Here is a 223946-nt window from a genome sequence, read left to right as displayed (position 1 = left end):
TGGGACTGGATCCGCCCCGAAGTGCTGGTGATGGAGCGCATGTACGGCGTGCCGGTGGGGCAGGTCGAGCGCCTGCGTGAGGCCGGGGTCGATCTGAAGCAGCTGGCGCGCGATGGCGTCACCATCTTTTTCACGCAGGTGTTTCGCGACGGGTTTTTTCACGCCGACATGCACCCCGGCAACATCATGGTCAGCGTGCAGCCGGCAACCTTCGGGCGCTACGTGTCGCTGGATTTCGGCATCGTAGGCACGCTGACGCAGGTCGACAAGGAATACCTGGCGCAAAACTTCAGCGCATTCTTCCGGCGCGACTACAAGCGCGTGGCCGAACTGCACGTGGAAAGCGGGTGGGTGCCACCCAACACCCGCATCGACGAGCTGGAATCGGCCATCCGCAGCGTCTGCGAGCCTTACTTTGACCGCCCGCTCAGCCAGATATCGCTGGGGATGGTGCTCATGCGGCTGTTCCAGACCTCGCGCCGCTTCAACGTGGAAATCCAGCCGCAGCTGGTGCTGCTGCAAAAGACGCTGCTCAACGTGGAAGGCCTGGGCCGCCAGCTGGACCCTGAGCTGGATCTATGGGCCACGGCCAAGCCTTTTCTTGAGAAATGGATGCTGGAGCAGGTCGGTCCCAAGCGGTTCTGGAACGAATTGAAGGACCAGGCGCCGTATTACGCCAAAATGCTGCCCGATTTGCCCCGCCTGCTGCACGGCTACCTCAGCCAGCGGCCGTATGCGCAGACGCAGGCTGAGCTGATCGACATGCTGCGCGAGCAGCGCCGCGCCAATTCCCGCCTGAGCGCCTTGCTGTACCTGGCCGTGGGTGTGTTGCTGGGCCTGGTGGCCATGCAGGCGTGGGTCTGGGTACGCATTCATTTCTTCTAGCAACGGATCTCTGGCGGGTGGGCATGAACTGGACGCTTTTCATCTTTGTCATGGCCTACCTGGTGGGCACGCTCATGATCGGTGTGCTGGCCGGCCGCCGCATCAAGACCACGTCCGACTTCGCCCTGGCCGGGCGCAACCTGCCGCTGGTGATGATCGTCACCACCACCTTCGCCACCTGGTTCGGTGCCGAAACGGTGATGGGCATCCCGGCCAAGTTCGTGCAGGGCGGCCTGCACGCCATCGTGGAAGACCCCTTCGGCGCCGGCATGTGCCTGATTCTGGTGGGCGCCTTCTTTGCGGCCAAGCTGTACCGCATGAACCTGCTGACCATTGGCGACTACTACCGCCAGCGCTACGGCAGGGGGGTGGAGGTGTTCTGCTCGGTGGCCATCATCCTCAGCTACCTGGGCTGGGTGGGGGCGCAGATCACGGCGCTGGGGCTGGTGTTCAACGTGCTGTCGGGTGGCGAGATTTCGACCACGCTGGGCATGATCATCGGCACCATCGCCGTGCTGGTGTACGTGGTGGTAGGCGGCTTTCTGGCCGTCGCGTGGACCGACTTCATCCAGATGATCGTGCTGGTGGTGGGCCTGACGGTGATCGCCGTCTTCTCGGCCGATCTGGCTGGCGGCGCCGACAAGGTGATTGACCTGGCCCGCAGCCGCGACATGTTCCGCTTCTGGCCCGAGCCCACCTTCAAGGAGATTGCCTTCTTCATCGGCGCGGCCATCACCATGATGCTGGGCAGCATTCCGCAGCAGGACGTGTTTCAGCGCGTCATGTCGGCCAAGGACGCGCGCACCTCGCAAACCGGCGCCATGGTGGGCGGCGCAGCGTACATCCTGTTTGCCTTCGTGCCGATGTTCATCGTCACCGCGGCGGTGGTGGTCATGGGCAACACGGCGCTGGACATGGTGGGCAACGACTACCAGAAGGTGCTGCCCACCTTCATCATGGGCCACATGAACCTGGGGCTGCAGATTCTGTTCTTTGGCGCGCTGCTGTCGGCCATCAAGAGCACCTCTTCGGCCACGCTGCTGGCGCCGTCCACCAGCTTTGTCGAAAACATCCTCAAGAACATTTATCCGCGCATGAGCGACCGCCAGTCGCTGGTCGCCATGCGGGTGACCATCCTGGTGTTTTCTGTGGGCGTGCTGGTGTACGCCATCGCCATGGAAGGCACGTCGATTTATGAGCTGGTGGCCGGCGCCTACCAGGTGCCGCTGGTGGGCGCCTTCGTGCCGCTGGTGATGGGCCTGTACTGGCGGCGCGCCACCACGCAAGGCGCGGCGCTGGCGATGCTGCTGGGCCTGGGCACGTGGGTGCTGTTCTTCCCCCAGGTCACCGGCTGGGGCAATGCCTTTCCGGGGCAGCTGGCGGGGCTGCTGACGGCCTTCGTGGGCATGGTCGCGGGCTCGCTGGCGCCGCAGTGGCTGCCGAACCAGCACGCTGCCACCGCACATCTGCCGCCCAAGGCGGCCTGACTTCACTATCTAATTGATAGCTGTTGGCGCTGGTGCAGCCTGCGCCAGGTGCTGATTTCGTGCTGATTTTGGATGATTGGCCACGCCCGCCTGCGGTGTGCGCTGCGCCGCCCGCGCAGCGCGGGGCCGGTTTTATAATGATGGGTTTTTCGCGCCTGTGCGCGCCTGAGTCCCAGTCATGCCGATCTACGCCTACAAATGCACCTCCTGCGGGGCCACCAAGGATGCGCTGCAGAAGATGTCGGACCCACCTCTGACGGTGTGCCCGGCCTGTGGCAAGCCCACCTTGCAAAAGCAGGTGACGGCGGCGGGCTTTCAGCTCAAAGGCTCGGGCTGGTACGTGACTGACTTCCGTGACGGCGGCAAGAGCGGCGCCAGCACGGGTGACGGCGTGGCGGCTTCCCCGGCAGCCGCGCCTGCGGGCGATGCGCCTGCCCCGGCCCCTTCGCCCGCTCCGGCCTCATCCAGCCCCGCACCGGCTGCGGCGCCATCGCCTTCGCCCGCCCCGGCGCCCAGTTCGGGCGGCGGCACGGCCAAGGGCTGACTGCCACCGAGTTTTTGCCCACCATGATGTCCCGCCTGCGGCAGTACTTCATCACTGGCCTGCTGGTGTGGTTGCCTATGGGCGTCACCGTCTGGGTGCTGCTGTGGATGCTGGGCATTCTGGACGGCATCTTCCTGGGCGTGCTGGCCGCCGCCGAGGCGATGATCCCCGGCTTCGAGCCCCTGGCCGACCGCCTGCGCCACATACCTGGGCTGGGGGTGCTGCTGGTGGCGGTGGTCATCTTCGCCACGGGCCTTTTCGTGGCGAACATGTTCGGCCAGTGGTGGCTGCGCCAGTGGGACCGGCTGATGACGCGCATCCCGGTGGTGCGCAGCATTTATTCCAGCGTCAAGCAGGTGTCGGACACGCTGTTTTCGGGCTCTGGCCAGGCCTTTTCCAAGGCGCTGCTGGTGCAGTACCCGCGCCAAGGCGCCTGGACGATCGCCTTTTTGACCGGCAAGCCCGGCGGCGAAGTGGCCCGCCTGCTGGACGGCGATTTCGTCAGCGTGTACGTGCCCACCACGCCCAACCCCACGTCGGGTTTTTTCCTGATGGTGCCGCGCAAGGATGTGGTCGAGCTGAAGATGAGCGTGGACGAAGCGCTCAAATACGTCATCTCGATGGGCGTGGTCGTGCCGCCGCTGCGCGAATCGCGCCCTGGCGAGCCGGCGCCTGTGCCGCAGGTGCCCGGCGTCACCGGCCCCGCGCAGCCCCGCGAAGGCCCCGCGCCCGACGCGCCCTTGCAGAATCCCCTGGCCGACCCCGCAGCGGCCCGCCCTGAACTCTGAATTCCTGAAAGCCAAGCAGCTATGTCGATGCGAACCCACTATTGCGGTCTTGTGACCGAAGAACTGACCGGCCAAACCGTGACCCTGTGCGGCTGGGTGAACCGCCGCCGTGACCATGGCGGTGTGATCTTTGTCGACCTGCGCGACCGCGAGGGCTACGTGCAGGTGGTGTGCGACCCCGACCGCGCCGAGATGTTCGCCGTGGCCGAAGACCTGCGCAACGAATTCTGCGTGCAGGTCACAGGCTTGGTCCGCGCACGCCCCGAAGGCACGGTCAACGACAGCCTCAAGAGCGGCAAGATCGAGGTGCTGTGCCAGGAGCTGAAGGTGCTGAACCCCTCGGTCACGCCGCCGTTCCAGCTGGAGGATGAGAACCTGTCTGAAACCACGCGGCTGATGCACCGCGTGCTGGACCTGCGTCGTCCCTACATGCAGCGCAACATGATGCTGCGCTACAAAACGGCGATCCAGGTGCGCAACTTCCTCGACAAAGAGGGATTCATCGACATCGAAACGCCCATGCTGGGCAAAAGCACGCCCGAAGGCGCGCGCGACTACCTCGTGCCCAGCCGCGTGCACGACGGCGAGTTCTACGCGCTGCCGCAGTCGCCCCAGCTGTACAAGCAGATGCTGATGGTGGCTGGCTACGACCGCTATTACCAGATCACCAAGTGCTTCCGCGACGAAGACCTGCGTGCCGATCGGCAACCCGAGTTCACGCAGATCGACTGCGAAACCTCGTTCCTGAACGAGCAGGAAATCCGCGCCATCTTCGAGCGCATGATCCGTGAGGTGTTCCAGACTCAGCTGGGCGTTGACCTGGGCAGCTTCCCGCTGATGACCTACCAAGAGGCTGCTTACCGCTTCGGCTCCGACAAGCCCGACCTGCGCGTGAAGCTGGAGTTCACCGAGCTGACGGAAGTCATGAAGGACGTCGACTTCAAGGTGTTCTCGGGCGCGGCCAACATGAAAGGCGGCCGCGTCGTGGCGCTGCGCGTGCCCGGCGGCAGCCATATCTCGCGCGGCGAGATCGATCAATACACCGAGTTCGTCAAGATCTACGGCGCCAAAGGTCTGGCCTGGATCAAGGTCAACGAAGTGGCCAAGGGCCGTGATGGCCTGCAGTCGCCCATCGTCAAGAACATTCACGACGCAGCCATTGCCGAAATCCTCCAGCGCACTGGCGCGCAGGATGGCGATCTGATCTTCTTTGGCGCCGACAAAGAAAAAATCGTCAACGATTCGATTGGTGCACTGCGCCTGAAGGTGGGCCACAGCGAGTTTGGCAAGAGCACCGGCCTGTTTGAAAGCAAATGGGCGCCGCTTTGGGTGGTGGATTTCCCCATGTTCGAGCACGACGAGGAGAGCGACCGCTGGGTGGCGGTGCACCACCCGTTCACTTCGCCCAAGGACGGTCACGAAGACCTGATGGACACCGACCCAGGCCAATGTCTGGCCAAGGCCTACGACATGGTGCTCAACGGCTGGGAGCTGGGCGGTGGCTCGGTGCGTATCCACCGCGCCGACGTGCAGTCCAAGGTGTTCTCGGCGCTCAAGATCAGCCCGGACGACGCCCAGCTCAAGTTCGGCTACCTGTTGGACGCGCTGCAGTACGGCGCACCACCCCACGGCGGCCTGGCGTTCGGCCTGGACCGCCTGATCACGCTGATGACGGGCGCCGAGTCGATCCGCGACGTGATTGCCTTCCCCAAGACGCAACGCGCGCAGGATCTGCTGACGCACGCGCCCAGCCCCGTGGACGAAAAGCAGCTGCGCGAGCTGCACATTCGTCTGCGCAATCCGGCTGGCGCCTGACGGCAAGCGGCGGTGCTGCAACAGGCTTCGGCGCCGTCCTACGTGGGCAGCCCGTGCGCTCTGTTACGATGAATTTTTCGTTCCGAAGGAGTGAATTCCATGTCTTACACGTCTGATCTGGCGGACTCCGCCATCGAAACCAAAGAACAACTCGTGTCCAACCTGCGCCGCGTGATTTCCGATGCAGAAGACCTGCTGGCGGCCACCGCTGGCCAGACCGACAGCCGCGTGAACGAGCTGCGTGCCCGCGCCCGAGAGAACCTGAACGTCGCCCGCGAAAAGCTCGCCGATGCCGACGCCGCTGTGCGCGCCCGCGCACGCCAAGCCGCCACCGCGACGGACGAATACGTGCACGACAACCCCTGGTCGTCGATCGGTGCCGCCGCCGCGCTGGGCATCTTGATTGGCGTGCTCCTGGGCCGTCGCTGATCCGAGTTGATCGGACTGCTCCGCAAGCACTCATGCCTTCGCAGGGAAGGCTGAAGCTCCCAATCCATTGATTCATCCCATGGCCGACGATTCAACCCACTCCGGCCGCAGCGAAAGACGCGTGCGGGGCTGGTTGGCGAACGTTCTCGAACTGGCAGAAGTTCGGCTCGAACTGCTGACCATCGAGGCCCGCATCGGCCTGCAGCGCCTGATTCTGGTGTGCGTGGTCGGTGTGCTGGGCGCCGTCATGGCGGCGTTCGGCGTCATTTTTCTCGCCCTGCTGATCACCGTCTGGCTGTGGGACAGCCATCCGCTGTTGGCGTTGGGCGTTTTCACAGCGCTGTTTCTGGGCGGCGGCATCGTCGCGCTGCTGACGGCGCAGGGCAAGCTCCGCGGCCTGGTCGAGATGTTTGGCGCCACGCGCGACGAGCTTCGCCGCGATCAGCAACGCCTTCGCGGAGACGCGCCGTGAGGGATGCGCCTGCTCCTGATGATGCAGCGCAGCCGGACGAGGTTGCGCGCGCGCAGGCCGCTCGCCATGTCAGGCGCAAAAAGATCGATGTCGACGACGATCTCCTGTCGCGGCGCGATCAGCTCAAACTGCGATCCGACTATTTGCGCAACCAGCTTTCGTTCAAGGCTGGGCGGGTTCAGCCTGTCTTTCGCGCCGCCGACCGGGTGGCCGACGGCGCGCAGTGGGTGAAGGCGCACCCGGGCCTGGTCGCCGTCGCCGTGGCCGGGCTGTTGGGCGCGGTGATCGCCAGGCCACGCGCCTTCATGCGGCTGGGCTCCCGCGCCTTCGCGGCGTGGCAGATGGTGCAGCGCACGCAGCCCTTGGTGCGTGCCTTCATGCGACGCGGCTGAGCGGATCGGCAGCGCATTCTGCGGGCGGGCTGCGCGGAGGTGGCCATGCGCTACAAAATTCCCCAATCCGTGCTGGTGCTCATCCACACGCCGGCGCTGCAAGTGCTGATGATGCGCCGTGCCGACAGCGCCTCAGACTTTTGGCAGTGCGTGACCGGCAGCAAGGACGAGGAGGGCGAGCCATTCGCCCAGACCGCGACGCGCGAAGTGCTTGAGGAAACGGGTATCGACGCCACCGGCCCGGATTGCCTGCTGCGCGACTGGGAACTGCAGAACGTGTACGACATTTACCCCCAGTGGCTGCATCGCTACGCGCCGGGCGTGACACGCAACGTCGAACGCGTATTCAGCCTACGAGTGCCGACCGGCATCAGCGTCACACTCAACCCCAGAGAGCACACGCATTACCGCTGGCTGCCCTGGCGCGAAGCGGCCGACTGCTGCTATTCGCCATCTAACGCCGAGGCCTGTTTGCTGCTGCCGCGCTTTGCTGGCGCAGGATTGAACGCATGAACCCCACGCATCTTCTCCCTGATGACGCCGCACCGCCGGACGCCGATCCGTATCTGTTGCGGGTGGCCACCTACAACATTCACAAGGGCGTGCAGGGTGTGGGCCCGGCGCGTCGGCTGGAGATCCACAACCTGGCGCTGGCCGTCGAAACACTGGATGCCGACATCGTTTGCCTGCAAGAAGTGCGCGCCATGAACCGCCGAGAAGCCAGCCGCTTCTCAGGCTGGCCCGACAAACCGCAGGCGGAATTCCTGGCACCCGAGGGCTACGAGGCCGTGTACCACACCAACGCGGTGACGCGCGACGGCGAGCACGGCAACGCGCTGCTGTCGCGCTGGCCCATCGTGCGGTACAGCCACGAAGACATGTCCGACCACCGTTTCGAGCAGCGCGGGCTGCTGCATGTCGAGCTGAAAGTGGCGGGTGTCAACGTGCATGTCATCGTCGTGCACTTTGGCCTGCTGCCCGCCAGCCGCGTGCGCCAGGCAATTCATTTGCGCCGCTACGTGGCGCGCGAGATCCCGCTGGATGCGCCTGTGCTGGTCGCCGGCGACTTCAACGACTGGGGCACGCGCGTGCGCCAATTGCTGGGGGTGGATTCGCTCAACGCGCTGGAAGGGCCGCGCACCTTGACGTACCCGTCGCGCTTTCCGGTAGCCCAGCTGGACCACATCTATGCGCGCGGGCTGCACCCGCTCAGCTTGGCGGCGCCGCGCGGGCGCATCTGGAGCCGCATGTCGGACCATTTGCCACTGATCGCCGAGTTCCGCATGCACGGCGCGCTGCCTGAGTCGCGCTTCTGATGCTATATAAAAAGTAGCTGCTTGCGCAGGCGGTGATTGCGCAAGCGGCGTTTTTGTTCATAAGGCAATGCTGCTACCATCGCCCCACACCATGAAGCCCGAACCCGATCTGCCTGCCGCGCCCGATCCGTCCGATCAAGGCGTTCCCATGTCCGTGAAGATCCGCGAGCGCCTGCAGGCAGCCAAGCGGCGCTTCAACGCCAACGACAACATCGCCGAGTTCATCGAGCCGGGCGAGCTGGACAAACTGCTGGACGAAGTGACGCACCAGATGCAGGGCGTGCTGGACAGCATGGTGATCGACACTGCCGACGACCACAACACGCGCAGCACCGCGCGCCGCGTGGCCAAGATGTACTTGACGGAGGTCTTCAGGGGCCGTTACGTCGCGCCGCCCACGATCACCGAATTCCCGAACGCCGAGCGCCTGAACGAGCTGATGATCGTCGGCCCCATCACCGTGCGATCGGCCTGCAGCCACCATTTTTGCCCCGTGATCGGGCGGCTGTGGATCGGCGTGATGCCCAACGAACATACCAACGTCATCGGCCTGTCGAAGTACGCGCGCCTGGCCGAATGGATCATGGGTCGCCCGCAGATCCAGGAAGAAGCCGTGGTGCAACTGGCCGACCTGATTCAGACCAAGACCAAGCCCGATGGGCTGGCGCTGGTCATGGAGGCCACGCATTTCTGCATGGCGTGGCGCGGCGTGAAGGACATGGACAGCAAGATGATCAACTCGGTCATGCGCGGCGTGTTCTTGAAAGACATGAACCTGCGCCGCGAGTTTCTTTCCCTGATTCCGCAGAGGAGTTGAGCATGCTGGTCCGTCTGCTTTACGCCAGCCGCGCCGTGGACACCTCGCCCGCGGTGGTCAGCGGCATCCTCGCCTCTGCCCGGCAACACAACCAGGCTAACGGCATCACTGGCGTGCTGGCATACGGCGGCGGCGTGTTCATGCAGGCCATCGAGGGCGGCCGCCAAACCGTGAGCGAGCTGTACGGCACCATCCAGCGCGACCCGCGCCACAAAGACGTGCTGCTGCTGCACTTCGAGGAAATCCTGGAGCGCCGCTTCGGCGGCTGGAGCATGGGCCTGGTCGACGTGGGCCGCGTGAACGCGAGCGTGCTGCTGAAGTACTCTGAACGGGCTGTGCTCGATCCCTACGCCGTCTCGGGCAAGGTGTCGATGGCGCTGCTGGAAGACCTGATGGCCACGGCGAACATCGTCGGGCACACTTGATTGCTACTGAAGCTGTAGCGTTTGGCGCTCATTGTGCAAGCGCTGAGCGGCCATTGGCTTGTGATTCATCTATGGGTTGAAGCTGCAGCCAAAGCCTGAGCTGGCGGCTCAAAACGCCGTAGCGAATGCTTCACAAACCGGCGATCCGCACCACCCGCGCCGCAATCCAAGCGTGCGTACACCCGTACCCTGACCCGCCCCGTTTCTTCGAGCACTGTGCGCCGCGTCGCCCGCTTGACCATCCTGTAACAGCGCTGCGGTGTCGCTGTCTCAGGCATGTCTGGCGTCTGATCTGCGCAAGGGTTGATGGCGCGTACCGTGATGTTTTGCGCGTTGCGGAGCGACCCAATGGCCTTGCCACAGGCCGATAAGACGCGATTCCTTACGATTGGACATGCCTAACATGCACAAATCTGATTGCACGCCGAGTGCCTCGCGTCTGGCAAGGGCCTTGCTGGCCACAGCCATCGTGTGCACGGCGATGCCGGCATTGGCCGGTAACCACGCGCCGTCGGGCACTTCGGGCGCCGTGTCCACCAGTCAGGACAGTACCTATACCTTCCAGGTTGCAGATTTCGGGTTCAGCGATCCCAATGATGCACCGGGCGACACGCTCCAGGCGGTCAAGATCACGACGCTGCCCGCCCAGGGTGCGCTCACACTGAACGGCGTGCCAGTGATGGCGGGGGCGCTGGTCGCGGCGACCGATATCGCCAGCGGTTTGCTCCGCTACACGCCGGTTGCAGGCGCGTCTGGCGCGCCCTACAGCAGCTTCACCTTTCAGGTGCAGGACAGTGGCACGGGCAATACCAACACGGTCACACTCCTGACCAACCAGAGCGCTGTGGCCACCGCGCTCAACAACAGCAGAACGGCAACGGCAGCGCTGCCCACTGCGGGCCACCCGAACTTGGCGGTGGTGGGTACCGTGGACTCGGGCGCGAACGTCTGGTCCACCTGGCAGCCGTCGGTTGCGACCGTCACATCGACACTGTTCAACGCCAGCGTGACCTATCCCACCAGGTACCTTGACGAGATCAGCATGCCTTCGGCGCGCGATTCGACCTGGGAATTCCGCAACAACGGCGCGCCAGCCACGGCCACCGCATTGGCTACGGCCACCACCACCTACACCTATGTGTTCGGAGTCGCCGGCCTGGGCGGTTCAACGCTGGACAACCAGACCACCACTTCAAGCGTGCCTCTATCGGTGATCGGCAATGGCGACGCCTTTGGCACCAATTTCTACGCTTATCTGGATGGGCAGGACACCAACATCGGCACCAACCCCGCTGCGTTGGGGCTGACGGGCACTGTTATCTCCACCAATCCGGTGTCGCCGGCAACTTCACAGGGGTACACCTTCTTTTCATTGCCGGCTGGCGTGTCCAGCATCAGCCTGCGCGAATCGGGCGATGATGCGCATGGCATTGTGTTCGGCGTAGTGGAGACGGCATTGGCTGCCACGCTCGATCCGACGGCCAAGACGCTGACCATCAATGTGGCCGGCGTCGCGCCGGTGCCGCTGCTGGGTGGTTGGGGGCTGCTGGCGTTGGCACTGGCCTTGCCGGCCTTGGGCTGGCACAGGCGGTGGCGACGAGGCTGAAACGCCCAGAGCCATGGCGCTGGGGCGCTGTGACCTGATGGGCACGGTGCTGGCTTTCGGCGCTTTCTTGCTTCAATAAAGATAGCTGCCGGCGCTTGTTGTACGGGCGGGAAAGAGCGATTCCTTCATAAGTTCTCTAAATAGCCGCGCCTGGCAAATCCGACGGGTCTGGCGCTGCCGGCGGGAGGTTCAATCGGCGCAGCGCCTCAATGGCTTCGCCGTCCGTGCGGTACAGGTGCAACCAAGGCTGCGGCGCCAAGGCGCCGGCTGAAAGCAGCATTTTTTCGACTGGCAGCTTCATTCCACTGAAGTGCAAGGTGATGCGTTGGTGGTGCAACTGGCTCATCAGGCGCAGCAGCACTTCAGTGCCCGTGGCGTCGATGCGGTTGATGGGCTGAGCGAACAAACATATATCCTGCGTGCCAGGGTGCGCGCTCAGCCACTCACTCACGTAGCGCTCGAACTGGCCGGCGGTGGCAAAGTCCAGCGCCGCATCCATGCGCAATGCCAGTGTGTGCGGCGCCAGGGGTGGCAGATGCCACAAGTGCCGGTCACGCAGACTGCCGTCGGGGTGCAGTCCGATCTCGATGATGCGTGGGTGCAGGCGCTGGTACAGGAACAGCGACAGCGACATCAGGACCCCAGTCAGAACCCCCCAGTACAGCGCAGGCGCGGCTGCCAGCGTGACGGCGAAGGTCAGCAGGGCAATGACCGCTTCCACCCTGGAAATGCGCCAAAGCCGCGAGAACTCCCGCGGCTTGAGCAAGCCCACCACCGCTGCCACCACAATGGCTGCCAACACCGAATGCGGCACCGGCCGCAGCACCGGCGTGAAAAACAGCAAGGCCATCAGCACGACCACCGTCGAGAAGATCGTCGCCCAGCCCGTCTGCGCGCCCGCGTAGAGGTTGAGCGCCGAGCGCGAAAACGATGAGCTGGTGGCGAAGGCGCCCGAGAAGCCGGACGCCAGCTTGGCCAGGCCCTGGCCGATGAGGTCTTGGTCCTGATTCCAGCGCTCGCCTTTGCGCTCGCTGTCCACCTTGGCGGAGGACGCGGTCTCCAGAAAGCTGACCAAGGTGATCACCAGCACCGGCATCACCAACTTGCCCAGCGTGTCCCAGCCCGGCCAGCCCGGCACATGCAACCCGGGAAGGCCGCTGGGCAAAGGCCCAACCACCTTGCCGCCGTGGCCTTCAAATCCGATCCAGCGACTGATGGCGGCGCTCGCAAGCACGATCACCAGCACCGTCGGAAAGCCCGGCTTCCAGCGCCGCACGCCCATCAGCAGCGCCAGCGTGGCCACGCCGAAGCCGGCGGCCGTCCAGTCGACCGCCGGGGCCTGCCACATCGCCCGCCAATCGCCAGAAAAGCCGAGCATGGGCGGAAGCTGCGACGCGATGATCAGCACCGCCGCGGCCTGCGTGAAGGCCATCAGCACCGGCGCGTTCACCACATTCAGCAGCCAACCGAAGTGCGCCCAGCCCAGCACAACCTGCATCAGCCCCGACAGCAGCGCCAGCCAAACGGCCAGCTGAATCCATTCGGCGCTGCCTGGCTGAGCCATGCCGGTCAGCGAGGCGCCAATCAACAGGGCAGACAACGCGGTGGGCCCGACGGACAGGCGCTGCGACGAAGAGAACAGCACCGCCACCAGCGCCGGCAGGATCGATGCGTAGATGCCCGTCACCGGCGGCATGCCCGCCAGCTGCGCATACGCCACGCTTTGCGGAATCATCATCAGCCCGACCGTCAGCCCCGCCAGCGCTTCATTGCGCAGCAACGGGCCCTTGGGCATCGGGTGGCCCAAGAATGGCATCAGGCGAATCAACAGGGCGGGCATGGCGAATCCGGCTGCGTAGGCGTGCAAGGGCCTTCGCGCGTTATACATATTGCGGTGCCGAGCATACTTGGCCCACGCTACGCGGCGGTAAGTGCGCATGCAAGCCCTTAGCCGCCGGCCCCGACGACCGCCTGAACGGAGACATTGCCATGAAACCGACCGTTTCGACCGCGCTGCTGCTGGCGCTGCCCTTGGCGGCCGGCGCCCAAGCCATTCGCTGCACCGACCCGGCGACCGGTAAAGTCCTCTACACCGACCAGCCGTGCAAGAACGGCGCGCTAGTGGTGCCCAAGCGCACCGAAGAAGAGTTGCGCCAAGACGCGCAAGCAGCGCAGGAAGCCCGCGAACGCCGCGCCGAGCAGCGCGAGCAGGCGGCGCAGGCGCGCGAAGCCCAGCGGCGGGAGGCGGCGCTGATCGAGGCGGCCAGGCCACCGGCACCCGCTTCGCCGGCTGAGACGGCCGAATGCCGCGCCGCGCGCGCCGACGCCGACTTTCGCGCGCGAAGCAACACCGCCACGGCCGAGCAGATCCGCACCGCGCGCTACAACGCCGCCCTCGCCTGCGGCCAGCAGCCCCCGGCCGACGTGATCGTGGTTCAGCCTGAGCCCTGGGGCGCCGTGCCCCCGCACCGCCGCCCGCCGCCGGGCTACGGGTGGGGGCAGGGCGGTTACACGCCGCCAGTGGATCCGCAGCGCCCGCCGCGCCCCACTTACAGCGGTGGTACGCAAGACAATCGCGCGATTCCCATAGCGCCGGTGCGGCCCGCGGTGGCGCCGTCTCCGTCGCAGTCAGGCGGTGCCGGGGTGTCAGCGCCGCGAGGCAACGGCGCATCGCGGACGGACGATAGCCTGCCCGTTGCGCCGGTTCGCTAGCTGTTGCTGAGGTCTGAGGCGAGCGCGAGCTTACCGCGATGTATTGGTGAACGCCCGAGTGGGTCGTTGCGCGGGGGCAGATCCCCTTTGCCTGCCAGAACGGTGTGGCGGCCATGACCGCACTCCGGGCGCGCGGTCAGCAGCGTGCCGGTGCCACTCATAGGGGGAGCCGCACAAGGATAGGAGCGGGTGGGCTGGCGGCGCTCGTCAGCGCAATCACCAAAACAAATAGGCCGGTAACCGGCCTATTTGTTCAAATGCTGATCTACTATCGTAATGATAGCTGCCAGCGCTGATTACACCAGCGCTGGAGGATGATTCTCTTTAAAGAATCAGCGGCGGCGGCCCAGCAGCAGCGCCACCAGGGCGCCGGCTGCAGCGGCGATGGCCATGGATTTCAAAGGTTGATCTTGCACGTAGGCGCTGGTGCGGTCAGCGTACTCGTTGACTTTTTCGCGGGTCTGCTCGCGTGTTTGGGCGGCGGCAGCCTTGCCGCGTGCGGCCATGTCCTGCACGCGCGACGACACTGCGTCAATGGCCGGGCGGATGTCGTCACGCAGCGTGCGCACCTTGGCATCGGCCTTGTCCAGTGCATCGTTCGCCAGGGTGCGAGCGGTTTCCACGCCGCGCTCGGCCTTGTCCGCGAGGCGCTCGGTGGCCGTGGCAGCGTCGTCCGCCAGTTGGTTGACAGTGTCTTCAGCTTTGCTGGATGGCATGGTGTGCTCTTTCGTGAAAGTTTGGAATCGATTGCTGAGCGCTGTGCCTTTGTGGAGGCTTGCGCAGGCTAAGTGATAGGTTAGCCGATTCACCGGGCGTTGGCATCGTCCTCAGCCCGCGACCGTTGTGCGGGATTGCGCGTCGTTCGTGTAGGAATCGGATGACATGTGCATGTCGTCCATGGCGCTGGCCAGCTCGCCCTGCGGCTTGCGCTGCTGCCGTGGGATGGTCGCTGTGATGCGCGTGCCCTGGCCCGGTGCCGAGGTTACGTCCAGGCGGCCACCGCACGCCTCGATGCGGTGGCGCATGCCCACCAGCCCATGCGAGGCGTGGGGCGTCAGCCCAGGGTTGAAGCCGATGCCGTCGTCGGTGACGGACAACTCAACGTGGTACACGTAATTTTTCAGCGTGACGGTCACGCGCTTGGCTTGCGCGTATTTGCCGATGTTGGTCAACGATTCCTGAACGACGCGGTAGATGGTCAGGTCGCTGGTGTCGTTCAAGGTGACGGGCTCGAGCGCGCTTTCCATCTCGATGTGCGAGCGTTCGCCAAATTCGCGCAGCAGGATTTCCAGCGAAGCCATCAACCCCAGGTTCGACAGCGAGGACGGGCGCAGGTCTTCGATGATGCGCCGCTTGAGGGCGATGCCCTGGTTGAGTGTTTCGGTCAGGTGCTTGACGCGGTCGGCCAGCTCGGGCGAATCGCCGGGCAGGCGCGACTTGAGGCGCGCCACATCCAGCTTGGCGGCGGTCAGCAGGGCCCCCAGCTCGTCGTGCAGCTCGCGCGCCAGGTGCGCGCGCTCGTCCTCGACCGCATGCTGCAGGTGGGTGGCCAACTCGGTCAGGCGGCTGGTGCGCTCTTGCACCTGCGACTCGAGCGCATCGCGCTCGGCCTCGAGTGAGCGGTTGTATTCCTCGTCGTTGCGCTGCATCTGGCGCGTTTGCTGGGTATAGAGCACGAACGCGAAAAGCGCCGCCAGAATGCCCGCCGCCAGCCCAAAGCGGGTAACGTTCAGCAGGCGAAAGATCTCTACGCGGTTGTCCACCACTTGCTCGGAAGCGGACTCGATCAGCTGGGCGCCCAGCGCGCGCGTGCGCTGCATTTCGTCCAGGCCGACGTTGGTGCTCACCACGAAATTGGCGGCATCGGTCTTGTTCTGCCCGCGCAGGCGAATCACCAGATCCATCTCGCCAAACTTCTGCGCCACGGCCTTGGTGAGATCGCTGGCTTCCTCGCGCATATCGGCATCCAGTGCCACCGCACCATCGAGCTGGCGCACGTACTTCTGCACCTCGTCCTTGGATCTGCGGTACGGCGCGAGATAAGCGGTGTCGGCGGTCAGCACATAGCCGCGCTGCGCCGATTCGGCCATGGCCAGCTCGCGCAGAAGCGAATTCACGGTGCGCAGCAGCTCGCTGGACACGCGCACGGACTGCAGCATCGACGCGGTCTGGGTGTGGGCGCTTTCGTTGATCAGCAGCATGGCACCTGCGGCGACAAAACCGACGACCAGCGCCGCCCGCATGCGGCGGCTCATCTGACCAGGCTTGGATGGGCTGGGGCGGTTGAAAAAGGTTTTCAGTGACATGGTGGGGTGCGACTAAGATACCCCAGTATGAAACCCGCCGCGCTGGTCGCGGCCCTTAGCATTCCCGGAGGCGTGATGATCAGAGTAGGTATTGTGGATGACCATGCGATTGTCCGATCGGGGTTGAAGCAGTTTTTTTCCGAGCACGTAGATCTGCGTGTGGCAGGTGAGGCCGCCAGCGGCCGCGAGGCGATTGACTTGGTGCGTACCACCGAGTTGGATGTGCTGGTGATGGATTTGTCCATGCCGGGCCAAAGCGGCATTGACGCACTGGCCATGATTCGCGCCAAGGCGCCGGACGTCGGCATCCTTATTCTTTCCGGTTACCCGGAAGAGCATTACGCGATGAACCTGATTCGCCAGGGCGCCAGCGGTTACTTGAACAAGGAATGTGATCCGGGCGAAATCGTCGAGGCGATCCGCACCATTGCGCTGGGCAAGCGCTACATCACGCCGACGGTGGCTGAATTGCTGGCCCAGCAGCTCAATCGCAAGAGCGATGCGCTTCCGCACGAGCATTTGTCAGAGCGTGAGTTTCAGGTGTTCCTGAAGCTGGCCAAAGGGCAGACAGCCGGAGACATCGCGGATGCGCTGTCGCTGTCAGTGAAAACCGTCAGCACGTACCGCACCCGGTTGATGGAGAAAATGGGTTTGAGCTCGAACAGCGACCTGACCTATTACGCGCTGAAGAACAACTTGATCGATTGAAGTTGGGTGGCCGGTGGATGTGCCCATTCGTGTGGGAATGGGCCATGGCCAAGCCGGTCTTGCCTCGGCACGGTGCTCTAAGCGGTGCGCCACCCACGCGTCAGCGAGAGCCGTTCTGCAGATCCAGGCAGAACTCGATCAAGGCATCGATGTCCGTTGACTTGTCGAAAACCGCGTCCACGCCCAATTGGGTGCAGCGAGTGCGAATATCGGGCGTGGCGTAGTTTGTCAGCACCACCACCTTCTGGTGGGCGTTGCGATCCTTGCATGCCTGAATCACGCCCAGCCCGCTGCCTTGCTTGAGGAAAAGGTCAACGATGGCCAGATCCCACTGGCCGTCCGGGCTGGTCAGCCAGCCGCTGCCTTGCTCTTCGGTTTCGGCAAACCCAATGGACGCGACGCCGCCGAGTTCTTCCAATGTTGCGACAAGGTTCTCCCGTATGGTCGGGTTGTCTTCAACGATGTAGGTACGCACAGTTCGGTTGCCAGGCATTGGGATTCGTCAGGAAGAGTGTCGCGCGCGTGCGGCCTTCACGACATGTTTTTGAGCTGACTCAGTTTAGGTTCGCATGCAGCGGACCCGTGACAGCAAGTGCATGGCCTGCCTGTAGGAGTGCGCCTACGCCGCTGGGTGGGAAGACCCGCACACCTCGCACCCAGGTTGGCGGTCAATCCGAATCTGCGTGAACTCGGTTCGCCGCACGTCCACCATCAACAGACGGCCCACCATCGCGCTGCCCATGCCGCTCAGCAGCTTCAACGCCTCGGCAGCCTGAAGCGTGCCCACGATGCCCACGAGGGGCGCGAACACGCCCATCGTTGCGCAGCGCACTTCTTGGACGGCCTGCGACGGCGGGAACAGGCACGCGTAGCAGGGCGAAGCCGGGTCGGACGGATTGAAAACAGCCATCTGCCCGTCAAAGCCGATGGCCGAGCCAGACACCAGCGTGGTGCCCGTGCGCACGCAGGCCAGGTTCAGCGCCTGGCGCGCGGCGAAGTTGTCGGTGCAGTCGACGGCGACATCGACGCCCTGCAGCAGGGATTCCAGCAGCGCTGCATCTGCCCGTTGCTGCACGGCGGAGATGGTGATGTCGGCGTTGATGGCCGCCATCGCGGCGCGCGCCGATTCGACCTTGGGGCTGCCCACGCGGGATTCGGTGTGGACGATCTGGCGTTGCAGGTTGGTCAGATCGACCGTGTCGTCATCCACCAGCGTGATGTGCCCCACGCCCGCACTGGCAAGGTAGAGCGCCACGGGCGAGCCCAGGCCGCCCGCACCGAGGATCAACGCATGAGAGTCCAGCAGTCGCTGCTGGCCTTCAACCCCCAGCTCATCCAGCAGGACATGCCGGGAATAGCGAAGCAGCTGCCGATCGTCCATGGCCAATGAGCGCCGGGCCCGCGCTGGCGGCGGCCCGGCAGACGCTCAGTCCTCGTCTTTCGGCGGTTCCTTGCGCTCAACCAGCGTGGTGCTGACTTTGACCGGCTGGCCTTTCAGCTTGGCCAGGGCCTGCTGTAGCTGGAAGTCCTTGTCGCTGCCATATTCCGGCAGGCGGCGCTCGCTGGCGGGTTTGCGCGACTCGGCTTCAAGGCGCTTGAGGGCCTCTTCGCGCTCTTTCTCCAGCACAGGGTCCTTCTTGTCAGGCTCGCTGCCGACCAGGTGCTTCTCAAGATCGGCTTCGCGCATGCGCAGCACGGCGTACGGGCTGCCTTCGGCCGTGTCGTCGACCATGATGTCCGGCACGATGCCCTTGGCCTGAATGGTCTTGCCGCTCGGCGTGTAGTAGCGCGCCGTGGTGATCTTCAGCGCCGTGTCTGGGCCGAGCGGGCGCACGGTTTGCACCGAACCCTTGCCGAACGTCTGGCTGCCCATGATGGTGGCGCGCTTGTGGTCCTGCAGCGCACCGGCAACGATTTCGCTGGCAGAGGCAGAGCCTTCGTTGACCAGCACCACCATCGGCACGGTCTTGAGCGCCGCAGGCAGTCGCTTGAGCGGATCGGCCCCGCGCCGGCGCATGTAATCTTCGGGACGGGCCTTGTAGATCGCCTTGCTTTCTTCGATTTGGCCGTTGGTGGACACCACCGTCGCGCCTTCGGGCAGGAAAGCCGCCGACACGGCCACGGCCGCATCCAGCAAGCCGCCCGGATCGTTGCGCAAATCCAGCACGACGCCCTTGATGTTCGGGTTTTTCTTGTACGCGTCTTCGACCTTGCTGACGAAGTCGTCCACCGTGCGTTCTTGGAACTGGCTCAGGCGTACCCATAGGTAGCCCGGCTCCACCATCTTGACCTTGACCGACTGCGTGCGGATTTCTTCGCGGGTGATGGTCACGGTGAACGTGCGGTTCTCATCGCGGCGCAAGATGGTCAGGCGCACGGCCGTGCCAGGCTCGCCACGCATGCGCTTGACGGCTTCGTTCAGCGTCAGGCCCTTGACCGGCGTGTCGTCCACGCGCGTGATCAAGTCGCCAGGCTTCAGGCCGGCGCGGTCGGCTGGCGAGCCTTCGATGGGCGACACCACGCGCACCAGGCCGTCTTCCTGGGTGATCTCGATGCCGACACCGACGAAGCGCCCGGTCGTGCCTTCACGGAATTCCTTGAAGCTCTTCTTGTCGAAGTACTGCGAATGCGGATCCAGGCTGGAAACCATGCCTGAAATCGCATCGGTGATGAGTTTCTTCTCATCCACCGGCTCAACGTAGTCCGACTTGATCATGCCGAACACCGCGGCCAGCTGCTGCAGCTCTTCCAGTGGCATGGGCGCGAGCGAGCCTCGCGCGACGGTTTGCAGCGACACGGTGGTCAGTGCGCCGGCCAGGGCGCCCACGGCAATCCAACCGGCGATCTTGGTTTTTTGACTCATGGTGTAGCTACTTTGGGGTGCGAACGCCCAATATACAGGGGGAGAGAGCTTTGGGTTGAGTGCGGGGCTGCAAGTTCCGTGGCGCAGGGCGCCCATTGCGCTGCGGCCCCGCGCATGTCAGGTCTTGCCCTGGCTGGCCACCGCGGCGGCCGCTGCCTGGGCGGCCTGCGCGTCGCCCAGATAGTAGTGCCGGATGGGCCTCAGGTTGTCGTCCAGCTCATAGACCAGCGGAATGCCGTTGGGGATGTTGAGCTCGACGATGTCCTGGTCAGAGATGCCGTCCAGGTACTTGACCAGCGCGCGGATCGAATTGCCGTGCGCGGCGATCACCACGCGCTTGCCCGAACGGATGGCCGGCGCAATGGATTCGCTCCACAGCGGCAGCACGCGCGCCACGGTGTCTTTCAGGCACTCGGTCAGCGGCACTTCTTCCGGGGCCAGCTTGGCGTAGCGCGGGTCGCCCCGCTCGCTGCGCGGGTCGGTGGGCGCCAGCGGCGGCGGCGGCGTGTCGTAGCTGCGGCGCCAGACCAGCACCTGCGCGTCGCCGTATTCCTTGGCGGTTTCCGCCTTGTTCAGCCCCTGCAGCGCGCCGTAATGGCGCTCATTCAAACGCCAGTGCTTGACGGTGGGCAGCCAGCGGCGGCCCATGGCGTCCAGCGCCAAGTCGAGCGTGCGGATGGCGCGGGTCAGCACGCTGGTGTAGGCGATGTCGAAGTCGTAGCCGCCGTCCTTGAGCAACTGGCCGGCCTGGGTGGCCTGCGCCACGCCGGTGGGCGTGAGGTCCACGTCGGTCCAGCCGGTAAAGCGGTTTGCAAGGTTCCAGGTGGATTCACCGTGGCGGATCAGGACGAGCTTGTACATGCGGGACAGAGGGTGCGCGTGGCGCGGGGCCACAAAACGAGAGGGCCATTTGCGCCGCCAGGGCGGGCGCAAACCGAGCATTCTAGAATCCTTCCGAAATTGGCGGGGGCGTTTGGGCCTGCCGGCCTGACCCCAAAACCTTCTGAGGACGTTTGAACGTGAACTTCATATTGGCAAATTGGATGCTGATCCTGGTGGCGCTGGCCTCCGGCGGCATGCTGTTGTGGCCCTCGCTGACGGGCGGCGGCGGTGCCGGCATTTCGCCTGCCGCTGCGGTGCAGCTGATCAACCGTGAGCGCGCCGTGGTGATCGACGTGTGCGACCCGGCCGAGTACACCGCCGAGCATGTGGGCGGCGCCAAGAACATTCCGCTGGCCGAGCTGGAAGCCAAGCTGCCCACCACCGTGAAGAACAAGGCCACGCCGCTGGTGCTGGTGTGCGCCTCGGGCATGCGCGCCGGCCGAGCCGTGGCCGTGGCCCGCAAGCTGGGGTACGACAAGGCCGATGCCCTGTCCGGCGGCCTGAAGGCCTGGCGCGAAGCCAATCTGCCGATCGAGAAGGCGTGAGCGCCGCGCGCGCCCGCTCACATCACCCCCAAGGAATCTGCATGCAAGCCGTCAAGATGTACGCCACCGGCACCTGCCCCTACTGCATTCGCGCCAAGCAGGTGCTGCGCAGCAAGGGCGTCAATGAGATCGAGGAAATCCGTGTCGACCTGGACCCCCAAGCGCGCGTGAAGATGATGGAAATCACCGGCCGCCGTACCGTGCCGCAGATCTTCATTGGCGACACCCACGTGGGCGGCCACGACGACCTGGTCGAGCTGGACCAGCGCGGCGGCCTCGATCCGCTGCTGGCCGGCCAGGCCTGAGCGCCGGGCCACCCTGAGATAATGCCGTGCCATCGCCTTGCGGCGGCCCTGCGCGCCACGCGCAGCCGGGCAGGCCGGCGCGGCGAACTGCATTCTTTTTCCATCTTTCCCTGAATCGAGAAATCACATGGCTGACCAGGATCCCGTGTTCAACATCCAGCGCGTTTACCTCAAAGGCGCTTCGCTGGAGCAACCCAACTCGCCCGCCATCCTGCTCGAGCAAGAGCAGCCGTCGGTGGACATCAACCTGGGCGTGAACGTCGAGAACGTGGCCGACGGCGTGTTTGAAGTCACCGTCACCGCCACCGTGCAGACCAAGATCCAGGACAAGACCGTGTTTCTGGTCGAATGCCAGCAAGCCGGTATCTTCGAAATCCGCAACGTGCCCGAAGACCAGATGGGCGGCCTGATCGGCGTGGCTTGCCCGCAGATCGTCTACCCGTACCTGCGCGGCAACGTGGCCGACCTGATCCAGCGCGGCGGCTTCCCGCCCGTGCACCTGGCCGAGATCAACTTCCAGGCCATGTACCAGCAGCAGCAGGAAGCCGTGGCCGCATCGCAGGGCGGCAACGCCCAGCTGACGCAGTAATTTCAAGCCAAATCGGCCTCGGGCGCAGGTCCAGTCAGCGCAAGCAGCTATGAAAATCATAGTCATCGGTGCGGGCGCCTGGGGCACCGCCGTGGCCGTCAGCGCCGCGCGCAACCCCGGCGGGCACCAGGTGGTGCTGTGGGCGCGCGATCCGGCGCAGGCCGAGGCCATGGCTGCGGCGCGTGAAAACGCCCGCTACTTGCCGGGCATTCCGCTACCGCGCGAATTGCACCTGCGCGGCGGCGCGCCCGACGACGGCCTGCTCGCCGCCGTGCCGCAGGCCGACCTGATCATCATCGCCACGCCCGTTGCCGGGCTGCGCCCCACGCTCGAGTTGCTGCAGGGCACCGACGTGCCCATCGCGTGGCTGTGCAAGGGCTTCGAGGCGGTGCGCGACACCGGCGCCGCGCGCCCCTTCGGGCTGATGCCGCACGAAGTGCAGCGGCAAGTGGCGCCCGCCTTGCGTGCCGGTGCCCTGAGCGGCCCCAGCTTTGCGCAGGAAGTGGCCCGCGGCCAGCCCACCGCCTTGGTGGCCGCCAGCCGCGACGCCGACGTGCGCCGCGCCATGGTTGAAGCGCTGCACGGCCCCACGGTGCGCGTGTACGGCAACGACGACCTGGTGGGCGTGGAAGTGGGCGGCGCCGTCAAAAACGTGCTGGCCATCGCCACCGGCTTGGCCGATGGCCTGAACCTGGGCCTGAACGCGCGCGCGGCCCTCATCACCCGCGGCCTGGCCGAAATCGCCCGCCTGGGCGTGGCACTCGGCGCGCGGCCAGAGACCTTCACCGGCCTGTCGGGCCTGGGCGATCTGGTGCTGACCGCCACGGGCGACTTGAGCCGCAACCGCAAGGTCGGCCTGCTGCTGGCCGAAGGCCGCACGCTGGATGAGGCCGTGCAATCGCTTGGCCACGTGGCCGAAGGCGTGTACAGCGCCCGCACCGTGTGGCAGCGCGCGCAGCACCTGGGCGTGGAAATGCCCGTCACCGAATGCGTGGTGGCGCTGCTCGACGGGGCGCTAAAGCCCGTGGAGGCCGTGGCCGCGCTCATGGGGCGCGACCCCAAGGGCGAGCTGCTGTAGCTTCGGCGGCCTCTTGCCTGCGACGACGTTGGCGGGCTTTCGCGCCGCGCATTCAGTGGCCGCACCGAACCGACCCAAGCCATTGAAAGTCGCTGTGGCCGGTGCACGCCCACGCATCATGGTGATGTGAACCCAGGCTCCTGCAGACCCGAGTGGCGCCGCGTCGTTGCGGCGCTCGGCAGGCGCGCTCGCGCACCGTGACCGCCGCGCCGGATCGCCGTATGATCTCGCCCCGGCGCCTGGCCCACACCGTGCGGGTCAGCGCCGCGCCAGCACCACCCAGCACGCCCGGACACCCGTTCGATTCACGCCTTCCTGCAGGTTTCGCCATGTCCATCCAGCCCGCTTTCGTGGTGCAGCGCCGGCACGCCGGCAGCCCCATCGCGCCGCGGGTAGGGCTTGGGCGATGGGCCTTGCGCCAAGGCGTCTTGCACGGCGTGCCCCTCACAGGCTGCGCGTGCCGCCTTGTCCGCGCGAGGCCCTGATGCGCCCGGCCCGCCACGCCGCCCCGCCCGCACAGCCCTTGCCCAGCACGGTGTTCAGCACCCGGCACCTGCCAGGCGAAGCGCGCTTTGACGCCTGGCGGCAAGGCATCGCCGTGGTGTTCGACGTGGCGCCGCTGGCCACAGGGGCGCCGCTGAACCACTTTCAGGCCCAGGTGGAAGCCACGCACCTGGGGCAGCTGCTGCTGGGCGATCTGCGCTTTGACGCCCAGCGTTTTGCCCGCAGCCGCCCACGCGCGGCGCACGACGGCCTGGACCACTACCTGGTGCAGTGGTACCGCAGCGGCGGCTTTGCCGGCCAGTATGGCGATGAGGGCGATGAGCTGCGCGTGGGCAGCGGCGACGTGGTGGTGTTCGACATGGCGCGCACCCAGAACACGGTGGCGCAAGGCTCGCACGTGCTGTCGCTGATCGTGCCGCGCGCCCTGGGCGATGCCGCACTGGGCGGGCCGGCGGCCGCCAGCCTGCACGGCGCCGTGCTGCGCGCCGACAGCGTTTTCGGTGGCCTGCTGGCGGATCACCTGGCCGCGTTGCAGCGCCGCCTGCCTGCCATCGCCCAGCACCAGGCCGAGGACGTGGTGCGCGCCACCACGCAGATGCTTGCGGCCTGCCTGCGCCCCAGCCAGCGCACGCTCGCGCAGGCGCAGGCCGAGGTGCAGGCCGTCACGCTGGGGCGCATCCAGCGTCACATCGGCCGCAGCCTGGGCGCGCCGCTCACGCCGGAAGTGCTGTGCCGCGCCTTCGGCATTTCGCGCCACCGGCTGTACCAGCTGTTTGAGCCGCTGGGCGGGGTGGCCCGCTACGTGCAGCAGCGCCGGCTACAGCGCGCCTTTGAGCTGCTGTCGTCCTGCGCGCACCGCCACCTGCGTGTGGCGCAAGTGGCCGCGCGACTGGGTTTTGCCAGCGAGGCGCATTTCAGCCGTGCGTTTCGCAGCGCCTTTGGCCGCGCCCCCAGCGAAGTGCGTGCCATGGCCGAGGCAGCCCGCGCCCAAGGCTTGCCCCCGCAGCCCCTGGCGGCAGACGCGGCGGTGGAATACGCCGACTGGCTCGTCGCGCTCTAGCCATGCGCGCACCGATCAAAACATGCCGCCGAGCCTGGGCGCGGGCCGGGTGAACGCTGCGCCGCGACGCCGCCGGCCTGGCCAGCACAGCTGCGCGCGAGACGTGCTGGGCGGCGGTGTGGGCCATCCGGTCTGTCCGCCTGGATGCACAGCTTCAAGCCAATTGCGCTTGCGGCGCAGGCTCGAACGGCGCAAGCAGCTATCAAAAACAAAGCAAATCCATGGTGGAGGTCGTGCGGTCGCAAAACCCGTGCCGGGCCGCCACCCGGCCGCTGAGCGCTGAACGGGCCAAGCTCGGCAGCTGCTCAACGGTGTGACGCCGGGCGGCTCTCGCCGGCAGCCAAACGCCCAGTCAAGCGTCTGGCAGACGCGCAGTCAAGCGGCGGCACGCGAACGCCGCACCATGGCGGCAAGCACGTCGAATGTGCACTTTCGTTTCCAGCGCCTTCGTCAAGTTACCGCATCGACGCCGCCCCTCAAAAGCATGCCCCGCACCTTCGCCCACCGCCGAGAACGCTATCAACCGAGTAGCTGCGGGACCATGTGTATCCAGCGCTGGAGGCTGTTTTGATACTTGCCCACCGCTGGCCCCTCGCCTTGCTGACGCTGCCATTGCTGGCGGTCGCACCGCCCGCCTTGGCGGACTGGGTGCTGCCACCCGGCGCGGCGGCCCGCCTGAACGGCGGCACCGCCGCGCTGGGCTGCAGCGATGTGATCAACGGCGGCACGATCACCCTGGCGCCGGGCGGCGCCGTGGTCGCCGTGCGCAACGCCACCACGCTGACCACCGGCACGCTGGCGCTGGACGACGGCCGGCTGGAGCTGGCCGCCGATTGGACATCCGCCGGCCAAGTCAGCGCCAGCGGCGGTGGGCAGGTGCTTCGCGCGCCCAGCCCGGGCTGCCCGCTGGTGGGGCTGGCTGGCCCGGTTGCCTGGGTCGAACCCGTGCCCGCCGTGGCGCCCTGGGCACTGGTCGCGCTGATGGCGAGCTTGCTGGCCGCTGGGGCCGCCCGCCTGCGCCGCGCGGCGGCTCGTGCAGCCGGCGCAACCCACAACCCCAGCCAACCCCGATCGGACTAAGCCCCAAAACACCATGCCATCCCGATTGCCCCTGCGCCTTGGCGCGCTTTTACTCTGCGCGACCCCCGCGGCGTACGCCGCTGACATGACCTTGACCCCCGCCGCGGGCGGGGCGGTGGTGATCGAGTCGGCACCCAACAGCCCTGCCTTGCAGGTAGGGCCTTCGGGCGACGTGCGCCTGCCTGGGCTGCCGGCCACGCCCGCTGCGGGCACCGGCGTGGTGTGCCACGACGCCGCCGGCACCCTTGGCCGCTGCAGCCCGTTGACGGCCGTCGGGCCCAAGGGCGACCAAGGCGTCAAGGGCGACACCGGCGCGACGGGCGCGGCCGGGCCCCAGGGCGCTGCGGGGCCGGCGGGTCCCATCGGCCCCGCTGGCCCCAAGGGCGATGCGGGCGTACCCGGGGCCGCGGGCGCCACCGGGCCTCAGGGGGCGCAAGGCCCACAGGGTCCTCAAGGTCCGCAGGGCCCTACCGGCGCGGCGGGGGCCAGCGGCTTGCAAGGCGCCCCAGGCCCGCAGGGGCCGCAGGGGCCGCAGGGGCCCAAGGGCGACACCGGCCCGACGGGCCCGCAGGGCGCCCTGGCCGGCGTCTCGGCCGTGCGCCACGGCTGCTTTACCGTGAACGATGCGGGCTTCAACCCCTTTGCGCCGGCCAGCCTGGTCAGCGGCAGCGGCTACAACGTGAACCCCGCCATCAGCCCCAATGGCGCGACGAAGCGCGCGTACTTCATCTTCTTCAACACGCCGCCAGGTGGGCTGAATTCCACCGTGCTGCTGGACGTTCGCGCCATCACCGGCCGCAGCCTGCCTGCCACCGTTCAGCGCGGCACGCCTATCGATTTGCTGCTGGAGGTGGATTTGGGCAATGGCTTCATGCCCAACGAGGGAATCAGCGTCTGCTTCATGTTGATGCGCTGAGGCAGTGCCCCGCATTTCACTTCGATTTTGATAGCTTGTGGCGCCCGCTGCACCGGCGCCAGAGCGTGTGTTCTTGCCTATTCATACCGCACCGCTACCGCATCACCATGACCCGAATCACCAACGTCCGCCATGCCCTGGCCGCCTGCTTCACGGCCCTGCCTGCGGCCGCATTCACAGGCAGTGCGTGGGCACAGGCCCTGCCGCCCGTGGGCAGCATCCAATACGTCTTGGCCGGCTCTGCCCAGTCGGTGCCGGCGCTGGCACCCTGGGGACTGGGCTTGCTGTCGCTGCTGATGGTGCCGCTGGCCTGGCGCCTGGGGCGCTCGCACAGGGCGCTGCTCGGGCTGGGCGCGTCGGGCCTGCTGGGCGCAGCGCTGCTGGCGGCCGCCGGCTGGAGCGCGCCGGCCGTCGCCCAGGGCGCACCGGGCAACAACGTGCTGCTGGACAGCCCCACCGGCGGCACCGCCGACATCCCCTACGTGGCGTCGCTCGACAGTGCTTTTTTCGACTTCATGGCCGACTACGAGGTGCGCAACACCGCCGAGCAGGCGCTGCTCATCACCGGCGTCACCCTCAAGCCGGGCCACACCGACCGCGACCCGATGCAGACGCCGCACTGCGTCGCCGGGCTGACCTTGGCGCCGGGCGCCGTCTGCCACCTGCTGGTTAGCAAGCCGCACTGAAAGCGGCCCTGCGCGCAGTCGTGCCGGCCAGGCGCGGCTGAGCGGGGCGGCCTTTCAGATCTCCAGGTTATCGATCAGGCGCGTGCTGCCCAGGCGGGCGGCGCCCAGCACCACCAGGCTGCCGGCGCCGTCGCCGTCGCCGGGCTGGGGCGCCAGCAGGTCGCTGCGGCGGCGCACCGTCAGGTAGTCGGGCTGCCAGCCCTGGGCGCTCAATTGCGCCAAGGCGGCGGATTCGAGCTCGGCCAGCGCGCTGGCGGGCGTGCCCGCTGGCGAATGGCCCGCCGCCAAAGCCTGCGTGCCCAGCGCCCGCAGCGCCTGCGCCAGCTGCAGCGCCTGGGCGCGCTCGTCGGCCGACAAATAGCGGTTGCGTGACGACAAGGCCAGCCCGTCCTCGGCGCGCGACGTGTCGGCGGCGACGATGTCGATGGGCAGCACAAACTGCTGCACCATGCGGCGAATCACCATCAGCTGCTGGTAATCCTTCTTGCCGAACACCGCCACGCCTTCGGGCTTGCCAGCGAACACGGCGCTGAAGAGCTTCATCACCACCGTGCACACGCCGGTGAAAAAGCCGGGGCGGAATTCTCCCTCGAGCAGGTCGGCCAGGGCTGCGTCGGGCACCACTTTGAAGGTTTGCGGCTCGGGGTACAAATCTGTCTCGCGCGGGGCGAACAGAACGTCGCAGCCTGCGGCGCGCAGCTTGGCCTCGTCGTCTGCCTGGGTGCGCGGGTAGCTGTCGAAATCCTCGTGCGGCAAGAACTGCAGCCGGTTGACGAAGATGCTGGCCACGCTGACGTCGCCCAGCTCGCGCGCTTTGGCCAGCAGGGCCAGGTGCCCGTCGTGCAGGTTGCCCATGGTCGGCACGAAAGCCGGGCGCTGGGCGTGGCGCAGCAGGTGGCGCAGCTCGGGGATGGAATGGGCGATCAGCATGGGCCTATTGTGTGGCCAGTCGTGCGGCGTGGGCGCCTGTCGGCCCGATCCGGACGGACGGTAGCTGACGCGCGTTGGCTGCCCCGACCCATGCCTCCCAGGCTTCTGTGCGCTGATAGCTGGCCGTTCGTGCGCCTCGAGATGTGTCCAGGGGTAAACCCTATACTCGTCGGTTAACCAGAATCGCGCCAGTACGCGGCGATTCGCCTGCACTTGAAGGAAATTACCGACCGATGAGTACGTTGGCCATTGTCTTGTCTCTTGCCCTGTTGATGTACCTGGCGTACCGCGGCGTCACCGTGCTGCTGCTGGCACCGGTGCTGGCCGCGCTGGCGGTGGTGTTGTCGGGCGAGATGGGGCACCTGTTGCCGGCGTACACCGAAACCTTCATGAGTGCGCTGGGCGGCTACGTGGTCTCGTACTTCCCCGTGTTTTTGCTGGGGGCGCTGTTCGGGCAGCTGATGGCCGATTCGGGTGCCGCCACCGCCATCGCGCAGTGGATCGAGCGCCGCCTGGGCCCGCGCCACGCCATCGTCACCCTGGTGCTGGCCTGCGCCGTGCTGACGTACGGCGGCGTGTCGCTGTTCGTGGTGGCGTTCGCCATCTACCCCATCGGGCGCTCGCTGTTCCGTTCGGCCGACATCCCCAAGCGCCTGCTGGCGCCGGCCATCGCGCTGGGCTCGTTCACCTTCACCATGACGGCGATGCCCGGCACGCCGTCCATCCAGAACGCCATTCCCATCCCGTACTACGGCACCACCACTTTTTCCGCGCCGGGCCTGGGGCTGATCGCGTCGGCGCTGATTGCCACCATCGGCATCGCGTGGCTGCGCTCGCGGCAGGCCCGCGCTCGCGCGCTGGGCGAGGGCTACGGCCAGCATGAGGACGACGCCGAGGCCGCCGAACTGGCCGCCGCCAGCAGCGATACACCCAACGCCCCGCCACCCATGCCGCTGCTGCTGGCGTGGTTGCCGCTGGTGCTGGTGATCGGCGTCAACGCGCTGTTCACCTACTTCGTGTTTCCGGCGATGGACTTGTCGGCGCTGGACCAGCGCTTTGACGGCCTGGTGGCCCGCCAGCGCACCGGCCTGTGGGCGCTGATCATCGCGCTGGTCACCGCCTGCGCGGCGCTGCTCGTGCTGCGCCTGGGCCGCTGGGCGCACCTGCAGCAGACGGTGAACAAGGGCGTGCTGGGTTCGATGCTGCCCATCTTCAACACCGCGTCCGAGGTGGGCTACGGCGCCGTCATCGCCAGCCTGGCCGGGTTCGTGGTCATCCGCGACGCGGTGCTCAACATCTCGTCCAACCCGCTGGTGTCGGAGGCGGTGGCCATGAACGTGTTGGCGGGCATCACCGGCTCATCGTCGGGCGGCCTGTCGATCGCCCTGCAGACGCTGGGCGACGACTACCTGCGCATGGCCGACGCCGCGGGCATCAGCCCCGACCTGCTGCACCGCGTGGCCGTCATGTCGGCCGGCGTGTTCGACACGCTGCCGCACTGCGGCGCCATCATCACACTGCTGTCGATCTGCAAGCTGACGCACCGCCAGGCCTACCTGAACATCGCCGCCGTCACCATCGTCGGGCCGCTGCTGGCGCTGTCGGTGGTGATCGCGCTGGGCACGTGGCTGGGCTCTTTCTAAGGCGGAAAAAATACGTGAAAAACGGCTGCGGCGCTTGCCTGTGTTGCGGATATAGCTATTTTCATAATAGCAAACGGCTTGCGCTCGATGCGTTGCACCGCGCTGCGCGCGCAGGTGCCGCGGCTCACCACGCATGCAGGGCGTCGTCCGGAAAGCTGCCGTCCTTGACGGCGCGCACATAGGCTTCGATCGCCCCGCGCACGCTGCCCGCGTCCTGCATGAAGTTGCGCACGAACCTGGGGTTCTTGCCCAGGTTCACGCCCAGCATGTCGTACATCACCAGCACCTGCCCGGCCGTGCCCCGGCCCGCGCCGATGCCGATGGTGGCGCACTGCGCCAGCGCCTGCGTCAGCGTGGCCGACAAGGCGGCGGGCACCATCTCCAGCACCATCATGGCGGCCCCGGCGTCCTGCAACTCCAGCGCGTGGCGGCGCAGGGTGTCGGCGGCGGCCTCACCGCGGCCCTGCACGCGGTAGCCGCCCAGCGCGTGCACGGTCTGCGGCGTCAGGCCCAGGTGGGCGCACACGGGAATGCCGCGCTCGACCAGAAAGCGCACCGTGGGTGCCGTCCAGCCCCCGCCTTCGAGCTTGACCATGTGCGCGCCGGCCTGCATCAGCACGGTGGCCGATCGCAGGGCCTGTTCGGGCGATTCGTGGTAGCTGCCAAACGGCAGGTCGGCGATCAGCCAGGCCGTGCCCTGCACGCGGTGCAGGCCGCGCGCCACGCTTTCGGTGTGGTGGCGCATGGTCTCCAGCGTCACGCCCACGGTGCTGGGCAGGCCCTGGCAGACCATGCCCAGCGAATCGCCGACCAGCAGGCATTCGACGCCCGCGGCGTCCGCCACGGCCGCCAGCGTGGCGTCGTACGCGGTCAGCATGGTGATCTTCTCGCCGGATGCGCGCATCTGCGCCAGGCGCGGCAGGCTGACCGGGCGGCGCTGCGGCAGCGGCGACGCGGGCGGCAGCGTGCCGTAGGGCGATCCAGGGGCCGCAGAGTGGGCGGCGGTGGTCGGGGTGGGGCTGGGGCTCATCGGTCTCCTTGGGGCCGCGGCGAGGGCGGCGGTGCCGGCAAGTCTAGTAGGCCTCTGCGCTGGCGGATGTCCCGCAGGCTGGCGCGCAGCGTGCAAGCCTGCCGTTGGCCCCATGGGCCAGCCTGCGGGGGGGGCTTCCCGGGCGTCCGCCGACGCTGGGGGTATGAAAATGATAGCTGCTGGCGCTGGCTGCACCTGGGCCCCAGGGCGATGGGACATGCAAAGCCGCCAGCGGGTTCAGCCAAGGCGACGCAGGACAAGGGGCCACCAAAGGCCGCGCGGCCCCGGCCGCTGCCCATGACGCTGACGCTGCCCATGCGCGCCCGGGCGGTGCCGGATCGCGGGCGCCCGCATGCCGCAGCGCCTCAGTTCGGCGTGAACGCCAGGCGCACGTAGATCGGCGCAAACGCCTCGGCCTGGGTGATTTCCACCAGGTTTTCCTTGGCCAGCTCCAGCAGCGCGATCAGCGTGACCACCAGCACGGGCGCGCCCTTGCTGGGGTCGAACAGCTCTTCAAACGGGGCAAAGCGCCGGCCCTGCAGGCGCTTGAGCACCATCGACATGTGTTCGCGCACGCTCAGCTCTTCGCGGCGGATCTTGTGGTGCTGCACCAGCCTGGCGCGCTTTAGGATGTCGGCCCAGGCCTGCTGGATGTCGGCCAGCGCCACGTCCGGAAAGCGCGGCTGCAGCGACTGTTCGACGTAAATCTGCGCTTTCAGGAAGTCGCGCCCGAACTGCGGCACCTCGGCCAGGCGCGCGGCGGCCAGCTTCATCTGCTCGTATTCCAACAGGCGGCGCACCAGCTCGGCGCGCGGGTCCTCGGCCTCTTCGCCGTCGGCCGTCTTCTTGGGCGGCAGGAGCATGCGCGACTTGATTTCGATCAGCATCGCCGCCATCAGCAGGTATTCGGCGGCCAATTCCAGGTTTCTGCTGCGAATTTCGTCGACGTAGCTCAAATACTGCCGCGTGACGGCGGCCATCGGAATGTCGAGGATGTTGAAGTTCTGCTTGCGGATCAGGTAAAGCAGCAGATCCAGCGGGCCTTCAAACGCCTCCAGGAAAATCTCGAGCGCGTCGGGCGGGATGTACAGATCGGTCGGCAGCGCAAACAGCGGCTCGCCATACAGCCGCGCCACGGCGACGTGATCGACCACCTCGGGCAGCGGCGCCTGCGCGTCGCCAGCCAGCAGCGAATCGGTATCGGCGGAAGACACGTTTGGCTATGAATTAAATAGCTGCCGGCGCAGGTAGGACGTGCGCTGGCGGCAGATTGGGCTTGTGAAGCGCCTGGCTCAGAGGCTGGGCGCCGTCTGGTACACGTAGGGCTTTTGCGGCACGCTGGCTTCGCTGAATTCTTCCTGCAGGTCGCGGTCGATCTGCTTGTCCCACAGCAGCGCGCGGCCCTGGCGCTGGCGCTGGTCCAGGTCGGGCTTGGTCTGCTTCAGGTCGTTGATGAACTGCGTGGTGTCCGACAGGTAGTGCGGGCGGCGGAAGATGTTGGCGATGGACATAAACTCGCAGACAGGAATCGATGAAGTCTTGGTCGGCGCCGAAAGGCCTTGGCGCGTAACAGGACGGTCTGGGCATTTTACCGGGAGGTAGCCACCATGAACTGCTTCACCCGCCGCTTGCGCGCGCTGGGCCTGTACGGCCTGCTGGGCGCCGCGCTGGGCCTGGGCGCCTGCGACCCGCAGGCCATCAAAGAGCTGGAGGAGGGCGTTTCCACCGAGGCGGACGTGGTGCAGCGCTTCGGCCAGCCCGAGCGCGTGTGGCCCGAAGCGGGCGGCGCCAAGACGTTCGAATACAACCGCCAGCCCGCGGGCGTGCAGAACTACATGATCACCATCGGCCCGGACGGCAAGATGAGCGCGCTGCGCCAGGTGCTCAACCCCGACAACTTCCGCCGCGTGCAGCCGGGCATGGGCGTGGAAGACGTGCGCCGCATGCTGGGCAAACCCGCCAAGCAGGTGCCCTACAAGCTGCAGAACGAAATCGTCTGGACGTGGAAGTTTCTGGAGCCGCCCAGCGAGAAAAAGGGCTTTAACGTCGTCTTCTCGCCCGATTACCGCGTCATCCGCACCGAAATCGGCCCCGATCCGGATGGCCCGGACATGCGCGGCGGGGGCTGATCGGCCTTGCGCGACGTTCTCCACATCCAGGATCTGCGCTTTGCGTATGCCCGCCAGCCGCTGTACGACGGCCTGAACGTGCGCGTGGCCGGGCCGGGCATATACAGCCTGTTCGGGCGAAACGGCAGCGGCAAATCACGTAACAGTCAACGCTGGCGAAGTGGGCGCGCTGGATATAGAGATGACCGGCGGCAGCCTGTCCTTGAGCCACGTCGCCCACTTGCCCCGCATCGGCCTGCGCGCGCCCGACGACACCGACCTGAAGATCGACCGGGTGGCCGACTTGCCCAAGATTCAGCGCGTGCCGCCCACGCCCGAGAGTGAGCGTGCGCTGCATGAGCGCGCTGCGAATCAGACGCACGCCGAATCGGCGGACGATGCGCCCTCAGGATGCCGCCAGCGCCGTGGTCGAGTGAAATAAAAGGCGCCAGCGCAGGCAGGTAGAGCGCCGGTAGCTATTAAAGTGGTAGCAATTGAGCGCCGACCGGGGCGCCTGGCCTAGGCCGGCGGCGCGTTCGTCACCGCCAGCGCAATGGCGGCGTGGACGTTGGGCTGCACGTCATCGGGCGACTGCGCCGTGAACGCCGCCAGCAGCCCCATGCGGGCGGCAATGTCGTGCGGCTGGCCGACCAGGCCCGCCACGATCAGCCGCACGCGCTGCTTGCGGCACGCGGCCACCAGGCTTTCCAGCGCCTCGGCGCCGGTGGAATCGACGTAGATCACGTTCCTCAGGTCGATCACCAAGGCCTGCGCGGGCAGGTGGTCTTCCAGCGCTTCCACCAGCTTGGTCGCGCCGAAGAAGAGCGCGCCGTACAGGCGCCACGCCTGCACGCGGTCGCCCAGGTCGCCCAGCGTGGGGTAGTCGGCCTCAGACAGCCGCTCGGCCCGCGACAGGCTGGAGATGCGGTAGATGAAGGTGAGGCAGGCGGCGAAGATGCCGAACTCCACCGCCACCGTCAGATCGAAGATGACCGTCAGCAAGAACACCGCGACCAGCGTCACCCGGTAGGGCATGCGGTAGCTTTTCAGGCGGGCAAATTCGCGCCATTCGCCCATGTTCCACGCCACGAACATCAGGATGGCCGCCAGCGTGGCCAGCGGGATGGACGCGGCCAGCGGCGCCGCCACCAGGATCACCAGCAGCAGCGCGGCCGAATGCACGATGCCCGCGATGGGGCTGGTGGCGCCGCTTTTCACGTTGGTGACGGTGCGCGCGATCGTGCCGGTGGCGGGCATGCCGCCGAAAAACGGCGTCACGAAGTTGGCGATGCCCTGGGCCATCAGCTCTTGGTTGGGGTCGTGCCGGTCGCCGATCATGCCGTCGGCCACGCGCGCGCACAGCAGCGATTCAATGGCGCCCAGCAGCGCCAGCGTGATGACGGGCATTAGCAGAAAGCGCGCCGATTCCCAGCTGAAATTGGGCAGCGTGAAGGCGGGCAGCGCCGCCGGAATGCCGCCAAAGCGGCTGCCAATGGTTTCCACCGGCAGCTGAAACACGCCGACCACGGTGGTGGCCAGCACCAGCGCCACGATGGAACCGGGCACCACGCTCAGCTTGCCGGTGAAGGACAGGCGCGGGCCCAATGCGGGCATCCAGCGCTGCCAGGCCACCACGATTGCAAGCGAAGCCGCGGCCACGCCCAGCGCCCAGGGGTTGAGCGTGTGCAGATGCGCCCACAGCGTCCCCAGAATGCCGAAGAAATCGCCCGGCATCTTGGCGATGTTCAGGCCCAGGAAATCCTTCACCTGAGACAGCCCGATCAGCACCGCGATGCCGTTGGTGAAGCCGATGATGACCGCCACGGGGATGAAGCGCACCAGCGTGCCCAGCTTGAACAGCCCCATCAGAAAAAGCAGCACGCCCGAGAGCGCTGTGGCAATGATCAGGTTGCCCACGCCGTAGCGCTCGACGATGCCGTAGACGATGACGATGAACGCACCCGCCGGCCCGCCAATCTGCACCCGGCTGCCACCCAGCAGCGAGATCAGAAAGCCCGCAATGATGGCCGTGAACAGCCCCGCCTGAGGCTTGAGCCCCGACGCAATGGCAAACGCCATCGCCAGCGGCAGGGCGACCACGCCCACCGTGAGGCCGGCGGCGGTGTCTTGGCCCAGGCGCGACCGGTCATAGCCTTTCAGCGTGTTGAGCAGGCGAGGGTGGAAGCGGGCGATGGCAAGCAAGCTAACAGCTCCATCGGGCCGAGCGTGCGTCGGCCCTGTAGCGAAAGACAAGCGAAACAAGTGCCATTCTATGTTAATTGAATGTGCGCACAAAGGGGCTCTGCGCGGCACGGTGTAGGTGGTGCAGCGCGAGCAAAGTAAAACGATTGCGCGCAACCGCTTACGGGCGACGCGCATCAAGTGCTTCTTTGCGCGTGCGTTTGTTACCGCGATGTGCGCTGAAGCCCAACAGATCTCGCTTGATGTGATGGGCAGCCTTCAAACTGCGATCCTGTGTCAAAACGTGTTGTTACACCAGTGTGTGACGAAATCATCGTTTTGGGTCGCTAACATCCCTGCAGCCGACCGGGCGCCCAGGCGTTTCGGTGGGTGCATAGGGCGCATACCGCGCCGTAGTTGTAAGAAATTTGTTTCAAAGGGAGGGCCTCTTCATGGCTTTTAAACGTGCGCGTGTCGCAGTAGCGCTGGCCGCAGCCTTGTTGGCTGCACAAGCGAATGCCGAGTTGATGAACATCAGCTCCGGCGCCATTCAGTCTCAAAACTTCGCCACCATTTCCTGCACGGTGATCGGTTCGGGCGGCGCTTCCTGGCGCGGCGGCAAGGTGATGATGGTGCTGTCTGAGGCGAACAGCGCGGGCTCCAACCCGGTGTTGGTGTCGCAGAACCTGGACACGGGTGACACGCTGGCCAACGACACATGGAACGGCCCCTACATCTACAACGGCCAGACGTTGCAGGGCCTGAGCACAGCGACAGTGCAAGCCTTGCTTCGCTTGCCCGGCAGCCCCAACGACGCGGCTTTGTTGCTCGCGGCATTGCCGGGCCAACGTGTGTGCGTGCGTTCTTCCGAAGTGTCTGGCGGCGACACGCTGCGCGCAGTGGCACTGTCGATCACCGACGTGACGGCCAACTTCACGCAGGTGTTTGGCAAGTCAGAAGCCAAGGCCAAGGCGGCCGCGCCACTGAACCTGTACTCCGCGGTCGAAGCGACCAACGCCCGCTGATCGCGGGGCAGCCCGGGGCTGCGCGGTGGCTCAGCGGACTCGCATCCCCGGCTGCGCACCCTCGGTCGGCTCTAGCACGTAGATGCCGGGGTTGGCCTTCTCATCGCCATGGCTTGCGGCCATGACCATGCCTTCGCTGACGCCGAATTTCATCTTGCGCGGCGCCAGGTTGGCGACCAGCACTGTCAGCTTGCCCTGCAGTTGCTCGGGCTGGTAGGCGCTGGCGATGCCGCTGAACACGTTGCGCAGCTTCGGTGTGCCATCGGCGTTTTTCTCGCCCGCGTCCAGCGTCAGGCGCAGCAGTTTCTTGGAGCCTTCCACCGCCTCGCACGCCACGATCTTGGCGATGCGCAGGTCGATCTTGACGAAGTCGTCGATGGTGATGGTGTCGGCCAGGGCCTCGCCGCCGGGGGCAAAGGCTTCGGCGTTTGCTTCATTTTCGATAGCTGCCTGCGCTGGTTGCGCCTGCGCTGGCGGCTCAAACAAGGCTTCTAGCTGTTTGGCGTCCACGCGCGTCATCAGGTGTTTGTATTCACCGATGTGTGAACCGGCGCCCAGGGGGTTGTCGACGTCGGCAAAGGTTTCGGGCGGCACCATAAGGAACACCGCCACGTCGGCTGCCAGCTTGGGCAGGATGGGCTTGAGGTACACCGCCAGGATGCGGAAGGTTTCGATGCAGGTGGTGCATACGTCGTGCAAGCGCTCGTTCTGGCCTTCCAGCTTGGCCAGCTCCCACGGCTTGTTGGCGTCCACGTAGGCGTTGACCAGGTCGGCCAGCGCCATCACTTCGCGCACCACCTTGCCGTATTCGCGCTGCTCGTACAGCGCCTCGATGCCGGGGCGCGCGGCGCGCAGCTTTTGCACCAGCGTCAGGCCGTCGTCGGCGATGACCGACAGGCGCCCGTCAAAGCGCTTGCTGATGAAGCCCGCCGCGCGGCTGGCGATGTTGACGAACTTGCCGATCAAATCGGCGTTCACGCGCGCCATGAAGTCGTCGGCGTTGAAATCCAGATCCTCGTTGCGGCCCGACAGCTTGGCCGCCAGGTAGTAGCGCAGCCATTCGGGGTTCATGCCCAGGCTGAGGTACTTCAGCGGGTCCAGCCCGGTGCCGCGGCTCTTGCTCATCTTTTCGCCGTTGTTCACGGTGAGAAAGCCGTGCACGAACACCTTGTTGGGCGTCTTGCTGCCGCTGAAGTGCAGCATCGCGGGCCAGAACAGGGTGTGGAAGGTGATGATGTCCTTGCCGATGAAGTGGTACTGCTCGGTGGCCGGGTCGGCCATGAATTCGTCAAAGCTGAGCGCCTTGCCGCCCGCCGACTGCCCCCGGCCCTGGTCGAACAGGTTCTTCAGGCTGGCCAGGTAGCCCACGGGCGCGTCCAGCCACACGTAGAAGTACTTGCCCGGCTGGTCGGGAATCTCGATGCCGAAGTACGGCGCGTCGCGGCTGATGTCCCAGTCGCCCATCTTGGGCTTGCCGTCTTCGCCGGGCGCGATCCATTCGGTGATCTTGTTCAGCACCTCGGGCTGCACCGCGCCGTGGCTGGTCGTCCAGGTCTTGAGGAAGTCGATCGCGCGCGGGTCGGACAGCTTGAAGAAGAAGTGCTCGCTGGTGCGCAGCTCGGGCTTGGCGCCCGAGAGGGCCGAATAGGGGTTGATCAGCTCGGTGGGCGCGTACACGGCGCCGCACACCTCGCAGTTGTCGCCGTACTGGTCTTTGGCGTGGCAGTTGGGGCATTCGCCCTTGATGAAGCGGTCGGGCAGGAACATGCCCTTTTGCGGGTCAAAGAACTGCTCGATGGTGCGCGTCTCGATCAGCCCACCCGCCTTCAGATCGGTGTAGATCGCCTGCGCCAGCGCCGTGTTTTCGGGGCTGTGCGTGCTGTACCAGTTGTCGTGGCTGATCAGAAAGCCGTCCAGGTACGGCTTGCGCCCGGCGGCAATTTCGGCCACGAACTGCTCGGGCGTTTTGCCTGCTTTTTCGGCCGCGATCATGATCGGCGCGCCGTGGGCGTCGTCGGCCCCCACAAAGTTCACCGCGTGGCCCTGCATGCGCTGAAACCGCACCCAGATATCGGCCTGGATGTATTCCATGATGTGGCCGATGTGGAAGGTGCCGTTGGCGTACGGCAGGGCGGTGGTGATGAAGAGCTGGCGTTGGGACATGGCAAGTCGCGCGCCGCGGCGCGGGCAGGCAAAAGCAGGGATTTTACGGATGTGGCCGATCCGCGCGGGCGGCTTCGCTAAAGGGCGTGCGCGGGCATCAGCGCATGGGCGCAGGGCGTCTGGCCCTGTCGGGGCGGGGCGGGTCGGCCCAGCCAAAGAAGCGGCATACCTCGGCGCGCTGGCGCAGGGTGTCGTCCCAGCCCAGTTGCATCAGCGCCCGGATGTAGCCCGGCTCGAACAGCAGGTAGCTGGCCAGCGCGCCGGTGCGCGCGTCGCCCGGCTGCACGCCCAGAATGCCCAGCAGGGCGCGCACCGCTGGCGGCAGTTCGGCCACGTGCTGTGCAGCCAGGTCGTCCAGCCGCTGCGAGGGCCAGATCACCAGCAGATCCACCGGCCGCAGGCGGCTGCGGGCCAGCGCCTCGGGCGGAACCAGCGACAGCGTGTGGTTGATGCGTTGCGTGCGTTCGACGTCGGCCGACAAGGTGTCCAGAAAGATGCTGGACAGCGCGTGCCCCGCCACCTGCGCCAGCGACGGGTACGCCGCGCCGCTGGGGCGCACCGCACCGGGCGGCTCGTTGGCGCGCCCGGCGCCGATCACCAGCACCCGATCGGCGCCCAGGTGAATGGCCGGTGAGATCGGCGCCACCTGGCGCATCGATCCATCGCCGTACCAACTGGTTTGGCCGTCGACCTGCACTTCACCGGCGGGAAAGATGAAGGGAATGGCCGACGAGGCCAGCAGGTGCTCGGTGCGGAACTGCACCGGCACCGCACGGCGCTGAGCGCGCGTCCACGGCGCGATGGGCGCATTCGCCTGGTAGAAGGTGACGTGCTCGCCACTGGCGTAGCTGGACGCGCTGATCGACAAGCCCTGCAAATGCCCGTCGGCCAGTTGCTGCGCGACGCGCTCCAGCGGCACCTGCGCGCGCAGCAGTTCGCCCAACGGCGCGTTGTCCAGCAGCGAGCGCGGGCGCACCTGGCGCCAGTGCCGCAGTGCCCAGCCCAGCGACAGCAGGGACATCCAGCGCGTGCTCGCCTGCACGGCGGACCAGCCATCTGCGTGGTACACGTGATCGGCGTGCAACTGGTACCACACGCGGGTCAAGCGGCGCACGGCGCTGTCAAAGTGGTCGCTGCCGGCGGCCAGCGCGGCGGCGTTGATGGCCCCGGCCGAGGTACCGCAGACGATGGGAAAAGGGTTGCCCGAAGCTGCTGCGCCGGCTGCGCGGCGCAGGGTGCGGATGGCACGCAGCACCCCCACCTGGTAAGCCGCCCGGGCACCGCCGCCGGTCAGCACCAGGCCGGTGGCTGGGGTGCGGCCCGGGGTGGGCGGCTGTGCTGTGGGGGGCATGGGGGAATCTTAGAACCTATTCTGTCGGTTCTGATGAAATGGGCCGTTGGCGCTGGTCTGACCTGCGCGGGCAGCTATCTTTTTTGATGTTTTCGTGGGGTTGATGAGGGCAAAGGCGGGGCCGAGACCGGGCCTCTGCCCTTATCAACCCAATCGAATATCAAAAAAGATAGCTGCCGGCGCAAGCCCCACCAGCGCCAGTGCCAAATTTCCATCCCCCAATCCCGTGCGCGGCGCAGGCCTACCTCCGCCCGCGCCGTGCTTCGCTAGACTCACCCCTTCCCCCTTTTGAACCAAGAAACAACTCCCATGGCCGTGGATCAAGGCGCCCTGCTGGCGGCGCTGCAAACCGTCATCGACCCGAACACCGGCAAGGATTTCGTGTCGACCAAGCAACTCAAGAACCTGCAGGTGACCGGGGGCGACGTGGCCTTCGACGTCGTGCTGGGCTATCCCGCGCAAAGCCAGGTGCCGGCGCTGCTCCAGGCGCTGATCGCTGCGGCGCGCACCGTGGCGGGCGTGACCAATGTGTCGGCCAACCTGCAGTCGCAGGTGGTGGCGCATGCCGCGCAGCGCGGCGTGCCGCTGCTGCCGCAGGTCAAGAACATCATCGCCGTGGCGTCGGGCAAGGGTGGCGTGGGCAAGAGCACCACCGCCGCCAACCTGGCGCTGGCGCTGGCCGCCGAGGGCGCCAAGGTGGGCCTGCTGGATGCCGACATCTACGGCCCCAGCGTGCCGCTGATGATGGGCGCCAGTGGCCGCCCCACCAGCCCGGACGACAAGAGCATGGATCCGCTGCAAAGCCACGGCGTGCAGCTGATGTCTATCGGCTTTCTGATCAACCCGGACGACGCGGCCATCTGGCGCGGCCCCATGGCCACGCAGGCGCTGGACCAGCTGCTGCGCCAGACCAACTGGAAAGACCTGGACTACCTGATCGTCGACATGCCGCCCGGCACGGGCGACATCCAGCTGTCTTTGAGCCAGCGCGTGCCGCTGACGGGTGCGGTGATCGTCACCACGCCGCAAGACATTGCCCTGGCCGACGCGCGCAAGGGCGTGGCCATGTTCGAGAAGGTGGGCGTGCCCATCCTGGGGCTGGTGGAGAACATGGCCGTGCACGTGTGCACGAACTGCGGCCATGTGGACCACATCTTCGGCGCCGACGGCGGCAAGCGCTACGCGGCAGAAAAGGGCATTGACTACCTGGGCGCGCTGCCGTTGTCGCGCAGCATCCGCGAACAGGCCGATGCCGGCACGCCCACGGTGGTGGCCGAGCCTGACGGCGAAGCCGCCGCCATCTACAAGCAGGTGGCGCGCAAGGTGGCGATATCTGTCGCGCAAAAGGCCAAGGACTTTTCCAGCAAGTTCCCCAGCATCACGATCTCCAAAGACACGTGATCGCCGGCGCCAGGCCGCGCGCCCAGGTGCGGGCGGGCCTAGTGTGAAGGGGGCTTAGGCGCGCTGCAGATGCGGCGCCCGGCGGCTTCTGGCCGGGCAACCCCGTTGGCGCGGGTGGCGTTGGCGGATCGCATCGCCGCCCCCGCCGTGCGCAGGCTTACACCTTGCGCCGCAAGGCCAGTACGGCACCCACTGCCAGCAGGGCAGACAGCAGCATCTGCGCCCATTCGCGCAAGCCCGGCACCGGCACGGCCGCCGAATAGCCGTTGCCCCGCACCAGAATCTGCGCAATCACCGTGCCTTGGGCGTTTTTCAGCTCCACATAGCCTTGCTGCGGGCCGGCCACGGTGGGTGAAAACTTCACGGTGACCGAGCAGGGGCCGGCGGCAGCGGCGTTGCGACAGCTGTTGGGGCCAGCGGTATCCACCACGAAGGCCGGATCGGATGTCCCGATACTCACCACGGCCGCAGGCGATGCGCTGTCCACCGTGAACATGACTGTGTGCGAGGCGCTGCTTTGCAGCACGTCCACCGTGCCGTAGTCCCACACCATCGGCTTGAGCTTGGCCACCACGTTGGCGCCCGCTTGGGGTGATTGGCCCTGGATAGGCCGGTTGGGGTTGGTCAGGTACAGCGCGCCGGCGGTGTCCAGCGCAATGCCGGTGGGAAATCCCGCGCTCATCTGCGTGCCGGTAAGGTTGGTGTCCGGGAAGTTGGCCGTGGTCATCAGCGTGGTGATGCCCGGAATGGTGTTGGGCGTTGCTGAGGCCGGTGGCGCCATCAGCCCCAGCAGCTGCTTCGACGGCAGTGTGTAGTACAGGTTCTGGCCCGCGCTGTCCACGGCAACACCTGTCAGCGGATCGACGGCAGCCCACGTCGACGCAGGCAGCGGCGGCGTGGCGATCACCGTGGGGTTGTAGGTGCTGACTGCGGGCGTGGCCTTGTAGAGCTGGCTTGGGTACTGCACGAACGGAAAGGTGTTGAAGTTCGTCCACCCCGCGTCCGGAAAGTAAACATTGCCGCTGCCGTCCAGCGCCACGCCAGCGTTCAGTGCTATCGATCTGGGAAAGCCCTGTGCGCAACCGGTACTGCTCCAGCTGGCGCCGGTCTTGCACAGGTGAAGCAGGTGGCCGACGTGGGCCCCGAGCCCGGGCCCCACTTGTACACCGACACGAAGATGTTCTGCCCCTGCCGCATCCACCGCCAGCCCGGCCGGCGCAATCACCAGCGGCCATTGACCAGAGTTGGTGTTGTAGCCAGCGCGCGGGTCGGTCGTGATGTCGCTTTGCGTGTACGTGCTGCCGCTCGGCGTAAACATCACCACCTTGCTGGGCCACGGCGCGGTCTGCTGGTTGCAGCTGGTGGCGCCCGAGAAGCACGACCCCTGCGCTACGTACACATTGCCCACCGCGTCCACCGCAATGCCCGACGGTGTGGTCAACGGGGTGGCCGGGTCGTTGATCTGGCTCTTGACGTAGCTGCCGTCGGGCTGCGGCGTCAGCTTGTACACGCCCCCGGTGGGCGGGTCGCTGTTTTGCCTGCCCGTGCGGAAGCTGGTCACATACACGTTGCCCGCTGCATCCACCGCCACGCCGGAGGGGCGCACGATGGTCGAGTCAATGGCCTGCAGATCGCCGTTAGGGTGCGCCGTCTGCGCCCACGCCGCTGGAACCGCAGCCGCCGCCAGCACCGCGAGCCCGAGATGCCGAGCGCGTTTGGATAGAAAAGTGGCCAGTTGAGTCGTGTACATGCGTCGATCGGTTGTGAATTGGCAGCTAACTTGATGGATTGCCATTTTATTAAGCACGCTGGGACGTCCAAGCGGCAGCGCGCCCTTGGTGGCGGCTGCACTGCCAACTTGTTCGGCTTTTGGAGGGTGTTGGCGGCACAGGGCGCCGCGAAAGGGGGGCGCACCCGGCTTTCGGCTGCCGCGTGTTCGCGCGATCACGGGGCAACCAACCCGTGCTGCCCCATCCGCGCAAACCCACTCCAGGTAAGTCGCTGCACATTTGCGCCGTGGTGGCATTGCCGGGCACACCGGTGCGATTCACAGCGGGTATTGGGGTTTGAACTCAACCGCCACGGCCTTGGTCGCATCCATCGCATCGGTATGGCCCGACAGCTCTGCGATTGACAGCGCCGCGAGTATGGCAAACACGTTCGCCAACCGCTCGATTTCCGCAGTTTCTTTTGGAGCGTAACTGGGTATCAAATCATTACCGGAAAACCTTCTGGATACCGCCCTCATTCCGCTGTGGGTGTAGCTGTTCAAAGCGGTCCAAGCGGTGGTTTTGAGGTGTACCAATCCGCCATAAGCGACCGAGTCAACGGCTTCCAGCTCTTTCAGCCTGTCCTCAAATGGCCCCTCTTTCCACTTGTCTTTCTGAAAATCAGAAATGTCCTTGCTGCTGGCGCATTGCAATACCCAAGCCCCACGAACGTAGGACTCGAAAATACTTCTCAGCAACGCAGCGGCAGAGCCATACAGCTGGCCCTCAAGCAAAACCACGATGGCTTGGTGGTGCTCATGGACGATGGTGAATAGAGCGCATGCCATGCTTGAGCGGTCATCCGAAGGTGTCTCAATGCTGTGGAGGGCATCCACAATATCGTTTGCCAGCGTTCTGGAATATCCGTGCGCTTCCATCTTTCGGTCTTCTTGGTGGTTTCGTGTTGAAAATAAAAAATACCATGGTATTTTGGGTGATCGCGGCTCATGGTTTTTTACGCAACTTGAGTGCGTGAAGATTATTGGGGGCCGGTATAAGGCGATCAGCCTGAATCAGGTCGTGGGTCGCGCTCGCCGTCAACGTGGCTTTGCACCGCCGGCACAGGCCGCCACCGCCACGGTGTGCTCTTATGATCCAGCCCCAATGACCTGGCGCGCCGAACTCTCCCTCGATTACTCCGCCGCCGGCGGCCGCACCGTCGCGCGGCACCGCCACCAGGGCCCGTTGCGGGTGCTGCAAAGCCTGTACCCGGAAGGCGATGGCATTTGCCAGAACGTGCTGGTGCATCCGCCCAGCGGCGTGGTGGGCGGCGACGTGCTGGACATTCGGGTGCACGCGCAGGCGGGCGCGCATGGGCTGGTCACCACGCCGGGCGCCACGCGCTTTTACCGCAGCGAAGGGCTGGCGGGCGTGCAGCGCGCCGCGCTGCGGGTGGATGCCGGGGCGCGGCTGGAATGGCTGCCGCTGGAGGCGATTTACTACAGCGGCTGCCTGGCCGAAAACCACCTGAGCATGGACGTGGCGCCGGGCGGCGAGCTGATCGGGTGGGACGTCACCGCCCTGGGCCTGCCGCTGGCCGACCAGCCTTTTGTGGCGGGCAGCGTGCTGCAGCACATCGAGGTGCCGGGCGTCTGGCTGGAGCGCGGGCGCATCGCCGCCGACGACCAGCGCCTGCTGGAAGGCCCGCTGGGCCTGGGCGGGCGACGCTGCCTGGCCAGCGTGTTCTGGATTGGCGGCACGCCGCTGGAGCGGGCGCGGCGCGAGCAGGCGCTGGATGCAGCGCGCGAGGCGCTGGGCCAGGGCGACCAAGGTGACGTACACGAGGCCAACGGCAATTGGGTGGGTGGGGTGACCAGCCCGCACCCGCGCGTGCTGGTGGCGCGCGTGGTGGCGCCGGTGGTCGAGCCCGCGACGGCAGCGCTGCGGCGCGTGCGCGGCGCGTGGCGGCAGGCGCTGTGGGGCTTGCCCGACGTGCTGCCGCGCATTTGGTCCACCTGAATCGCCACGCGGCTCGCCACCTGAGTCGCTATGAAATCACGAGCTGCTGGCGCCCGTCGGACGCGCGCCAGGGCCTGTTTTCTTCTTCAATTGAGCGCTGCAATCCACTGGCGGGAAAAGAGAGTTGGCTGGTGCGGCCCTGCGGGTGGCGGGCGTTGGCTGGCTGACTCTGTCAATGGCGCTGGCTTGGGCCAAGCGCCTCCCACAATGAATCGAGAAGGCGTGAATCGGTGAAGCTTGATGCAGTGAACCGGGCCGGCGGAGCGCCCTTTACGGCCAATCCGCATGAACCGGCGGGCGGGCGATTTGCTTTTAAATTGATAGCTGCCGACGCACTGTGCACCAGCGCTGGCGGCCAATTGGGCACCCCAACTGAGCGCCACGAAATAAAAGAGAGTTGGCTGGGCGGACCTGGCTGGCTCTGTCAACGGCGCCTACACGGCGCCTCCCACGATGATCGGTTCAGGCGGCAGAGTGCTTCGGTATTCATAGCTGCTGGCGCCGTGTGGACGGGCGCTGGCAGGCGTTTTGACCATTCAAAGCACGCTGCGGGACGAAAGCGGTGTGGAAAAGAGAGCTGGCTGGGCAAAACCTGGCTGACTCTGTCAACGGCGCCGCGTTGGCGCCTCCCACGATGAAAGCTTGCAACCTGAAGGTGCTACTGATCTGGTAGCTGCCAGCGCAGTCTGCACCAGCGCTGTCGGCCCATCAGGCCCATAAAAACTCAGAAAAAACGGTGCGTGAGAAAAAGAGAGTTGGCTGGGAAGACCTGGCTGGCTCTGTCAACGGCGCCTTACGCGGCGCCTCCCACGATGAAACGGTTGGCGGGTGTGCCGCTGGGGTGGGCCCGGCGGCGCACGGCTTATTTGGTCAGGATCAGCTTGCCCAGCTTGGTGGCCTGCAGGCGGTAGACCGAGCCGTTGTGGCTGATCTCTACGGCCTTGCGGCCCTGCAGCAGCTGATCGCTGGGCATGGGCGCCGCGGCCACGGGGCTGACGGCGATGGGGCGCGGGGCGGGGCGCGCGACTGCCGCAGCAGCGCGCAGGCCGGCGACGGAGGCGGGAAGAGACAGGGTGCTCATGAAGGTTCTCCCAGAATCAAAGGGCCGTTTTCAGAGGGCTGATTTCAAGGGGCCGGTTTCGGCTCGGTCACAAATCCGATCTTCTTCAGACCGGCCTGCTGAGCGGCGGCCATGGCTTGCGCCACGCGTTCGTAGCGCACGTCGCGGTCGCCGCGGATGTGCAGATCCGGCTGCGGCTGCTTGGCGCCTTCGGCCTGCAGGCGCGGGGCCAGCTGGTCGTCAGGGATTTTTTCGTCGTTGATGGCGTAGCTGCCATCGGCCATGACGGTGAGGTTGAGCGTCTCAGGCTTGATCTGCTCTTTCTCGTTGGACGCGCGCGGCAACTCGACGTTGACGGCGTGTTTCATCACCGGCACGGTGATGATGAAGATGATCAGCAAGACCAGCATCACGTCGATGAACGGGACCATGTTGATCTCGCTCATCACCTCTTCCTGGTCGTCTGCGGTGAATCCGGCCATGGTGGTTCTTTCGCTTCGCTATCAGGCTTTTTTCATCGACACCACGCGCGGGTCGGCGCTGGTGCTGCCGGTGACGCGCGCGCCGGTGACGTAGTAGGCGTGCAGGTCGTGCGCAAAGCGGCCCAGCTTGGTCAGGATGAACTTGTTGCCGCGCACCAGGGCGTTGTAGCCCAGCACGGCCGGAATGGCCACGGCCAGGCCCAGGGCGGTCATGATCAGCGCCTCGCCGATGGGGCCGGCCACCTGGTCGATGCTGGCCTGGCCCGCCGAGCCGATGCTCATCAGCGCGTGGTAGATGCCCCAGACGGTGCCGAACAAGCCCACGAACGGCGCGGTGGAGCCGACCGAAGCCAGGATGGCCAGGCCAGCCTGCAGGCGGGCCGTGGTCTGGTCCATGCTGTTGCGCAGGGCGCGCGAAATCCATTCGCTGGCGTCCAGCGTGTCGTGCAGCTGCGCCTTGGTGGCGCGGTGGTGGGCGGCGGCTTCGCGCCCTTCCACGGCCAGCTCGCGGAAGGCGTTGCGGTCGGCATCGCCCAGCTTGGTCAGCCCTTCGGCCATGTCGGAGGAATGCCAGAAGCCTTCGACCTGCGCGGCCTGGCGCTTGGAGCGCACCACGTCCAGCGCCTTGATCAGGATGACGATCCAGGAAGCCAGCGACATCAGCACCAGCGCGCTGAACACGCAGCGCGTCACCCAGTCACCCTGGGTCCAAACGTGCATCAAGCCAAATTGCGAATTCATTTCTCACTCACTCCGATAAGTCAAATCTGGGGGCTGGCGCAGGGCGGGCGGCTCACTGGTCCAGCGTGAAATTGATGGGTACGCGATACCACATGGCCTCGGGCACGCCATTGCGCGTGCCGGGGCGGTAGCGCCAGCGGTCGCGGGCGGTTTCCAGCGCGACCTGATCGAGGCGGTCGAACCCGCTGGAGCGCTCGATGCGCGCATCTTGCACGCGTCCGTCTGCGCCGATCAGCACGCGCAGCACCACGCGGCCGGTTTCGCCCAGGCGTTTGCTCATGGCCGGGTAGGGCGGCTTGGGGTTGTTCAGGTAAGCGGCGTTCGATGACGGCAGCACCACTTCCGGCTCAGGCGCGGGCGGCGCCGGGGGGGCAGGCGGCGGTGGCGAAGGGGCCGGTGTGGGCGCGGGCGCCGGGGGCGCAGCCGCCATGACGGGCGCGGTGGGCGACGCTTCCTGTACGGCCAGCGGCTGCGGGGCGGGCGCGGGGCGCGGCGCGGGTTTCGGACGCGGCGCGGGTGAAGGGGCAACGCGCGGCTTGACGGGCTCGGGCGGCGGTGGCGACGCCACCGGCGGTGCGGGTGGCGCGGCGGGCGGGGGCGGCGGGGCGATGAATTCGGCCAGGATTTCAGCCGGCACCACCACTTCGACCGCGCGCTGCAGCAGCCCGTTGTTCAAGGCCCAAAGCGCCAGGCCGTGGAAGACCACCACGCCACCAATGATGGCGGCATTGCGGCCGATAAGCGGCGCTGCGTGGCTGGGAGGGGGCGCGGTAGCAGACATCGTGATTGGAAACAGGTCACCCACCGACCGACCGTCGGCATGCGTCGAATTGTCTATGACTGGTTAGGGCAGATCGGGCGGCAAAGGCGGCAGCCCGCCGAAGCTCAGCGGCGCAGCACCCACCAGGTGGCGGCAGACACCAGCGCCAGCGCCACACAGGCGGCCCAGACGGCGGTGGCGTCCATGGCGGTCACACTCCTGCGGCCACCCCGGGCGCGGCCGGGGCATTGAGGTGCAGCGCCGCCATCGGATGGCTGGCACTGCACTGCTCGACCAGCTCACGCGCGCAGCCTTCACAACGGCCGCAGCAGGTGGCAACGCCCAGCTCGAGCTGGATGTCGTCAAAGCTCATGCCGGCGTGCGCTTGGCGGGTGATCTCGCGGTCGGACACTCGGTTGCAGACACAAACAATCATGGTTGGCAGCTTTCCCTGAAGCAGGGTGAATCGCAATGCCTACATCTTAAATGCGAGTGATTCGCATTGTCAACATCAATCATCGCGATAGGGCGATTCTTGCGGCGCGGTCTGAGGCGGGCCTTAGCGGCGGGATGGCGGCTGTGGGCGCCAGATGCTCAAGCGGGCCGGGCGCTGGCCAGCGCGCTTGTGGCGACAGCGGCGCGCCGGCGCATGCATCCACCGTGATGGGAGGCCGCGATCGCGGCGCCTTGGGCGTCATTCAGCCGCTGCGGCCTTGATCGGGCGCGGCGCCGCGCAAAAATAGCCAAAGAAATCGCCCTTCAGCGCAGGTGCAGCCAGCGCTGGCAGCTATCAAAATTGCAGTTTTTGGCGCGTGGCGGCTTCTTCGGCCACCAGGGTGCGCAGCAGCTCCAGCAGGGCCAGCTGGGTGCGGGTGGCGGGGCGGCGGGCGCTGACGGCGGTGAAAAGCGCAATTTGCAGGCCCGCGCCGCCCTCGGCCTGGATGCGGCGCAGGCGAAAAGCCTCGGGCCGCTGCGCACTTAGCACGGTCTGGCGCGACAGCACGGCGCAGCCGGCGCCACCGGCCACCAGCTCCAGGATGGACGGAATGCCGTCCACCTCCATCGCCACCGTGGGGCTGAGGCCCGCCTGGGCCAGCGCGCCTTCGACGTGCATGCGGATCGCGTTCGGCCGGCTGGGGATCACCAGGGGCAGCTGGCTGAGCTCGGCCAGCGTGGCGTGGGCGGTGGGCGCTGTGCCGTCCGCGCTGTCAGCATGGCCGCCTGGCGGCGCGGCGGCGGGCTGCACCAGCAGCAGCTCTTCACGCCCCAGCGGAGTGATTTCCACATCTGGCGTGGCGGCGGCGTTGTACAGCACGGCTACGTCCAGCCGGCCGGCCACCAGCGATTCGAGCAGGCCGGTGGACAGGCCCTCGCTGACGGCCAGGCGCGCGTCGGGCAGCTGCGCCTGGAAGGCGCGCGAGAGCTGCACCGTCAGCGCCCGCGCCACGCTGGGCGGCAGGCCGATGGCCACCCGCCCGGCCAGGCCGCCGCGCATTTGCGCCAGCTCGTCGCGCGCGCGATCCACCTGGTGCAGGATGCCGCGCCCGTGCTCCAGCAACAGCGCGCCCGCCGCCGTGGTCACCGCGCCGCGGCCCGTGCGCCGCAGCAGGGTGTGGCGCAGCTCGACTTCCAGCAGGCGCACCTGGCGGCTGAGCGCCGGCTGGGCCACGCCCAGCGCCGCCGCCGCGCGGGTGAAGCTGCCCAGCTCGGCCACGCGCACGAAATAAAGCAGCTGCACCAGATCCAAGGCTTGATCCCCCTCAAGAACGAGAATAACCGAAGCGGAGATATTAAATCTTGCTATATCAGCTAGTCGCCCCTAAGGCTGGCAGTGGCAAGGGCGCGTCGCCAGAATGGGCCCGTGGTGCCGTCATCGCGCAAGCGGCCGCCATGCCATCCAAAACAAGGAGACAGCGTGAACCCATCCAGCCGTGCAGGCGCAGCGGACGTCGTCGACGTCCAGCAGTTTCTGAATTCGCACCCGTTTTCGCCCTACCAGTGGGGCATCTTCGCGCTCAGCTTTCTGATCGTGCTGATGGACGGCTTTGACACCGCCGCCATCGGCTTCATCGCGCCTTCGCTGATCAGCGAATGGGGCATCGACAAGCCTTCGCTGGCGCCGGTGCTCAGCGCCGCGCTGTTTGGCCTGGCGTTTGGCGCGCTGGGCGCCGGGCCGCTGGCCGACCGCTTTGGCCGCAAATGGCTGCTGATCGGCTCGGTCACGCTGATGGGCGCGGCCTCGCTGGCCTCGGCCACGTCCAGCAATCTGACCGAGCTGGAAATCTGGCGCTTCATCACCGGCCTGGGCCTGGGCGCGGCCATGCCCAACGCGGTCACGCTGATGAACGAATACTGCCCCGACAACAAGCGCTCGTTCATCACCAACAGCATGTTCTGCGGCTTTCCCATTGGCTCGGCCTTTGGCGGCTTCTTCGCCGCGTGGCTGATCCCGCACTTCGGCTGGCGCAGCCTGCTGGTGGTGGGCGGCGTGGTGCCGCTGCTGCTGGTGGTGGTGATGCTGTTCGTGATGCCGGAATCGCCCCGCTTCATGGTGGTGCGCGGCGCGCCGGTCGAGCGCATCCGCAAGGTGCTGTCCCGCATCTCCAGCGAAGCCCGTCGCGCCACCGCCTTCGTGATGGGCGAAACCAGGGCCGCCGTGGCCCAGGCCAGCGGCAAGACCGGCCTGGCGTTGGTGCTGTCGCGCCCCTACATCGTCGGCACGGTGATGCTGTGGCTGGCCTACTTCTCGGGCCTGGTGATCGTCTACGGCCTGGTGAACTGGATGCCGGTGCTGTTCAAAGAAGCGGGCATCGAGCCGGCCCGCGCCGCCGTGATTGCCGCGCTGTTCCAGCTGGGCGGCATTGGCGCCATCTTCTTCGGCTACCTGATGGACCGCTTCAACCCCAACCGCATCATCGCCACAGGCTACTTCCTCACCTGCCTGGCCGTGGGCTTTATTGGCCAAGTGGTGGGCTCCACGCCGATGGTGCTGGCGGCGGCGGTGTTCTTTGCCGGGCTGCTGATGAACACTGCGCAATCGTCCATGCAAGCGCTGGCCGCGGCGTACTACCCGACTGCCGGCCGCGCCACGGGCGTGGCCTGGACGCTGGGCATCGGCCGCTTTGGCGGCATTGCCGGTTCGTTCTTTGTGGCCGAGCTGGCGCGCCGCCACCTGCCGCTGCCTGAGGTCTTTATCCTCGTTGGCATACCGGGGCTGGTGGCGGCCGCCGCGCTGCTGATCAAGAACCGCTTTTCGCCCCAGCCGGACGCGCCTGTGTCGCTGAAGCCCACGGGCGCCCACTGAACCCCTTCGATCACCCGAGACCATACCCATGATCATCGATTGCCACGGCCACTACACCACCGCGCCCAAGGCGCTGGAAAACTGGCGCAACCAGCAGATCGCCGGCATCAAAGACCCGGCCGCCAAACCCAAAGTGGCCGACCTGAAGATCAGCGACGACGAGTTGCGCGAGTCGATCGAGACCAACCAGCTCCGGCTGATGAAAGAGCGCGGCAGCGATGTGACCATCTTCAGCCCGCGCGCCAGCTTCATGGCCCACCACATCGGCGACTTTGAAGTCAGCAGCACCTGGGCGGCCATCTGTAATGAGCTGTGCTATCGCGTCAGCCAGCTGTTCCCCGATCACTTCGTGCCCGCCGCCATGCTGCCGCAAAGCCCCGGCGTGGACCCGGCCACTTGCATCCCCGAGCTGGTCAAGTGCGTTGAGCAGTACGGCAACGTGGGCATCAACCTGAACCCCGACCCGAGCGGCGGCCACTGGACCAGCCCGCCGCTGACCGATCGGCACTGGTATCCCATCTACGAAAAGATGGTGGAGTACGACATCCCCGCCATGATCCACGTCAGCACCAGCTGCAACGCGTGCTTTCACACCACCGGCGCGCACTACCTGAACGCCGACACCACGGCCTTCATGCAGTGCCTGCAGGGCGATCTGTTCAAGGATTTCCCCACGCTGAAGTTCGTCATCCCGCACGGCGGTGGCGCGGTGCCCTACCACTGGGGGCGCTTCCGTGGCCTGGCGCAGGAGATGAAAAAGCCCCTGCTGCAAGACCACCTGCTGAACAACATCTTCTTTGACACCTGCGTATACCACCAGCCCGGCATCGACCTGCTGACGAAGGTGATCCCGGTGGACAACATCCTGTTTGCCAGCGAAATGATTGGCGCGGTGCGCGGCATCGACCCCGAAACGGGCCACTACTACGACGACACCAAGCGCTACGTGCAGGCCACCGCCAACCTGAGCGACGAAGCGCGCTACAAGGTCTACGAAGGCAACGCGCGCCGCGTGTACCCGCGCCTGGACGCGGCGCTGAAAGCCAAGGGCCAGTGAGGGCGGGCGCAGCGGCGTTGGCGGTGGCCGAGGGCGGTTTTCAAGCCAAATCGGCCCCTGACGCACGCTGCATCAGCGATGGCAGCTATTGTTTTTGAAGCATATCGGAGATTCAAGCCATGTACGAACTGGGTGTCGTCTATCGCAATATTCAGCGTGCCGACAGCGAAGTGGCCGCCGCGCTGGCCGAATTTGGCAGCGCCACGGTGCACGAAGCCATGGGCCGCGTCGGCCTGATGAAGCCCTACATGCGCCCCATCCAGCAGGGCGCCAAGGTGTCGGGCACGGCCGTCACCGTGCTGCTGCAGCCGGGTGACAACTGGATGATGCACGTGGCGGCCGAGCAGATCCGCCCCGGCGACATCGTGGTGGCCACGCCCACCGCCGACTGCAGCGACGGCTACTTTGGCGACCTGCTGGCCACCAGCTTCATGGCGCAGGGCGCGCTGGCGCTGATCATCGAAGCGGGAGTGCGCGACACGCAGACGCTGCGCGAGATGGGCTTTCCGGTGTGGAGCAAATACGTCTCGTCCAAAGGCACCATCAAGGCCACGCTGGGGTCGGTCAACGTGCCGCTGTCCTGCGCCGGTGCGCTGGTGGCGCCGGGCGACGTGATCGTGGCCGACGACGATGGTGTGGTATGCGTGCCGCGCGCCATGGCGGCCAAGACGCTCGAAACCGCCCGCCAGCGCGAGGCCAATGAGGGCAGCAAGCGCGACATCTTCGCGCGCGGCGTGCTGGGGCTGGATTACTACAAGATGCGCGAAGGGCTGGAGAAAGCAGGCTTGCGCTACATCGACTGAATCCCCGCGACACTACGGCGATCACATCAACGAGGCGATACGCCATGCCCCATCCCAACCGCCGCCGAATGATCGCGCTGGCTGGCGCCACCCTGGCGTCCGGCCTACCGCTGGCCACTCAGGCGCAGGCCCCGGCGTCACCGTTTGCGAGCGGCAAGCCGGTGCGCATCATCAACCCGTTTCCGGTGGGGGGCGGGCCGGACGGCGTGTCGCGCCTGGTGGCTGAAAAGCTCTCGCGCGCGTGGGGGGTGCCCGTCACGGTGGAAAACCGCCCTGGCGGCAACGGCTTCATCGCCATCGACGCGTTCAAGCGCGGCGCCAAGGACGGCAGCGACATCCTCATCCTGGACAACGTGCACCTGGCCGCGTACCCGGCGCTGTTCAAGAAGCTGTCGTACGACCCGGTCAAAGATTTCGACGTGCTGCTGCCGCTGTTCAAGACGTGGTTCTTCTTCACGGTGGGCGCCAACAGCAAGTACAAGACCGTGGGCGACATCATTGCCGCGGCCAAGGCGAACCCCGGCAAATTGAACTACGGCTCGTGGTCCATTGGCAACCCGGTGCACCTGGGCAGCGAGATGTTCGCCGCCGCCACCGGCACGCGGATGCAGCACGTGGTTTTCAAGGAAACCACGCAGCTGTACACCTCGGTCTCCACGGGTGAAATCGACTTCGCCCTGGGCAGCGCCGCCACCGCCGGGCCGCTGTACCGTGGGGGCAAACTGCGCTTTCTGGCCATCACCGCGCCGCAGCGCTGGCCCGCCTACCCCGACGTGCCCACCGTGGGCGAATCGGGTGGCCCCAAGGGCTTCGAGGTGACGGGCTGGAACGTGCTGGCTGTGCCGCCCGGGCTGCCCCCAGCCACGGCAGACAAGATCCGCCGCGACGTGGCGCAGGCCCTGGCCGCGCCCGACGTGCAGGAAAAGTTCAAGAGCTTTGGCTACGCGCCCTTCCCGGTCACGCCAGAGCAGTTCCAGCAATTCCAGAAGGGCGAAACGCAGCGCTTTGCGGAGGTGATCCGCCAGGCCAACGTCTCACTTGACTGAACCCATTCCACCGAGCTTTTCATGAGCAAACCCACCACAGGCCCTTTTGAGAAAACCGCCGGCTGGCTGGACTGGTACGAAGGCCCCAGCACGCCGCGCTTCAAGCTGCCCGCCGGCAGCGTGGATGCGCACTGCCACGTGTTCGGCCCCTGCGCCGAGTTCCCGTACGCGCCCGAGCGCAAATACACGCCGTGCGACGCCAGCAAGGCGCAGCTGTTCGCACTGCGCGACCACCTGGGTTTTGCCCGCAACGTGATCGTGCAAGCCACCTGCCACGGCGCCGACAACCGGGCGCTGGTGGATGCGCTGCAGTCTTCGCAGGGCAAGGCGCGCGGCGTGGCCACCGTCAAGCGCAGCGTGACCGACGAAGAGCTGCAGGCCCTGCACGCTGCCGGCGTGCGCGGCGTGCGCTTCAACTTCGTCAAGCGGCTGGTGGATTTCACGCCCAAGGATGAGCTGCTGGAGATCGCCGGCCGCATCGCCAAGCTGGGCTGGCACGTCGTCATCTACTTTGAAGCGGTGGATTTGCCCGAGCTGTGGGACTTCTTCACCGCGCTGCCCACCACCGTGGTGGTGGACCACATGGGCCGCCCGGACGTCAGCAAGGGCGTGGACAGCGACGAATTCGCGCTGTTCCTGAAGTTCATGCGCGAGCATAAGAACGTGTGGAGCAAGGTCAGCTGCCCTGAGCGCCTGAGCGCCACCGGCCCCAAGGCGCTGGATGGCGAACAGAACGCCTACCGCGACGTGGTGCCTTTCGCGCGCCGCGTGGTCGAGGAATTCCCCGACCGCGTGCTGTGGGGCACCGACTGGCCGCACCCCAACCTGAAGGACCACATGCCCGACGACGGCCTGCTGGTGGACTTCATCCCGCACATCGCGCCCACGCCGCAGATGCAGCAGCAGCTGCTGGTGGACAACCCCATGCGCCTGTACTGGCCCGAAGAGGCCCGCGCCTGACGCCAACGCCTACACCCGGTTGAGGAGACACCCATGGGAACGATCGCGCAAGTGTTGATTGGCCTGGTCGCGCTGGAGCACGCCTACATCCTCTACCTGGAGATGTTCGCGTGGACCACCAAGGGCCCCAAGGTGTTCAAGGGCTCGCTGCCGCCCGAGATGTTTCCGCCCACGCGCACGCTGGCGGCCAACCAGGGGCTTTACAACGGCTTTTTGGCGGCGGGGCTGGTCTGGGCGCTGCTGATTGGCGACGCCGTGTGGGCGCGGCACGTGGCGACGTTTTTCCTGGGCTGCGTGGCCGTGGCCGGTGCGTACGGCGCGGCCACCGCTTCGCGCCGCATCTTCTTCGTGCAGGCGCTGCCCGCGCTGGTCGCCCTGGCGGCCGTTCTGCTGGGGTGGTGACCCCGCTCACTTTCAGGAGACTTTTCCATGGCTTTGGACAAACCCTATCTCGACGTGCCCGGCACGACGATTTTTGACGCCGACCAATCGCGCAAGGGCTATTGGCTCAACCAGTTCTGCATGAGCCTGATGAAGGCCGAGAACCGCGAGCGCTTCAAGGCCGACGAAGACGCCTATCTGGCCGAATGGCCCATGACCGACGAGCAGCGCGCCGCCGTGCGCGCGCGCGACCTGAACTGGGCCATGCGCACCGGCGGCAACATCTACTTCCTGGCCAAGCTGGGCGCCACCGACGGCCTGAGCTTTCAGCAGATGGCCGGCAGCATGACCGGCATGACCGAGCACCAGTACCGCGACATGATGGTGGGCGGCGGGCGCAGCGCCGAAGGCAACCGCACGGTGGGCGAGGGTGGCAACGCCCAGGGCCCGGCCGCGCAATCCGAGGCGTGGAAAGCCTGGGAGCACGCGCAGCAGCAGGCGCTGGCCGCGCAGATCATGGACGAGCATGCGCAGAATCAAACCGGCGCTGCGCCCGGTGCGGGTCATGCGCGCGTCACCGCGTCGGTGTATTCGTCGCACGTGCCGGCCATCGGCGCGGCCATCGACCTGGGCAAGACCGAAGAGCCTTACTGGCAGCCGCTGTTTGCGGGGTTCGAGCCGTCCAAGCAGTGGATGAAGGACAACCTGCCCGACGTGGTCTTCCTGGTCTACAACGACCACGCCACCAGCTTCGACCTGGGCGTGATTCCGACCTTCGCCATCGGCACGGCGGCGTCGTACGAGCCGGCAGACGAAGGCTATGGCCCGCGCCCGGTGCCCGTGGTGGAAGGCCACCCCGAGCTGGCCAGCCACATCGCGCAGTCGGTCATTCAGCAGGACTTTGACCTGACCATCGTCAACGACCTGAAGGTGGACCACGGCCTGACGGTGCCGATGAACCTGATGTTCGGCAGCCCCAGCGCCTGGCCGGTGAAGGTGATTCCCTTTGCCGTGAACGTGGTGCAGTACCCCGTGCCATCGGGGGCGCGCTGCTTCGCGCTGGGCCAGGCGATCCGCCGCGCGATCGAAAGCTACGACCAGCCGCTGAAGGTGCAGATCTGGGGCACCGGCGGCATGAGCCACCAGCTGCAAGGCCCGCGCGCGGGGCTCATCAACAAGGAATGGGACAACCGGTTTTTGGACCGGCTGATCGCGGACCCGGCGGATTTGTCCAAGATGCCGCACATCGAATACGTGCGCGAGGCGGGCAGCGAAGGCATCGAGCTGGTGATGTGGCTGATCGCCCGCGGCGCCATGGCCGACGTGGCGGGCGGGCCCGCGCCCAAGGTGGCGCACCGGTTCTTTCACGTGCCTGCTTCCAACACGGCGGTGGGGCACCTCATTCTTGAAGACCAGGCCTGATCGGCCTCCAGCGCCCGCCACACCAGCGCGGGCAGCTATCAACCTAGGAGTAACATGAGCAAGACCATCAACGTGGCGCTGGCCGGGGCCGGCGCCTTCGGCATCAAGCACCTGGACGGCATTCAGAACATCGACGGCGTGAAAGTCGTCTCGCTGATCAGCCGCGACCTGGACAAGACCAAGGAAGTGGCCGCCAAGTACGGCATCGGCCACGTCACCACCGATCTGGACGAGAGCCTGGCGCTGAAAGAGGTGGACGCCGTCATCCTGTGCACGCCCACGCAGATGCACGCCGCGCAGAGCATCGCCTGCCTGAAAGCCGGCAAGCACGTGCAGGTAGAAATTCCGCTGTGTGACGTGCTGACGCAGGGCGAAGAAGTGCTGGCGCTGCAGAAAAAAACCGGTCTGGTGGCCATGGTGGGCCACACCCGCCGCTTCAACCCCAGCCACCAGTACGTGCACAAGAAGATCCAGGCGGGCGAATTCAACATCCAGCAGATGGATGTGCAGACCTACTTCTTTCGCCGCACCAACATGAACGCGCTGGGCGAGCCGCGCAGCTGGACGGATCACCTGCTGTGGCACCACGCCGCGCACACGGTCGATCTGTTTGCCTACCAGGCGGGCAGCCCCATCGTGCAGGCCAACGCCGTGCAAGGCCCGATCCACAAGGACCTGGGCATTGCGATGGACATGAGCATCCAGCTCAAGGCTGCCAACGGCGCCATCTGCACGCTGTCGCTCAGCTTCAACAACGACGGCCCGCTGGGCACGTTCTTCCGCTACATCGGCGACACAGCCACCTACATCGCCCGCTACGATGATCTGGTGCAAACGCACAGCAAGGGCGCCGAGACGCCGGTCGATGTGAGCCAAGTAGACGTGTCGATGAACGGCATTGAGCTGCAAGACCGCGAGTTCTTCGCCGCCATCCGCGAAGGGCGCGAGCCCAACAGCAGCGTGGCGCAGGTGCTGCCGTGCTACCAGGTGCTGAACAAGCTGGAACAGCAGCTGAACGCCGCAGGCTGAATCCAAGCAAAATCCCACGCCAGCGCATGCCCCACCAGCGCTGGAAGCTATCAAAAATAGAGTGTTTTGCGGTGCTCGCGCAGGCTCTGGTCTGAGCGGCGCCGCCTTTGTTTTTGCCCGCGGCCGGCGACGATGGCCCCACACCGCGCCCGTCACCCAGCCCGCGCTAAGCTGAGCCCATGCAAGCAAGACACATCGGCCCCTTCACCGCTTCGCCCATTGGCCTGGGCTGCATGAACCTGTGCCACGCGTACGGCACGCCGCCCACCGAGCAGGATGCCGAGCGCCTGCTGCTGGCGGCGCTGGACATGGGCGTCACCCACTTCGACACGGCCGCGCTGTACGGCTTTGGCGCCAGCGAATCGCTGGTGGGCCGCGTGCTGGGCCCGCACCGGCAGCGCTTCACGTTGGCCAGCAAGTGCGGCATGACGCACGAGGCGGGCGATGGCACCGTGGCGCCGGGGCGGGTCATCGACGGCTCGCCCGAGAGCATCCGCGCGACGTGCGAAGGCTCGCTGCGGCGGCTCAAGACCGACGTGATCGACCTGTACTACCTGCACCGCTGGGACAAGCGCGTGCCCATCGAAGACAGCGTGGGCGCGCTGGCCGACCTGGTGCGTGCGGGCAAGGTGCGCACGATAGGCTTGTCGGAAGTGTCGTCCGCCACGCTGCGGCGCGCCCACGCCGTGCACCCCATCACCGCGTTGCAGACCGAGTATTCGCTGTGGACGCGCAACCCCGAGCTGGCCGTGCTGCAGGCCTGCCGCGACCTGGGCGTGGCCTTTGTGGCCTTCAGTCCGCTGGGGCGCGGCTACCTGGCCGATGCGTTGCCCAGCTGGGACGACGTGCAGGCGCTGCCCGACAGGGACATCCGCCGCGCCATGCCGCGCTTCGGCGCCGAGCACTTCGCCAGCAACCTGCCGCTGCTGGCCCAGTACCGCGCCTTGGCCGCCGAAGCGGGCTGCACACCCGCGCAGCTGGCGCTGGCCTGGGTGCTGGCGCAGGGCGACGACATCGTGCCCATACCCGGCACGCGCAGCGTCGCGCATCTGAGGGACGACCTGGCCGCGTGGGACTTGCGCCTGCCCGCCGATGTGCTGCAACGCGCGGGCGAGCTGATCAACACCGCCACCGTCAGCGGGCACCGCTACGCCGAGCAGGGCCGGCGCGAGGTGGATACGGAAGACGTGGCGGCGTGAGCGACTGAGCGACCGGGGGCGCCGTTGCCTCGGCGTGTGGCCGGTTGTTGGGCTGAGCCGAGACGGGTCGATAACTATCCCGCGCTCGCCACGCGGGCAGTGCGATCAGCGGGCCGCACCACGCACGGAATCTTTACGCTGGTGCGGGCTGCGCGCCGCCTGTGCCCGCAGCGGGCTCGTCGGGTGCTGGTGCCTCGCTGGCAGCGCTGGTTGAGGTGTCAGCCGTGTTCGTTGCGGCCTGCGCCCGCTCGTCGCGCTCCATCTGCGCCGTGGTCACCACGTCGGCGGCCAGGTTCGCCAGCAGCATCACGTCGCGCTGGTTGAGCTGGCGCGGCTCGGTGTCCATCACGCACAGCGCCCCCATGGCGCGGCCCGCGTCGTCCAGCAGCGGCGCCGCCGCAAAGAAGCGGATGCCGCGGTCGGCCAGGCCGGGGTGCGCGCCATAGCGCGCATCGCGCAGCACATCGCCCACCACCAGCGGCTGCCCGCTGGCCACTACGTGCGCCGCCATGGAGAGGGCGCGGTCGGCCACGGGCTGGGGGGGCTCGTCGCCGTCGCCGCCCACGGCGGTGGCGCTGCCGTGCAGCAGCTCGGCATCGCGCGTGACCAGCAGCACCTCGGCCATCGGGCAGTCGAAGGCGTCGGCCACGCGGCGGGCCACTTTGTCGAAGGTGCTGCGCAGGGGCGGCGCGGTGAGGCCGCTGGCGTCGAGCGCCGCCAGCCGCTCGTCCTCGTTGGCGGGCATCTCGGCGGCGGCAAAGGGCAGGGCGTCGGCGGCAGACAGGCGGCTGCGCGTCTGCGCGACCAGCTCTTGCAGCGAGGTGACCAGCACATCGGCGCCGATCTGGTCCAGCGGGTAGGCGGTGGCGGCGTCGGTCGGGGTGTTCCACGCCGCCAGGATGACGGTGACATCGGGCCAGCGGCGTTTGAGGCGGCGCACGAAGAACTTGGCCAGTGTGGTCGGGTCGGGTGAGAAGTAGCTCAGGCAAACCACTTCCACGCCTTGCAGATCCAGCTCGGAGAAATACTCGGTGGACATGGCGCCCACGCGCACCACCTTGGCGCCCACGCCGGACAGCGCCAGCGCATGGGCGGCCATGTCGGCGGCCAGCAGATCCACCGCCCAGCGCCCGCCAAAGCACGCCACCTTCACGGGTGGGCCGGGTGGCGGCGGGTACTGCTCGCGCAGCTCTTCGATCACGTTTTCCATGCCGGTCAGCACGCGCAGGCGGTGCTCGGCGGTGGCGACGGTGCCGTGCGCGCTGGACGCCAGGCGCAGCGCGCCCAGGCCTACGGTGTCGTAGAACACCAGCGGCGATTTGTCGTCGGCCAACTCGATGGCCAGGTCGGACGCCTCTTCCACATCGCCGGCCAGCAGGCGCTGGTGCAGCCGCGTGGGCTCGTCCAGCGCGCGTTCGCTGCCCAGCAGCACCGCCAGAAACTGAAGCTGCGGCAGGTGATGGCCCAGCACCAGCAGCACGACGGTGATGGGAGTGGACAACACCAGCCCGATGGGGCCCCAGATGGTCGTCCAGAACATGGCGGCCATGATCAGCGACAGGGTGGACATGCCGGTGCTGGTGCCGTAAAGCCAGGGCTCGACGATGTTGTTGCTGAGCAGCTCCAGTGTGACGATCAGCGCCAAAGTCCACAGCACCACGCTCCAGCCGGGGTCCACCGCGAAGGCCAGCGCCAACGGAAAGACGGACGCAATCATCGGCCCCACGTAAGGCACAAAGCGCAGCACCGCCGCCAGCAGGCCCCACACCAGCGCGCCCGGTATGCCGATGAACAGCAGGCCCACGGCCAGCGGTATGCCGTAGGTGGCGTTCACCAGCAGCTGCATCGACAAATACTTGCTGACGCGCTTGCCCGCGTCGCTCAGCGCATCGGTGGTGCGGTGCAGGTCGGTGCCCAGAAGCCGCACGGCGCGGTCGCGCAAATCGCCCTTGTCCAGCAGGATCAACACCACGAAGACGAAGACGATGCCCGCCATCGTCAGCGGCGTGGCCACCGTGTCCATCCACCCCAGCGCGCGCTGCACGGTGGACGGCGACTGGCCGACCAGCTGAACCTGCTGCGGGGCGCTGGCGCGCGCGGCCGGCGTGGCCGGGCGCTGGGATGGGTCGATCTCGCGCTCGAACCGGTCCACCACGCGCGAGTAACGGTCGAACATGCCGGGCTGGCGCAAGGTTTTGCCCAGGGAGCGCACCTTCTGGTTGATATTGGTTTCGTAGGCGGGCAGGTCGCTGGCCAACTGCCGCAATTGGCCGTACATGAACCAGCCGGCGCCGGCCAGCAGCGCCACGGCCGTCGTCACCACCACCACGACCGCCACCGCCCTGGGCAGGCCTCGCCGCTTGAGCCAAGACACCATCGGGTCCAGCACGAAGCCCAGCAGCGCCGCCAGCGCCAGCGGCATCAGCATGTCGCGCCCAAAATAAAGCGCCGCCACGATGACGGCGCCGCTCACCAGGCCGTACATCAGCGGCTGCCGGGCAGGCGCGGCTGAGCCTGCGGGCGCGGCCGGGTCGATGGGGTCGGAGGCCGTCAGCACCGGCGGCGCGTGGGGGCTGAGTGGGTCTGGCACGTGTCGAGGGGTTCAGGGGCGGGAAAAAGACGGCGTGGAACCCAGCGCCGTCGGGCGGCGGTGGCGCGCGCCACCTCGCCCAGATTGTCAGAATCGCCGGCCGGTCGCCCTGTAGGACGAGTGCGCGATGCAAGCGCAAGCTCAGGGCGATCCAGGGGCCAGCTTGCCAACCGGCCGGCGGCCATCTTCCTGTCATCGAATGGCCGACAATGGGCCGTTGCACTGCGCCCAGAACTGGAGACTGAACCCCATGCCGCTTCACCCCGATCGCTCGCTTGCACTGGCGGGCGCCAGCAACTTCCGCGACCTGGGCGGCTACCAGGGCAGCGGCGGGCGCACCGTGCGTTGGCGCAAGCTGTTTCGTTCGGACCACCTGGCCGCGCTGACGCCCGAAGACGCGCGCACGCTGGGCGCGCTGGGCGTGGGCCGTGCGTTCGACTTCCGCGGCACGACAGAGCGCGCTGCCGTGCCCTACGACGTGGCGGGCGTGGCGCAGTATTCGCTGCCGATCGAGCCCACCGTGGTGCAGCGCATGAAGGAACTGGCCGAGGCTGGCGAGCAGATCACGCCGGCGCACGCGGTGGCCTTGATGCAGCAGACTTACCGTGCCTTCGTGCACGACAACGCAGGCCGTTTCGCCACGCTGTTCGAGCATCTTCTGGAAAGCGACGCGCCCCTGGTTTTTCACTGCACCGCGGGCAAGGACCGCACGGGCTTTGCGGCCGCGCTGATTCTGATGGCGCTGGGCGTGCCGCGCGACGTGGTGATGCGCGACTACCTGCTCACCAACGACTTCTATCGCATGCCGGTGCTGGCCGACCCGCGTGCGCCGAAGGAAGTGCTGAACGTGCTGTGGCGCGTGCAGGAAGATTTCCTGAACGCCGCGCTGGACGCGGTGGACGCCGACTACGGCGGCATGCCGATCTACCTGGAGCGCGAGTTGCGGGTAGGCGAAGCCGAGCGCCGGCGGCTTGAGGCGCTCTACCTGGTCAGCTAAGCTGGCGCAGGGTTTGCTTCAAAAAGCATAGCTGCCGGCGCTGGTGGGGCGGGCGCTGGAGGCTGTTTTTGTTTAAGTGGCCGATGGGCGCGGCCGTCTGCGCGGCCCCGCGTAAGCGCGCGGCGTCAGTCGTCCAGCCCGTGCACCTTCAAGCCCCAGGGCGTGCGTTGCCAGGCCACCACCTCTTCGCGCAACAGATGCGCCGATTGCGGCCAGGCCTTGGCCCAGCCGGGCGGCACGGTGACGGTAAAACCGTGTTGCGGCTCGGCGTCGGTGGTGACTTTCACCGCTTCGTAGGCGGGTGCCTGGCGGGCGTGGCACAGCAGCACCGCCAGTCGCAGCGCGGCCAGTTGCGCCATGAACAGGCGGTCGTCAAAGCGCGCTTCCAGCTTGCGCAGTTTGCCTCGGTGGCCCAGCACCAGCTGGCTGAGTTTGTGCAGCTCGTGCATGGCAAAGCCGGGCACGTCGGCGTTGTCGAGGATGTAGGCGCCGTGCTTGTGGTAGTCGGCGTGGGCGATGCGCGCGCCAATCTCATGCAGGCGCGCCGTCCAGGCCAGCTCGCGCTTGAGGACAGCAAGCTTGGCCGGCTTGAGGGACGGCAGCAGTTGCTTGAGCAAGTGCTGCGCCGTCAGCGCCACGCGTTCGGCCTGCTGCGCGTCCGCGTTGAACTTGGCCGCCAGCCGCTCGACCGAGCTGGACCGCACGTCGGTCTCTTGCTGCTCGCGGTCTAGCATGTCGAACAGCGCGCCGTGCCGCAGCGCGCCGTGCGCGTGTTGCATGCTGTCGATGCCCAGCAGGTCGAAGATGCCGCGCAGCACGGCCAGCCCGCCCGCGATGACGGGGCGCCGCTCTTCCTTGATGCCGTCCAGGCGAATGGCGTCGGCGCGGCGGGTTTTGATGAGGCGATCACGCAGCCAATCCAGCCCCTCGCGCGTGATCACGCCCTCGGCCGGCGCCTGGCCCGCCAGAAACAGCGTGCCCGCCACCGCACCCACGGTGCCGGAAGAACCGTAAGCCGTATCCCACAGGCTGCGGTGGTGGGTGTGCAGGGCCTCGTCCAGCACCGCCTTGGCGGCGATCTCGGCGTGGTCGAAATGCTTGGCGGACAGCACGCCATCCGGAAAGTGGCGCATCGACCAGGCCACGCTGCCCACGCGGTACGACTCCATCGCCTTGGCGGTGTAGCCCTGGCCGATGATCATCTCGGTGGAGCGCCCGCCGATGTCGATGACCAGGCGTCGCTCGTCCGACTGCGGCAGCAGGTGTGCCACGCCCTGGTAGATCAGGCGGGCTTCTTCGCGGCCCGAGATCACGTCGATCGGGAAACCCAGCACCTGCTGGGCCACGCTCAGGAATTCCTCGCGGTTGCGCGCCTCGCGCAGCGTCTGGGTGGCTACAGCGCGAACCTGGTCCGCCTTGAAGCCCGCCAGCCGCTCGGCAAAGCGGGCCAGGCAGTTCCAGCCGCGCTGCATCGCCTCTTGGGACAGGCGGCGGTCGGCGTCCAGGCCGTTGCCCTGGCGCACGGTTTCCTTGTGGTACTCCATCCGCTGGATCTGCCCCAACTCCAGGCGGGCGATTTCAAGGCGGAAGCTGTTGGATCCGAGATCAACGGTGGCAAGTCGGCTGCCTGTATGCATGAATCAGTCAAAAAAAAGCGGCCACTAGCGTGCCTTGGGGGCTGATTGTGGCGCACTCCGCGCTGGCTGCCCATGGCCTGGGGCAGAGGCGCCACGAAACTGGGGCGAACGTCTATGACGGTCACACGGCTGTCACATTGAGTTCATACAGTCGGGCCTGTCGAATCCCCAACCTCTGAGGTTTTCATTTCATGAAACGTACATTCCTGAAAGCGCTGGCCGTGACGGCGTTTGGCGCCGTTGTCAGCACCACCGCCTTCGCCGCCGACATCACTGGCGCTGGCGCCAGCTTCCCTTACCCCATCTACGCCAAGTGGGCTGAAGCCTACAAGGCCGCCACCGGCGTGGGCCTGAACTACCAATCCATCGGTTCTTCCGGTGGCGTGCGCCAGATCCGCGCCAAGACGGTGGCCTTCGGTGCCAGCGACGCGCCCGTCAAAGGTGAAGAGCTGGACAAGGACGGCATGGTGCAGTTCCCTGCCATCATCGGCGGCACCGTCCCCGTGCTGAACCTGGAAGGCTTCAAGCAGGGCGAGCTGCGCGTGACCGGCCCCGTGCTGGCCGAGATGTTCATGGGCACCATCTCCAAATGGAACGACCCCAAGTTCGCTGCGCTCAATCCGGGCAAGACCCTGCCGGACCAGGCCATCACTGTCGTGCACCGTGCTGACGGTTCGGGCACCACCTTCAACTGGACCGACTACCTGGCCACCGTCAGCAAGGAATGGGCCGACAAAGTGGGTAAAGGCAACGCCGTGAAGTGGCCTGCCGCGACTTCCGTTGGTGGCAAAGGTAACGAAGGCGTGGCCGCCAACGTGGGCCGCATCAAGGGCGCCATCGGCTATGTCGAGTACGCCTACGCCAAGAAAAACAAGCTGACCTACATGCAGGTGCAAAACCCCGCCGGCAAGTACGTGAGCCCCGATGACGCGACGTTTGCCGCAGCCGCCAGCGGCGTGGACTGGTTCAGCGCCCCCGGTATGGGCGTGTCGATGGTGAACGCCAAGGGCGACCACTCCTGGCCCATCTCCACCGCGTCGTTCATCCTGATGTACAAGGATCCGACCGACAAGGCGCAATCCGCCGAAGTGCTGAAGTTCTTCGACTGGGCGTTCAAGAACGGCAAGACCATGGCCAGCGATCTGGACTACGTCGGCCTGCCTGACAACCTGACGAACGAAATCCGCAGCAAGGTCTGGTCACAGATCAAGAACAAGTAAGCATCGCCTTGGAGCAAACGCGCCCGACGCCCCTGCGGCGTGCGGGCGCGGCTTTCAAGTGACGACGCCAACATAATTCGATCTGATCGAGGAAACCATGAGTGCGGGAATGTCCACGCTGAACAACGCGCATCAACCACCTCTTGAGGCAGACGCCTCGCTTATCGCCAGCCGGGCGGGTGTCGCACGCCGGCAACGCATTCAGGACGTGGTGTTCCATCGCGGCACGCAGCTCTTTTCGCTGCTGGTGTTGGCCGCGCTGGTGGGCATCATCGTCTCGCTGTTCATCAATGCCTGGCCGATCTTCCAGAAGTTCGGCCTGCAGTTCATCTGGCGCGTCGAGTGGGACGTGGTCAATGAAGAATTTGGCGCCGCGATCGCCATCGTGGGCACGGTGCTGAGCGCCGGCATCGCCCTGCTGATCGCCGTGCCCCTGGCCTTCGGTATTGCGCTGTTCCTGACCGAAAACTGCCCCGCATGGCTGCGCCGCCCGCTGGGTACCGCCATCGAATTGCTGGCGGCCGTGCCGTCCATCATCTACGGCATGTTCGGCCTGTTCGTCTTCGCGCCGATCTTCGCCGACTACCTGCAAACGCCTCTGCAATCCCTTTTGGGCGGCATGCCCGTGATCGGCTCGCTGTTTGGCGGCGCCATCAACGGCATGGGCATCCTGGCCGCCGGCATCGTGTTGGCGTTCATGATCCTGCCCTACATCGCAGCCGTGATGCGCGATGTGTTCGAGATCGTCCCATCGATCCTGCGCGAGTCGGCCTATGGCCTGGGCTGCACCACCTGGGAAGTCGTGCGCAAGGTGGTGTTGCCGTACACCCAGAAGGGCGTGATCGGCGGCGTGATGCTGGGCCTAGGCCGCGCGCTGGGTGAAACCATGGCCGTCACCTTCGTGATCGGCAACGCCAACCGGATGCCCAGTTCGCTGTTCTCGCCCGGTACATCCATCGCGTCGACGCTGGCCAACGAGTTTGGCGAAGCTGCCGATCTGCACCTGAACGCCTTGTTCGCCCTGGGCTTCCTGCTGTTCGTCATCACCTTTGTGGTGCTGGCGCTGGCCAAGCTGATGATCATCCGCGCCGAGCGCGCCAAGGGCACCTGAGCATTCGCCAGGTCGTTGCCAAGATTTCAAACAGACTTCCATGCAAGCCGATAACGCGCTCTACAAAAAACGCCGGATGGCCAATGCCATCGGCCTGACCTTGTCCATGACCGCCATGGTCTTGGGCTTGGTGGTACTCCTCTGGATCCTGTTCGTGCTGCTCAGCAAAGGGCTGGGCGCCGTGGACATGAACATGTTCGTGAAAGACACGCCCGCGCCGGGCTCGGACGGGGGTGGCCTGCGCAACGCCATCGTCGGCAGCCTGATGATGCTGGGCCTCACGGTGCTGGTGTCCACGCCGATCGGCATCCTGGCAGGCATCTACCTGGCCGAATATGGCGACGGCAGCAAGGTCGCGGAGTTCACTCGTTTCGTGACCGACATCATGCTGTCAGCCCCGTCGATCGTTCTGGGCCTGTTCGTCTACGCCATCCTGGTGGCGCCCATGGGCCACTTCTCGGGCTTTGCGGGCAGCCTGGCGCTGTCGCTGATCGCGATCCCGGTGGTTGTGCGCACGACGGAGAATATGCTGCGCCTGGTGCCCGGCAGCCTCCGCGAAGCCGCCGCTGCGCTGGGCGCGCCGCGCTGGAAGGTCTCGCTGATGATCACGCTCCGTGCGGCCAAGAGCGGCGTCATGACCGGCCTGCTGCTGGCGGTGGCACGCGTCAGCGGTGAAACCGCGCCGCTGCTGTTCACGGCGCTGAACAACCAGTTCTTCAGCACCAACATGGACCAGCCAATGGCCAACCTGCCGGTGGTGATTTTCCAGTTCGCCATGAGCCCCTATGACAACTGGATCCGCCTGGCCTGGGGCGGCGCCCTGTTGATCACGCTCACGGTGCTGATCATCAACGTCGTTGCCCGCGTGTTCTTCCGCGAACGAACGGCCGGCCACTGAGTTGACCGAGCCATCGCCGACACCCAACAAGAGTTCATCCATGAATATTGCTACCCCCATCCCCCAGGTGCAGCCGCGCGGCAACGTCACCGGTATCGACAACGAACGCGTGGCGCTGGCCGTCCGCAACCTTGACTTCTTCTACGCCAACGGCTTTCAGGGCCTCAAGAAGATCAACCTGACGATTCCAGAGCGCAAGGCCACTGCCTTCATCGGCCCGTCGGGCTGCGGCAAGTCGACCTTGCTGCGCACCTTGAACCGCATGTACAGCCTGTACCCCGGCCAGCGCGCCGAGGGCGAGATCGTGTTCGAAGGCCGCAACATCCTGCAGCCGCACGAAGACGTGAACCTGCTTCGCGCCAGCATCGGCATGGTTTTTCAGAAGCCGACGCCGTTTCCGATGACGATTTACGACAACATTGCTTTTGGCGTGCGTCTGTATGAGAACCTAGGCCGCGCCGAAATGGACGAGCGTGTGGAGTGGGCCCTGAGCAAGGCCGCCCTGTGGACCGAGGTGAAGGACAAGCTGGGCCAAAGCGGCCTGTCGCTCTCAGGCGGCCAGCAGCAACGCCTTTGCATCGCGCGCAGCGTGGCGGTCAAGCCTTCCATCCTGTTGCTGGACGAGCCGACATCGGCACTCGATCCGATTTCCACCGGCAAGGTCGAAGAGCTGGTGCACGAGCTCAAGCGCGAGTACACCATCGCCATCGTGACGCACAACATGCAGCAGGCTGCGCGTGTGTCCGACTACACCGCCTACATGTACCTGGGCGAGTTGATCGAATTCGGCGCCACCGAGGAACTGTTCTTCAAGCCCAAACGCAAAGAGACCGAAGACTACATCACGGGTCGTTTCGGTTAAGGAGACATGACAATGCAGGACAAACACCTTTCAACGCAGTTCGACAACGAACTCAACCAGGTGTCCGCCCATGTGCTTGAGCTGGGCGGCATGGTGGAAATGCAGATTCGGCAGGCGATGTACGCGCTGTCCGAGTTCAGCGAAGAAGTGGCCGATCAGGTTCAGCAGACCGAGCAGCGCGTGAACGCGCTGGAGCTGGAGATCGACCGTGAGCTGTCCAGCATCATCGCGCGCCGGCAGCCAACGGCGATCGACCTGCGGCTGCTGCTGGCCATCTCCAAGACCAACGCCAACCTCGAGCGCGTGGGCGACGAGGCGGCCAAGATCGCCCGCATGGTCAAGCGCATCGTGGAATCCGGCAAGGCGCGGCTGCTGCCCTCGGGCGAGCTGCGCATTGCCGCCGACTTGGCTGCCAACCAGCTGCGCCGGGCTCTGGACGCCTTCGCGCGCCTGAGCGCCGAAGACGCCGTGGCCATCATCAAGGGCGATGCGGCACTGGACCGCGAGTTTGACGGCTTCGTGCGTAAACTCATCACCTACATGATGGAAGATCCGCGCACCATCTCCGCCAGCCTGGACCTGCTCACGCTGGCCAAGGCGATCGAACGCATTGGCGACCACGCGACCAACATCGCCGAGTTCATCATCTACATCGTCAAGGGCGCCGACGTGCGGCACGGCACGATGGAAGAGCTGGAGATGCTGTCGAGATGAGAACGATGCCGAGGGTGCTGATCGTCGAGGATGAGCCGCCCATCGCAGAGCTGATCGCCGTCAACCTGCGCCACAACGGCTTTCAGCCCACGTGGGCCATGGACAGCGAAACCGCCCAGCGCGAGTTGGACGATCAGTTGCCGGACGTCATCTTGCTGGACTGGATGCTGCCCGGCGAAAGCGGGCTGGCGCTGGCCAAGAAATGGCGCAAAGATCCGCGCACGAAGGCCGTGCCCATCCTGATGCTGACCGCGCGCGGCGACGAATCCGACCGCGTCGCGGGGCTGGACGCCGGGGCCGACGACTACATCACCAAGCCGTTTTCCACCAAGGAAATGCTGGCCCGCATCCGTGCGGTGTTGCGCCGCCGCTCGCCTGAAATGGCCGGCGGGGTGGTGGCCATCGGCGCGCTGGTGCTGGACGCGTCGACGCACCGCGTGACCTATGACGGCCAGCCGCTGAAGATGGGGCCGACCGAATTCAAGCTGCTGCACTACTTCATGCAGAACTCTGAGCGGGTGCACAGCCGCGGCCAGTTGCTCGACAAAGTTTGGGGCGACCACGTCTTCATCGAAGAGCGCACGGTGGACGTGCACGTCAAACGCCTGCGTGAGGCGCTGGGCGCGGCCGGCGTGCTGATCGAAACCGTGCGTGGTGCGGGCTACCGCCTGACGGCGCAACCGTTGGCCCACGCGACGCCCGCGACCGCGTCTTCCTGACCACGAAAGCTGCTTCGCTGGCGGGCGACCTGAATGGCACACACTGCGTTGGTACTGTTGCTGCAGTTGGTGGCGGGGGCGTTGGGCTGGTGGTGGCAATCCTGGCCAGGGGCCTTCGCGGGGGCGGTATTGGCCGCTGGTGGCGTGGCGCTTTGGCAGGCCGTGCAGGGCAATCGCTTTCTGCGCTGGATCAAAGAGCCGCAAGGCGGCGCGCCGCGCGGGCTGCGCGGGCAGTGGGGCGACGCCGGCTACCGCACGGCCCGCGCGCTGCGTGGCGAGCAAGACGCCACCCGCGTTGCCGACGTGCGGCTGCAATCCTTCCTCTCGGCCATTCAGGCCTCGCCGAATGGGGTGGTGGTGCTGGGGCCGGACGGGCGCATCCAGTGGTTCAACGAAATGGCGTCGGCGCATTTCGGCTTTGTGCCGCAGCGCGATCTGCTGCAGCACATCGGCAACCTGGTGCGTGACCCGGCGTTCACCGCGTACTTCGCAACAGGCGCCTTTCAGCGCGACGTGCGCATTCGCGGGCGCGAGGATTCGCCGGCCCGCCCGGTCAAGCTGTCGGTGCAGATTCATCCCTACGCCGACAACTACAAGCTGCTGCTGTCGCAGGACATCACCGCGCTGTCGCAGGCCGAAGCCATGCGCCGCGACTTCGTGGCCAACGTGTCGCACGAGATCCGCACGCCGCTGACGGTGCTGGCAGGCTTCGTTGAGACCATGCAGTCGCTGCCCCTGTCAGACGCTGAGCGCACGCACTACCTCGCGCTGATGGCTGCGCAATCCGAACGCATGCAGACGCTGGTCAACGACTTGCTGATGCTCTCGCGCCTGGAAGGCAGCCCGCTGCCAGATGGACATGAATTGGTCGACCTGGCCGCGCTGATGGCCGAATGTGAGGCCGAGGCGCGCGGCCTTTCCGAACTGCTTCACCCTGAAGGCGAAGCGCAGCGCCTGCAGTTCGACCCGCCCCCAGCCTTTGCCTTGGCTGGCTCGCGCGGCGAGTTGCGCAGCGCGGCGTCCAACCTGATCAACAACGCCGTTCGCTACACGCCCGCTGGTGGATCGATCCGCGTGTTTTGGGAAGAGTTGCTGCCCGGCCAAGTGCGCCTGGCGGTGACCGACACAGGCCCAGGTATCGCGCCCGAACACATTTCAAGGATCGGCGAGCGTTTTTACCGCGTGGACCGCAGCCGCTCGCGCGAATCGGGCGGCACGGGATTGGGGCTGGCGATTGCCAAGCACGTCGCCCAGCGCCACGGCGGCGAGCTGAGCGTGGTCAGCGAAGTTGGCAAGGGTTCCACTTTTGCGCTGGTCTTTCCCGCCTCGCGGGTGCGTGCGGCAAGCGACGGCAGCGGGTTGGCGGCGCCGGTAAAACTCACCTCGATGGCGCCCTAGCGGCGCTGGTGAAGGTGCACTGATCGCGGCAATCCTGCGCGATGCCTGTGCGGACGTATTGACTGAAGATCTACGTCAAATCGGTCCCTGGCGCCGGTGTATGCAGCGCTGGTAGCTATCAAAAATATAGTAATCTATTTCTGCGATGTGCCGATGCGGCGCAGCAACAGCAGCGTCTCGTTGTCGTCTGTGGGGCGGCGCACCCGGTCAACCAGCTCCCACTGGGTCATGTCCGCTACCTGGGGCAGCGAGGCTTGCGCATCCACATCCACCAGCAGCCAGGGGCAGGCGGTGGTGCCGATCAGGGGCTCTGTTGCCCAGCCACCGTGGTAGCGCACACCCACCACCTGCGGCGCCGACAGGCCGAACACCTGCACGCAAGGCGCATCGCCGACCACGCTGCGCACTTCGCGCATTTGGGGCGCCAGGCTGCGGGCGTAGTCGAGCGCGGGCAGCCACAAGGTCATCAGCAGCAGCCAGCACAAGGTAGCGCCGGCGGCGGGCAGCACCAGACTCTTCCAAAGTGCGGTGCGATGGCGCCCGGTGCGCCAGCGTGCCAGGGCGGCCCAGGCCAGGGTGCCCCCCAGCGCCGCCAGCAAAGCGGGCCACTGGAATACGGGCTCAAAGCCCGGTGCCAGCTTGGCGACGTTGGCTGCGGGTTTGGCCGGCACGCCGGTCTGCATCGCGACCCAGACCACCCAGATCACGATGGCCCAGCCGGTGAAGAAGAGCAGGGTGAACCAGTCGATCAGCGCCGACATGCTGCGCCGGAACGTGGGCAGCGCGAAGGCGGCCAGCGCGGCCAGCGATGGCAAGGCCAGCAACAGGGCGCGGTCGCCGGACGTGGTGATCAGAGTGGAGGTGACGGGCACGCTGGCCAGCAGCAGGGGCAGGCCAAGGTGGCGATAAACCCGCAAATCCAGCAACTGCCGGCGCCAGCGCCAGAGCGTCCACAGCACCAGCGGCCAGACGGGCCAGGTGAACCAGAGGAACAGGTTGGCGGTGGAGCGCCACTCGGCCCAGCCAGACCGCATCGGGGCTATCCGCCAGCGCAGCAGATCCAGCTGCCAGCACATGGCCACGGTGATGGACAGCGTGAGCAGCAGTACCCAGATCAGGCGCTGGCGCACCCTGGGCTCAGTCAGCGTGAGGCCCGGCGTGAGCAAGGCCAGCAAGACGATGCTGCCGTAGAAAATGGCGGTGGCCGGTGCGCCAGACAAGGCCAGCCCCGGCAATCCGATCATCAGCGCCACGGTAGCGCGGTTGGGCCGGTAGTACGCCGCCGCCAACCCAAGGAACACCATCACCACACAGAACAGCTGAACCAGTGCCTGTGTGGTTTCGTGCGAGAACTGCGCCAGCCCCAGCGTGGCCACCAGCGCCAACAGGCCGCCATCTGCCAGCGCGCGGGCATAGTCGATGGGGTTGGCCTCCCCCCCGAAAGCGAAGGCCACCGGCTGCGCATTGGGTTGCCGCGCCAGGTAGTACACGGCGTACCAGGTGCCCGCCAGGGTGGCGGCCAGCATGGCGATGAACGGCAAGCGCACGGCGAAGTCCGGCGTCATCCAGCTGGGTGCCAGCTGGATCGCCCACGCGCCCAGCCAGTAGGGCAGCAGCGCGCCCGAATCGGCCACCTGGCCCATCAGCGTTGGCTGCAGCCACTGCGCCAGGTCGGTGGCACCGGCCAGCTCCAGCATGTAGCCGAAGGAGGAAATGTCCGCGTTCTTCCATGGCGCGCGGCCGACATAGCCCGGCACCACGTAGGCCACGCAGAGCAGCAGCAGTGCCCAACGCGGAAGGCGTCGGACGGCGTCCTGGGTAACGATGGCGGGGTTCGGCTGATTCAAACGTACGGGAACTTGAAAGCCCACTCAAGGCGGCCAGCGTCGGGGGCGCTATTAAAGCCGCCCGATCAAGAAAAAGGGCAGCGCGGTTGCCCGTGCTGCCCTGATCAGGCGGGAAAAGTCTGGCGCCGCTGGATTTTAGCGGGCGACCTTGCCGTAGCGGTTGCGGAATTTCTCGACGCGGCCGCCCATGTTGTCCACCGACTTTTGCGTACCGGTGTAGAAGGGGTGCGACTCGCTGGACGTGTCCAGCTTGTACAGGGGGTATTCCTTGCCTTCGAAGGTTTCGTTTTCCTTCGTGTTGACGCAAGAACGGGTCACGAACTTGAAGCCGTTGGACAGGTCAACGAACAGCACTTCGCGGTAATTGGGGTGAATGCCTTCACGCATGATGAAATCCTTGGGGTGACTTGGCTGCGGCAGCCGCGCCAGCCCATCTGACGTACTTTCCGCGAAACCACGCATTATAAAAGGCTTGCCGTGGGGCAGGCAAGCGCCCGGCATGCTCTGGGGGGCAGTGGCGTCAAATGGCGCAGCTGCCCAGGTGATGTCAGCCGCCGCGGCGCATCATGTCGAAGAACTCGGAGTTGTTCTTCGTCGCCTTCATGCTCTTGAGCACCATCTCCATCGATTCGATCTCGTCCATGTTGTACATGAACTGACGCAGGATGCGGGTTTTCTGCAGCACCTCCGGCGCCAGCAGCAGCTCTTCGCGGCGTGTGCCACTGCGGTTGAGCTGGATCGAAGGGAACACGCGCTTTTCATAAAGGCGGCGATCCAGGTGGACTTCGCTGTTGCCGGTGCCTTTGAATTCTTCAAAGATCACCTCGTCCATGCGGCTGCCGGTGTCGATCAGCGCCGTGGCGATGATGGTCAGGCTGCCGCCTTCTTCAACGTTGCGGGCCGCGCCCAGAAAGCGTTTGGGGCGTTGCAGGGCGTTGGCGTCCACGCCGCCGGTCAGCACCTTGCCGGACGAGGGCACCACGTTGTTGTAGGCGCGCGCCAGGCGGGTGATGGAATCCAGCAGGATCACCACGTCCTTCTTCAGCTCGACCAGGCGCTTGGCGCGCTCGATCACCATCTCGGCCACGTGCACGTGGCGTGCGGCGGGCTCATCGAAGGTGGAGGCGATCACCTCGGCCTTGACCGAGCGCTGCATGTCCGTCACTTCTTCGGGGCGCTCGTCCACCAACAGCACCATCATGTGGCTGTCGGGGTAGTTGGCGGCGATGGCGTGGGCGATGGTTTGCATCATCACCGTCTTACCGCTCTTGGGCGGCGCCACGATCAGCGCGCGTTGGCCCTTGCCGATCGGCGCAATCACGTCGATCACGCGGCCGGTGATGTTCTCTTCGCCCTTGAACGCGTCGCGCTCGAGCTTCATTTGCTCGCGCGGGAACAGCGGCGTCAGGTTTTCGAACATCACCTTGTGCTTGTTCGCCTCGGGCGCGCCATCATTGACTTTGTCCAGCTTGGTCAGCGCGAAGTAGCGCTCGCCATCCTTGGGGATGCGCACTTCGCCTTCGATCATGTCGCCGGTGTGCAGGTTGAAGCGGCGCACCTGGCTGGGGCTGATGTAGATGTCGTCCGTGCTGGCGGTGAAGCTGGTGTCGGGGCTGCGCAGGAAACCAAAGCCATCGGGCAGGATTTCCAGCACGCCATCGGCGAACACCTGCTCGCCAGCCTTGGCGCGTTTTTTGATGATGGCGAACATCAGCTCCTGCTTGCGCATGCGGCCGGCGTTGTCGATTTCCAGCGTTTCCGCCTGCTTGAGCAATTCGGAAACGTGCAGCGCTTTCAGTTCGTTCAGATGCATGGAGGGTGTCCTGCGGGTGGGTGCGTGTGCGGCGGATCGGCGCAATGGGCCAATCAACGAGGCATCGAAATCAAGATCTGGGGGAGTTGCACAGGCCCGGAGGCGGGCCTGGAAGTCTCGCGCCATGTTTGCCAGGGCGCGGGGCGGGTGCTCAACTGCGCACTCGCCTTGGCGGAATTATGACAGGAAAAAAGGCGGGCCCCTGAGGGCCCTGGAGACAACGCGGCACGACGTGCGCGGCGCGGGCGCGCCCACGCCGGGCGGGATCAGGCCAGTTGCTGGTCGATGAACTGCGCCAGTTGCGCTTTGGTCATGGCGCCCACCTTCGTGGCGGCCAGTTGTCCGTCCTTGAACACCATCAGCGTGGGAATGCCTTTGATGCCGAATTTCGCAGGGATTGTGCGGTTTTCGTCCACGTTGACCTTGGCGATCTGCAGCTTGCCGTCGTAGGTTTTCGCCAGCTCGTCCAGCGTAGGGGCGATGGCCTTGCAGGGGCCACACCATTCGGCCCAGAAGTCCACCAGCACGGGCTTGGAAGACTGCAGGACATCGGTTTCGAACGAGCCGTCGCTCACATGTTTGATCAAATCGCTGGCCATGGGGCTAATCCTTGAGAACCGGCCGAACTGACCGGATAAAGTGCATTCCATTGTGACAGAAACACCTTGCCGCGGCCCCGTGCGGGGCATGCGGCGCTCGCTATGACCGTGATAGCCGAATCCGATGATTCCACCAGCGCCGGTGGCGTGCTGGCTACCTGGCGAACCTTGCTGGCCGACGTGGCCACGCAAATCGACGCGCTGGGCGCGCACCCCGCCCGCACGGTGGTTTTGCTGCCCTACGCGCAGCTGATGCCGCTGGCCGAGCGCCTCTGGGCCCAGCAGTTTCCCAACAGCTTTGCGCCGCGCTTCGAGACCACCCGAAACTGGGCTGCCCGCGTGGGCACGTTCCAGCCCAGCCCCAATGACCTGAGCTTTGACCACGGACGCGATCTGCTCACCGCCGCGTCGCTGCTGGAGGGCGCCGGGCTGGGCGCGCAACGTGCGCTGCTGGTGGGCCCGCTGCTGGAGATGGCCACGCAGCTTGGCCAGATGGCGGCCAGCGTGCCAGCCGAGCTGCGGCCTGAGTGGGCGGCGCAGGCGCGCCAGTCGCTGCCCGCTGTGAACGACGCCGCACTGGCGCTGGACGCCGCCCTCGCGCGCATCGGCGTGGCGTGGGCCGCCAATTCCGACTACGCGAGCGACGTGCTCTTCACCCGGCGCGTGTCGGACGGGCTGGATGCACTGCTCATCGTCGAAGGCATTCAGGCCGACCCGCTGGCCAGCCATCTGGCCGACCACTACCACGACCGCAGCGCCACGCTGCAAGCGCAGGTGACCGCCACCATAGGCCAGATCGCGCTGCACACCTGCGCCGACGGCGAGGACGAAGCCGAACGCGCCGCCGCGTGCGTACTGCAGCACCTGGCGCTGGGCCGCACGCCGGTGGCCCTGTGCGCGGGCGACCGGGTGCTCACGCGCCGCGTCAGCGCCTTGCTGGCGGCGCGCGGCGTGCCCTTGCGCGACGAAACGGGGTGGAAGCTGTCCACCACACACGCCGCGGCGCTGTTGCACGCGCTGCTGCAAGCCTGCTCGCCCACCGCTTCTACCGATGCAATGCTGGACGCCCTCAAGCTGGCCCCGGCGTTTGACGCCGCCGCCGTGCAGTCGCTTGAAAAAGCCCTGCGCCGCCAGCCGGTGCGCAACTGGCTCGAAGTGGCCGCCCGCAGTGCCACCCCATCGCCCAGGCTGGCTGCGCTGCTGACACAGGTGGAAGTGTGGCGCGCACCGATGGAAGGGCGCCAGACGCTGGGCAGCTGGCTGGGCAACACCCGCGCGCTGCTGGAAGGCGCTGGCGTGTGGCCCACCCTGGCGGGCGATGAGGCAGGCGCGGCGGTGATCGATGCGTTGGGCCTGTCCGAAGCCGCGCTGGAAGCGTGGCGCCAATGGCCCGCTGCGCAGCGCCGCATGGCCTTGGGCGAATTCACCCGCTGGGTGTCGCAAACGCTGGAGGCCGCCAGCTTCCGCCCGCCGGCCGCGCCCCAGGCGCCCGTCATCATCCTGCCGATGAGCCAGCTGCTGGGCCGCCCGCTGGCGGCGCTGGTGCTGCCGGGCGCGGACGAACGCCGCCTGCCGTCCACGCCAGAGCCGCCCGGCGCATGGACCGCCGCGCAGCGCCAGGCCTTGCACATGCCTTCGCGCGAAGACCTGCGCCAGGCGCAGGCCAAGGCCTGGGGCCTGGTGCAGCGCGTGCCGCACGTCGACATTCTCTGGCGCACCAGCGACGACAGTGGCGAGCCCCTGTCGCCCTCGCCGCTGGTGCAGGGCTTGCAGATGGCGGCGGCGGCCAGCCCCGCCGGTGCGAACGTGCCTGCGCCCGGCGTTGACCCGCGCGTGCCCCGCACCCTGGCCGCGCAGCCAGAAAGCCGGCCCGCGCCCAGTGGCGCAGCCTTGCTGCCCGCCGGCCTGTCGGCCAGCAGCTACGACATGCTGCGCGCCTGCCCCTACCGCTTCTTCGCGCTGCAGCAATTGGGCCTGCGCACGGAAGGCGAGCTGGACGTGGACATCGACAAGCGCGACTGGGGCAACTGGGTGCACGCCACGCTGGGCCACTTTCACGTGGCGCTGAAGGCCGATCCCGCCGCAGACCGCCTGGCGCTGATGGACGCCGCCGCCGCGCTGGCCACGCGCGAAGGCGGCCTAGACGTGGACGAGGGCGAATTCCTGCCCTTCAGCGTGGCCTGGCCGGGCCTGCGCGATGCCTACCTTGACTGGCTCACGCAGTACGAGGCGACAGGCGCCACCTTTGAATCCGCCGAGACCGCCCTGAAGGCCCAGCCCGGCGGCCTGCAGCTTTTCGGCCGGCTGGACCGCATCGACCGCCTCCCGGGCGGCGCGCCCATGCTCATCGACTACAAGACCGAGCGTGTTGACCGCAGCAAGGCCCGCGTGGCCGCGGGCAATGAAGACACGCAGCTGCCGTTTTACGCGCTGCTTTCGGGTGCCGACGCGCCCCGCGCCGCCTACCTGAACCTGGCCGAACGCGAAGCGCCCAGCCTGCACGAGCTGCCCAAGCTGCTGGCGCTGGCCGAGCAGCTGCTGGCAGGCATGCAAACCGACATGGCCCGCATCGCCGCGGGCCAGCCGCTGCCCGCCCTGGGCGAGGGCGCCACCTGTGAGTGGTGCGACGCCCGCGGCCTGTGCCGCAAGGATTTCTGGTGAAAAGGCGCACCCCTGAGTCGCCTGCGGCGCCTCCCCCTCAAGGGCACGACGCCAGTAGCCGGGCCAAGCCCTTTCCACGGCGTTTGCTGGGCTGGCGCGGCGTAAGCGCCAGCGTGGTGCCCCCATTGGCCGTTGAGGCAACACGATGAGTATCGACAACCAACCCGCCTACGAACACAACGGCCAGCCCTGCGCGCGCGAAGTTTTCTACGCCATCGCGTGCGACCCGCGCCGCAGCGTGGCCGTCGAAGCCTGCGCGGGCGCGGGCAAGACCTGGATGCTGGTGTCGCGCATCCTGCGCGCGCTGCTGAACGGGGCCGAGCCGCAAGAAATCCTGGCCATCACCTTCACCAAGAAAGCCGCTGGCGAAATGCGCCAGCGCCTGCAGCAATGGCTGAGCGACTTCGCCAAGCGCCGTGAAGGCGAGACGGACGAAGCCTGGCAAGCGCGGCTCGACAACGAACTGCGCATCAGGGGAATCGAGCCCCAGCGCTGGCCAGAGCTGCGCCAGACGCTACAAAAACTGTATCCCGCGCTGCTGGCGTACGGCCGCACTGTGCAGATCCGTACCTTCCACAGCTGGTTTGCCGCGCTGCTGCGCAGTGCCCCGCTCAAGGTGCTGCAAGACCAGGGTTTGCCGTCGGCCTACGAGCTGCTGGAAGACGACCAGGACGCGGTGGCCGAAGTGTGGCGCCGCTACCTGGGTGACGTGGCGCGCGATGCGGCTCTGCGTGAAGACTACGCCGCGCTGGTCCGCGCGCTGGGCCGCAGCCGCGCCCACGAGGCGCTGGAAGCCGCGCTGGCCCGCCGCGTGGAATTCACCTTGGCCGACGAGGCCGGCCGCATCGACGACGCCGTGCCCGCCTTTGGCGCCTACTACCCGCGCCTGGCCGGCGTGGCGGCCCCGGCCGACTGGCTGATGGCGCGCGAGCCGGGCCGCGCCCTGCTGCTGGCCGCCGCCGAAGCCCTGCTGCCCGGCGCGCGCACGTTTGCCGAATGCGGCGCCAAGCTGAAGGCCGCCGTGGCGGCGGGCGATTGGGCCAGCGCGCAGGACGCCCTGGTCACCAAAGGGGGCGATCCGCGCAAGTTCAACGACAAGCTGGCCGGCATCGACGACGTGCGCGCCGCGCAAGAAGAAGTCCTGGCCGTGCGCCGGGCCGAGCGGCAGCAGGCCGCGCGCGAGCACCACCTGCGCATGGCGCGCCTCACGCGGCCGCTGATCCGCGCGTTTGCGCAGCTCAAGCTGGACCGTGGCTGGGTGGACATGACCGACATCGAGCGCGCCGCCCACACCCTGCTGTCTGACAGCGACTACAGCGCCGCCGTGCAAGAGCGGCTGGATGCGCGCGTGCGCCACCTGCTGATCGACGAGTTTCAAGACACCAACCCGCTGCAATGGCAGGCGCTGCACGCCTGGCTGGCGGGCTACGTGGGCGCGGGCGGTGGGCAAACGCCGCCCAGCGTTTTCATCGTGGGCGACCCCAAGCAAAGCATCTACCGCTTTCGCCGCGCCGACCCGCGCGTGTTCGCCGCCGCGCAGGATTTCGTGGTGCACGGCCTGGGCGGCGACCGCCTGGCGTGCGACCACACGCACCGCAATACGCCCGCCGTGCTGGGCGCCGTCAACCAGGTCATGGGCCAGGCGCAGGCCGCGGGCGAATTCAGCGGCTACCGCACGCACACCACGCAATCCAATGTGACCGGCGAAGTGCTGGCGCTACCGCTGATCCCACGCCCCGACAAAGCGGCTGCGGACGATGCAGAGGACGAAGACGACGCCCCGGCCTGGCGCGACAGCCTCACCACCCCGCGCGTCACGCTGGAAGAAAAGCTGAACATGCTGGAAGCGCGCCAGGCCGCGCGCTGGATCGCCGCGCGCGTGGCCGCTGGGCGCGCGCCCAGCGACATCATGGTGCTGGCCCGCCGCCGCCTGCCCCTCGGCCTGCTGCAGGCAGAGTTGCGCCAGTACGGCATCCCGTGCGAGCAGCCTGAGCAGCAGGTGCTGGGCGACTTGCCGGTGGTGCAAGACGTGCTGGCGCTGGTCGATGCGCTGGTCTCGCCCGGCAACGATCTGTCGCTGGCGCGGGCGCTCAAATCACCCCTGTTCGGCCTGGCCGACGAGGCGCTGGTGCAGATCGCGCTGGCCGTGAGAGCGGCGCGCACTGACGGCGGCGACGCGCCCGCGGGCGCAGGCCGTGCTGCCTCGGCGTGGCTTGATTTGCTACCAAAAGTGCAGCTGCCAGCGCACGACAGCGCTGCGCTGCACGCCGATTTGATGCTTTACCAGGGCTGGCTGCGCAGCCTGCCGCCGCACGACGCGCTGCAAGCCATCTACACCCACCGCGACGCGCTGGCGCGCTTTGCCGCCGCCGCGCCGCGCGCTGAGCGCGACCACGCCGTCGCCCAGCTGCGCGCGCTGCTGGGCGCCGCCTTGCAGGTGCAGGGCGGGCGCTTTTTGACCGCCTACCAGTGGGTGCGCGCGCTGCGCCGCCAGCGCCTGATGGCCCCGCGGCACGCCGCGCCCGACGCCGTGCAACTGCTTACCGTGCACGGCGCCAAGGGGCTGGAGGCCGAAGACGTGCTGCTGGTCGACACCGCATCCGGCCTGCGCACCCGCAGCGAAGCCACCGCACTGATCGACTGGCCCGGCGACGCGCCCGCGCCCACCCAGTTCGTCTTTCTGGCCAACGGCAACGCGCCGCCGCCCAGCGCAGAAGATTTGGCCCGCCAAGAGGTGGACGCGCAGGCGCGCGAAGAGCTCAACGCGCTGTACGTCGGCATGACCCGCGCGCGCGAGCGGCTGGTGCTCTCGGGCGTCACGCCGCACCGCCAGCCCGCCACCAGTTGGTGGCAGCGCATCCAGCCACTGGCCGCGCCCCTGCCAGCGCCCGAAGCGCCCCCCGCGCCTGCGGGCGACGCGGCCAGCGCAGCGGCATTTTCTATGCTCGATCTGCCACCAGCGCCCGTGCAGCCAGCGCAAGCAGCTATCGAAATCGAAGTAATGCGGATTGAGGCCGACCCGCTGCGCACGCCGCCCACCGACGCATCCCGCCTGGGCGAAGCCATGCACTGGCTGCTGGAAAACGCGCACGACGGCCCCGAAGGCTGGCGCCCCGAGCGGCTCAGCCAGGCGCGCACCCGCTACGCCCTGACGCCCGAGCAGGCCAGCCGCGCCGAAGCGCTGGCGCGCCGCATCTTCACCGGCGAAGCCGCCTGGGCGTGGTCTGCCGACGAAGTGCTGCAGGCCTTCAACGAAGTCGAGCTGACGCACGACGGCCAGCGCCTGCGCATCGACCGCCTGGTGCGCCGCCGCGCCAGCGCCGGGCAGCCCGAAGCCTGGTGGGTGCTGGACTACAAAAGCGCCTTCCACCCCGAGCGCGACCCGCTGCTGCAGGCGCAAATGGCCCGCTACCGCGCCGCCATCGAACGCCTGCACCCCGGCCAGCCTGTGCGGGTGGCGTTCTTGACGGGCGACGGGCGCGTGGTGGGTTAAGCCCTCGCGCGCGACTAACTATTGCCTGCCACCGTGAAACGCCTGGGGCGGGGAGGAATATTCGGTAGCGGCCCGCTAAGCCACACCGTTTGCCTCATCTTGGCAAGCGGCCGCAGGAATCCATTCAGCGCAGGAAACCCAGGCTGTAGACCTGCGGGCGCAATTTTTCGCTCAGCGCCTGATAGGCCTGATCGAAGCGGCCAAAGCCGACGGGCGCGGTGTCGCCGCTGGCGTTGCGCGCTTTCAAGGCATTGCGAATCTGGTACCAGCCTGCATCGGCTCGGTTGAGCTTGAACTCGTCGCGCACGGCACGCACATCGGTGTGGGCGAAGTAGGCCTGCCACAGCGCCCGCCCTGCGTCCAGCACCGTCTGGGCTTCTGGCGACAAGGCTTTGTCGGCCAGGTACTGCACCATGAAGTCGGACTCGAACCGGTCGGGTGCGCCAACCTCTGCCTCGGTGAAGGGGATGAAGTGGTTCACGAGCGACCACGTTCTGCCGTTCCATTCGAGGCCGTTGGCGCCGGCGGTGAGGTTTTTGCCGTGGAACAGCATCCAGACCAGGCAGTCGATCTTGAATTCGTCGGTCAGTGGTTCGGACGACTGCAGAAACTGGTCGTTGTGGTTGATCCAACTATGTTTTATGAGCAGGCGCACCGCAAAAACGACAGCCGCTTGCCACAGGTTCTGGCGGTTGACGTAGGCGCCACCCCCATTGCCGCCCGTAAAAATGGATGAGGTGATGAGAGTTTCCTGCCCGGCATGCTGCAAGTCGTTGTTGCTGGCGTACAGGTAGCCCACCATAGCGTCGCACGATTTTTTCAGCCGCGGGTTGCTGGAAACCTTGATGGCGTTCGAGAGGGGCAAGGCCAGTTCATCATTGGTCTCCGGCTTGTCCATCCATACGTTCAGGTAGGTGCTGCTGGGCAGGTTGTAGAACTTCTTCTCGCCTATCTGCAGCGCCTTCCTGTTAAGCACTTCGACGCTGATCTCGGTGATAGGCATTTTCTTTCTCGCATCCTGGCTGGTTTTCCATATCAGGAAACCAATCGGAAAATCGCCAGTGAGCCCGTCAAACGCTTTGCTGTGGACGACGAAGCCGCCTTGGTAGTCCGCATTCCAGTTGGCTCGAAACTTCTCGAAGTTCGGCGCATTGACGTACTTCAGGGTGCTGAACATCGCCAGGGTGGCCGTAGGCAGTTCCTTGGCAATGCGTGCCAGAAACTGGACGAACAGTTCCTTGCTGGCGTAGCCCACGTCGGTCATGGTGGCGTTGATGCGGGTTTGTTCCACGCCCTTCTTGTTTTGGCCGCCTCTGCCAATGCCCGCGCCGGTCTCGCCATACGGCGGATTGATCAGCACCAGCATCTTCTTACCCGCCGCCATCGCGTCGCGCAGCCCCTGCGGCACCTTGTTGCTCAGGCTGTAGTCGATCCTTCCGTCGTCGGTGATGTCGTCATTGAGGTAGTCGTACTGAAAGCGCTGCGCCGCCACGCAGGTCTTGGTGGCTTTCATCACGTCCACATCGGCCTGATCCAGCGTGCTCATGTAGATGTTGCGCGGGTTGCTGTGCTTGACCTCCAGGTTGCCCACGCCGCAGCACATGTCCCAGACGATGTAGTCTTTCTGCCAGTTCTTGCCCAGCGTTTCGGCCAGTTTGTCGTAGGCCTTGTCCACCACGTGCAGCGGCGTGTAGTACGCGCCCTTGAAGCTGCGTTCGTCCAGCGGGATAAGGCTGTCGCGGCGTTCCAGCAGGTAGTCGCGGTATTCGCTTTTGGGCGGGCGGTGGTAGATGGCCCAAAAACGGCGATAGCCTTCCTTGCTGCCCAGCTCGAAATTCTTGCCGCCCAGGCTGAACACGGGCGCGCCGTTCTTGTGCAGCAGCTCGGCGGGCAGGTTTGCGTGGGTGGATACGGTGCCGTCGTGCATGATGTCTGCGAAAAACAGCAGGGCGTAGTCTTCATCCCGCACGCCCACGATTTCGTGGCCAATCATGTCCACCCACTTGTCGAAGACCTGTTTCAGGTTATCGGGTGTGATCTGGGTGCGGATGATGTCGCCGCTTTTGATTGCGTCCTTGACGGTCCTGATGAATTCTTCCTCATGAGAGGAAATCCGGAATGACACAAAGTGCGTGCCGATGTGGGCGGATATCTCGTCCAGCGCCTCTTGCGTGTACTGGCTCGCAGACTTGCCCCACTTGACGGTTTTCTTGCGCAGGAAAGGCAGCACGTCGGCACTCTTCATCAGTGCTGCTTTTTCGGTGTCGATCACTGCCAGTAAGGGCGGCAATTGCTCGCCCTTGTTCAGCGCTACCTGCACGTAGTGCAACAGTTGCGTGAACATGGCGTAGCTGGAGTGCTTGCTGGTGTCCTTCGCCTCAAACCAGATTTCGTTGGTCTGGATGTCGATCAGGCCCTTCGTGTAGCCCTTGAGTCCCAAGGCCTTGATGTAGGCGTCCTTAACGTCTTCCTCGCTGCGCACTTGTTTGAGTTGGGCGTAAAGGGTCATCTTGTCGGCGTAGCAGGGGATTGGATGCGGCAATTCTTCCATAGCCCTTGACAGACGAGCATTGATCGCCGATCTCCGACCAATGCTGCGAGCAGCGTCCAGCGGGCGCTTGGTCAGGGATCAGCGCAGCGGAACTGGCGACCGGCAGCCATCATCCACAATCGCGGCTCCTTCTGATTGCGGGCGCATGCACTTGTCCTCCACGGCTCCCATCCTTTTTCCCACCGTCGCCATCATCGGCGCCGGGCCCGCGGGCCTGATGGCCGCCGAGGTGCTCAGCCGCGCGGGCGTGGCGGTGGATGTGTTCGACGCCATGCCCTCGGCCGGGCGCAAGTTTCTGCTGGCCGGGCGCGGCGGGCTGAACCTGACCCACTCCGAAGCGCTGGATGCCTTCATCGCGCGCTTTGGCGGCCGCGCGGATGAGGTGGGCGGCTGGCTGCAAGACTTTGGCCCGCAGGCCACGCGCGATTGGGCGGCGGCCCTGGGCATCGACACCTTCGTGGGCACGTCGGGCCGCGTTTTTCCGACCGAGATGAAGGCCGCCCCGCTGCTGCGCGCCTGGCTGCACCGGCTGCGCCAGCCCACGCAGGCGGGCGCGCAGCCCGTGCGCTTTCACATGCGGCACCGCTGGGTGGGCTGGGCGCCTGCTGAAACGGTGGCTGCTATGAATTCAGAAGCTGCCAGCGCAGTTGCAGCGGGCGCCGGAGCCGTTTTTTGTTTGCAAACGCCGCACGGCGCGCAAAGCGTGGCGCCGCGTGCTGCCGTGCTGGCACTGGGTGGCGGCAGTTGGCCGCGCCTGGGTTCTGACGCCGCCTGGGTGCCTTGGCTGGCGCAAAAGGGCGTGGACGTGGCGCCGCTGCAGCCCGCCAACTGCGGCTTTGACTTCGCCGGGCGCGGCGCGCCCGCGCAGGGCGGTAGCGGCAGCGCCCCCGCGCGGGACGATACGGACGGCGCATCCGCCAGCGCCGCGCCGGATCAGACAGACTCGCCCGGCGGCTGGACGCCGTACTTCGCCGAGCGCTTTGCCGGCCAGCCGCTGAAGAACGTCGCCATTCGCTTCACCGGCAGCGAAGGCCCGCCGTTTGAGCGGCGCGGCGAATTCGTCATCACCGCCACCGGCGTGGAGGGCAGCCTGATCTACGCCGCCAGCGCCGCGCTGCGCGACGAAATCGCCCGCAGTGGGCGTGCCACCTTCCTGCTCAACCTGCTGCCCGGGCGCAGCGCCGACGAGGTGCGCGCCGCCGTGGCGCACCCGCGCGGCAGCCGCAGCCTGTCGTCGCACCTCAAAAGCCGCCTGGGCCTGCAAGCGGTGCACACCGCGCTGCTGCACGAAGTGCTGACGCCCGCGCAACTCAAAGACCCGGCCGCGCTGGCCGCCGCCATTCAGGCACTGCCGATCACGCTGCGCGCGCCGCGCCCGATGGCCGAAGCCATCAGCACCGCCGGCGGCGTACGGCTGCAGGCGCTGAGCGACAAGCTGGAGCTGCGGGCGCTGCCCGGCGTGTTCTGCGCGGGCGAGATGCTGGACTGGGAAGCGCCCACCGGCGGCTACCTGCTGACCGCCAGCCTGGCCAGCGGGGCCAGGGCGGCGCATGGGGTGCTGGAAAGGCTTGGGTTGGAACCAAAAATCGGCTGAGGCGCTGATGCAGACTGCGGCGGCAGCTATCAAAAATTAAGCGAAAAGTCCCCTGAAGCGAACGGGCCGAGCCCGTTCCTGCATGTCGAAAAAGACCGCTGCAAGCGCGGTCGCGCGCTGGCTCCGCGCCGCTTTCAACGCCTGCTGAGGCAGTGGTCCGATTGGGCTCGTCTGCCTCGCCGCTCAGCTCTGATCCGAGCGCGCCAGCCGGTTTTCCAGCCGCCGCAGGCCGGTCGCCAGGGCCAGGGTCATCAGCCAGTACATCAGCGCGATGGCGAGGTACGGCTCCCAGTAGCGGCCGTAGGCGCCGGCCACCGTGCGCGCGGCGTAGGCCAGCTCGGCCAGGCCGATGGCCGAGACCAGCGACGTGTCTTTCAGCAGCGCGATCATGTTATTGCCCAGCGCGGGCAGCATGCGGCGGAAAGCCTGCGGCACGACGATGTAGCGCATCATCTGCCCGTGCGTCATGCCCAGCGACAGGGCAGCCTGCCGTTGCCCGCGCGAGATGGACTGGATGCCCGCGCGAAACACCTCAGAGATGTAGGCCGCCGAGTTCAGCGTGAGCGCCACCACGCCAGAAATCAGCGCCCCGTGGTCCTGCTTGAGCGTGCGCGCCAGATCGCCGCTGACGAGCAGGCCGTCCACCGGGTGGATGAACAGCGGCATCACCGCAAAGTGCATCAACAGAATCTGCACGAACAGCGGCGTGCCCCGAAAGAAGCTGACGTACACGGTCGAAGGCCAGCGCAGCAGGTATTGGCACACGCCTTTCAAGGGCTGGTGCGGTGCGTCTGCCAGGCGCGCCAGCGCGATGAACAGCCCCAGCACGCAGGCCATGGCGATGCACGCCACGGTCATGCCCACGGTGACCAGCGCGCCCTGCCAGAACAGTTGCTTGTATTCGACCAGGATGTCCGGGCGGAACCAGCCAAACCAGGCTACCGGGGTGTTTTCTTCCATCGTTCAGATCTTGTGTGAAAGCCGCGCGGGGCCAACAAAAGAGGCCGCGCGGGCGGCCTCGGGATCGGTGCGGTTCAAACTGGCGGGCGTTTGGCCAGCCAGCCGATGCACATCGGCTGGGGGCTTACTGCGCCTTGTAGTCCTGGTTGAACCACTTCTTGTAGATGGTGTTGTAGGTGCCGTTGGCGCGGATGGCGGCCAGCCCGGCGTTCAGCTTGTCCTGCATGGCCTTGTCGCCCTTGCGCACGACGATGCCGAAGTGCTCTTTGGGAAAGCTGGGGTCGTCCACCGTCTTCAGCCCCTGCGCCTGCGCGGCGCGGTAGGCGATCACGCCGTTGTCGCCGATGGCCGCGTCCACGCCGCCGCCCACCAGCTCGGAAATGATCAGCGGGGTGCTTTCAAAGCGGCGGATGTTGGGGTTGGTCTTGCCCACTTCGCGGCTCATCACGTCGTCGGCCGTCGATGCGCTGACCACGGCCACTTTCTTGCCAGCCAGGTCTTTCAGCGATTTCACGGTGCTGGCCTGCGGCACGGCGATCAGCTGGCGCGCGTCGAAGTAGGGCGCGGAAAAGTCAAAGCTCTGCTTGCGTTTGTCGTTGATGGTGACGCCCGAGATGACCAGGTCCACATCGCCATTGTTCAGCGCCGCGAAGATGCTGGAAAAGGGCGTGTTGACGATGCGCAGCTTCAGGCCCTGCTGCTTGGCAATGGCGTGGATGATGTCGATGTCAAAACCGACGATCTGCTTTTCTTTGTTCTCGAAAGCGAAGGGCGCGTAGGTGGCGCTGGACGCCACCACCAACTCGCGCGCCGGCGCTTGCGCCCAGGTGGGGGCAGCGCCCAGACAAGCGGTGGTCAAAATGGCCATCGCGGCGGCGCGGCGGATCGGGTTCATGGTGCGGTGGGGCTTGAAAAAGGAATGGGCCGAAATTATAGAAAGCCCGGCCCCAGCCGCTCGCGCGTGGGCATGCCACTATCAAAATTGCAGCTGCTGGCGCAGGCTGAGCGGGCGCCAGCGGCCGATTAGGCTGCCAACTTACTTTTGCACGTCGCCCAGGCAGATGTATTTCATCTCCAGGTATTCGTCCATGCCGTGGCTGGAGCCCTCGCGCCCCAGGCCCGATTGCTTCACGCCGCCGAAAGGCACCTGCTCGCTGGAGATCAGGCCCGTGTTCACGCCCACCATGCCGTATTCCAGTCCCTCGCTCACGCGGGTGACGCGGCCCACATCGCGCGCGTAGAAGTAGCTGGCCAGGCCGAATTCGGTGGCGTTGGCGGCGTCGATGGCTTCTTGTTCGGTCTTGAAGCGGAACACCGGCGCGATGGGGCCGAAGGTTTCCTCGCGCGCCAGCAGCATGCCCGGCTGCGCGTCGGCGATGACGGTGGGCTCAAAGAACTGGCCCTTGAGCTTGTGGCCGCCGGTGACGACCTTGCCGCCCTTTTTCAGCGCGTCTTTCACGTGCTTTTCCACCTTGGCGACGGCGGCTGGCTCGATCAGCGGGCCTTGCGTCACACCAGCGTCAAAGCCATTGCCCACCTTCAGCGTCTTGACCTTGGCGGCCAGCTTCTTGACGAAGGCGTCGTAGACCTTGTCTTGCACGTAAAAGCGGTTGGTGCACACGCAGGTCTGGCCCGCGTTGCGGTACTTGCTGGCCACGGCGCCTTCCACGGCGCTGTCGAGGTCGGCGTCGTCAAACACCAGGAAGGGCGCGTTGCCGCCCAGCTCCAGCGACAGTTTCTTGATGGTGGGCGCGCACTGCGCCATCAGGATGCGGCCCACTTCGGTGGAGCCGGTGAACGACAGGTGCCGCACCACGTCGCTTTCGCACAGCACCTTGCCGACGGCCGCCGCATCCGTGCTGGGGATCACGTTGATCACGCCCGCTGGTATGCCCGCGCGCACGGCCAACTCGGCCGCGGCCAGGGCCGTGAGCGGCGTCAGCTCGGCGGGCTTGATGACCACCGGGCAGCCGGCCGCCAGCGCGGGCGCGACCTTGCGGGTGATCATGGCCAGCGGAAAGTTCCACGGCGTGATGGCCGCGCACACCCCCACGGGCTGGCGGGTGACGAGGATGCGCTTGTTGTTGTCGAACGTGGCCAGCGTTTCGCCGTTGGCGCGCTTGGCTTCTTCGGCAAACCATTCGACAAAGCTGGCGCCGTAGGCGACTTCGCCCTTCGCCTCGGCCAGCGGCTTGCCTTGCTCGGCCGTCATCAGGCGGGCCAGGTCGTCCTGCGCTTCCATCAGCAGCTGGTACCACTTCAGCATCAGCGCGTGGCGCTGCTTGGCGGTCAGGTTGCGCCAGGCGGGCCAGGCGGCGTTGGCCGCGTCGATGGCGGCCTTGGTTTCACGCGGGCCCAGGTCGGCCACTTCGGCCAGGGTGTGGCCGGTGGCCGGGTCGGTCACGGCAAAGCGCGCCTTGCCCTTGAGCCACTTGCCGTTGACCAGGCCGTCCACCTTCAGCAAGGTGGGGTCGTTCAGTTCGTCCAGCGGGTTGTCGAATCGGGCGGGGGTGGCCATGCGTGTCTCCAATCGGGTGCTGGTGCCATTTTAGGCAGCGCGGCTGGGGGCGTTTCGCGTGGCTGCGCGTGCGCGGCGGCCCGTTCAGCGGGGCCGCCGGGCCACCAGGGAATCAATGAAAAAATGCCCTCTGGCGCTGGCGTGGCCTGCGCTGACAGCTATCGAAAATAGAGCGATTCACCATGGCGTGGGCCAAGCCTTGCGCATCACAGCAGGGGCGAGCCCAGGCGCGCCAGCGACTCGAACACGTACTGCGCCGGCGGCGTGTGCCGGTCGGCGGGCACGAGCTTGCATTGCGACAGGTCGTCATCGAACATCCGGGCCAGCTGCTCGTTGAAGGCGCCGTCGTACACCACGGCCGCCACTTCGAAGTTCAGGCGAAAGCTGCGGTTGTCGAAGTTGGCGCTGCCCACCATGCCGTAGTGGTTGTCCACCAGCAGCGTCTTGGCGTGGAACATGCGGCCGCGGTATTCAAACACCAGCACGCCGGCGGCTTGCAGCTCTTTGTAGTACGAACGCGCGGCGGCGGTGACGATGCGCGAATCGCTGCGCTCGGGCACGATCAGCTTGACCTGCACGCCGCGCAGCGCGGCGTTGGTCAGCGCCAGCAGGGCGGCCTCGGTCGGCACGAAGTAGGGCGTGGCCAGCCAGATGCGCTGGCGCGCCATGTTCAGCGCGTCGATCATCGCGCGGTGGATGGCTTCGCCATCGGTGTCGGGGCCTGAGGCAACGATCTGCACCGGCAGGTCGCCCGGCGCCACGTCGGGCAGAAACTCGGCTTCGCCGCGCGGCGGCCTGCCGTTGGCGTAGTGCCAGTCCTGCAGAAAGACGTACTGCAGCCAGCGCACGGCGCCGCCGCGCAGCAGCAGGTGCGTGTCGCGGTAGGCGTCGTGCGGGCGAAAGTGCTCGTTCTCGTCGTCGGTCACGTTGATGCCGCCCAGCAGGCCCACGCGCCCGTCCACCACCACGATTTTGCGGTGCGTGCGCAAGTTGACCAGCGGGCGCAGGCGGTCCAGCCGCGCGGGGTGGAACACGGCGAATTCACCGCCCGCGGCGCGAAATTCGTCCAGCAACTGCCGGTGCTTGCGCGACAGCAGCGCGGGCGAGCCGATGCCGTCCACCAGCAGGCGCACTTCCACGCCCGTGCGCGCCTTGGCCGTCAGCGCGTTCAGCAGCTGGGTGCCGGTCTGGTCGGGCTCGAAGATGTAGTACTCCAGGTGCACATGGTGCTGAGCCGCGTCGATGGCGGCGAGCAGCGCGGCCAGCGTGGCGCCGCCGCTGGGCAGGATCTCGACCGACTGCACGCTGGACGCGGGCATGCCGCAGCTGGCCTCGATCAGCGCGGCGTGCTGCAGCGCCCAGCCGGGCGCATTGGGGCGGTGCGTGCGCAGCCGCTGCACGTCGCGCTGCGACATCAGGGCGGCCCGGCTGTGCCAGCGGCGCAGGCGCTGGCGCTTGACGCGCTGCGGCCCAAAGTACGCATACACCGCAATGCCGATCACCGGCATGATGTTCAGCACCATGATCCACGCCAGGGTAGACACCGGCGATCGCCGCTGCAGCACCACCCAGGTGGTCAGCACGATGCTGGACAGCGTCCAGACCCAGCCCAGCCAGAAAGTCCAGTTGTGGCCCGCGATGAAGAAGCTGGGCAGATCCATGGAGGTGAGCGGCGGCGGGGGCTCAGCCGATGCGCGCGGCCCAGTCGCCGGGCGCAAAGCCGACGCTGATGGCGCCACCCGGCCATTCGACCACCGGGCGCTTGATGGCGCTGGGCTCGCGCTGCAGCAGCGCAGCGGCGCTGGCCGCGTCGGTCACGGCCGCCTGCGCCTCAGGCGGCAGCTTGCGCCAGGTGGTGCCCTGGCGGTTCAGCACCTTGTCCCAGCCAGCGGCGGCCTGCCAGCGCGCCAGGTGCTCGGGCGGCACGCCCTGCTTCTTGAAGTCGTGAAAGCGGTAGGGCACGCCGCGCTCGGCCAGCCAGGCGCGGGCCTTCTTGACCGTGTCGCAGTTGGGAATGCCGTAAACAACGGCTTCGGCCGGGTTGCCGAGGGCGGAGGTGCTCATCGCGGGCGATGATGCCACGCGAGTGCGCCGGGTCGGTGACAATCCGTGGCACATGACTACGCTGCCCCAAACGCTGGACGAGTGGCTTGCCCACTGCGAGCGCCTGCACCCCCAAACCATCGAGCTGGGCCTGGACCGCGCACGCGCCGTGGCGCAGCGCATGGCCCTGCATTTCGACGTGCCCGTCTTCACCGTGGCGGGCACCAACGGCAAGGGGTCGACCTGCGCCATGCTGGAGGCGATCCTGATCGACGCGGGCTTTCGCGTGGGCACCTTTACGTCGCCCCATCTGGTGCGCTTTGAAGAGCGCTGCCGCCTTCTGGGTGTGCCGGCAAGCGCTTCTGATTTGATAGCTGGCTTCGCCCGTGTGGAGGGCGCCAGGGGCGATATTTCACTGTCTTACTTCGAATTCACCACGCTGGCCATCCTGGACACGATGGCCCGCGCCGGGCTGGACGCGGTGGTGCTGGAAGTGGGCCTGGGCGGGCGCCTGGACGCGGTCAACATCATCGACACCGACTGCGCCATCATCACCAGCATCGACATCGACCACGCCGAATACCTGGGCGACACGCGCGAGAAGATCGGCTTTGAAAAGGCCGGCATCATGCGGCCGGGCAAGCCCGTCATCGTCAGCGACCCGGTGCCGCCGCAAAGCGTGATCGACCACGCCAACGCCATCGGTGCCGATCTGTGGCTGCTGGGGCGCGACTACAACTACGAGGGCGACAAGCAGCAATGGTCCTGGGCGGGGCGCGGTCGGCGCTATGCGGGTCTGGCCTATCCGGCGCTGCGCGGCGCCAATCAGCTTTTGAACGCCTCCGGCGTGCTGGCGGCGCTGACGGCCATGCGCCCGAAGTTGCCGGTCACGGCGCAGGCCGTGCGCACCGGCCTTTCGCTGGTCGAGCTGCCGGGGCGCTTTCAGGTGGTGCCCGGTCAGCCGTCGCTGGTGCTGGACGTGGCGCACAACCCGCATTCGGTGGCCGCGCTGGCCGTCAATCTGGACGCGATGGGCTTCTATCCGACGACGCACGCGGTGTTTGGCGCCATGGCGGACAAGGATTTGAAGCCCATGCTGCAGCGCATGGACCCGATCATCGACCGCTGGTATTTCACCGATCTGCCTACCGCGCGCGCGGCCCGCGCCGCGCAGCTGCAGGCCGACTGGCAGGCCGCCACGCACCGCAAGGATGCGGCGTCGGCCCTGTACGCAAGCCCCGCCGAGGCCCTGCAGGCGGCAGCAGCGGCCGCCACCCCCGCTGATAGAATCGTTGTCTTCGGATCCTTCTACACCGTTGGCGGCGTGCTGGAGCACGGCATCCCACGGCTGCAGGCCGGCCAACCCACCCCGGATGCCGGCAGCTGACCCCCGAATTCATGGCTTTTTTCAAGTTCCGCCAGCGCGGCCAGGCGCCGCAGCCCGAGCCCACCGGCCGCCGTTCACGCAAAGACGAAGCGAGCGCCGTCGCCCAGGAAAGCATCGAAACCGTCCGCCGCCGGGCGCGCCACCGTTTGCTGGGCGCCGTGGTGCTGGTGGGCGTTGCCGTGATCGGTTTCCCGCTGCTGTTCGACACGCAACCGCGCCCCATCGCCGTCAACGCGCCCATCGTCATTCCTGACAAAGACACCGCCGGCCCGCTGCGCGCGCCCGAATCGGGGGCCCACGGCCGATCAGTGCCCGCCGACGCCAGCCTCGACGAGCGCGAGGAAATGGTCCCGCCTGGCGCACGCAACGCCGAAGCGCCCGTCGCTGCGCCCCGCGAGGCGCCTGCGCGCCCGGCGTCCGCATCGTCCCCAACTGCGCCCGCACGTGCTGCCGACAGCGCGGCACTGCGCGCCACCAGCGAAACCGACGCCAAAGCCAAACGCGAGGCCGAGGCCCGCGCCAAGCGAGAGGCGGAAGCCAAGACCAAGCGCGACGCAGAGGCCAAGGCCAAACGCGAGGCTGAAGCGCGCGCCAAGCGCGAGGAAGACCGCGCCCGGCGCGAGCAGCAGGCAGCGGCTTCCGACGCCAGCGCGCCCGAGCCCGATCGCCGCGCCAAGGCCGAGCAGGAAGCCAAGGCGAAGCGCGAAGCCGAAGCCAAACGAGATGCCGAGGCCAAGCGCACCGCCGACGCCCAGGCCAAACGCGAGGCCGACGCCAAACGCCAGGCAGAGGCCAAGGCCAAGCGCGACGAAGACGCCAAAGCGAAGCGCGAAGAAGAGGCCAAAGCCAAGCGTGACGATGCCGCCCGCGCCCGCGCACTGCTGGAAGGGCGCTCCAGCAGCAACGCCGACCGCAAGGCCGACGAACCCTCCGCCAAGAGCCGCTACGTCATCCAGGTGGGCGCCTACGCCGATGACGCGGCAACGCGCCAGGCCCGGCAAAAAGCCGAGGCCGCGGGCGTCAAGACCTACACGCAGGTGGTGGAAACCAGCGCTGGCAAGCGCACGCGCGTGCGCGTGGGTCCCTTCAGTTCACGCGAAGAAGCCGAAAAAGCCTCTGCCGCGTTGAAGAAGGCGGGCCTGGGCGCTGCCATCCTCGGCCTTTGACGTGCTTTCGGCGCTGGACTGGATCTGCGCGGCGGTGTTGCTGGCGTCATTGATTCTGGGGGCGTGGCGCGGCCTGGTGTTTGAGTTGATGTCCATCGCCGGCTGGGCGATTGCGTTCATTGCGGCGCGCTGGGCTGGCGACGTGGTCGGCCAGTGGCTGCCGATGGGTGAATCGCCCGAGCCGCTGCGCTACGCGGCGGGGTTCATTCTGGTGTTCATTGCCGTGGCGTTTTTGTGCGGCATGTTCGCTACGCTGGCGCGCCAGGCGGCCAAGGCCCTGGGCGTGCGCCCGGTGGATCGCGTGTTTGGCGCTGTTTTTGGCGCCCTGCGCGGCTTTCTGATGCTGCTGGTGCTGGCGGCGCTGGTGCAAATGACGCCCCTGCGCGACGAAGACTGGTGGCGCACCTCTCTGACCAGCGGCTGGCTTGAAGTGGCGCTGGTCTGGCTCCATCCTTTATGGCCTGAGTCGCTCGGGAAATTCCTTTCCGCGTGACAATCGGGCGCATAGCTCCCTTCTTTCCCATTCCCACAGGACATTCACCATGTGTGGCATCGTTGGCGTTGTCAGTGACGCGCCGGTCAATCAGCTGATCTACGACGCGCTGTTGCTGCTGCAGCACCGCGGGCAGGACGCCGCGGGCATCGTCACCCAGCAAGACCGCAAGTTCTTCATGCACAAGGCCAAAGGCATGGTGCGCGACGTGTTTCGCACGCGCAACATGCGCGGGCTGCCGGGCAACAGCGGCCTGGGCCAGGTGCGCTACCCCACGGCAGGCAACGCAGAGAGCGAGGAAGAGGCCCAGCCCTTCTACGTCAACGCGCCTTTCGGCGTGGTGCTGGTGCACAACGGCAACCTGACCAACGCGCACGCGCTCAAGGCCGAGCTGTATTCCACCGACCACCGCCACATCAACACCGACAGCGATTCCGAGGTGCTGCTGAACGTGCTGGCGCACGAGCTCGAGCGCGCCTCCCGCGACGTGCCCTTGAGCCCCGACGTCGTGTTTGCCGCCGTCTCGGGCGTGCACAAGCGCGTGCGCGGCTCGTACGCGGTGATTGCCCACATTGCCGGGCGTGGCATGCTGGCCTTCCGCGATCCGTACGGCATTCGGCCCCTGTGCCTGGGCCGCAGCGCCGACGGCACGGTGATGGTGGCCAGCGAGTCGGTCACGCTGGAAGGCACTGGCCATCAGTTTGAACGCGACGTAGCGCCGGGCGAGGCGGTGTTCGTCACCCTGGACGGGCAGGTGCACGCCCGCCAGTGCGCCGAGAAATCCCAGCTGTCGCCCTGCGCGTTTGAATTCGTCTACCTGGCGCGGCCCGATTCCGTGCTGGACGGGATCTCGGTCTACCAGGCGCGCCTGAACATGGGCGAGACGCTGGCCAAGCGCGTGGTGTCCACCGTGCCACCGGCCGAGATCGACGTCGTGATCCCCATCCCCGAATCCAGCCGCCCCAGCGCGATGGAGCTGGCGCGCCTGCTGGGCAAGCCGTACCGCGAAGGCTTCGTCAAGAACCGCTACGTGGGCCGCACCTTCATCATGCCCGGCCAGGCAGTGCGCAAGAAATCGGTGCGCCAGAAGCTCAACGCCATCGGCAGCGAATTTGCCGGTCGCAACGTGCTGCTGGTGGACGATTCCATCGTGCGCGGCACCACCAGCAAGGAAATTGTGCAGATGGCCCGCGAAGCCGGTGCCCGCAAGGTGTACATGGCCAGCGCTGCGCCGCCGGTGCGTTACCCCAACGTGTACGGCATCGACATGCCCACCAGCGAAGAGCTGGTGGCCCACGGCCGCAGCGTGGAAGAGGTGCGCCAGATCATCGGCGCCGATGCGCTGATCTACCAGGATGTGGACGCGATGAAGCGCGCCATCGGCTCGCTCAACCCGAAGGTGGCGGGCTTTGATGCGTCGTGCTTCGATGGCGTGTACGTGACTGGCGACATCACCGCCGCCGACATCGCCCGCCTGAACGAAGAACGCGTGAAACCTGGCGAAGACGACGAAGACACCTCGCGCCTGACGCTGCCCAACGCCACCCCGGCCTGACCAGGCCGCGCGGCAAAATGGGCGCCTTGGCGCCCTTTTCATTTTTACGCCACAGTCCGAATGACCTCCAAACCATCGACGCCCGGGCACGCGCTGCCCGAAGGCCTTCACCCCGACACCCTGGCCGTTCGCGTGGCCATCGAGCGCAGCCAGTACGGCGAAAACTCCGAGGCGCTGTACCTCACCAGCGGCTTCGTGCAGCCCGATTCGGCCACCTCTGCAGCCCGCTTTGCCAGCGGTGACGGCTACACCTACACGCGCACGTCCAACCCCACGGTCACCATGTTCGAAAAGCGCCTGGCCGCGCTGGAGGGCACCGAGGCCGCCATTGGCGCGGCCAGCGGCATGGGCGCCATCCTCATGATGATCATGGGGCTGCTGAAGGCAGGCGACCACGTGGTGCTTTCGCGCTCGATGTTCGGCTCTACGCTGAACCTGTTCGGCAAGGAATTTGCCAAGTTCGGCGTGCAGACCACCTTCGTGTCGCAAACCAACGTGGACGAATGGCGCGCCGCCGTTCAGCCCAACACCCGCCTGCTGTTCGCCGAAACGCCCACCAACCCGCTGACCGAGCTGTGCGACATCGCCGCGCTGGCCGACATCGCCCACCAGGCCGGCGCGCTGCTGGCCGTGGACAACGCCTTCGCCACGCCCGTGCTGCAGCGCCCCGCCTCGCTGGGGGCTGACCTCGTCATGCATTCGGGCACCAAGTACCTGGATGGCCAGGGCCGCGTGATGGCCGGTGCGCTGTGCGGCAGCGCCGAGCTGATCACCGGCAAGTTCGCCCCGGTGATGCGCACGGCGGGCATGGTGCTGTCGCCCTTCAACGCCTGGGTAGTGCTCAAGGGCCTGGAAACGCTGAGCGTGCGCGTGAAGGCGCACTGCCAGAACGCCCTGACCGTGGCGCAGTGGCTGGAGGCGCAGCCCAACGTGGCGCGCGTGTATTACCCCGGCCTGCCGTCACACCCGCAGCACGCGCTGGCGCTGCGCCAGATGGGCGGCCTGGGCGGTGGCGTGGTCACGTTCGAGGTGAAAGGCGAGGGCTCCGAGCAGCTGCAACGCCGCGCCTTCCACGTCATCGACAGCTGCAGCTGGCTGTCGATTGCCACCAACCTGGGCGACACCAAGACCATCGTCAGCCACCCGGCCACCACCTCGCACGGGCGCCTGACCGAAGAGCAGCGCATGGCCGCGGGCATGAGCCAGGGCGTCATCCGCGTGGCCGTGGGGCTGGAGCACCCGCAAGACGTCATGGCCGATCTGGCGCGTGGCCTGGACGGCTGCGGCGCACTGAACTGAATACTATTGAATTGATAGCTGCTGGCGCTTGCTGCACCAGCGCTGGAGGCCAAATATATGTCTGATAACACTGCCAACGCACCCCGCGTGCGCACCCGCTTCGCCCCGTCGCCCACCGGCTTCATCCACCTGGGCAACATCCGTTCTGCGCTCTACCCGTGGGCGTTTGCGCGCTCTCAAAAGGGCGACTTCATCTTGCGCATTGAAGACACCGACCTGGAGCGCTCTACCCAGGCTGCCGTCGACGTCATCATTGAAGGCATGGCCTGGCTGGGCCTGGACCACGACGAAGGGCCGTTCTACCAAATGCAGCGCATGGACCGGTACAAAGAAGTGCTGGCGCAGCTGCAGGCCGACGGGCACGTCTACCCCTGCTACATGAGCGTGGCCGAGCTGGACGCGCTGCGCGAACGCCAGATGGCCAACAAGGAAAAGCCGCGCTACCACGGCACCTGGCGGCCCGAGCCGGGCAAGGTGCTGCCGCCCGTGCCCGAGGGCGTCAAGCCCGTGCTGCGCTTCAAGAACCCGCTGGATGGCGTGGTGGCGTGGGACGACAAGGTCAAGGGCCACATCGAGATCCGCAACGCCGAGTTGGACGACCTGGTGATCGCCCGCCCCGACGGCACGCCCACGTACAACTTCTGCGTGGTGGTGGACGACCTCGACATGCGCATCACCCATGTGATCCGTGGCGACGACCACGTCAACAACACCCCGCGGCAGATCAACATCTTCCGCGCGCTGGGCCACGACGTGCCCGTGTACGCCCACCTGCCCACCGTGCTGAACGAGCAGGGCGAGAAGATGAGCAAGCGCAACGGCGCCAAGCCCGTCACGCAATACCGCGACGAAGGCTTTCTGCCCGACGCCATGGTCAACTACCTCGCGCGCCTGGGCTGGAGCCACGGCGACGACGAAATCTTCAGCCGTGCGCAGTTCCTGGAGTGGTTCGATCTGGACCATTTGGGCCGCAGCGCCGCGCAGTTCGACGAAGCCAAGCTGCGCTGGGTCAACGCCCAGCACCTCAAGGCCATGGACGACGGCGCGCTGGCCGCATTGGTGGCCGAACAGCTGGCCAAGCAAGGCCTGGCCGCCGACGAGCGCCTGCCCGCCATCGTGGGCCTGTTCAAGGACCGCTGCGACACCACCGTCGCGCTGGCCGACTGGGCACGCGCGTACTACGGCGAAGTCAGCCCCAGCGCTGAAGACTTGGCCAAACACGTGACGGACGCCGTCAAGCCCGCGATCAAGACCTTGCACGACAAGCTGGCCGCCGCCGAATGGACTGCTGCCGCCATCGGTGCGGCCATCAAGGAAACGCTGGCCGAGCACGGTTTGAAGATGCCCCAATTGGCCATGCCGGTGCGCGTTTTGGTGATGGGCACACCCCAAACGCCGACCGTGGATGCCGTGTTGGCGTTGCAACAACGAAAAAAAGTTTTGGCACGCTTGCAAAACGCTTGAAAACCAGCATACAATGCGAGGCTCGACACCCACAAGGGGGTATAGCTCAGCTGGGAGAGCGCTTGCATGGCATGCAAGAGGTCATCGGTTCGATCCCGTTTACCTCCACCAAAGTGTCGAGATGGATTAGTCCAAGGTTTTGACCCTATCGTCTAGAGGCCTAGGACATCACCCTTTCACGGTGAGTACCGGGGTTCGAATCCCCGTAGGGTCGCCAAGTTTGGCTGCACTTGGGTTCGCAAGAACCGCAAAGTAGCTCCACGCGGAGTGGTAGTTCAGTTGGTTAGAATACCGGCCTGTCACGCCGGGGGTCGCGGGTTCGAGTCCCGTCCACTCCGCCAACAACTTAACGGGTTACGTGCGAAAGCCGTAACCCGTTTTCTTTTGCCCGGAGCATTTGCCAGATGAGCCGATCTCCCGCTGACGACGAGCGTTTCATGGCCAGGGCACTGGCACTGGCCGAATCCGCCCGCTTGATTTGTCCGCCCAACCCCGCGGTGGGCTGTGTCATCGTCGATGCGCAGGGCTCGGTGCTCGGCGAAGGCCATACCCAGCCGGTCGGACAAGCCCACGCTGAAGTGATGGCCCTGCGCGATGCCCAGGCGCATGGCTGCAGCGTCCATGGCGCCACGGCGTACGTCACGCTGGAGCCGTGCGCCCACCACGGGCGTACCGGGCCTTGCTGCGAAGCGCTGGTGGCGGCAGGCATCGGCCGGGTGGTGGCCTCCCTCGAAGATCCCAATCCGCGCGTCGCCGGCCAAGGCTTTGCGCGCCTGCGGGCGGCCGGCGTCGTGGTCGATGTCGGCGTGGGCGCAGCGGCCGCGCGTGAGATCAACCTCGGATTTTTCAGCCGAATGGTGTGCGGCAGGCCCTGGGTGCGCTTGAAGGCGGCCAGTTCCCTGGACGGACGCACTGCGTTGCCTAACGGCGCTAGCCAGTGGATCACATCAGAAGCCGCCCGCGCCGACGGTCACGCCTGGCGCGCGCGCGCTGGCGCCGTGTTGACCGGCATCGGCACGGTTCTGGACGACGATCCGCTGCTGAACGTTCGCAGCGCCGAAACCGCTCGCCAACCCATGCTGGCGATCGTGGACAGCCGCTTGCAGACACCCATGGACGCCCGGCTTTGGACGGTGCCCCAGCGGCAGGTGGTGGTTTATGGTGCGGTGGACGACGACGCGCGCATGCAGGCGCTCAGGGCGCACGGCGCAGATGTCGTGATCGTGCCGAACACCGAAGGCAAGGTGGATTTGGCCGCCGTGTTGCTAGATCTCGGGCGCCGCGAGATCAATGAGTTGCATGTGGAGGCCGGTGGCCAGCTCAATGGCGCGCTGTTTCGCGCTGGCCTGGTGGATGAGCTGCTGCTGTACCAGGCGCCCGTGTTGCTTGGGCAAGGGCCGGGTATTGCGGCGCTGGGGCCGCTGCATGCCTTGGCCGACGGCGTGACGCTGGCGGTGCACGACGTGCAACGCATCGGGCCGGATGTTCGCTGGCTGGCGCGAACGGCGCGCACCTTGGCGTTTTGATGCGCCTGGCCATGGGCGCGCGCTGAACAGCACCAATAAAGAGAGGCGCCGCAGCGCCTCAGAGATCCATGTCGGGCGGGAGGGGCGCCGCGAGCGTGCGCCAGCCCGTCACGCGCTGATGATCAGCCCTTTTTGGGCGCGGGCGCTGGTGCGGCGTCTTCGGCCTTGGAATCCAGCACGGCCAACTGCATCGACACATCGAAAAGTTTGGATTTGCTGGCGTAGTGGCGGTCCAGGCGCCATTCGTCGAGGATTTCCAGGGCGAGCTTAAAGCGCTCGCTGTCCAGCTGATACAGATCGGCAATGGCAAAGTCGCCTTCGGATTCCAGCGCCAGAACCAGCCGCGACAAAGTCATGGCCTGGGGTTGCTTGGGGCTGCGCTCGATGAATTTTCGGGCTTCCTTGATGGCTCGCATGTTCGTTCTTTCTCTACGGTAAAGGTTCGCTGATGCCGCTGCCTCAAAGAGCTACGACGCAGCGATTTCGCGGCAATGGGGATGAAGCGCGGCCGCACCAGTCAGGCGGGCACGCCATCACGTGAACAACCGCGGCACTGCATACGGGTATGTCACGATTTGCGCATCCTAGCGAATCTGCGCAGTCGCTGCTACCTTGTCATGAGTTTGTCTTACAACTGAAATCTTGCGCCCGGGCGGCGCGCTTCATACGCTAGCGCAAAGCTGAAAAAGAAGAGAGCGTAAGTGCCGCCAAGTTTGGGCGTCGGCGCGCGCGAATACGCATTCACATGGGCAAAGCGGTTCGGGGAAAGGGCCTGGATCGCCGCGTTGCGACGGCCTGCGCTGCACAGCGATCTGGCTCGCACCAAGCAAGGCGGCTGGCCTGTCCGGAGGGACTCGAACCCCCGACCTGCTGCTTAGAAGGCAGCTGCTCTATCCAGTTGAGCTACGGACAGGTAGTGAACGGCGCTGTCAAAGGCGGAGTACAAGAAACAAGGCCCGCGGCCACTGGGGTAGCGCGCGGGCCTTTTTCAGATGGAATGGTCGGAGCGGCGGGATTCGAACTCGCGACCCTCTGCTCCCAAAGCAGATGCGCTACCAGACTGCGCTACGCTCCGACGAAACGCGGATTCTACCTGAGCCGCGGCGTGTCTTGCGCGAAAGCTAGCGTCTTTCGTACTGCGTCTTGCCGAAAAGCACTTCTTTCTCGGCATCGGTGCGGATGCCGTTGCGCTGATCGGCCAGCACTTGCTCACCGCGGCGCACGGAGGGGCGGGCGCCCACGCGGTCAAACCAATCCTTGAGTTGCGGGAAATCGGCCCAGTCGATGCCCTGGTTTTGCCATGAGCGCAGCCACGGGTAGATGGCGATGTCGGCAATGCTGTAGTCGGGCCCGGCGATATAGGCGCCGGTGCGCCGGATCTGCTCGTTCATCACGCCGTACAGGCGCCGCGCCTCGTTGGTGTAGCGGTCCACCGCGTAGGGGATCTTCTCGGGCGCGTAGATGCGAAAGTGGTGCGCCTGGCCCAGCATGGGGCCGACGCCGCCCATCTGGAACATCAGCCACTGCAGCACGTCATACCGCTGGCGCACGTCCTGCGGCAAGAACCGGCCGACCTTGGTGGCTAGGTACAGCAGGATGGCGCCCGATTCAAACAGCGCGATCGGCTGGCCGTCGGGCCCGTCGCTGTCGACGATGGCCGGGATCTTGTTGTTGGGGCTGATCTTGAGGAAGTCGGGCTGGAACTGGTCGCCGCGGCCAATGTTGATGGCGTGCGTCTGGTAGGGCAGGCCGCACTCCTCCAGCATGATGTGGACCTTGTGGCCGTTGGGTGTGGGCCATGAGTAAACGTCGATCACGGGCTTGCTCCGGGTCTTGGCGGGTGGGGGAAAACCTAGGGGGCCATCGGCGCTGCCGCCAGCGGGCGATGCGCCTACGCATTGTGGTGCAAGCGCCGCGCCGGCGCGGAGCGGGGGAAATGCGGGAGCCTCGACGCCACCCGCCTGTCGGTTGATTACTATCAAAAAAGTAGCTGCCAGCGCAGGTAGGTAGAGCGCTGGCGGCCGATTGGGTTCGGAATTATGTGACCAGCATCGCACCCTGTCGCGTGGTTGTCTTGCCGTGCCCTGCTGCCGTCGCCCCCGTGCTCATCTCAGCCCAGCGCGCCCGCCAGGTAGTCCACCAGCGCACGCACCCGGGCCGGGATGAAGCGGCCGCTGGGCAGCAGGGCGTGCAGCGGGTACGGCTCGGTCTGCCAATCGGTGAGCAGCGGCACCAGCGCGCCCGATGCGATGTCGTGGCGCAGGTCCAGGCTGGACTTGAAGGTGATGCCCGCGCCCGCCAGCGCCCATTGGCGCGCCAGCGCGGCGTCGTCGGCGCTGCGGTCGCCAGCCACCCGCACGCTGATCCACTGGCCGTTCTGGCCAAAGCGCCACTGCCGGTGCCGCTGGCCGTTGCGGTGAAAGGTCAGGCAGTTGTGGCGCGCCAAGTCCTGCGGGTGCGTGGGCACCCCGTGCCGCGCCAGGTAGGCGGGCGCCGCGCAGACCAGCGGCCGTGCGTCGGCCAGCCGGCGCGCGACCAGGCGCGAATCGGCCAGCGGGCCGTAGCGCACGGCCACATCCACCTCGTCGCGCATCACGTCGGCCGGGCGGTCGCTGATCGACAGGGCCAGTTGCAGGCCGGGGTGCTCGGCCAAGAACGCGTCCAGCAGCGGCAGCAGCACGCCGCGCGTCAGGTCGGACGGGGCGGCCACGCGCAGGGTGCCGACCAGCGCGGTGCGGTCGGCGTCCAGCTGCGCCTCGCCTTCTTCCAGCAGGTCGATGGCGCGCTGGGCGTAATCCACCAAAGTCTGCCCCTGGGGCGTGGCGCGCAGGGCGCGAGTGGATCGCTCAAACAGCCGCGCGCCCAGCTGGGCCTCCAGCCGCTTAAGGCCAGCGCTGGCCGCTGCTGGCGTGATGCCCAGCGCCTTGGCCGCGGCGGTGAGCGTGCCGGTTTCGGCCACGCGCAGCAACAGCCGCAGGTCAGATAGATTTTCAACTTTCATTTGAAAATGATGATGCCAGTGACGGCCTTATCAAACAACAGGCGAGGGTCTAAAGTGGTGCCATTGACCGATTGCTTTGAAAAGGACATGCCATGAAAGCCGTTGCCTACCGCACCCCCGGCCCGATCGACCGGCCCGACGCCCTCATCGACCTCGACTTGCCCGCGCCGCAGCCCGGCCGGCGCGACCTGCTGGTGCGGGTGCGCGCCATTTCCGTCAACCCGGTGGACGCCAAGGTGCGCGCCAGCGCGCAGCCCGCGGCCGATCTGCCCGGCGGCGCGCGCGTGCTGGGCTGGGACGCCGTGGGCACCGTCGAAGCGGTGGGCGCGCAGGCGCAGGGCTTTGCCGTGGGCGACCGCGTCTGGTACGCGGGCGCCATTCAGCGGCCCGGCGCCAACAGTGAGCTGCACGCGGTGGATGCGCGCATCGTCAGCCACGCGCCCGCACGCCTGAGCGACGCCCAGGCCGCCGCCCTGCCGCTGACGGCCATCACCGCGTGGGAATTGCTGTTTGACCGCCTGGGCGTGCCGCTGACGGCGCAGCGCGACGGCGGGCAAGGCCAGCGGCTGCTGATCGTCGGCGGCGCGGGCGGCGTGGGCTCCATCCTGATCCAGCTGGCGCGGCGCTTGACCGGCCTGCAGGTGATCGCCACCGCCTCACGCGCTGAAACGCGCGACTGGTGCCTGCAGCTGGGCGCGCACAGCGTGATCGACCACCGCCAGCCGCTGGCCGACGCACTGAAAGCCGCCGGCTTTGACGGCGTGGACCTGGTCGCCAGCCTGACGCACACCGACAAGCACTACCCGCAGATCGTGCAGGCGCTGCACCCGCAGGGCAAGCTGGCGCTGATCGACGACCCGGCCACGCTGGACGCGATGCCGCTCAAGACCAAGGCGCTGTCGCTGCACTGGGAATTCATGTTTGCGCGCCCGCTGTACGACACGCCGGACGTGGCCGAGCAAGGCCGGCTGCTGGCCGAGGTGGCGCGCCTGGCCGACGCGGGGCAGATTCAAAGCACGATGACCGAGCACTTCGGCACCATCAACGCTGCCAACCTGAAGAAGGCGCACGCCTTTGTGGAAGGCGGCGCGGCGCGCGGCAAGGGTGTGCTGGAGGGGTTTGGCGCGTGAAGCGGGTGCGCCACGCCGGCTGCCGTTTGCTATTTAATAGATAGCTGCTGGCGCTGGTGGCATAAGCGCCAGGGGCCGATCAGGCATTTAATCGCCTGTCGGCCCCCCGTGGGTTGATGGGCCGCAGCCCCCGCGATCAGCTGCCGCGCGTGATCGGCATCTCCACCGGCTTGGCGCCCGCCATGTACTTGGCCAGCTCCAGCTTGGCCAGCGCGTTGCGGTGCACTTCGTCCGGGCCGTCGGCCAGGCGCAGCGTGCGCTGGTTGGCGTAGCTGTAGGCCAGCGGGAAATCGCCGCTGACACCGGCGCCGCCGTGCGCCTGGATGGCCCAGTCGATCACGCGGGTGGCCATGTTGGGCGCCACGATCTTGATCATGGCGATCTCGGCCTGCGCCACCTTGTTGCCCACGGTGTCCATCATGTAGGCGGCTTTCAGCGTCAGCAGGCGGGCCTGCTCGATCATGCAGCGCGATTCGGCCACGCGCTCACGCCACACGCCTTGCTCGGAAATGCGGCGGCCAAAGGCCACGCGGTCGTTCAGGCGCTTGCACATCAGCTCGAGCGCGTATTCGGCCGCGCCGATGCTGCGCATGCAGTGGTGGATGCGGCCTGGCCCCAGGCGGCCCTGTGCGATGGCAAAGCCCTGGCCCTCGCCCTTGAGCAGGTTGCCCACGGGCACGCGCACGTCTTTCAGCTCGACCTCCATGTGGCCGTGCGGCGCGTCGTCGTAGCCGAACACCCCCAGCGGGCGAATCACCGTGATGCCCTTGCTGTTGGCGGGCACCAGAATCATCGACTGCTGCGAATGGCGCGGTGCCTCGGGGTCGGTCTTGCCCATGACGATGTACACGGCGCAGCGTGGGTCGCCCGCGCCGGACGACCACCATTTGCGGCCGTTGATCACGTACTCATCCCCCTCGCGGCGCATCGAGCATTCGATGTTGGTGGCGTCGGACGAGGCCACGGCCGGCTCGGTCATCAGGAAGGCCGAGCGGATTTCGCCCTTGAGCAGCGGCTCCAGCCACTGGTCTTTGTTGGCCTCCGAGCCATAGCGCTCGATGGTTTCCATGTTGCCGGTGTCGGGCGCCGAGCAGTTGAACACCTCGGCTGCCCAGGGCACGCGGCCCATGATTTCGCACAGCGGCGCGTATTCGAGGTTGGACAGGCCTTCCGGCGCGCGGCTGGACTTGGGCAGGAACAGGTTCCACAGGCCGGCGGCGCGGGCCTTGGGCTTGAGTTCTTCGATGATCTTGGTGGGAATCCAGGCGTTGCCCTTGGCGCGGTTGGCGGCCACCTCCTGGTGGTAGGTGTTCTCGTTCGGGTAGATGTGCTCATCCATGAAGGCCAGCAGCTTGGCCTGCATTTCCTTGACCTTGGGGCTGTAGTCGAATTCCATCGTCTCGTCCTTGCTTTGACTATTAAAAAGCGCCGTGGTCGGCGCCAGATGGGCGCAGGCAGCTATGCTTTTTGAGCAAAGCCCCACGCCAGTTCGGCCATGGGCCGGGCGCCCGCGCCGCTGGCCTTGGCCTCGGCGCTGCTGGCGGTGCCCGCTTCCACCCGCTTGGCAATGCCTTGCAGGATGGCCGCGATGCGGAACATGTTGTAGGCCAGGTAGAAGTTCCAGTCGGGCGCCAGCGCCTCGGGCGTGGTGAAGCCGGTGCGCTCGCAGTACTGGCGGATGTAGTCCTGCTCGGAAGGGATGCCCAGCTCGGCCAGGTTCAACCCGCCAATGCCGCGGAAGGTGCCCGGCGGGATGTGCCAGGACATGCAGTGGTAGCTGAAGTCGGCCAGCGGGTGGCCCAGCGTGGACAGCTCCCAATCGAGCACGGCCAGCGCGCGCGGCTCGGTGGGGTGGAACATCAGGTTGTCCAGCCGGTAGTCGCCGTGCACGATGCTGGTCAGCCGGTCGTCGCGGGCGCTGGCGGGCATGTGCGCCGGCAGCCATTCGATCAGCCGGTCCATCTCGGGGATGGGCTGGGTGACGGACGCCAGGTACTGCTTGCTCCAGCGGCCGATCTGGCGCTCGAAATAGTTGCCGGGCTTGCCGTAGTTCTCAAGGCCGCGGGCCTTGTAGTCCACCGTGTGCAGCGCGGCAATGACGCGGTTCATCTCGTTGTAGATGTCGCCGCGCTGGGCCTGCGTCATGCCGGGCAGGGACTGGTCCCACAGCACGCGGCCCTGCATGAATTCCATGATGTAGAAGGCGCGGCCGATGACGGATTCGTCTTCGCACAGCGCCAGCATGCGCGGCACGGGCACGTCGGTGCCGTGCAGGCCGCGCATCACGGCGAATTCGCGCTCGATGGCGTGCGCCGAGGGCAGCAGCTTGGCCACCGGGCCGGGCTTGGCGCGCATCACGTAGCTGCGCCCGGGCGTGATCAGCTTGTAGGTGGGGTTGGATTGGCCGCCCTTGAACATCTCCACCGTCAGCGGCCCGGCGAAGCCCTCCAGGTTCTTCTCAAGCCAGGCGGTCAGGGCCTGCGTGTCGAATTGATGGGCTTCGGCAACCGGGCGGGTGCCCTCGAACTTGTTCGGATCGGTCATGCGGGGGCAACAGGGCTGAGGGGTTGAAGAACTACTGATCGGCTTCGCTGATGCGCTGCAGCGCGTAGCGGTCGCACACCACCAGGCCGCCCGGCTCGACCCGGATCACGCCCTCGCGCTCCATGGTCTTGAGCTCCTGGTTCACGCGCTGGCGCGATGCGCCCAGCAGCTGCGCCAGCTCTTCCTGCGCCAGCTGCAGGGTGATGCGCCATTCGTCGTGCGACGACAGGCTGGGCACGCCGTAGCTGCGGATCAGGTGCCCGATCTGCTTGGCCAGGCGCGCGCGCAGCGGCAAGGTGTTGAGGTCTTCCACCTGCCCGAACAGCAGCCGGATGCGCCGCGCCTGCAGCTTGAGCAGCGCTTCGTACAGCTCGGGATGCAGCGCCAGAATTTTCTGGAAGTCGGCACGCGCCACGTTCAGGATGGTGGTGGCCCCGTGCGCATACGCATCGTGCGTGCGCCGGTCGCCGTCGAAGATCGCCACGTCGCCAAACCAGATGCCCGGCTCGACGTAGGTCAGCGTGATCTGCTTGCCCGTCAGCGTGGTGGACGACACCCGCACCGCTCCCTTGGCACACGCGATCCATTGATCGGGTGGCTCGCCGCGGGCGGCGATCAAGTCGCCGTCTTGGTAGCGTCTGACAAAGGCGCATCGAAGTATGTCGTGCCGAAGCGAAGGAGAGAGGGAGGAAAACCAGCGACCGGTGTTGATCGCCTCACGTTCCTCCATAGTAAGAATGGGGTCGTCCATGGTCTGTCTTTTGGGTGACTTCGAATCCGGTGATTGTCGCGCCGGAGACCTGCGGCCCCTCAGTGCGGCTGCAGCGCGGGTGCAGTGCGGGTGCAGTGCGGGCGCGGCTCAACGCGCGCCGTACCACCGTGGGTACAGATCAAACTGGCCGCTGGCGCCCGTGCAGCTTGCGCCAGCTGCTCTTTTATTCGTAGCGCGGCTTTTCTTTGGCCAGAAAGGCCGCAATGCCGATGCCGCCATTGGCGTGGTGCAGGTTGCGCACGAAGTGATCGCGCTCCATCGCCAAATGTTCGTGCAGGCTTTGCTGGCCCGCCTCGCCCACCAGTTCCTTGATGCTGGTCAGCACGTTGGGTGCGCGGTCGGCCAGGTGTTCGGACCAGGCCAGCGCGGTGGTGAGCGCCTGGCCAGCGTCGCACAGGCGGTTGACCACGCCCAACTCGTGCAGGCGCTGGGCGCCCAGGCGCTCGCCCGCCATCAGCAGCTCGGTCACCAGCTGGCGGGGCAGGGCGCGCGCCAGGCTCCAGCTGCCACCGCCGTCGGGCGACAGGGCCACGCTGCTGTAGGCCATGACGAACACCGCGTTGCGTGCGGCCACGATCAGGTCGCACGCCAGCGCCAGCGAAAACCCGGCGCCCGCGGCCGGGCCTTCCACGGCGGCGATGACGGGCTTGGGAAAGGCGCGGATGGCCTCGATCCAGTTGTGCAGGTTCTCGATGCTTTGCGCCTGCACTTCGGGCGGCTTTTGCCGGTTGGCCTGCAGCCGCTGCAGGTTGCCGCCGGCGCAAAAGGATTCGCCTTCGCCGCGGATGACGACGCAGCGCACCTCGGGGTTGGATTCGGCCACGTTCAGCGCCTCGACGCCCGCGGCGTACATCTCGGGGCCCAGGGCGTTGCGGTGTTCGGGATTGTGGATGGTCAGCACCATGGTGCGGCCATCCACCACGCTGCGCAGTTCGGCGGTCATGCGGCGCATTCCTTCAGGGTTGCAAACATCGGGGCAGGGCGGGCGTGGCGGCGCGGGCTGCTGCGGCGCGGCGCCGGATTCTGGGGGGCGTTGGGCAGCGGTGGGGGCCGCTTATTCGGGCGTGGAAGGGTCGCCGTCAGCGCCGGGCGCGGCCTCGGCCTGGCGGGCCAGTTCTTCGTCGCTGAGCGGGGGCAGCTCGTCCAGCTCGGCGATCTGCTGCAGCTCTTCGGGCGTGCGGCCGGTGCCGGGCAGCAGCGCGCGGTCGATCTCGGCCTGCAGCAGGGCGCCTTCGTCGGCGATCAGCGGCTGCGGCGTCGTGGCCGAGTCGGCCGTGGGCCCCGGCTTGGCCTTGGCCAAGTCATCCAGTGCTTTGGCGAAGTCACCGTCTTTGGGTGTGATGCTCATCGAAGTCTCCTTGGCGACATTTGCTATCACTTGAGTAGCTGCTGGCGCGCTGTCAGCAAGCGCTTGAGGCCGATTTGACCACAAGTCCAACGCCCGGGCGCTACGCCACAGTCGGTGGCTGCCGAAGACGCTGGCACTGTCTCAAACGCCCGCCAAGCGCACGCCCCATCAACGAACGCCATGCCCGGACCCGCGCCGGGCATCGGCGTTGTCCCCCTCGCGCAGCAGAGGGGAAGCCGCGTCAGCGGCTCAGGGGGTGTTGCTTACTCTTCCTCGTGCATCAGGCTCAGCCCGATGGCGCCGCGGCGGCGCAGCCAGGGGCTGGGGCGGTAGCGCGGGTCGCCGTAGACGGTTTGCAGGTTGAACAGCACTTCCAACACGTTGGTGGGGCCGAACTTGTCGCCCATGGCCAAGGGCCCCAGCGGGTAGCCCAGGCCCAGGGTGACGGCGGTTTCCAGGTCTTTGGGCGTGCACACGCGCTGCTGGCACATGTCCGCCGCGATGTTGATGATGGTGGCCACCACGCGCTGGGTGACAAAGCCGCCCGAATCGCGGATCACGCTGACGGGCTTGCCATCGCGCGCGAACAGCGCGTGCGCGGCGTCGCGCATGTCGGCGCGCGTGGCCGGGTTGGTGGCCAGCACGCGGCGCTTGGTGGCGCTGTCGTCGATCAGCATGTCGATGCCCACGGTGCGCGCCGGGTCCAGCCGCTCCACCACGGCGACGGTGGTCACGTCAAAGCCCAGCGGCGCTACCAGCGTCAGCGCCTGGGGCGAGGGCGATTGGCCCGTCTCGATCTTCGCGCCCAGGTCTTTGAGCAGCTGGTACAGCTCAGCCCGGCGCGCGGCGCGGGTCGACACCCACACCGGCGGCATTTCGGCCACCACGGGCACGGGAGGCTCGGGCGCGATCTGCGCGGCGCCGTCGACGTAGCTGTAAAAGCCGTCGCCCACCTTCTTGCCCAGCACGCCGCCCGCCAGGCGCTGCGCGGTGATCACGCTGGGGCGAAAGCGCGGCTCTTCGTAGTACTGGCGGTAGATGGATTCCATCACCGGGTGCGACACGTCCAGCGCGGTCAAATCCATCAGCTCGAACGGGCCCAGCTTGAAGCCCACCTGGTCTTTCAGGATGCGGTCGATCGTGGCGAAATCGGTCACGCCTTCGCTGACGATGCGCAGCGCCTCGGTGCCGTAGCCGCGCCCGGCGTGGTTAACGATGAAGCCAGGCGTGTCGCCCGCCTGCACCGGGGTGTGGCCCATCTGGCGCGCGTAGTCGGCCAGCTGGCGGCACACGTCGGGCGAGGTTTTCAGCCCGGCGATCACTTCCACCACCTTCATCAGCGGCACCGGGTTGAAGAAGTGGTAGCCGGCAAACTGCTGCGGGCGCTTCAGCCCCGCCGCAATGGCCGTCACCGACAGCGACGAGGTGTTGGTGGCCAGCACGGCGGTGGGCGCCACGATGTCTTCCAACTCGGCGAACAGGCTCTTCTTGACGTCCAGCCGCTCGACCACTGCTTCGACCACCAGGTCGCACCCGGCCAGGTCGGCCAGCGTGGCGGCGGCCTTCAGGCGCTCTTTCTGCGCGGTGGCCTGCTCGGGCGTCAGGCGGCCTTTTTCAACCAGCTTGTTCCACTGCGCGCCCAGCGCTTCGCGCGCTTTTTCGACGGCGGCGGCCTGGGTGTCAAAAAGAACGACGGTGCTGCCGGCCTGCGCCGCAATCTGGGCGATGCCGCGGCCCATGGCGCCGGTGCCGACGATGCCGACGGTGGTGAAGAGGGGGGCTGAAGTGCTCATGCGCTGAATTATGGGGCAGCATGGCGCGCCAGTTCATCAACGCTGGTTGCTATCAGATAAGTAGCTGCCAGCGCAGGCTGAGACTGCGCCAGCGGCCTAAAAGATGCTTAGCGCCTGACCTGCAGCGCGCCGGGGTTGACGATGTTCGTCGGCGTGCCGCGCAGGTAGCTGAGCACGTTGTCGAACGCCGCGCCGAAGTACAGCTCATAGCTGTCCAGCTCCACGTAGCCGATGTGCGGCGTGCAGATGCAGTTTTCCAGGCGCAGCAGCGCGTGGCCTTGCAGGATGGGCTCGCTCTCGAACACGTCCACCGCGGCCATGCCGGGGCGCCCGCGGTTCAGGGCGCTGACCAGCGCGTCAGGCTCGATCAGTTCGGCGCGCGAGGTGTTGACCAGCAGCGCCGTCGGCTTCATGCGGCCCAGGTCGGCGAGCCGGATCATGTGGTGCGTGGCGTCGCTCAGCCGCAGATGCAGCGACAGCACGTCCGACAGCGCGAAGAACTCCTCGCGCGTGGGCGCGGTGGCGTAGCCGTCATGGCGCGCGCGCGCCATGGATTCGGGCGACCCCCACACCATCACCTGCATGCCAAAGGCGCGGCCGTAGCCCGCCACCAGCTGCCCCACCCGGCCGTAGCCCCAAATGCCCAGCACGCGCCCGCGCAGCGCCGTGCCCAACCCGAAATTGGCGGGCATAGAGGCGGATTTCAGCCCCGACTGCTGCCACGCGCCGTGCTTGAGGTTGCCGATGTACTGCGGCAGGCGGCGCGCCGCCGCCATGATCAGCGCCCAGGTCAACTCCGCCGGCGCCACGGGCGAGCCCACGCCTTCGGCCACGGCGATGCCGCGCTCGGTGCACGCCGCCACGTCCACGTGGCTGCCCACGCGCCCGGTCTGCGAAATCATGCGCAGGCGCGGCAGCTTTTCAATCAGCTGGCGGGTGATATGGGTGCGCTCGCGAATCAGCACGATCACCTCGGCATCGCGCAGCCGCACCGACAACTGGCCCAGGCCCTTCACGGTGTTGGTATAGACCTTGGCGGAATGGGGCTCGAGCTTGGTCGCCACGGCCAGCTTGCGCACGGCGTCCTGATAGTCGTCGAGGATCACGATATTCATCCCGCCATTGTGCCGCCGCCGCGCAGCGGCCATGGGATCGGGCGCGCCAGGGCCGTGGCGCCTGCAGGGTGAGCGGCGAAATCGAAGTGGGGCTGCGCTGCTCGCGGTGCGCGGGAACGTGATCCGCTGTGGCTGGCTGGCTGGCTGGCTGGCTGGCTGCGCCGCTCTGCGCTGCGCTGGCCGCACCTGGCGCTTTGCGTCTTCGCGCGGCCTGTGCAGGGTTGGGCCGGTGCGCAGCGCAGTGGCGAGGCGCGTTGGTGCGGCGTCAAGGCGCCGCGCTCGATGCACCCGATGCTCTGCAATAACCCTTAGCCGCACGCTGGACGATGCGTACGCCACAGAGACCCCGACCGCTTTGGATGCTGATGCGCATCGGCCTACGGCTGAGTTCACCTCGCGCAATGTTGCGGGCTGCGGCGCCAAACACTCAGCAGACCGAACATGCGGCCTGAGGCGCATCCGTGTCAGGCGCTGGTTATGGGCCGATCAGGGTGTGAGCCGCTCCGCTGTTGGTTGACAGTCCTGCGCTGTCGCCCGCCGTGGGCCGATCAGGCGCGCAGCGCCATCGCGTCGGCCACCGCCTCGGCGCGGGCCAGGCGCTCCAGCTCGGCGCAGACATCCACCAGCCGTCCCGTCAGGCGCAGGCTGCCGGGACGGCTGGGGTTGGGCGCACTCACCGCCCTACCTACGGCCGCGACGCTGCGCACCGGGGCATCCGTCGCAAGTAGCGGGCGGGCAGGCGTCTCGGCAGGTGCAGGGGGCTTTGGGGCGCCGCCCACACGCTGTGCGGCTCGGCGTTGGGCTGCAGCCACCCACGAAGCAGGCGCTAGAGCAGTCGGGGCAGCGGACGAGCCTGCTGCTGTGGACGACGAACCGGTGTCGACCGGGGCCGCCACGCGCCACCGGGCGCGGCGGTAAGCCGGGATGGAGCCGCCAGCGGGCATATCCGCCAGATAAATGACGTTGGAGGCAACGATGCTGGCTGCGGCGCGGGGGGCGGCAGCGTTCAGCGCCGCGTCGGAAATCGCTTGGGTACCCATGTAAAACCTTTCAGGCAATGTAGGTTGGACATAGGCGAGATTGATGTTCGGGAAGGCGGTGAAGCCATCCCTTTCGCGCCGCCGTAGGGTGTGGGCAAGAAACCAGGCGCCCTGAGGGCACGGTGGTCTTGCCTGCACGCCCGCCACCTGCAGCGGCGCGAGTGGGGTCGCGCTACAGCAGCATGCTGTTGCGGATCAGGCCAACGGCCAGGCCTTCGATCTCGAACGGTTCGCCGGGCTGCACCACGATGGTGGGGTAGTCAGGGTTTTCGGCGTGCAGCTCGATCTGGTTCTTCTGGCGGTGAAAGCGCTTGACGGTGACGTCATCGCCCAGGCGCGCCACCACGATCTGGCCATTGCGGGCCTCGCGCGTGGACTGCACGGCCAGCAGGTCGCCATCCATGATGCCCGCGTCGCGCATGGACATGCCGCGCACGCGCAGCAGGTAGTCGGGCCGGTGCACGAACAGGCTGGGTTCTATGTGGTAGGTCTGGTCGACGTGCTCTTGCGCCAGGATGGGCGAGCCCGCCGCCACGCGGCCCACCAAGGGCAGCGCCAGTTGCGCCATGCCGGGCAGCGTCAGGCTGAAGGCATCCGAGCGGGCGGAGCCGGGGCGGCCCGAGCCCTTGAGCCGAATGCCGCGCGAGGTGCCGCTGACCAGCTCGATCACGCCCTTGCGCGCCAGCGCCTGCAAATGCTCTTCAGCCGCGTTGGCGGATTTGAAGCCGAGCTGCGCGGCGATTTCGGCCCGCGTAGGCGGAGCGCCCGTGCGCGCGATGGCGTGCTGCACCAGCTCCAGAATCTGTTGCTGGCGGGCGGTGAGCTTGGGACTGTCGGTCATGGAAGGCCTCCGTCGGACGCGGTTGGGGGTTGCGCCCCACTGTGTTGATATCCAGTGCCTGTATTTTTAACCAGTTCCTTGGCGATTGCAAGCGGGTGGCCAATCCACCGCATCCCGACCCACGCATCCGTCAGCGCGCAGGTGCGTCTGCCCCCGGTTTGGGTGACCACCCGCTGCACCGTGACGAAAAACAAAAAGGGCATCGGCTTGTGCAGCCCATGCCCTTTTGTGTTGGCGATGCAAGAGGCGCGCCGTCCGCCGGTACGCCTCGCGCCGGGCAGCCCAAGCGGCCCGGTGGCTGGCCTCAGTTGGCCAGCGCCTGCAGTGCGCGCGCGGTGATTTCCTCGACGCTGCCGGTGCCGCTGATCTTGCGGTACTTGGGCGCGGCGGACGGCTCTTTGCCGGCCCATTCGCTGTAGTAGCTGACCAGCGGGCGGGTCTGGTCGTTGTAGACCTGAAGGCGCTTGCGCACGGTTTCTTCCTTGTCGTCATCGCGCTGCACCAGCGGCTCGCCGGTCAGGTCGTCCTTGCCTTCGGCTTTGGGCGGGTTGAACTTGACGTGGTAGGTGCGGCCGCTGGCCGGGTGGCTGCGGCGGCCGCTCATGCGTTCGATGATGGCGTCGAAGGGTACGTCGATTTCCAGCACGTAGTCCAGCTTCACGCCGGCCTGCTTCATCGCTTCGGCCTGCGGAAGGGTGCGCGGAAAGCCGTCAAACAGAAAGCCGTTGGCGCAGTCGGGTTGGGCGATGCGCTCTTTGACCAGATTGATGATCAGCTCGTCGCTGACCAGGCCGCCCGATTCCATGACGCCCTTGGCTTGCAAGCCCAGCGGGGTGCCCGCTTTCACGGCGGCGCGCAGCATGTCGCCGGTGGAAATCTGGGGAATACCGTACTTTTGCGTGATGAAGGCCGCTTGCGTGCCTTTGCCGGCGCCGGGGGCGCCCAGAAGTATCAATTTCATCTCTCTCCTCGGGTATGTGGGGCCGGTGCGGGGGCAGTCGCTGTCAGCACGCGGGTCAAACCATCTGGCGCCGGACCAGCGTGCCCGCGCCTGCACGCCGCACTCGGCGGTTTCCAATCAAGAATATCACGCGCAAGCCCTCAATTGCCTGACGCGCCAGGGGTGCGTTGCGCCTTACGCCCACAGGCGGCGAACGCGCTCCAGATCCTCGGGCGTGTCCACGCCGGGGCCGGGCGCGGCGCTGGCGATGTGCACGGCAATGCGGTGCCCGTGCCACAGCGCGCGCAGCTGCTCCAGCGCCTCGCACTGCTCCAGCGGCGCGGGCGCCATGCGCGGAAACGCCCGCAGGAAGGCCGCGCGGTAGCTGTACAGGCCGATGTGGCGCAGCGGGGCGGGCGCGGTGGGCAGCTGCGTGATGCCGCCGGCAAAGCCGTCGCGCCACCAGGGCAGGGGCGCGCGGCTGAAGGTGAGCGCCAGGCCCTGCGCGTCGGTGATCACTTTCACCACGTTGGGGTTGGTGAATTCTTCTATGCTTTCGATAGCTTGCGCCGCAGTACCCATCTGCGCTGGCGAGCGTTTTGACAGCAAACCGGCCACCGCGTCGATCAGCGCCGGGTCGATCAGCGGCTCGTCGCCCTGCACGTTGACCACGATGTCGTCGCCCGTCAGGCCGAGCTGCTCGCAGGCTTCGGCCAGGCGGTCGCTGCCGCTGGGGTGGTCGGCGCGGGTGAGCAGGGCGCGCACGCCGTGGTTGGCGCAGGCGGCGGCGATCTCTGGCGCGTCGGTGGCCACCAGCACCTGCGCGGCGCCCGATTGCTCGGCGCGCTCGGCCACGCGCACCACCATCGGCTTGCCGGCGATGTCGGCCAGCGGCTTGTTGGGCAGGCGCGTCGAGGCCAGGCGCGCGGGGATGAGGACGGTGAAGCTCATGGAACGAGAGGGTTAGGCGCTGGGCGCGCGAGGGGCCCAGGCAAGCGGGCGAACGAAGCGAGCATTGTGGCGCGGCTGCGGGCCAGGCTCACCGACCCGCGAGCCAGCGGGCCGAAGCGCCTGCTACCGGGCGAATAGGCCCATCAGCGAACAAGGCAGCCGGCCAGTCGGTCATCAAGGTCAGCGCGCGCCAGCGCAGCATCGAACCCTAAGATACTATCTATTTTGTAGCTGCCAGCGCTGGTGCGTAGGTCGCCAGGGGCTGATTTCATTGGAAACCTGAATCGCCCCCTGTGCATGAAAAAGGGCGGCGGCTCGTCCGCCGTCGCCCTTCCGCTGTTGCCCCCGCCAGCGCGCGCCGCGGCGCTATTGCACGGAGATGCGCTTGGCCGTGGCCGAGGCGTCGAACAGCAGCACGCGCGGCCAGTTGGGCCAGGCGGTGCCCAGCGCCGCGTCGTTGGGGTCGCCGCTGCGGGCGAACGCGGCCAGTGCGCCCATCATCGCGCCCGACAGTGCCTCGCGCCCGCCTTGGTTGGCGTCGGTCACGATCACGTTCGCATACAGCGACGGGCCGAAGTTGCCCAGGATGAAGGGCACGTCGAACGCGTGCGCGGCGCCGTACACGTCGTTCCAGGGGGCGGCTTCCTGCTTCCAGTCAAAGCGGTAGGCCCACACCTGGCCGGGCGTTTGCGTGATGAAGGCGTTGAGCATGTTGTCGCGCAGGGCGCCGAAGAACTTGGCGTCCAGCTCGGCGATGGCCGGGTCGTACGCGGCGCCGTCGGGGTAGGCCGGGTTGATGATGTCGCCAAAGGTGGCCGCCTTCACCTTGGCCGGGTCGAACAGCACCGAGAACAGCTGCGCATCGTTCAGCCTGATGCCCGCCGGCCGCCCCACCAGCGGCAAGAACGACGTCAGCAGCTTGCCCTCGGCGTTGGTCATGCCCGCCAGCAGCGGCGTCTTGACGTAGTCACCCGCCAGGATGGCGGCAATCGGGTCGGTGGCGACCACCGTGCCTTCGGGAATCGGCCCGCTGGCGGTGCTGTTGGGCAGCGCCCCCATGGTGCGCAGGCCTACCGTCAAAAGCGTGCTGGCGGGTTTGGCGCGCAGGTAGGCGGCGATGTCGGCGTGGCTGTGCCCTTGCACCCAGGCGGTGGCGGCTGCGGCGTCGGCGGCGGTGCCGTCGTCGATCAGCAGCTTGAGCAGCAGCACGTTGGACAGCGCCTCGTACGTGGCCACCGTGTTCAGCGCGGGGATGTAACCGTTGTTGCCCGCCAGGTTGTTGGCGGGCTGCGGAAAGCCGGGGCTGGTGGCCACCGAGATGCCGCCCGACAACGGCGCCAGCTTGTGGAACAGCCCCGCCGTGCGCTGGCCGGGCGCGGTGGCCACCGCCAGGATGTTGATGGCGCCGGCGGATTGGCCCGTCAGCGTCACGTTCTTGGCGTCGCCGCCGAATTCGCCGATATTGTCTTGCACGAAGCGCAGCGCTTGTGCGATGTCCAGCAAGGCGTAGTTGCCCGATTGGTCTTCGGGCGTCAGCGTGGGGTCTACGGCCGTGTCGCGCAGCGCGGGGTGGCGGAAAAAGCCCAGCTGCCCCAGGCGGTAGTTGGCGCTGACGACGACCGCGTTGGCCTTCTTGGCCAGCGCCGCGCCGTCGTACACCGGGTCGCCCGAGTAGCCGGTGACGTTGCTGCCGCCGTAGATGTAGACGATGACGGGCAGTTTTTTTTCGCCACTGGCGGGGCGCCAGATGTTCAGCGTCAGGCAGTCTTCGCTGCCCGGCGTGTGGCCGCTGGCCAGGTTGTCGCCCACGGTGGCGTCAAACGTGTTGTTGTTGCCCGGGCTGTAAAGGCGCGGGTTCTGGATGCACCCGGCGCCAAAGCGCGTGGCGTCCAGCGTGCCGGACCAGGCCAGGGGCGGGCGCGGGGCCTTCCAGCGCAGGGCGCCCACGGGCGGCTGCGCAAACGGCACGCCCTTCCAGAAATAGGTGCCAGAGCGGGCGCTGTCGTCCACGCCCTGCACGTCGCCATAGCGGGTGCTGCGGTTTTCGGGGTTCACGTCGTCACTGCCTCCACAGGCGCTGAGGGTCACGCTGGCGGCGGCCAGCGCAATGAGCGTGCCCTGGCGCACGCGGCTGAGAAACGTCATGGCTTGTCTCCGTCGCTGTCGTTATCGAGGCGCAAGCCATCGTAAGCGGCAGCGGCGCAAGCCGGCCATCGGGGTTTGCCATTGCCATGCGGCGCGGCGGGGTTTCAGCCCACCAGGGGTGTGCGGGGCGGCAGCGCTTCCAGCTCCGCGTCGCTCAGCGTGCGCGCCTCTACTTCCAGCATGATCGGGATGCCGTCGCGCACGGGGTAGGCCAGTCGGGCCGAGCGTGAGATCAGCTCTTGCCGCTCGCGGTCAAAATCCAGGGGCCCCTTGGTGACGGGGCAAACCAGCAGTTCCAGCAGTTTCGGGTCCATGGCAATACGTGGTGGTGGTGTGGTGGTGTGGTGGGTTGCAGCCTGCATTGTCGCTACAGGCGGTGAAGCGGTGAGGCGGGCCGGCGGTGAGGGGCGCTGGCACGCGCAGTCAGTGCGCCGCCGTTTTCGACAGCAGGTTCATGACCAGCACGCCGGCCACGATCAGCGCCATGCCCAGCAGCGCCCAGGCGTCCAGCTTTTCGCCAAAGACTATCCAGCCCACCGACGCGATCAGCACGATGCCCAGCCCCGACCAAGTGGCGTACACCACGCCCACCGGAATGGCGCGCAGCGTGAGCGCCAGCAGCCAGAAAGACACGCCGTAGCCCGCCACCGTGACCAGCGAAGGCGCCAGCCGCGTGAAGCCGTCGCTGGCCTTCAGCGCGCTGGTGGCGATCACTTCGGCCACGATGGCGATCAGCAGGTACAGGTAAGGGGACATGGTTGCGAACGCCATCGGCCAGGGCCAGGCCAGCGTGCGGCCATGATAGCGGCCAAGGCCTGCGGCGCCCGCCGATGCAGGTTGGCGGCAGGGGTTTGCAGCCCCGCCGATGGCGGTACGCCGGGATTTGAATAAAAACAGCCTCTGGCGCACGCTGCACCAGCGCTGGCAGCTATTAAAAGCAGAGCGAATCGGTGGTGCGGCGGTGCCGATAGGGCGCCGGGCCGGCGCGCCGCCCTACGCCCTATGCACGCCCCCGGCAGCGGGCAGTTCAGGCCCCAGCCGCCTTGGCCGCCGCCCCGCTCACCACCCGTTCGCCTGACCGCCCAGCAGCGCCGTGGGCTGGTACGCCTGCGAAGCCAGGCAGTCCCACCGAATCTGCCAGCAGCCGCCGGGCAGCGTGGGCGGCGGCGCCGCATCCGGCTCAGCCCGCCACTCGCCCGACAAGCCGCCCGGTGTCCGCGTCACCCGCCACGTGGGCGCCAGCCGCCAGGCCAGCTTGAGCACGGCCATCTCCAGCGCGTCCGGCGAGGGTGTATCTGGAGTGGATGCATCCGCGTGCGCGACGAAAAAGCGCACATTCGCCTCGGCGCGGCCTTGCCACATCAGCCGCTCGACCAGTGGCTCGATCGCCTTGAAGCCGCCCGCCCGCTCCAGCTTGCGCAGCATCACGCCATGCTGCGGCCCGCCGTAGACGACGTGCCACAGCGTGCGCGGGGCGGGGGCCGATGGCTGGGCCGTCACGGCGCCGGCGCGGTGGGTGGGCGATTCATGCTGTGGCCCCGGCCACGCTGCGGGCTTGAAACCCCATGGCCGCCAGCTGCGCGTCCAGCGCGTTGAAGAAGGCGGCGGGCACGCCCAGCACCAGCGGCACCGCCAGCGCGTCGGGGCGCAGGCGCCAGAGTTTCACCGCATCTTTTTCGGTGCAAACCAGGGTTTCGCGCTGGTCTGGCGGGCGCCGCCAGCTATCGAAATCGTAGTGATCGGGCAGTGCCACGGTGTCGTGCAGCGTCAGGCTCACGGCGCGCAGCATGTCGAAAAACGCCTCGGGCCGCGCAATGCCCGCCACCGCCACCAGCCGCGTGTCGGCGCCACCCAGCGTGGCCAGCGGCACCGTGCTGCCGTCGGCGCGCACGGCGTCGGGCGCCAGCGCGCGGGTGGCTTCAAAGGCCTGCGCGCCGGGCGGCAGGGCCAGCGGCGGGCCTGGCTCGGTGCGCAGCACCCAATCGACGGGGCGCGGCCAAGGCTCGCGCAACGGCCCGGCAGGCAGGTGCCAGCCGTTGCCGATGCCGCGGCGGTCGAACACGGCGATCTCTACATCGCGCGCCAGCTTCAGGTGCTGCAGGCCGTCGTCGCACACCAGAATGTCGACGCCCGGGTGCGCCGCCAGCAGGGCGCGCCCCGCGTCGGCGCGCTGCGCGGCGACGAAGACCGGCACGCCCGCGCGCTGGCGCAGCAGAAGGGGCTCATCGCCCACCGTGCGCGGGTCGGACGTGGGGGTGACTTCCAGCGGTGCATCTGGGGCGCCTTCGCCCGCCGCCCGCCTGTAGCCGCGCGACACGATCCCCGGCCGCCAGCCACGCGCCTGCAGGTGGCGCACCACGGCCAGCGTGGTCGGCGTCTTGCCCGCTCCGCCGGCCACCACGTTGCCAATCACCATCACGGGCACCCGCAGGCGCTGCGCGCGGCGGCGCTGGCGGCGCCTGTCCCAAACTGCAACGGCGCCGAAGATCAGCGACAGCGGCCACAGCGCCCACGCCAGCGGGCCGCGGCTTTGCCAGGCGGTGCGAAGGCGATGGTCCAGAGAGGAGGCGGAAGTCATGGGTGGATGAGACGGCGCGCGCCGTGGGCGAGACACCGCGCGCTCGCGCGGGCAGTGTGCCATGGCGGCAGGCCATGGGCGCCGTTCGCCAAGCGCGCCGGAACCTAACTGACGCCAGCGATCACGGGCGGCTTCGACTTTGGCTGGGCTCGCCGCTCAAGGCGGCAGCGCGTGTCGCGAGCGTCCAGATGGATGAATCGCTGTCAGGGCATTCGCCGACTAGCGTGGTTGTAGCGGTGCACCTGGCAACCCAGTTCGCGTAAGCGAACCCCTTCGCGCGTCTCGGAAGTGATGGCGATGTCGTCCGTGCTAGAGAGGCGGTCGGCTGTGAATCGAACAGACTGCCCGCCAGCGGCCCAACCGGCAACGGGCGCCGCGAGCGCCCGCCAATCGCCGAACCCGATTCACTATCAAAAAACTAGCATCTCGCCCAACAGTACAGGGCGCTAGCGGCCAATTGGCCTCGAAGAATCGGTGCGGTAACCGTTTACTTCGTCCCCGACTGCGCCGCAAACGTAATCTGCGTCAGCCCTTCGCGGCGCGCCGCGTCCATCACGGTGACCACTGCCTGCACGGGGGCCGTGGCGTCGGCGCTGATGATCAGCACGCTGTCCTTGGCGGCCACGCCCCGCAGGGCGGCGGCCACGGCGTCCACGTCGCGCACTTCCAGGGGCTGCTTGTTGACGGCGTAGCGCCCGTCGGCCGACACGGCCACCACGATTTCCTTGGGCCGGTCGCGCGAGGCGTCGGCGTTGGCGGTGGGCAGGGTGATCTGCAGCTCGGTGAACTTGCTGTACGTGGTGGTCAGCATCAAAAAGATCAGGATCACCAGCAGCACGTCGATGAACGGGATCAGGTTGATCTCCGGTTCCTCGGGCGGGTGGGGGCGGAACTTCACCGCTTGGCTCCCTTGGCCTGCTCGGAGCCGGGGCACAGGGGCTCCAGGTGGCGGGCGAACTGCTCGGCGGCCAGTTCCAGCTCGAGCACGTAGCCGTCGACACGGGCGCGGAAGTAGCGCCAGAAGATCAGCGCCGGGATGGCAACGATCAAGCCGAAGGCGGTGTTGTACAGCGCGACCGAGATGCCATGCGCCAGCTGCGCGGGGTTGCCGCCCGACAGCGAGCCGGTGGGCGCCTGCGCGCCGAAGATCTCGATCATGCCGATCACGGTGCCCAGCAGGCCGAGCAGCGGCGCGGCCGAGGCGACGGTAGCCAGCGCGGGCAGAAAGCGCTCCAGTTCATGCGCGACCTTGCGGCCGGCCGCTTCCATGGCGGCGCGCACGTCCTCGGGCTTGCACCGGGGGTTGCCGTTGATGGCGCGCCAGCCAGAGGCCAGCACTTCGCCCAGGGCCGAATGCGCGGCCAGCTGGTTGACGGTGTCGGGGCCGGGGATGCTGTCGCGCGACATGGCGATGGCTTCGTCCAGCAGGCCCGGCGTGACGACGCGGCTGGCCTTGAGCTTGATGAAGCGCTCGATGATGAAGGCCAGCGCCAGGATGGAACACAGAATCAGCGGCCAAATCGGCCAGCCTGCGGCTTGGATGATCGAAATCAAGGGATGTTTCTCCGACGGCGCGCGCCGCAAGTCAGGCTGAATGTCGGGGACAGTGCCGCCAGGCCACGCGCCAATGTTGGAATTCGCGGGCGATTATGGCCCAGCCGGCGCCGGGCTCTGGCGCCGGGCCGTGCCGCAGGTGGCTTCATCGGGCGCGGGTGTGCACATCTGCCGCTGCAGCGGCGCCCGGTGCATGGCTTTCGCCTGCAATGGCCCCAGGTGGGCGGGCGCGGCGGGCGGCGCTACGATCACGCCCCTGCCAAGCAAGCGCCGGTGCGGGTTGGCGGTCAACGGGCGCGCATCGTGGCGGGTCAGCGGGGGCATGCGGGCGCCGCCAGCCAATGGGGGCGAAAGCGCGGGCCAAGGCCGAAGTCATGCACCATTTCTGTGGATAACTTTGTGCAAAAGCCGGTGTGTGGGTGCCGCAAAGCCAGCATTGGCGCGGTTTCTGACAGGTTGATGAAGACTTTGGCAGAAAAATAGATAATCAAATCAATGGCTTACACCGTATTGCGTCGTTTCCGGGGGCTTTGGGGGTGCTGGCGCACCGCACCGGCCGCGCTGTGGAGTAGTGGCGCGGCCTGGGGCCCGAAAACCGCCGGGAAAGCGCATGGAACCTGACTTTCTGCCCCCGCGCCCAGTGCCGGCGCCGCGTATCTGGCCAGTTGGCGCGCTGACCCGCGCCATTGCAGATGCGCTGGAGGCGCGCTTCAACCCTGTCGCGGTGCGTGGCGAGGTTTCGGGCTTCACCCGCGCGGCCAGCGGGCATTGTTACTTTTCGCTCAAGGACGACAGCGGGCAGCTGCGCTGCGCGATGTTCCGCCGCGCGGCGGGGTTGCTGAATTTCAGCCCACGCGAGGGCGATCAGGTAGAGGTGCGCGGGCGCGTGGCCGTGTACGAGCCGCGGGGCGATCTGCAGCTGGTGGTCGAATCCATGCAGCGTGCCGGGCAGGGCGCCCTGTTCGAGCAGTTCCTGCGGCTTAAAAGCCAGCTGGAGGCCGAGGGCCTGTTCCACGCCGAACGCAAGCGCCCGCTGCCGCCGCTGCCGCGCGCCATCGGCGTGGTCACGTCGCTGGGCGCCGCCGCGCTGCACGACGTGCTGACAGCGCTGGCCCGGCGGGTGCCGCACATCCCGGTGGTCGTGGCGCCTGCGGCGGTGCAGGGGGCGGGCGCGCCGGAAGAGTTGCGCCGGGCGCTATCAAAACTGTATCTGCTGGCGCAGGATGGACGTGCGCCAGAGGGTGATTTGGCTCTTGATGCCGAGGCCGCCAACCCAAGTGATGGCGCGCCGCCCATCGACGTGATCCTGCTGGTGCGCGGCGGCGGCTCCATCGAAGACCTGTGGGCCTTCAACGACGAGCGCCTGGCCCGCACCATCGCCGCCAGCCCGGTGCCGCTGGTCAGCGGCGTGGGGCACGAGACGGACTTCACCATCGCCGACTTCGTGGCCGACCTGCGCGCGCCCACGCCCACCGCGGCGGCCGAGCTGGTCAGCGCCCCGCGCGCGCAGCATCTGGGCGATCTGCAGGCCCAGGCCGAGCGGCTGGCGCGCGCCCTGCGCCGCCGGCTGGATGGCGAAAACCAGCGCATCGACTGGCTGGCCAGCCGCCTGTCGCGCCCGTCCGAGGCGGTGGCGGGCGAACGCCTGCGGCTGGACCGGCAGGCCCAGCGCCTGCGCCACGCCCTGGCGCTGCGGCTCGAGCGTGAGCGCGCCCGCCTGGCCCAGTGGCAGGACCGCTTGCCGCGCCAGCTGGCCCCGCGCCTGGCGGCCGACGCCGTGCAGCTGGCGCGCCTGGCCGATCGCCTGGGCGCCGCCGTCGCCCGCCAGCAAACCAGCGCCCACGAGCGGCTGGAGCGCGCCGCCCTGCGCCTGGCCGCGCTGGACCCGCAGCGCGTGCTGGAGCGCGGCTACGCCTGGCTGGAAGACGAGGCCGGCCACGCCATCACCCACGCGGCGCAGACCGCGCCCGGCCAGCCGATTCGCGCCACCCTCGCCGATGGCAAGGTTGATCTCACCGTGAACGGGCCCGCGTCGCGCTGACTTCCTACAATGGCCCTCGTTCAACCGCCCTACGATGGCGGTGACCTTTCCCACAACCCACGATAGAAGGACAACCGCGATGGAACGCACGCTTCCCCCCTTGCCTTATGCCCACGACGCGCTGGCGCCCGCCTGCAGCAAGGAAACGCTGGAATACCACCACGACAAGCACCACAAGGCCTACGTGGACAAGCTCAATGAGCTGCAAAAAGGCACCGAGTTCGAAAACATGGAACTCGAAGACGTCATCAAGAAAGCCAGCGGCGGCATCTACAACCAGGCCGCCCAGATCTGGAACCACACCTTCTTCTGGAGCTGCATGAAGCCCAACGGCGGCGGCGAGCCCACCGGTGCCCTGGCCGACGCCATCAACAAGAAGTGGGGCAGCTACGCCGACTTCAAAAAGGCCTTCGTCACCAGCGCCGTGGGCAACTTCGGCTCCGGCTGGACCTGGCTGGTGAAAAAAGCCGACGGCAGCGTGGACATCGTCAACATGGGCGCCGCCGGCACCCCGCTGACGACCGGCGACACGCCCGTGCTGACGCTGGACGTGTGGGAACACGCCTATTACATCGACTACCGCAACCTGCGCCCCAAGTTTGCCGAAACCTTCTTCGACAAGCTGGTGAACTGGGATTTCGCCGCCAAGAACTTCGGTTGAAGCGCCAGCGGCAAGGCCTGCGGGCCACGCCGCGCTTATGCCGCCAAAAGGCCACCTTCGGGTGGCTTTTTGGTTGGGCGCGCGGTTTAGGCCGCCGTTTGCAGCGAACCGGCGGCCCGGCGGTGGCGGGCGGAAGGGAGGGTGTAGGGGCGTTGATCTGGCGCAGCCCACCCGCTGCCGCACTGGGGCATTTCACGATGAGAGGTGGCGTTTTGTCAAAATACGGTTTGGCAGCCGACGCCGCGTGACGCGGGGCGTCGCTTTTTTGCGGGCCGACAACGATTACCGGAGAGACCTTTCCATGAGCGACAAGCCGTCCACCATCATCTACACCCTGACCGACGAGGCGCCGCGCCTGGCCACCGCCTCACTGCTGCCCATCGTCAGCAGCTTTGCCAAGGTGGCCGGTATCGATGTGCAGACCAGCGACATCTCGGTCGCCGGGCGCGTCCTGGGCCAGTTCCCCGAATACCTGACCGACGCGCAGCGCGTCACCGACAACCTGAGCGAGCTGGGCAAGCTCACGCTCAAGCCCGAAGCCAACATCATCAAGCTGCCCAACATCAGCGCGTCGGTGGCGCAGCTGAAGGCGGCCATCAAGGAGCTGCAGGACAAGGGCTACAAAGTGCCCGACTTTCCTGAGAACCCGAAGGACGACAAGGAAAAGGACATCCGCGCGCGCTACAACAAGTGCATCGGCTCGGCCGTGAACCCGGTGCTGCGCGAAGGCAACTCCGACCGCCGCGCGCCGCGCGCCGTCAAGGAATACGCGCGCAAGCACCCGCACAGCATGGGCGAGTGGAGCCAGGCCTCGCGCAGCCACGTGTCGCACATGCATTCGGGCGACTTCTACCACGGCGAAAAGTCGATGACGCTCGACCGCGCGCGCGACGTGAAGATGGAGCTGATCACCCAAAGCGGCAAGGCCATCGTGCTCAAGCCCAAGGTCTCGCTGAAAGACCGCGAGGTGATCGACAGCATGTTCATGAGCAAGAAGGCGCTGCTGGCCTTCTATGAAAAAGAGATCGAAGACGCCCACAAGACCGGCGTGATGTTCTCGCTGCACGTGAAGGCCACGATGATGAAGGTGAGCCACCCCATCGTGTTCGGCCACTGCGTGAAGATCTTCTACAAGGACGCGTTCGCCAAGCACGCCAAGACGTTTGAAGAGCTGGGCGTGAACGTCAACAACGGCATGATCGATCTGTACAACAAGATCGCCACCCTGCCGGAAAGCCAGCAGGACGAGATCAAGCGCGACCTGCACGCCTGCCACGAATACCGGCCTGAGTTGGCCATGGTGGATTCGTCCAAGGGCATCACCAACTTCCATTCGCCCAACGACGTGATCGTCGATGCGTCGATGCCCGCCATGATCCGCAACAGCGGCAAGATGTACGGCGCCGACGGCCGCCTGAAGGACGTGAAGGCCGTGATGCCCGAATCGACCTTCGCCCGCATCTACCAGGAGATGATCAACTTCTGCAAGTGGCACGGCGCGTTCGACCCCAAGACCATGGGCACCGTGCCCAACGTGGGCCTGATGGCCCAGCAGGCCGAGGAATATGGCAGCCACGACAAGACCTTCGAGATCCCGGAAGACGGCGTGGCCAACATCACCGACCTGGAAACCGGTGAAGTGCTGCTGAGCCAGAACGTGGAGCAGGGCGACATCTGGCGCATGTGCCAGGTCAAGGACGCCGCCATCCGCGACTGGGTCAAGCTGGCCGTCACGCGCGCGCGCAACTCGGGCATGCCCGTGGTGTTCTGGCTGGACCAGTACCGCCCGCACGAAAAGGAACTCATCACCAAGGTGAAGATGTACCTGCACGAGCACGACACCAACGGCCTGGACATCCAGATCATGAGCCAGGTGCGCGCCATGCGCTACACGCTCGAGCGCGTGATCCGCGGGCTGGACACCATCAGCGCCACCGGCAACATCCTGCGCGACTACCTGACCGACCTGTTCCCCATCATGGAGCTGGGCACCAGCGCCAAGATGCTGTCCATCGTGCCGCTGATGGCCGGCGGCGGCATGTACGAAACCGGCGCGGGCGGCTCGGCACCCAAGCACGTGCAGCAGCTGGTGGAAGAAAACCACCTGCGCTGGGATTCGCTGGGCGAGTTCCTGGCGCTGGCCGTGTCGCTGGAAGACCTGGGCATCAAAAACGACAACGCGCGCGCCAAGCTGCTGGCCAAGACCCTGGACGCGGCCACCGGCAAGCTGCTGGACAACAACAAGGGCCCCAACCCCAAGACCGGCCAGCTGGACAACCGCGGCAGCCACTACTACCTGGCCCTGTACTGGGCGCAGGCACTGGCCGAGCAGAAGGAAGACGCCGAGCTGGCCAAGCTGTTCGCCCCCGTGGCCAAGCAATTGGCCGACAACGAAGCCAAGATCGTCGAAGAGCTGGCTGCGGTGCAAGGCAAGCCCGCCGACATCGGAGGCTACTACCTGCCCGACGTGGCCAAGCTGGACCAGGTGATGCGCCCCAGCGCCACGCTGAATGCCGCGCTGGCCAAGCTGGGCTGATGCCCGCCAAGGCTGGCGCTGGCCCGCAAGGGTCAGCGCGGCCAGCATAGAAAAAGCCACCTTCGGGTGGCTTTTTTATGTGTTGAATCCGGCTCTGGCGCTGGCCGGTAGTGCGCTGGCAGCTATTGAATCAATAGCGACGGATGGCAGGCTCGGCAGTCTCGGCAGGCACGGCAGGCACGGCAGGCGCAGAAAGGCGCTTTGGTTGAGCCAAATGCGCTCTGCTGGCCCACCCGCGCGCCGGGTGGCCGCCCGGCGCCCTTGCGCATCAGTGGTGGTAGCCCGCGTCTTCCGCGATCTTGCCGCGGAACACCGAGTACGACCAGGCCGTGTAGGTCAGGATGAGCGGCAGCAGGAAGACCAGCCCGGTCAGCAGGAACACCTGCGAACTCTGCGCCGCCGCCGCTGCCCAGATCGTCAGCGAAGGCGGCACGATCAGCGGCCACATGCCCAGCACCAGGCCCGCAAAGCCCAGCACGAACAGCGCCATGGTCCAGACGAAGGGCCGCGCGTCGTGCGCGGGCCGATGCTCGGGCAGGCGCGGGCGCCCGGCGTCGCGCCACAGCAGCCAGCCCACCCACAGCGTGACGATGGGCACCGGTGACAGCCAGAGGAAGTTGGTGCCGTCAAACCAGCGCGCCATCAGCCGCGAAGCCAGGAAAGGCAGGCTGGCGCTGACCAGCAGCATGGCCAGCAGCATCAAGACCACGAGCGGGCGGGCCAGGCGGCGCGCGCGGTCGTGCAGCGGGCCTTCGGTCTTCAGGATCAGCCAGCTGGCACCCAGCAGCGCGTAGCCCACCACCAGCGACAAGCCCGTCAGCAGCACGAAGGGGGTCATCCAGCCCAAAGCGCCGCCGCGGTAGTGCCCGTCGACCAGCGGCAGGCCTTGCACCACGGCGCCCAGGATGACGCCCTGGCAGAACGTGGCCACGACCGAGCCCGCGCAGAACGCACCGCCCCAGGCCCGCTTGGCAAAGCCGTAGCCTTTGAAGCGGAATTCGAACGCCACGCCGCGAAACACCAGCGCCAGCATCATGATCAGCACCGGAAGGTACAGCGCCGACAGGATCACGGCGTACGCCTTGGGGAAGGCCGCGAACAGGCCGGCGCCGCCCAGGACCAGCCAGGTTTCGTTGCCGTCCCAGATCGGCGCGGCGGTGTTCATCATGTGGTCGAACTCACCCTCGGTCTTGGCCGTGGGCGCCAGGATGCCCAGCCCCAGCACGAAGCCGTCCAACAGCACGTACATCAGTACGCTGAAGCCGACGATGCCAAACCAGACGACGGGCAGCCATGGGCTGGTGTTCATGGGGCACTCCCTTCGCCAATGTCGCGTGCGTCCGCCGTCGAAAGGGGGCGTGCCGCTGTTTTGAGGCCATGCTCGCTGTCCGGCGCGCTTTCGTGCACCTCCGGCCCTTTTTGCAGCAGCCTGATCAAGTACCAGATGCCGGCGCCGAAGATGACGACGTACACACTGATGAAGCTGGCCAGCGACCACAGAACCTCGGTGCGCGTGATCAGCGGGCTGACCGCGTCGCGCGTGCGCAGCACGCCGTAAACCACCCAGGGCTGGCGCCCAATCTCGGTCACGTACCAGCCGGACAGCAGCGCCACAAAGCCCGCCGGCGCCATCCAGCGCCAGGCGGTGTGCAGCAGATGCGCGCTGCCCAGCTTCCCGCGCCACCACGCCCAGGCCGAGCAGACCACCAACAGCAGCATCAGCACGCCCAGGCCCACCATCACGCGGAAGGCGAAGAACACGGGGGCGACCGGCGGACGGTCTTCGGGGGCGACGGCGCTCAGCGGCGGGATCTCGCCGTCCAGGCTGTGCGTGAGGATCACGCTGCCCAGGCGGGGGATGGCAATCTCATAGTCGTTGCGCGCTTCGGCTTGGTTGGGCACGGCAAACACGACCAGGGGCACGCCTTCGCCGGGTGGGCCGGCCTCCCAGTGGCCTTCCATGGCGGCCAGCTTGGTGGGCTGGTGCTTCAGCGTGCTCAGGCCGTGCATGTCGCCCACCAGCATCTGCAGCGGCACGGCAATCACCGCAAAGCCGATCGACAACTTCAGCATGCGCAGGGCCGCGGGCACGTGCACGCCGCGGCGCAGGTACCAGCCGCTCACGCCGCCGATCACGAAGCAGGTGGTGATGAAGGCCGCCAGCACCATGTGCGGCAGGCGGTAGAAGAAAGACGGGTTGAAGATGATCGCCCACCAGCTCTCCGGCACGAAGACGCCGTCCACCAGCACGTGGCCCTGAGGGGTGTGCATCCAGCTGATGGCCGCGATGATCCAGAAGGTGGAAATCAGCGTGCCCAGCGCGACCATGCAGGTGGCAAAGAAGTGCACGCCGGGCTTGACGCGCCTTTGCCCGAACAGCATCACGCCCAGAAAGCCCGCCTCAAGGAAAAAGGCGGTGAGCACCTCGTAGCTCAGCAGCGGGCCGAGGATGTTGCCGGCGCGCGCTGAAAGCTCTGACCAGTTGGTGCCGAACTGCATGCTCATCACGATGCCGGACACCACGCCCATGCCAAAGGAGATGCCGAACACCTTCACCCAGAAGCGGTACAGGCTCATCCACATCGGGTCGCCCGTGCGCAGCCATCGCCACTCCAGAAACATCAGCCAGCTGGCCAAGCCGATGGTGAAAGCCGGGAAGATGATGTGAAACGAAATCACAAACCCGAACTGGATGCGGGAGAGCAGCAGGACGTCCATGACGTCATTGTGTGACCGATGCATTACCCCCGGCGGTAGGTCGCGTACCGGGGCCGCCCGCTGCGGGCGTGGCGGGGCGGCTGCGCGTGATGGACCAGCGGGTGGGTAACCGGACTGCGGTAGCCGCCAATCGGGCTGGGTTGGCAGGGCCGAAGGCGGCGACCAACGCATCGCGCTCGGGGTAGCTGCTGGAGACGGCGAAGCCTAGTGGTCAGGCGCGCTCAGCGCCCGGGGCGCGTTGGCGAGTTGCCTAAGCCGCAGCGCGCGACGGCGTTAGGAATCTGAAAGATTCTGGCCTCTAGCGCAGGTGCCACGAGCGCTGGCAGCTATCAAAACAGGAGTATTTCACCCACGAGCGACACGCGGGCCAGGCGCGGCCCGGCCAGGGCGCGGATGCGCTCAGGGCGCTCGACGAAACGCCTCGCCACCCAGCTTGTGGCCGGCCTTGATGTGCTTGGCGTCGAACCAGCCCTGGTTCATCTCCAGCACGTAGCGCACGGGCTTGGTGGAGCAGTGGCTGGTCTCGTCCAGCGGTTTCATGTCGGCCAGGTTGGCGATGGTGCCGTCGTCGGTCACGAAGGCGGCCGTCAGCGGGATCAGCGTGTTCTTCATCCAGAAGCACTGCACGGCGGGCTGCTCGAACACGAAGAGCATGCCTTCGTGCTGAGGCATTTCCTGCCGGTGCATCAGGCCGATCTGCCGCTGTGCGTTGGTACTGGCCACTTGCGCGTCGATGCGGTACATGCCCGCCATCAGCGTGGTGCGCGGCAGGTTCATCTGCGGCTGGCCGGCGGGTGCAAGTTGCGCTTGCGCCGCGGCGGCCAACACCGTGCAACCCACGGTCAGCAGAGCTGCGCGTCGCACAGCCTGGCTCAGGCGCACCGTTCGCCCGATGCGCGCACCCCGTCGGCGGTTCCGGTTCACGGAGGGGGTAGGAAAGCGAATGGGCACAGAAAAAGCCATGGTGCGAAGGGCGGTAGGTGCAAAAGGGGGGGCGGGCGCCGCCCGCGAAGGCGGCCAGCCCGGGGGCGAGTTTACGTGCGCTCGACCAGTTGCCCCACGGCGTCCAGCAGGCTTTCAAAGCCGCCGCGCGGGTCAAAGCGCTGGCCGTTGATGAAAAAGCACGGCGTGCCGTTCACGCCGCTGCGCAAGCCGCTTTCCATGTCCTGGCGGACGCGCGCCTCCAGCTCGCCCGCATCGACGGCCGCCTGGAACTGCTCGGCGCTCTGGCCCAGCGAGGCGACGATCTGGCCATACAGCTCGGGGCCCAGGGCGCCCTGGTTCTCGTACAAGGCGTCGTGAGCAGGCCAGAACTGGCCCAGCGACGCGGCGAACTCGGCCACGATGGCGGCGTTGAACGCCTCAGGGTGCGCTTCCACCAGCGGGAAATTGCGAAAGGCAAACGCGATCTTGTCGCCGTAGCGGCGAACCAGTTCCTGGGTGACGGGGTAGGCGTCTCCGCAATAGGGGCACTGGTAGTCGCCGTACTCGACCACCTGGATCACGGCCTTGGCGTTGCCGACGGTGTGGTCGTTGGCGCTGAGTGGGGGTTTCAGGGACATGAGGGGCTCCGGTAGGGCAAGGCGGATTGTGGCGATGGGTTTACAGACGGTCCAGCGCGTCCAGCACGCCATCGACGCCCGGGTTGATGGCCACGGGCGACAGGTAGCTCCAGGCGATCTTGCCCTCGGCGTCGATCACGAACAGCGCACGCTTGCTGCAACCGGCCTCGGCGTCGTAGGCCCCGTAGGCGCGCGAGACTTCGCCTTTTGGCTCGTAATCGGACAGCAGGTCAAAGTGCAGCTTGCGGGCGTCGCGGAAAGCCTGGTGGCACCACGCGCTGTCGACCGAGATGCCCAGCACCAGCGCTTGCTTGGGCTTGATGAGCGGCAGCGCCTCGTTGAACAGCGCCAGCTCGTCCCCGCAAACAGGGCTCCAGTCGGCGGGGTAGAACACCAGCACCACCGGCTTGCCGCGCAACTCGCTCAGGCGCAGGCGCTGGTCGGGGGTGGCGGGCAGGTTGAAGTCTGGCGCCTGGGTGCCCACGGCGAGGATGTCGGTGGGCTGCGATGAAGCGGTCATGAGGATGGTGTCCTTGGTGGCGTTCGCAAAAAATGGCTCGGCGGCGAGCGGCCCCGCAGGCAACGTCAAATAGGTTGGAACGTTGAAGCCAGCCGAGTGTCCGCCAGGCGCGGGGCGTGTGTCTGTAGGACAGCGCAGTGCGCGAAACACTGCGTCAGGGCTGCCCCTGTGACAACGCAAGGTGCGGGGCACCGCCTAGAATTCCAAGTCTCAAGGCGCGCCAGCCCACTGCCCGGCGGGCGGCGCGGCCGGATTGCTTCGCCCCATCGACATCTGGAGACCAGAATGACCCGTTCCGAGCACATCAAGGTGCCTGCCGAAGGCCAGAAAATCACCGTCAACGCGGATTTTTCGCTCAACGTGCCTGACCAGCCCATCATTCCCTACATCGTGGGTGACGGCACTGGGGTGGACATCACCCCCGTGATGATGAAGGTGGTGGACGCGGCGGTGGCCAAGTGCTACGGCAGCCAGCGCAAGATCGCCTGGATGGAGGTCTACGCAGGCGAGAAGGCCACACAGGTCTACGGCCCCGACGTGTGGCTGCCGCAGGAAACGCTGGATCTGCTCAAGGAGTACGTCGTTTCGATCAAGGGGCCGCTGACCACGCCGGTGGGCGGCGGCATCCGCTCGCTCAACGTGGCGCTGCGCCAAGAGCTGGACTTGTACGTCTGCTTGCGCCCGGTGCGCTACTTCAAGGGCGTGCCCTCGCCCGTGAAAGAGCCGGAAAAAGTCGACATGGTGATCTTCCGCGAGAACAGCGAAGACATCTACGCGGGCATCGAGTACGAAGCCAAGTCCGACAAGGCCAAGAAGCTGATCAAGTTTCTGGTGGAAGACCTTGGCGTTAGCAAGATCCGGTTTCCGGACAGCTCGGCCATCGGCGTCAAGCCGGTGTCGATCGAGGGCACCGACCGCCTGGTGCGCAAGGCCATCCAGTACGCCATCGACAACGACAAGCCCAGCGTGACCCTGGTGCACAAGGGCAACATCATGAAGTACACGGAAGGGGGCTTTCGCGACTGGGGCTATGCGCTGGCCCAGCGAGAGTTTGGCGCCCAGCCGATCGACGGCGGCCCATGGTGCAAGTTCAAGAACCCGAAGACGGGTAAAGACATCGTCATCAAGGACGTGATCGCCGACGCATTCCTGCAACAGATCCTGCTGCGCCCGGCCGAGTACAGCGTGATCGCCACGCTGAACCTGAACGGCGACTACATCTCCGACGCCTTGGCCGCGCAGGTGGGCGGCATCGGCATTGCCCCTGGCGCGAACCTCAGCGACAGCGTGGCTTGCTTTGAGGCGACGCACGGCACGGCGCCCAAGTACGCAGGCAAGGACTACGTCAACCCTGGCTCCGAAATCCTCTCGGCCGAGATGATGCTGCGCCACATGGGCTGGAAAGAGGCGGCCGACAAGATCATCGACAGCATGGAAGCCGCTATCCAGACCAAGAAAGTCACCTACGACTTCGCGCGCCTGATGGAAGGCGCCACCCAGGTCAGCTGCTCAGGCTTCGGGCAGGTGATGATCGACCATATGTGAGGCGCAGGGGGCGCCAGTGGCGCCGACGTTCCTACGCCAATCAAAAAGCCCGGCAAGACCGGGCTTTTTTGAGGCCGCGAGGCAGCGTGGGCTGCTTACGACAGCATGGGCGGTTGAGCTTCGGCCGAAGCCGGTGGCGCCTCGCCAGGCAGGGCCTCCTCGGCAGATTCGCTGCGGATGCGCATCGCCAGCAAGCCTTTGGGGCCTTCGTTGACCTCATAGCTGACGCGACTGCCTTCCTTGAGGGTCTTGAAACCATCCATGTCGATGGCTGAAAAATGGGCAAACACGTCAGGCCCGCCGTCGTCGGGTTCGATGAAACCGAAACCCTTCAAGTCGTTGAACCATTTGACTTTCCCAACCGGCATGGCACGTCTCCTTTAGATACTTCCGTCCTACGTTGGCGAGTGTGCTGTAACAAGTTCTAACTTGTCAACCGTCTCATGGGTGGAGTGTCGGCAATAACTGTCACCCTTGCATCAGCGGCGTAGGGCCACATATGAGGTGGCGACGCGCCATGGCGGCGCCCCGATAGAATCTTTTGCATGGCGACCCGCAAACCGAAAACGACCGTTCCGCCGTCCCCCAGCGTCACCCCGGCACGACAACCTGACAACGGCGAAGCCGTGGTGCTGGAGCGGGTGCCGCTCAAGATCCAGCCGCCGCAGATGCACCAGGTGGTCATGCTGAACGACGATTTCACGCCCATGGAATTCGTGGTGCTCGTGATCCAGGAGTTCTTCGGCAAGGACCGCGAAACCGCCACCCAGATCATGTTGAAGATCCACCTGGACGGCAAGGGTGTCTGCGGCGTGTATTCGCGCGACGTGGCGGCCACCAAAGTCGACCAGGTGATGGGCGCAGCACGCGACGCCGGCCACCCGCTGCAGTGCGTGAGCGAACCGGTGGAATGACGCCCGCCGGCTGGCCGTTGAATAAGCCCGGACATCCCCCAACTGAGACTGTCGAAACCTGCAGAACGTCGTAAGCTGTAGGTGCAAAGGAAACATCATCATGATCGCCCAGGAACTTGAAGTCAGTCTCCACATGGCCTTTGTAGAGGCCCGGCAGCAACGCCACGAGTTCATCACCGTGGAACACCTGTTGCTGGCACTGCTGGACAACCCCAGCGCCGCCGAGGTGCTGCGCGCCTGCTCAGCCAACATCGACGACTTGCGCAAGTCGTTGACCAACTTCATCAAGGACAACACCCCGCAGGTGGCCGGCACCGATGAAGTCGATACCCAACCCACGCTGGGCTTCCAGCGCGTGATCCAGCGCGCCATCATGCACGTGCAGTCCACGGGCAATGGCAAGAAGGAAGTGACCGGCGCCAACGTGCTCGTCGCCATCTTTGGCGAGAAGGATTCGCACGCCGTTTATTACCTGCACCAGCAAGGCGTGACGCGCCTGGACGTGGTGAACTTTATTGCTCATGGCATCCGCAAGAGCGATCCGCCCGAGCAGACGAAGTCTTCCGACGGCCAGCAGCCTGGCGCTGAAGGTGAGGGCGGCGGAGAAGGCGGCGAGCGCAACGAAAAGCAGTCGCCGCTGGAGCAATTCACCGTCAACCTGAACCAAAGCGCCAAGGACGGCAAGATCGACCCGCTGATCGGCCGCGAGTACGAGGTCGAGCGCACCATCCAGATCCTGTGCCGCCGCCGCAAGAACAACCCGCTGCTGGTGGGCGAAGCCGGCGTGGGCAAGACCGCCATTGCCGAAGGGCTGGCCTGGCGCATCACCGAAGGCGCCGTGCCCGAAGTGCTGGCGGATGCCACCGTCTACGCGCTGGACATGGGCGCGCTGCTGGCGGGCACCAAGTACCGCGGCGATTTTGAGCAGCGCCTCAAAGGCGTGCTGAAGTCGCTCAAGGACAAGCCCGGTGCCATCCTGTTCATCGACGAGATCCACACCCTGATCGGTGCCGGTGCGGCATCCGGCGGCACGCTGGACGCGTCCAACCTGCTCAAGCCGGCGCTGTCCAGCGGCCAGCTCAAGTGCATTGGCGCCACCACGTTCACCGAATACCGCGGCATTTTCGAGAAAGACGCTGCGCTGTCGCGCCGCTTCCAGAAGGTGGACGTGGTCGAGCCCAGCGTGCCCGAGACCATCGACATCCTTAAGGGGCTGAAAAGCCGTTTTGAAGAGCACCACAACGTCAAGTACGCCGTGGCAGCGTTGCAGGCTGCTGCCGAGCTGTCGGCCAAGTACATCAATGACCGCCATCTGCCCGACAAGGCCATCGACGTGATCGATGAGGCTGGTGCTGCCCAGCGCATCGCCACGGCCAGCAAGCGCAAGAAAACCATCGGCAAGCACGAGATCGAAGAGATCGTGGCCAAGATCGCCCGCATCCCGCCGGCCAACGTGTCCAACGACGACCGCAGCAAGCTGCAGACGCTGGAGCGCGACCTCAAGAGCGTGGTTTTCGGCCAGGACAAGGCGCTGGACGTGCTGGCGGCATCCGTCAAGATGGCCCGCTCGGGCCTGGGCAAGGCTGACAAGCCGATTGGCTCGTTCCTGTTCAGCGGCCCCACCGGGGTTGGCAAGACTGAAGCGGCCAAGCAGCTCGCCTACATCATGGGCGTGGATCTGATCCGCTTCGACATGTCCGAGTACATGGAACGCCATGCCGTGTCGCGCCTGATCGGTGCGCCCCCCGGCTACGTGGGCTTTGACCAGGGCGGTTTGCTGACCGAGGCCGTCACCAAGAAGCCGCACGCGGTGCTGCTGCTCGACGAAATCGAGAAAGCCCACCCGGACATCTTCAACGTGCTGCTGCAGGTCATGGACCACGGCACGCTGACGGACAACAACGGGCGCAAGGCCGACTTCCGCAACGTCATCATCATCATGACGACGAACGCGGGCGCCGAGACCATGAACAAGGCGACCATCGGCTTCACCAACCCGCGTCAGGCGGGCGACGAGATGGCCGACATCAAGCGCCTGTTCACGCCCGAGTTCCGCAACCGGCTGGACGCCATTGTCAGCTTCAAGCCGCTGGACGAGCAGATCATCCTGCGCGTGGTCGACAAGTTCCTGCTTCAACTGGAGCAGCAGCTGGCCGAGAAGAAGGTGGAAGTCACCTTTACCGACAAGCTGCGCAAGTTCCTGGCGAAGAAGGGCTTCGATCCTCTCATGGGTGCCCGCCCGATGCAGCGCCTGATTCAGGACACCATCCGCAAGGCGCTGGCGGACGAGCTGCTGTTCGGTCGCCTGACCGAAGGTGGCCGCCTGACGGTCGACCTGGACGACAAGGACGAGGTGCTGCTCGACATCACGCCGCTGCCCAAGCGCGAACGCGCCAAGGGCTCTGAGCCGGCCGAGCCGGAGGAAGAGCTGGCGACCGGCAGCGATTGAGTTTTGTCCGTGGCCCCTGCTGCCGCAGGGGCCACGGCGTGCGAATTCTGCAAGCCAGCGAGTCTTTGATTCGCTGGCTTTTTCTTTTGGGGACGACAACTCGCTCTGGCGCATGGTCGTACGCGCGCGCCAGTCATCCAGCCGTGGGTTGGTGAATGGGTTGCTTCAAAAACAATAGCTACCAACGAAGGTGCGTCGGGCGCTAGGGCGTTGTCATTCAAGAAATCGTGTTGCGGCCATCGCTTTTAACGCCAGTGCCGGGTGAACGCCGACTGGCACCCGCCGTTTCGATGCGGGTGCGACGGCAGGCTATGCTTCAACGATGACGGTAACCACCTTCCTCTGGCACGACTACGAAACCTTTGGCGCCAACCCGCGCCGCGACCGCCCAGCGCAGTTCGCCGCCATCCGCACCGACGCTGAGCTGAACGAGATCGGCGAGCCGGTGATGCTGTACTGCCAGCCCGCCACCGACGCGTTGCCCGACCCCCAATCGTGCCTGATCACCGGCATCACGCCGCAGGAATGCGCCGCCAAAGGCGTGTCAGAAAGCGAGTTTGCGCGGCAGATCCAAGACCTGCTGGCCGAGCCGGGCACCATTGGCGTGGGCTACAACTCCATCCGCTTTGACGACGAGGTGACGCGCTTCATGCTGTGGCGCAACCTGCGCGACCCGTACGCGCGCGAGTGGCAAAACGATTGCGGCCGTTGGGATTTGCTGGACGTGGTGCGCGCCACGCATGCGCTGCGGCCCGAGGGCATCGAGTGGCCTGTGGGTGAAGACGGGCTGCCCACCTTCCGCCTGGAAAAGCTCAGCGCCGCCAACGGCCTGGTGCACGAATCGGCGCACGATGCGCTGTCCGACGTGCGCGCCACCATCGCGCTGGCGCGGCTGATTCGCCAACGCCAGCCCAAGCTTTTCGACTTTTGCCTACAGCTGCGCGCCAAAGACCGCGTGGCGCAGGAGCTGGGTTTGCCCAGCACGCTGCGCGAGGCGCGCCCATTCCTGCACGTCAGCGGCATGTTCGGCGCCACGCGCGGCTGCATCGCGGTGATGTGGCCGCTGGCCATGCACCCCACCAACAAGAACGAGCTTCTGGCCTGGGACTTGTCGGCCGACCCCAGTGAGCTGGCCGACCTCACACCCGAGCAGGTGCGCGAGCGCCTTTTCACCCCCAGCGCCGACCTGCCTGAAGGCGTGACGCGGCTGGCCATCAAGGGCGTGCACCTGAACAAGTCGCCCATCGTCGTCAGCAGCCTGAAAACCCTGCGGCCCGAGCTGGCCGAGCGCTGGGGAATCGACCTGACCCAGGCGGCCCGCCATGCCGAGGCCTTGCGCGCGCTGCCCGATCTGAGCGCCCTGTGGGCCGCCGTGTATGAGCGCCCGCGCGCGGCAGAGGCGGTGGACGTGGACGAAGACCTGTACGGTGGCTTTGTCGGCAACACCGACCGCCGCCGCCTGAACGCCCTGCTGGCGCTGTCGCCCGAAGAGCTGGCGCGCGACCGCACGGGCTTTGACGACGCGCGCCTGGCGGAGCTGGTCTTTCGCTACCGCGCCCGCAACTTCCCCGACACGCTGACGCCACCCGAGGCCGAGCGCTGGCAGGCACACCGCATTGCCCGGCTGCTGGAAGGCGAGGGCGGCGCGCTCACGGTGCAGGCGCTGTTCGACCGCATCGACCAGCTGGCCGAAACCGCCGAGGACGAACGCACCCAGAGCATCCTGGAGGCCTTGTACGAGTGGGGCGAGGCCATGGCACCGGATGCCTGAATCGGCAGATAGCTATAGTAACTATAGCTGCCAGCGCTGTGTGGATGGGCGCCAAAGACCAACTCTTCATTAAAGCGGTGGTCGGTGCCCAACTGCCCTGCCGTCGCACTCAAGCGCGCCATTGCGCCCACCACAAGCGCGCCCGCATGCCCCACGTGGTGGTGTAGCCCACGCTGGTCGTGCTGATCTGGCCGTTGGGTCCAATCACCACCAGCGCTGGCACCGCGCCCAGCCCATAGCGGCGCGCCACGTCGCCGTTCGGGTCGATCACGGTGGCCCAGTTCAGCCCGCGCTGCCCCATCACGCGCCGCACGGCGGCCACGTCGCCCGATCGCATGGCGACGCTGAGCACCGGCCAGTCTTGCGCCACGCGGCTCACGTTGCCTTCTTCCATTCGGCAGATGCCGCACCACTCGGCCCAGAAATGCAGCGCCACCGGCCGCCCGGGATGCGCCGCGCGCCACTGCGCCAGAGACATCGTCGCACCCGCTTGGGTGCTGATGGCCAGGGATATGAATTCGGGGGCCGCGCCGCGCGGCACATGGCGCGTTTGCCAAAGGTGAACGCCGATCAGCACCGCCAGCGCCACGCCCAGGTTGAGCCACCATGAGCGTGACCGGCGGCTGCTTATCGCCTGCGCGGGCCGTTCGGTGTTTTGTGCGGTGGGCTGCGTCACTGTGCGGCGGCGCTGGTCGCGTTGGCGGCGGCGGGCCGGTGGAACGAGGTGCGCAGAACCGGTGCCCGCGCTTTGTCGCGTTGCGCCGCAGCGGGTGCCGCGACGAAGCGCCGGCGGCGCTCCATCAATCGCGCCGGCTGAACGTGAATACGATGGGGTTCCAGTAGCGCCCGTTGTCCGATGGCAGTTTCTCGGTGCGGTCCAGCGCGCGCAGAACCGCATCGTCCCAGGACTTCACGCCGCTGGACTTCGTCACCCTGGCGCTGATGATGGCGCCGGTCGGCCCGGTGCGCACTTCCACCTCGGTCTTGGGGTTGCCAGACACATCGTCGGTGAAGATGATCTTGGGCCGCACGAGTGCGCTGATGCGGCCTGCATAGCCACTGGAAGGCGTGGCGTCGCGATCATCGTCGCCGCCCGTCTTGCCCTTGCCCGTGCCCCGGCCCGCAGCGGTGCCGCCATCGCTGTCGGCACTGCCGGCCATCTTCATCGCTCGGGCAATCTCAGCCTTGCGCCGTGCGTCGGATTCGCGTGCTTCGCGCGCCGCGTCGGCTTTGGCATCTGCCTTGGCCTTGGCGTCCGCTTTGGCTTTGGCGTCCGCCTTCGCCTCCGCGTCGGCCTTGGCTTTGGCGTCGGCTTTGGCCTGTGCCTCGGCCTTCGCTTTCTCGGCGGCCTCGGCTTTCGCCTTGGCTGCCTTTTCTGCGGCGGCTTTTTTCTGGGCTTCGGCCGCGGCTTCCTTGCGGTCGGCCTCTTTGCGCTCGGCTTCGTCGGCCTTTTTCTTCTCGGCCGCCAGCTTGCGCTGTTCTTCTTCCTTGCGCTTCTTGTCTTCTGCCGCTTTCTTCTGCGCCAGCTCGCGGCGCTCTTCCTCGCGTTCACGCTCACGCTTGCGCTCGGCCTCTTGCTTGGCCTGCGCCAGCTTGCGCGCTTCTTCTTCCTTTTTCTTCTTCTGCGCTAAGGCAATCTCGGCGTCGTGCGCTTCGTCGGCCTTGTCCTGCGGCGCAGGCTTGGGCGCGGGCGCTTTCACGACAGGCTCGGGCTTGGGCTCAGGTTTTGGCGCTGGCTTCGGCGTAGATTGGCGCGCGGGCGCAGCCGGCGTTGGTTCTGCAGCGGGCGGCGGCGGCGGAGGCGGCTTGGGCGCCGATTTGGCGGAAGCGGATTGGGCCGTGGGCGACCACAGCTCGGCTTCTACCGCTTCCTGCTGCGCGTCGTTCTTCCAGTTCAGGCCCCAGGTCAGCGCCAGCACCAGCAGCAAGTGCGCAATCAGCGCCAGTGTCAGTGCGCGGCGCATCCCGCCTTCAGGCGGTGGTGCGAACTCGTTGCGTTCGATGGTCGACGCGTTCATCCCAGGCTTACTTGACCGACAGGCCCACGCGCTGCACGCCGGCTTCGCGCAGTTGCTTCATCATGGTGATGACCTGCTGGTAGCGCAGGTCGCTGTCGGCGGCAATCATCACCGGCATCTCCGGGTTGTCGGCCAGCGCCGTCTTGATGGCGGCCACGGCTTCTTTCTCGGTGATGTTCTTTTCCTTCAACTCACCACCCAGAGACAGCTTGCCCTCGGCGTCGATCATCACGTCGATGCGCTTATCCGGCTGCTTGCTGGATTGCCCGGCAGTGGGGATGTTGATGGAGCCCGGCGTGATGACGGTGGCGGTGACCATGAAGATGATCAGCAGCACCAGCATCACGTCGATGAAGGGCACCATGTTGATCTCGTTCATGGCGCGGCGGCCTCGGCCGCGAGAGCTGACGGCGGGCATGGCTCAGTGTCCGGTGGGCGTGGCGGTGTGGGCGCTGGCGTGCACGCCCAGGTTGCGCTGCAGGATGTTGGAGAACTCTTCGATGAAGGTTTCTTCCTTGATCGCGATGCGGTCGATGTCGCGCGCGAAGCGGTTGTACGCCACCACCGCAGGGATGGCAGAGAACAGGCCCAGGGCCGTAGCCACCAGCGCCTCGGCAATGCCGGGCGCCACGGTAGCCAGCGTCACCTGCTGCAGACCGGCCAGCCCCGTGAACGCATGCATGATGCCCCACACCGTGCCAAACAGGCCTACATACGGGCTAACGGAACCGACGGAGGCCAGGAACGACAGGTTGGATTCGGCGGCGTCCATCTCGCGCTGGAAGCTGGCACGCATGGCGCGGCGTGCACCGTCCAGCAGCGTGCCCGGGTCGGTGATGCGGCGCTCACGCAGCTTTTGGTATTCGCGCATGCCGCTGGCAAAAATGCGCTCCATCGGGCCGCCCTGGCGTGCGTTCTGCGCCGCGGCGGCGTACAGGTCGTTCAGGCTCGTGCCAGACCAGAAATCGCGCTCGAACTCATCGTTTTGCGCCTTGATGTCCTTCAATGACCGCAGCTTGCGGAAGATGGCCGCCCAGCTGGCGATCGAGCCGATCAGCAGGATCACCATGACCAGCTGCACGGTGAAGCTGGCGTGAAGCACCAGCTGAAGGATGGACATGTCCTGGTTCATGAGTTCAACTTTTCTAGGAGGGCGTTCGGAATGCGCGCCGGCTTCATGGATTGCGAATCGACCCAGCCGATGCGCACGGTGCCTTCGCACAGCAGCGTGGAGGGCGTCTGATCGGGTGCAGCTTGCGCCAACGGTGTGCCGAGCGGTTTCAGCCAAGCCTGCTGGGCAACCACCAAGGCCGTCCTGCCGCTGGTTTGGAGGCTGGCGGTGACGATAAGTTCATCGTCCAGCCGCGCGGGGCGCAGGTACTTGAGGGTGGCATCGGCCACGACGAACATGCCGCCGGCCTGCTCGCGCAGGGCCCACTGGCCAATGCCCAGCGCGCGCAGCCATTCGGTGCGCGCGCGTTCGAAATACTTCAGGTAGTTGGCGTAGAAGACGATGCCACCGGCATCGGTGTCTTCCCAGTAAACGCGGATCGGGAACTCAAACGCCATCGAAACTGCGCCTAGGCGAGAACCTCGCGCAGACGGGCCACCGCTGCTTCAAGCTGCGGCATGGAGTTGGCGGTGGAAAAGCGGATATAGCGCGCGGTGTCGGCATGGCCGAAGTCACGCCCCGGCGTGACCGCCAGATGCGCGCGCTTCATCAGCTCAAAGGCGAATTCCCAGCTGCCTGCTGTCTGCATGCCGCTATTGTATTCGGAGCGACCGGCGAACAGTTTGTCACAGGCGGCGCCGCAATCGGTCCAGGCGTAAAAGGCGCCATCGGGCGTGACAGGCACCTGCAGGCCCAGCGCTTGCAATTGCGGCACGAACCAGTCGCGGCGGGCACGAAACTCGGCGCGGCGCCGCTCGTACTCGGCCAGGCTTTCCGCCTCGAAGCACGCCAGCGCGGCGTACTGCGACACGGTGCTGGGGCAGATGAACAGGTGCTGCGCGATCTGCTCGACCACATCCACCAGCGCGTCCGGCACCACCAGCCAACCCAGGCGCCAGCCGGTCATATTGAAGTACTTGCTGAAGCTGTTGATGCTGATGATCTCGTCCGACAGGCCCAGCGCGCTGTGGCTGTAGGTTTCCTCGTAGCTCAGGCCCAGGTAGATCTCATCGACCAGCGTGATGCCGCCGCGCTCGGTCACCGCCGCGTGAATCCGCCGCAGCTCATCGGGGTGGATCGAGGTACCGGTGGGGTTGGAGGGCGAAGCCAGCAGCACGCCGCGCGTGTGCGCGCCCCAGGCCTCGGCCACCTTGTCGGCGCTGAGCTGAAAGCGTTCGGCTGCGGTGGAAGGCACCAGCACCGCGCGCCCTTCGGCGGCACTGACAAATTGCCGGTTGCAGGGGTAGCTGGGGTCTGGCATCAGCACTTCGTCGCCCGCGTCGATCAGCGCCAGGCAGGCCAGTTGCAGCGCCGCCGATGCGCCAGCGGTGACGACGATGCGCCGCGCGGGCACCTGCACGCCAAAGCGCTGGGCGTACCAATCGCTGATGCGTTCGCGCAGGGCGGGCAGGCCAGTGGCTTGTGTGTACTGCGTGCGGCCGTCGCGGATGGCGCGTTCGGCCGCCTCGCGCACCAGCGGCGGGGCGGTGAAATCGGGCTCGCCAATGTTCAGGTAGATCATCGGCCGGTCGGTGCCGGCGGCTTCCCTGGCGATGGCGGCGGCCGACTTGGCCATCTCCATCACGTAAAACGGTTCGATGCGCTGGGCGCGCTGCGAAATCCTCATGGCGCGGCGGGCGCAGGCTTGCCGGCGGCGCGGTCGGCCTGCACCTCGGCGGTGCGCAGCTTGGGCGCCAGGCCGTTGAGCACCGCGTTCACGTATTTGTGGCCGTCGGTGCCGCCAAAGTCTTTCGCCAGCTCAATGCATTCGTTGAGCACCACGCGCCAGGGCACGTCGGGGCAGCGCAGGAATTCGTACGCGCCGATCCACATGCAGCCGTGCTCGATGGGCGATATCTGGCCCAACTCGCGGTCCAGCAGCGGCACGATCAGCGCGTCAAGGTCGTCTTTCAGGTCGACGCAGCCGTGCAGCAGCGCGTCGTAGTGGACGGCGTCGGCCTTGTTGAAGCCTTGCAGCTCGCGCGTGAAAGCGTCGATGGAGGCCACGTCGCCCCCACCCACAAAGTGCTGGTACAGGCCCTGCAGCGCGAATTCGCGCGCGCGGGAGCGTGCCGATTTGGTCGAGGACTTGCGTGTGCCGTTGGGGGCCACGGGTTTGCGCGGTGCGGTGGGCGTGTTCATTCCAGTCGTTCCTTGAGCAGCGCCATTTCCACCGCCACGCGGGCGGCGTCGCGGCCTTTTTCCACCTGGCGCACCACGGCCTGCGCCATGTTTTCGGTGGTGAGAATGGCGTTGGCGATGGGGATGCCGTTGTCCAGCGACACGCGCGTGACGCCAGCGCCCGATTCGTTGGCCACCAGTTCAAAGTGGTAGGTCTCGCCACGGATGATGCAGCCCAGCGCCACCAGCGCGTCGTAGCGCCCGTCGCCGCTGCGCGCCATGGTTTGCAGCGCCAGCGGCACTTCCAGCGCACCGGGCACCGTCACGTGCACGATGTTCTCTGCGCGCACGCCCAGCGCAGCCAGCTCGGTCACGCAGGCCAGGTGCAGCGCGTCAGTCACGCCTTCGTTGAAGCGCGCCTGCACCACGCCAATGCGCAGGTTCTGGCCGTCGAGGGCGGGGGTTTGTCCTTTGTCAGCGCCGATCATGGCGATCCTTCAATCCGTGTGAACACGGTGGTCATTCTTTGGTGATGTGGCCGGCCACTTCCAGGCCATAGCCACCAGCCAGGCTGGGCAGGCGCCGGGGCGTGCCCAGCAGCAGCATGCGCTGCACGCCGCAGTCGCGCAGGATTTGCGCGCCGACGCCGTAGCTGCGCAGGTCCATGCGGCCGCGCTCTGGCGCGTGTGATGCGCGCGCCGTGCCTTCAAATTGCGCCAGCAGTTGCTCGGCCGTTTCGCCGCAGTTCAGCAGCACGACCACGCCGCGGCCTTCTTGCTGGATGCGCTGCAGCGCGGCGTCCAGGCTCCAGGAATGCATGTTGCGGTCCAGCGCCAGCGCGTCCAGCACCGACAGCGGCTCGTGCACGCGCACCGGCACCGCGTCCTGGGCCTGCCATTGGCCCAGCACCAGCGCCAAGTGCACGCTGCCGCTGGGCTGGTCGCGGTAGGCGTGGGCCACAAATTCGCCGTGCGCGGTGCGCAGCGGGCGCGTGGCCACTTTCTCGACCAGCGATTCGGTGCGGCTGCGGTATTCGATCAGGTCGGCAATGGTGCCGATCTTCAGCCCATGCTCGGCAGCGAACAGCTGCAGATCGGGCAGGCGCGCCATGGTGCCGTCGTCTTTCATGATCTCGCAGATCACGGCGGCCGGCTCGCACCCGGCCATGGCGGCCAGGTCGCACCCGGCTTCGGTATGGCCGGCGCGCATCAGCACGCCGCCATCCACGGCCTGCAGCGGAAAGATGTGGCCCGGCTGCACCAGATCCGCCGGTTTGGCGTTGGGCGCCACGGCGGCCTGCACGGTGCGCGCGCGGTCGGCGGCAGAAATGCCGGTGGTCACACCCTCGGCCGCTTCGATCGACACGGTGAAGGCGGTGCCCATCTTGGTGCCGTTGCGCGCCACCATGGGCGGCAGCTGCAGGCGTTCGCAACGCTCGCGCGACAGGGTCAGGCAGATCAGGCCGCGGCCAAAGCGCGCCATGAAGTTGATGGCTTCGGGCGTGACGTGGTCGGCCGCGAGGATCAGGTCGCCCTCGTTCTCGCGGTCTTCCTCGTCCACCAGGATGACCATGCGGCCGGCGCGCAGCTCGGCAACGATGTCTTCCACCGGCGAAATGCCGGCGCCAGCGGGTGCGGTAACAGGTGTGGGGGAATTCATAGCGGTGGTCGGCTGGCGGGCGCGGGCAGGGGCCCGGCGCCCAGGTGCACTGCGACGGGCGCCTGTGCAGAAAGGCGCGTCGAGGGGCAAGTCCGCCATTATCCTTGCTTGCCGACCCCGCTGCGCTGCGGGCGCTGGCGCGCAGCCCCGCACAGCCCTATTGGCAACTATTGAAATGATAGCTGCTTGCGCTGGTGGCACCAGCGCTGGAGCCAGTTTTTGCTTGTAAATCCGTCGCCACGCCCCTGGCTTGATCCATGACGCTTGACCATCCCGTCGTCTCCTCGATGCTGCCCGTGGTGCTGCTGATCGCCATCGGCTTTGCCGCCGGGCGGCTGCGGCTGATTCGCGGCGAGGCGGTGCGCGATCTGTCCAACCTTGTCTTTCTGGTGCTGGTGCAGGCGCTGCTGTTTCGCACCATGGCCACCGCGCACCTGGAGCGGCTGGATCTGCGCTCCGTCGCGCTGTACTACATCGTGGCGGGGGCGATGTTCTTCGCGCTGCTGTTCATCCAGGGGCTGAACAGCCGGTCGGCCGTGGTGGCGCTGGCCGCCATCTTCAGCAACACGCTGATGATCGGCGTGCCCCTGGTGCAGCTGGCGTATGGCCAGGCGGGCCTGGTGCACCTGTTCACGCTGATTTCGATGCACGCGCTGGTCTTGCTGACGCTGGCCACCATCGTGATCGAGCTGCTGGTCGCGCGCGAGCAGGCCGCGAACGGGCAGCAGGGACACCGGCCCATCGCGGCCACCGTGGCGCGCGCGGTGAAAAACGCCATCCTGCACCCCGTGCCGCTGCCCATCATCGCGGGCTTTCTGTACTCGCTGACGGGGCTGGGCCTGCACCCGGTGGTCGAGCGGCCTTTGAAGCTGCTGGGCGACGCCTTCGGCCCGGTGGCGCTGGTGCTGGTGGGCGTGACCCTGGCGCAAACGGCCATCGGGCCGCACCTGCGCGGGGCCACGGGCATTTCGCTGCTGAAATGCGTGGTGCACCCGCTGCTGATGGCGCTGGCGGGCTGGGCGCTGGGCTTTGGCGGCCTGGCCTTGTCGGTGATGGTAGTGGCCGCGGCGCTGCCGGTGGGCGCCAACGTGTTCCTGTTCTCGCAGCGCTACCACAAGGCCGAAGAGCTGGTGACCGCTTCGGTGGCCGTATCCACCGCCGTGGCGGTGGTCACCGTGTCGATCACGATGGCCTTGCTGGCCCGCTGGAACCCGCTGGGCGGCTAAGCGCCAGGGCCCGCGAATCGCGCAGATCAGCTGCCGGGCGGTGTGGTCATGGCGTCCAGCAGGCCCCAGTTCCACCACGCCCAGGGGCGCTCGCGCACGTCGCGCTCCAGCTGCTCGATCACCTGATCAACGGCCTGCTCGGGCGAGCCTTCCAAGTCGCGGATGCGGATGCGCACCGTGCCGTCCGGCTCGGTGAACGAGGTGACGTGCAGCAGCGCCGCCTCGGTGTGCGCGGCGATGCGCTCGATGCCCGTGGCCAGGTACAGGGTCTTGCCCAGAAACGGGTGGGCGCGCTTGTTCTTGGCCTCGGGGTGCAGCGCATCGGCCAGGATGGTCCAGGTGTCGCCGCGGCCCAGGCTTTCGTAGATCTTCTTGATCGACCGGTTGCGTTTGACCGAGATGCCGCCCGTCATGTCGTCAAAAGTGCTGATCTTGCGGTGAAAGTACGCCTTCTCCAGCGAAGACAGCTCGTTATTCTCGTCAATCTCCATCGTGAGCGAGCTGACGGGCACGCCCGATTGCGCCACGCCGATCGGCCCGGTCAGGATGCGGTCGAAGTGCGTGAGGATGATGATGGCGCCGCGCCCCGCCTTCAGCCCGCGATGCAGCTTGTCGATGCCTTCCACCTTCAGCCGCACGTCGCCGTTGCAGCCAACACGGCGCAGGGCGATGGCGTCCATCAGCTCGTACGCCACCAGGTTGACGTGCAGGCGCGCCCAGTCACGCACCGTGGCGTCGCTGGCGTCTGGGAAATGCTGGCGGAACAGCGTGACTAGCGCCGCTTCGGTGGATTGCGCTTCCTGCGCGTGCGTGCGGCGGTAAAGCCACGGCGCCACGCGCCACGGCCAGCGGCCTGGCAGCTTGCTGGCCAGGCGGTAAATGCGTTCTTGTTGAGGGGTTCGGATCATCGGGGTGCGCTCGGCGGGCCGCCAGGGGCAGCGCGCCTTGTCTCGAAAAACCCGGCTGAATGGCGCCACCAACGCGCGGCGCACCGGGTGTGGGGCGATTTTCGCTCAGGGCGCCAGGCGCTCGCGCACCCAGGCGTCGCCCTCGCGCCGGTAGCGCAGGCGGTCGTGCAGGCGGCTTTTGCGGCCCTGCCAGAACTCCCACCGGTCGGGCACCAGGCGAAAGCCGCCCCAATGCGGCGGGCGCGGCGGCGCCAGCAGGAACTTGGCGCCGTACAGCGCCGCGTTTTTGACCAGCACGTCGCGCCCGGCGATCACCTGGCTTTGCGGGCTGGCCCACGCGCCGATGCGGCTGTCCAGCGGGCGGCTGGCAAAGTAGGTGTCGCTCTCCAGGTCGCTGACCCTTTCTACGCGCCCTTCGATGCGCACCACGCGCTCCAGCTCAACCCAGTGAAACTGCAGCGCGGCGAAAGGGTTGCCCGCCAGTTCCTGCCCCTTGCGGCTGTCGTAGTTGGTGAACCAGACCACGCCGCGCTCGTCGTAGCCCTTGATCAGCACGATGCGCGTGCTGGGCCGCAGATCGCTGCCCACAGTGGCCAGCGTCATGGCATTGGGTTCGGGCACTTCGCTGGCGCGCGCCTCTTCAAACCATTGGCCGAACTGCTGCATCGGGTCGGCGTGGGAGGCGGCTTCGGACAGTTCGGCGCGTTCGTAGCTTTTGCGCAAATGGGCGATATCGGACATGCGCCGCAGTATAGGGATGGCCCGCGTGGGGCGCCGCTTAGCCGGGCACGCTGGGCGAGGCGCCGGGCTCGTCCTCGGCGTGGCGCAGCAGCGCGCCCAGGCGCCGGTCGTGCAGGCCGTGCGCCTGCAGGCTGTCGTGCGTCTGGCGGGCGTAGTCCAGCGTGCTGCCGTAGCGCCCGCGCGCGTGGCGGAAGATGTGGCGGTACTGCTCGGCCGTCAGCTCGCCCGTGTGCGAGGGGCTGCGCCGCGACAGGGTGAAGGCCAGCGCGGGCACGGTGCCGTGGGGCGTGGCGCAGGGCAGCCAGCGCGGGTCGTACACGCCGCTGGGCATTTCGCGGGCCCAAAGGCTGTCGAACACCGCTTCGGCCTGCGCGCGCGGGATGCGGAACACCATGCCCTGGCAGCTGCCGCCGGGCAGCAGCGCGAACACCAGGCCGGGCAGCTCGGGCGTGCCGCGGTTCACGCGGCTCCACATCGCCAAGGCGCGGTGCCAGCCATGCACCAGCGTGGCGTGGCGTTCACTGAAGTCGAAATCGGGCCGCCAGATCAGCGAGGCATAGCCAAACACCCACAGATCGGCCTGCTGCCCGCGCTGCGCGTGCCACTGTGCGCGCGCGTCCGCCAGCATGCGAACCGGGTCGCGCCCGGGGTGGCGCAAATGGGCGAAGGGTGCGTAGGCTTGGGTGTCACCAAGAGGCATGGCCAGACTTTATACAATCGCCCAACTTTCTTTGGAGCGACAACTCATGACAAACAACGACAACGACGACAACCAGGGCGTCGTTTGGGCCATTCTGATCGGTGTGATTCTGCTGGCCATCAGCCTGGCGGTGGGCATGGGCCTGTACCGCACCAGCAGGGCTGCGGGTGGGGCTGACGGCGCCGTCAGCACCTCCGCCGCCGTGGGAGCGCCGGTGGGTGCCGCCGTGGGCGCTGCCCCTGGCAGCCCGGCCGAGATGACCAACGCCGCCGACGTGCCCAGCATCCGCGTCGAAAACGGCGTGGTGAAGTTCTACTTCGCCACCGGCAGCGCGGCCCTGGCCAACGGCGCAGCCGAAGCGCTGGGCGACGTGGTGAAGGGCGTGGCCGCTGGCCGCAAGGCGGTCATCAGCGGTTTCACCGACGTGACGGGCGACCCGGCCAAGAACGAAGAGCTGGCCAAGCAGCGCGCCTTCGCGGTGCGCGACGCGCTGGCCGCGCTGGGCATTGGCGAAGACAAGGTGGATCTGCGCAAGCCTGAGGCGATCACCGCCACCGGCTCGAACGCCGAGGCACGCCGCGTGGAAGTGACGCTGCAGTAATCAGCGCGCTGCGCCCTCTGTGCAAAACCCGGCCTCGGCCGGGTTTTTTGCGTTCTGGCGGCCCTTGCGAGGGTGAGTGGCAGCCTGCTTCAGTAAGCGATGTGCTATGTTAAAGAGAGCTGCCAGCGCTGGTGCAGTGGGCGCTAGAGCCTGCTTTTATATCTAAGCTCAGTCGTCGGCCAGCCGCCCGGCTGCCACGCCCCGCATGAAGCCCAGGATGGCGCCGTCCACGCCCAGCGGCTCCAGCAAGTTGGCCAGCAGCATCAGATCGCGCGCCGCGCCGATGCGCGTTTGCAGGTCGGTCGCGCGGTCGGCCCAGCGGCGGGTGCGGCGCTTGGGCAGCACCAGGGTCAGGCTTTGCAGCACGTAGCGGGTGCGCTTGGCCAGCAGGCGCACGCGGTGCTGATGGTCTGGCGATGCGACTGGCGGCATGGTCGTGCTGCTGCCGGGCGTTGGGGGCGTGGGGGCGGGCGCATTTTTCAGCGCGCGCACCGCCTGCTTCAGGCGGCGGTGCAGGCGCCGGGCGCGGCGGCGCGCCCAGTGGCCCAGGGGCTGGGCGCCCACATCCGTGGCGGCGGTGGCCTGGGGCAGCGCGTGCAGCCACTGCTCCAGCTGCAGCAGCGCGCGCCCTGTGGCGGGCGCTTGCAGCACCGACAGCAGGCCTGCGCGGCGGATGCGCCGCTCGGCCTGCACGGCGGTTTCCATGGCTTGCCATTGCTCGGCGCGTTCGGCATTGCCGTCGATGTAGGCCTCTGACCAGGGCGGCAGGCTTTCCAGGCCCGCCACGTCCAGATCGCGCGTGGCGCCCATGGCCTTGAGCAGCGGGCGCAGTGGCGCCGCGTCGGGCAGCGGATGGTGGGCGAAGAGCGGTTTGAACATCCACAAGGCGCTGCGCCAGCGTCGCCAGCCCACCCGCGCCTGGTGCACCAGCTCAGGGCCGTCGCTCTGCAGGATACCGCCCAGGTTGTCCAGGAACTGGCCCAGCGCCTCGCCCAGCACGGCCGCCGCCGCGGCCGACACCGGCGTGGCGCGCGTCAGGCTGGGCAGGCGCGCGCGGCGCGGGGCGTGGGTGGTGCCCTCCAGCAGCCGCCAGCCGCGCTCGGCCTTGCTGACCGAGGCGGGCAGCACGGCGATGTGCTGGGCGATTTGGTCGGCCAGGGCGAACAGCGCCTCGGGCTGGCCGGCCAGCAGTTCCAGCTCCAGCTCGCACAGCGCGACTTCGCCTTGGCCTGTGCTGGCTGCGGGGCCTGCGGCCGGCGCCTTCGTTTTGCGGCGCTGGCCGGCGCTGAACTTCTTGCCGCCGGGCGCAGGGGTCGCGGCGCCACTTTCGCCCGCGGCCATCGTGCGCACGCGGCCAATGTCCAGCACCAGTTCGATACGCGCCCCGTGCTCGCCTTGCACTTCGCGCAGGGTGCGGGTGGCTTCGGTGACAAAGGCGGGCGCCAGTTCGGGCCACAGAGTGCCGTCCGGGTCCAGCGCGGGCCAGGCGGGCGTGGCTTGCAGGGCGGCCAAGTCCAGTGCGGGGCCGGCCACGGGGGTTTCCCATTCGCCGCGCTGGCTCAGCCCGCCGGTGGCGGTGGGCGCGGTTTTCAGCGTTTGTACCCAGCGCGCGGGCACGCCGTCCACCTCGATGCGGCGCACGCGCAGCGCCGCGCGGGCGCGGTGCAGGCGCTGGTCGGGCGTGTCGAAATAGACGTTGTCCAGACGCTGCACGGCGACGGGCAGGTTGGCCAGCAGCGGCAACTGGGCCAGCAGCGTGCCGATGCGCGCGGGGTCGGCGCCGGGCAGCGAGAGCTTCAGCTCGGTTTCGCTGCCGCTGGCGGCCGCCTTGTCAGCGCCGGGGGACGGGTTTGAGGGTCGGCGGGGCATGGTGTTCAGTGCGAAAACAAGGTTCTGGCGCAGGTGGCATAAGCGCTGGTAGCTATTCAATCAATAGCATATCGACGCTGGCGCTGGCGGCCGCCACGTTGGCACCGACAACGGAGTCGCAGCCAGGCGAGGGGCGCCCAGGCGCGGTGGGGGGTAGGCGCCGCGGTGCCATCGCCGCTCAACGCAGGCCGGTGCCGCTGCCGTCTTCGGTGCGCTGAATCAGCTCGATCTTGTAGCCGTCCGGGTCGGTCACGAAGGCGATGACCGTGGTGCCGCCAGCCACCGGCCCGGCTTCGCGGGTGACGTTGCCGCCCGCCGCCTTGATCTTTTCGCAGGCGGCATAAGCGTCGGGCACGCCCAGCGCAATGTGGCCGTAGGCGGTGCCCAGCTCGTAGCGGTCGGTGCCCCAGTTGTAGGTCAGCTCAATCTCGGCCTGGCCGGGGTCGCCACCTTCGTAGCCGACGAAGGCCAGCGAATACTTGTACTCAGGGTTTTCCGACGTGCGCAGCAGTTGCATGCCCAGCACCTGGGTGTAGAAATCGATAGAGCGCTGCAGGTCGCCCACGCGCAGCATGGTGTGTAGAAGTCTCATCCGGGTGATTTTGCCCTGTCGGGCCGGGCGACGTGTGACACGCGCACGGTTCGCCAGGGTTCACCGCGCCGTCGACCAAAAGGGCGATGGACAGCCCGTCACCTGCTGATACAGTGCGGCATACATAGTCTCGCGGCTGCTTGCCGCGTTGTCCCGGTGTGTTCTGACCTTTTGCTGCCGTGATCCGATTCTTTCTCTTGTTTCTGACCATCCAGGCCGTGCTTTTCGGCGTGGAAATGCTGGCCGTCGTGCAGACCGCCGTGGTGCAGCCCTGGACCAGCTGGGTAGCCAAGGCCAGCGCACTGATCGTGCACATGTTTGACCCCAGCGTGATTTCGCAGGGCCGCGTGCTGCAAAGCGCGAAAACGGGCTTTGGCGTGTCGATCGAGCCCGGCTGCAACGGCATCGAGGCGGCAGTGGTGCTGATCGCGGCCATCATCGCGTTTCCGTCCAGCTGGAAGATGAAGCTGTGGGGCATCGGCCTGGGCTTCATCGCGGTGCAGGCCGTCAACCTGATCCGTGTGGTGAGCCTGTTCTTTCTGGGCCAGTGGAACTACCAGGTGTTCGAGTTTGCCCACCTGTACATGTGGCAGGCGCTGATCATGCTGGACGTGCTGGTGGTCTGGTTGCTGTGGATGCGCTTCGTGGCCAAGCGCGAAGCCGGCCCGAACCGCTCCACACCCCCCACGCCGCCCGCGGCCGCCGCCTGAGTTGGCCATGGAACGCATGCGCGCGACCTTGGTCGGTCGGTTCCTGCTGCTGGCGGTGCTCGCCCTCATCGTGCTGGTGCCGCTGTGGTACATGGCGTCGCCCACCTTCGCCCGGCCGCCCACCTGGATCGCCGGCACGGCGATGGAGAAGATGTTCTCCTGGGTCAAGTCTTTTGAAGTGCGCGGCATTCAATCAGTGCTGCACACGGCCGTGCAGGCGCGCGCACGCGGCCCGGCGGGCGATGTGCTGGTCGAGCTGACCACCCGCGCTTCCTACCCGGTGCTGGGCTACGGCATCGCGCTGCTGTGGGCGATGATGCTGGCTTCACGCCCGCGCATGTGGGTGCTGAAAGCCCTGGCCGGCACGGTGATTCTGTTTTTCTTTCAGGCGCTGGGCATCTGCTTTACCTGGCTCAAGGACGTGGTCGTCCTGTCGGGCCCCACGGGCTCCGAATACCTGGGCTATTCGCGTTTCACGGCCAACGCCATTTTGTACGGCTACCAGTTCAGCGTGCTGATGATGACGCCGATGCTGCCGATCCTGCTGTGGCTGCTGTTCAACAAGCGCTTCGTGGCCTCGCTGTGGCTGGAAGCCGCGCTGGAAGGCCCTGGCGAGCAGGCCAAGGCCGCGCCCCGCACCGTCGCCAAGTGACCTGCCGCGTTGGGCCGCGGGCAGCGCGGCTCAGCGGCGGTCTGCCCTCGGCTTGGGCGCCATAGCCTCGTCTTTGCTGCGTTGACCTTGTGGCTTGCCCGCAGACAAAGGTGAGGATGCGGGCGCCGATGCAGGTGCTACGGGCCCCGCAGGCGACCCCAGTTTGACGCCTTCCCCGGCCGCACCCGTCGTGCGCGGCGCGTCGCTGCTGGCCAGCAGTTGCTCGATCGGCGTCAGGTCGTCGGCGCTCAAGGTGCCGCTGGCTTGTTTCAGCCGCAGCAGACCGACCAGCACGTCGTAGCGCGCACGCGCCAGGTCGCGCCGGGTCTGGTACAGTTGGCTTTGCGCGTTCAACACGTCGATGTTGATGCGCACGCCCACCTGGTAGCCCAGCTGGTTGGCTTGGAGTGCGGTCAGGCTGGATTGCTCGGCCGCCTCCAGCGCGGCCACCTGGCCGTGGCCGGACTGCACGCCGTAGTAAGCAGTGCGCGTGGCCTGCGCCACGTTGCGCCGGGCATTGTCCAGATCGGCCTGGGCCTTGTCTTCCAGCGACAAGGTTTCGCGCACCCGGTTTTCGACTGCAAAGCCGGCGAACAGCGGCCAGTTCAACACCACGCCCACGCCGGCCGTGGTGCTGCGGTAGCGCGAACCTGGCGCGGCGGTGAAGGCCGGGTTGCCGTCCGGGTAGCGGTTCTGCCCCACGCTGGCCTGCAGGTCGATGGTGGGCAGGTGGCCGGTCTTGGCCTTGGCCGTTTCCATGCGCGCCAGCTCCAGCGCCATGCGCGACTGCACCACGGCGGGGTGCTGGTCCATCGCCAGGTTGACCCAGGCCTCCACGTCCTGCGGGTTGGGGCGCGGCAGCACGATCGGCTGCGCCAGCGGGCGCGGGTTCACACCCGCCTGGCCGACCAGTTGGTCCAGCGCCAGGCGCTTCACCCGCAGGTCGTTTTCGGTGGCGATTTCCTGTGCGGTGGCCAGGTCAAACCGGGCCTGCGCCTCGCGGCTGTCGGTGATGGTGGCGTTGCCCACGTCAAAGTTGCGCTGGGCAGAGGCCAGCTGCTCGGCCACCGACGCCTTCAGCGCCCGCACAAAGGCCAGCGATTCCTCGGCCGCCAGCACATCGAAATAGGCCTGCGACAGGCGCACGATCAGGTCTTGCTCGGTGCCCTGAAGCTGCACCTGCGCCAGCTCGGCGCTTTTCTTGCCCTGGTCCCACGTGATGCGGTTGGCGGGGCGAAACAGCGGCTGCGACCCGACGACCGAGCCGTTGAGCGCGTTGAACGACACGCTGCCACCCATGCCGCCCACGTTGGTGTCGGCCCAGTTGCGCTGCGCGCCCAGCTGCAGACCGACCTGCGGCAGCAAGCCGGCGCGCGCCTGGTCGGCCCGCGCCTGGCTGGCCTGCGCGTTGGCGCGGGCCGATTGGTAGGGCGCGTCGTAGCCGTGCGCGGTTTGGTAGAGCTGCACCAGCGTTTGCGCGCCCGCGGGCACGGCGGCAAGCAGGGCGGCCGCCAAGGCGGCGGCGGTGGGCGTGAAGGGCGTACGCGGCATGGGGCGCATCAGAAACACCTTGGAAGAACCACCGCCGCGCGGTGACGGGAATGGAGGGTGTCAGTACCGGGGCACGGTGGGGTCGGCCTGCACCGACCACGCATCGATACCGCCGACCACGTTGGCCACGCGCTCGAAGCCGTGGTGGGCCAGAAAGGCCGCTACGTGCTGGCTGCGCACACCGTGGTGGCACAGCACGGCCACGGGCCGATCCGGGTCCAGCTCGCCCAGGCGCGCCGGGATGGTGTGCATGGACATCTGCAGCAGCTCGGCGCCTGCCGGTTGCACGCTGGCGGCCTGCCATTCGGCGGGCTCGCGCACGTCCAGCAGCAGCGGAAGCTGGTCGCCAGTGACCGCGGCCAGCCAGTCAGGCAGGGCGCTGGGAGGGATCTGCTCAATCATATGAAATCAGGCTCCAGCGCTGGTGCATGCTGCGGCGGCTGCTTCAAAATTTGAAGCGGGATGGCTCAGGGAAGTTGAGCAGGCGGGGCACCTTTTCGTCCCATGGCTGGGTCACCAGCGCGCCGGTGGCCGCTTGCTGCACCAGGGTGGCGCGCATGATCGGCTCGCCGCCGACGATGCCCATCAGGCGTCCGCCGGGCTTGAGCATTTGCACCAGCCGCTCAGGCACCACGCCGACCGAGCCGGACAGCGCGATCACGTCGAAAGGCCCTTCGGCCGACAGATCGGCCGTGGCGCCATCGGCCACGCGCACTTCCACGTTCAGCACGCCGGCGCGCTGCAGGTTGGCGCGGGCAAAGGCGGCCAGGCCGTTGTCGATCTCGAGCGACAGCACGCGCTGGGCGCGGTGGCCCAGCAGCGCGGCCATGAAGCCCGAGCCGGTGCCGATTTCCAGCACTTTCTCATGCTTGGCCACCTGCAGGTCTTGCAGGATGCGCGCCTCGATGCGCGGCTCCAGCATGACCTGGCCGGCGGCGATGCCGGCTTCGTTGTCGGACAGCGGGATCTGCATGTCGGCAAAGGCCAGGGCGCGGAAGGCGGGCGGCACGAAATCTTCGCGCTTGACCACCGCCAGCAATTCCAGCACGTGGGCGTCCAGCACGTCCCACGGACGGATCTGCTGCTCGATCATGTTGAAGCGGGCTTGCTCTACGTTCATGGTGTGGCCTCCAGGCGTGGGTGGTTCATGCGGGAAAACCCTTCATTTTATCGGGTGGATGGGGGAAACAGGGGGCGTGTGGCCGCGGCGCCAGCGGCGCTGCGCCCAGGCGGCCAGATCGTCCAGGTAGCAGTACACCACGGGCACCACCACCAGCGTCAGCAGCGACGAGGTGATCACCCCGCCAATCACCGCCTGGCCCATGGGGGCGCGCTGCTCGGCGCCTTCGCTGACGGCGAAGGCCAGCGGCACCATGCCGAACACCATGGCCAGCGTGGTCATCAAGATCGGGCGCAGCCGCACGCGCGCGGCGGCCAGCAGGGCCTGATCGCGCGGCAGGGGCGTGGGCGCGTCGGTGTGCTCGCCCTCGGCCACGCCGACCGTGCGCGCGCGGTTGGCAAAGTCCACCAGCAGGATCGCGTTCTTGGTGACCAGGCCCATCAGCATGACGATGCCGATGATCGAGAACATCGACATGGCCGAGCCGAACAGCAGCAGCGTCAGCACCACGCCGATCAGCGTCAGCGGCAGTGCGGTCATCAGCGCCAGCGGCTGCAAAAAGCTCTTGAACTGGCTGGCCAGGATCATGTAGATGAAGATGATCGCCATGGCCAGCGCCTGCACCGCGTAGGCGAACGATTCCTGCATGTTCTTGGTGGCGCCGCCAAAGGTGTAGCTGTAGCCGGGCGGCAGCGCCATCTTGTCCAGCAGGCTGCGGATGTCGGCCGACACCTCGCCCGTGCTGCGGCCCGAGACGTTGGCGGTGATCTGGATTTCGCGCAGCATGGCGCGGCGGTTGATCTGGTTGGTGCCCGTGGCCTCGCTCAGCTCGGCCACCTGGTTCAGGCGCACGGTGCGGGGCGTGCCGTCGCTGTTCGCGCCCGCCGTCAGGGGCAGGCGCTCCAAATCTTGTAGCGAGGTGCGCGCCTCGGGCGCCAGCCGCACGATCACGTCGTAGGTTTGGTCGTCTGGCGCGCGCCAGTTGCCCACCGTGGTGCCCGCCACCAGGGTGCGCAGCGGCCCGGCAATCTGCGCGCTGGTCAGGCCGAGCTCAGACGCCGCTTCGCGCTTGACCTGCACCTGCAGCGTGGGCTTGTCGGGCTTGCTGCTCGAATCCAGATCAACCAGGCCGGGCACCGCCTGCAGCTGCGTCAACAGGGGTCGCACGCGGCGCTCCAGCTCGGTCTGGTCCGGCCCCTGGATCGAAAACTCAATCTGCTTTTGCCCGCCCACCGGCTCCACCGTGCCCGCTTGCGTCACGGTGATGCCCGGCACGGCGCGCAGGCGCTGGCGGAAGTCGCTGGCCAGCACCTCGGCGCTGCGCTGGCGCTGGTGGCGGTCGGTCAGGCGCACGTACAGGCTGGCGTTGGTCTTGCCCTGCGCGTTGCCGGTGTTGATGGTGGTGACGGTGTAGCGCACCTCGGGGTAGCTGCGCAGGATGGCGTCCACCTGCCGGGCCTTGGCGTCGGTGGCTTCCAGCGACGAGCCCTGCGGGGTGTAGAACGCCACCGTGGTTTCTGAATAGTCCGCCTTGGGCACGAATTCGGTGCCCAGCAGGCGCACCATGAGCACGCTGGCCACGAAGATGGCGCCGGCGATCAGCAGCGTCAACGCCTTGTGGTGCAGCGCCCAGCCCAGCACGCGCTGGTAGCCCACGGCCAGCGATTCGGTGGCGCGGTCAAACCACGCCGTCACGCGGCCCAGCGTGCGGTCGTACAGCGTGGCGCGCGCGGTGCCGTGATGGCGGGTGCGGATGGCCGGGTCTTCCCAGACCGACGACAGCATCGGGTCCAGCGTGAAGGCGACGAACATCGAGATCATCACCGCCGCCACGATGGTGATGCCGAATTCGTGAAAGAACTTGCCGATGATCCCCTGCATGAAGCCGATGGGCAGAAACACCGCCACGATCGACAGCGTGGTGGCCAGCACGGCCAGGCCGATTTCCTGCGTGCCGTCCATCGCCGCGCGGTAGGGCGCCTTGCCCATCTGCGCGTGGCGCACGATGTTTTCACGCACCACGATGGCGTCGTCGATCAGCAGGCCCACGCAGAGGCTGAGCGCCATCAGCGTGATCATGTTGATGGTGAAGCCGAAAGCCTGCATGAAAAAGAAGGTGCCGATGATCGAGATGGGCAGCGTCAGCCCCGTGATCACCGTGCTGCGCCAGCTGTTCAGGAAGAGGAAGACGATGAGCACCGTCAGCACCGCGCCCTCGATCAGCGTTTGCCGCACGTTCTGCACCGCCACGCGGATCTGTCGCGACTGGTCGATCACCGGCTCCAGCGTCACGCCGGGCGGCAGCTCGGCCTTGAGCTGCGCCACCGCCGCGTTCAGCCCGTCCACCACCTCGATGGTGTTCTCGTCCTGAGCTTTCTGCACCGTGACCAGCAGCATGCGCTGGCCGTTTAAATCCGCTATCGAATCCAGCTCTTGCGCCCCGTCGCTCACGGTGGCGACCTGGTCGAGCGTGATGGGTGCGCCGCGCCGCGCGACGATGATGCGGCCAAAGTCCTCGGGCCGCGTCATGCGGCCTTCCAGCTGCACCGTCAGCTCTTGCGCGCGCGTGCGCACGGCGCCCAGCGGCTGGTCCTGGTTTTCGCTGCGCACGGCCGCCATCACCTGGTCGGGCGTCACGCCCAGCGCCTCCATCGCCTGCGGGCGCAGGTAGATGTGGATTTCGCGCTTGGCGCCGCCCACCAGGTTCACCGCGCCCACGCCGCGCACGTTTTCCAGGCGCTTTTTCAGCACCTGGTCGGCCCAGCTGGTCAGCTCGACCTGCGAAAGCGAAGGCGCTCCCGCGGCAGCGCTGGCGCCTTGAGCGGGCGCCGTGGCGCCGGGTTGGTCCACCGTGGCCAGCACGGCCGTGGCCCAGACGGCGCGGCTGGCCGGGTCAAACCGCAGCACGCGCGGCTCTTTCACCTCATCGCGCAGCAGTGGGCGCACCTGGCCGATCTTTTCGCGCACGTCGTCGGCGGCCTTGCGCCCCTCGATGTGCAGCTGAAACTCGATGATCACCACCGACATGCCTTCGTAGCTGCGCGAATACAGCGAATTGATGCCGGCGATGGAGTTCACCGCCTCTTCGATCTTCTTGGTGACCTCGCTCTCGACGATGGCGGGCGCGGCGCCGGGGTATTCGGTGGTGATGACGACCACCGGAAAGTCGATGTTCGGAAACTGGTCCACCTGCAGCCGCTGCAGCGAAAACAAGCCCAGCACCACGAACGCCAGCATCAGCATAGTGGCGAAGACGGGGTTGTTCAGGCTGACCTTGGTGAACCACATGGTTGCGTTGCCTCAGGCGTGCGGGTTTTGTAAGCCAAAAGAGGCTCTGGCGCCCGTGCAGAAAGCGCTGGCAGCTATCAAAAAAGTAGTATCCGGCACGCGAATGGCTTTCTCAAACGGCGGGCTGCACAGCCGACGCGCCCAGCGCATTCGGCGCTGGCGGTGGGCTTGCGGCGGGCGCCACGGCCGGCGACAGCGTGGCCGGGGCTGCTGCGCCGCTGGGGGTGCCGGCCGCCGGGCGCACGGGCGTGCCTTCGCGCAGGGCGCCGGCGCTGCCGCGCAGCACCAGCGCGCCGCTGGCCACGCCTTGCACCGCCACCCAGGGCGTGCCGTCCACGTCGCCGCGCAGGCCGGTGCTGACCGTGGGGTGGGCGATGCGCCCGTCTTGCACCACCTGCACATAGGGGCTGGGTTTGTCGGTACGCACCGCGTCCAGCGGCACGGCCAGCGCCTGCTGGCGCTCGGTGCCCAGCAAGCCCTGGGCGAACAGGCCCTGGCGCAGGCCGGGCTGCGCCGCCACGCTCAAATACACCAGCACGCTGCGGCTGCCCGCCTGCGCGCTGGGGTTGATGCGCACCACCTGCGCCGTCACCGGCTGCGCGGCGCCCTCCACCTGCAGCGCGGCGGTCTGGCCCACGCGCACGCCCAGCGAATCGGCGGGGCTGAGGGGCGCCTCCAGCTCCAGCTGGCGCAGATCGACGATTTCGACAATCGGCGCCTCGGGCACCACGCGCTCGCCGGGCTGGGCCAGGCGGCGCGACACCTGCCCGGCGATCGGCGCGCGCAGCACGCTGTCGGCCACGGATTTGCGCGCCACTTCAGTGCCCGCGCGGGCGGCGCGGTAGTTGGCCTGCGCGGCGTTCAGGTTGGCCAGCGAAGTGTCCATCGCCGTTTGCGAGATGAAGCCCTGGCGCACCAGCGCGGCGTTGTTGTCGTACTGCCGTTGCGCGATGGCCACCTGGGCCTGCGCGGCGCTGGCTTGCTGCTCGGCCTGGCGCAGGCGGTCGCCGGGCTCGGTCGATTCGACGCGCGCCAGCACTTGGCCCGCCTGCACGGTGTCGCCCTCGCGCACCGTCAGCCCCTGCAACTCGCCCGGCACGCGCGCCTTGACCAGCGCGGTGTTGACCGCCTTCAGCGTGCCCGACACGGGCAGGCCGGTGCGCAGCTCAACGGGGTGGGCGGTGGCCAGGTCGCTGGCGGCCAGCTCGATCACCGGCACGGCGCTGGCGGCCGCGGCGGCTTGCCGCTGGGCGGCTTGGCGGGCGCTGTAGCCGCGCCAGCCCAGCAGGGCGACGGCGGCGATGGCCAGCAGGGTGAGGGCCAGCGTCAGGCGGCGGCGGGCAGGGGGGCTCATTCGGTGGGGTTCAGGGCTTGGGCTGGGCGGGCGGCGCGGCCGCGGGTTGAGGTGCAGCAGCGCCATCGCCCGGCGCGCCCACGCTCAGGCCGCGCACCACCACGTCGGCGTGCAGGCGCAGCAGGGCCAGCGGGTCGGGCAGCTGCTCGGGCGGGCAGCAGGGGGCCAGGGAATAGCGCCAGGTGACCAGCTGCACCAGGGGCGCCACGATCAGGTGGGCGGCGAGCACCGGGTCCACTTCGCGGAATTCGCCGCGCGCCACGCCGCGCTGCACGATGTGCTTCAGCAGGTCGTGCGCGGGCTGCACCACTTCGCTTTGGTAGTAGAGCGCCAGGTCGGGGAAGTTGGCCGCTTCGCTGATGATCAGCTTGGTTAGCCCGGCGGCCGGGGTGCCGCCGTATTCCGTCCACCAGCGGCAGATGTATTCGCGCACCAGGTCCTGAGTGGGGCCGGTGTGCTCGGCCGCTTCGCGCTGGGCGTCGGCCAGCTTGCGGCCGGCGTTTTCGCGCACCACGGCCTTGAACAGCTCTTCCTTGCTGGGAAAGTAGAGGAACAAGGTGCCCTTGGACACGCCCGCGCTGGCCGCCACTTCTTCCACCCGCGTGGCGGCGTAGCCTTTTTCGACGAAGAGGGCCAGCGCGGCTTCCAGCAGCTCGGCCGGGCGCGCTTCTTTGCGGCGCGATCGCTTGGCTGGGGCAGCGGTGTCGGGGCGGGATTCACGCATCGGCGGGGGTGAGCGCTGCGGTGCAGGCGAAAACGCGATCTGGGTTAATGACTGGCGGGTTAGTAATGTAGGGCGGGGGGCCGAGGCCGTCAACGACAGGGGCGACGATATACTATCGAATAGATAGCTGCCAGCGCTGGTGGTGCCTGCGCTAGAGCCTGTTTTTATCGGGAATCTGGGGTGGCGGCGCTGCACCGCGGATGCGCCAACGGTGCGACACGGCGCGACATGGAGCAGGGGCGGAGCGCCATAGCGCCTGCGGCGTGCCCGTTCAAAAGGGGCGCTTTGACCGCGGCGCCTCAGCAGGGGCACGCCAACGGGCCAAGCGGGTCACGCGGACAGACTCAGGCGGCGTAGCGCTCGTCGACACGCACGCTGTCTCGCGCCGCGTGGCCCAGCCGGCGCCTCTGCCCGCCAGCTTTGCGGGCGACTGCCTCCGCCGCCGGACCGCCGCCCGGCCGCCGCCGGATCACCGCCCGATCACCGATCTGCGCGCTCAGGCCGCCTGCGGCGTGCGCTGCGTCAGGTTGGCGGCCAGCGGTGCGCTGCGCGTGCTGGTGTAGCTGGCCGATTTGACGGTGCTGACAAAGTGCCACTGGCCGCGCGCCTCGGCGGGGGTAAAGCGCATCATCAAGAAGCCGCGGCTGGCGGTTTCGGCGTAGCGCAGGTCGTCCACCACGCCCATGAAGATCTGCTGCGTCTGCGCGGGCGGCAGGGCCGACAGGTATTCCTCCATGCCGGGTGAGCTGACGCTGCTGGTGGCGAATTCCTGGCCGACCACCGTGCCGTCCATCAGCGTCAGCTGGCTGCTCCAGGCGTTGTGGGTGTCGCCCGCCAGCACGATCAGGCGCTTGCCCAGCTGGGCGGCGCTGGCCAGCACCTTTTCGCGCTCGGCCGGGTAGCCGTCCCAGGCGTCCAGGTTGTAGCCCAGCTTGGGGTTGCGCCGGGTGTCCAGCAGCGCGCGCTGCGCCTCGGTCAGCGCGGCGGGGTTTTGCGCGGCCACCTGCCGCGCGGTGAGGTAGTCGGTGATGGCCTTCATGCCCGCGGCCTGCGCCTCGGGCGTGGTGTTGGCCGCGTTCAACGCCGACAGCACGCTGACGGGCGCGGTCATGCGCGCCATCAGCACCTGCTGGCCCAGCACCTGCCAGGTGGCGCTGGAGCCGGCCATCTGCCGCTGCAGCCAGGCCAGCTGCTCGGTGCCCAGCAGTTGGCGCGTGGGCGAAGACAGCGCGGCGGCCGCCGCCTGCGCCGTGGCGGGGTTGGCCAGATCGGCCAGGCTGATCTGCTTTTCGCGGGCGATGACGCGCGTTTCCAGCATGTGCAGCGCTGCCAGGCCGCCGAAGTCAAAGCTGCGGTAGATCTTGCGCAAGTCGGTCGCGTCGGGCGTGCGCACGGGCATCCATTCGTGCCAGGCCTTCATGGCCGCGTCGCGCCGGGTGGTGAAGGCGCCCTCGGTGGCCGGGTCGTGGTTTTCGGCACCGGCCGTCCAGGCGTCGTTGGCGATCTCGTGGTCGTCCCACACGGCGATCAGCGGCAGGGCGGCGGCCAGCACTTTGATGTCTGGGTCGCTGCGGTACTGGGCGTAGCGGGTGCGGTAGTCGGCCAGCGTCAGGCATTCGGTGGTGGGCTGCACCACGCGGCCCATGGCGGGGGCGTCGGCGCTGGCGTAGCCGCCGGCGCCATATTCGTAGATGAAGTCGCCCAGGTGCAGCGCGAACTGCGCGTCGCTGCGCGCCACCTCGCCCATCACGTGGAAGTGGCCCGCCGGGTAGTTGGAGCAGCTGAGCACGGCCAGCGCCAGATCGGTGGCGCCCGCGGCGGGCAGCGTGCGCGTGCGGCCCACGGGCGACAGGCGCACGGCGGATTCGTCGGCCACGTCGTGCCGGAAGCGGTAGAAGTAGCTTTGCCCCGGCGCCAGGCCGGTGGCGTCGGCTTTGGCGGTGTGGCCTGCGGCGGCGCTGGCGACGGTCTTGCCGCTGGCCACGCGCTGGGTGAAGGCGGCGTCGCGCGCCACTTCCCACACCAGGGGCACGTCGGCGTCGCTGCCGGGCGGCTGCGCGTGCGTCCAGAGGATGACGCGGTCGGCCAGTGGGTCGCCACTGGCCACGCCGTAGGCGTACTTGGGCGCGGGGGTGTCGTCGTTGTCGTCGCTGCCGCCGCAGGCACTCAGGGCCACGCCGGCGCCAGACAAGGCGGCCAGGGCAGACAGGCGGATGACGAAGGCGCGGCGGTCGGGGCGGTGCATCGGGGAATTCGCTTTCTCGTGGGGGCTTGCCAATCTTGGTGCGCGCAGACGGCAATGCCTGCCGCACGCTGGCGCGGTTATCGGCGCCGCGCGCGACGCAGGCATGACAGCGCCGTGACGACCGGGTGACGGCGTTGCCGGGACAACAGCGAAACCAGCGGCGGAGTGGGCGGCCCCGCAAGCGGTGAGGTGGCGTTGGCGAGCGCGCCGCTCAGGTTCGCCAGCCGCCGCGGCTCACGGCCCGCCAGCTCCTTCGGCTTAGGGCTTGGGCACCACGAATTGCCAGCGCGACAGCTTCGGGTCGGCGTGGTTGCAGCGCGCCACGCTCAGCGTGCGCCAGCGGTGCGTGGCTTCAAAAGTGCGGTCGGATTCGGTGCCCGCGCTCAGGCACAGGCCGGAGCCGCGCAGCTCCACCCGCCCGTCGGGGCGGTGCACAAAGCGCTGCAGCGCGTCGGCTTCCATGAAAGGCGAGCGTTCGCCGCAGGGGCGCGGCATCACCGCGGCGCCGGCCAGGGCGCGCCCGTTCAGGCCAGCCACGGTGGCGCACAGGCGGTAGGCGGGAAAGTACAGGCGGCCGTCCGGCTCCAGCCGCACGGCTTCGTCGGCGTACAGGCCGGGCTTGCAGTTGTGCACGGTCATCGGCAGGTCAGGCCGGATGTGGTCGCCCGAGCCCATGATGTCCAGGCAGTAGCCGTCCTGCGGCCTGTCCAGCTTGTCGACCAGGCGCAGGTGGCCGGCGGGGCGGTCGGCGGCGTTGGGGGCCTGAGCGAAGGCGCTGGCGGCGCCCAGCGCAGTGAGCAGAAGAAAGGGCGCCAAGGTGCGGCGTGCAGCAATCAACATCGGTGAACAGCGAGAACTTCAACCGCCCGACCATAACGCGAAGGCGCTTGGCGCCTGGCGCGCCTTGGTGCACCTCGCGGCAGCGGGCGGGCAGGTCATCGTTGATCAGCCCGGCGGGCCGATGTCACGCCACCAGCGGCGCCGACTGCATGGCTTCGATCTGCTCGGTCAGCATGTGCACCTGCCCGCGCCAATAGTCGGCCGTGCCGAACCAGGGGAAGGCGGCGGGAAAGGCCGGGTCGTCCCAGCGCTGGGCCAGCCAGGCGCTGTAGTGGATCAGGCGCAGCGTGCGCAGCGGCTCGATCAGGGCCAGCTCGCGCCGGTCGAATTCGCGCAGCTGCTCGTAGCCGTCCAGCAGCGCGCCCAGCTGGCGCTGCTGGTCGTGCCGCTCGCCCGACAGCAGCATCCACAAATCTTGCACCGACGGGCCGCTGCGGCAGTCGTCCAGGTCGACGAAGTGCGGGCCGCCGCCGGGCACGTCCAGCGGCGTCCAGAGGATGTTGCCGGGGTGGCAGTCGCCGTGCAGGCGCAGCGTGGCGATGGGGTTGATATCTGAATCAAAATGGCCGACAGCGCTGGTGGGTATTGCGCTGCAAGCTGCGATTTGTATAGCGTTTTCGCTCAGCTCGGCCCATTCGCTGCGCACCTCGGGCGCCACGGCGCCCTGCGCCAGCAGCCATTCGCGCGGCGCGTGGCCGTAAGTCTGCGCGTTGATGCCCGGGCGGTGCGCAAAGGGGGCAGCGGCGCCCACGCCGTGCAGGCGTGCCAGAAAGCGGCCAATGGCTTCCAGCGCTTCGGGGTCGTCCAGCTCGGGCGCGCGGCCGCCCCGGCGCGGGCTGACGCTGAAGGCATAGCCCTCGAATTCATGCAGGGTGCGGCCGTTCAGCTGCAGCGGGCCGACCACCGGCACCTCGGCCGCCATCAGCTCGGCGGCGAAGGTGTGTTCTTCGGCGATCTGCGCGGCGCTCCAGCGCCCGGGGCGGTAGAACTTCAGCACCACCGCCGGGTGCGCGTCGGCCAGGGGCGTGCCGCGCTCGAGGTGCGCCAGGTACACGCGGTTTTCGTAGGAATTGAGGGCCATCAGCCGCCCGTCGGCCATCAGGCCCACGGCGGCCAGGGCGTCCACCACCACGTCGGGCGTCAGGCGGTCAAAGGGGTGGGGGGCTTGGGGGCTCGGGGTCATGCGCCGATTGTGGCGCGTGGGCGCAGCGGGGTCGGCGCGATCAGCGGCGCCGGCGGCGCGCTACGGTTTTGGGCGCACCGGGGGTTGGGGCTTGGTCATGTCTTCGGTGCAGTCGCCCACGTAGCGGCCTTCGCCCGCCATGGTCACGCGGCCCTTGCTGCCGCCGGGGCGTTCCACGTCTTGCACCATGCGCGTGGTCAGGCGGTCCAGCTCGGCGTGGTTGCTGATCTGCGCGCGCAGGGTGCTGCCGTCGGCCACGGTGCATTCCATGATCCACCTGGCGCTGTCGCCCTCGCGCTGGTAGTCGGACGAGGTGCATTTGGCCTGGCGTGCGGCCATGCGCTGGTCGTCCAGGTTGGGGCTGAGGTAGGGATCGGCAGCCAGGAATTCCGGCGTCAGGCAGATCTTCATGGTGTGGCGGCCCAGCGCTTCGGCGGGCTGGCCGGGCAGTTCGCGCGAGATGCTGGTGGCCACTTCCCAGCCGCCGGGCTTCATCACCGTTTGCGCCAGCGCGGGCGCGGCGGCGGTGAGGGCGGCCAGGCAGATCAGGGCCAGCGGTGCGGGGCGGGTCATCAGGAATCCTCGTGCGTCTGCAGGGAAAGCCATGATAGCCAGCGGGCCGGGGCGCCGGCGACGGCGTCCGTCAGCGGCCAGGGCGTGCCCTACCATTGCCGCACCATGCAAGACATCAGCACCCAGCTCATCCACCACCCCTACCGCGCGCCTGCAGATTTTGAGGCGCCGCAGCAAGGCGTTTTCAAGGCGTCCACCGTGGTTTTCCCCAACGTGGCGGCCATGCGCACGCGCGAATGGAAGGACAAGTCCGCCTACACCTACGGCCTGCACGGCACGCCCACCACCTTCGTGCTGGAAGAGCGCATCGCCACCCTGGAAGGCGGCCTGCAAACCGTGCTGGTGCCCAGCGGGCTGGCCGCCATCGCCAACGTGGCGCTGGCGCTGCTTAAAACGGGCGACGAGGTGCTCATCCCCGACAACGCGTACGGCCCCAACAAGACGCTGGCCGAGGGCGAGCTGGCCGCCTTCGGCATCACCCACCAGTACTACAACCCGATGGACGTGGCCGATCTGGCTGCGCGCATCACGCCCCGCACCAAGCTGGTGTGGCTGGAGGCGGCCGGCTCCGTCACCATGGAAATGCCCGACCTGATCGCGCAAGCGCGCCTGTGCCGCGAACGCGGCGTGGTCAGCGCGCTGGACAACACCTGGGGCGCGGGCCTGGCCTTCAACGCCTTTGACCTGGACGGCCACGGCCTGGCGGTGGACCTGACGGCGCAGGCCGTCACCAAATACCCCAGCGGCGGCGGCGACGTGCTGATGGGCAGCGTGACCACGCGCGATTTGGGCCTGCACATGAAGATCAAGCTGACCCACATGCGCCTGGGCCTGGGCGTGGGCGGCAACGACGCCGAAGCGGTGCTGCGCGCGCTGCCCAGCATCGCCTTGCGCTACCACGCGCAGGACAAGGCGGCACGCCAGCTGGCGCGTTGGTGCCTGAACCAGTCGGCCTTTGCCCAGGTGCTGCACCCTGCGCTGGACGGATCGCCCGGCCACGCGCACTGGCGCCAGCTGTGCGGCGCGGCCGACGCGCGCGGCCAGGGCGCGGCGGCGGGCCTGTTCAGCGTGGTGGTCGATGCGCGCTACACCCAGGCGCAGGTGGACGCGTTTTGCGATGCGCTCAAGCTGTTCAAGCTGGGCTACAGCTGGGGCGGCCCCGTCAGCCTGGTGGTGCCCTACGAGCTGGCCACCATGCGCAACCAGGGCTGGCCCGCGCACCTGGCGCAAGGCACGGTGGTGCGCTTTGCCACCGGGCTAGAGGCCGCCGACGATCTGCAGGCCGATCTGCAACAGGCCCTGGCGGCGGCCCTGCCGGGCTGAGCTCGCTCAGCAGCGCAGCGCTGCGTGGCGCTGGGGTTTGGCCACGCGCCAGCGCCCCTCTGCCGCGCTGCGCGGCGTGCTGTAATTACTATGAAAAGAGTAGCTGCCGGCGCTGGTGCAGCGGGCGCTGGAGGCTTGTTTTACTTGAATGTCTGGCAGCGCGGGCGCTGAGCCTTCCCTATGGATTCCCTCTCCCAAATCGCGCTTGGCGGCGCCGTTGCGGCCGCCGTGGTGCCCGCCAGCCACCGCCGCGCGGCGCTGGCGGCGGGCGCGGTGCTGGGCACGCTGCCCGATCTGGACAGCCTGCCGATCTCGCTGCTCACCCAAGACCCGGTTGCGCTGATGACCTGGCACCGCAGCGTGACCCATTCGCTGCTGGTGCTGCCATTGGTAGCCTGGGCCATCTGGGCCTTTTTCCGCAGGCGGGGCGGGCGCGTGGCGCAGGCGCCTCGCGCGTGGTTCTGGGCCATCCTGCTGGCCTTGGTCACCCATCCGCTGCTGGACGCATTCACCGTGTACGGCACGCAGCTGTGGTGGCCACTGCCGGCGCGCCCCACGATGTGGTCGACCGTCTTCATCATCGACCCGCTGTACACCGTGTGGCTGCTGGTCGCCTGCGCGGTGGCCTGGGCCGTGCCGCGCCGGGCGCTGGCGCAGCACGCGCTGGTGGCGGGGCTGGCGCTGTCCAGCGCGTACCTCGGCTGGTCGGTGCTGGCCAAGGCGCTGGTCGACCGCGCCGCCGTGGCCGCGTTGGCGCCAATGGGGCTGGCGCACGCGCCGCGTTTTTCGGTGCCCCAGCCTTTCAACACCTTGCTGTGGCGCGTGGTGGCGATGACGCCAGACGGCTACGTGATGGCCGACCGATCGCTGGTGGCCGACCGCGGGCCCATGCGCTTTGCCGCCCACACCAGCGACACGGCCGCGCTTCAGGCCGTGGCGGCGTACCCCGCCGTGCAGCGGCTCGGCTGGTTCAACCACGGCTTCATGCGTGCGCAGGTGCAGCCGGGCGCCGCAACCGTAGCGGGCGTGCAAAGTGGCGTCGAAGGCCAGGACGTGCTGGTGCTGAGCGACCTGCGCATGGGGCTGGAGCCGGACTACACCTTCAACTTCGCCGTGGCCACGCGCGCACCGGGCGCGGCGTGGCAAGCCCTGATGCCGCCCGCGCGCGTACCCGCCAGCGGCGGCGCAGCGCTGTCGCCCGACGGTATCGGCGCGCTGTGGCGCGGGGTGTGGCAGCGCATCTGGCACACGCCGGGCGCTTGACGCGGTCAAGCCGCGGCTTCGGCCTCCGCCGCACTGAGTGAAACCCCTTGCTTGCCGCACGCGCAGGCGGGCGGTACGCTGACACGGCCGCAGCCGGCGGGTGCGCGCCAAGCCGCCGCCGGTTCGCGGCGTTCTTGCCGACTTCACGCTCTGCGCCGCACCGCCCATGCCAGATTCACCGCACGCACCTCCCGCGCCGCCATCGCCATCTGCGCAGGTCGCGCTGGATGCGGCCGACTACCAACCCTACGTGCCGCCACCCTCCACCGTGCCGATGGCGATCATGGTGCCGCTGACGCTGCGCGACCCGCTGCGCTGGCTGGGCCTGGGCTGGCGTGATTTCATGGCCGCGCCCGGCATCGGCGTGTTCTACGGCCTGTGCTTCTGGGCAATGGCGGCGGTGCTGACGCTGGTGTTTCGCAACCGGCCGGAATACGTGATGTCGATCGCCTCAGGTTGCCTGCTGGTCGGGCCGTTTCTGGCGATGGGGCTCTACGAAGTCAGCCGGCGGCGCGAGCTGGGCGTCAAGCCCGAGCTGGGGGCATCGCTGACGTGCTGGGACAAGCACCTGCGCAGCATGGGCATGCTGGTGCTGGTGCTGATCGTGCTGGAGCTGCTGTGGGGCCGCGCCTCGCTGGTGGTCTTCGCCGTGTTCTTCAACACCGGCATGCCGTCCACCGCCGGGGTGCTGCAGGCCATCTTCAACCCCGAGAACCTCGAATTCGTGCTGGTGTACCTGGCCGTGGGCGGCGTTTTCGCGCTGCTGGTGTATTCCACGGCCGTGGTGTCCATCCCGATGATTCTGGATCGCGACACCGACGCCATCAGCGCCGCCATCACCAGCATCCGCGTGGTGTTTGCCAACCCGATCACCTTGTTCTGGTGGGGCTTTCTGATCACCTTGTTGATCGCGGTGGCGCTGGCCACCTGGGGCGCGGGCTTCGTGGTGATCGGCCCGCTGCTGGGGCACGCCAGCTGGCACGCCTACCGCGGCGCCGTGCGGTGGCAAGAGCCGCCGTCATCAATGCCCAAGGAAGCCGTGCCGACAGTGGGTGATACAGTGGATCGAATCTGAAGGAGATCTGCGAATTGGCCACCCCCAACTACGGCTACGAGAAACGCCAGCGTGAGCTGGAGAAAAAGCGAAAGAAAGAGGACAAGGCCCGCGCCAAGGCCGACCGCAAGGCCGGCCTGTTGCCGGACGGCGAAGGCCAGGGCCCCGAAGAGGCCGATGGTGCTGCACACGGCGGCGACGGGGCCGATGCGGGCAGCGCTGGTGAAGGCGGTGACGGCGGCGGCGACGGTGGTGACTGAGTCGGCCGCTGGTTCGGCCTTTTGCTGATCCGCCGACCTGCGCCCCCGCAGGGGCGCGCAACCCGACGGGCGCTTTGGCGCCCGTTATCTTTGGTGGCGCACCGATCAGGCAGACAAGCGATGCTGCGTGCAAGGCCTCGGCAGCGAGCGCGCCTTGCAGCGCGCCGCGCGTGAGCTCAATGGGGCGAAGCGGGTGTCGGCGCTACCAGGATGTCCCGCGCCGCCGCGGCCAGTGCGGCGGGCGAGCGATCCGCCAGCGCCACGGCCGCTGCCTGGTCAAACTGGCTGAAGTTGCGCTGCGTCGATGCGGCGTAGCCCGGGTCGTAGTGGCGCGCCAGCAGGTCGCGCACCACCGCCTCGGTGTGGCCGCTGTGCACCTGTGCCGTCCACTCGTCGACCACGGCGCGACCGCGCAGCGCCACCAGCGTATCCAGGCGCCGGCAGAAGAAATCCGGGTCCCGCACAAAGAAGGGGTAGTCCTCCAGCAGCAGGGCCACGCGCTCGTCTTGCGATAAGTCCACGCGCAGGCATGGGCTGGCGCGCATGGCGTCGATCAGCGCGTCGGGCAGGGTGACGTTGCCCACCTTCTTGCTTTCCGCCTCCACGTACACGGGCCGGGCGGGGTCGAAGGCGCGCAGCGTTTCCCACACCAACATCTCAAAGCGCTTTTGCGATGGCTGCGGGTGGCCAGGAATCAGGCCCAGCACCGAAGCGCGGTGGCTGGCCAGCGCCTCCAGATCCAGCACCTGCGCGCCGGCCGCGTGCAGCGCGTGCAGCAGCCGTGTCTTGCCCGAGCCGGTGGGCCCGCACACCACGCGGTATTGCAGGCGCTGCACGCGCGCGGGCAAGTCGGCCAGCATGGCGCGCCGAAAGGCCTTGTAGCCCCCTTCGATCACCTGCACGCGAAAGCCGATCTGCCCCAGGATGAGGCCCAGCGCGCCGCTGCGCTTGCCGCCGCGCCAGCAGTACAGCAGCGGTTGCCAGTTCTTGGGCTTGTCCATCACCTCGCGCTCGATGTGCGCGGCAATGTTGCGGGCCACCAGCGCGGCGCCAAGTTTCTGCGCCTCGAAGGGGCTGACCTGTTTGTACATCGTGCCGACGCGCGCGCGCTCGTCGTCGTGCAGGCTGGGCCAGTTGAGGGCGCCGGGCAGGTGGTCGTGTGCCCATTCGCTTTCGCTGCGCGCGTCGATCACTGCGCTGAAAGCTCCCAGCTGCGCCAGCGCAACGCCCGCGTCAATTCGGTGAACGCTCAAGGCAGCATCTTTCGCAGGCTGGGGTAGATGTTGGCCAGGATGGTCGGGTGCGCCTCGGCCGTGGGGTGGATGCGGTCGGCCTGGAACAGCTTGAGGGCGTCCGCCTGGTCCGCTACGCCCTTGAGCATGAAGGGCACCAGCGCCGCGCCGTTGGCCTTGGCCACTTGGCCGAACAGGTCGGAAAACTGCTTGCCGTAGGCCGCGCCGTAGTTGGGCGGCATCTGCATGCCGATCAGCAGCACCTTGGCGCCGGCCTGTTGCGCGGCCTGCGTCATGGCCGTCAGGTTGGCTTGGGTCGCCTGCAGCGACAGGCCTCGCAGCGCGTCATTGCTGCCCAGCTCGATCACCACCACCTTCGGCTGATGCGTCTTCAAGAGCGCCGGCAGGCGCGCGCGGCCCCCGGCCGTGGTGTCGCCCGAAATGCTGGCATTGACCACCTGCGCGGGCACCTTGTCGGCCTGCAGCTTTTGCGTGAGCAGGGCCACCCAGCCCGTGCCGCGCGCCAGGCCGTACTCGGCGCTGAGCGAATCGCCCACCACCAGCACCTTGGGCGCGTCGGCCGCGTGGCCAGCGGCGGATACGCCCAGTGCAGCGGCCCAAAGGACGGAGCGGATAAAGTGTCGTCGCAACAAGAAACAGCCTCTCAATGACGGAACCCATGCCCGGCGGCACGCCGAACACCCCTCGCCCCCAGATCATCACGGTGGAGCATGTTTTCAAGTCGGTCACCGACTCCACCGGCACGCTGGATATTCTGCGCGATATCGATTTCGCCCTGGCACCGCGCGAAACCGTGGCCATCGTGGGCGCGTCGGGCTCGGGCAAGAGCACGCTGCTGTCGATCATCGCGGGGCTGGACACGCCCACGCGCGGCACTGTTCGGCTGGATGGCGACGATCTTTTTGCCGTGGGCGAAGACCAGCGCGCGGCCTTGCGCGCACGCAAGGTCGGCTTTGTGTTTCAAAGCTTCCAGCTGCTGGGCAACCTGACCGCGCTGGAAAACGTGATGCTGCCGCTGGAGCTGGCCGGCCGCCGCGACGCGCGCGGCGCCGCTGCCGAGATGCTCGCCCGCGTGGGCCTGGCCGAGCGCCTGGGCCGCTACCCGAAGGTGCTGTCGGGCGGCGAGCAGCAGCGCGTGGCCTTGGCGCGCGCCTTCGTCGTGCACCCGGCCGTGCTACTGGCCGACGAGCCTACCGGCAGCCTGGACTTCGCCACGGGCGAAAAAATCATGGAGCTGATGTTCGACCTGAACCGAGAGCAAGGCACCACGCTGGTGATGGTGACGCACGACCGCGCGATCGCTGCGCTGTGCGAGCGCCGGCTGACGGTGGAAGCGGGCCGCATTGCGGCGGACGAGCGCGCGGCGGCCGCGGCTTAGAGCGACGCGCGGGCGTCGGCACGCGCGCGCCGGCCCCATCGGATCGACCGGCTAAACCCTGGCGGAATCAAGATCGTGCCGAGGCCAGCGACCAAGAGCGCCCAATACGCCACAAACGGCCCGCTGAAGCGAAAAGCGATGGGCGTCACCTCGTGATTGGCCACGCGATAGCGCGACCAGAAGATGGTGCCCTCGTCGCTGTATTTCACGTCCAGTACGCCGTCAGCACGAGGCGTCACCTCCAGAGTGTCGTGCTCCGCCAAGGCGTGGCGCGTTGGTGTCGCCGTGGTGGGTATCAGCAGCTTGCTCTGATACTGCGACGGGTTCAGTTCGTAGTCGCGCCAGCGTACGACGGCGGGCGCACCGTCCTTCAGCACCGCGATGGGAAAGTTGGGGTGTACCGGCTTGGCGCCAGGGTAGGCCTCTGAGGTCAGGATGTAGGGCAGGCCCTGACTGGCGGCGAGCGTCAGGCAGACGAAAAGCAGCACGCGGGCCAAGGCCAGGCCGCAGCGCTGTAGCAGGGTTTGGCGCGACAAGATCAGTGACTCGCAGGATTGGGGCTGCCGGCCGACCGCCATGGCGCGTGCACGGGGGTCAAGCTTGTACACCCGTTGTGAGCGACTCATGCGCCGATCGGGCCATTCGAAGCGCGCGGGCGCGGCGCCCTTTGGCCCAGACGGCCAACGGCAGGCAAGGCGCAGGCTGGTTCATCCGCGCATTGTGCCCAGGTCGTTCTGCGCTCCACCGTGGGTCGAGAATTTAGGTCAAATGGGCCGACAGCGCCCGTCTGATGAGCGGCGGCAGCTATCAATATTGAAGTGTCCATACGAACTGCGAGTGCCACGGCCTGCGCCGGCAAGCCATGCCACGCCAGCGTCACAGCTGGTACGCCACCGACGTAACCATGCCTTCCAGCAGATCTCGCCCCCAGGAAGGCGGGGTGGCCGTGGCCGGGGTGCCTTCGGCCGCGTGGGTTTCGATCCACTGCGCCAGCCAGTCGATTTCAGTGGGGCCGTAGAAGGCGGCCATCGCCTCGAAGTTGACGAACAGGCTGCGCCCGTCCAGGTTGGCCGAGCCGCACAGCGCCAGCGCGTGGTCCACCACCACGGCCTTGGCGTGCATCATGCGCGGCAGCAGGCGCACCTCGGCACCCGCTTCGACCATTTCGCGCACCGCGCGCCCGCGCGCGATGTCGGGCAGGCGGTGGTTGGAATCGGCGGGCAACAGCAGCAGCACGCGCACGCCGCGGCGTGCGGCCAGGGTCAGCGCTTCCAGCAGGCCGTCGTCGGGCACGAAGTACGGCGTGGCCAGCAACAGGCGGTCCGTGGCGTGAACGGCGGCCGACGTCAGCAGTGCGTGCAGCACGTCGTCGTGAAAGTCGGGGCCGCTGGGCACCCACTGGGCCAGGGGCGCGGCGCGGTGAGTGGGGTCGTCGGGCGAGGGGCGGGCGGCGTCGCTGCGCAGCGTGCGGCCTTCGTCCAGCGCCTGCGCTTCGTACAGCCGCACGCGTTCCGCGTAGCCGATGCGCGGGTTGCGGTTCAGCCCGCGCGCCAGGCGCCAGTCGCCCTCGAACATCGCGTGCGCCTGCACGGCCAGCGTGCCGGTGGCGGTGAAGCTCAAGTCCAGCCAGGGCGGCTCGGTGGTGCTGCCGATGAAGTATTCGTTGGCCAGGTTGCGCCCGCCGCCCCATACGTGCTGGCCGTCGGCGACGACCAGCTTGCGGTGGTCGCGCATGTTGGTGCGGCTGCGGCGCGGGTTGTGGCGCAGCGGCATGAACAGGCGCGTCTGTACGCCGGCGGTTTTCAGTTGCGCGTCGTGGCTGTGCGCGCTTTTCAGGCTGCCGATGGCGTCCACCAGCAGGCGCACGCGCACACCGGCGCGGGCGCGTTCGCTCAGGATGTGCGCCACCTGGGCGCCCACCTCGTCGTCGCCCAGCACGTAGGTGCACACGTCCAGCGTGCGGCGCGCCGAGCGCATCAACGCCACCAGGGCGCGCAGGGCTTCGTCGCCCTCGGCCTGAAACTGCACGCTGGCCTGCGGGTGCGCCTCGGCCACGCCCAGCGCGGCCAGCAGGCGCGTGGCCCAGGGCGGCGCCAGCACGGCCCAGTCGCCCTGCGGCGCGGGCTGCGGGTCGCTGGTGGGCCGCACCACCTTGCGTGTGCCGAAGATCAGAAAAATCGGAATGCCGAGGTACGGAAACGCGGCAATGCCCAGCACCCAGGCCAGCGCCGCGTAGGGCGGGCGGCGCTGGCGCCGCACCCGCGTGGTGACCACGTAGACCAGCAGGCCCGCCGAGACAAAGGCCAGGTGTTCAAGCGGCGACAGGGTGGGCAGGCGGATCATGCAGGGCAGAGTCTAGGCGGTGGTCGTTCGTGCTGGCGCGGAGGCGATGCGCGCGGTACCGCGGTGGCTGGTCTCGGGCCCCTGCGCTGACCGCGTGGTTCGCGTGTAACAGCGGCGCCGACGGAGGGTCGGCTTGACCTACATCAATCGGTTGCGAAGTCGCGCGCGACGGCGGCCCGGCGCGATTGCGCGCGTTCGTATGCAGGCATATAAACACTTTGCATTTGCTTATTCGATAAACGATTAAGACCGCCCAGGCGGCCGAGCCATCGGCCAACCCAGCGGCCCTCACCATGAAAACTGCCACCGTATCCGCCCTTACCGCCCTGCTGGGCGCCGCGGCCTTGTTCAGCGGGGGGCTGGCTTTGGGCAACGCGCCCGCCACTGCGCCGTCCGCTGCTGCGGGCGCGGCCGCGTTGCAATCGCCCGCCTCTTCGCCCTCGGCGCCTTCGCCCCACGCGCAGGGCGCGAAGGTCATCGACGACCTGCCTGCCAACTACGCCAGCGATCTCGACGCCGCCACCCGCGCTCTGGTTGAAAAAGGTCGCTACGTGGCCCGCCTGGGCGATTGCGTGGCCTGCCACACCAGCGCACAGGGCAAGCCCCTGGCGGGTGGCTTGGCGCTGGAGACACCCTTCGGCAAGCTCTATTCGACCAACATCACGCCCGACGCCACGCACGGCATCGGCCAATACAGCTTCGAGCAGTTCGAGCGCGCCATGCGCAAGGGCGTGGCCGCTGACGGCCACAACCTCTACCCCGCCATGCCGTACCCGTCGTACGCCAAGATGACGACGGAGGACCTGCAGGCCCTGTACGCCTACCTGATGAAGGGCGTGGCGCCCGTGGCCCAGGCCAACCAGCCGCTGGGCATGTCGTTCCCGTTCAACCAGCGCTGGGGCCTGGCGATCTGGAACTGGTTCTTCCTGGACGACGCGCCGTTCAAGCCCGTGGCCGGGCAAACCGAGGCCTTCAACCGCGGGGCCTACATCGTGCAGGGCGCCGGCCATTGCGGCGCCTGCCACACGCCGCGGGGCATCGGCTTTCAGGAAAAGGCGATGTCCGACCAAGGCAGCAGCGGCAGCTATTTCCTGTCGGGCGAGACGGTCGAGCACTGGCGCGCCCTGAGTCTGCGCAACCTGTGGACACCCGAAGAAACCGCCGAGATGCTCAAGACCGGCCGCAACCAGCACGGCACCGTCTCGGGCAACATGGTGGACGTGGTGCAGAACAGCACCCAGTACATGACCGATGGCGACCTGCTGGCCATCGGCACCTACCTCAAGGCGCTGCCAGCCGGCCAGCACGACCTGCCCATGCAGGTGGCGCAAGGCCCGACGCCCGCCATTGCCCCGGCTGGCGCCGTGGCGGTGCCGGCGGCCGAGGGCAAGGTGCCCGCCGACATCTACACCAGCGCTGGTGGCCTGGGCTACCTGCAGTTCTGCACCGACTGCCACCGCGCCGATGGCCAGGGGGTGAAGAACGTGTTCCCGCCGCTGGCGGGCAACACCGCACTGACGTCGGACGACCCATCCACCCTGCTGCACATCACGCTGACGGGCTGGAAGTCGCCCCAGACGCAGTCGCATGCGCGCGTGCTGACCATGCCGGGCTTCGCCCGCTTGGGCGATGCTGAGATCGCCGACATCGCCAACTTCGTGCGCAAGAGCTGGGGCCGGCCCAACGCCCAACCCGTGACGGCCGCCATGGTGGCCAGCATGCGCAAAGATTTGGCGGCCAAGAACATCGACAACAGCCAGTTTGAAACGCCCCGCCTGGCCAGCATGCTGGGCGAACCCAACGCCCAGCAACTGGTGCTGGGCGCGCGCCTGAACATCGCCACGCACGAGATGCTGCCCAAGAACGTGGGCGCCGCCATGAACTGCGCCAGCTGCCACCTGAACGCCGGCACCGTGGCCGACGGCTCGCCCTACATCGGCGTATCCGCCTTCTTCCCCAGCTATGCGCCGCGCGCAGGCCGCGTCATCACCATGGAAGACCGCATCAACGGCTGCTTCCTGCGTTCGATGAACGGCAAGGCCTTGCCGGTCGATTCCGATGAAATGAAAGCCATGGTCGCCTACTTCGACTGGATGAAGCGCGAAACCAAGCCCGGCGACAAGGTGGCAGGCCGCGGCGTGGGCAAGATCGACCCCAAGATCGTGCCCAACACCGACAACGGCAAGCAGATCTACACCGCCCAATGCGCCCTGTGCCATGGCGAAAACGGCGAAGGCATCAAGAACGCCGCCGGCAAGTGGGTCTACCCGCCGCTGTGGGGCGACGATTCGTTCAACATCGGCGCGGGCATGGCGCGCACCTACACCGCCGCCGCCTTCGTCAAACGCAACATGCCCATCGCCTTCCATGAGAAATTCCCGCTGGGCCAGGGCGGCCTGAGCGATCAGGAAGCGGTGGACGTGGCCGAGTACTTCACCCACATGCCGCGCCCGGACTTTGCGGGCAAAGTCAAAGACTGGCCCAAAGACAAGAAACCGGCCGACGCGCGGTACTGAAGCGGCCCGCCGCGCCGCAGGGCGACAGGGCTGGCCGCGCCCGCGCCCTGTGTTTGCAATGAAATTGATAGCTGCCAGCGCTGGCCCTGTCTGCGCTGGCGGCCGATTTAGTTCATGACCATCGTCCCGGCGGCCCGCCAGGCCCGCCTGCCCGGCCCGCCGCCCGGATAATGCCGCCCATGTCATCTCCCAAAGTCCTGTTCGGTTTCCACGCGGTGGGCGTGCGCCTGAAGACCGCGCCCGCGTCGGTGATCGAGGTCTATGCCGACCCCGCCCGCCGCGATGCGCGCATGAAGCAGTTTTTGAGCCGCGCGGCCGAAACCGGCGTGCGCGTGATCGAGGCCGACGCCGCCCGCCTGACCAAGCTGGCGGGCAGCGCCGGGCACCAGGGCGTGGCCGCGCGCGTGCAGGCGCTGGAAGGCGTGCGCACGCTGGACGAGTTGCTGGACGACTTGGCCGAGCAGGGCACCGTGCCCCTGCTGCTGGTGCTGGACGGCGTGACCGACCCGCACAACCTGGGCGCCTGCCTGCGCGTGGCCGACGGCGCGGGCGCGCACGCCGTCATTGCACCCAAGGACCATGCGGCGGGCATCAACGCCACCGTGTCCAAGGTGGCCAGCGGCGCCGCAGAGACGGTGCCGTACTTCATGGTGACCAACCTGGCGCGCACGCTGGGCGAGCTGAAAGAGCGCGGCATCTGGGTGACCGGCACGAGCGAAGACGCCGACAAGACGCTCTACCAGGTGGATTTGACGGGCCCCACCGCGCTGGTGCTGGGCGCCGAGGGCCCCGGCATGCGCCAGCTGACGCGCAAGACCTGCGACCAGCTGGTGCAGATCCCGATGAAGGGCGCGGTGGAAAGCCTGAACGTCAGCGTGGCCAGCGGCGTGTGCCTGTACGAGGCGCTGCGCCAGCGCGGCGGCTGAAAGCGCGCGGCCAGGTTGGTGGGCGCTCTTTGTCTCTTTGTGGGGCTCGTTCTGACGCTCGAAAGCGTTGGCCGATTGCTATTGAATAAATAGCTGCCAGCGCAGGTGCTACTTGCGCTGGAAGCTGTTTTTATTCATAAACATCAGGCGCCGGGCAGCAGCGACAGGTCGCTGTACATCGGCTCCCACACGTGGCCGTCCAGGTCTTCAAAGCTGCGCGAATACATCCAGCCGTGGTCTTGCGCGGCGCGCGGCTCCTTGCCGCCGGCGGCCAGGGCGGCGGTCACCATGGCGTCTACCTCGGCACGGCTGCGCAGGCCGATGCACAGCAGCGCTTCGGTGGCCTGGTGCGCGTCGGCGACGGGCTTGCTCAGGAAGGACTGAAAGAATGGCTCGACCAGCAGCATGACGTAGATGTTCTCGCCCACGATCATGCAGGTGGCGTTCTTGTCGGTGAACTGCGGGTTGAAGGTGAACCCGAGCGCGGTGAAGAACGCGATGGAGCGGTCTAAATCTTTCACGGGCACGTTCACCCAGATGTCTTTGGCTTTCATGGCGATGTCTCCAGTGCCTGGTTTTCGCAGACTTGCTTGAGGGCTTGCGGCACCTGGCCGCAGGCGTTGTGGTTGAAGCTGGCAAAGCGGCTGCGCAGGGCGTAGCCGGTGTGGCGGAAGTCCGCGGTGGTCGTCACAGGCAGGGCCGCCGGGCTGCCAGCGCGCTGGATCGGCACGCCGCCGCTGTGGCCCTCTGCCCTGATCGAACGCGAGCACGGGGCACCAATGGCGATGGCGTGGTGCGTGTCGCCCATGGCGGTTTTGCCTGACGGGCTCAGAGCGTGGCGGCCAGGGCCGCCATCTGGTCGGCGCAAACGCCCCAGCCGGTGTGAAAGCCCATGGCTTCGTGCTGCTCGCGGGCCTCTTGCGTCCAGTGGCGGGCGATGGCGGTGTAGCGGGTTTGGCGGCCGCTGGCGCCCTCGGGCTCGAAGGTGACGATGGCCGTCATGAAAGGCTTGGCCGACGGCACCCAGCCGGCGGTGTAGGCGTCGGTGAACACCAGCTTCCGATCGGGCAGCACTTCCAGGTATACGCCGGCGTTGGGGTACTCGTTGCCGTCGGGGTCGCGCATCACGATCAGGCTGGCGCCGCCGGGGCGCACGTCGAACTGGGCTTGCGAGATGGTCCAGGGCTTGGGCACGAACCACTGGGGGATCAGCGCCGCGTCGGTCCAGCAGCGGTACAGCTTGGCGGCGGGTGCGTCGATTAGGCGGGTGAGCACCAGGTCGAACGGGTGGGCCGCTGGCGCGGGCGGGGTGGTGTCGTTGGGCATGGCGCTGGCCTACAAAGGTACGGGTGAGGAAGGGGGCGAGTCCAGAAAGCGCGGGGCAATCAGCGCGTGGAAGGGGTAGAACTGCAGGTAGGGCTGGGCTTCGCGCAGCACCCTTTCAACCGAGGCGCGCGCCATCAAGCGATCAAAGTACGCCAGCAGCAGCGGGTGGCGCTCGTCGATGGGTTGCAAGGTGTGGGCAAAGAACAGCGCGGGGGCGGCGGCGCAGTCGGCCATCGAAAAGTGCGGGCCGCAGACCCACGGCGCACCGTGTTGCAGCTGCCCGTTGATCAGGCCCCAGGCGCGTTCAATGGCCTGCAGCGCGGGCTGCGCCTGGCCCTGGCGCACGAAGGGCTGGCCTTTCAACCGGTCGGCCACGATTTGCTGCATGGGCGTTTGCACGTGCAGGTCGAACACGCGGTCCCAAAGCCGGACGGCCAGGGCGTCGGCGCGGTTGGCGGGCAACAGCGCTTCGGCGCCGGGGTAGTACAGATCCAGGTATTCAAGGATGACGGACGCTTCGGCCACGTTTTGGCCACGCGCGCTGTCATGCAGCACCGGAAACTTCACCAGCGGCCAAACCGCGGCCAGGGCATCGCGGTCGTCGGGCTGGCTGAGGTCGATCAACCTTGGCTCGAACGGTGTGCCCAGCTCATACAGCCCCACCAGCGCCTTGTGGCAGTAGGACGACAAGGGGCGGTAGTACAGCGTGAGCGACATGGTCAGCGCATCGAATGCAGGCCGACCAGGTTGCCTTCGGTATCGACGATCAGCGCGCAGTGGCCGTATTCGCCGATCGGAAACTTGCCGCGGTGGATCTTGCCGCCTGCCGCTTCGACACGGGCCAGCTCCACGGCGCAGTCGTCGCAGCGCAGATAGACCAGCGTGCCCCCGCCGCCGGGCGCGGCGCCGTCCATCTTGACCAGCGCGCCCGCGGCGCCGGCCGCCGCTACCTGCATGGGAAAGGCCATCATCCGCATGCCGGCGGCGGCGGCCCCGTCGTCGCCCACTGGGGTGGGCAGGGGCGTGAGCTGGGTGAAAAACACCGATTCATAGAACGTGACGGCGCGCGTCATGTCGTTCACGTAGATCTCGAACCAGACGACGGGGTTGGGGTTCATCGCGCTCTCCTTGATCGAATGAAATGGGCTGCTCAGGCCTTGGTCGGCTCGGACACGACGTTGACCATCCAGGGCGTGCCAAATCGGTCGGTCACCATGCCAAAGCCTTGTGACCAGAACGTGGCGCCAAAGGGCATGGAGACCTGGCCGCCGGGCGTCAGGCCCTCGAAGATGCGCTGGCCTTCGGCCACGGTCTCCACCCCGATCGACACGGACAGGCCTTGCGGCTTTTGATAGCCGCCACCGCAGCCGTCATTGGCTTGCCCGGGCATGGCCGGCAGCGTGTCCGACGCCATGATCGACTGCGCGCCGACCACCAAGTGCGCATGCATGATGCGCTTCTTGGCGGCCTCGGGCAACGGCGGCATGCCCGCGTCGGCAGGCATCTCGCCAAAGGTGCCCTGGTACGTGATCTGCCCGCCCAGCAGCTGCGCGTAGAACGCCATGGCCTCGGCGCAGTTGCCGTCGAAGGTGAGGTAGGGGGTGAATTGCATGGTGAGCTCCGGGGGTGAATAGGTGAATGGGTGAGGCGTCAGGCCGCGCCATCGAAGGCGGCCTGCAGTTGGGCGATGTCCAGCTTCTTCATGCCCATCAAGGCTTTCATCGCACGCTGGGCGCCAGCGGCGTTGGCCGAGTTGTGAAATTGCTCCCACAGGCGCGGGGTGATCTGCCAAGACACGCCGTAGCGGTCGGCCAGCCAGCCGCACTGCTGCGCGGCCGGGTCGCCCCCTTCGCCCAGGCGGGCCCAGTAGTGGTCGATCTCGGCCTGCGTATCGCAATTGACCATCAGCGAAACGGCGGGCGAAAACTTGAACAACGGCCCGCCGTTCAGGCCCAGCATGGGCTGGCCGTCCAGCGTGAACGACACCGTCATCACCGAGCCGGGTGGCCGCTGGTGCTGCTCTTGCCCCACGTCGCTGTAGTGCGTGATCAGGTCGACGCTGGAGTTGGGAAAGATGCCGGCGTAAAAGCGCGCGGCTTCTTCGGCCTGGTCGTTGAACCACAGGCAAGGGTTGATGCGTTGCAGGCTGGGCATGGCGGGCTCCAAGAACGTGGGTGGGTTGGCAGAACGGGGCGAGGTGTCGGCGGACAAGCGGTTCAGCAACAGAGCTGGTCGGCGGAAGGCGGCGGCAGTGGCCTTTCGCGGGGGAGGGGCGGCCGATGGGTCAGGCCGAAACCCGCTCGCGAAGGCCGCCAAAGATCATGCGCTGACGATCGGGCGGCGTCTGTTTCGGCGTGTGAATGTCGGCCATGAAGGCCGCCTGGCCTTGGTCGCGCGTGGCCGTGGCTGGCGAAACCGTCCATGAGAGCCGCCCGGTTTCATCTGGTTGGCATTTCGCGGTCCCGCGTCCGTTAACTGCCAGCGCGGCGCGGCGGCGAAGCAGTAGGGCCGATTCGGAGGTGATCTGGCGAGCTGGGGAGAGGCCTCACGCTGCGCGGCGGGCACGGCGAGGGCGATTCCGTATCCGTATCCGTTGTCGTAGGCGCTGGGCTGCATGGTGTCTCCTGGCCGGTTATGTGTACGTCGTCCACTTCATTCTGCCGTAAACTGGACGGCGTCCACATTTAACCCTCAGCCAGCCATGGTCAAGGCGCGACCGAATCCCGCCCGCACAGAGGCGAGCTTGCCAGACGCATCCGTCTTCCCCCCCGCCGACATCCCCCAGCGCCGCGAAACCTACCGCCACGGCGACCTTCGCCGCGCGCTGCTGGATGCGGGCGTCGCCCTGGCGCGCGAAGGCGGCCCCGCCGCCGTGGTGGTGCGCGAGGCCACGCGCCGCGCGGGCGTGGTGCCCAACGCGGCCTACCGCCACTTCGCCAACCGCGACGACCTGTTCGACGCCGTGCGCGGCGCCGCGCTGGGCGCATTGGCGCGGGCGATGGAGCGCGAGATTCGCCGTGCCACGCGCGGCATCACCGCGGCGCCCGAGCGCGCCCGCGCCGCCTTCAAGGCGGTGGGCACCGGCTACGTGCGCTTTGCGCAGACCGAGCCGGGGCTGTTCCGCGCCGCCTTCGCCGCCCAGCCGTTCGACGTGGGCGCTGCGCAGCCGCGTGCCGATGCGCGCGGTGACGGCGGGCGCGACCCGTTCCAGATCCTGTGCGACACGCTGGACCAGCTGGTCGCCAGCGGCGTGTTGGGCGCCGCGCGCCGCCCCGGCGCCGAGTTCCTGGCCTGGTCGTCGGTGCACGGCATGGCGATGCTGGCGCTGGACGGCCCGTTGCGCGGCCTGGGCGCGGCGCAGATCGAGTCCATGGCTGACCGGTTGGTGGCGATGGTCAAGAAGGGGTTGTGACGGTGGCCGCGCAAGCGCCGCCTACAGATGAAATCAGCTTGCAGCGCAGGCAGGACGGTCGCTGCAAGCTATCGAAAGAATAGTGAGCTGAGGTGCCGGCCCCGCAGGGATCGGTAGCGCGGCGTGGCGGTCACTGCGCAAAGCCCGCGCCGTACCGACGCCCCGCGCTGCCGCCTGCGCTGGCGTCATTCAACCCGCTCAGCGGTGGCGATAGAGACATAAAAAGCGCGCCAGCGCTGGTGCAGCCTGCGCTGGTAGCTATCACAAACGCAGCAAGCTGAGGTGCCTTCTTGCCGCAAAGAATTGGCAAGCTGCCCGCAGTCGGTGGCAGCGGCGCCGCCCGGTCAGGCCTTGGGCAGCTCAAACACCAGGCAGGTTGTCGTGCCGTGCGCGTACAGCGTGCCGTCCGGGCCGAACAGGCGCGCCTCGGCCGTCGCCAGCTGGCGGCCGCAGTGGATCACCTTGCCCTCGGCGCGCACGCGCTGCACTTTCAGCGGAATCGCCTTGACCACGTTCACGCTCAGCTCGGCCGTGGTGTAGCCGCGCCCAGGCGGCATCATCGTGTGCACCGCGCAGCCCAGCGCGGAATCGAGCAGCGTGGCGTACCAGCCGCCGTGCACCGTGCCCATGGGGTTGAGCAGCTGCGGGCCGGGCACGCCCTGAAACAGCGCCCGGCCCGGGCTGGCCTCCATCAGGAAGAAATCCAGCGTGGCCGAGATGGGCGGAAAGGGCAGCTGCGCCGCCAGCATGCGCTGCAGCAGCTCCATGCCGCTCAGCCCCGCGGCCTGGTCGGGCCGCGTGACCCCGGCGCCAGGGCCGGTGGCCGCACGTTCGCGGATCACTTTTTCTTCGGCCAGCCATTGTTCGAGGGCGTTGTCGGTTTCGGTCATGGCAATGTCGTTAAGGGGCTGCGGCGCTGGGCGCCGATGGGTTGCAGGGGGGGTCAAAGGACGCTGCCAAGATCGTAGGCGTGAAAGGCGTCGGGGGCGCTCGCCTGGGTGACAGCTTGAATGCGCTGGGGGCTTGGTGCTTGGGGCCGCGCCCGCGGCTGAAGTGGGGCGTGGCACGTCCGGTGCATCGCGCGGCGATCAAGCATTTATGACAAATCGGGCTCCAGCGCCCGCTGCGCCTGCGCAAGCTGCTTCAAAAAGAAGAGCGAATTTCGTTGCGGCGTTGCGTAATTGCGCAACGCCACGGCGGTGCGTTCAGACCGGGAAAGGCCCTGGGTAGGCCTGCACGTGGCTGAAGTGGCAGGCCAGGCCGTCTTGTGGCGTCCAGCGGTACAGGCCGACCTGCGGCGGCTCCATCTGCACGGCCAGGCCGCCCTGGGGGCGCAGGTCCAGCGCCAGCTGGTGCGAGCAGGACGGCGCCACCACCACCGGCGCGCCGCCCAGTGCCCCCACGATGCCGCGGTGCATGTGCCCGGCCGCGATGAGCTGCACGCCACCGTGCGCGCGCACCAGCTCGGCCAGGCGTTCACGCCCGCGCAGCAGGCCGCACGCGTCCATCGCGGCCATGCCGGACGTGAGCGGCGGGTGGTGCATGAAGATCATCACCGGCTGCCCGGCGCAGAGCGCCAGCGTGGCGGCCAGCCAGTCCAGCTGCGCGTCGTCCAGCTCGCCGTGCGGGCGGCCGGGCACCATGGTGTCCAGGCCGATGAAGTGCAGGCCGCCGTATTCGGTGTGCAGGCTGGTCAGGCCCGCGGGTGGTGCGGGCGGTGCGGGCGGCGTGGTGCCGCCATCCTCAGGGCCAGTTGCCGCCCCGTGGGCTGCGGGGCCCAGCAGGTGGCCGAGTACCGCCTGGGCGGTGGCCCGGTCGTCGTGATTGCCCAGCACGGCCAGCACGAGCGGCCCGCCGGCCTGGGGCGAGGGCAGCGTTTCGTCAAGCACCTGGCGCAGGGTGCGAAAGTCGGCCTCGGCGCCGCTTTCGGTCAGGTCGCCGGTCAGCAGCAGCACTTCAGGTACCGGATCGATCGCCTGCACGTGCCGCAGCGCGTTGCGCAGCGCCTGCGCCGGCCCGGGGTGACCAGGCAGCGCCCACGTGTCCAGACTCAGGTGGGGATCGGTGATGTGGGCGACCAGCATGGTGGGGCGAAGAGCGAAAGCGCAGAACCGACTGCTTGAATAAGCGGCTTGAAACCAAGTCAACGAAGCGAAGCGCCAGCGGCAAAACGCCTGCCGGCCGACGCGAACAAAGCGAAAAACAACCGCCTTGAGAGCGCCCATGGCGTGAACGAGAAGCGCTCAGGGCCGAAATGGTACCGGTGCGCCGGCCTGCAGAAGATGCCCAGGCGCATAGATTCTTGGCACAGGCGTGGTGTTTTTCCGCACGCGCCAGGCGAAGTGGGCAACCGCTTGGCCACCCAGCGCGGCGTGGCGCGGTGTTTGCGGCGCTGATCGGCTGGCGGCTGAGCGGGCGGATTCACCTGAGTGCCGTCTCTAAAGTCGCGCTGTGCGCCACGCATGGCCTGTCGCCGTATTCGAGTGTGGGCCGGTTGGCAGGGGCTTGGGCAGTGGAGGCTGCTGTGCGTGGCGGCGACGGTTCACACCGGCACGGTGTAGTTCAGCGCCATGCGGCCCCCGTCGATCATGATGATTTCGCCCGTCACATAGCTGCTGGCGTCGCTGGCCAGAAAGGCGACCACGTCGGCCACTTCGCTGGGCTCGCCCAGGCGTTTGAGCGGCGTGCGCATCATGATCTTGTTCTTGGCCTCGTCGCTGGTCAGCACTGCCGCGGCGGCCAACTCGGTGGCGATGGTGCCGGGGCCCACCGCGTTCACGCGCACGCCCTTGTCGGCCAGCGCCAGCGCCATGGCGCGCGTCAGCTGGTTGATGCCGCCCTTGCTGACGTTGTAGCTGGCGATGGTGGGGATGGCCATCACGCCATTGACCGAGCTCATGTTGACGATGCTGCCGCGCCCCGCCTGCGCCATGGCGCGCGCCACGGCTTGGCCGACCAGGAAGGCGCCCTTCAGATTGACGCGCAGCACGGCGTCGAAATCGGCTTCGGTCACGTCCAGGAAATCGGCCGCCTTGAAGATGCCCGCGTTGTTCACCAGCACGTCGATGCGGCCGTGCGCGCGCAGCACCTCGGCCACCAGCGCGTCCACCTGCGCCTTGTCGCCCACGTCGCAGTGCACGTACAGGGCACCCAGATCGGCCGCCAGCGCCTGGCCGCGCGCGTCGGCCACGTCGGCGATGACCACCTGCGCGCGTTCCTGCGCAAAGCGGCGTACGCAGGCTTCGCCAATGCCTTGCGAGCCCCCGGTGACGATGGCCACGCGGCCTTGCAGGCCGAAGGAAATGGGGCTGGTGGCGGCGGTGGGTGCGGACATGGGTTCGGGCTCCGGCTGAGAAGGTTGGTGGTCAAAATGGCTGCTAGCGCAGGGGGGACGTGCGCCAGAAGCTATCAAAAATATAGTAAATGCGGATTATCTTAGCGCGCCGCCGCCAGAGGCTTGCATGGCTGATCGCTGCGGGCGGGGCTCAGCCTGGCAGCGCGGCGCAGGGCGGTGAGGCGATCCGCTGAGCGCGAAACGGCTTCAGCGCTGCTGCCCGGCACGCTGCTCGATCCAATCCGCCAGCGCGCCGTGCCCGGCCGCGCGCGCCAGCATGGCAGCAGTCTGGCCGTCGACATCGGTGCGGCCAGCGTCGGCCCCCGCGTTGACCAGCAGGCGCACCAGCGCCGCGTCGCCCCGGCGCGCCGCCCACATCAGCGCGGTGCGCTGGCGCGCATCGGCACTGTCGGGCGAGGCGCCGGCGGCCAGCGCAGCCCGCACCGCCGCAGCGTCGCCAGCGCGCGCAGCGCGCAACAGGTCTTGTGCCGGGGACGCGGTGGGCGCCGTGGCGTGCGCACCGCCAGGCTGCGCGGTGCCGGGTGTGGGTGCGCTGGCGCTGACGGACGAATCTGTTGGTGACGGTGTCGCGGCTCGCTCATGGGTCGGCGGGGCGGCGTTCGGCTTCGCCAGCGGGGCGCGGGGGGGGGGCGCAGCTGCAACCGGCGCTGAAGGCGCGGCGTCGGTGAGCGGCACGCCTGCGCTGTCCTGCGCGCGGGATGGCGTCGCGGCGGAGCGCATGCGCCCGGCTGACGGCGGTGCGGTCTTGGCCGATGCTTGCGCAGGGGGTGGCGCGGGTGGCGCCACCGCAGAAGACTCGGCAACCATCGGCGCTGATGGCCGAGTGGCGTAGCTGTCGGCCGGTGAGGGGAACGCTTGGGGCGATCGCTGGCGCAGCGTTGGCGCTGCCGCATCCTCGTTGGGCGCTTTCCCCGCCAGCGCTGGCGCTTGCAGTGCAGCGGCAGATGAGGGCGCGGGCGCCGCGTACGCTGAAGGTGCGCGGGCAGACGGCGCCGGTGCGGCGTTCGGGATAGGGGCGCCCGTTGCGGCGGCGTTGGCGCTGGCGGGCGCAGGAAGAGGCGCTTGCGCTGCTGCAGGTGCGGTTGGGGCTGGCGCGTTGGATTCGTCTGCGGCAGCCTCGGCCGGGCGGGCGCGCGCACGCGGCGGCGCAGATTCCGCGCGCCCCAAGGGCTCAGGGCTTGCCGATGGTGCTCGCCCGGCCTGCTCGCCAGCGCGCGCGGCGGGCGCCGCAGGCGGCGTGGGCGACGGTGCCTGGCCGTTTGGCGGTGCCAACGGCGCTTGCTGGGGGGCGGCGCGCGCTGCGTCGGTGCTGCGTTTTTCTTTGGCGCCTGCCGCTTGGGCGGGTGAATCAGTTCGTGCGTCGGCTTTGGCCACAGGTTGTTGCGCGCTGGGGCCGCTCGCGCGCGCCAGGTCTTGTGCCTCGCCCGGCGCGGGCGTGTCCGAAGCGGCGTCAGCGGAATCTGGGGCGGGGGCGGGCACGGCGGCGGGCGCGACCTCCGCTGCTGGAGGAGCCTGTCGTTGGCCCAGCCCAATGGCCTGGTCGCCGGGCGAGCTGCGGTCGAACTGCAGCGCCAGCAGGCCCGCCAAGCCCAGTACGGCCACGCTGGCGGCGGCGGAGAAATACCAGCGGTGGTTGTTCGCGGCCTGCGCAGGGCGGGCAGATGAGGGTGCGGCGGCGGCTGTCGAAAGGGCGGGGCGGTTGCCAGTGGGTGTCGCGCGGGCGGGCGCAACGGATTCCTGAGCGGGTGCGGCTGCCGCATCGGCGCTGTCACCAACGGGTTCGCCGGCCACCCGCTGCGCCGCGACCTGCGCCGCCTGCGCCAGCACCCGGGCGCGCAGCGCTTGGCCCGGTGCGGCGGCGTCCAGCGCGCTGGCTTCGTGGTAGCGCGCCAGCAGTTCGTCGTCGTCCTTGGGGGGCATCGTCGGCGCGGTCATGCCAGCGTCTCCAGGGTGCGGCGCAGCGCCGCGCGGGCGTAGCGCAGGCGGCTCTTGGCGGTTTCAAAGGGCACGCCGGTGGCGGCGGCGATGTCTTGCACGCTCATGCCGCCCTCGGCCTGGAGCAAAAAGGCTTCGCGCTGGTCATCGGGCAGCGCCTGCACGGCGGCCAGCAACTGTTCGGCCTGCTGGCGGTTTTCAATGCGGCGCACGGGGCCGAAGCCGGAAGGCGCGGCCAGTGTGTCGGCCAGGCTGGGGGCGTCTTCATCGTGGTCGTCGTTGGCGCTCAGGCTGTGCATCGGCCGGCTGGCGCGCAGGTGGTCCACCACGCGGTTGCGCGCGATGGTGAACAGCCAGGTGGTGAAACGCGCAGGCGGCAAGTCTGCACGCGATGCGCTGGGCGCGTAGCGCTCGGCCTGCTGGGCCACGCGCAGCCACACGTCCTGCGCCAGCTCGTCAGCGGTGGGGGCGTCGCCCACGCTGCGCAGCACAAAGCGCCACAGCCGCCGTTCGTGGCGGGTGTACAGCGTTTCAAACGCGCGCACGTCGCCCGCGGCGTAGGCGCGCATCAGGTCAACGTCGGCGGGCAGCGCGTCGGGCGGCATGGCGCGGATTATGGCCAGCGCGAAAGGCGGCGCGGGCTGGGCGCGCCCAGCCGCGCGCCACGGGCCCGGGCGAGCGCCTGGGCGCCGCGTGCGAACGCGGGCCGTGCGGAGCTCAGCGCCAGCGGCGGGGTGGGTCGGGCACGTAGCGTGCATCGGGCGACTCTGGAAAGGCGTCGGGCCGCCCGGGCGGCGGCGGTGCGTACGCCGGGATGATGCCCATGGCGACCAGGTTGTCGCGGCTGTCGTAGCGCAGGGTGATGACCTCGTCCGGCTGGCCGCTGCGCCGCTCGAAGGGCGTGGTGCCGCTGTAAGAGGCTTCGCGCTCGCCGTGGCCGGTGCCCAGGCGGGGCGTGGCGGGGGCGGACTTTTGCGACTGCCACGCATCGACTTCGGCGTCGGCCGGGGCGGCCTCGGCGCGGGCACTTGCGCTTGGGCTTGGGCTGGCCTGGTTGCGGGCCACACCAGCGGACCGTTCGCCGGCAGCCGGGCTCTCATAGCGCGGCGCCGGGCGGGGCAGCGGGCGCGGCGGCGGCACGTCGCCTTCGCGGAACACGGCCACACCAATCACGCCCACGTTGTCGGGGCGGCCGGTGCGCGCCGCGTAGGAATGGGGCAGCGCGGTGAAATGAAACGCCGCCACCTCGTCGCGGCTTTTGCGCCAGCCCGTGATCTGCGCGTTTTGGTAGCGCGACAGCACGTAGCCGGATTGGTCCCACGAAGCGGTGTCGCCACTGATGACGTTGACGCCGTCGACGGACATCACGCCCATCACGCGCTCACCCGTGGCGTTGCGCACCTGCACCGCGTAGCGGGCGCCGGGGCGTCCGGCCACCCACCATTGGCCGTTGTGGCGGTACACGGGCAACTGCGTGCCGCTGTCGCGGTCGATCACGTTCACGTCGATCAGGCGGCCCACGGCGTGCGCGGGCGGCGCCAGCCAGGCGGTGGCGGCGGCAAGGGTGGCTGCGAGGGCAAGGCGAGGGGTTTTCATGCAAGGGCTCCTTCAAGAAAAAACGATGAGGTAGGAGCTCCAACGAAACCGAGGCCCGTATGGGGTTGCCGTGAACGGGCCACTTTGTATCGGCTGGTAAACCGACGAGGCAGCCCACGGAGGCGGTTCGCGCAACCCACCTGCCGTCGCCGGGCCGGGCGCTGGGGCCCGCCGCGTCGCAAGCCGGCCTACACTCGCTTTTTTGCCTTGAGCCTGCCGCCACCATGACCGCCCTGACCTTGCCCGAGCTGTTCACCGACGTCGATGGGCGCGCCCGCTTCCGCGACGCCGCCGTGGCGCTGGACGAGGGCACGCCCCTGACGCGGCTGTCGGCGCTGCAGGCCTCGGGGGGCTGCCAGTTCCGCCGCAGCCCTGCCGGGTTCGCCAGCGACTTTCATTGCACCACCACGCCGCAATGGCTGGTCGTGCTGCAAGGCCGCATGGAGATCGGCCTGCAGGATGGCAGCACGCGCGTTTTCGGCCCGGGCGAGTGCTTCTATTCCAACGACACGCTGCCGCCCGGCGCCACGTTCGACGCCAAGCTGCACGGCCACCGCAGCCGCCTGCTGGGCGACGATGCGCTGGTCACGCTCTTCGTGCGCGCCTGAGGCACGGCGCAGCCCCTACTTGCGCCAGCGCATCCCGTGCCGCGCGGGCACGTTTTGCTGCATTGCAATAGACTTTGTTCAGTTCGGCAACGTGCAGTCGGCGCGCTGGCCCGAATGCCTTTATCTCGTTACTTTCAACCGTTTTTCTCATGACCCAAAACGCCATCCCGCTGTTCACGAAGCGTCGCACGCAGTACGCCCTGGGCGCCAAGCTGCCCCTGCCTGAAGCGCAGGTCGACGCCCTGATCCGCGAGGCGATTCGCCTGACGCCCTCGTCGTTCAACTCGCAAAGCTCGCGCGCCCTGATTCTGTTTGGCGCCCCTAGCCAGAAGCTGTGGAAAGAGATCACCAAAGAAACCCTGCGCCCGATGGTGCCGGCCGACGCCTTCGCCGCCACCGACGCGAAGATGGACGCCTTCGCCGCCGGCGCGGGCACGGTGCTGTTCTATGAAGACCAGGACGTCATCAAGGACCTGCAGCAAAAGTACCCGCTGTACGCCGACAACTTCCCCGTGTTTTCCGAGCACTCGGCCGGTATGGCGCAATTCGCAGTGTGGACGGCGCTGGCCGAAGCCGGCATTGGCGCCAGCCTGCAGCACTACGCGCCGCTGATCGACGCCGAAGTCGCCAAGACCTGGGGCGTGCCCGCATCGTGGAAGCTGCGCGCTCAAATGCCCTTTGGCTCCAACGAAGCGCCGCTGCCTGAGAAGACGTTCATCGCCGATGACGTGCGCTTCAAGACCGTGCGCTGAACGGATGGCAGGTTTGCACTGATTTTGATAGCTGCCAGCGCTGTATGCACCAGCGCTGGCGCATCAAAACATCATGAAAAAAGGCCTCGGATGAGGCCTTTTTTCATTGTGCCGGGCCGTCCACCCCCCAATGCGTGGGCCGCTGCCAGCGTGAGGCCTTGGGAGGCCGGCCAAAGAGCCGGACCGACGATCAGAAGTCGAGTGACGCCGACAGCATCAGCGTGCGCGGCGCGCCCACCGTCACGTAGCCGCTGGCGGTGACCCAGTAGGCCTTGTCGGCCACGTTTTCGACGCTGGCACGGATCACCAGGTTCTTTCCCGCCACCTTGGTGGCGTAGCGCGCGCCCAGGTCAAAGCGGCTCCAGCCGGGCATGCGCAGCAGGTTGGCGGCGTCGTAGTTCATGGACGAGGTGCTGATGACCCGGCCATTCAGGCTGAGGCCAGGCGCGCCCGGAACATCCCAGTCCAGCCCCAGGTTGTAGGTGCGATCGGGCACGCCAGGGGCGTTATTGCCCTGGTTGGCGCCATTGGCGGTGCGCAGCAGCTTGGCCTGGTTGAAGGAGGCGCTGGCCATCAGTCGCAGGCCGCGCACGATCTCGCCATAAGCGGTCAACTCGAGCCCCCGGTTGCGCTGCTTGCCTCCAAAGCTGTAGACGTTGTTTTCCGTCATCGAGGTGGGCCGCTCGATCTGGTAGACCGTGGCCTGCGTGACCAGCGTGCCCCAGTCGCGCTTGATGCCGATTTCGTGCTGCTTCGATTTTTGCGGTGCGAACACTTCGCCGGCGTTGGCGGTGGTGGCACCGGCCACGCCACCCGCGCTCAGGCCCGCTGTGTAGTTGTAGTAGACGGCGGTGTCCTTGTCGAACTTGAACACCAGGCCCACCAGTGGCGTGGTGCTGCTGGCCTTGTAGGCGATCGAGCCATTCACGCTTTTCTGATGAATGGTCTGGTCGCGCATGCCCAGCGTGGCCAGCAGGCGGTCGTTGAACAGGCTCATGGTGTCGGCCAGGGCCACGCTGTATTGCTCCAACTCGGCCGACTTGGCCGGCGTGCCGCGTGCGAAAGTGATGGCCGGCAGCGGGGCTGGGCGATAAATGTTGGACGGCACCGGCGTGGGCGTCAGCTGGTAGAAGTAGCCGGTTTCGCGCTGCATGAAGTTAGCCGCCAGCACGGCGGTGTGATTCACGGGGCCGGTGCTGAATTTGGTGCGCACGCCAGCGTCACCCGAGGTGGTCTTGTTGTATTCGTCGTAATAGCCGTTGCGCACCGTGAAGTCGCCAGCGGTGTTGATGCGCGTGGCGGCGGTAGGGAAGTTCTGCTGGCTGCTGACTTCGCTGTAGCCGATGGCGCCATAGACGGTAGTGCGGTCGGTCACGTCGTACTCCAGCCGCGTCATGGCCGTCTTGGCCTTGTCCGACATCGCGGCGCCAGGGTAGAAGCTCTGGCGTGGGTTGGGCACCTCCGGCACTTGGGTGATGCCAGCCAGAAACGCGGCCTGCGGCCGGAAATTCTGGTTGGTGCCTTCGGAATACAGCAGGTCGGCAGAGGCGCGCAGGCGTGTGCCAGCGTAGTCCACGCCGAGCGAGCCCAGACCCAGCCGCTGGCGCCCACCGTCGATGTTGCCTTCGCCATTGCGCCACACGCCGTTGGCCCGCACGCCCCATTCGTTGTCTTTGCCAAAGCGGCGGCCGACGTCCAGGTGCGTGCCGAATTGCGCCTTGCCCATGTACGTCGTGGTCAGGCGCGTCAGCGGGATGTCATGGGCGCGCTTGGTCACCACGTTGATGCTGCCGCCCACGCTGCCGTTGGGGCCCACACCCTGCGTCAGCGCCCCCGGCCCCTTGAGGACCTCGACGCGCTCGATCATCTCCAGCGGCATGCGGGTGGCGGGCGACAGGCCGTAGAGGCCGTTCATCGCGACGTCGCGCGCACCCACCGACAGGCCGCGAATCTGGTAGTCCTCCCCAAACCCGCCGCGCGCCTGCAAGGTGCGCACCGAAGCGTCGTTCATCACCACGTCCGACACCGTGAGGCCTTGCTGGTTGTCGATCAACTCCGAGGTGTAGTTGGTGGTGCTGAACGGTACGTCCAGCATGTCGGTGCGGCCGAGAATGCCCAGGGCGCCACCGCGTGCCAACTGACCGCCCGAGTATTTCTTTTGCAGGCCGCCGATCGACTCGGCCTGGTCGACAACCTGAACCTCCTGGAGCGTGGATGACGGGCGTGGCTCAGCGTCCTGCGCGTGGGCGACGGCGAGCCCAGCCAGCGTGGCAAAGCCCAGCGCATGGCGAACCAGGCGGGCGGTCGGCGTCAGGGAAAACGGGGCGAACGAGAACGAAGTCATGCGGGAAAACAGGGATGAGTGAGAGGTGTGCGCGCATCACGCGGCGATAAGACGGGCACCGTGCGCTGGGAGGAATGCCCACGCGAATGGCCGTCTGTGAAATTGTATTGCAAATGAGACTGATTGCTATTTGCATGCAAATGGGCGACGGCTTCGCGACACGCGCGCGCGGGGGCGCCGGGGCACTGAGTGAGCGCCGCCCGCTCAATCCTCACCCACGCCACATTCCTGGCGAGCACGCTGTTCGCGCTCGTGCTCGTGCTCGTGCTCGTGCTCGTGCTCGTGCTCGCGCTCGTGCATCGGCCATGGCGTTCGACCACTGGCAAGGGGCGCGCTGGCACCTGAATCACTACGCTATTCATAGCTGCAGGTGCTTAATGCGTGGGCGCCATCGCCGATTGCGACGCTAGGGCGGCTCATCGGCGCGCCGCTGCCGTGACTGCGAATCGGCTGCGCTTCGTCTGCTCCGGCCGGCGGATCTGCGCTACTTACACCGCCCGCAGCACCATCCACGCGCCCAGCCCGATCAGCGCCGCCATGAAGCACACGCGAAAGCGCGTGGGCGAAAGCCGCTGGCGCAGCCATTGGCCGGCCTGCATGCCGATCAGCGCGGGCAACACCAACGCCACCGAACCCGCCGCCGCAGACGCCGGGTACTGGTGGTTGAAAGCCAGGCCCATCGCCAGCGCCAGGGTGGACACGGTGAAAGACAAGCCCATCGCCTGCACCAGATCGTCGCGCGCCATGCCCAGCGCCTGCAGATAGGGCACGGCCGGCAGCACGAACACGCCCGTGGCGGCTGTGACCAGCCCGGTCAGCGCGCCCACCAGCGGCCCGGCCACGGTTTGCGCGCGTGGTGACACGTAAGGCAACCTCGCCCCGATCAAGCCCCAGCCGCCGTAGGCGATCAGCGCCAGGCCCAGCGCCACCACCGCCCAAGCGCCAGACGGCGCGCCCAGCCACCACGCGCCCAGCAGCGTGCCCGCCACCACGCCCGCCTGCATCGGCGCCAGCCGCCGCGCCAGCGCCGGCAGCGCGCGCCAGGGCCGCATCTGCCACACGTTGGTCACCAGCGAAGGCAGCACCAGCAGCGCCGCCGCCTGCGCCGGGGGCATGCGCAGCGCCAGCAGCGCCATCGCCAGCGTCGGCAGGCCGAGGCCGACGATGCCTTTGACGGCGCCCGCCGCCAAAAACACGGCGATGGCAAACAGCCAGAGTGGGTCGGTGAAAAAGTGGGTAAGCGACATGGTGATCAGGGATGGCCCTGGCGCCGTGCCCCTGCGGCACGGCCAGCCACGCCAGCGTGAACGCATTCTGGGCCGCGCCGGGTGCGAAGTCACTGCGCGAAACGCTCACCCAGCCTCAGGCCACCGCTGAGGCTGCTGCCCTAGCCCCCGCCTGACCGTGCTAGCCTGCCGCGCACAGCCAGTAGACCGCACGCCCATGGACTTGATCGACCTGCGCCTGTTCCTGCACGTGGCGGAGCAAGGCAGCATCACCGCCGGTGCCGAGCGCAGCCACATGACATTGGCCTCGGCCAGCGCGCGCGTGCGGGCGCTGGAAGATGCGCTGGGCACGCCGCTGCTCGTGCGCGACCGGCGCGGCGCGCAGCCTACGCCCGCCGGGCAGACCCTGGCGCGCCACGCGCAACAAGTGCTGGCGCAACTGGGCCAGCTGCACGAAGCCATGGCCGAACACACCGAGGGGCCGCGTGCGCACCTGCGCCTGTGGGCCAACACCTCGGCCGCCACCGTGCACCTGCCGCCGCTGCTGGCGCGCTTTCTGGCCGCGCACCCCGGCTACACCCTGGACATGCAAGAGCGCCCCAGCGCCGCCATCGCCGACGCCCTGCGACAGCGCCAGGCCGAGCTGGGCGTGCCGTCCGACGCAGCCGATGTGGCGGGGCTGGAATGCGCGCCGCTGCGGCCCGACCCGTTGGTACTGATCGTGCCGCGCAGCCACGCGCTGGCTGGCGTGCGCCGCATGTCGCTGGCCGACGCGCTGGTCCACGCCTTCCTTGGCCTGCATGAAGCCAGCGCCCTGCAAGCCATGGTCACCGCGCAGGCGCGCCGCTGTCAGCCTGGCTGGGACTACCGCATGCGCCTGGGCAGCCTGGAGGCCGTGAGCCGTATGGTCGCCCTGGGCGCTGGCGTGGCTGTGGTGCCCCGCGCGGTGGCCGAGCGAGAGGCGCGCGCCAGCGGCCTGCGGCGCGTACCCCTGACCGACGGCTGGGCCGCGCGCACCTTGCTGCTCGCCGCGCCCTCGTTCGGCGCCTTGCCGCCTGCGACGGCCAGGTTGGCGAAATTCCTGATCGACGCGACCAGCGGTGCGGTTGCGCCTGCGCGGCGATGATCCGCGCCGGGGCTGGGGTCGGCACCGGGTTCTGGCAACGGGTGCAGCGCTCTTTGCTAGCGCTCCTGATTAAGTAGCTGCTAGCGCTGGTGGGTAGGGCGCTAGAGCCAATTTTTATATGTATGAAATCGTCCGCGCTCGGTGCCTGGCAACCGGTGCGCCGCGGGGCGTTGCGGCGGCCGCTAGCAGCGCTTGCGTGCACAGCGCCCGCGCAGACCGGCGCACGGCTGCGCTGCGCATCACCCAGGCAAAGCTGGGCCGGTGGCTCGCCTCGATGCGGAGAACAGCGCGCCAATGAGGCCGCAGAAAGCCGCACGTGATAGATGGCGGCGGTAGGCTGAAGAACCGAATTTGCTATTCAATGCATAGCTGCCAGCGCTGATGCAGCCTGCGCTGGAGCCCCAAACATTCATTCGTCGATCAACGCCGACCCAGCAACAAAAAAAGGCTTCCGAAGAAGCCTTTTCTTGTGGGCGCCGAGCGGCCGCCGATCAGCGGCTGAAGCCGCCGCCGGCGCGGTTGCGGCTGCCACCGCCGCCACCGAAGTTACCACGGCCACCACCGCCGCCATTGCCACCACTGCGGTTGCCCTTGTTGCGGTTGGCCCCCTTGCCCATCATGTCGATGCTGGTGCGCATCGGATCAGGCTGGCCGGCTGCGCCGTGGCTGGGGCCACGCGGCGCGTTGCGGCGGCCGTGCAGGTTGGTCTGCAGCGGGTCGATGTTGCGCGGCAGACGATCCATGTCGCGGTCGTCCTCGTCGTCAAAGCCGAATTCGCGCGTGGGCGGCAGGCCGGGCGATTGGCGCACGCCGCTGTTCTGCTGGCGCGGTGCGCCTTGGCCGCCATGCTGGCCGCCGTTGCCGCCCATGCCTGCACCGCCGCGCCCACGGCGGCGGCGGTTGCGGTTGGCGCGGTCGCCTTGCGGCGCGCCGTCGGCGCCCACGGCCATGGCGTCGTCGCGCTGGGCTACGTCGCCCGCGTCACCTTCGGTGCGGGCCACGGGTGCGCGGCGCGCGCCGTTGCTGGCCGGCGCGTTGCGCGGGCTTTGGCCGCCGCGGCCGCCCTGGCCGCGGCCAGCGCCGCCCTGGGCGGCCTTGTTGTCGCGGATGCGCTGCATCATGTCCTGGCGCGCAGCGCGGGCGGCCGCTTGCATCACGTCGCGGCCGGGCGGCTTGCCCAGGCCGCCCCACAGCGTCTGGCGGCCCATGGCGATAGGCTCGGCCTGCTCGCCTTCGGCCGGGCCGAAGCCTTCCAGGATTTCCACCGGGATCTGCTGCTTGGTGAAGCGCTCGATCTCGTGCATGAAGCCTTCTTCATCCATGCACACCAGGCTGACGGCCTGGCCACTGGCGCCCGCGCGGCCGGTGCGGCCAATGCGGTGCACGTAGTCTTCGGGCACGTTCGGGATTTCGTAGTTCACCACGTGCGGCAGCTCATCGATGTCGATGCCGCGGGCGGCGATGTCGGTGGCCACCAGCGCGCGCAGCTCGCCGCTCTTGAACTCGGCCAGCGCCTGCGTGCGGGCGCTCTGGCTCTTGTTGCCGTGCAGCGCCATCGCCTTGATGCCGTGCTTGGTCAGGTATTCGGCCACGTTGTTCGCGCCGTACTTGGTGCGGGTGAACACCAGCACCTGGCTCCAGCTGCCCTGGTCGATCAGGTGGGCCAGCACTTCCTTCTTGCGCGTGCGGCCCACGGGGTAGATCAGCTGGGCGATGCGCTCGACGGTGGTGTTGGGCGGCGTCACCTGGATGTGCTGCGGGTCTTTCAGCAGGCCATTGGCGAGGTCGCGGATCTCGTCGCTGAACGTGGCCGAGAACAGCAGGCTTTGCTTGGCCTTGGGCAGCAGGGCCAGCACTTTCTTCACGTCGTGGATGAAGCCCATGTCCAGCATGCGGTCGGCTTCATCCAGCACCAGGATTTCGACGTTGGACAGGTCGACGTAGCCCTGGCCAGCCAGGTCCAGCAGGCGGCCGGGCGTGGCCACCAGGATGTCGCAGCCCGCGCGGATGCGGCTGATCTGCGGGTTCATGCCCACGCCGCCGAAGATGACGGTGGAGCTGAGGTCCAGGTATTTGCCGTAGTTACGCACCGATTCTTCGACCTGTGCGGCCAGCTCGCGCGTGGGGGTCAGCACCAGGGCGCGGATGCAGCCGGGCTTGGCGCCGGCGCGGCTGCTGAGCAGCTGCAGCACGGGCAGGGTGAAGCCGGCGGTCTTGCCGGTGCCGGTCTGGGCGCCGGCCAGCAGATCGCTGCCCGCCAGCACGGCCGGAATGGCTTGCGCCTGGACCGGGGTGGGGGCGGTGTAGCCCAACTCGTGCACGGCCTTGAGAATGGCCGGTGCCAGGTTCAGATCTTCAAAGTTCATCAGGTTATGGGTGCCGGTCTCGTTGCGGCACTGCTGCTTGTCGGCCTGTTCCGGCAAGGTGCCGGCCAGTCAAAGGCTGAAAGCGTTCTTCAAAAGCGGGCGATCGGGGGCTTGTGTCTCCCTCATGACCCCAGCGGAAGAGCTGGCTGCGCGGCTGTACTGGTGGGCCGCTAGCCGTTGAATTATCGCACGGCACCGGCCAAGTGGTGGGGCGGGCGCGGCAAGGCCATCCGCGCGCCGCCAAGGCCACCGCCAAGAGCACTCGGCGGTGCGCCAGCCGCGCTGCGCGGCCAGGTCTTGTGCAAACGCCGATAATCGGCCCGCAACGGCCGCGCACAGCGCGCAGGCAACGCCAGCCGCGTTGCGCCGCATCTCCACCCGTTTTTTAAGCTTTTCGGTTGCCAGCGCCCGTCCAATGAGCGCGGACAGCTATTGATTTGAGAGTAAGCCATGGCCCAATACGTCTACACCATGAACCGCGTCAGCAAGATCGTGCCGCCCAAGCGGCAGATCTTGAAAGACATTTCGCTGTCGTTTTTCCCCGGCGCCAAGATCGGGGTGCTGGGCCTGAACGGCTCTGGCAAGTCCACGCTGCTGAAGATCATGGCGGGGATCGACAAGGAGATCGAGGGTGAAGCCACCCCCATGCCGGGCCTGGAGGTGGGCTATCTGCCGCAAGAGCCGGCGCTCAACCCTGAAAACACCGTGCGCCAGGAGGTCGAGCTGGCGATGGGCGAAGTCAATGCCGCCCGCGCACGCCTGGAGGAAATCTACGCCGCCTACGCCGAGCCGGACGCCGATTTCGACGCCTTGAGCGAGGAGCAGGGCAAACTGGAGGCGGTGATTGCCGCCGCCGGCACGGACAGCGAACACCAGCTGGAAATCGCCGCCGACGCGCTGCGCCTGCCGCCGTGGGACGCCGTGATCGGCAAGCTGTCGGGCGGTGAAAAGCGCCGCGTGGCGCTGTGCAAGCTGCTGCTGTCCAAGCCAGACATGCTGCTGCTGGACGAGCCCACCAACCACTTGGACGCCGAAAGCGTGGAGTGGCTGGAGATCTTCCTCAAGCGCTTTACCGGCACCGTGGTGGCCATCACCCACGATCGCTACTTCCTGGACAACGCCGCCGAGTGGATTCTGGAGCTGGACCGTGGCCACGGCATTCCTTACAAAGGCAACTACAGCACCTGGCTGGAGCAGAAGGACGCGCGCCTCAAGCAGGAGCAGCGCACCGAAGACGCCCGCGCCAAGGCGATGAAGAAAGAGCTGGAATGGGCGCGCGCCAACCCGAAAGGGCGGCAGGCCAAGTCCAAGGCGCGCCTGGCGCGCTTTGAAGAGCTGAGCGACTACGAATACCAGAAGCGCAACGAGACGCAGGAGATCTTCATTCCCGTGGCTGAGCGCCTGGGCCATGAAGTGTTCGAATTCAAAGGTGTGTCAAAGAGCTTTGGCGACCGCCTGCTGATCGACAACCTGAGCTTCAAGGTGCCGGCGGGCGCCATCGTCGGCATCATCGGCCCCAACGGCGCGGGCAAATCCACGCTGTTCAAGCTGATCGCGGGCGTCGAGCAGCCCGACTCGGGCGAAGTGACCATCGGCAAGACCGTGCAGATGGCGTTTGTCGACCAGCACCGCGATGAGCTGGCCAACGACAAGACCGTGTGGGAAGACATCTCCGGCGGGCTGGACATCATCACCGTGGGCAAGTTCCAGATGCCCAGCCGCGCGTACGCGGGGCGCTTCAACTTCAACGGGCAGGACCAGCAGAAGAAAGTGGGCATGCTGTCGGGCGGTGAGCGCGGGCGCCTGCACCTGGCCAAGACGCTGATGCAGGGCGGCAACGTGCTGCTGCTGGACGAACCGTCGAACGACCTGGACGTGGAAACGCTGCGCGCGCTGGAAGACGCGCTGCTGGAATTCGCCGGCAGCGTGATGGTCATCAGCCATGACCGCTGGTTCCTGGACCGCATCTGCACCCACATCCTGGCCGCCGAGGGTGACAGCCAATGGGTGTTCTTCGACGGCAACTACCAGGAATATGAGGCCGACAAGAAGAAGCGACTGGGTGAAGATGGTGCCCGACCGCACCGTGTGCGCTACAAGGCGCTGAAGTAAGCGGGACCAGCGCCAGAAGCTATGCAATAAATAGCAAAAAGGCCAGCGAATGCTGGCCTTTTTTTATGGCGGGACGGGCGCCCGGCGCCCAGCGCTCAGGCCATCGTCACAGCAGGCCCTTGATCGCCAGGGCGCCGACGCTCAGCACGCCGGCCTGCCAGCTCAGCAAGCGCATCCAGCTCAGCTGCCGGCTTTCCACGCCACGGTAGAGCAGCGCACCTGCGCCGACCGAGCAGGCCATCGCCACCAGCATGCCCAGCGCATTCACGGCGATGCCCGAGGGCCACAGCGCGCTCCACACCGCGTTGACCAGCAGGCACACGGCAAAGTGGATCAGGAAGATCGAATACGAACGCTGGCCAACCCAGGCCAGCGGCGCCCAGCGCGCGCGCCGCCACGCCTCGGGCCAATGCACGGCGCTGCAAACGGCCAGTGCCAGCGCCGCCGCCCACGCCAGCGCGATGCGGTCGCGCCACTCCAGCGTCAGCGCGATCGCGCCGCAGGCCAGCATGGCCGCCAGCCAGCCGCAGCGCGCCAGCACGTTCGGGCTGTGCGCGGCCCACCAGGCCATCATGCCCAGCGCATAGGCGCCCACGAAGTACAGCGCCCACACATCCAACTGCTCGGCCTGGTTCCACCACCACAGCGACGCGCAGCCCAGCGCGATCACGCCGAATTGCGCCAGCGTGGGCAGCGTGGGTGCCGCGCTGGTGCGGTCGGGCCCCTGGGCAGTGCCACCCAGGCGCAGGCTGAGCCAGAACCACAGCGCGCACAGGGCGAACAGCTGAAAGTCAATGGCCACGTACCACACGCCGGCCGACAGCGATTCCCACCCGCCGATGCTTTGCACCAGCAGCAGGTGCGCCAGGATCTGGTCCCACGTGGGCGCGTCAGACACCGATTCATGGTGGAAGCCGAATTCGCGCACCGCTTCGTTGACGAGGATCGTCAAGGCCAGCGCGGCGCAGTAGGGCAGGGCCAGGCGAGCAAACCGATGGCCGATCAGGCGCATCGGGTCGGTGGCGCGCGGCGCCCCGGCGGGCGCCAGCCCCCTGGCCGCCAGGTACCCGCCCAGCACCAGAAACACCTGCACGGCCATGCGGCCATAGTCGTAGAACCAGTCCACCAGCGCGGGCGCGCCGGGCCGCGCGGCATCCGACATGGGGCCGTAGAACGCCAGGTGGTGGCCGATGATCAGCAGGCAGGCCACCGCCTTGACCTGATCGATCCAGGCGTTGCGGGATGCGGCGGTGGCGGCAGGTGTCAGCGCGACGGGCGCGGTGGCCGATGTGACGCCGCTGGGCCGCTGGCCTGGCGCGCGTGCGTCAGGTGTAGAACGAGTGGAAAGGGTGGTGGTCGGCACCGCCGGCGCGGCGCAAGCGCACCTTAGTCCAACACTGGGAAGCCGCATGTCGTGACCTGGCTGTGGACTGCGTCGCTCAGCGGGCGGCGGCCTTCAGGCGCTGCACCGCCTTCATCGTTTCTTCGACGTGGCGCAGCGGGTCGCTGCCTTCGTGGGTGAAGGCGATCTTGCCGTCTTGCCCCACCACGTAAGAGATGCGGCTGGCCATGCCGGGCATGAGCGAAGCGGCGTCGTACGCGCGAATCGTCTTGCCGTCCGGGTCGGCTGCCACGGCGAATTGGTTGCGGCATTCCTCCACGCTGAATTTCTTCAGCGTGTCGATGTTGTCGCGCGACATGCCGACCACGCTGGCGCCCAACGCGGCAAAACGCGGCGTGGCTTCGGCGAAGGCGTTGGCTTCAACCGTGCAGCCCTGCGTGAACGCCTTCGGAAAGAAGTACAGCACCACCGGCCCTTTTTGCAGGGCGGCGGCCATGTCGAACGCAAACGGCTTGCCCGCCACCGCCGCCTCGGTCTTGAACAGCGGCGCGGGTGCGCCGGGCTTCAGCGCGGCCACGGCGTTGGCTGCCGCGCACGCGACGCACAGCGCCAAAGCGCTGCGGCGCAGCCAAGAAGAAGGTTGGGGGTTGGGTGGGGTCATGCTGCCTCCGATTCGGGGCGCGCCAAAGGGTGTGCAGGCGAAGGTGCTGCGGTGTGCCCAAACCGGAATGTTACGACCAAGCGCTGTGTCGATACGTTCGCAGAGGTTACCGATGCGGTTCGGGCCAACGGCGCTGCGCGCGGGCCGCGCCGCGCTCACAAGCCAGCGCCAAACCGCCCCGGATCAGGCAGGCCGGCACCCTGGCGGCGGCTGGCCTGCGCGGGCCGGGCGTCAGTTGCGGTCGGCTCTCGGTGCGCGAATGGGGCAGTAGCCGGGGGCGCAAGGCAGCGTGGGCGCAGCCACCAGCGCGTAGGGCTTCGCCGGGCGCTCTTCGATCAGCGTCATCGGCGGGTAGTAGGTCATCGCCGCAGGGGCGACGTAGCCGCCTTGCGCCGTGGGGCGCAGCGTGGGGTTGAAGCCGCCAGCGTCGGGCATGCCGCGCTCTTTCCAGGGCGAATTGGGCAGCACGTCGTCGTCGTTCACGGCGTCGGGGGCGGCGTGCGCCAGGCCGGTCATCAACAAAGCGGCGGAAATCAGCAGAATGGATTTTTTCATTTGGATGGCTCCCTCGGGCCGCCACCGGCTGCGGGTGGCGGGTGCCGGCGGATGGATGTGCCTGTCAGTGTAACGACTTGTCGTGCGCGGCCCCAGCCGCAGGGCAGCCGAAAAAAGCACACCGTGTGGCGCGGGCCGCGCCGCGCGTTGCCGGCAGGCCACAATCGGCCCCATGAACGCCGACAGCCCCGCACCAAGCCAAGCCCTCAGCCCCGGCGCGCGCCGCCCTTCCATCGCCGTCGTGGCCACGGGCGGAACGATTGCGGGCGCCGGCACGGGCGGCGACGGTGCGCCGTCGGCCGCTTACCAATCCGCCGTGGTGTCGGCCGATGCCCTGCTGCGCGGCGTGCCCGCGCTGAACCGGCTGGCCGCGCTGCGGGCCGAGCAGCTGTTTCAGATCGATTCGGCCGATTTCACCGACGAGCACCTGCTGCAGCTGGCCCGGCGCGTGGCCGCGCTGTGCGCGCAGGACGACGTGGACGGGGTGGTCGTCACCCACGGCACCGACACGATGGAAGAGTCGGCGTACTTCCTGCACCTCACGGTGCCCACGCACAAGCCCATCGTGCTGACGGGCGCCATGCGCCCCGGCACCGCGCCCGCCGCCGATGGCCCGGCCAACCTGCTGCACGCGGTGGCGGTGGCGGCCCACCCGGGCAGCGCGGGGCGGGGCGTGCTGGTGGTGATGAACGAGCAAATCCACAGCGGCCGCGACGTGGCCAAAGTGCACAGCATGCGGCTGGACGCGTTTGCCTCGCCCCACGGCGCGCTGGGCCTGGTGCTGGAAGGGCAGCCCCGCTGGTACCGCGCTGTGGTGCGTCCGCACACGGCGACCAGCGAATTCGACATTCGGCAGATCACCGGCGCGCTGCCGCTGGTGGGCGTGGTGGCCGGGCACGGCAACATGCGCGCCGAGATTTTTGAGGCCTGGGTGGCCGCCGGGGCGCGTGCCATCGTGCATGCGGGCTTTGGCGGCGGCACGGTGCCCGACTACCTGAAGGCGCTGCTGCCGGCGCTGCGCGGGCGCGGCGTGCAGGTTGTGCGCGCCGCCCGCGTGGGCGACGGCCCGGTGATCCGCAACGCCAATTTCGACGATGACGCGGCCGGCAGCGTGGTGGTGGACGACCAAAGCCCGCAGCGCGCGCGCCTGCTGGCGGCGCTGTCGCTGGCGCGCGGGGACGATGCGGCGGCCATGCAACAGGCGTTCTGGCGCTACTGAAGGCGAAGGCGCGGCGCTGCGCCTTGATGCCCAGTGAACAGCGCCCGGCGATCAGTGCATAACTATCAAAAAGATAGCTGCTGGCGCTTATCTGGCTAGCGCCAGCGGCTTGTTTTATTCATAAATTCGCATCACGCCGGGCGCTTGGCCAGCAGGCGCTTGCGCACCAGGTCGATGTTGTTGCGCAGCGCGAACAGCTCGTCGGCGTGCGCCAGCGGCACGGCGATGCCGTTGGCCACGCGGTCCAGCTCGTCCAGCTCGTCGAGCAGTTCGGTGCGCTCGCCCGTGCCGTTGTCCAGCTTGTCCTCGATCGCGCGCAAGCGCGCGTACCAGCGGAACACGCGGCGGCGCACGCGGAAGGTGTACAGCGGCGGCACCACGCGCGACAGCGGCAGCAGCAGCACGATCAAGCCGCCGATCACCAGCCACATGCGGTCCAGCAGGTTGCTGGCCCAGAACGGCAGGTAGCGCTGCCAGAACGGGGGCGCGCCGTTGATGGCGCGCTCGCCCTCGGGGCTGACGGGCAGCTCGCTGGTGCGGGTATTGGGGAATTCGCGCGTGCCGTTCAGCCAGCCCGCGCGGCTGTGGATGGTTTGCGCGGCCTGGGCAAACAGCTGGCGCAGCGCGGGGTGCGTGTCTTCGCGCGACAGCAGCGAGGTGGTGGCCGCCAGCAGCGTGACGTCGTGCGGCGGCACGTCGGCGGCCAGATCGGCCACGCCGCGCGGCAGCGTCACCGTGCGCAGGAAAGGAAAGCGGCGCGTGTACGCGTCGGCCTGGGCCAGCTCCAGCACCTGCACGCCGGGTGTGCGAAGCAGCTGGCGCACCACGGCCGATTGCGGCGCGCTGGTCAGCACCAGCGCGTCCAGCTGGCCGGCCAGCAGCGCCTGCGCGGCGGCGTTGGGCGCCAGGTGGCTGAGCGGCATCTGCTCGGCATGCAGGCCGTTGGCGCGCAGCAGGCGCTGCATCAGCTGCGGCACGCCGCTGCCGGGCTGGTCCACGTTCAGGCGCAGGCGGCTGATCTGGGCGATGGATTGCGGCGCCAGCGGGGGCGCGGGTGTGACTGGCGGCGTGGTGGCCTGCGAGGTGGTGGCCTGCGAGGTGTTGGCCTGCGGCGGGCGGGTGCCTTGGCGCGATGCGCCGGGAGCGGTGCCGGACGCCGCCTGCCGTGCGGTCGCTGCGGCAGGTGATGAAGCGGGTGATGTGGCGGGTGATGTGGCGCCGGCGGCGTTGACCGTTGCCGCGCCCGGTGCGGCGCCTTGCCCGTCGCCCGTCGCCAGCAGCGCCTGGGGCCGGTAGAAGATCCACAGCGGCTCATAGAACAGCGCGCCCAGCGACTGCAGGCTGGCGTCGTCGTCAGCGGGTGCGGCGGCCTCGGGCGCGCTGGCGCCGGACGCGGGCATTTCGGGCGGTGCCAACCCCGAGCCGTTGGCGGTGGCGGGCGCCGCGCCGCTGCCGCCGCGCACAAAAGCCACGTCGGCCTGGCCGTCGCGCAGCAGCTGCAGGTTGGCGACAGAGCCTTCGGTGGGGATCAGCTGTACCGTGATGCCTTCGCGCGCCAGCGCCGCTGCGTAGCGCTTGCCAAATCCCGCGTACGCGCTGCCTTCGGGCCCGGTGGCCAGGCGCACGGTCTTGGGCGGCTGCGGGTCCAGCCACCAGTACGCGGCCACCAGCAGGCCGACGGCCAGAAAAGCCACCGGCCCGGCCGAGGCCAGCATGTCGCGCACCGCCAGCACCCACAGGGTGAGGGTGCGCCGCAAGGGTCCGATCATGTTTGCAGTGCCTTTCTGGCCATCAGCGCAGGTGCAGACTGCGCGGGCAGCTATTAAACCCGTAGCGATTCTAGCGGTGCGTCAGGGGCTGTCCACCGCGCCGCGCGGGCGCAAGGGTCTTCGGTGCGGGGCGGTGCGTGTGGGCGCGGGTGTGCAGGGCGTCTTCGCCGTGAACGTCTTGCGGTGGACTCTAGGCGAGGACTGGCAACGCCTAGGCGCGCGCGATCGCCGAAGGGTGTCAAAGCGGCCGAGCGGCCCGAGCGGCCCGAGCAGCTGTAAGGCGCCGCGGTGCAGCGTTCTAAAGGGCAACGGCCGCCAGGGCGCGCGGTGGATACACGCTGGCGCGGGGCGCAGTGCGGCGCCACCGCGCTGCGTCAGCGCTCGTCACCCCGCCAAATCGCGCGCCGCAGGCAGCCACAGATCGCCCACGCGCAGCGCGCTGGCCGCGCGCACGGCGTTGGCGCTGGCGCGCGCGGTGACTTCGGCGGCCAGGATGCACAAGGTGTTGAAGTCCAGCGCGCCCGCCTGGCCCGTGGCCAGTGCAAACAGCGTGTCGCCGTCGCTCATCGTGTGCACCGGGCGAATCGCGCGGGCCAGGCCGTCGTGCCCGGCGCCGGCCAGGCGCTGGCATTGCGCCTTGGTCAGCGTGGCGTCGGTAGCGATCACGCCGATGGTGGTGTTGGTGCCCGCCAGAATGGCCTGCGGCGCCTGGCCGGACAGCACCGCCGCCACGCTGCCGCGCAGCGCTTGCCCGTCGGCGGTGCGGGCGCCCGCAATGGGTTGGCCGGTGCCGCTGTCCACCACGTCGCCCAGCGCGTTGACGGCGATCAGCGCGCCCACGGTGACGCCCTGCAGCGTGATGGACGCGGTGCCGATGCCGCCCTTCATCGCGTGCGCCATGCCAAACAGCTTGCCCACGCTGGCGCCCGCCCCCGCGCCGATGTTGCCCTGCGCCAGCGCGGCGCCCGTGCCCGCGTGGGCGGCGTCTTCGCAGGCGGCCCAGCCAGCGTCGGCGCCGGGGCGGATGCGCGCGTCGCCCACGTGCAGGTCGAACAGCACCGCCGCGGGCACGATGGGCACGCGCTGGCCCGGCGCGGTGCCCACCGGCAGGCCGATGCCGCGCCCGTCCAGCCAGCGCATCACGCCGGCGGCGGCGTCCAGCCCCCAGGCGCTGCCGCCTGACAGCAGCACCGCGTGCACCACGCCGACCAGGTTGGCGGGGTTGAGCAAGTCGGTCTCGCGCGTGCCGGGCGCCGCGCCGCGCACGTCCACGCCGCCCACGGCGCCGGCTTCGGCCAGCACCACGCTGCAGCCGGTGGGCCGCTCGTGCAAGGTGTGGTGGCCCACGGAAATACCGCGCACATCGCTGATGGCGCCGGGGTGCAAAGGGTTGACGTTGGCTGGTGGCATAAGCGGCTTGCGGCTGGTACGGGGCGATGCGCCGGGTTGAGAAGGTGGCAAGTGGCTGCGTGGCTCAGGCGTCGCTTTCGGGGCGCCGGCCCTGACGCTGTGTCAGTTCTGGCTTACGCCGGGCCATTGTGCGCCCGCGGCGGCCTGGGCGCTCTGCTGGGCGGCCTAGCGGTTTGCACAGGCTGGGCCAGGGCATGGGTGGTGCGTAGGCAGCGTTGGCGTTCAGGTATGAAATCGTGCTCTGGCGACCTGCCAATCTGCGCTGGCAGCTATCACTGCGATAGCGGATTTGCAGGTATTTCGCGCCGCCGCGCGCTCCCGGCCGACCGCGTTGGGCAGATCGCGTGCAGCCCGCCCACCGCGCCCGTGGCGCAGAAAGATTGACGCAGCTCAAAGCCCTGGCCGCCGCCGCGCCGGGGCAGGGGCGCAGCCATCACCGGCGCAGCCACCCGCTGTGCCGCCCGCCACGTACCCAAAGCAGCGCGGCTGGCACCTGCACGGCATCGCCCGTCGCGCGACAATCCAAGGTTTTGCCACCGTTCACCCACCCGCCGTGCCCCTGTCTACGCCTGCCCCCCGTTCCCACCTGCACAACCGCCACGTCGTTTACCGCGGCTACCGCCGCGAGGACGGCCTGTGGGACATCGAAGCCGAGCTGCGCGACACGAAGACGGGCGATTTCACCGTCAGCAGTGAGCGCGTGTGGCGCGGGGGCGAGCCGATCCACGGCATGGCCATCCGCCTGACGGTGGACAGCCAGGCCGTGGTGCGCGCCATCGAAGTGGCGATGGACGACGTGCCCCACGGCGCCTGCCCGGCTGCGGCGCCGCCTATGCAGCGCATGGTGGGCAGCAGCCTGGCGCGCGGTTGGCGCCGGTCCATCGACCAGCACCTGGGCGGCATCGAAGGTTGCGCGCACCTGCGCGAATTGCTGTTCAACATGGCCACCGCCGCGTTTCAGACGATGGTGGACGCCGTGCTGCCCGCCGACGCGCCGCCGCCCTTTCTGGGCAAGTGCAAGACCTGGGACTTCGACGGCGAGACGGTGCAGCGCATCTACCCCATGTTCTACCAGCGGCGGCATGAGCGGGTGGCATAGCGCGCAAGCCAGGGTGTGCGCGTGCACCGGCAAAGTTGATAGTAAAAAGTGCCTCTGGCGCCCTGTGCACCTGCGCTGGAAGCTATCAAAATTCTAGTATTCTGTGCGCCGCCTAACACCGGCCTTGTGGCCCGCGCGCGGCCTGATGCCGGTGGCGCCGCGCAGGTGCGGGGCAGGGCGCCCCTTTCAGGCATTGCAAGCTTTTCAAGCACTTCCAAGCATTTTCAGGAGCACCGCATGGTCGACATCACCACCGCGCCCTGGGGCATTCTGGTTCTGCGCCTGGCCTTGGGCGCGCTGTTTCTGGCGCACGGGCTGCGCAAGCTGCTGGTGTCCAAGCCCGCGGGGGTGGAGGGCTACTTCCGCTCGCTCGGCCTGCCCGGCTGGGTGGGGCTGCTGACCATGGCGGCCGAAATCCTGGGTGGCGTGGCGCTGCTGCTGGGTGTGTGGCCGCGCTACGTGGCGCTGGCGCTCACGCCGATGATGGTGGGCACCATCGTGCTGGTGCACGGCAAGAACGGCTTTGTGTTCGACAACAAGGGCGGCGGCTGGGAATACTCGGCGCTGTGGTCGGTGGCGCTGGTCGCGGTGTTCTTGCTGGGCGATGGGCCTTTCGCCCTGTGCCCGTCGCCTAACTGGTTCTGAGCGGCGCCGAAGCCGCCTCAGCGCCCGCGCAGCAGGTCAGCCACCAGAAAAGCCAGCTCCAGGCTTTGTGAGCCGTTCAGGCGCGGGTCGCACGCGCTGGTGTAGTTGGTCTGCAGGTTGTCGTCGGTCAGGTTCTGGCCGCCGCCGCGGCATTCGGTGACGTCCTGGCCCGTCAGCTCGACGTGCAGGCCGCCGGCCACCGTGCCTTCTTGCGCGTGGGCGGCAAAGAATTCGCGCACCTCCTGCACGATGTTGTCGAAATCGCGCGTTTTAACGCCGTGGCGGGTGGTTACGGTGTTGCCGTGCATCGGGTCGCACGCCCACACGGCCGGGTGGCCCGCGTCGCGCACGGCGGCCAGCAGCGGCGGCAGGTGCGCGGCCAGCTTGCCCGCGCCCATGCGGGTGATCAGCACGGTGCGGCCGGGCTGGCGCGCCGGGTCGATGGCGTTCAGCAGCGCCAGCACGTCGGCGGGCGTGGCCTGCGGGCCGATCTTCACGCCCACCGGGTTGGCGATGCCGCGCAGGTATTCGATGTGCGCGCCGTCCAGCTGGCGGGTGCGCTCGCCCAGCCACAGCATGTGGGCCGATCCGCCGAACCAGTCGCCCGTGTCTTGCGCGCGCAAGCCGTCGCCGCGCCGCGTCAGCGCCTCTTCATAGGGCAGCAGCAGCGCCTCATGCGAGGTGTACACCGCCACTTCGCGCAGTTGCGCCATGTGTTGGGACGTGAAGCCGCAGGCCGCCATGAAGGCCAGCGCTTCGCTGATGCGGTCGGCCAGCGCCTGGTAGCGCTGGCCCTGGGGGCTGTGGCGCACGAAATCGGCCGTCCAGGCGTGCAGCTGGTGCAGGTCGGCAAAGCCGCCCTGGGCCAGCGCGCGCAGCAGGTTGAGCGTGGCGGCGCTGGCCGAATAGGCGCGCAGCAGCCGTTCGGGCTGGGGCGCGCGGTCGGCGGCGGCGAAGGGCGCGCCGTTGATGATGTCGCCCCGGTAGCTGGGCAGGGTGACGTCGCCTTGCGTTTCGGTGTCGGCCGAGCGCGGCTTGGCGAACTGCCCGGCGATGCGCCCCACCTTGACCACCGGGCGCGCGGCGCCGTAGGTCAGCACCACGGCCATCTGCAGCATGACGCGGAAGGTTTCGCGCGCGGCGGCGCCGTCCAGCGTGTCAAAGCTTTCGGCGCAGTCACCGCCCTGCAGCAAAAAGGCGCGCCCGGCCGCCACTTCGGCCAGCTGCGCGCGCAGCGCCCGCACTTCGCCCGCGAAGATCAGCGGCGGAAACTGCGCCAGCTGCCCGCACGCGCTGGCCAGCGCCTGCGCGTCGGGGTAGGTGGGCATCTGCCGGGCCGGGTGCGTGCGCCAGCTGGCAGGGTGCCAGGCGGAAGGTGGCGTGGTTGCGGCGGGGGCGTTGGGCGGCGGCATGGCGTGGGCTCAGAGCTGAGTATCAAAACAAGGGCCAGCGCTGGTGCGGTCTGCGCTGGCAGCTATACGAAGCATAGCATTCGATGGCGGAGGCAGGGGCGGTGATGGCCGCTTTTCGGCCCCACGGTCTTGGCCAGGCTGCGCAGGGCGTGCGCGCCGCTGCGGGTTCAAGCGGCACGCTGTTCGGCGCGGCGGTGGATGCATTGGACGGATTCAAGCAGCCCGCGCAGCCGGCGCTCAAAGCCACTTCTGCATCAGCAGCGCGTTGCCTTCGGCCGGGTCGAGCACGTAGGGCACGAAGCCGAAGCTTTCGTAGCTGCGCAGGGCGCGGCGGTTGCCGCTCAGCACTTCCAGCGTCAGTTTGCAGCAGCCGCGCTCTCGCGCCAGCGCTTCGCAGGCGGCCAGCAGAGCCTGGCCCACGCCACGGCCGCGGTGCGCCGACAGCACGGCGACGTCGTGCACGTTCAGCAGCGGCTTGGCCTTGAAGGTGGAATAGGCCTCGAACGTGTTGATCAGGCCCACGGGCTCATCGCCCAGCCAGGCGATGAAGCTGGCCGCGGTGGGCCGCTGGGCCAGGTCGTCGCACAGGCGGGCCTGCACGTCGTCGGCCAGCGCTTCGCCGCCGCCCATCGGGTCCATCGCGTAGGCGTTCAGCAGGTCGACCAGCGCGCGGCGGTCGGCGGGCAGCGTGTAGTCCACGCGGCGCACGGCCAGCGTAGGGGAAAAAGGTGCGTGGGGGGCGGCGGGGGCGTTCACGGGCGATCAGGGGGCAAAGTGAGGCGCTGCGCGCAGCGGCGCAGCAGCGTCTGGACGAAGAAAAGCGGCGCGGCCGAAGGGCCAGCGCCGCCAGAGTAAGGCGCGGGTTTACTTGGCCGCAGCGTCGGGTTTGGCCGCTTCGGGCTTGGCGGCATCCGACTTGGCCGCGTTGGCTTTGGCGGCTTCTGCCTTGGCCGCATCGGCCTTGGCGTCGCGACCGGCCGTCATGGCGGCGCCGATGCGGCCTTTGTTGGCCTTCACGTACGCCATGTTGGCGGCGTTGGTGCCCGCGTCGGCAGGCGACTTGGCATTCGCCTGCACGGCCGCACCGGCGCGGTTCAGCGCGATCATGGTCATGATGTAGTCGCGGGCGGTGATCTGGTTTTTCTCCAGCACGCTTTTGGCTTTCGGGTCGGCGTTCAGGCCGTTGGCAATGTCGTCCAGCGTCTTGGCGTCCCCGTGGTTGCTGCCCTTGATCTTCTCGCGGCGGGCGTCTTGCACCACGCCGAAGGCCCGGTCCAGGGTATCAGCCTTGATCGTGTACTCGCGCAGCGCCTTTTCGTCTGCGGGCGGCAGCTTTCCGCTTTGTTGCGCCAGGGCGGGACCTGCCAGCGCGCCCAGTGTGCACAGGGCCACCAAAAATACCTGGGCGTGGCGCCGCACGGTGTACGAAGCAGTACGCAGGGCGGCGGCGTGGCGGGATACAACGGAAATCGACATGAGAAAAAAACCTTGGGAGATCGGCAAAGGCTTCAAGCCTAGCCGGGGCAAAGGGTGGGAGTGTGAACGGGTGTAACCGCGCCCTGCGTCGCCACGCCGAGCGGGTGCCAGGCACAGCACGCCAGACACGGCGCCAGCCGCGTCAGGCCGCGAAGTCTTCCACCGGCAGGCAGCTGCAGAACAGGTTGCGGTCGCCGTAGACATTGTCCACCCGGCCCACCGGCGGCCAGTATTTGACGCTGCCGGGCAGGCGCTGTGCCAAGGCCGCGCCCACGTCGCGCGGGTAGGGGTGCGGCCAATCGGCGGCCATCAGGCTTTCGGCGGTGTGGGGCGCGTTTTTCAGCGGGTTGTCGTCCTGGGGCCACTCGCCTTGCTCGATGCGGCGGATTTCGTGGCGGATGGCGATCATCGCGTCGATAAAGCGGTCCAGCTCTTGCAGCGTTTCGCTTTCGGTGGGCTCCACCATCAACGTGTTGGCCACCGGAAAGCTCAGCGTAGGCGCGTGAAAGCCGTAGTCGGCCAGGCGCTTGGCCACGTCTTCGGCCATCACGCCGCTGGTGTCTTTCAGGCCGCGCAGGTCCAGGATGCACTCGTGCGCCACGTGGCCGGGGCGGCCGTCTTGACCTTCGCTGGCGTACAGCGTGGGGTAATGCTCGGCCAGGCGCTTGCTGATGTAGTTGGCGCTCAGGATGGCGGTTTCGGTGGCGTGCTTCAGGCCGGCGGCGCCCATCATGCGGATGTACATCCAGCTGATGGGCAGCACGCTGGCGTTGCCGTAGGGCGCTGCGCTGACGGGGCCGACGCGGCCGGCGGGCGTGGCCTGGGCTTCATCGCCCTGGCCGGGCCGCGTGGGCAGGTAGGGCACCAGGTCTTCCACCACGCACACGGGGCCGACGCCGGGGCCGCCGCCGCCGTGGGGAATGCAGAAGGTCTTGTGCAGGTTCAGGTGGCTCACGTCGCCGCCAAACGCGCCGGGTGCGGCCACGCCGACCAGGGCGTTCATGTTGGCGCCATCCACGTACACGCGGCCGCCGTGCTGGTGCACGATCTGGCACAGCTCCTTCACCTGCGTTTCAAACACGCCGTGCGTGCTGGGGTAGGTGATCATCACGCAGGCGAGCTGGTCGCGGTACTGTTCGCACCGGGCGCGCAGGTCGTCCAGGTCGACGTTGCCGCGCTCGTCGCACTTGGTCACGACCACTTTCAGGCCCACCATTTGCGCGCTGGCCGGGTTGGTGCCGTGCGCGCTGCTGGGAATCAGGCACACGTCGCGCTGCGCATCGCCGCGCGCGGCGTGCCAAGCCTTGATGGCCAGCAGGCCAGCGTATTCGCCCTGGCTGCCCGCGTTGGGCTGCAGGCTGACGTCGGCGTAGCCGGTGATGGTGGACAGCCAGCGGCGCAGTTGGCTGTCCAGCTCGGCGTAGCCTTTCTGCTGGTCGGCGGGCGCAAAGGGGTGCACGTTGGCGAACTCGGGCCAGGTGATGGGGATCATCTCGCTGGTGGCGTTCAGCTTCATCGTGCAGCTGCCCAGGGGGATCATGCTGCGGTCCAGCGCCAGGTCTTTGTCAGACAGCTGGCGGATGTAGCGCAGCATGCCGGTTTCGCTGTGGTGGCTGTTGAACACCGGGTGCGTGAGGTAGGCGCTGGTGCGACGTAGCTCGGCGGGCAGCAGGTCGGGCGCGGTGCCTTCCAGCGCGGCGAAGTCGGGCAGCGGCTGGCCGTTGGCGAACACCGACCAAAGCAGCTCGACGTCAGCGCGCGTATGCGTTTCGTCGAACGACACGCACAGGTAGTCTTGCCAAGCTTTTCGCAGGTTGGCGCCCGCCTGTACAGCGCGGGCAGCTATTGAATCGGTAGCGTCATCGGTTTTGAAGCACACCGTGTCAAACGCCGATGCGTGGTGCGTGGTGGCCAAGCCCAGTTGCTTCACGCCGGCCGTGAAGATGCTGGTGAAGCGCGCCACGCGCTGCGCGATGCGCTGCAGCCCCACGGGGCCGTGGTACACGGCGTACATGCTGGCCACCACGGCGGGCAGCACCTGCGCGGTGCAGATGTTGCTGGTCGCCTTTTCGCGGCGGATGTGCTGCTCGCGCGTTTGCAGCGCCAGGCGGTAGGCCGGCTTGCCGTGCACGTCCACGCTGACGCCCACCAGGCGCCCCGGCAGGCTGCGCTTGATGGCGTCTTTACAGGCCATGTAGGCGGCGTGCGGGCCGCCTGCGCCCATGGGCATGCCCAGGCGCTGGGTGCTGCCCACCACGATGTCGGCGCCCATCTCGCCGGGCGACTTGACCAGCGTCAGCGCCAGCAGGTCGGCGGCGAAGATGGCGGCCGCGCCCTTGGCGTGGACCTTGTCCACCTCGCTGCTCCAGTCGGTCAGCCAGCCGCTGCTGCTGGGGTACTGGATCAGCGCGGCAAAGTAGTCGTCGGCGGCGACGGCCGCGGCCCACTCCTCGGCCGAATTGGCCAACTTGACCGTCAAGCCCAGCGGCGCGGCGCGGGTTTGCATCACCTCGATGGTTTGCGGGTGCGCGTCGCCGCTGACCAGGATCACGCTGCCCTTGGCCTTGACCGACCGGCGCGCCAGCGTCATCGCCTCGGCGGCGGCGGTGGCTTCGTCCAGCATCGAGGCGTTGGCGATGTCCATGCCGGTGAGGTCGGTCACCATGGTCTGAAAGTTGACCAGCGCTTCCATGCGGCCCTGGCTGATCTCGGCCTGGTAGGGCGTGTAGGCGGTGTACCAGGCGGGGTTTTCCAGGACATTGCGCAGGATCACGCCGGGGGTGTGGCAACCGTAGTAGCCCTGGCCGATGAAGCTCTTGAGCAGGCGGTTCTGGCCGGCGATCGCTTTCAGCTCGGCCAGCGCGGCGGCCTCGGTGGTCACGGGCGGCAGCGCCATGTCGTCGCTGCGCGCGATGCTGCGCGGCACGATGGCGTTAATCAGCGCCTGGCGCGAGGGCTCGCCAATCACGGCCAGCATCTGGCGCTCTTCGTCGGGTGTCACGCCGATGTGGCGCGCGATGAATTCGCCAGCGTTCTCCAGCTGGCTCAAATCGGTGGGGGTGGCGGTAGCAGGGGCGGCGGACATGGCGCGGATCTCCAGGCAAAGCGTTGGGCAAGGCGCGCCGGGCGCGCCAGCCCAAGGGCCGCGCGCGCGGTGCGCCTCACTCAGCGTTCTGCGTGGCGATCAGGCGCCGGCAAAGGCCGTGTAGGCGGCTTCGTCCATCAGGGCGGCCACTTGCGCCGGCTCGGACAGGCGCACCTTGAAGAACCAGCCCGCGCCGGCCGGGTCGCTGTTGGCCAGGCTAGGTTCGCCGCGCAGGGCTTCGTTCACTTCGGTGACTTCGCCGCTGACGGGCATGTACACGTCGGCCGCGGCCTTCACGCTTTCAACCACACCCGCCACTTCCTTCTGGGCGTAGGTTTTGCCCACTTCGGGCAGGTCGACGAACACGACGTCGCCCAGCGCATCCTGCGCGTGCTGGGTGATGCCGACGGTGGCGATGTCGCCCTCCACGCGGATCCATTCGTGGTCTTCTGTGTACTGGGTGGTCATGGGTTTTGCTCCGAAAATAAGAGCTGCTTGCGCAGGTTGTGCAAGGGCTGGCGCCCGGTTTCTATCAAAAAACGAAATCAGCCGCGGTGGTAGCGCGGCGGCAGGAACGGCATGGCCGACACCACCATCGGCACGCCTTTGCCGCGCACCATGGCGAACACCTCGGTGCCGATGGCGGCGTAGTCGGCGCCTACGTAAGCCATGGCAATCGGCTGGTCGAGCATGGGGCTGAGCAGGCCGCTGGTCACCTGGCCGATGGCTTGTCCGTCCAGGTTTTCCAGCGCGGCCGGTTCGCGCACCGGAATGCGTTCCTTGGCGATCAGGCCGACGCGGCGGCGCGTGGGGGCGCTTTCGCCGCTCAGCTGCGCCAGCACCCGCTCTGCACCCGGAAAGCCGCCTGCGCGTTCGCCCCCGGTGCGGCGCACTTTCTGGATGGCCCAGTTCAGCCCCGCTTCCACCGGCGTGGTGGTGGTGTCGATGTCGTTGCCGTACAGGCACAGGCCGGCTTCCAGGCGCAGCGAGTTGCGCGCGCCCAGGCCGATGGGCAGCACCTCGGGCTGCGCCAGCAGGGCGCGCGCGAAGGCTTCGGCCTGCGATGCGTGCACGGAAATCTCGAAGCCGTCTTCGCCCGTATAGCCGCTGCGGGTGATGTACAGGCTGCCGCCGTTCCAGGCGAAGGGCGCGCCGGTCATGAATACCAGCGCTTCGACGCCTGGCACCACGCGGGCCAGCGCGTCCACCGCTTGGGGCCCTTGCAGCGCCAGCAGCGCGCGTTCGGGCATCGGCAGCACCTGGCAGCGCTGACCGATGCGGGCATGGATGTGGGCGATGTCGCCGGCTTTGCAGGCGCCGTTGACGATCAGGAAAAGCTGCGGGCCGGGGCCTTCGCCCTCGGCGCGCGGCAGGGTTTCGCCGGTGGTCGCAGGGTCGCCCCAGTTGACGAACATCAGGTCGTCGATGATGGTGCCTTCGTCGGTCAGCAACAGGCCGTAGCGCTGCTTGTGCAAGCCCAGGCCCAGCACGTCGACGGGCAGCAGCGTTTCCAGTGCGGCGGCGGCGTCGGCACCCACCAGCTTGAGCTGACCCATGTGCGAGACATCGAACAGCCCGGCGCTGGCGCGCGTGTGCTTGTGCTCGGCCATCAAGCCGGTGGGGTACTGCACCGGCATGCTGTAGCCGGCAAAAGGCACCATGCGCGCACCAAGCGCGACATGCAGGTCGTACAGCGGCGTTTTCAGCAGGTCGGAAGGCGGCGTGGCGGACATGGGCGGGCTCCAATGCACAAGAAAAGCATTTGCGCGCGAAGCCCTCAACGGGCGGCGCGCACCGGGAACCCTGCTGTCCGCTTTACCTGAGAGATTCAAGGCAGCGCACTGCGCGCGCGACGCCCCTTGCCCCTTCGGTGGGCGGCGCTGTCAAACTGCGCCGCCTCTCTCCAACAGAATCTAGTTTCGTCAGTCCTTTTGCCTGAGCGTTCAGCCTTCGGCGGCGCTGTTTCGCGGCGCTCTCTCCTGACGATTCGGCAGTATATCGCCGGTCTGCGGGGCTTCCGCTTGGGTTACTTGAAGCCCATCATGTGCGGCAACCAGGTGGACAGGGCCGGCACGAACGTCAGCAGCAACAGCACCACGCCGTGCGCCCAGAGGAAGGGCACCAGCTCGCGCACCAGTGCCGACATGGACACCCGCGAGACGTTGCACGTCACGAACAGCAGGCCGCCGACGGGTGGTGTGATCATGCCCAGCGTCAGGTTGACGATGACGATCATGGCGAAGTGCACCGGATCGATGCCCATCTGCACGGCGACCGGCGCGAGGATCGGCGCCAGCACCATCACGCCGGGCAGTGGTTCGATGAAGATGCCGAACAGCAGCAGGAAGATGTTCACCAAAATCAGGAACGCCACGGGCGAAAGATGCATGCTGACCAGCCATTCGGCCAGCTGCTGCGGGATGCCTTCGATGGTCAGCACCCAGGCGAACGACGCCGAGAAGCCGATGATGATCAGCACCGAGGCCGACAGCAGCGCAGAGCGCGCCAGGATGTCCGGCACCGCCTTCCAGGCCAGCGTGCGGTAAACGAACTTGCCGCACACCAGCGCGTAAAAGACCGCCACCACCGAAGCCTCGGTCGGCGTGAACCAGCCCGCGCGCATGCCGCCCAGGATCACTACTGGCAGCAAGATGGCAGGCAGGGCGCGCCACGTGGTCAGCAGGATTTCGCGCAGGGGCGGCAGCTGGCCTTCGCCCTTGTAGTTGCGCTTTTTGGACACGCGGTAGTTCACCACGCACATCGCCACCGCGATCAGGATGCCGGGGATGATGCCGGCCGCAAACAGCTGACCCACCGACACCTTGTCGTCCTGCAGGGCGTAGATGATCATGATGATCGACGGCGGAATGATTGGCCCCACGATGGCGGTGGCGGCTGTGAGCGCGGCGGCGTAGGAGCGGTCGTAGCCGGCCTTGTCCATCATGCGGATCATCATCGCGCCAGGGCCGGCTGCGTCGGCCAGCGCCGAGCCGGAGATGCCCGAGAAGAACGTCAGCCCAACCACGTTGGTGTAGCCCAGGCCGCCGCGCTTGTGACCCACGAACTGGCCCGCAAAGCGCAGCAGCACTTCGGTCAGGGAGCCGCCGCTCATCAGCTCAGCAGCGAGGATGAAGAACGGCACGGCCATCAACGGGAACGAGTCGATGCCGGTGAAGGTTTCCTTCAGCAGCACCATGAGCGGGTAGTTTTCGGCCAGCAGCAAGGTGGTGGCGGTGGCCAGGCCGAGGGCAAAGGCCACGGGCACGCCTATTGCCAGATAGACGCAGGCCGAAACGATGAGCAAAACGCTGGGGTCGAACATGGCTCGGCCCCTTACAGCGATGCCGACGCGTTGGCGTCGAAATGCTCATCGGCGGCGAACTCGCGCCCCAGCACGTAGCGCCTGGCGATGAAAGCCCCGTGCACGATCAACAGGATGCCGCCAATGGGCATGGCCGCGTAGATGTACGCAAACGGAATCTGCGTGACCGCCGTCAGCTGGAACAAGGTGCGCTGCATGTAAAGCCAGCCGTACCAGACCATGAAGCCGAAGAAGGCCAGCAGCAGCACGGCGACCACGGCGCGCATGACAACGCCACCGCGGCGGGGCAGGGCGTCCTGCAGGTTCTCTACCGCGATGTGCCCGCCGTAGCGCAGCACCAGGCCCGCGCCCAGGAACGTCAGCCAGATCATCATGTGGCGCGACACTTCCTCGGCCCATTCCAGAGATTCATGCGTGGTGTAGCGCATGACGACGTTGGCGAACACGATGACCGACATGGCGGCCAGAAGCAGGATCAGGATCCAGCGGTTGATGGCGACGAAGGCGCGCTCGAAAGTCTGCACGGCGGGCTACCGGTTGAGGGTTCAAAAGCAAGCCGCCCGGCGCCTGGCGTGGCGAACGGGCGGCTCTGGTCGGATCGGAGCTTACTTGACGTCCTGGATCTTCTTGATGTTGTCGGCGCCAAACTCCTTGGCATAGCCTTCATACGGCACTTTCAGCGCGGCCTGGAAGGCGGGCTTGTCCACGGTCTTGATGACCTTCATGCCTTGCTGCTCCAGCTGGGCAATGCCGTTGGCCTCGTCTTCGTTGACCTTCTTGCGCTGGGCCGCGCCCGCGGCCTGGGCGGCCTGCACGAACACCTTCTTGTCGCTGTCAGACAGCTTATTCCACACCTTGGGCGACAACAGCAGCAGCGCGGGCGAGTAGACGTGCCCCGTCAGAGACAGGTGCTTTTGCACCTGCGCAAACTTGGCCGACAAGATGACGGGGATCGGGTTCTCCTGCCCGTCCACCGTGCCTTGCTGCAGCGCGCCAAACAGTTCAGGAAAGGCCATCGGCGTGGGCAGGATGCCGAAGGCGCGGTAGCCATCCATGTGCACCTTGTTTTCCATGGTGCGCATCTTCAGACCCTTGGCGTCTTCGGGCTTGACGATGTCGCGCTTGCTGTTCGTCATGTGGCGAAAGCCGTTCTCCGTCCAGGCCAGGGCGACGATGCCCTTGCTGGGGAACTTGGCCAGAATGCCTTGCCCGATGGGCCCGTCCATCACCTTGCGCGCGTGGTCGTAGTCGCGAAACAGGAAGGGAATGTCAACGATCTTCACTTCCGGCACGAAGTTGCCCACCGGCCCGGTGGACGTGTTAACGAGATCCTGCGTGCCCAGCTGCACCGCTTCGATCTGCTCGCGTTCGCCGCCCAGTGCCGAGTTGGGGAAGTATTGGCATTTGTAGCGGCCCTGGGTGCCCTTTTCCACCTGGTCGCAAAACACCTTCGAGCCCACGCCGTAATGCGAATCCGGCGCGGTGGCATAGCCGATCTTCAACGTGGTGGTTTGGGCCTGTGCGCCCACGCCCAGCGCTGCCAGGGCGCCCCCCAAAACCAGATTCGCAACTTTCATAGGTTTGTCTCCTGCATATTCGTTGTTTTCGGCAGAAACGGCTTTCCTGCGCCGTCGGCCCGCCACACGCGTTGCATTATCAGCAGCCGAACCCGGACGGCGCTTCGGGTTTTCGCGGAGGCGATTGAAAGCCCAATGCGGCTGGCGCGTGCTCCAGCGCACCGCCCTGCGGCAAATGGCCCCCGGCCAAGCACATCGGCGCGCCGCAATCGCTTGCGGCGCGCCGATGGTGTCCTGCATGAAAGCGGTTGCGGTGGCCGCTTGACCTAGCGTGGCCGGGTCAACCGCGCACGTGCACGCGCTTGCAGACGCTGGCAGACACCTTGGGGTGTCACATACCGGAATAGTTGGGACCACCGCCGCCCTCGGGCGTGACCCACACGATGTTCTGCGTGGGGTCCTTGATATCGCAGGTCTTGCAGTGCACGCAGTTCTGCGCGTTGATCTGCAGGCGCTGCGCGCCAGAGCCACTGGTTTCGTCCGCCACAAACTCATAGACCCCGGCAGGGCAGTAGCGCGATTCCGGCCCCGCGTACTCGGGCAGGTTGATTCGCACCGGCACGGTGGGATCTTTCAGCGTCAGGTGCGACGGCTGGTTCTCTTCGTGGTTCGTGTTGCTGATGAACACGCTGGACAGGCGGTCGAAGGTCAGCTTGCCGTCCGGCTTGGGGTAGGCGATCGGCGCGCACTGCGCGGCCGGCTTCAGCTGCGAATAGTCCGGATCTTTGCGGTGCAAAGTCCACGGCGCGTGGCCGCGCAGCACGTACTGCTCGAAGCCGTTCATCACGGTGCCTACGCTCAGGCCCTTCTTGAACCAGTTCTTGAAGTTGCGGTCTTTGTTCAGCTCGGCGGCCAGCCAGCTGTCCTCAAAGGCTTCCGGGTAGGCCGTCAGCTCGTCGTGCTGGCGGCCCGCCACCACGGCGTCGTAGGCGGCCTCGGCGGCCAGCATGCCGGTCTTGATGGCGGCGTGGCTGCCCTTGATGCGGCTCACGTTCAGGTAGCCCGCGTCGCAGCCGACCAGCGCACCGCCCGGGAACACCGTCTTGGGCAGCGCCAGGATGCCGCCGGCGGTGATGGCGCGCGCGCCGTACGACAGGCGCTTGGCGTTCACGTTGCCGTTGTCGTCGGTGAAGTACCACTTGACGCGCGGGTTGGTCTTCCAGCGCTGGAATTCCTCAAACGGGCTGAGGTAGGGGTTCTTGTAGTTCAGGCCGACCACGTAGCCGCAGTACACCTTGTTGTCCTCGGCGTGGTACAGGAAGGCGCCGCCGTAGGTGTGCTCGTCCATGGGCCAGCCGGCGGTGTGCATCACGAAGCCGGGCGTATGGCGGCTGGGGTCGATTTCCCACAGCTCCTTGATGCCGATGGCGTAGCTTTGCGGGTCGCTGTCGGCGTCCAGCTTGTAACGAGCGATCAACTGCTTACCCAGGTGGCCGCGCGAGCCTTCGGAGAAGATCGTGTACTTGCCGTGCAACTCCATGCCCAGCTGGAAGTTTTCCGTCGGGTTGCCGTCCTTGCCGATCCCCATGTTGCCGGTGGCCACGCCCTTGACCGCGCCGTCTTCGTTGTACAGCACCTCGGCCGCCGGAAAGCCGGGGAAGATCTCCACACCCAGCGCCTCGGCCTGCTGCGCCAGCCAGCGCACCACGTTGCCCAGGCTGACGATGTAGTTGCCGTGGTTGTGGGCAAAGGGCGGCAGCATGAAGTTGGGCACGCGCGTGCCGCCGGTTTCATTCAGGAAGACGTAGGCGTCGTCCGTCACCGGTTGGTTCAGCGGGGCGCCCTTGTCCTTCCAGTCGGGGATCAGCTCGGTCAGGGCCTTCGGGTCCATCACGGCGCCCGAAAGAATATGCGCGCCGGGCTCGGAGCCTTTTTCCAGCACCACAACCGAAACGTCCTGGCCTTTTTCCGCCGCCAGCTGCTTCAGGCGAATGGCGGCCGACAGGCCGGCCGGGCCGGCGCCGACGATCACCACGTCGTATTCCATGGCCTCGCGCGGGCCGTATTGCTGGATGATTTCCTCGGGGGTCATGGGATTGGCTCTCGTGGTGACGTTTGAAATAATGATCGGCAGGCGCTGTCCTGCGCCGACTGTCGGGTCTGCGACCCATTTTATGCATGCGCTGGCGCATCATGCGCCCCGTCTGCGACACCCTGATCGCCCTCAATTGGAGACCGTTTGTGAGCTACAGCATTGATCTTTCCGGCCGCGTGGCCTTCGTCACCGGCGCGTCGGGCGGCCTGGGCGCCCAGTTTGCCCGCACGCTGTCGCAGGCGGGCGCGGGTGTCGTGCTGGCCAGCCGGCGCATCGACAAGCTCAAGGACCTGCGCGCGCGCATCGAGGGCGACGGCGGCGACGCGTACGTGGTCGAATGCGACGTGAACGACGTGCATTCGATCCGCGCCGCCGTGGCACGCGCCGAGACCGAGATGGGCTCGATCGACATCCTGGTCAACAACTCCGGCGTGTCCACCACGCAGCGCCTGCAGGACGTGACCGAGGAAGACTACGACTTCGTCTTCAACACCAACGTGCGCGGCGCCTTCTTCGTGGCGCAAGAGGTGGCCAAGCGCATGCTGGCGCGCTCCAAGGGCGCGGCGCCGGGCAGCTTTACCGGCGGGCGCATCATCAACATCGCCAGCATGGCGGGGCTGAAGGTGCTGCCGCAGATCGGCGTGTACTGCATGAGCAAGGCCGCCGTGGTGCAGATGACCAAGGCGATGGCGCTGGAATGGGGGCGCTTTGGCATCAACGTGAACGCGCTGTGCCCAGGCTACATCGACACCGAGATCAACCACCACCATTGGGACACCGAAGGCGGCAAGAAGCTGATCGCCATGCTGCCGCGCAAGCGCGTGGGCGACCCCAAAGACCTGGACGCCGCGCTGATCATGCTGGCCAGCGACCAAAGCCACTTCATCAACGGTGCCGTGATTGCCGCTGACGACGGTTTTGCGGTCTAAAACGGCTGCCAGCGCCCGCTGCACCAGCGCGGGCAGCTACTGAATTCATAGTAATTACAGCGGCTGACCGCGCCGGCCGGCCGGCCCGCTGCCCCGATCGCCCACCCAAAACGTTGGACGCAAGCCCATGAGAATCGAGATTCCCGAGGATAAAAAGCTGGTCTTCGAGTCGCGCCAAAGCGTGCGCTGGGGCGACATGGATGCGATGGGCCACGTGAACAACGCGATGTATTTCCGCTACCTGGAAACCGCGCGTATCGACTGGTTCACCGCCGTGGGCTTTCGGCCCGACCCGCAGGGCCAGGGCCCGGTCATCGTCAATGCGTTCTGCAACTTTTACCGGCAGCTGGAATACCCGGGCGACATCCTGGTGAGCCTGTACGTCAGCGACGCGGCCCGCACCACGTTTGAAACCTGGGCCACGATCGAAAAGCTGAGCGAGCCGGGCGTGGTGTGCGCGGCGGGCGGCGCCACCACCATCTGGGTGGATTT

General features: G+C 67.5%; 207 protein-coding genes, 5 tRNA genes, 1 pseudogene and 1 riboswitch (2 of these 214 cut by a window edge). Of the genes and pseudogenes, 90 read left to right on the top strand and 123 right to left on the bottom strand.

Annotated features, from left to right (window positions below; genetic code table 11):
- The 13 genes from ubiB to C6570_RS16685 all read left to right on the top strand — a co-directional run.
- Positions 1-885, top strand: the 3' portion of a protein-coding gene (ubiB, locus tag C6570_RS16745) for a ubiquinone biosynthesis regulatory protein kinase UbiB (protein WP_106704232.1). Its footprint begins 690 nt before the window's first position; the window shows 885 of its 1575 coding nt (coding positions 691-1575); its start codon lies beyond the left edge, outside the window; the stop codon is at positions 883-885.
- A gap of 23 nt (positions 886-908) precedes the next feature.
- Entirely contained in the window at positions 909-2372 is a 1464-nt protein-coding gene (locus C6570_RS16740; RefSeq protein WP_106704231.1) for a high affinity choline transporter 1, read from the top strand.
- 178 nt (positions 2373-2550) lie between these two features.
- A complete protein-coding gene (locus C6570_RS16735) occupies positions 2551-2916 on the top strand; it encodes an FmdB family zinc ribbon protein (protein WP_106704230.1) in 366 nt (121 codons plus the stop codon).
- A gap of 26 nt (positions 2917-2942) precedes the next feature.
- Complete coding sequence (locus tag C6570_RS16730; RefSeq protein WP_425437933.1) at positions 2943-3704, top strand: DUF502 domain-containing protein; 762 nt, start codon at positions 2943-2945, stop codon at positions 3702-3704.
- 21 nt (positions 3705-3725) lie between these two features.
- A complete protein-coding gene (gene aspS / locus C6570_RS16725) occupies positions 3726-5519 on the top strand; it encodes an aspartate--tRNA ligase (RefSeq protein WP_106704228.1) in 1794 nt (597 codons plus the stop codon).
- Between the two features lie 99 nt (positions 5520-5618).
- Positions 5619-5948 carry an ElaB/YgaM/YqjD family protein gene (locus tag C6570_RS16720; RefSeq protein ID WP_106704227.1) on the top strand — a complete coding sequence of 110 codons (330 nt, stop codon included), beginning with the start codon at positions 5619-5621 and terminating at the stop codon, positions 5946-5948.
- Between the two features lie 79 nt (positions 5949-6027).
- The gene (locus tag C6570_RS16715; RefSeq protein WP_106704226.1) at positions 6028-6420 is read left to right on the top strand and encodes a phage holin family protein; all 393 of its coding nucleotides are present in this window, start codon (positions 6028-6030) and stop codon (positions 6418-6420) included.
- Positions 6417-6812, top strand: coding sequence for a YqjK family protein (locus tag C6570_RS16710; RefSeq protein WP_106704225.1), 396 nt, complete (start codon positions 6417-6419; stop codon positions 6810-6812). Before C6570_RS16715 ends, C6570_RS16710 begins: the two co-directional genes overlap by 4 nt.
- Positions 6813-6857: 45 nt before the next feature.
- A complete protein-coding gene (gene nudB, locus C6570_RS16705; protein WP_106704224.1) occupies positions 6858-7325 on the top strand; it encodes a dihydroneopterin triphosphate diphosphatase in 468 nt (155 codons plus the stop codon).
- Complete coding sequence (locus C6570_RS16700) at positions 7322-8128, top strand: endonuclease/exonuclease/phosphatase family protein (RefSeq protein WP_106704223.1); 807 nt, start codon at positions 7322-7324, stop codon at positions 8126-8128. The genes nudB and C6570_RS16700 overlap by 4 nt, the downstream gene beginning before the upstream one ends.
- Positions 8129-8219: 91 nt before the next feature.
- Positions 8220-8945, top strand: a complete 726-nt coding sequence (gene folE / locus C6570_RS16695) for a GTP cyclohydrolase I (protein ID WP_106704222.1) — start codon at positions 8220-8222, stop codon at positions 8943-8945.
- Between the two features lie 2 nt (positions 8946-8947).
- Entirely contained in the window at positions 8948-9370 is a 423-nt protein-coding gene (locus C6570_RS16690; protein ID WP_106704221.1) for a BLUF domain-containing protein, read from the top strand.
- Positions 9371-9773: 403 nt separating this feature from the next.
- A complete protein-coding gene (locus C6570_RS16685; RefSeq protein WP_123812287.1) occupies positions 9774-10976 on the top strand; it encodes a hypothetical protein in 1203 nt (400 codons plus the stop codon).
- Between the two features lie 136 nt (positions 10977-11112).
- On the opposite strand, the gene C6570_RS16680 is transcribed toward C6570_RS16685, so the two are convergent.
- A complete protein-coding gene (locus C6570_RS16680; RefSeq protein WP_106704219.1) occupies positions 11113-12816 on the bottom strand; it encodes a SulP family inorganic anion transporter in 1704 nt (567 codons plus the stop codon).
- A gap of 149 nt (positions 12817-12965) precedes the next feature.
- Here C6570_RS16680 and C6570_RS16675 point away from each other — a divergent pair, with 149 nt between their 5' ends.
- The gene (locus C6570_RS16675; protein WP_106704218.1) at positions 12966-13688 is read left to right on the top strand and encodes a hypothetical protein; all 723 of its coding nucleotides are present in this window, start codon (positions 12966-12968) and stop codon (positions 13686-13688) included.
- A 332-nt stretch (positions 13689-14020) separates the two neighbouring features.
- On the opposite strand, the gene C6570_RS16670 is transcribed toward C6570_RS16675, so the two are convergent.
- Positions 14021-14404 (bottom strand): glycine zipper domain-containing protein, encoded by a 384-nt coding sequence (locus tag C6570_RS16670; protein ID WP_106704217.1) that lies wholly within the window; start codon positions 14402-14404, stop codon positions 14021-14023.
- A 111-nt stretch (positions 14405-14515) separates the two neighbouring features.
- The gene (locus C6570_RS16665; RefSeq protein ID WP_245896230.1) at positions 14516-15994 is read right to left on the bottom strand and encodes a sensor histidine kinase; all 1479 of its coding nucleotides are present in this window, start codon (positions 15992-15994) and stop codon (positions 14516-14518) included.
- 75 nt (positions 15995-16069) lie between these two features.
- Between C6570_RS16665 and C6570_RS16660 the strand changes: the two genes are divergently transcribed.
- Complete coding sequence (locus tag C6570_RS16660) at positions 16070-16702, top strand: response regulator (protein WP_106704769.1); 633 nt, start codon at positions 16070-16072, stop codon at positions 16700-16702.
- Positions 16703-16802: 100 nt separating this feature from the next.
- On the opposite strand, the gene C6570_RS16655 is transcribed toward C6570_RS16660, so the two are convergent.
- The 4 genes from C6570_RS16655 to gpmA all read right to left on the bottom strand — a co-directional run bounded on the left by C6570_RS16655 (position 16803) and on the right by gpmA (position 20426).
- Entirely contained in the window at positions 16803-17177 is a 375-nt protein-coding gene (locus C6570_RS16655; protein WP_245896229.1) for a response regulator, read from the bottom strand.
- 144 nt (positions 17178-17321) lie between these two features.
- On the bottom strand, positions 17322-18083 hold the full coding sequence (locus C6570_RS16650; protein ID WP_106704215.1) for a HesA/MoeB/ThiF family protein: 762 nt from the start codon (positions 18081-18083) through the stop codon (positions 17322-17324).
- A gap of 45 nt (positions 18084-18128) precedes the next feature.
- Entirely contained in the window at positions 18129-19565 is a 1437-nt protein-coding gene (locus tag C6570_RS16645; protein ID WP_106704214.1) for a S41 family peptidase, read from the bottom strand.
- A gap of 117 nt (positions 19566-19682) precedes the next feature.
- Complete coding sequence (gpmA, locus tag C6570_RS16640; RefSeq protein WP_106704213.1) at positions 19683-20426, bottom strand: 2,3-diphosphoglycerate-dependent phosphoglycerate mutase; 744 nt, start codon at positions 20424-20426, stop codon at positions 19683-19685.
- Positions 20427-20584: 158 nt separating this feature from the next.
- On the opposite strand from gpmA, the gene C6570_RS16635 reads away from it, so the two are divergent.
- From C6570_RS16635 to C6570_RS16620, 4 genes are all read left to right on the top strand, one after another.
- Positions 20585-20992, top strand: a complete 408-nt coding sequence (locus C6570_RS16635) for a rhodanese-like domain-containing protein (RefSeq protein WP_106704768.1) — start codon at positions 20585-20587, stop codon at positions 20990-20992.
- Positions 20993-21033: 41 nt separating this feature from the next.
- Positions 21034-21297: a glutaredoxin 3 gene (gene grxC, locus C6570_RS16630; protein WP_106704212.1), complete on the top strand. Its 264-nt coding sequence runs from the start codon at positions 21034-21036 to the stop codon at positions 21295-21297.
- Between the two features lie 127 nt (positions 21298-21424).
- On the top strand, positions 21425-21886 hold the full coding sequence (secB, locus tag C6570_RS16625; RefSeq protein ID WP_106704211.1) for a protein-export chaperone SecB: 462 nt from the start codon (positions 21425-21427) through the stop codon (positions 21884-21886).
- Positions 21887-21935: 49 nt separating this feature from the next.
- Positions 21936-22964 carry an NAD(P)H-dependent glycerol-3-phosphate dehydrogenase gene (locus C6570_RS16620; RefSeq protein ID WP_106704210.1) on the top strand — a complete coding sequence of 343 codons (1029 nt, stop codon included), beginning with the start codon at positions 21936-21938 and terminating at the stop codon, positions 22962-22964.
- Positions 22965-23269: 305 nt separating this feature from the next.
- Here C6570_RS16620 and C6570_RS18520 read toward each other — a convergent pair whose 3' ends face one another.
- Positions 23270-23398, bottom strand: a complete 129-nt coding sequence (locus C6570_RS18520; RefSeq protein WP_281260843.1) for a hypothetical protein — start codon at positions 23396-23398, stop codon at positions 23270-23272.
- A gap of 50 nt (positions 23399-23448) precedes the next feature.
- Here C6570_RS18520 and C6570_RS16615 point away from each other — a divergent pair, with 50 nt between their 5' ends.
- The 4 genes from C6570_RS16615 (at position 23449) to C6570_RS16600 (ending at position 27210) form a co-directional block, all read left to right on the top strand.
- On the top strand, positions 23449-24528 hold the full coding sequence (locus C6570_RS16615; protein ID WP_106704209.1) for a helix-turn-helix domain-containing protein: 1080 nt from the start codon (positions 23449-23451) through the stop codon (positions 24526-24528).
- A 597-nt stretch (positions 24529-25125) separates the two neighbouring features.
- Complete coding sequence (locus C6570_RS16610) at positions 25126-25608, top strand: hypothetical protein (protein WP_106704208.1); 483 nt, start codon at positions 25126-25128, stop codon at positions 25606-25608.
- Positions 25609-25693: 85 nt separating this feature from the next.
- Positions 25694-26524, top strand: coding sequence for a collagen-like domain-containing protein (locus tag C6570_RS18515; protein WP_281260842.1), 831 nt, complete (start codon positions 25694-25696; stop codon positions 26522-26524).
- 107 nt (positions 26525-26631) lie between these two features.
- Entirely contained in the window at positions 26632-27210 is a 579-nt protein-coding gene (locus C6570_RS16600) for a midcut-by-XrtH protein (RefSeq protein WP_106704206.1), read from the top strand.
- Positions 27211-27264: 54 nt separating this feature from the next.
- Here C6570_RS16600 and panC read toward each other — a convergent pair whose 3' ends face one another.
- On the bottom strand, positions 27265-28140 hold the full coding sequence (gene panC, locus C6570_RS16595) for a pantoate--beta-alanine ligase (protein WP_106704205.1): 876 nt from the start codon (positions 28138-28140) through the stop codon (positions 27265-27267).
- 233 nt (positions 28141-28373) lie between these two features.
- On the opposite strand from panC, the gene C6570_RS16590 reads away from it, so the two are divergent.
- On the top strand, positions 28374-29783 hold the full coding sequence (locus tag C6570_RS16590) for a GntP family permease (RefSeq protein WP_106704204.1): 1410 nt from the start codon (positions 28374-28376) through the stop codon (positions 29781-29783).
- Positions 29784-29907: 124 nt separating this feature from the next.
- Here C6570_RS16590 and panB read toward each other — a convergent pair whose 3' ends face one another.
- The 3 genes from panB to C6570_RS16575 all read right to left on the bottom strand — a co-directional run bounded on the left by panB (position 29908) and on the right by C6570_RS16575 (position 32324).
- Positions 29908-30813: a 3-methyl-2-oxobutanoate hydroxymethyltransferase gene (panB, locus tag C6570_RS16585; protein WP_106704203.1), complete on the bottom strand. Its 906-nt coding sequence runs from the start codon at positions 30811-30813 to the stop codon at positions 29908-29910.
- Between the two features lie 365 nt (positions 30814-31178).
- Positions 31179-32027: a segregation and condensation protein A gene (locus tag C6570_RS16580; protein WP_106704202.1), complete on the bottom strand. Its 849-nt coding sequence runs from the start codon at positions 32025-32027 to the stop codon at positions 31179-31181.
- Between the two features lie 78 nt (positions 32028-32105).
- A complete protein-coding gene (locus C6570_RS16575; protein ID WP_106704201.1) occupies positions 32106-32324 on the bottom strand; it encodes a DUF3460 family protein in 219 nt (72 codons plus the stop codon).
- 96 nt (positions 32325-32420) lie between these two features.
- Here C6570_RS16575 and C6570_RS16570 point away from each other — a divergent pair, with 96 nt between their 5' ends.
- Positions 32421-32942 (top strand): outer membrane protein assembly factor BamE, encoded by a 522-nt coding sequence (locus C6570_RS16570; protein ID WP_106704200.1) that lies wholly within the window; start codon positions 32421-32423, stop codon positions 32940-32942.
- A 181-nt stretch (positions 32943-33123) separates the two neighbouring features.
- Positions 33124-33363 carry a hypothetical protein gene (locus C6570_RS16565; protein WP_123812286.1) on the top strand — a complete coding sequence of 80 codons (240 nt, stop codon included), beginning with the start codon at positions 33124-33126 and terminating at the stop codon, positions 33361-33363.
- 77 nt (positions 33364-33440) lie between these two features.
- On the opposite strand, the gene C6570_RS16560 is transcribed toward C6570_RS16565, so the two are convergent.
- Positions 33441-35123 carry a SulP family inorganic anion transporter gene (locus tag C6570_RS16560; protein WP_106704198.1) on the bottom strand — a complete coding sequence of 561 codons (1683 nt, stop codon included), beginning with the start codon at positions 35121-35123 and terminating at the stop codon, positions 33441-33443.
- A 431-nt stretch (positions 35124-35554) separates the two neighbouring features.
- Between C6570_RS16560 and C6570_RS16555 the strand changes: the two genes are divergently transcribed.
- Positions 35555-36127 (top strand): hypothetical protein, encoded by a 573-nt coding sequence (locus C6570_RS16555; RefSeq protein WP_123812285.1) that lies wholly within the window; start codon positions 35555-35557, stop codon positions 36125-36127.
- 30 nt (positions 36128-36157) lie between these two features.
- On the opposite strand, the gene metG is transcribed toward C6570_RS16555, so the two are convergent.
- On the bottom strand, positions 36158-38290 hold the full coding sequence (metG, locus tag C6570_RS16550) for a methionine--tRNA ligase (RefSeq protein WP_106704196.1): 2133 nt from the start codon (positions 38288-38290) through the stop codon (positions 36158-36160).
- Between the two features lie 97 nt (positions 38291-38387).
- On the bottom strand, positions 38388-39641 hold the full coding sequence (locus C6570_RS16545) for a patatin-like phospholipase family protein (RefSeq protein WP_106704195.1): 1254 nt from the start codon (positions 39639-39641) through the stop codon (positions 38388-38390).
- A gap of 309 nt (positions 39642-39950) precedes the next feature.
- Between C6570_RS16545 and apbC the strand changes: the two genes are divergently transcribed.
- A complete protein-coding gene (apbC, locus tag C6570_RS16540) occupies positions 39951-41042 on the top strand; it encodes an iron-sulfur cluster carrier protein ApbC (RefSeq protein ID WP_106704194.1) in 1092 nt (363 codons plus the stop codon).
- Positions 41043-41199: 157 nt separating this feature from the next.
- On the opposite strand, the gene C6570_RS16535 is transcribed toward apbC, so the two are convergent.
- Together C6570_RS16535 and C6570_RS16530 are read right to left on the bottom strand one after the other, a co-directional pair.
- On the bottom strand, positions 41200-42792 hold the full coding sequence (locus tag C6570_RS16535) for an IPTL-CTERM sorting domain-containing protein (RefSeq protein WP_164675556.1): 1593 nt from the start codon (positions 42790-42792) through the stop codon (positions 41200-41202).
- A 297-nt stretch (positions 42793-43089) separates the two neighbouring features.
- Entirely contained in the window at positions 43090-43689 is a 600-nt protein-coding gene (locus tag C6570_RS16530; RefSeq protein WP_123812284.1) for a DUF6988 family protein, read from the bottom strand.
- Between the two features lie 226 nt (positions 43690-43915).
- Between C6570_RS16530 and C6570_RS16525 the strand changes: the two genes are divergently transcribed.
- Positions 43916-44770: an urease accessory protein UreD gene (locus tag C6570_RS16525; protein WP_106704191.1), complete on the top strand. Its 855-nt coding sequence runs from the start codon at positions 43916-43918 to the stop codon at positions 44768-44770.
- An 862-nt stretch (positions 44771-45632) separates the two neighbouring features.
- Here C6570_RS16525 and hemP read toward each other — a convergent pair.
- The 6 genes from hemP to C6570_RS16495 form a co-directional block, all read right to left on the bottom strand.
- On the bottom strand, positions 45633-45851 hold the full coding sequence (gene hemP, locus C6570_RS16520) for a hemin uptake protein HemP (protein ID WP_106704190.1): 219 nt from the start codon (positions 45849-45851) through the stop codon (positions 45633-45635).
- 44 nt (positions 45852-45895) lie between these two features.
- Complete coding sequence (locus C6570_RS16515; RefSeq protein ID WP_106704189.1) at positions 45896-46312, bottom strand: ExbD/TolR family protein; 417 nt, start codon at positions 46310-46312, stop codon at positions 45896-45898.
- A gap of 21 nt (positions 46313-46333) precedes the next feature.
- Positions 46334-47053, bottom strand: a complete 720-nt coding sequence (locus tag C6570_RS16510; RefSeq protein ID WP_106704188.1) for a MotA/TolQ/ExbB proton channel family protein — start codon at positions 47051-47053, stop codon at positions 46334-46336.
- 52 nt (positions 47054-47105) lie between these two features.
- Positions 47106-47834: an energy transducer TonB gene (locus C6570_RS16505; RefSeq protein WP_106704187.1), complete on the bottom strand. Its 729-nt coding sequence runs from the start codon at positions 47832-47834 to the stop codon at positions 47106-47108.
- Positions 47835-48024: 190 nt separating this feature from the next.
- Positions 48025-48249 (bottom strand): (2Fe-2S)-binding protein, encoded by a 225-nt coding sequence (locus C6570_RS16500; RefSeq protein ID WP_106704767.1) that lies wholly within the window; start codon positions 48247-48249, stop codon positions 48025-48027.
- 354 nt (positions 48250-48603) lie between these two features.
- Positions 48604-49560: a LysR substrate-binding domain-containing protein gene (locus C6570_RS16495; RefSeq protein WP_106704186.1), complete on the bottom strand. Its 957-nt coding sequence runs from the start codon at positions 49558-49560 to the stop codon at positions 48604-48606.
- A 168-nt stretch (positions 49561-49728) separates the two neighbouring features.
- On the opposite strand from C6570_RS16495, the gene C6570_RS16490 reads away from it, so the two are divergent.
- The 10 genes and pseudogenes from C6570_RS16490 (at position 49729) to C6570_RS16450 (ending at position 59014) form a co-directional block, all read left to right on the top strand.
- Positions 49729-51117: an MFS transporter gene (locus C6570_RS16490; protein WP_245896228.1), complete on the top strand. Its 1389-nt coding sequence runs from the start codon at positions 49729-49731 to the stop codon at positions 51115-51117.
- A gap of 28 nt (positions 51118-51145) precedes the next feature.
- A complete protein-coding gene (locus tag C6570_RS16485) occupies positions 51146-52174 on the top strand; it encodes an amidohydrolase family protein (protein ID WP_106704185.1) in 1029 nt (342 codons plus the stop codon).
- A gap of 119 nt (positions 52175-52293) precedes the next feature.
- Positions 52294-52977: a 4-carboxy-4-hydroxy-2-oxoadipate aldolase/oxaloacetate decarboxylase gene (ligK, locus tag C6570_RS16480; RefSeq protein WP_106704184.1), complete on the top strand. Its 684-nt coding sequence runs from the start codon at positions 52294-52296 to the stop codon at positions 52975-52977.
- 44 nt (positions 52978-53021) lie between these two features.
- Positions 53022-54023, top strand: a complete 1002-nt coding sequence (locus C6570_RS16475) for a Bug family tripartite tricarboxylate transporter substrate binding protein (RefSeq protein ID WP_106704183.1) — start codon at positions 53022-53024, stop codon at positions 54021-54023.
- 21 nt (positions 54024-54044) lie between these two features.
- Positions 54045-54983, top strand: coding sequence for an amidohydrolase family protein (locus C6570_RS16470; RefSeq protein WP_106704182.1), 939 nt, complete (start codon positions 54045-54047; stop codon positions 54981-54983).
- Between the two features lie 33 nt (positions 54984-55016).
- Positions 55017-55385: a DUF1304 domain-containing protein gene (locus C6570_RS16465; protein ID WP_106704181.1), complete on the top strand. Its 369-nt coding sequence runs from the start codon at positions 55017-55019 to the stop codon at positions 55383-55385.
- A gap of 27 nt (positions 55386-55412) precedes the next feature.
- Positions 55413-55733, top strand: a pseudogene (gene ligA / locus C6570_RS18450) (protocatechuate 4,5-dioxygenase subunit alpha); the annotation flags it as partial.
- 147 nt (positions 55734-55880) lie between these two features.
- Positions 55881-56786 carry a class III extradiol dioxygenase subunit beta gene (locus tag C6570_RS16460; protein ID WP_245896516.1) on the top strand — a complete coding sequence of 302 codons (906 nt, stop codon included), beginning with the start codon at positions 55881-55883 and terminating at the stop codon, positions 56784-56786.
- Between the two features lie 54 nt (positions 56787-56840).
- A complete protein-coding gene (locus tag C6570_RS16455; protein ID WP_106704179.1) occupies positions 56841-57815 on the top strand; it encodes a Gfo/Idh/MocA family oxidoreductase in 975 nt (324 codons plus the stop codon).
- Positions 57816-57994: 179 nt separating this feature from the next.
- Entirely contained in the window at positions 57995-59014 is a 1020-nt protein-coding gene (locus C6570_RS16450) for an aldo/keto reductase (protein WP_106704178.1), read from the top strand.
- A 133-nt stretch (positions 59015-59147) separates the two neighbouring features.
- On the opposite strand, the gene C6570_RS16445 is transcribed toward C6570_RS16450, so the two are convergent.
- Positions 59148-61604 carry an AI-2E family transporter gene (locus C6570_RS16445; RefSeq protein WP_106704177.1) on the bottom strand — a complete coding sequence of 819 codons (2457 nt, stop codon included), beginning with the start codon at positions 61602-61604 and terminating at the stop codon, positions 59148-59150.
- Positions 61605-61854: 250 nt separating this feature from the next.
- On the opposite strand from C6570_RS16445, the gene C6570_RS16440 reads away from it, so the two are divergent.
- Positions 61855-62601 (top strand): tyrosine-protein phosphatase, encoded by a 747-nt coding sequence (locus C6570_RS16440; RefSeq protein ID WP_106704176.1) that lies wholly within the window; start codon positions 61855-61857, stop codon positions 62599-62601.
- A 125-nt stretch (positions 62602-62726) separates the two neighbouring features.
- Here C6570_RS16440 and C6570_RS16435 read toward each other — a convergent pair whose 3' ends face one another.
- On the bottom strand, positions 62727-64238 hold the full coding sequence (locus tag C6570_RS16435; protein ID WP_106704175.1) for a Ppx/GppA phosphatase family protein: 1512 nt from the start codon (positions 64236-64238) through the stop codon (positions 62727-62729).
- A 191-nt stretch (positions 64239-64429) separates the two neighbouring features.
- On the opposite strand from C6570_RS16435, the gene pstS reads away from it, so the two are divergent.
- The 7 genes from pstS to phoR all read left to right on the top strand — a co-directional run bounded on the left by pstS (position 64430) and on the right by phoR (position 71160).
- Positions 64430-65458, top strand: a complete 1029-nt coding sequence (gene pstS, locus C6570_RS16430; protein ID WP_106704174.1) for a phosphate ABC transporter substrate-binding protein PstS — start codon at positions 64430-64432, stop codon at positions 65456-65458.
- A 97-nt stretch (positions 65459-65555) separates the two neighbouring features.
- Positions 65556-66569, top strand: coding sequence for a phosphate ABC transporter permease subunit PstC (gene pstC, locus C6570_RS16425; RefSeq protein ID WP_106704173.1), 1014 nt, complete (start codon positions 65556-65558; stop codon positions 66567-66569).
- 40 nt (positions 66570-66609) lie between these two features.
- A complete protein-coding gene (gene pstA, locus C6570_RS16420) occupies positions 66610-67467 on the top strand; it encodes a phosphate ABC transporter permease PstA (RefSeq protein ID WP_106704172.1) in 858 nt (285 codons plus the stop codon).
- Between the two features lie 40 nt (positions 67468-67507).
- Entirely contained in the window at positions 67508-68329 is an 822-nt protein-coding gene (gene pstB, locus C6570_RS16415; RefSeq protein ID WP_106704171.1) for a phosphate ABC transporter ATP-binding protein PstB, read from the top strand.
- 12 nt (positions 68330-68341) lie between these two features.
- Positions 68342-69043 carry a phosphate signaling complex protein PhoU gene (gene phoU / locus C6570_RS16410; protein ID WP_106704170.1) on the top strand — a complete coding sequence of 234 codons (702 nt, stop codon included), beginning with the start codon at positions 68342-68344 and terminating at the stop codon, positions 69041-69043.
- Positions 69040-69762 carry a phosphate regulon transcriptional regulator PhoB gene (gene phoB, locus C6570_RS16405; protein ID WP_106704169.1) on the top strand — a complete coding sequence of 241 codons (723 nt, stop codon included), beginning with the start codon at positions 69040-69042 and terminating at the stop codon, positions 69760-69762. The genes phoU and phoB overlap by 4 nt, the downstream gene beginning before the upstream one ends.
- A gap of 33 nt (positions 69763-69795) precedes the next feature.
- Positions 69796-71160 carry a phosphate regulon sensor histidine kinase PhoR gene (gene phoR / locus C6570_RS16400; protein ID WP_106704168.1) on the top strand — a complete coding sequence of 455 codons (1365 nt, stop codon included), beginning with the start codon at positions 69796-69798 and terminating at the stop codon, positions 71158-71160.
- A gap of 134 nt (positions 71161-71294) precedes the next feature.
- Here phoR and C6570_RS16395 read toward each other — a convergent pair whose 3' ends face one another.
- The 4 genes from C6570_RS16395 to trxA all read right to left on the bottom strand — a co-directional run bounded on the left by C6570_RS16395 (position 71295) and on the right by trxA (position 75419).
- Positions 71295-73007 (bottom strand): hypothetical protein, encoded by a 1713-nt coding sequence (locus tag C6570_RS16395; RefSeq protein WP_106704167.1) that lies wholly within the window; start codon positions 73005-73007, stop codon positions 71295-71297.
- Between the two features lie 135 nt (positions 73008-73142).
- A complete protein-coding gene (locus tag C6570_RS16390; protein WP_106704765.1) occupies positions 73143-73394 on the bottom strand; it encodes a type B 50S ribosomal protein L31 in 252 nt (83 codons plus the stop codon).
- A gap of 160 nt (positions 73395-73554) precedes the next feature.
- Complete coding sequence (gene rho, locus C6570_RS16385) at positions 73555-74820, bottom strand: transcription termination factor Rho (protein ID WP_106704166.1); 1266 nt, start codon at positions 74818-74820, stop codon at positions 73555-73557.
- Positions 74821-75086: 266 nt separating this feature from the next.
- On the bottom strand, positions 75087-75419 hold the full coding sequence (gene trxA, locus C6570_RS16380) for a thioredoxin TrxA (RefSeq protein ID WP_106704165.1): 333 nt from the start codon (positions 75417-75419) through the stop codon (positions 75087-75089).
- A 102-nt stretch (positions 75420-75521) separates the two neighbouring features.
- Here trxA and C6570_RS16375 point away from each other — a divergent pair, with 102 nt between their 5' ends.
- Positions 75522-78080 (top strand): PD-(D/E)XK nuclease family protein, encoded by a 2559-nt coding sequence (locus tag C6570_RS16375; RefSeq protein WP_106704164.1) that lies wholly within the window; start codon positions 75522-75524, stop codon positions 78078-78080.
- Positions 78081-78225: 145 nt separating this feature from the next.
- A complete protein-coding gene (locus tag C6570_RS16370) occupies positions 78226-81573 on the top strand; it encodes a UvrD-helicase domain-containing protein (RefSeq protein ID WP_106704163.1) in 3348 nt (1115 codons plus the stop codon).
- Between the two features lie 124 nt (positions 81574-81697).
- Here C6570_RS16370 and C6570_RS16365 read toward each other — a convergent pair whose 3' ends face one another.
- On the bottom strand, positions 81698-84082 hold the full coding sequence (locus C6570_RS16365; RefSeq protein ID WP_106704764.1) for a hypothetical protein: 2385 nt from the start codon (positions 84080-84082) through the stop codon (positions 81698-81700).
- Between the two features lie 187 nt (positions 84083-84269).
- On the opposite strand from C6570_RS16365, the gene C6570_RS16360 reads away from it, so the two are divergent.
- Complete coding sequence (locus C6570_RS16360; RefSeq protein WP_106704162.1) at positions 84270-85718, top strand: NAD(P)/FAD-dependent oxidoreductase; 1449 nt, start codon at positions 84270-84272, stop codon at positions 85716-85718.
- A gap of 183 nt (positions 85719-85901) precedes the next feature.
- On the opposite strand, the gene C6570_RS16355 is transcribed toward C6570_RS16360, so the two are convergent.
- The 5 genes from C6570_RS16355 to C6570_RS16335 all read right to left on the bottom strand — a co-directional run bounded on the left by C6570_RS16355 (position 85902) and on the right by C6570_RS16335 (position 91260).
- Entirely contained in the window at positions 85902-86678 is a 777-nt protein-coding gene (locus C6570_RS16355; RefSeq protein WP_106704161.1) for an amino acid ABC transporter permease, read from the bottom strand.
- A 124-nt stretch (positions 86679-86802) separates the two neighbouring features.
- On the bottom strand, positions 86803-87573 hold the full coding sequence (locus C6570_RS16350) for a basic amino acid ABC transporter substrate-binding protein (protein ID WP_106704160.1): 771 nt from the start codon (positions 87571-87573) through the stop codon (positions 86803-86805).
- A 141-nt stretch (positions 87574-87714) separates the two neighbouring features.
- Complete coding sequence (locus tag C6570_RS16345) at positions 87715-89196, bottom strand: NAD-dependent succinate-semialdehyde dehydrogenase (RefSeq protein WP_106704159.1); 1482 nt, start codon at positions 89194-89196, stop codon at positions 87715-87717.
- A 206-nt stretch (positions 89197-89402) separates the two neighbouring features.
- Positions 89403-90857, bottom strand: coding sequence for a cardiolipin synthase (gene cls / locus C6570_RS16340; protein ID WP_106704158.1), 1455 nt, complete (start codon positions 90855-90857; stop codon positions 89403-89405).
- Positions 90858-90879: 22 nt separating this feature from the next.
- Positions 90880-91260, bottom strand: coding sequence for an arsenate reductase (locus C6570_RS16335; protein ID WP_106704157.1), 381 nt, complete (start codon positions 91258-91260; stop codon positions 90880-90882).
- Positions 91261-91312: 52 nt separating this feature from the next.
- Here C6570_RS16335 and folC point away from each other — a divergent pair, with 52 nt between their 5' ends.
- From folC to ribD, 10 genes are all read left to right on the top strand, one after another.
- Positions 91313-92626, top strand: a complete 1314-nt coding sequence (gene folC, locus C6570_RS16330; RefSeq protein ID WP_106704156.1) for a bifunctional tetrahydrofolate synthase/dihydrofolate synthase — start codon at positions 91313-91315, stop codon at positions 92624-92626.
- A gap of 11 nt (positions 92627-92637) precedes the next feature.
- Positions 92638-93792: an SPOR domain-containing protein gene (locus tag C6570_RS16325; protein WP_106704155.1), complete on the top strand. Its 1155-nt coding sequence runs from the start codon at positions 92638-92640 to the stop codon at positions 93790-93792.
- Position 93793: 1 nt separating this feature from the next.
- A complete protein-coding gene (locus C6570_RS16320) occupies positions 93794-94285 on the top strand; it encodes a CvpA family protein (RefSeq protein WP_164675555.1) in 492 nt (163 codons plus the stop codon).
- Between the two features lie 49 nt (positions 94286-94334).
- Positions 94335-95840 (top strand): amidophosphoribosyltransferase, encoded by a 1506-nt coding sequence (gene purF, locus C6570_RS16315; RefSeq protein ID WP_106704153.1) that lies wholly within the window; start codon positions 94335-94337, stop codon positions 95838-95840.
- A gap of 60 nt (positions 95841-95900) precedes the next feature.
- Entirely contained in the window at positions 95901-97139 is a 1239-nt protein-coding gene (locus C6570_RS16310) for an O-succinylhomoserine sulfhydrylase (RefSeq protein ID WP_106704152.1), read from the top strand.
- A 57-nt stretch (positions 97140-97196) separates the two neighbouring features.
- The gene (gene gltX / locus C6570_RS16305; protein ID WP_106704151.1) at positions 97197-98603 is read left to right on the top strand and encodes a glutamate--tRNA ligase; all 1407 of its coding nucleotides are present in this window, start codon (positions 97197-97199) and stop codon (positions 98601-98603) included.
- 35 nt (positions 98604-98638) lie between these two features.
- A tRNA-Ala gene (locus C6570_RS16300) sits at positions 98639-98714 on the top strand.
- A gap of 30 nt (positions 98715-98744) precedes the next feature.
- A tRNA-Glu gene (locus C6570_RS16295) sits at positions 98745-98820 on the top strand.
- Between the two features lie 47 nt (positions 98821-98867).
- Positions 98868-98944 (top strand) — tRNA-Asp (locus C6570_RS16290).
- 63 nt (positions 98945-99007) lie between these two features.
- Complete coding sequence (gene ribD / locus C6570_RS16285; protein WP_245896227.1) at positions 99008-100129, top strand: bifunctional diaminohydroxyphosphoribosylaminopyrimidine deaminase/5-amino-6-(5-phosphoribosylamino)uracil reductase RibD; 1122 nt, start codon at positions 99008-99010, stop codon at positions 100127-100129.
- A gap of 122 nt (positions 100130-100251) precedes the next feature.
- On the opposite strand, the gene C6570_RS16280 is transcribed toward ribD, so the two are convergent.
- From C6570_RS16280 to C6570_RS16260, 5 genes are all read right to left on the bottom strand, one after another.
- A complete protein-coding gene (locus C6570_RS16280) occupies positions 100252-100545 on the bottom strand; it encodes a hypothetical protein (protein WP_106704150.1) in 294 nt (97 codons plus the stop codon).
- Between the two features lie 420 nt (positions 100546-100965).
- Positions 100966-101042: transfer RNA gene (locus C6570_RS16275), tRNA-Arg, on the bottom strand.
- 85 nt (positions 101043-101127) lie between these two features.
- Positions 101128-101204, bottom strand: a tRNA-Pro gene (locus tag C6570_RS16270).
- A gap of 46 nt (positions 101205-101250) precedes the next feature.
- Positions 101251-101946 carry a glutathione S-transferase N-terminal domain-containing protein gene (locus C6570_RS16265; protein ID WP_106704149.1) on the bottom strand — a complete coding sequence of 232 codons (696 nt, stop codon included), beginning with the start codon at positions 101944-101946 and terminating at the stop codon, positions 101251-101253.
- 293 nt (positions 101947-102239) lie between these two features.
- Positions 102240-103130, bottom strand: coding sequence for a LysR family transcriptional regulator (locus C6570_RS16260; protein WP_106704148.1), 891 nt, complete (start codon positions 103128-103130; stop codon positions 102240-102242).
- 92 nt (positions 103131-103222) lie between these two features.
- Between C6570_RS16260 and C6570_RS16255 the strand changes: the two genes are divergently transcribed.
- A complete protein-coding gene (locus tag C6570_RS16255; RefSeq protein WP_106704147.1) occupies positions 103223-104260 on the top strand; it encodes a zinc-binding alcohol dehydrogenase family protein in 1038 nt (345 codons plus the stop codon).
- A 136-nt stretch (positions 104261-104396) separates the two neighbouring features.
- Here C6570_RS16255 and C6570_RS16250 read toward each other — a convergent pair whose 3' ends face one another.
- The 18 genes from C6570_RS16250 to C6570_RS16170 all read right to left on the bottom strand — a co-directional run bounded on the left by C6570_RS16250 (position 104397) and on the right by C6570_RS16170 (position 121881).
- Entirely contained in the window at positions 104397-105656 is a 1260-nt protein-coding gene (locus tag C6570_RS16250) for an acyl-CoA dehydrogenase family protein (RefSeq protein ID WP_106704146.1), read from the bottom strand.
- A 62-nt stretch (positions 105657-105718) separates the two neighbouring features.
- Positions 105719-106804, bottom strand: coding sequence for a phosphotransferase (locus tag C6570_RS16245; protein WP_106704145.1), 1086 nt, complete (start codon positions 106802-106804; stop codon positions 105719-105721).
- A 31-nt stretch (positions 106805-106835) separates the two neighbouring features.
- Positions 106836-107555 carry a Crp/Fnr family transcriptional regulator gene (locus tag C6570_RS16240; protein WP_106704144.1) on the bottom strand — a complete coding sequence of 240 codons (720 nt, stop codon included), beginning with the start codon at positions 107553-107555 and terminating at the stop codon, positions 106836-106838.
- A gap of 184 nt (positions 107556-107739) precedes the next feature.
- Positions 107740-108519: an oxepin-CoA hydrolase, alternative type gene (locus tag C6570_RS16235; RefSeq protein ID WP_106704762.1), complete on the bottom strand. Its 780-nt coding sequence runs from the start codon at positions 108517-108519 to the stop codon at positions 107740-107742.
- 111 nt (positions 108520-108630) lie between these two features.
- On the bottom strand, positions 108631-108924 hold the full coding sequence (locus C6570_RS16230) for a hypothetical protein (RefSeq protein ID WP_106704143.1): 294 nt from the start codon (positions 108922-108924) through the stop codon (positions 108631-108633).
- 263 nt (positions 108925-109187) lie between these two features.
- Positions 109188-110717: a 3-hydroxyacyl-CoA dehydrogenase gene (locus C6570_RS16225; RefSeq protein ID WP_106704142.1), complete on the bottom strand. Its 1530-nt coding sequence runs from the start codon at positions 110715-110717 to the stop codon at positions 109188-109190.
- A gap of 107 nt (positions 110718-110824) precedes the next feature.
- Complete coding sequence (locus tag C6570_RS16220) at positions 110825-111832, bottom strand: D-2-hydroxyacid dehydrogenase family protein (protein ID WP_106704141.1); 1008 nt, start codon at positions 111830-111832, stop codon at positions 110825-110827.
- Between the two features lie 548 nt (positions 111833-112380).
- Positions 112381-112872, bottom strand: coding sequence for a hypothetical protein (locus C6570_RS18030; protein ID WP_123812283.1), 492 nt, complete (start codon positions 112870-112872; stop codon positions 112381-112383).
- Positions 112873-113044: 172 nt separating this feature from the next.
- Positions 113045-113713 carry a transcriptional repressor LexA gene (lexA, locus tag C6570_RS16215; protein WP_106704140.1) on the bottom strand — a complete coding sequence of 223 codons (669 nt, stop codon included), beginning with the start codon at positions 113711-113713 and terminating at the stop codon, positions 113045-113047.
- Between the two features lie 304 nt (positions 113714-114017).
- Positions 114018-114674, bottom strand: a complete 657-nt coding sequence (adk, locus tag C6570_RS16210; RefSeq protein WP_106704139.1) for an adenylate kinase — start codon at positions 114672-114674, stop codon at positions 114018-114020.
- 174 nt (positions 114675-114848) lie between these two features.
- On the bottom strand, positions 114849-115604 hold the full coding sequence (gene kdsB / locus C6570_RS16205; RefSeq protein WP_106704138.1) for a 3-deoxy-manno-octulosonate cytidylyltransferase: 756 nt from the start codon (positions 115602-115604) through the stop codon (positions 114849-114851).
- 366 nt (positions 115605-115970) lie between these two features.
- Positions 115971-117749 (bottom strand): carboxylesterase/lipase family protein, encoded by a 1779-nt coding sequence (locus C6570_RS16200; protein WP_106704137.1) that lies wholly within the window; start codon positions 117747-117749, stop codon positions 115971-115973.
- A 104-nt stretch (positions 117750-117853) separates the two neighbouring features.
- Positions 117854-118063 carry a Trm112 family protein gene (locus C6570_RS16195; protein WP_106704136.1) on the bottom strand — a complete coding sequence of 70 codons (210 nt, stop codon included), beginning with the start codon at positions 118061-118063 and terminating at the stop codon, positions 117854-117856.
- Between the two features lie 109 nt (positions 118064-118172).
- Positions 118173-118505, bottom strand: coding sequence for an SMR family transporter (locus C6570_RS16190; RefSeq protein ID WP_106704761.1), 333 nt, complete (start codon positions 118503-118505; stop codon positions 118173-118175).
- A 303-nt stretch (positions 118506-118808) separates the two neighbouring features.
- Positions 118809-119249, bottom strand: coding sequence for a hypothetical protein (locus C6570_RS16185; protein WP_106704135.1), 441 nt, complete (start codon positions 119247-119249; stop codon positions 118809-118811).
- 25 nt (positions 119250-119274) lie between these two features.
- The gene (lpxK, locus tag C6570_RS16180) at positions 119275-120327 is read right to left on the bottom strand and encodes a tetraacyldisaccharide 4'-kinase (RefSeq protein WP_106704134.1); all 1053 of its coding nucleotides are present in this window, start codon (positions 120325-120327) and stop codon (positions 119275-119277) included.
- A 487-nt stretch (positions 120328-120814) separates the two neighbouring features.
- The gene (locus tag C6570_RS16175; RefSeq protein WP_106704133.1) at positions 120815-121225 is read right to left on the bottom strand and encodes an ExbD/TolR family protein; all 411 of its coding nucleotides are present in this window, start codon (positions 121223-121225) and stop codon (positions 120815-120817) included.
- Positions 121222-121881, bottom strand: a complete 660-nt coding sequence (locus C6570_RS16170) for a MotA/TolQ/ExbB proton channel family protein (protein ID WP_106704132.1) — start codon at positions 121879-121881, stop codon at positions 121222-121224. Before C6570_RS16170 ends, C6570_RS16175 begins: the two co-directional genes overlap by 4 nt.
- A gap of 610 nt (positions 121882-122491) precedes the next feature.
- On the opposite strand from C6570_RS16170, the gene xseA reads away from it, so the two are divergent.
- The 3 genes from xseA (at position 122492) to C6570_RS16145 (ending at position 127119) form a co-directional block, all read left to right on the top strand.
- Entirely contained in the window at positions 122492-123922 is a 1431-nt protein-coding gene (gene xseA / locus C6570_RS16155; protein ID WP_106704129.1) for an exodeoxyribonuclease VII large subunit, read from the top strand.
- Between the two features lie 79 nt (positions 123923-124001).
- Positions 124002-124583 (top strand): superoxide dismutase, encoded by a 582-nt coding sequence (locus C6570_RS16150; RefSeq protein ID WP_106704128.1) that lies wholly within the window; start codon positions 124002-124004, stop codon positions 124581-124583.
- Between the two features lie 301 nt (positions 124584-124884).
- Complete coding sequence (locus C6570_RS16145; protein ID WP_106704127.1) at positions 124885-127119, top strand: NADP-dependent isocitrate dehydrogenase; 2235 nt, start codon at positions 124885-124887, stop codon at positions 127117-127119.
- Positions 127120-127387: 268 nt separating this feature from the next.
- On the opposite strand, the gene cydB is transcribed toward C6570_RS16145, so the two are convergent.
- The 5 genes from cydB to C6570_RS16120 all read right to left on the bottom strand — a co-directional run bounded on the left by cydB (position 127388) and on the right by C6570_RS16120 (position 131919).
- Entirely contained in the window at positions 127388-128428 is a 1041-nt protein-coding gene (gene cydB, locus C6570_RS16140) for a cytochrome d ubiquinol oxidase subunit II (protein ID WP_106704126.1), read from the bottom strand.
- Complete coding sequence (locus C6570_RS16135; RefSeq protein WP_106704125.1) at positions 128425-129837, bottom strand: cytochrome ubiquinol oxidase subunit I; 1413 nt, start codon at positions 129835-129837, stop codon at positions 128425-128427. The genes cydB and C6570_RS16135 overlap by 4 nt, the downstream gene beginning before the upstream one ends.
- 399 nt (positions 129838-130236) lie before the next feature.
- Positions 130237-130701 carry a DUF192 domain-containing protein gene (locus C6570_RS16130; RefSeq protein WP_425437896.1) on the bottom strand — a complete coding sequence of 155 codons (465 nt, stop codon included), beginning with the start codon at positions 130699-130701 and terminating at the stop codon, positions 130237-130239.
- 170 nt (positions 130702-130871) lie between these two features.
- The gene (locus C6570_RS16125) at positions 130872-131399 is read right to left on the bottom strand and encodes a DsbA family protein (protein ID WP_106704123.1); all 528 of its coding nucleotides are present in this window, start codon (positions 131397-131399) and stop codon (positions 130872-130874) included.
- 40 nt (positions 131400-131439) lie between these two features.
- Positions 131440-131919 carry a redoxin domain-containing protein gene (locus C6570_RS16120; RefSeq protein WP_106704760.1) on the bottom strand — a complete coding sequence of 160 codons (480 nt, stop codon included), beginning with the start codon at positions 131917-131919 and terminating at the stop codon, positions 131440-131442.
- 285 nt (positions 131920-132204) lie between these two features.
- Between C6570_RS16120 and icd the strand changes: the two genes are divergently transcribed.
- A complete protein-coding gene (icd, locus tag C6570_RS16115; protein ID WP_106704122.1) occupies positions 132205-133464 on the top strand; it encodes an NADP-dependent isocitrate dehydrogenase in 1260 nt (419 codons plus the stop codon).
- A 95-nt stretch (positions 133465-133559) separates the two neighbouring features.
- Here icd and C6570_RS16110 read toward each other — a convergent pair whose 3' ends face one another.
- Positions 133560-133832, bottom strand: coding sequence for a cold-shock protein (locus tag C6570_RS16110; RefSeq protein ID WP_106704121.1), 273 nt, complete (start codon positions 133830-133832; stop codon positions 133560-133562).
- 177 nt (positions 133833-134009) lie between these two features.
- Here C6570_RS16110 and clpS point away from each other — a divergent pair, with 177 nt between their 5' ends.
- The 3 genes from clpS (at position 134010) to sbcB (ending at position 138598) form a co-directional block, all read left to right on the top strand.
- Positions 134010-134378, top strand: a complete 369-nt coding sequence (gene clpS / locus C6570_RS16105) for an ATP-dependent Clp protease adapter ClpS (RefSeq protein WP_106704120.1) — start codon at positions 134010-134012, stop codon at positions 134376-134378.
- A gap of 100 nt (positions 134379-134478) precedes the next feature.
- Positions 134479-136827 (top strand): ATP-dependent Clp protease ATP-binding subunit ClpA, encoded by a 2349-nt coding sequence (clpA, locus tag C6570_RS16100; protein ID WP_106704119.1) that lies wholly within the window; start codon positions 134479-134481, stop codon positions 136825-136827.
- Positions 136828-137149: 322 nt separating this feature from the next.
- Positions 137150-138598: an exodeoxyribonuclease I gene (gene sbcB / locus C6570_RS16095; RefSeq protein ID WP_106704118.1), complete on the top strand. Its 1449-nt coding sequence runs from the start codon at positions 137150-137152 to the stop codon at positions 138596-138598.
- A 109-nt stretch (positions 138599-138707) separates the two neighbouring features.
- Here the strand turns inward: sbcB and C6570_RS18305 are convergent, their stop codons facing one another.
- The 9 genes from C6570_RS18305 to ribBA form a co-directional block, all read right to left on the bottom strand.
- Positions 138708-139274, bottom strand: a complete 567-nt coding sequence (locus C6570_RS18305) for a redoxin domain-containing protein (RefSeq protein ID WP_245896226.1) — start codon at positions 139272-139274, stop codon at positions 138708-138710.
- Between the two features lie 124 nt (positions 139275-139398).
- Positions 139399-140616, bottom strand: a complete 1218-nt coding sequence (gene tolA / locus C6570_RS16085; protein ID WP_106704116.1) for a cell envelope integrity protein TolA — start codon at positions 140614-140616, stop codon at positions 139399-139401.
- A gap of 7 nt (positions 140617-140623) precedes the next feature.
- Positions 140624-141034, bottom strand: coding sequence for an ExbD/TolR family protein (locus tag C6570_RS16080; RefSeq protein ID WP_106704115.1), 411 nt, complete (start codon positions 141032-141034; stop codon positions 140624-140626).
- A gap of 3 nt (positions 141035-141037) precedes the next feature.
- A complete protein-coding gene (tolQ, locus tag C6570_RS16075) occupies positions 141038-141748 on the bottom strand; it encodes a protein TolQ (RefSeq protein ID WP_106704114.1) in 711 nt (236 codons plus the stop codon).
- A complete protein-coding gene (locus tag C6570_RS16070; protein WP_106704113.1) occupies positions 141745-142185 on the bottom strand; it encodes a tol-pal system-associated acyl-CoA thioesterase in 441 nt (146 codons plus the stop codon). The genes tolQ and C6570_RS16070 overlap by 4 nt, the downstream gene beginning before the upstream one ends.
- 11 nt (positions 142186-142196) lie before the next feature.
- Positions 142197-143414, bottom strand: coding sequence for a pyridoxal phosphate-dependent aminotransferase (locus C6570_RS16065; RefSeq protein ID WP_106704112.1), 1218 nt, complete (start codon positions 143412-143414; stop codon positions 142197-142199).
- Positions 143411-143929, bottom strand: a complete 519-nt coding sequence (nusB, locus tag C6570_RS16060; protein ID WP_106704111.1) for a transcription antitermination factor NusB — start codon at positions 143927-143929, stop codon at positions 143411-143413. Before nusB ends, C6570_RS16065 begins: the two co-directional genes overlap by 4 nt.
- On the bottom strand, positions 143926-144396 hold the full coding sequence (ribH, locus tag C6570_RS16055; protein WP_106704110.1) for a 6,7-dimethyl-8-ribityllumazine synthase: 471 nt from the start codon (positions 144394-144396) through the stop codon (positions 143926-143928). Before ribH ends, nusB begins: the two co-directional genes overlap by 4 nt.
- A 31-nt stretch (positions 144397-144427) precedes the next feature.
- Positions 144428-145567, bottom strand: a complete 1140-nt coding sequence (gene ribBA / locus C6570_RS16050; RefSeq protein ID WP_106704109.1) for a bifunctional 3,4-dihydroxy-2-butanone-4-phosphate synthase/GTP cyclohydrolase II — start codon at positions 145565-145567, stop codon at positions 144428-144430.
- A 257-nt stretch (positions 145568-145824) separates the two neighbouring features.
- Between ribBA and C6570_RS16045 the strand changes: the two genes are divergently transcribed.
- Complete coding sequence (locus C6570_RS16045; RefSeq protein ID WP_106704108.1) at positions 145825-146793, top strand: AEC family transporter; 969 nt, start codon at positions 145825-145827, stop codon at positions 146791-146793.
- A gap of 26 nt (positions 146794-146819) precedes the next feature.
- Here C6570_RS16045 and C6570_RS16040 read toward each other — a convergent pair whose 3' ends face one another.
- From C6570_RS16040 to C6570_RS16030, 3 genes are all read right to left on the bottom strand, one after another.
- The gene (locus C6570_RS16040) at positions 146820-147701 is read right to left on the bottom strand and encodes a lysophospholipid acyltransferase family protein (RefSeq protein WP_123812282.1); all 882 of its coding nucleotides are present in this window, start codon (positions 147699-147701) and stop codon (positions 146820-146822) included.
- A 105-nt stretch (positions 147702-147806) separates the two neighbouring features.
- Positions 147807-148442, bottom strand: coding sequence for a pyridoxamine 5'-phosphate oxidase (gene pdxH / locus C6570_RS16035; RefSeq protein WP_106704106.1), 636 nt, complete (start codon positions 148440-148442; stop codon positions 147807-147809).
- A gap of 37 nt (positions 148443-148479) precedes the next feature.
- Positions 148480-149142: a gamma-glutamylcyclotransferase gene (locus tag C6570_RS16030; RefSeq protein ID WP_106704105.1), complete on the bottom strand. Its 663-nt coding sequence runs from the start codon at positions 149140-149142 to the stop codon at positions 148480-148482.
- 46 nt (positions 149143-149188) lie between these two features.
- On the opposite strand from C6570_RS16030, the gene C6570_RS16025 reads away from it, so the two are divergent.
- Positions 149189-149743, top strand: a complete 555-nt coding sequence (locus tag C6570_RS16025) for an OmpA family protein (protein ID WP_106704104.1) — start codon at positions 149189-149191, stop codon at positions 149741-149743.
- A 168-nt stretch (positions 149744-149911) separates the two neighbouring features.
- Here C6570_RS16025 and C6570_RS16020 read toward each other — a convergent pair whose 3' ends face one another.
- Positions 149912-151612: a CYTH and CHAD domain-containing protein gene (locus C6570_RS16020; protein WP_106704103.1), complete on the bottom strand. Its 1701-nt coding sequence runs from the start codon at positions 151610-151612 to the stop codon at positions 149912-149914.
- A gap of 178 nt (positions 151613-151790) precedes the next feature.
- The gene (gene gloA / locus C6570_RS16015; protein WP_106704102.1) at positions 151791-152204 is read right to left on the bottom strand and encodes a lactoylglutathione lyase; all 414 of its coding nucleotides are present in this window, start codon (positions 152202-152204) and stop codon (positions 151791-151793) included.
- 179 nt (positions 152205-152383) lie between these two features.
- Between gloA and xrtH the strand changes: the two genes are divergently transcribed.
- Both xrtH and C6570_RS16005 read left to right on the top strand, forming a co-directional pair.
- Complete coding sequence (gene xrtH, locus C6570_RS16010) at positions 152384-152914, top strand: exosortase H (protein ID WP_106704101.1); 531 nt, start codon at positions 152384-152386, stop codon at positions 152912-152914.
- Positions 152915-152921: 7 nt separating this feature from the next.
- Complete coding sequence (locus C6570_RS16005) at positions 152922-153566, top strand: exosortase H-associated membrane protein (RefSeq protein WP_106704100.1); 645 nt, start codon at positions 152922-152924, stop codon at positions 153564-153566.
- Between the two features lie 30 nt (positions 153567-153596).
- Here C6570_RS16005 and C6570_RS16000 read toward each other — a convergent pair whose 3' ends face one another.
- The 10 genes from C6570_RS16000 to C6570_RS15955 form a co-directional block, all read right to left on the bottom strand.
- Positions 153597-155126, bottom strand: coding sequence for a TolC family outer membrane protein (locus C6570_RS16000; protein ID WP_425437895.1), 1530 nt, complete (start codon positions 155124-155126; stop codon positions 153597-153599).
- A 51-nt stretch (positions 155127-155177) separates the two neighbouring features.
- Positions 155178-155519 (bottom strand): rhodanese-like domain-containing protein, encoded by a 342-nt coding sequence (locus tag C6570_RS15995; RefSeq protein ID WP_106704099.1) that lies wholly within the window; start codon positions 155517-155519, stop codon positions 155178-155180.
- Positions 155520-155562: 43 nt separating this feature from the next.
- The gene (locus C6570_RS15990) at positions 155563-156237 is read right to left on the bottom strand and encodes a protein-L-isoaspartate O-methyltransferase family protein (RefSeq protein ID WP_106704098.1); all 675 of its coding nucleotides are present in this window, start codon (positions 156235-156237) and stop codon (positions 155563-155565) included.
- Between the two features lie 42 nt (positions 156238-156279).
- Positions 156280-159525 (bottom strand): efflux RND transporter permease subunit, encoded by a 3246-nt coding sequence (locus tag C6570_RS15985; protein WP_106704097.1) that lies wholly within the window; start codon positions 159523-159525, stop codon positions 156280-156282.
- A gap of 112 nt (positions 159526-159637) precedes the next feature.
- Positions 159638-160879 (bottom strand): efflux RND transporter periplasmic adaptor subunit, encoded by a 1242-nt coding sequence (locus C6570_RS15980; RefSeq protein WP_106704096.1) that lies wholly within the window; start codon positions 160877-160879, stop codon positions 159638-159640.
- Positions 160880-160889: 10 nt separating this feature from the next.
- Positions 160890-161603: a TetR/AcrR family transcriptional regulator gene (locus tag C6570_RS15975; protein WP_106704095.1), complete on the bottom strand. Its 714-nt coding sequence runs from the start codon at positions 161601-161603 to the stop codon at positions 160890-160892.
- 496 nt (positions 161604-162099) lie between these two features.
- The gene (locus C6570_RS15970; RefSeq protein ID WP_164675554.1) at positions 162100-163848 is read right to left on the bottom strand and encodes an alkaline phosphatase D family protein; all 1749 of its coding nucleotides are present in this window, start codon (positions 163846-163848) and stop codon (positions 162100-162102) included.
- 258 nt (positions 163849-164106) lie between these two features.
- Complete coding sequence (locus C6570_RS15965) at positions 164107-164688, bottom strand: RICIN domain-containing protein (RefSeq protein ID WP_211297614.1); 582 nt, start codon at positions 164686-164688, stop codon at positions 164107-164109.
- A 124-nt stretch (positions 164689-164812) separates the two neighbouring features.
- On the bottom strand, positions 164813-165871 hold the full coding sequence (locus C6570_RS15960) for a serine/threonine protein kinase (RefSeq protein WP_106704093.1): 1059 nt from the start codon (positions 165869-165871) through the stop codon (positions 164813-164815).
- Positions 165872-165931: 60 nt separating this feature from the next.
- Complete coding sequence (locus tag C6570_RS15955; protein ID WP_164675553.1) at positions 165932-166444, bottom strand: DUF3617 domain-containing protein; 513 nt, start codon at positions 166442-166444, stop codon at positions 165932-165934.
- Between the two features lie 105 nt (positions 166445-166549).
- On the opposite strand from C6570_RS15955, the gene C6570_RS15950 reads away from it, so the two are divergent.
- The 4 genes from C6570_RS15950 (at position 166550) to C6570_RS15935 (ending at position 170344) form a co-directional block, all read left to right on the top strand.
- On the top strand, positions 166550-167767 hold the full coding sequence (locus C6570_RS15950; RefSeq protein ID WP_106704091.1) for a PLP-dependent transferase: 1218 nt from the start codon (positions 166550-166552) through the stop codon (positions 167765-167767).
- 180 nt (positions 167768-167947) lie between these two features.
- A complete protein-coding gene (locus C6570_RS15945) occupies positions 167948-169030 on the top strand; it encodes a metal-dependent hydrolase (protein WP_106704090.1) in 1083 nt (360 codons plus the stop codon).
- A gap of 166 nt (positions 169031-169196) precedes the next feature.
- Positions 169197-170105: a DUF2189 domain-containing protein gene (locus C6570_RS15940; protein ID WP_106704089.1), complete on the top strand. Its 909-nt coding sequence runs from the start codon at positions 169197-169199 to the stop codon at positions 170103-170105.
- A 14-nt stretch (positions 170106-170119) separates the two neighbouring features.
- Positions 170120-170344: a hypothetical protein gene (locus C6570_RS15935; RefSeq protein ID WP_106704088.1), complete on the top strand. Its 225-nt coding sequence runs from the start codon at positions 170120-170122 to the stop codon at positions 170342-170344.
- A gap of 176 nt (positions 170345-170520) precedes the next feature.
- Here C6570_RS15935 and mnmH read toward each other — a convergent pair whose 3' ends face one another.
- Both mnmH and C6570_RS15925 read right to left on the bottom strand, forming a co-directional pair.
- A complete protein-coding gene (gene mnmH, locus C6570_RS15930) occupies positions 170521-171597 on the bottom strand; it encodes a tRNA 2-selenouridine(34) synthase MnmH (protein ID WP_106704087.1) in 1077 nt (358 codons plus the stop codon).
- Positions 171594-172229 (bottom strand): arylesterase, encoded by a 636-nt coding sequence (locus C6570_RS15925; protein WP_106704086.1) that lies wholly within the window; start codon positions 172227-172229, stop codon positions 171594-171596. The genes mnmH and C6570_RS15925 overlap by 4 nt, the downstream gene beginning before the upstream one ends.
- Positions 172230-172243: 14 nt before the next feature.
- Here C6570_RS15925 and C6570_RS15920 point away from each other — a divergent pair, with 14 nt between their 5' ends.
- Complete coding sequence (locus C6570_RS15920; protein WP_211297613.1) at positions 172244-172975, top strand: ABC transporter ATP-binding protein; 732 nt, start codon at positions 172244-172246, stop codon at positions 172973-172975.
- Here the strand turns inward: C6570_RS15920 and C6570_RS15915 are convergent.
- Together C6570_RS15915 and C6570_RS15910 are read right to left on the bottom strand one after the other, a co-directional pair.
- A complete protein-coding gene (locus C6570_RS15915; protein WP_123812281.1) occupies positions 172972-173511 on the bottom strand; it encodes a hypothetical protein in 540 nt (179 codons plus the stop codon). The genes C6570_RS15920 and C6570_RS15915 overlap by 4 nt on opposite strands.
- Before the next feature lie 340 nt (positions 173512-173851).
- Positions 173852-175318 carry a phospholipase D-like domain-containing protein gene (locus tag C6570_RS15910; RefSeq protein ID WP_106704083.1) on the bottom strand — a complete coding sequence of 489 codons (1467 nt, stop codon included), beginning with the start codon at positions 175316-175318 and terminating at the stop codon, positions 173852-173854.
- 293 nt (positions 175319-175611) lie between these two features.
- On the opposite strand from C6570_RS15910, the gene C6570_RS15905 reads away from it, so the two are divergent.
- The gene (locus tag C6570_RS15905; protein WP_106704082.1) at positions 175612-177834 is read left to right on the top strand and encodes a c-type cytochrome; all 2223 of its coding nucleotides are present in this window, start codon (positions 175612-175614) and stop codon (positions 177832-177834) included.
- Positions 177835-178013: 179 nt separating this feature from the next.
- Positions 178014-178760: a 23S rRNA (guanosine(2251)-2'-O)-methyltransferase RlmB gene (gene rlmB, locus C6570_RS15900; RefSeq protein ID WP_106704081.1), complete on the top strand. Its 747-nt coding sequence runs from the start codon at positions 178014-178016 to the stop codon at positions 178758-178760.
- A 143-nt stretch (positions 178761-178903) separates the two neighbouring features.
- Here the strand turns inward: rlmB and C6570_RS15895 are convergent, their stop codons facing one another.
- From C6570_RS15895 to C6570_RS15865, 7 genes are read right to left on the bottom strand one after another with little or no spacing between them, the layout of a single operon-like run.
- The gene (locus tag C6570_RS15895) at positions 178904-179314 is read right to left on the bottom strand and encodes a VOC family protein (RefSeq protein WP_106704080.1); all 411 of its coding nucleotides are present in this window, start codon (positions 179312-179314) and stop codon (positions 178904-178906) included.
- The gene (locus C6570_RS15890) at positions 179311-179568 is read right to left on the bottom strand and encodes a hypothetical protein (protein WP_106704079.1); all 258 of its coding nucleotides are present in this window, start codon (positions 179566-179568) and stop codon (positions 179311-179313) included. Before C6570_RS15890 ends, C6570_RS15895 begins: the two co-directional genes overlap by 4 nt.
- A gap of 20 nt (positions 179569-179588) precedes the next feature.
- On the bottom strand, positions 179589-180086 hold the full coding sequence (locus tag C6570_RS15885) for an SRPBCC family protein (RefSeq protein WP_106704078.1): 498 nt from the start codon (positions 180084-180086) through the stop codon (positions 179589-179591).
- Positions 180087-180095: 9 nt separating this feature from the next.
- Complete coding sequence (locus tag C6570_RS15880; protein ID WP_106704077.1) at positions 180096-180803, bottom strand: glutathione S-transferase family protein; 708 nt, start codon at positions 180801-180803, stop codon at positions 180096-180098.
- 2 nt (positions 180804-180805) lie between these two features.
- On the bottom strand, positions 180806-181204 hold the full coding sequence (locus tag C6570_RS15875; protein ID WP_106704076.1) for a VOC family protein: 399 nt from the start codon (positions 181202-181204) through the stop codon (positions 180806-180808).
- Positions 181205-181236: 32 nt separating this feature from the next.
- The gene (locus C6570_RS15870) at positions 181237-181698 is read right to left on the bottom strand and encodes a VOC family protein (protein ID WP_106704075.1); all 462 of its coding nucleotides are present in this window, start codon (positions 181696-181698) and stop codon (positions 181237-181239) included.
- A 38-nt stretch (positions 181699-181736) separates the two neighbouring features.
- Positions 181737-182240, bottom strand: coding sequence for a VOC family protein (locus tag C6570_RS15865; protein ID WP_106704758.1), 504 nt, complete (start codon positions 182238-182240; stop codon positions 181737-181739).
- Positions 182241-182829: 589 nt separating this feature from the next.
- On the opposite strand from C6570_RS15865, the gene C6570_RS15860 reads away from it, so the two are divergent.
- Positions 182830-183498, top strand: a complete 669-nt coding sequence (locus C6570_RS15860; protein WP_245896225.1) for a TetR/AcrR family transcriptional regulator — start codon at positions 182830-182832, stop codon at positions 183496-183498.
- A 344-nt stretch (positions 183499-183842) separates the two neighbouring features.
- Here C6570_RS15860 and C6570_RS15855 read toward each other — a convergent pair whose 3' ends face one another.
- From C6570_RS15855 to C6570_RS15830, 6 genes are all read right to left on the bottom strand, one after another.
- On the bottom strand, positions 183843-184388 hold the full coding sequence (locus C6570_RS15855; protein ID WP_106704073.1) for a PaaI family thioesterase: 546 nt from the start codon (positions 184386-184388) through the stop codon (positions 183843-183845).
- Positions 184389-184703: 315 nt separating this feature from the next.
- Entirely contained in the window at positions 184704-185582 is an 879-nt protein-coding gene (locus C6570_RS15850) for a metallophosphoesterase (RefSeq protein ID WP_164675552.1), read from the bottom strand.
- Positions 185583-186040: 458 nt separating this feature from the next.
- Positions 186041-186832, bottom strand: a complete 792-nt coding sequence (locus C6570_RS15845; protein WP_106704071.1) for an SDR family NAD(P)-dependent oxidoreductase — start codon at positions 186830-186832, stop codon at positions 186041-186043.
- A 207-nt stretch (positions 186833-187039) separates the two neighbouring features.
- Entirely contained in the window at positions 187040-188788 is a 1749-nt protein-coding gene (locus tag C6570_RS15840; protein ID WP_106704070.1) for an ankyrin repeat domain-containing protein, read from the bottom strand.
- On the bottom strand, positions 188785-189393 hold the full coding sequence (locus tag C6570_RS15835) for a sigma-70 family RNA polymerase sigma factor (protein WP_245896224.1): 609 nt from the start codon (positions 189391-189393) through the stop codon (positions 188785-188787). The genes C6570_RS15840 and C6570_RS15835 overlap by 4 nt, the downstream gene beginning before the upstream one ends.
- 112 nt (positions 189394-189505) lie before the next feature.
- Complete coding sequence (locus C6570_RS15830) at positions 189506-190384, bottom strand: hypothetical protein (RefSeq protein ID WP_106704069.1); 879 nt, start codon at positions 190382-190384, stop codon at positions 189506-189508.
- A gap of 224 nt (positions 190385-190608) precedes the next feature.
- On the opposite strand from C6570_RS15830, the gene C6570_RS15825 reads away from it, so the two are divergent.
- Both C6570_RS15825 and C6570_RS15820 read left to right on the top strand, forming a co-directional pair.
- Positions 190609-190992 (top strand): cupin domain-containing protein, encoded by a 384-nt coding sequence (locus tag C6570_RS15825; protein ID WP_106704068.1) that lies wholly within the window; start codon positions 190609-190611, stop codon positions 190990-190992.
- 149 nt (positions 190993-191141) lie between these two features.
- A complete protein-coding gene (locus C6570_RS15820) occupies positions 191142-191744 on the top strand; it encodes a nitroreductase family protein (RefSeq protein ID WP_106704067.1) in 603 nt (200 codons plus the stop codon).
- 190 nt (positions 191745-191934) lie between these two features.
- On the opposite strand, the gene C6570_RS15815 is transcribed toward C6570_RS15820, so the two are convergent.
- Positions 191935-194088, bottom strand: coding sequence for a TonB-dependent receptor (locus C6570_RS15815; protein WP_106704066.1), 2154 nt, complete (start codon positions 194086-194088; stop codon positions 191935-191937).
- Positions 194089-194277: 189 nt separating this feature from the next.
- Between C6570_RS15815 and C6570_RS18195 the strand changes: the two genes are divergently transcribed.
- Positions 194278-194433 carry a hypothetical protein gene (locus tag C6570_RS18195; protein ID WP_164675551.1) on the top strand — a complete coding sequence of 52 codons (156 nt, stop codon included), beginning with the start codon at positions 194278-194280 and terminating at the stop codon, positions 194431-194433.
- Between the two features lie 143 nt (positions 194434-194576).
- On the opposite strand, the gene C6570_RS15805 is transcribed toward C6570_RS18195, so the two are convergent.
- Positions 194577-195335, bottom strand: coding sequence for a sulfite exporter TauE/SafE family protein (locus C6570_RS15805; protein ID WP_106704064.1), 759 nt, complete (start codon positions 195333-195335; stop codon positions 194577-194579).
- 196 nt (positions 195336-195531) lie between these two features.
- Between C6570_RS15805 and C6570_RS15800 the strand changes: the two genes are divergently transcribed.
- Entirely contained in the window at positions 195532-196440 is a 909-nt protein-coding gene (locus tag C6570_RS15800) for a LysR family transcriptional regulator (RefSeq protein ID WP_106704063.1), read from the top strand.
- 491 nt (positions 196441-196931) lie between these two features.
- On the opposite strand, the gene C6570_RS15795 is transcribed toward C6570_RS15800, so the two are convergent.
- Positions 196932-198806, bottom strand: coding sequence for a DEAD/DEAH box helicase (locus C6570_RS15795; RefSeq protein WP_106704756.1), 1875 nt, complete (start codon positions 198804-198806; stop codon positions 196932-196934).
- 450 nt (positions 198807-199256) lie between these two features.
- Here C6570_RS15795 and ettA point away from each other — a divergent pair, with 450 nt between their 5' ends.
- Positions 199257-200918, top strand: a complete 1662-nt coding sequence (gene ettA / locus C6570_RS15790; RefSeq protein WP_106704062.1) for an energy-dependent translational throttle protein EttA — start codon at positions 199257-199259, stop codon at positions 200916-200918.
- A 106-nt stretch (positions 200919-201024) separates the two neighbouring features.
- Here the strand turns inward: ettA and C6570_RS15785 are convergent, their stop codons facing one another.
- From C6570_RS15785 to C6570_RS15775, 3 genes are all read right to left on the bottom strand, one after another.
- Positions 201025-202281 carry an acyltransferase family protein gene (locus C6570_RS15785; protein ID WP_425437893.1) on the bottom strand — a complete coding sequence of 419 codons (1257 nt, stop codon included), beginning with the start codon at positions 202279-202281 and terminating at the stop codon, positions 201025-201027.
- A 76-nt stretch (positions 202282-202357) separates the two neighbouring features.
- The gene (locus tag C6570_RS15780) at positions 202358-202921 is read right to left on the bottom strand and encodes a peroxiredoxin (protein ID WP_106704060.1); all 564 of its coding nucleotides are present in this window, start codon (positions 202919-202921) and stop codon (positions 202358-202360) included.
- Positions 202922-203152: 231 nt separating this feature from the next.
- Positions 203153-203476 (bottom strand): hypothetical protein, encoded by a 324-nt coding sequence (locus C6570_RS15775; protein ID WP_106704059.1) that lies wholly within the window; start codon positions 203474-203476, stop codon positions 203153-203155.
- A 172-nt stretch (positions 203477-203648) separates the two neighbouring features.
- Between C6570_RS15775 and C6570_RS15770 the strand changes: the two genes are divergently transcribed.
- On the top strand, positions 203649-204695 hold the full coding sequence (locus C6570_RS15770; protein ID WP_106704058.1) for an asparaginase: 1047 nt from the start codon (positions 203649-203651) through the stop codon (positions 204693-204695).
- A gap of 131 nt (positions 204696-204826) precedes the next feature.
- Here the strand turns inward: C6570_RS15770 and C6570_RS15765 are convergent, their stop codons facing one another.
- Both C6570_RS15765 and C6570_RS15760 read right to left on the bottom strand, forming a co-directional pair.
- On the bottom strand, positions 204827-206464 hold the full coding sequence (locus C6570_RS15765; RefSeq protein WP_245896223.1) for a TAXI family TRAP transporter solute-binding subunit: 1638 nt from the start codon (positions 206462-206464) through the stop codon (positions 204827-204829).
- Between the two features lie 384 nt (positions 206465-206848).
- Complete coding sequence (locus tag C6570_RS15760) at positions 206849-207874, bottom strand: P1 family peptidase (RefSeq protein WP_106704057.1); 1026 nt, start codon at positions 207872-207874, stop codon at positions 206849-206851.
- A gap of 553 nt (positions 207875-208427) precedes the next feature.
- On the opposite strand from C6570_RS15760, the gene C6570_RS15755 reads away from it, so the two are divergent.
- Entirely contained in the window at positions 208428-208973 is a 546-nt protein-coding gene (locus C6570_RS15755; RefSeq protein WP_106704754.1) for a DUF2889 domain-containing protein, read from the top strand.
- A gap of 237 nt (positions 208974-209210) precedes the next feature.
- Positions 209211-209618: a DoxX family protein gene (locus tag C6570_RS15750; protein WP_106704056.1), complete on the top strand. Its 408-nt coding sequence runs from the start codon at positions 209211-209213 to the stop codon at positions 209616-209618.
- Between the two features lie 17 nt (positions 209619-209635).
- On the opposite strand, the gene C6570_RS15745 is transcribed toward C6570_RS15750, so the two are convergent.
- The 10 genes from C6570_RS15745 to C6570_RS15700 all read right to left on the bottom strand — a co-directional run bounded on the left by C6570_RS15745 (position 209636) and on the right by C6570_RS15700 (position 222522).
- On the bottom strand, positions 209636-211030 hold the full coding sequence (locus tag C6570_RS15745) for a class II 3-deoxy-7-phosphoheptulonate synthase (RefSeq protein ID WP_106704055.1): 1395 nt from the start codon (positions 211028-211030) through the stop codon (positions 209636-209638).
- Between the two features lie 237 nt (positions 211031-211267).
- Positions 211268-211786 (bottom strand): GNAT family N-acetyltransferase, encoded by a 519-nt coding sequence (locus C6570_RS15740; RefSeq protein WP_245896222.1) that lies wholly within the window; start codon positions 211784-211786, stop codon positions 211268-211270.
- A 108-nt stretch (positions 211787-211894) separates the two neighbouring features.
- Positions 211895-212506: a hypothetical protein gene (locus C6570_RS15735; RefSeq protein ID WP_106704054.1), complete on the bottom strand. Its 612-nt coding sequence runs from the start codon at positions 212504-212506 to the stop codon at positions 211895-211897.
- A 142-nt stretch (positions 212507-212648) separates the two neighbouring features.
- Complete coding sequence (gene gcvP, locus C6570_RS15730; protein WP_106704053.1) at positions 212649-215591, bottom strand: aminomethyl-transferring glycine dehydrogenase; 2943 nt, start codon at positions 215589-215591, stop codon at positions 212649-212651.
- Positions 215592-215690: 99 nt separating this feature from the next.
- Entirely contained in the window at positions 215691-216059 is a 369-nt protein-coding gene (gcvH, locus tag C6570_RS15725) for a glycine cleavage system protein GcvH (RefSeq protein WP_106704052.1), read from the bottom strand.
- Positions 216060-216136: 77 nt separating this feature from the next.
- Positions 216137-217324 (bottom strand): glycine cleavage system aminomethyltransferase GcvT, encoded by a 1188-nt coding sequence (gene gcvT, locus C6570_RS15720; protein ID WP_106704051.1) that lies wholly within the window; start codon positions 217322-217324, stop codon positions 216137-216139.
- Positions 217325-217387: 63 nt separating this feature from the next.
- Positions 217388-217508: riboswitch (glycine riboswitch) on the bottom strand.
- 109 nt (positions 217509-217617) lie between these two features.
- Complete coding sequence (locus tag C6570_RS15715) at positions 217618-218913, bottom strand: TRAP transporter large permease (protein WP_106704050.1); 1296 nt, start codon at positions 218911-218913, stop codon at positions 217618-217620.
- Between the two features lie 11 nt (positions 218914-218924).
- Entirely contained in the window at positions 218925-219437 is a 513-nt protein-coding gene (locus C6570_RS15710; RefSeq protein ID WP_106704049.1) for a TRAP transporter small permease, read from the bottom strand.
- An 81-nt stretch (positions 219438-219518) separates the two neighbouring features.
- Positions 219519-220490, bottom strand: a complete 972-nt coding sequence (locus C6570_RS15705) for a TRAP transporter substrate-binding protein (RefSeq protein ID WP_106704048.1) — start codon at positions 220488-220490, stop codon at positions 219519-219521.
- 331 nt (positions 220491-220821) lie between these two features.
- Entirely contained in the window at positions 220822-222522 is a 1701-nt protein-coding gene (locus tag C6570_RS15700) for an electron transfer flavoprotein-ubiquinone oxidoreductase (RefSeq protein WP_106704047.1), read from the bottom strand.
- Positions 222523-222671: 149 nt separating this feature from the next.
- On the opposite strand from C6570_RS15700, the gene C6570_RS15695 reads away from it, so the two are divergent.
- Positions 222672-223454: an SDR family oxidoreductase gene (locus C6570_RS15695; RefSeq protein ID WP_106704752.1), complete on the top strand. Its 783-nt coding sequence runs from the start codon at positions 222672-222674 to the stop codon at positions 223452-223454.
- A 127-nt stretch (positions 223455-223581) separates the two neighbouring features.
- On the top strand, positions 223582-223946 hold the 5' portion of the coding sequence (locus C6570_RS15690; protein ID WP_106704046.1) for an acyl-CoA thioesterase. 58 nt of this gene lie beyond the right edge of the window; only the first 365 of its 423 coding nucleotides appear in the window; the start codon lies at positions 223582-223584; its stop codon lies beyond the right edge, outside the window.

The organism is Ottowia oryzae, from assembly GCF_003008535.1.
GTDB lineage: Bacteria > Pseudomonadota > Gammaproteobacteria > Burkholderiales > Burkholderiaceae_C > Ottowia > Ottowia oryzae.
The sequence above is the reverse complement of the archived record's forward strand: the minus strand, read 5'-3'. Positions and strand labels throughout refer to the sequence as shown.

Excerpts from the sequence above, each read along its gene's own strand:
- C6570_RS16740 (WP_106704231.1), top strand. The coding sequence starts at position 909 with ATGAACTGGACGCTTTTCATCTTTGTCATGGCCTACCTGGTGGGCACG.
- C6570_RS16735 (WP_106704230.1), top strand. The coding sequence starts at position 2,551 with ATGCCGATCTACGCCTACAAATGCACCTCCTGCGGGGCCACCAAGGAT.
- C6570_RS16730 (WP_425437933.1), top strand. The coding sequence starts at position 2,943 with ATGTCCCGCCTGCGGCAGTACTTCATCACTGGCCTGCTGGTGTGGTTG.
- aspS (WP_106704228.1), top strand. The coding sequence starts at position 3,726 with ATGTCGATGCGAACCCACTATTGCGGTCTTGTGACCGAAGAACTGACC.
- C6570_RS16720 (WP_106704227.1), top strand. The coding sequence starts at position 5,619 with ATGTCTTACACGTCTGATCTGGCGGACTCCGCCATCGAAACCAAAGAA.
- C6570_RS16715 (WP_106704226.1), top strand. The coding sequence starts at position 6,028 with ATGGCCGACGATTCAACCCACTCCGGCCGCAGCGAAAGACGCGTGCGG.
- nudB (WP_106704224.1), top strand. The coding sequence starts at position 6,858 with ATGCGCTACAAAATTCCCCAATCCGTGCTGGTGCTCATCCACACGCCG.
- C6570_RS16700 (WP_106704223.1), top strand. The coding sequence starts at position 7,322 with ATGAACCCCACGCATCTTCTCCCTGATGACGCCGCACCGCCGGACGCC.
- folE (WP_106704222.1), top strand. The coding sequence starts at position 8,220 with ATGAAGCCCGAACCCGATCTGCCTGCCGCGCCCGATCCGTCCGATCAA.
- C6570_RS16690 (WP_106704221.1), top strand. The coding sequence starts at position 8,948 with ATGCTGGTCCGTCTGCTTTACGCCAGCCGCGCCGTGGACACCTCGCCC.
- C6570_RS16685 (WP_123812287.1), top strand. The coding sequence starts at position 9,774 with ATGCACAAATCTGATTGCACGCCGAGTGCCTCGCGTCTGGCAAGGGCC.
- C6570_RS16680 (WP_106704219.1), bottom strand. The coding sequence starts at position 12,816 with ATGCCCGCCCTGTTGATTCGCCTGATGCCATTCTTGGGCCACCCGATG.
- C6570_RS16675 (WP_106704218.1), top strand. The coding sequence starts at position 12,966 with ATGAAACCGACCGTTTCGACCGCGCTGCTGCTGGCGCTGCCCTTGGCG.
- C6570_RS16670 (WP_106704217.1), bottom strand. The coding sequence starts at position 14,404 with ATGCCATCCAGCAAAGCTGAAGACACTGTCAACCAACTGGCGGACGAC.
- C6570_RS16665 (WP_245896230.1), bottom strand. The coding sequence starts at position 15,994 with ATGTCACTGAAAACCTTTTTCAACCGCCCCAGCCCATCCAAGCCTGGT.
- C6570_RS16660 (WP_106704769.1), top strand. The coding sequence starts at position 16,070 with ATGATCAGAGTAGGTATTGTGGATGACCATGCGATTGTCCGATCGGGG.
- C6570_RS16650 (WP_106704215.1), bottom strand. The coding sequence starts at position 18,083 with ATGGACGATCGGCAGCTGCTTCGCTATTCCCGGCATGTCCTGCTGGAT.
- C6570_RS16645 (WP_106704214.1), bottom strand. The coding sequence starts at position 19,565 with ATGAGTCAAAAAACCAAGATCGCCGGTTGGATTGCCGTGGGCGCCCTG.
- gpmA (WP_106704213.1), bottom strand. The coding sequence starts at position 20,426 with ATGTACAAGCTCGTCCTGATCCGCCACGGTGAATCCACCTGGAACCTT.
- grxC (WP_106704212.1), top strand. The coding sequence starts at position 21,034 with ATGCAAGCCGTCAAGATGTACGCCACCGGCACCTGCCCCTACTGCATT.
- secB (WP_106704211.1), top strand. The coding sequence starts at position 21,425 with ATGGCTGACCAGGATCCCGTGTTCAACATCCAGCGCGTTTACCTCAAA.
- C6570_RS16620 (WP_106704210.1), top strand. The coding sequence starts at position 21,936 with ATGAAAATCATAGTCATCGGTGCGGGCGCCTGGGGCACCGCCGTGGCC.
- C6570_RS16615 (WP_106704209.1), top strand. The coding sequence starts at position 23,449 with ATGCGCCCGGCCCGCCACGCCGCCCCGCCCGCACAGCCCTTGCCCAGC.
- C6570_RS18515 (WP_281260842.1), top strand. The coding sequence starts at position 25,694 with ATGACCTTGACCCCCGCCGCGGGCGGGGCGGTGGTGATCGAGTCGGCA.
- C6570_RS16600 (WP_106704206.1), top strand. The coding sequence starts at position 26,632 with ATGACCCGAATCACCAACGTCCGCCATGCCCTGGCCGCCTGCTTCACG.
- panC (WP_106704205.1), bottom strand. The coding sequence starts at position 28,140 with ATGCTGATCGCCCATTCCATCCCCGAGCTGCGCCACCTGCTGCGCCAC.
- C6570_RS16590 (WP_106704204.1), top strand. The coding sequence starts at position 28,374 with ATGAGTACGTTGGCCATTGTCTTGTCTCTTGCCCTGTTGATGTACCTG.
- panB (WP_106704203.1), bottom strand. The coding sequence starts at position 30,813 with ATGAGCCCCAGCCCCACCCCGACCACCGCCGCCCACTCTGCGGCCCCT.
- C6570_RS16575 (WP_106704201.1), bottom strand. The coding sequence starts at position 32,324 with ATGTCCATCGCCAACATCTTCCGCCGCCCGCACTACCTGTCGGACACC.
- C6570_RS16570 (WP_106704200.1), top strand. The coding sequence starts at position 32,421 with ATGAACTGCTTCACCCGCCGCTTGCGCGCGCTGGGCCTGTACGGCCTG.
- C6570_RS16565 (WP_123812286.1), top strand. The coding sequence starts at position 33,124 with ATGACCGGCGGCAGCCTGTCCTTGAGCCACGTCGCCCACTTGCCCCGC.
- C6570_RS16555 (WP_123812285.1), top strand. The coding sequence starts at position 35,555 with ATGGCTTTTAAACGTGCGCGTGTCGCAGTAGCGCTGGCCGCAGCCTTG.
- metG (WP_106704196.1), bottom strand. The coding sequence starts at position 38,290 with ATGTCCCAACGCCAGCTCTTCATCACCACCGCCCTGCCGTACGCCAAC.
- C6570_RS16545 (WP_106704195.1), bottom strand. The coding sequence starts at position 39,641 with ATGCCCCCCACAGCACAGCCGCCCACCCCGGGCCGCACCCCAGCCACC.
- apbC (WP_106704194.1), top strand. The coding sequence starts at position 39,951 with ATGGCCGTGGATCAAGGCGCCCTGCTGGCGGCGCTGCAAACCGTCATC.
- C6570_RS16535 (WP_164675556.1), bottom strand. The coding sequence starts at position 42,792 with ATGTACACGACTCAACTGGCCACTTTTCTATCCAAACGCGCTCGGCAT.
- C6570_RS16530 (WP_123812284.1), bottom strand. The coding sequence starts at position 43,689 with ATGGAAGCGCACGGATATTCCAGAACGCTGGCAAACGATATTGTGGAT.
- C6570_RS16525 (WP_106704191.1), top strand. The coding sequence starts at position 43,916 with ATGACCTGGCGCGCCGAACTCTCCCTCGATTACTCCGCCGCCGGCGGC.
- hemP (WP_106704190.1), bottom strand. The coding sequence starts at position 45,851 with ATGAGCACCCTGTCTCTTCCCGCCTCCGTCGCCGGCCTGCGCGCTGCT.
- C6570_RS16515 (WP_106704189.1), bottom strand. The coding sequence starts at position 46,312 with ATGGCCGGATTCACCGCAGACGACCAGGAAGAGGTGATGAGCGAGATC.
- C6570_RS16510 (WP_106704188.1), bottom strand. The coding sequence starts at position 47,053 with ATGAATTCGCAATTTGGCTTGATGCACGTTTGGACCCAGGGTGACTGG.
- C6570_RS16505 (WP_106704187.1), bottom strand. The coding sequence starts at position 47,834 with ATGTCTGCTACCGCGCCCCCTCCCAGCCACGCAGCGCCGCTTATCGGC.
- C6570_RS16500 (WP_106704767.1), bottom strand. The coding sequence starts at position 48,249 with ATGATTGTTTGTGTCTGCAACCGAGTGTCCGACCGCGAGATCACCCGC.
- C6570_RS16485 (WP_106704185.1), top strand. The coding sequence starts at position 51,146 with ATGATCATCGATTGCCACGGCCACTACACCACCGCGCCCAAGGCGCTG.
- ligK (WP_106704184.1), top strand. The coding sequence starts at position 52,294 with ATGTACGAACTGGGTGTCGTCTATCGCAATATTCAGCGTGCCGACAGC.
- C6570_RS16475 (WP_106704183.1), top strand. The coding sequence starts at position 53,022 with ATGCCCCATCCCAACCGCCGCCGAATGATCGCGCTGGCTGGCGCCACC.
- C6570_RS16470 (WP_106704182.1), top strand. The coding sequence starts at position 54,045 with ATGAGCAAACCCACCACAGGCCCTTTTGAGAAAACCGCCGGCTGGCTG.
- C6570_RS16465 (WP_106704181.1), top strand. The coding sequence starts at position 55,017 with ATGGGAACGATCGCGCAAGTGTTGATTGGCCTGGTCGCGCTGGAGCAC.
- C6570_RS16460 (WP_245896516.1), top strand. The coding sequence starts at position 55,881 with ATGGACGAGCATGCGCAGAATCAAACCGGCGCTGCGCCCGGTGCGGGT.
- C6570_RS16455 (WP_106704179.1), top strand. The coding sequence starts at position 56,841 with ATGAGCAAGACCATCAACGTGGCGCTGGCCGGGGCCGGCGCCTTCGGC.
- C6570_RS16450 (WP_106704178.1), top strand. The coding sequence starts at position 57,995 with ATGCAAGCAAGACACATCGGCCCCTTCACCGCTTCGCCCATTGGCCTG.
- C6570_RS16440 (WP_106704176.1), top strand. The coding sequence starts at position 61,855 with ATGCCGCTTCACCCCGATCGCTCGCTTGCACTGGCGGGCGCCAGCAAC.
- C6570_RS16435 (WP_106704175.1), bottom strand. The coding sequence starts at position 64,238 with ATGCATACAGGCAGCCGACTTGCCACCGTTGATCTCGGATCCAACAGC.
- pstS (WP_106704174.1), top strand. The coding sequence starts at position 64,430 with ATGAAACGTACATTCCTGAAAGCGCTGGCCGTGACGGCGTTTGGCGCC.
- pstC (WP_106704173.1), top strand. The coding sequence starts at position 65,556 with ATGAGTGCGGGAATGTCCACGCTGAACAACGCGCATCAACCACCTCTT.
- pstA (WP_106704172.1), top strand. The coding sequence starts at position 66,610 with ATGCAAGCCGATAACGCGCTCTACAAAAAACGCCGGATGGCCAATGCC.
- pstB (WP_106704171.1), top strand. The coding sequence starts at position 67,508 with ATGAATATTGCTACCCCCATCCCCCAGGTGCAGCCGCGCGGCAACGTC.
- phoU (WP_106704170.1), top strand. The coding sequence starts at position 68,342 with ATGCAGGACAAACACCTTTCAACGCAGTTCGACAACGAACTCAACCAG.
- phoB (WP_106704169.1), top strand. The coding sequence starts at position 69,040 with ATGAGAACGATGCCGAGGGTGCTGATCGTCGAGGATGAGCCGCCCATC.
- phoR (WP_106704168.1), top strand. The coding sequence starts at position 69,796 with ATGGCACACACTGCGTTGGTACTGTTGCTGCAGTTGGTGGCGGGGGCG.
- C6570_RS16390 (WP_106704765.1), bottom strand. The coding sequence starts at position 73,394 with ATGCGTGAAGGCATTCACCCCAATTACCGCGAAGTGCTGTTCGTTGAC.
- rho (WP_106704166.1), bottom strand. The coding sequence starts at position 74,820 with ATGCATCTGAACGAACTGAAAGCGCTGCACGTTTCCGAATTGCTCAAG.
- trxA (WP_106704165.1), bottom strand. The coding sequence starts at position 75,419 with ATGGCCAGCGATTTGATCAAACATGTGAGCGACGGCTCGTTCGAAACC.
- C6570_RS16375 (WP_106704164.1), top strand. The coding sequence starts at position 75,522 with ATGACCGTGATAGCCGAATCCGATGATTCCACCAGCGCCGGTGGCGTG.
- C6570_RS16370 (WP_106704163.1), top strand. The coding sequence starts at position 78,226 with ATGAGTATCGACAACCAACCCGCCTACGAACACAACGGCCAGCCCTGC.
- C6570_RS16365 (WP_106704764.1), bottom strand. The coding sequence starts at position 84,082 with ATGACCCTTTACGCCCAACTCAAACAAGTGCGCAGCGAGGAAGACGTT.
- C6570_RS16360 (WP_106704162.1), top strand. The coding sequence starts at position 84,270 with ATGCACTTGTCCTCCACGGCTCCCATCCTTTTTCCCACCGTCGCCATC.
- C6570_RS16355 (WP_106704161.1), bottom strand. The coding sequence starts at position 86,678 with ATGGAAGAAAACACCCCGGTAGCCTGGTTTGGCTGGTTCCGCCCGGAC.
- C6570_RS16350 (WP_106704160.1), bottom strand. The coding sequence starts at position 87,573 with ATGAACCCGATCCGCCGCGCCGCCGCGATGGCCATTTTGACCACCGCT.
- C6570_RS16345 (WP_106704159.1), bottom strand. The coding sequence starts at position 89,196 with ATGGCCACCCCCGCCCGATTCGACAACCCGCTGGACGAACTGAACGAC.
- cls (WP_106704158.1), bottom strand. The coding sequence starts at position 90,857 with ATGGATCTGCCCAGCTTCTTCATCGCGGGCCACAACTGGACTTTCTGG.
- C6570_RS16335 (WP_106704157.1), bottom strand. The coding sequence starts at position 91,260 with ATGAGCACCTCCGCCCTCGGCAACCCGGCCGAAGCCGTTGTTTACGGC.
- folC (WP_106704156.1), top strand. The coding sequence starts at position 91,313 with ATGACTACGCTGCCCCAAACGCTGGACGAGTGGCTTGCCCACTGCGAG.
- C6570_RS16325 (WP_106704155.1), top strand. The coding sequence starts at position 92,638 with ATGGCTTTTTTCAAGTTCCGCCAGCGCGGCCAGGCGCCGCAGCCCGAG.
- purF (WP_106704153.1), top strand. The coding sequence starts at position 94,335 with ATGTGTGGCATCGTTGGCGTTGTCAGTGACGCGCCGGTCAATCAGCTG.
- C6570_RS16310 (WP_106704152.1), top strand. The coding sequence starts at position 95,901 with ATGACCTCCAAACCATCGACGCCCGGGCACGCGCTGCCCGAAGGCCTT.
- gltX (WP_106704151.1), top strand. The coding sequence starts at position 97,197 with ATGTCTGATAACACTGCCAACGCACCCCGCGTGCGCACCCGCTTCGCC.
- ribD (WP_245896227.1), top strand. The coding sequence starts at position 99,008 with ATGAGCCGATCTCCCGCTGACGACGAGCGTTTCATGGCCAGGGCACTG.
- C6570_RS16280 (WP_106704150.1), bottom strand. The coding sequence starts at position 100,545 with ATGCGAGCCATCAAGGAAGCCCGAAAATTCATCGAGCGCAGCCCCAAG.
- C6570_RS16260 (WP_106704148.1), bottom strand. The coding sequence starts at position 103,130 with ATGAAAGTTGAAAATCTATCTGACCTGCGGCTGTTGCTGCGCGTGGCC.
- C6570_RS16255 (WP_106704147.1), top strand. The coding sequence starts at position 103,223 with ATGAAAGCCGTTGCCTACCGCACCCCCGGCCCGATCGACCGGCCCGAC.
- C6570_RS16250 (WP_106704146.1), bottom strand. The coding sequence starts at position 105,656 with ATGGAATTCGACTACAGCCCCAAGGTCAAGGAAATGCAGGCCAAGCTG.
- C6570_RS16245 (WP_106704145.1), bottom strand. The coding sequence starts at position 106,804 with ATGACCGATCCGAACAAGTTCGAGGGCACCCGCCCGGTTGCCGAAGCC.
- C6570_RS16240 (WP_106704144.1), bottom strand. The coding sequence starts at position 107,555 with ATGGACGACCCCATTCTTACTATGGAGGAACGTGAGGCGATCAACACC.
- C6570_RS16235 (WP_106704762.1), bottom strand. The coding sequence starts at position 108,519 with ATGACCGCCGAACTGCGCAGCGTGGTGGATGGCCGCACCATGGTGCTG.
- C6570_RS16230 (WP_106704143.1), bottom strand. The coding sequence starts at position 108,924 with ATGAGCATCACACCCAAAGACGGTGACTTCGCCAAAGCACTGGATGAC.
- C6570_RS16225 (WP_106704142.1), bottom strand. The coding sequence starts at position 110,717 with ATGAGCACTTCAGCCCCCCTCTTCACCACCGTCGGCATCGTCGGCACC.
- C6570_RS16220 (WP_106704141.1), bottom strand. The coding sequence starts at position 111,832 with ATGAATATCGTGATCCTCGACGACTATCAGGACGCCGTGCGCAAGCTG.
- C6570_RS18030 (WP_123812283.1), bottom strand. The coding sequence starts at position 112,872 with ATGGGTACCCAAGCGATTTCCGACGCGGCGCTGAACGCTGCCGCCCCC.
- lexA (WP_106704140.1), bottom strand. The coding sequence starts at position 113,713 with ATGACCGACAGTCCCAAGCTCACCGCCCGCCAGCAACAGATTCTGGAG.
- adk (WP_106704139.1), bottom strand. The coding sequence starts at position 114,674 with ATGAAATTGATACTTCTGGGCGCCCCCGGCGCCGGCAAAGGCACGCAA.
- kdsB (WP_106704138.1), bottom strand. The coding sequence starts at position 115,604 with ATGAGCTTCACCGTCCTCATCCCCGCGCGCCTGGCCTCGACGCGCCTG.
- C6570_RS16200 (WP_106704137.1), bottom strand. The coding sequence starts at position 117,749 with ATGACGTTTCTCAGCCGCGTGCGCCAGGGCACGCTCATTGCGCTGGCC.
- C6570_RS16195 (WP_106704136.1), bottom strand. The coding sequence starts at position 118,063 with ATGGACCCGAAACTGCTGGAACTGCTGGTTTGCCCCGTCACCAAGGGG.
- C6570_RS16190 (WP_106704761.1), bottom strand. The coding sequence starts at position 118,505 with ATGTCCCCTTACCTGTACCTGCTGATCGCCATCGTGGCCGAAGTGATC.
- lpxK (WP_106704134.1), bottom strand. The coding sequence starts at position 120,327 with ATGACTTCCGCCTCCTCTCTGGACCATCGCCTTCGCACCGCCTGGCAA.
- xseA (WP_106704129.1), top strand. The coding sequence starts at position 122,492 with ATGGAACCTGACTTTCTGCCCCCGCGCCCAGTGCCGGCGCCGCGTATC.
- C6570_RS16150 (WP_106704128.1), top strand. The coding sequence starts at position 124,002 with ATGGAACGCACGCTTCCCCCCTTGCCTTATGCCCACGACGCGCTGGCG.
- C6570_RS16145 (WP_106704127.1), top strand. The coding sequence starts at position 124,885 with ATGAGCGACAAGCCGTCCACCATCATCTACACCCTGACCGACGAGGCG.
- cydB (WP_106704126.1), bottom strand. The coding sequence starts at position 128,428 with ATGAACACCAGCCCATGGCTGCCCGTCGTCTGGTTTGGCATCGTCGGC.
- C6570_RS16135 (WP_106704125.1), bottom strand. The coding sequence starts at position 129,837 with ATGGACGTCCTGCTGCTCTCCCGCATCCAGTTCGGGTTTGTGATTTCG.
- C6570_RS16125 (WP_106704123.1), bottom strand. The coding sequence starts at position 131,399 with ATGTCCCTGAAACCCCCACTCAGCGCCAACGACCACACCGTCGGCAAC.
- C6570_RS16120 (WP_106704760.1), bottom strand. The coding sequence starts at position 131,919 with ATGACCGCTTCATCGCAGCCCACCGACATCCTCGCCGTGGGCACCCAG.
- icd (WP_106704122.1), top strand. The coding sequence starts at position 132,205 with ATGACCCGTTCCGAGCACATCAAGGTGCCTGCCGAAGGCCAGAAAATC.
- C6570_RS16110 (WP_106704121.1), bottom strand. The coding sequence starts at position 133,832 with ATGCCGGTTGGGAAAGTCAAATGGTTCAACGACTTGAAGGGTTTCGGT.
- clpS (WP_106704120.1), top strand. The coding sequence starts at position 134,010 with ATGGCGACCCGCAAACCGAAAACGACCGTTCCGCCGTCCCCCAGCGTC.
- clpA (WP_106704119.1), top strand. The coding sequence starts at position 134,479 with ATGATCGCCCAGGAACTTGAAGTCAGTCTCCACATGGCCTTTGTAGAG.
- sbcB (WP_106704118.1), top strand. The coding sequence starts at position 137,150 with ATGACGGTAACCACCTTCCTCTGGCACGACTACGAAACCTTTGGCGCC.
- tolA (WP_106704116.1), bottom strand. The coding sequence starts at position 140,616 with ATGAACGCGTCGACCATCGAACGCAACGAGTTCGCACCACCGCCTGAA.
- C6570_RS16080 (WP_106704115.1), bottom strand. The coding sequence starts at position 141,034 with ATGCCCGCCGTCAGCTCTCGCGGCCGAGGCCGCCGCGCCATGAACGAG.
- tolQ (WP_106704114.1), bottom strand. The coding sequence starts at position 141,748 with ATGAACCAGGACATGTCCATCCTTCAGCTGGTGCTTCACGCCAGCTTC.
- C6570_RS16070 (WP_106704113.1), bottom strand. The coding sequence starts at position 142,185 with ATGGCGTTTGAGTTCCCGATCCGCGTTTACTGGGAAGACACCGATGCC.
- C6570_RS16065 (WP_106704112.1), bottom strand. The coding sequence starts at position 143,414 with ATGAGGATTTCGCAGCGCGCCCAGCGCATCGAACCGTTTTACGTGATG.
- nusB (WP_106704111.1), bottom strand. The coding sequence starts at position 143,929 with ATGAACACGCCCACCGCACCGCGCAAACCCGTGGCCCCCAACGGCACA.
- ribH (WP_106704110.1), bottom strand. The coding sequence starts at position 144,396 with ATGATCGGCGCTGACAAAGGACAAACCCCCGCCCTCGACGGCCAGAAC.
- ribBA (WP_106704109.1), bottom strand. The coding sequence starts at position 145,567 with ATGAATTCCCCCACACCTGTTACCGCACCCGCTGGCGCCGGCATTTCG.
- C6570_RS16045 (WP_106704108.1), top strand. The coding sequence starts at position 145,825 with ATGACGCTTGACCATCCCGTCGTCTCCTCGATGCTGCCCGTGGTGCTG.
- C6570_RS16040 (WP_123812282.1), bottom strand. The coding sequence starts at position 147,701 with ATGATCCGAACCCCTCAACAAGAACGCATTTACCGCCTGGCCAGCAAG.
- pdxH (WP_106704106.1), bottom strand. The coding sequence starts at position 148,442 with ATGTCCGATATCGCCCATTTGCGCAAAAGCTACGAACGCGCCGAACTG.
- C6570_RS16030 (WP_106704105.1), bottom strand. The coding sequence starts at position 149,142 with ATGCCTCTTGGTGACACCCAAGCCTACGCACCCTTCGCCCATTTGCGC.
- C6570_RS16025 (WP_106704104.1), top strand. The coding sequence starts at position 149,189 with ATGACAAACAACGACAACGACGACAACCAGGGCGTCGTTTGGGCCATT.
- C6570_RS16020 (WP_106704103.1), bottom strand. The coding sequence starts at position 151,612 with ATGCCCCGCCGACCCTCAAACCCGTCCCCCGGCGCTGACAAGGCGGCC.
- gloA (WP_106704102.1), bottom strand. The coding sequence starts at position 152,204 with ATGAGACTTCTACACACCATGCTGCGCGTGGGCGACCTGCAGCGCTCT.
- C6570_RS16005 (WP_106704100.1), top strand. The coding sequence starts at position 152,922 with ATGGAACGCATGCGCGCGACCTTGGTCGGTCGGTTCCTGCTGCTGGCG.
- C6570_RS16000 (WP_425437895.1), bottom strand. The coding sequence starts at position 155,126 with ATGCGCCCCATGCCGCGTACGCCCTTCACGCCCACCGCCGCCGCCTTG.
- C6570_RS15995 (WP_106704099.1), bottom strand. The coding sequence starts at position 155,519 with ATGATTGAGCAGATCCCTCCCAGCGCCCTGCCTGACTGGCTGGCCGCG.
- C6570_RS15990 (WP_106704098.1), bottom strand. The coding sequence starts at position 156,237 with ATGAACGTAGAGCAAGCCCGCTTCAACATGATCGAGCAGCAGATCCGT.
- C6570_RS15985 (WP_106704097.1), bottom strand. The coding sequence starts at position 159,525 with ATGTGGTTCACCAAGGTCAGCCTGAACAACCCCGTCTTCGCCACTATG.
- C6570_RS15980 (WP_106704096.1), bottom strand. The coding sequence starts at position 160,879 with ATGAGCCCCCCTGCCCGCCGCCGCCTGACGCTGGCCCTCACCCTGCTG.
- C6570_RS15975 (WP_106704095.1), bottom strand. The coding sequence starts at position 161,603 with ATGCGTGAATCCCGCCCCGACACCGCTGCCCCAGCCAAGCGATCGCGC.
- C6570_RS15970 (WP_164675554.1), bottom strand. The coding sequence starts at position 163,848 with ATGCACCGCCCCGACCGCCGCGCCTTCGTCATCCGCCTGTCTGCCCTG.
- C6570_RS15965 (WP_211297614.1), bottom strand. The coding sequence starts at position 164,688 with ATGTTGATTGCTGCACGCCGCACCTTGGCGCCCTTTCTTCTGCTCACT.
- C6570_RS15960 (WP_106704093.1), bottom strand. The coding sequence starts at position 165,871 with ATGACCCCGAGCCCCCAAGCCCCCCACCCCTTTGACCGCCTGACGCCC.
- C6570_RS15955 (WP_164675553.1), bottom strand. The coding sequence starts at position 166,444 with ATGACCCGCCCCGCACCGCTGGCCCTGATCTGCCTGGCCGCCCTCACC.
- C6570_RS15950 (WP_106704091.1), top strand. The coding sequence starts at position 166,550 with ATGCAAGACATCAGCACCCAGCTCATCCACCACCCCTACCGCGCGCCT.
- C6570_RS15945 (WP_106704090.1), top strand. The coding sequence starts at position 167,948 with ATGGATTCCCTCTCCCAAATCGCGCTTGGCGGCGCCGTTGCGGCCGCC.
- C6570_RS15940 (WP_106704089.1), top strand. The coding sequence starts at position 169,197 with ATGCCAGATTCACCGCACGCACCTCCCGCGCCGCCATCGCCATCTGCG.
- C6570_RS15920 (WP_211297613.1), top strand. The coding sequence starts at position 172,244 with ATGACGGAACCCATGCCCGGCGGCACGCCGAACACCCCTCGCCCCCAG.
- C6570_RS15910 (WP_106704083.1), bottom strand. The coding sequence starts at position 175,318 with ATGATCCGCCTGCCCACCCTGTCGCCGCTTGAACACCTGGCCTTTGTC.
- C6570_RS15905 (WP_106704082.1), top strand. The coding sequence starts at position 175,612 with ATGAAAACTGCCACCGTATCCGCCCTTACCGCCCTGCTGGGCGCCGCG.
- rlmB (WP_106704081.1), top strand. The coding sequence starts at position 178,014 with ATGTCATCTCCCAAAGTCCTGTTCGGTTTCCACGCGGTGGGCGTGCGC.
- C6570_RS15895 (WP_106704080.1), bottom strand. The coding sequence starts at position 179,314 with ATGAAAGCCAAAGACATCTGGGTGAACGTGCCCGTGAAAGATTTAGAC.
- C6570_RS15890 (WP_106704079.1), bottom strand. The coding sequence starts at position 179,568 with ATGGGCGACACGCACCACGCCATCGCCATTGGTGCCCCGTGCTCGCGT.
- C6570_RS15885 (WP_106704078.1), bottom strand. The coding sequence starts at position 180,086 with ATGCCCAACGACACCACCCCGCCCGCGCCAGCGGCCCACCCGTTCGAC.
- C6570_RS15880 (WP_106704077.1), bottom strand. The coding sequence starts at position 180,803 with ATGTCGCTCACGCTGTACTACCGCCCCTTGTCGTCCTACTGCCACAAG.
- C6570_RS15875 (WP_106704076.1), bottom strand. The coding sequence starts at position 181,204 with ATGAACCCCAACCCCGTCGTCTGGTTCGAGATCTACGTGAACGACATG.
- C6570_RS15870 (WP_106704075.1), bottom strand. The coding sequence starts at position 181,698 with ATGCAATTCACCCCCTACCTCACCTTCGACGGCAACTGCGCCGAGGCC.
- C6570_RS15865 (WP_106704758.1), bottom strand. The coding sequence starts at position 182,240 with ATGCCCAGCCTGCAACGCATCAACCCTTGCCTGTGGTTCAACGACCAG.
- C6570_RS15855 (WP_106704073.1), bottom strand. The coding sequence starts at position 184,388 with ATGACCGAAACCGACAACGCCCTCGAACAATGGCTGGCCGAAGAAAAA.
- C6570_RS15850 (WP_164675552.1), bottom strand. The coding sequence starts at position 185,582 with ATGCTGGTCGCCCACATCACCGATCCCCACCTGAGTCTGGACACGTGG.
- C6570_RS15845 (WP_106704071.1), bottom strand. The coding sequence starts at position 186,832 with ATGTCCGCACCCACCGCCGCCACCAGCCCCATTTCCTTCGGCCTGCAA.
- C6570_RS15840 (WP_106704070.1), bottom strand. The coding sequence starts at position 188,788 with ATGACCGCGCCGACGATGCCCCCCAAGGACGACGACGAACTGCTGGCG.
- C6570_RS15835 (WP_245896224.1), bottom strand. The coding sequence starts at position 189,393 with ATGCCGCCCGACGCGCTGCCCGCCGACGTTGACCTGATGCGCGCCTAC.
- C6570_RS15830 (WP_106704069.1), bottom strand. The coding sequence starts at position 190,384 with ATGAAAACCCCTCGCCTTGCCCTCGCAGCCACCCTTGCCGCCGCCACC.
- C6570_RS15825 (WP_106704068.1), top strand. The coding sequence starts at position 190,609 with ATGACCGCCCTGACCTTGCCCGAGCTGTTCACCGACGTCGATGGGCGC.
- C6570_RS15820 (WP_106704067.1), top strand. The coding sequence starts at position 191,142 with ATGACCCAAAACGCCATCCCGCTGTTCACGAAGCGTCGCACGCAGTAC.
- C6570_RS15815 (WP_106704066.1), bottom strand. The coding sequence starts at position 194,088 with ATGACTTCGTTCTCGTTCGCCCCGTTTTCCCTGACGCCGACCGCCCGC.
- C6570_RS15805 (WP_106704064.1), bottom strand. The coding sequence starts at position 195,335 with ATGTCGCTTACCCACTTTTTCACCGACCCACTCTGGCTGTTTGCCATC.
- C6570_RS15800 (WP_106704063.1), top strand. The coding sequence starts at position 195,532 with ATGGACTTGATCGACCTGCGCCTGTTCCTGCACGTGGCGGAGCAAGGC.
- C6570_RS15795 (WP_106704756.1), bottom strand. The coding sequence starts at position 198,806 with ATGAACTTTGAAGATCTGAACCTGGCACCGGCCATTCTCAAGGCCGTG.
- ettA (WP_106704062.1), top strand. The coding sequence starts at position 199,257 with ATGGCCCAATACGTCTACACCATGAACCGCGTCAGCAAGATCGTGCCG.
- C6570_RS15780 (WP_106704060.1), bottom strand. The coding sequence starts at position 202,921 with ATGACCCCACCCAACCCCCAACCTTCTTCTTGGCTGCGCCGCAGCGCT.
- C6570_RS15775 (WP_106704059.1), bottom strand. The coding sequence starts at position 203,476 with ATGAAAAAATCCATTCTGCTGATTTCCGCCGCTTTGTTGATGACCGGC.
- C6570_RS15770 (WP_106704058.1), top strand. The coding sequence starts at position 203,649 with ATGAACGCCGACAGCCCCGCACCAAGCCAAGCCCTCAGCCCCGGCGCG.
- C6570_RS15765 (WP_245896223.1), bottom strand. The coding sequence starts at position 206,464 with ATGATCGGACCCTTGCGGCGCACCCTCACCCTGTGGGTGCTGGCGGTG.
- C6570_RS15760 (WP_106704057.1), bottom strand. The coding sequence starts at position 207,874 with ATGCCACCAGCCAACGTCAACCCTTTGCACCCCGGCGCCATCAGCGAT.
- C6570_RS15750 (WP_106704056.1), top strand. The coding sequence starts at position 209,211 with ATGGTCGACATCACCACCGCGCCCTGGGGCATTCTGGTTCTGCGCCTG.
- C6570_RS15745 (WP_106704055.1), bottom strand. The coding sequence starts at position 211,030 with ATGCCGCCGCCCAACGCCCCCGCCGCAACCACGCCACCTTCCGCCTGG.
- C6570_RS15735 (WP_106704054.1), bottom strand. The coding sequence starts at position 212,506 with ATGTCGATTTCCGTTGTATCCCGCCACGCCGCCGCCCTGCGTACTGCT.
- gcvP (WP_106704053.1), bottom strand. The coding sequence starts at position 215,591 with ATGTCCGCCGCCCCTGCTACCGCCACCCCCACCGATTTGAGCCAGCTG.
- gcvH (WP_106704052.1), bottom strand. The coding sequence starts at position 216,059 with ATGACCACCCAGTACACAGAAGACCACGAATGGATCCGCGTGGAGGGC.
- gcvT (WP_106704051.1), bottom strand. The coding sequence starts at position 217,324 with ATGTCCGCCACGCCGCCTTCCGACCTGCTGAAAACGCCGCTGTACGAC.
- C6570_RS15715 (WP_106704050.1), bottom strand. The coding sequence starts at position 218,913 with ATGTTCGACCCCAGCGTTTTGCTCATCGTTTCGGCCTGCGTCTATCTG.
- C6570_RS15705 (WP_106704048.1), bottom strand. The coding sequence starts at position 220,490 with ATGAAAGTTGCGAATCTGGTTTTGGGGGGCGCCCTGGCAGCGCTGGGC.
- C6570_RS15700 (WP_106704047.1), bottom strand. The coding sequence starts at position 222,522 with ATGACCCCCGAGGAAATCATCCAGCAATACGGCCCGCGCGAGGCCATG.